This window comes from Pseudomonas sp. Marseille-QA0892 (genome assembly GCF_054950135.1).
Map to the genome: position 1 here is coordinate 2847461 of NZ_CM143104.1, position 230686 is coordinate 3078146.

General features: G+C 60.3%; 205 protein-coding genes, 9 tRNA genes, 3 rRNA genes and 1 pseudogene (2 of these 218 cut by a window edge). 107 read left to right on the forward strand and 111 right to left on the reverse strand.

Annotation, left to right across the window (positions count from 1 at the left end; all coding sequences use genetic code 11):
* The 7 genes from ACY8D3_RS13235 to pdeM form a co-directional block, all read left to right on the forward strand.
* On the forward strand, positions 1-2277 hold the 3' portion of the coding sequence (locus ACY8D3_RS13235) for a molybdopterin-dependent oxidoreductase (protein ID WP_462379232.1). 1740 nt of this gene lie to the left of the window's left edge; only the last 2277 of its 4017 coding nucleotides appear in the window; its start codon lies off the left edge, out of view; it ends in the stop codon at positions 2275-2277.
* A gap of 31 nt (positions 2278-2308) precedes the next feature.
* Entirely contained in the window at positions 2309-3061 is a 753-nt protein-coding gene (gene cobA / locus ACY8D3_RS13240; protein ID WP_462384377.1) for a uroporphyrinogen-III C-methyltransferase, read from the forward strand.
* Positions 3062-3135: 74 nt separating this feature from the next.
* On the forward strand, positions 3136-4419 hold the full coding sequence (locus ACY8D3_RS13245) for a nitrate- and nitrite sensing domain-containing protein (protein WP_462379233.1): 1284 nt from the start codon (positions 3136-3138) through the stop codon (positions 4417-4419).
* Between the two features lie 114 nt (positions 4420-4533).
* Positions 4534-5553, forward strand: coding sequence for a ligase-associated DNA damage response exonuclease (locus ACY8D3_RS13250; protein ID WP_462379234.1), 1020 nt, complete (start codon positions 4534-4536; stop codon positions 5551-5553).
* On the forward strand, positions 5550-7289 hold the full coding sequence (locus ACY8D3_RS13255) for an ATP-dependent DNA ligase (RefSeq protein ID WP_462379235.1): 1740 nt from the start codon (positions 5550-5552) through the stop codon (positions 7287-7289). Before ACY8D3_RS13250 ends, ACY8D3_RS13255 begins: the two co-directional genes overlap by 4 nt.
* Positions 7290-7341: 52 nt before the next feature.
* Positions 7342-9918, forward strand: coding sequence for a ligase-associated DNA damage response DEXH box helicase (locus tag ACY8D3_RS13260; RefSeq protein WP_462379236.1), 2577 nt, complete (start codon positions 7342-7344; stop codon positions 9916-9918).
* Between the two features lie 33 nt (positions 9919-9951).
* Positions 9952-10608, forward strand: a complete 657-nt coding sequence (gene pdeM / locus ACY8D3_RS13265) for a ligase-associated DNA damage response endonuclease PdeM (RefSeq protein ID WP_462379237.1) — start codon at positions 9952-9954, stop codon at positions 10606-10608.
* A gap of 11 nt (positions 10609-10619) precedes the next feature.
* On the opposite strand, the gene ACY8D3_RS13270 is transcribed toward pdeM, so the two are convergent.
* The 3 genes from ACY8D3_RS13270 to dcd form a co-directional block, all read right to left on the reverse strand.
* Complete coding sequence (locus ACY8D3_RS13270; RefSeq protein WP_462379238.1) at positions 10620-10847, reverse strand: hypothetical protein; 228 nt, start codon at positions 10845-10847, stop codon at positions 10620-10622.
* A gap of 139 nt (positions 10848-10986) precedes the next feature.
* Complete coding sequence (locus ACY8D3_RS13275) at positions 10987-11175, reverse strand: hypothetical protein (RefSeq protein ID WP_462384379.1); 189 nt, start codon at positions 11173-11175, stop codon at positions 10987-10989.
* A 158-nt stretch (positions 11176-11333) separates the two neighbouring features.
* Positions 11334-11900 (reverse strand): dCTP deaminase, encoded by a 567-nt coding sequence (gene dcd / locus ACY8D3_RS13280; protein ID WP_462379239.1) that lies wholly within the window; start codon positions 11898-11900, stop codon positions 11334-11336.
* A 183-nt stretch (positions 11901-12083) separates the two neighbouring features.
* Here dcd and ACY8D3_RS13285 point away from each other — a divergent pair, with 183 nt between their 5' ends.
* Both ACY8D3_RS13285 and bfr read left to right on the forward strand, forming a co-directional pair.
* On the forward strand, positions 12084-12305 hold the full coding sequence (locus ACY8D3_RS13285) for a bacterioferritin-associated ferredoxin (RefSeq protein ID WP_462379240.1): 222 nt from the start codon (positions 12084-12086) through the stop codon (positions 12303-12305).
* A gap of 247 nt (positions 12306-12552) precedes the next feature.
* Positions 12553-13032 (forward strand): bacterioferritin, encoded by a 480-nt coding sequence (gene bfr / locus ACY8D3_RS13290; protein ID WP_462379241.1) that lies wholly within the window; start codon positions 12553-12555, stop codon positions 13030-13032.
* Between the two features lie 60 nt (positions 13033-13092).
* Here the strand turns inward: bfr and grxD are convergent, their stop codons facing one another.
* Positions 13093-13416, reverse strand: a complete 324-nt coding sequence (grxD, locus tag ACY8D3_RS13295) for a Grx4 family monothiol glutaredoxin (RefSeq protein ID WP_462379242.1) — start codon at positions 13414-13416, stop codon at positions 13093-13095.
* 382 nt (positions 13417-13798) lie between these two features.
* On the opposite strand from grxD, the gene argF reads away from it, so the two are divergent.
* Both argF and ACY8D3_RS13305 read left to right on the forward strand, forming a co-directional pair.
* Positions 13799-14716: an ornithine carbamoyltransferase gene (gene argF / locus ACY8D3_RS13300; RefSeq protein ID WP_462379243.1), complete on the forward strand. Its 918-nt coding sequence runs from the start codon at positions 13799-13801 to the stop codon at positions 14714-14716.
* The gene (locus ACY8D3_RS13305) at positions 14713-15765 is read left to right on the forward strand and encodes an ABC transporter ATP-binding protein (protein WP_462379244.1); all 1053 of its coding nucleotides are present in this window, start codon (positions 14713-14715) and stop codon (positions 15763-15765) included. Before argF ends, ACY8D3_RS13305 begins: the two co-directional genes overlap by 4 nt.
* A gap of 12 nt (positions 15766-15777) precedes the next feature.
* Here the strand turns inward: ACY8D3_RS13305 and recJ are convergent, their stop codons facing one another.
* The 3 genes from recJ to ACY8D3_RS13320 all read right to left on the reverse strand — a co-directional run bounded on the left by recJ (position 15778) and on the right by ACY8D3_RS13320 (position 18591).
* Complete coding sequence (gene recJ, locus ACY8D3_RS13310; protein ID WP_462379245.1) at positions 15778-17493, reverse strand: single-stranded-DNA-specific exonuclease RecJ; 1716 nt, start codon at positions 17491-17493, stop codon at positions 15778-15780.
* Position 17494: 1 nt separating this feature from the next.
* A complete protein-coding gene (locus tag ACY8D3_RS13315; RefSeq protein WP_462379246.1) occupies positions 17495-18037 on the reverse strand; it encodes a YaeQ family protein in 543 nt (180 codons plus the stop codon).
* A gap of 278 nt (positions 18038-18315) precedes the next feature.
* Positions 18316-18591, reverse strand: coding sequence for a DUF3509 domain-containing protein (locus ACY8D3_RS13320; RefSeq protein WP_462379247.1), 276 nt, complete (start codon positions 18589-18591; stop codon positions 18316-18318).
* A gap of 315 nt (positions 18592-18906) precedes the next feature.
* Between ACY8D3_RS13320 and ACY8D3_RS13325 the strand changes: the two genes are divergently transcribed.
* The 5 genes from ACY8D3_RS13325 (at position 18907) to ACY8D3_RS13345 (ending at position 23457) form a co-directional block, all read left to right on the forward strand.
* Positions 18907-20202: a serine/threonine protein kinase gene (locus ACY8D3_RS13325; RefSeq protein WP_462379249.1), complete on the forward strand. Its 1296-nt coding sequence runs from the start codon at positions 18907-18909 to the stop codon at positions 20200-20202.
* Positions 20199-20966 (forward strand): MlaA family lipoprotein, encoded by a 768-nt coding sequence (locus ACY8D3_RS13330; protein WP_462379250.1) that lies wholly within the window; start codon positions 20199-20201, stop codon positions 20964-20966. Before ACY8D3_RS13325 ends, ACY8D3_RS13330 begins: the two co-directional genes overlap by 4 nt.
* 297 nt (positions 20967-21263) lie before the next feature.
* Positions 21264-21563 (forward strand): DUF3649 domain-containing protein, encoded by a 300-nt coding sequence (locus ACY8D3_RS13335; RefSeq protein ID WP_462379251.1) that lies wholly within the window; start codon positions 21264-21266, stop codon positions 21561-21563.
* A complete protein-coding gene (locus ACY8D3_RS13340) occupies positions 21560-23131 on the forward strand; it encodes a PepSY-associated TM helix domain-containing protein (protein ID WP_462379252.1) in 1572 nt (523 codons plus the stop codon). Before ACY8D3_RS13335 ends, ACY8D3_RS13340 begins: the two co-directional genes overlap by 4 nt.
* Positions 23128-23457, forward strand: a complete 330-nt coding sequence (locus ACY8D3_RS13345) for a DUF3325 domain-containing protein (protein WP_462379253.1) — start codon at positions 23128-23130, stop codon at positions 23455-23457. Before ACY8D3_RS13340 ends, ACY8D3_RS13345 begins: the two co-directional genes overlap by 4 nt.
* 5 nt (positions 23458-23462) lie before the next feature.
* On the opposite strand, the gene ACY8D3_RS13350 is transcribed toward ACY8D3_RS13345, so the two are convergent.
* Positions 23463-24383, reverse strand: a complete 921-nt coding sequence (locus ACY8D3_RS13350; protein WP_462379254.1) for a lipid A biosynthesis lauroyl acyltransferase — start codon at positions 24381-24383, stop codon at positions 23463-23465.
* A 421-nt stretch (positions 24384-24804) separates the two neighbouring features.
* Between ACY8D3_RS13350 and minC the strand changes: the two genes are divergently transcribed.
* The 5 genes from minC (at position 24805) to ACY8D3_RS13375 (ending at position 28862) form a co-directional block, all read left to right on the forward strand.
* Positions 24805-25566: a septum site-determining protein MinC gene (gene minC, locus ACY8D3_RS13355; protein WP_462379255.1), complete on the forward strand. Its 762-nt coding sequence runs from the start codon at positions 24805-24807 to the stop codon at positions 25564-25566.
* A 129-nt stretch (positions 25567-25695) separates the two neighbouring features.
* The gene (minD, locus tag ACY8D3_RS13360; RefSeq protein WP_462379256.1) at positions 25696-26511 is read left to right on the forward strand and encodes a septum site-determining protein MinD; all 816 of its coding nucleotides are present in this window, start codon (positions 25696-25698) and stop codon (positions 26509-26511) included.
* The gene (gene minE, locus ACY8D3_RS13365) at positions 26508-26759 is read left to right on the forward strand and encodes a cell division topological specificity factor MinE (RefSeq protein ID WP_462379257.1); all 252 of its coding nucleotides are present in this window, start codon (positions 26508-26510) and stop codon (positions 26757-26759) included. The genes minD and minE overlap by 4 nt, the downstream gene beginning before the upstream one ends.
* Before the next feature lie 90 nt (positions 26760-26849).
* The gene (locus ACY8D3_RS13370) at positions 26850-27485 is read left to right on the forward strand and encodes an RluA family pseudouridine synthase (RefSeq protein ID WP_462379258.1); all 636 of its coding nucleotides are present in this window, start codon (positions 26850-26852) and stop codon (positions 27483-27485) included.
* A 90-nt stretch (positions 27486-27575) separates the two neighbouring features.
* Positions 27576-28862 (forward strand): M18 family aminopeptidase, encoded by a 1287-nt coding sequence (locus ACY8D3_RS13375; protein WP_462379259.1) that lies wholly within the window; start codon positions 27576-27578, stop codon positions 28860-28862.
* A 100-nt stretch (positions 28863-28962) separates the two neighbouring features.
* On the opposite strand, the gene ACY8D3_RS13380 is transcribed toward ACY8D3_RS13375, so the two are convergent.
* Both ACY8D3_RS13380 and ACY8D3_RS13385 read right to left on the reverse strand, forming a co-directional pair.
* Complete coding sequence (locus ACY8D3_RS13380) at positions 28963-29760, reverse strand: SGNH/GDSL hydrolase family protein (RefSeq protein ID WP_462379260.1); 798 nt, start codon at positions 29758-29760, stop codon at positions 28963-28965.
* Positions 29761-29941: 181 nt separating this feature from the next.
* Positions 29942-31651 carry an AMP-binding protein gene (locus ACY8D3_RS13385; protein ID WP_462379261.1) on the reverse strand — a complete coding sequence of 570 codons (1710 nt, stop codon included), beginning with the start codon at positions 31649-31651 and terminating at the stop codon, positions 29942-29944.
* Between the two features lie 306 nt (positions 31652-31957).
* Between ACY8D3_RS13385 and ACY8D3_RS13390 the strand changes: the two genes are divergently transcribed.
* From ACY8D3_RS13390 to codA, 3 genes are all read left to right on the forward strand, one after another.
* Positions 31958-32428 carry a MaoC family dehydratase gene (locus ACY8D3_RS13390; protein WP_462379262.1) on the forward strand — a complete coding sequence of 157 codons (471 nt, stop codon included), beginning with the start codon at positions 31958-31960 and terminating at the stop codon, positions 32426-32428.
* Between the two features lie 150 nt (positions 32429-32578).
* On the forward strand, positions 32579-33850 hold the full coding sequence (gene codB, locus ACY8D3_RS13395; RefSeq protein WP_462379263.1) for a cytosine permease: 1272 nt from the start codon (positions 32579-32581) through the stop codon (positions 33848-33850).
* Positions 33851-33944: 94 nt separating this feature from the next.
* Entirely contained in the window at positions 33945-35180 is a 1236-nt protein-coding gene (gene codA / locus ACY8D3_RS13400) for a cytosine deaminase (RefSeq protein WP_462379264.1), read from the forward strand.
* Positions 35181-35223: 43 nt separating this feature from the next.
* Here codA and ACY8D3_RS13405 read toward each other — a convergent pair whose 3' ends face one another.
* Complete coding sequence (locus tag ACY8D3_RS13405; protein ID WP_462379265.1) at positions 35224-35847, reverse strand: flavin reductase family protein; 624 nt, start codon at positions 35845-35847, stop codon at positions 35224-35226.
* Between the two features lie 493 nt (positions 35848-36340).
* Between ACY8D3_RS13405 and ACY8D3_RS13410 the strand changes: the two genes are divergently transcribed.
* From ACY8D3_RS13410 to folE, 4 genes are all read left to right on the forward strand, one after another.
* Complete coding sequence (locus tag ACY8D3_RS13410) at positions 36341-36937, forward strand: cysteine hydrolase family protein (protein WP_462379266.1); 597 nt, start codon at positions 36341-36343, stop codon at positions 36935-36937.
* Between the two features lie 198 nt (positions 36938-37135).
* On the forward strand, positions 37136-37456 hold the full coding sequence (locus ACY8D3_RS13415; protein WP_462379267.1) for a hypothetical protein: 321 nt from the start codon (positions 37136-37138) through the stop codon (positions 37454-37456).
* Positions 37457-37525: 69 nt separating this feature from the next.
* Positions 37526-38083 (forward strand): Smr/MutS family protein, encoded by a 558-nt coding sequence (locus tag ACY8D3_RS13420; RefSeq protein WP_462379268.1) that lies wholly within the window; start codon positions 37526-37528, stop codon positions 38081-38083.
* An 88-nt stretch (positions 38084-38171) separates the two neighbouring features.
* The gene (gene folE / locus ACY8D3_RS13425; protein WP_462379269.1) at positions 38172-38717 is read left to right on the forward strand and encodes a GTP cyclohydrolase I FolE; all 546 of its coding nucleotides are present in this window, start codon (positions 38172-38174) and stop codon (positions 38715-38717) included.
* A gap of 54 nt (positions 38718-38771) precedes the next feature.
* Here the strand turns inward: folE and ACY8D3_RS13430 are convergent, their stop codons facing one another.
* Positions 38772-39368 carry a glutathione S-transferase family protein gene (locus tag ACY8D3_RS13430; RefSeq protein WP_462379270.1) on the reverse strand — a complete coding sequence of 199 codons (597 nt, stop codon included), beginning with the start codon at positions 39366-39368 and terminating at the stop codon, positions 38772-38774.
* Between the two features lie 222 nt (positions 39369-39590).
* On the opposite strand from ACY8D3_RS13430, the gene ACY8D3_RS13435 reads away from it, so the two are divergent.
* Together ACY8D3_RS13435 and ACY8D3_RS13440 are read left to right on the forward strand one after the other, a co-directional pair.
* On the forward strand, positions 39591-40205 hold the full coding sequence (locus tag ACY8D3_RS13435; RefSeq protein ID WP_462379271.1) for a LysE family translocator: 615 nt from the start codon (positions 39591-39593) through the stop codon (positions 40203-40205).
* Positions 40205-41383: a benzoate/H(+) symporter BenE family transporter gene (locus ACY8D3_RS13440; RefSeq protein WP_462379272.1), complete on the forward strand. Its 1179-nt coding sequence runs from the start codon at positions 40205-40207 to the stop codon at positions 41381-41383. Before ACY8D3_RS13435 ends, ACY8D3_RS13440 begins: the two co-directional genes overlap by 1 nt.
* Positions 41384-41411: 28 nt before the next feature.
* On the opposite strand, the gene pyrF is transcribed toward ACY8D3_RS13440, so the two are convergent.
* Positions 41412-42110, reverse strand: coding sequence for an orotidine-5'-phosphate decarboxylase (gene pyrF, locus ACY8D3_RS13445; RefSeq protein WP_462379273.1), 699 nt, complete (start codon positions 42108-42110; stop codon positions 41412-41414).
* A 320-nt stretch (positions 42111-42430) separates the two neighbouring features.
* Between pyrF and gcvH the strand changes: the two genes are divergently transcribed.
* The 4 genes from gcvH to gcvT are packed head-to-tail and all read left to right on the forward strand — an operon-like array spanning position 42431 to position 48267.
* Positions 42431-42808, forward strand: coding sequence for a glycine cleavage system protein GcvH (gene gcvH / locus ACY8D3_RS13450; RefSeq protein WP_462379274.1), 378 nt, complete (start codon positions 42431-42433; stop codon positions 42806-42808).
* A gap of 10 nt (positions 42809-42818) precedes the next feature.
* Positions 42819-45665, forward strand: coding sequence for an aminomethyl-transferring glycine dehydrogenase (gcvP, locus tag ACY8D3_RS13455; protein ID WP_462379275.1), 2847 nt, complete (start codon positions 42819-42821; stop codon positions 45663-45665).
* Positions 45666-45716: 51 nt separating this feature from the next.
* The gene (locus ACY8D3_RS13460; protein WP_462379277.1) at positions 45717-47093 is read left to right on the forward strand and encodes an L-serine ammonia-lyase; all 1377 of its coding nucleotides are present in this window, start codon (positions 45717-45719) and stop codon (positions 47091-47093) included.
* Positions 47094-47148: 55 nt separating this feature from the next.
* A complete protein-coding gene (gene gcvT / locus ACY8D3_RS13465) occupies positions 47149-48267 on the forward strand; it encodes a glycine cleavage system aminomethyltransferase GcvT (protein WP_462379279.1) in 1119 nt (372 codons plus the stop codon).
* Positions 48268-48292: 25 nt separating this feature from the next.
* On the opposite strand, the gene phnN is transcribed toward gcvT, so the two are convergent.
* Entirely contained in the window at positions 48293-48859 is a 567-nt protein-coding gene (gene phnN / locus ACY8D3_RS13470) for a phosphonate metabolism protein/1,5-bisphosphokinase (PRPP-forming) PhnN (RefSeq protein ID WP_462379280.1), read from the reverse strand.
* Between the two features lie 332 nt (positions 48860-49191).
* On the opposite strand from phnN, the gene ACY8D3_RS13475 reads away from it, so the two are divergent.
* Complete coding sequence (locus ACY8D3_RS13475; RefSeq protein ID WP_462379282.1) at positions 49192-49521, forward strand: Arc family DNA-binding protein; 330 nt, start codon at positions 49192-49194, stop codon at positions 49519-49521.
* Positions 49522-49859: 338 nt separating this feature from the next.
* Here ACY8D3_RS13475 and mgtE read toward each other — a convergent pair whose 3' ends face one another.
* Positions 49860-51302 (reverse strand): magnesium transporter, encoded by a 1443-nt coding sequence (mgtE, locus tag ACY8D3_RS13480; RefSeq protein ID WP_462379283.1) that lies wholly within the window; start codon positions 51300-51302, stop codon positions 49860-49862.
* A gap of 298 nt (positions 51303-51600) precedes the next feature.
* On the opposite strand from mgtE, the gene bamE reads away from it, so the two are divergent.
* Positions 51601-52083: an outer membrane protein assembly factor BamE domain-containing protein gene (gene bamE, locus ACY8D3_RS13485; protein WP_462379284.1), complete on the forward strand. Its 483-nt coding sequence runs from the start codon at positions 51601-51603 to the stop codon at positions 52081-52083.
* 33 nt (positions 52084-52116) lie between these two features.
* Here the strand turns inward: bamE and ACY8D3_RS13490 are convergent.
* The 18 genes from ACY8D3_RS13490 to ACY8D3_RS13575 all read right to left on the reverse strand — a co-directional run bounded on the left by ACY8D3_RS13490 (position 52117) and on the right by ACY8D3_RS13575 (position 71206).
* Positions 52117-52193, reverse strand: a tRNA-Arg gene (locus ACY8D3_RS13490).
* A gap of 57 nt (positions 52194-52250) precedes the next feature.
* Positions 52251-52327, reverse strand: a tRNA-Arg gene (locus tag ACY8D3_RS13495).
* Positions 52328-52426: 99 nt separating this feature from the next.
* Positions 52427-52517 (reverse strand) — tRNA-Ser (locus ACY8D3_RS13500).
* 60 nt (positions 52518-52577) lie between these two features.
* The gene (csrA, locus tag ACY8D3_RS13505) at positions 52578-52763 is read right to left on the reverse strand and encodes a carbon storage regulator CsrA (RefSeq protein ID WP_188982696.1); all 186 of its coding nucleotides are present in this window, start codon (positions 52761-52763) and stop codon (positions 52578-52580) included.
* 170 nt (positions 52764-52933) lie between these two features.
* Positions 52934-54172, reverse strand: coding sequence for an aspartate kinase (locus ACY8D3_RS13510; RefSeq protein WP_462379285.1), 1239 nt, complete (start codon positions 54170-54172; stop codon positions 52934-52936).
* An 88-nt stretch (positions 54173-54260) separates the two neighbouring features.
* A complete protein-coding gene (gene alaS, locus ACY8D3_RS13515; RefSeq protein WP_462379286.1) occupies positions 54261-56885 on the reverse strand; it encodes an alanine--tRNA ligase in 2625 nt (874 codons plus the stop codon).
* A 156-nt stretch (positions 56886-57041) separates the two neighbouring features.
* Positions 57042-58040 carry a low-specificity L-threonine aldolase gene (gene ltaE / locus ACY8D3_RS13520; protein ID WP_462379287.1) on the reverse strand — a complete coding sequence of 333 codons (999 nt, stop codon included), beginning with the start codon at positions 58038-58040 and terminating at the stop codon, positions 57042-57044.
* Between the two features lie 61 nt (positions 58041-58101).
* Positions 58102-58365, reverse strand: coding sequence for a topoisomerase II (locus tag ACY8D3_RS13525; protein ID WP_462379288.1), 264 nt, complete (start codon positions 58363-58365; stop codon positions 58102-58104).
* A gap of 54 nt (positions 58366-58419) precedes the next feature.
* Positions 58420-59769, reverse strand: coding sequence for an N-succinylarginine dihydrolase (astB, locus tag ACY8D3_RS13530; protein WP_462379289.1), 1350 nt, complete (start codon positions 59767-59769; stop codon positions 58420-58422).
* A 91-nt stretch (positions 59770-59860) separates the two neighbouring features.
* Positions 59861-60886, reverse strand: coding sequence for an arginine N-succinyltransferase (astA, locus tag ACY8D3_RS13535; RefSeq protein WP_462379290.1), 1026 nt, complete (start codon positions 60884-60886; stop codon positions 59861-59863).
* Between the two features lie 61 nt (positions 60887-60947).
* Positions 60948-61964, reverse strand: a complete 1017-nt coding sequence (gene aruF / locus ACY8D3_RS13540) for an arginine/ornithine succinyltransferase subunit alpha (protein WP_462379291.1) — start codon at positions 61962-61964, stop codon at positions 60948-60950.
* An 86-nt stretch (positions 61965-62050) separates the two neighbouring features.
* Positions 62051-63271: an aspartate aminotransferase family protein gene (locus tag ACY8D3_RS13545; protein ID WP_462379292.1), complete on the reverse strand. Its 1221-nt coding sequence runs from the start codon at positions 63269-63271 to the stop codon at positions 62051-62053.
* Between the two features lie 187 nt (positions 63272-63458).
* Positions 63459-64442, reverse strand: a complete 984-nt coding sequence (locus ACY8D3_RS13550; protein WP_462379294.1) for a GlxA family transcriptional regulator — start codon at positions 64440-64442, stop codon at positions 63459-63461.
* Between the two features lie 258 nt (positions 64443-64700).
* A complete protein-coding gene (acs, locus tag ACY8D3_RS13555; protein WP_462379295.1) occupies positions 64701-66656 on the reverse strand; it encodes an acetate--CoA ligase in 1956 nt (651 codons plus the stop codon).
* A gap of 399 nt (positions 66657-67055) precedes the next feature.
* Entirely contained in the window at positions 67056-68339 is a 1284-nt protein-coding gene (gene dctM / locus ACY8D3_RS13560; protein WP_462379296.1) for a C4-dicarboxylate TRAP transporter large permease protein DctM, read from the reverse strand.
* Position 68340: 1 nt separating this feature from the next.
* The gene (locus tag ACY8D3_RS13565; RefSeq protein WP_462379297.1) at positions 68341-68967 is read right to left on the reverse strand and encodes a TRAP transporter small permease; all 627 of its coding nucleotides are present in this window, start codon (positions 68965-68967) and stop codon (positions 68341-68343) included.
* Between the two features lie 244 nt (positions 68968-69211).
* On the reverse strand, positions 69212-70216 hold the full coding sequence (locus tag ACY8D3_RS13570; RefSeq protein WP_462379298.1) for a DctP family TRAP transporter solute-binding subunit: 1005 nt from the start codon (positions 70214-70216) through the stop codon (positions 69212-69214).
* 78 nt (positions 70217-70294) lie between these two features.
* On the reverse strand, positions 70295-71206 hold the full coding sequence (locus tag ACY8D3_RS13575) for a LysR family transcriptional regulator (RefSeq protein WP_462379299.1): 912 nt from the start codon (positions 71204-71206) through the stop codon (positions 70295-70297).
* A 144-nt stretch (positions 71207-71350) separates the two neighbouring features.
* Here ACY8D3_RS13575 and ACY8D3_RS13580 point away from each other — a divergent pair, with 144 nt between their 5' ends.
* Positions 71351-72547 carry a CaiB/BaiF CoA transferase family protein gene (locus ACY8D3_RS13580; protein ID WP_462379300.1) on the forward strand — a complete coding sequence of 399 codons (1197 nt, stop codon included), beginning with the start codon at positions 71351-71353 and terminating at the stop codon, positions 72545-72547.
* The gene (locus ACY8D3_RS13585; protein WP_462379301.1) at positions 72547-73482 is read left to right on the forward strand and encodes a hydroxymethylglutaryl-CoA lyase; all 936 of its coding nucleotides are present in this window, start codon (positions 72547-72549) and stop codon (positions 73480-73482) included. The genes ACY8D3_RS13580 and ACY8D3_RS13585 overlap by 1 nt, the downstream gene beginning before the upstream one ends.
* Positions 73483-73584: 102 nt before the next feature.
* Here ACY8D3_RS13585 and ACY8D3_RS13590 read toward each other — a convergent pair whose 3' ends face one another.
* The 10 genes from ACY8D3_RS13590 to ACY8D3_RS13635 all read right to left on the reverse strand — a co-directional run bounded on the left by ACY8D3_RS13590 (position 73585) and on the right by ACY8D3_RS13635 (position 82164).
* Positions 73585-74316 (reverse strand): SIR2 family NAD-dependent protein deacylase, encoded by a 732-nt coding sequence (locus tag ACY8D3_RS13590; RefSeq protein WP_462379302.1) that lies wholly within the window; start codon positions 74314-74316, stop codon positions 73585-73587.
* Positions 74317-74324: 8 nt separating this feature from the next.
* The gene (locus ACY8D3_RS13595; protein ID WP_462379303.1) at positions 74325-74645 is read right to left on the reverse strand and encodes a hypothetical protein; all 321 of its coding nucleotides are present in this window, start codon (positions 74643-74645) and stop codon (positions 74325-74327) included.
* Positions 74646-74650: 5 nt separating this feature from the next.
* Positions 74651-75313 (reverse strand): class I SAM-dependent methyltransferase, encoded by a 663-nt coding sequence (locus tag ACY8D3_RS13600; protein WP_462379304.1) that lies wholly within the window; start codon positions 75311-75313, stop codon positions 74651-74653.
* Between the two features lie 77 nt (positions 75314-75390).
* Positions 75391-75921 carry a C40 family peptidase gene (locus tag ACY8D3_RS13605; RefSeq protein ID WP_462384380.1) on the reverse strand — a complete coding sequence of 177 codons (531 nt, stop codon included), beginning with the start codon at positions 75919-75921 and terminating at the stop codon, positions 75391-75393.
* A 253-nt stretch (positions 75922-76174) separates the two neighbouring features.
* The gene (locus tag ACY8D3_RS13610) at positions 76175-76861 is read right to left on the reverse strand and encodes a C40 family peptidase (protein WP_462379305.1); all 687 of its coding nucleotides are present in this window, start codon (positions 76859-76861) and stop codon (positions 76175-76177) included.
* A 199-nt stretch (positions 76862-77060) separates the two neighbouring features.
* Positions 77061-77330, reverse strand: coding sequence for a hypothetical protein (locus ACY8D3_RS13615; protein ID WP_462379307.1), 270 nt, complete (start codon positions 77328-77330; stop codon positions 77061-77063).
* Positions 77331-77655: 325 nt separating this feature from the next.
* On the reverse strand, positions 77656-78669 hold the full coding sequence (locus ACY8D3_RS13620) for an aldo/keto reductase (RefSeq protein WP_462379308.1): 1014 nt from the start codon (positions 78667-78669) through the stop codon (positions 77656-77658).
* Between the two features lie 84 nt (positions 78670-78753).
* Positions 78754-80136: a tripartite tricarboxylate transporter permease gene (locus ACY8D3_RS13625; protein ID WP_462379309.1), complete on the reverse strand. Its 1383-nt coding sequence runs from the start codon at positions 80134-80136 to the stop codon at positions 78754-78756.
* Positions 80136-80615, reverse strand: coding sequence for a hypothetical protein (locus tag ACY8D3_RS13630; protein ID WP_462379310.1), 480 nt, complete (start codon positions 80613-80615; stop codon positions 80136-80138). Before ACY8D3_RS13630 ends, ACY8D3_RS13625 begins: the two co-directional genes overlap by 1 nt.
* A 262-nt stretch (positions 80616-80877) precedes the next feature.
* Positions 80878-82164: a hydroxymethylglutaryl-CoA reductase, degradative gene (locus ACY8D3_RS13635; RefSeq protein WP_462379311.1), complete on the reverse strand. Its 1287-nt coding sequence runs from the start codon at positions 82162-82164 to the stop codon at positions 80878-80880.
* A 168-nt stretch (positions 82165-82332) separates the two neighbouring features.
* Between ACY8D3_RS13635 and ACY8D3_RS13640 the strand changes: the two genes are divergently transcribed.
* Positions 82333-83748, forward strand: a complete 1416-nt coding sequence (locus ACY8D3_RS13640) for an aminotransferase-like domain-containing protein (RefSeq protein ID WP_462379312.1) — start codon at positions 82333-82335, stop codon at positions 83746-83748.
* A 178-nt stretch (positions 83749-83926) separates the two neighbouring features.
* On the opposite strand, the gene ACY8D3_RS13645 is transcribed toward ACY8D3_RS13640, so the two are convergent.
* Both ACY8D3_RS13645 and ACY8D3_RS13650 read right to left on the reverse strand, forming a co-directional pair.
* Positions 83927-84003, reverse strand: a tRNA-Asp gene (locus tag ACY8D3_RS13645).
* 14 nt (positions 84004-84017) lie between these two features.
* Positions 84018-84093: transfer RNA gene (locus ACY8D3_RS13650), tRNA-Val, on the reverse strand.
* Between the two features lie 261 nt (positions 84094-84354).
* Between ACY8D3_RS13650 and rdgC the strand changes: the two genes are divergently transcribed.
* Positions 84355-85275 (forward strand): recombination-associated protein RdgC, encoded by a 921-nt coding sequence (gene rdgC / locus ACY8D3_RS13655; RefSeq protein WP_462379313.1) that lies wholly within the window; start codon positions 84355-84357, stop codon positions 85273-85275.
* An 87-nt stretch (positions 85276-85362) separates the two neighbouring features.
* Positions 85363-86334, forward strand: coding sequence for a bile acid:sodium symporter family protein (locus ACY8D3_RS13660; RefSeq protein WP_462379314.1), 972 nt, complete (start codon positions 85363-85365; stop codon positions 86332-86334).
* 25 nt (positions 86335-86359) lie between these two features.
* Here ACY8D3_RS13660 and ACY8D3_RS13665 read toward each other — a convergent pair whose 3' ends face one another.
* Positions 86360-86797: a DNA methylase gene (locus ACY8D3_RS13665; RefSeq protein WP_462379315.1), complete on the reverse strand. Its 438-nt coding sequence runs from the start codon at positions 86795-86797 to the stop codon at positions 86360-86362.
* A gap of 179 nt (positions 86798-86976) precedes the next feature.
* Between ACY8D3_RS13665 and ACY8D3_RS13670 the strand changes: the two genes are divergently transcribed.
* Positions 86977-88527: a cation:proton antiporter domain-containing protein gene (locus ACY8D3_RS13670; protein ID WP_462379316.1), complete on the forward strand. Its 1551-nt coding sequence runs from the start codon at positions 86977-86979 to the stop codon at positions 88525-88527.
* A 9-nt stretch (positions 88528-88536) separates the two neighbouring features.
* On the opposite strand, the gene ACY8D3_RS13675 is transcribed toward ACY8D3_RS13670, so the two are convergent.
* Positions 88537-90567, reverse strand: coding sequence for an NADPH-dependent 2,4-dienoyl-CoA reductase (locus ACY8D3_RS13675; protein WP_462379317.1), 2031 nt, complete (start codon positions 90565-90567; stop codon positions 88537-88539).
* Between the two features lie 169 nt (positions 90568-90736).
* On the opposite strand from ACY8D3_RS13675, the gene ACY8D3_RS13680 reads away from it, so the two are divergent.
* The gene (locus tag ACY8D3_RS13680) at positions 90737-91657 is read left to right on the forward strand and encodes a hydrolase (RefSeq protein WP_462379318.1); all 921 of its coding nucleotides are present in this window, start codon (positions 90737-90739) and stop codon (positions 91655-91657) included.
* Positions 91654-92763, forward strand: a complete 1110-nt coding sequence (locus ACY8D3_RS13685; RefSeq protein ID WP_462379319.1) for an AraC family transcriptional regulator — start codon at positions 91654-91656, stop codon at positions 92761-92763. Before ACY8D3_RS13680 ends, ACY8D3_RS13685 begins: the two co-directional genes overlap by 4 nt.
* A gap of 80 nt (positions 92764-92843) precedes the next feature.
* Here the strand turns inward: ACY8D3_RS13685 and ACY8D3_RS13690 are convergent, their stop codons facing one another.
* Together ACY8D3_RS13690 and ACY8D3_RS13695 are read right to left on the reverse strand one after the other, a co-directional pair.
* Complete coding sequence (locus ACY8D3_RS13690; protein ID WP_462379320.1) at positions 92844-94655, reverse strand: ATP-binding response regulator; 1812 nt, start codon at positions 94653-94655, stop codon at positions 92844-92846.
* Positions 94652-95248, reverse strand: a complete 597-nt coding sequence (locus ACY8D3_RS13695; protein ID WP_462379321.1) for a response regulator — start codon at positions 95246-95248, stop codon at positions 94652-94654. Before ACY8D3_RS13695 ends, ACY8D3_RS13690 begins: the two co-directional genes overlap by 4 nt.
* A 341-nt stretch (positions 95249-95589) precedes the next feature.
* On the opposite strand from ACY8D3_RS13695, the gene bcsQ reads away from it, so the two are divergent.
* Positions 95590-96639 (forward strand): cellulose biosynthesis protein BcsQ, encoded by a 1050-nt coding sequence (gene bcsQ / locus ACY8D3_RS13700; RefSeq protein WP_462379322.1) that lies wholly within the window; start codon positions 95590-95592, stop codon positions 96637-96639.
* Between the two features lie 94 nt (positions 96640-96733).
* Here bcsQ and ACY8D3_RS13705 read toward each other — a convergent pair.
* A tRNA-Arg gene (locus ACY8D3_RS13705) sits at positions 96734-96808 on the reverse strand.
* A gap of 129 nt (positions 96809-96937) precedes the next feature.
* On the opposite strand from ACY8D3_RS13705, the gene ACY8D3_RS13710 reads away from it, so the two are divergent.
* A complete protein-coding gene (locus ACY8D3_RS13710) occupies positions 96938-97123 on the forward strand; it encodes a hypothetical protein (RefSeq protein ID WP_462379323.1) in 186 nt (61 codons plus the stop codon).
* Positions 97124-97136: 13 nt separating this feature from the next.
* On the opposite strand, the gene ACY8D3_RS13715 is transcribed toward ACY8D3_RS13710, so the two are convergent.
* The gene (locus ACY8D3_RS13715) at positions 97137-98033 is read right to left on the reverse strand and encodes a pseudouridine synthase (protein ID WP_462379324.1); all 897 of its coding nucleotides are present in this window, start codon (positions 98031-98033) and stop codon (positions 97137-97139) included.
* Positions 98034-98101: 68 nt separating this feature from the next.
* Positions 98102-98317 carry a PLD nuclease N-terminal domain-containing protein gene (locus tag ACY8D3_RS13720; RefSeq protein ID WP_462379325.1) on the reverse strand — a complete coding sequence of 72 codons (216 nt, stop codon included), beginning with the start codon at positions 98315-98317 and terminating at the stop codon, positions 98102-98104.
* Between the two features lie 144 nt (positions 98318-98461).
* Between ACY8D3_RS13720 and ACY8D3_RS13725 the strand changes: the two genes are divergently transcribed.
* Positions 98462-99112 carry a COG3650 family protein gene (locus tag ACY8D3_RS13725; RefSeq protein ID WP_462379326.1) on the forward strand — a complete coding sequence of 217 codons (651 nt, stop codon included), beginning with the start codon at positions 98462-98464 and terminating at the stop codon, positions 99110-99112.
* A 51-nt stretch (positions 99113-99163) separates the two neighbouring features.
* Here ACY8D3_RS13725 and ACY8D3_RS13730 read toward each other — a convergent pair whose 3' ends face one another.
* The 7 genes from ACY8D3_RS13730 to ACY8D3_RS13760 form a co-directional block, all read right to left on the reverse strand.
* Entirely contained in the window at positions 99164-100126 is a 963-nt protein-coding gene (locus ACY8D3_RS13730) for a glucokinase (protein ID WP_462379327.1), read from the reverse strand.
* Positions 100123-101952: a phosphogluconate dehydratase gene (gene edd / locus ACY8D3_RS13735; RefSeq protein WP_462379328.1), complete on the reverse strand. Its 1830-nt coding sequence runs from the start codon at positions 101950-101952 to the stop codon at positions 100123-100125. The genes ACY8D3_RS13730 and edd overlap by 4 nt, the downstream gene beginning before the upstream one ends.
* Before the next feature lie 130 nt (positions 101953-102082).
* Positions 102083-102271, reverse strand: a complete 189-nt coding sequence (locus ACY8D3_RS13740; RefSeq protein WP_462379329.1) for a DUF1289 domain-containing protein — start codon at positions 102269-102271, stop codon at positions 102083-102085.
* Positions 102268-103086 carry an SMC-Scp complex subunit ScpB gene (gene scpB / locus ACY8D3_RS13745; protein ID WP_462379330.1) on the reverse strand — a complete coding sequence of 273 codons (819 nt, stop codon included), beginning with the start codon at positions 103084-103086 and terminating at the stop codon, positions 102268-102270. The genes ACY8D3_RS13740 and scpB overlap by 4 nt, the downstream gene beginning before the upstream one ends.
* Positions 103083-103808, reverse strand: coding sequence for a segregation and condensation protein A (locus ACY8D3_RS13750; protein ID WP_462384382.1), 726 nt, complete (start codon positions 103806-103808; stop codon positions 103083-103085). The genes scpB and ACY8D3_RS13750 overlap by 4 nt, the downstream gene beginning before the upstream one ends.
* A 92-nt stretch (positions 103809-103900) precedes the next feature.
* Entirely contained in the window at positions 103901-104533 is a 633-nt protein-coding gene (locus ACY8D3_RS13755; protein ID WP_462379331.1) for an L-threonylcarbamoyladenylate synthase, read from the reverse strand.
* 30 nt (positions 104534-104563) lie between these two features.
* Complete coding sequence (locus ACY8D3_RS13760) at positions 104564-105403, reverse strand: PHP domain-containing protein (RefSeq protein WP_462379332.1); 840 nt, start codon at positions 105401-105403, stop codon at positions 104564-104566.
* Between the two features lie 190 nt (positions 105404-105593).
* Here ACY8D3_RS13760 and ACY8D3_RS13765 point away from each other — a divergent pair, with 190 nt between their 5' ends.
* From ACY8D3_RS13765 to ACY8D3_RS13780, 4 genes are all read left to right on the forward strand, one after another.
* Positions 105594-106181 (forward strand): septation protein A, encoded by a 588-nt coding sequence (locus ACY8D3_RS13765; RefSeq protein WP_462379333.1) that lies wholly within the window; start codon positions 105594-105596, stop codon positions 106179-106181.
* A 78-nt stretch (positions 106182-106259) separates the two neighbouring features.
* Entirely contained in the window at positions 106260-106937 is a 678-nt protein-coding gene (locus ACY8D3_RS13770) for a response regulator transcription factor (protein ID WP_462379334.1), read from the forward strand.
* Between the two features lie 129 nt (positions 106938-107066).
* Positions 107067-107474 (forward strand): Spy/CpxP family protein refolding chaperone, encoded by a 408-nt coding sequence (locus ACY8D3_RS13775; protein WP_462379335.1) that lies wholly within the window; start codon positions 107067-107069, stop codon positions 107472-107474.
* Positions 107475-107630: 156 nt separating this feature from the next.
* Entirely contained in the window at positions 107631-108956 is a 1326-nt protein-coding gene (locus ACY8D3_RS13780; protein ID WP_462379336.1) for a sensor histidine kinase, read from the forward strand.
* A 23-nt stretch (positions 108957-108979) separates the two neighbouring features.
* Here ACY8D3_RS13780 and ACY8D3_RS13785 read toward each other — a convergent pair whose 3' ends face one another.
* A complete protein-coding gene (locus ACY8D3_RS13785) occupies positions 108980-109540 on the reverse strand; it encodes a nitroreductase family protein (RefSeq protein WP_462379337.1) in 561 nt (186 codons plus the stop codon).
* Between the two features lie 83 nt (positions 109541-109623).
* Positions 109624-109992: a YkgJ family cysteine cluster protein gene (locus ACY8D3_RS13790; protein WP_462379338.1), complete on the reverse strand. Its 369-nt coding sequence runs from the start codon at positions 109990-109992 to the stop codon at positions 109624-109626.
* A 278-nt stretch (positions 109993-110270) separates the two neighbouring features.
* Between ACY8D3_RS13790 and ACY8D3_RS13795 the strand changes: the two genes are divergently transcribed.
* From ACY8D3_RS13795 to ACY8D3_RS13805, 3 genes are all read left to right on the forward strand, one after another.
* Positions 110271-111722: a TrkH family potassium uptake protein gene (locus ACY8D3_RS13795; RefSeq protein ID WP_462379339.1), complete on the forward strand. Its 1452-nt coding sequence runs from the start codon at positions 110271-110273 to the stop codon at positions 111720-111722.
* A 375-nt stretch (positions 111723-112097) separates the two neighbouring features.
* Positions 112098-113480: an adenylate/guanylate cyclase domain-containing protein gene (locus ACY8D3_RS13800; RefSeq protein WP_462379340.1), complete on the forward strand. Its 1383-nt coding sequence runs from the start codon at positions 112098-112100 to the stop codon at positions 113478-113480.
* Between the two features lie 246 nt (positions 113481-113726).
* Complete coding sequence (locus ACY8D3_RS13805) at positions 113727-114623, forward strand: universal stress protein (protein WP_462379341.1); 897 nt, start codon at positions 113727-113729, stop codon at positions 114621-114623.
* Positions 114624-114673: 50 nt separating this feature from the next.
* Here ACY8D3_RS13805 and ACY8D3_RS13810 read toward each other — a convergent pair whose 3' ends face one another.
* The 6 genes from ACY8D3_RS13810 to ACY8D3_RS13835 form a co-directional block, all read right to left on the reverse strand.
* Positions 114674-115183: a disulfide bond formation protein B gene (locus ACY8D3_RS13810; RefSeq protein WP_462379342.1), complete on the reverse strand. Its 510-nt coding sequence runs from the start codon at positions 115181-115183 to the stop codon at positions 114674-114676.
* A 613-nt stretch (positions 115184-115796) separates the two neighbouring features.
* Positions 115797-115912 (reverse strand): 5S ribosomal RNA (gene rrf / locus ACY8D3_RS13815).
* Positions 115913-116051: 139 nt separating this feature from the next.
* A 23S ribosomal RNA gene (locus ACY8D3_RS13820) occupies positions 116052-118943 on the reverse strand.
* A gap of 237 nt (positions 118944-119180) precedes the next feature.
* A tRNA-Ala gene (locus ACY8D3_RS13825) sits at positions 119181-119256 on the reverse strand.
* Positions 119257-119287: 31 nt separating this feature from the next.
* Positions 119288-119364 (reverse strand) — tRNA-Ile (locus ACY8D3_RS13830).
* 94 nt (positions 119365-119458) lie between these two features.
* Positions 119459-120994, reverse strand: a 16S ribosomal RNA gene (locus ACY8D3_RS13835).
* Together the 16S, 23S and 5S rRNA genes with 2 tRNA genes alongside form the textbook arrangement of a ribosomal RNA operon.
* Before the next feature lie 665 nt (positions 120995-121659).
* On the opposite strand from ACY8D3_RS13835, the gene ACY8D3_RS13840 reads away from it, so the two are divergent.
* Positions 121660-122085, forward strand: a complete 426-nt coding sequence (locus ACY8D3_RS13840) for an anti-virulence regulator CigR family protein (RefSeq protein WP_462379343.1) — start codon at positions 121660-121662, stop codon at positions 122083-122085.
* A 2-nt stretch (positions 122086-122087) separates the two neighbouring features.
* Here ACY8D3_RS13840 and ACY8D3_RS13845 read toward each other — a convergent pair whose 3' ends face one another.
* Positions 122088-122447 (reverse strand): hypothetical protein, encoded by a 360-nt coding sequence (locus tag ACY8D3_RS13845; RefSeq protein ID WP_462379344.1) that lies wholly within the window; start codon positions 122445-122447, stop codon positions 122088-122090.
* Positions 122448-122634: 187 nt separating this feature from the next.
* Between ACY8D3_RS13845 and ACY8D3_RS13850 the strand changes: the two genes are divergently transcribed.
* The gene (locus ACY8D3_RS13850) at positions 122635-124602 is read left to right on the forward strand and encodes an LTA synthase family protein (RefSeq protein ID WP_462379345.1); all 1968 of its coding nucleotides are present in this window, start codon (positions 122635-122637) and stop codon (positions 124600-124602) included.
* Positions 124603-124610: 8 nt separating this feature from the next.
* A complete protein-coding gene (locus ACY8D3_RS13855; RefSeq protein WP_462379346.1) occupies positions 124611-125303 on the forward strand; it encodes a phosphatase PAP2 family protein in 693 nt (230 codons plus the stop codon).
* Positions 125304-125861: 558 nt separating this feature from the next.
* Here the strand turns inward: ACY8D3_RS13855 and ACY8D3_RS13860 are convergent.
* The gene (locus tag ACY8D3_RS13860; protein WP_462379347.1) at positions 125862-126254 is read right to left on the reverse strand and encodes a diacylglycerol kinase; all 393 of its coding nucleotides are present in this window, start codon (positions 126252-126254) and stop codon (positions 125862-125864) included.
* A gap of 222 nt (positions 126255-126476) precedes the next feature.
* Here ACY8D3_RS13860 and ACY8D3_RS13865 point away from each other — a divergent pair, with 222 nt between their 5' ends.
* From ACY8D3_RS13865 to ACY8D3_RS13880, 4 genes are all read left to right on the forward strand, one after another.
* Positions 126477-127493: an acyl-CoA dehydrogenase middle domain-containing protein gene (locus tag ACY8D3_RS13865; protein ID WP_462379348.1), complete on the forward strand. Its 1017-nt coding sequence runs from the start codon at positions 126477-126479 to the stop codon at positions 127491-127493.
* Entirely contained in the window at positions 127481-128242 is a 762-nt protein-coding gene (locus ACY8D3_RS13870; RefSeq protein ID WP_462379349.1) for a PIG-L deacetylase family protein, read from the forward strand. The genes ACY8D3_RS13865 and ACY8D3_RS13870 overlap by 13 nt, the downstream gene beginning before the upstream one ends.
* 189 nt (positions 128243-128431) lie before the next feature.
* The gene (locus ACY8D3_RS13875; RefSeq protein ID WP_462379350.1) at positions 128432-128671 is read left to right on the forward strand and encodes a hypothetical protein; all 240 of its coding nucleotides are present in this window, start codon (positions 128432-128434) and stop codon (positions 128669-128671) included.
* The gene (locus tag ACY8D3_RS13880) at positions 128668-129531 is read left to right on the forward strand and encodes a glycosyltransferase family 2 protein (protein ID WP_462379351.1); all 864 of its coding nucleotides are present in this window, start codon (positions 128668-128670) and stop codon (positions 129529-129531) included. The genes ACY8D3_RS13875 and ACY8D3_RS13880 overlap by 4 nt, the downstream gene beginning before the upstream one ends.
* A gap of 110 nt (positions 129532-129641) precedes the next feature.
* On the opposite strand, the gene ACY8D3_RS13885 is transcribed toward ACY8D3_RS13880, so the two are convergent.
* The 3 genes from ACY8D3_RS13885 to ACY8D3_RS13895 form a co-directional block, all read right to left on the reverse strand.
* Positions 129642-130676 (reverse strand): glycosyltransferase, encoded by a 1035-nt coding sequence (locus ACY8D3_RS13885; protein WP_462379352.1) that lies wholly within the window; start codon positions 130674-130676, stop codon positions 129642-129644.
* 49 nt (positions 130677-130725) lie between these two features.
* Positions 130726-131820, reverse strand: coding sequence for a glycosyltransferase (locus tag ACY8D3_RS13890; RefSeq protein WP_462379353.1), 1095 nt, complete (start codon positions 131818-131820; stop codon positions 130726-130728).
* Between the two features lie 164 nt (positions 131821-131984).
* Entirely contained in the window at positions 131985-132131 is a 147-nt protein-coding gene (locus tag ACY8D3_RS13895; RefSeq protein ID WP_462379354.1) for a hypothetical protein, read from the reverse strand.
* Positions 132132-132459: 328 nt separating this feature from the next.
* Here ACY8D3_RS13895 and ACY8D3_RS13900 point away from each other — a divergent pair, with 328 nt between their 5' ends.
* Complete coding sequence (locus tag ACY8D3_RS13900; protein WP_462379355.1) at positions 132460-134604, forward strand: ATP-binding protein; 2145 nt, start codon at positions 132460-132462, stop codon at positions 134602-134604.
* 5 nt (positions 134605-134609) lie between these two features.
* Here the strand turns inward: ACY8D3_RS13900 and ACY8D3_RS13905 are convergent, their stop codons facing one another.
* On the reverse strand, positions 134610-136136 hold the full coding sequence (locus ACY8D3_RS13905; protein ID WP_462379356.1) for a sensor domain-containing diguanylate cyclase: 1527 nt from the start codon (positions 136134-136136) through the stop codon (positions 134610-134612).
* Positions 136137-136314: 178 nt separating this feature from the next.
* A complete protein-coding gene (locus ACY8D3_RS13910) occupies positions 136315-137187 on the reverse strand; it encodes a LysR family transcriptional regulator (RefSeq protein WP_462379357.1) in 873 nt (290 codons plus the stop codon).
* Positions 137188-137305: 118 nt separating this feature from the next.
* On the opposite strand from ACY8D3_RS13910, the gene ACY8D3_RS13915 reads away from it, so the two are divergent.
* From ACY8D3_RS13915 to ACY8D3_RS13940, 6 genes are all read left to right on the forward strand, one after another.
* Entirely contained in the window at positions 137306-138004 is a 699-nt protein-coding gene (locus ACY8D3_RS13915; protein ID WP_462379358.1) for a CoA transferase subunit A, read from the forward strand.
* A gap of 92 nt (positions 138005-138096) precedes the next feature.
* Positions 138097-138756, forward strand: a complete 660-nt coding sequence (locus tag ACY8D3_RS13920; protein ID WP_462379359.1) for a CoA transferase subunit B — start codon at positions 138097-138099, stop codon at positions 138754-138756.
* A gap of 107 nt (positions 138757-138863) precedes the next feature.
* Positions 138864-140045, forward strand: coding sequence for an acetyl-CoA C-acetyltransferase (locus ACY8D3_RS13925; protein WP_462379360.1), 1182 nt, complete (start codon positions 138864-138866; stop codon positions 140043-140045).
* Positions 140046-140347: 302 nt separating this feature from the next.
* Complete coding sequence (locus tag ACY8D3_RS13930; RefSeq protein ID WP_462379361.1) at positions 140348-141763, forward strand: short-chain fatty acid transporter; 1416 nt, start codon at positions 140348-140350, stop codon at positions 141761-141763.
* Between the two features lie 120 nt (positions 141764-141883).
* Complete coding sequence (locus ACY8D3_RS13935) at positions 141884-142720, forward strand: aldo/keto reductase (RefSeq protein ID WP_462379363.1); 837 nt, start codon at positions 141884-141886, stop codon at positions 142718-142720.
* Positions 142721-142872: 152 nt separating this feature from the next.
* Positions 142873-143436: a histidine phosphatase family protein gene (locus tag ACY8D3_RS13940; protein WP_462379365.1), complete on the forward strand. Its 564-nt coding sequence runs from the start codon at positions 142873-142875 to the stop codon at positions 143434-143436.
* Between the two features lie 201 nt (positions 143437-143637).
* On the opposite strand, the gene hutG is transcribed toward ACY8D3_RS13940, so the two are convergent.
* From hutG to ACY8D3_RS13960, 4 genes are all read right to left on the reverse strand, one after another.
* Positions 143638-144441 (reverse strand): N-formylglutamate deformylase, encoded by an 804-nt coding sequence (gene hutG / locus ACY8D3_RS13945; protein ID WP_462379366.1) that lies wholly within the window; start codon positions 144439-144441, stop codon positions 143638-143640.
* Positions 144434-145642, reverse strand: coding sequence for an imidazolonepropionase (gene hutI / locus ACY8D3_RS13950; protein WP_462384384.1), 1209 nt, complete (start codon positions 145640-145642; stop codon positions 144434-144436). Before hutI ends, hutG begins: the two co-directional genes overlap by 8 nt.
* Before the next feature lie 250 nt (positions 145643-145892).
* Complete coding sequence (gene hutU, locus ACY8D3_RS13955; protein ID WP_462379367.1) at positions 145893-147566, reverse strand: urocanate hydratase; 1674 nt, start codon at positions 147564-147566, stop codon at positions 145893-145895.
* Positions 147567-147714: 148 nt separating this feature from the next.
* The gene (locus ACY8D3_RS13960) at positions 147715-148677 is read right to left on the reverse strand and encodes an isopenicillin N synthase family dioxygenase (RefSeq protein ID WP_462379368.1); all 963 of its coding nucleotides are present in this window, start codon (positions 148675-148677) and stop codon (positions 147715-147717) included.
* Between the two features lie 441 nt (positions 148678-149118).
* On the opposite strand from ACY8D3_RS13960, the gene hutH reads away from it, so the two are divergent.
* The 9 genes from hutH (at position 149119) to hutC (ACY8D3_RS14005) (ending at position 158629) form a co-directional block, all read left to right on the forward strand.
* On the forward strand, positions 149119-150648 hold the full coding sequence (hutH, locus tag ACY8D3_RS13965) for a histidine ammonia-lyase (protein WP_462379369.1): 1530 nt from the start codon (positions 149119-149121) through the stop codon (positions 150646-150648).
* Between the two features lie 128 nt (positions 150649-150776).
* Positions 150777-151982, forward strand: coding sequence for an alpha-hydroxy acid oxidase (locus tag ACY8D3_RS13970; protein ID WP_462379370.1), 1206 nt, complete (start codon positions 150777-150779; stop codon positions 151980-151982).
* Positions 151979-153352, forward strand: coding sequence for an FAD-binding oxidoreductase (locus ACY8D3_RS13975; protein WP_462379371.1), 1374 nt, complete (start codon positions 151979-151981; stop codon positions 153350-153352). The genes ACY8D3_RS13970 and ACY8D3_RS13975 overlap by 4 nt, the downstream gene beginning before the upstream one ends.
* Positions 153353-153588: 236 nt before the next feature.
* Complete coding sequence (locus ACY8D3_RS13980) at positions 153589-154425, forward strand: transporter substrate-binding domain-containing protein (protein ID WP_462379372.1); 837 nt, start codon at positions 153589-153591, stop codon at positions 154423-154425.
* A 179-nt stretch (positions 154426-154604) separates the two neighbouring features.
* The gene (locus tag ACY8D3_RS13985; RefSeq protein ID WP_462379373.1) at positions 154605-155261 is read left to right on the forward strand and encodes an amino acid ABC transporter permease; all 657 of its coding nucleotides are present in this window, start codon (positions 154605-154607) and stop codon (positions 155259-155261) included.
* Positions 155258-155932, forward strand: a complete 675-nt coding sequence (locus ACY8D3_RS13990) for an amino acid ABC transporter permease (protein WP_462379374.1) — start codon at positions 155258-155260, stop codon at positions 155930-155932. The genes ACY8D3_RS13985 and ACY8D3_RS13990 overlap by 4 nt, the downstream gene beginning before the upstream one ends.
* Before the next feature lie 10 nt (positions 155933-155942).
* Positions 155943-156752, forward strand: a complete 810-nt coding sequence (locus tag ACY8D3_RS13995) for an amino acid ABC transporter ATP-binding protein (RefSeq protein WP_462379375.1) — start codon at positions 155943-155945, stop codon at positions 156750-156752.
* Positions 156749-157879 carry a histidinol-phosphate transaminase gene (hisC, locus tag ACY8D3_RS14000; RefSeq protein ID WP_462379376.1) on the forward strand — a complete coding sequence of 377 codons (1131 nt, stop codon included), beginning with the start codon at positions 156749-156751 and terminating at the stop codon, positions 157877-157879. Before ACY8D3_RS13995 ends, hisC begins: the two co-directional genes overlap by 4 nt.
* A gap of 6 nt (positions 157880-157885) precedes the next feature.
* Positions 157886-158629 (forward strand): histidine utilization repressor, encoded by a 744-nt coding sequence (gene hutC, locus ACY8D3_RS14005; protein WP_462379377.1) that lies wholly within the window; start codon positions 157886-157888, stop codon positions 158627-158629.
* A gap of 93 nt (positions 158630-158722) precedes the next feature.
* On the opposite strand, the gene hppD is transcribed toward hutC (ACY8D3_RS14005), so the two are convergent.
* The 4 genes from hppD to hmgA form a co-directional block, all read right to left on the reverse strand.
* Positions 158723-159802 carry a 4-hydroxyphenylpyruvate dioxygenase gene (hppD, locus tag ACY8D3_RS14010; RefSeq protein ID WP_462379378.1) on the reverse strand — a complete coding sequence of 360 codons (1080 nt, stop codon included), beginning with the start codon at positions 159800-159802 and terminating at the stop codon, positions 158723-158725.
* A gap of 138 nt (positions 159803-159940) precedes the next feature.
* The gene (gene maiA, locus ACY8D3_RS14015) at positions 159941-160588 is read right to left on the reverse strand and encodes a maleylacetoacetate isomerase (RefSeq protein WP_462379379.1); all 648 of its coding nucleotides are present in this window, start codon (positions 160586-160588) and stop codon (positions 159941-159943) included.
* 103 nt (positions 160589-160691) lie between these two features.
* Positions 160692-162005, reverse strand: coding sequence for a fumarylacetoacetase (gene fahA / locus ACY8D3_RS14020; protein ID WP_462379380.1), 1314 nt, complete (start codon positions 162003-162005; stop codon positions 160692-160694).
* Complete coding sequence (gene hmgA, locus ACY8D3_RS14025; RefSeq protein WP_462379381.1) at positions 162002-163306, reverse strand: homogentisate 1,2-dioxygenase; 1305 nt, start codon at positions 163304-163306, stop codon at positions 162002-162004. The genes fahA and hmgA overlap by 4 nt, the downstream gene beginning before the upstream one ends.
* A 110-nt stretch (positions 163307-163416) precedes the next feature.
* On the opposite strand from hmgA, the gene ACY8D3_RS14030 reads away from it, so the two are divergent.
* Both ACY8D3_RS14030 and ACY8D3_RS14035 read left to right on the forward strand, forming a co-directional pair.
* On the forward strand, positions 163417-164223 hold the full coding sequence (locus ACY8D3_RS14030) for an IclR family transcriptional regulator (RefSeq protein WP_462379382.1): 807 nt from the start codon (positions 163417-163419) through the stop codon (positions 164221-164223).
* Positions 164224-164399: 176 nt separating this feature from the next.
* Positions 164400-166469, forward strand: coding sequence for an LTA synthase family protein (locus tag ACY8D3_RS14035; protein WP_462379383.1), 2070 nt, complete (start codon positions 164400-164402; stop codon positions 166467-166469).
* A 49-nt stretch (positions 166470-166518) separates the two neighbouring features.
* Here the strand turns inward: ACY8D3_RS14035 and ACY8D3_RS14040 are convergent, their stop codons facing one another.
* Positions 166519-169608: an ATP-binding protein gene (locus tag ACY8D3_RS14040; protein ID WP_462379384.1), complete on the reverse strand. Its 3090-nt coding sequence runs from the start codon at positions 169606-169608 to the stop codon at positions 166519-166521.
* Between the two features lie 273 nt (positions 169609-169881).
* Entirely contained in the window at positions 169882-170628 is a 747-nt protein-coding gene (gene hutC, locus ACY8D3_RS14045; RefSeq protein WP_462379385.1) for a histidine utilization repressor, read from the reverse strand.
* Positions 170629-170717: 89 nt separating this feature from the next.
* Here hutC (ACY8D3_RS14045) and ACY8D3_RS14050 point away from each other — a divergent pair, with 89 nt between their 5' ends.
* The 5 genes from ACY8D3_RS14050 (at position 170718) to ACY8D3_RS14070 (ending at position 174522) form a co-directional block, all read left to right on the forward strand.
* Positions 170718-172085, forward strand: coding sequence for a formimidoylglutamate deiminase (locus tag ACY8D3_RS14050; RefSeq protein WP_462379386.1), 1368 nt, complete (start codon positions 170718-170720; stop codon positions 172083-172085).
* Between the two features lie 186 nt (positions 172086-172271).
* Positions 172272-173024: a hypothetical protein gene (locus ACY8D3_RS14055; protein ID WP_462379387.1), complete on the forward strand. Its 753-nt coding sequence runs from the start codon at positions 172272-172274 to the stop codon at positions 173022-173024.
* Between the two features lie 35 nt (positions 173025-173059).
* Positions 173060-173485 carry a phage holin family protein gene (locus ACY8D3_RS14060; protein WP_462384386.1) on the forward strand — a complete coding sequence of 142 codons (426 nt, stop codon included), beginning with the start codon at positions 173060-173062 and terminating at the stop codon, positions 173483-173485.
* A complete protein-coding gene (locus ACY8D3_RS14065; RefSeq protein WP_462379388.1) occupies positions 173485-174285 on the forward strand; it encodes a DUF3618 domain-containing protein in 801 nt (266 codons plus the stop codon). The genes ACY8D3_RS14060 and ACY8D3_RS14065 overlap by 1 nt, the downstream gene beginning before the upstream one ends.
* Before the next feature lie 63 nt (positions 174286-174348).
* A complete protein-coding gene (locus tag ACY8D3_RS14070) occupies positions 174349-174522 on the forward strand; it encodes a hypothetical protein (RefSeq protein WP_462379389.1) in 174 nt (57 codons plus the stop codon).
* 512 nt (positions 174523-175034) lie between these two features.
* Here the strand turns inward: ACY8D3_RS14070 and ACY8D3_RS14075 are convergent.
* Complete coding sequence (locus ACY8D3_RS14075) at positions 175035-175859, reverse strand: MBL fold metallo-hydrolase (RefSeq protein ID WP_462379390.1); 825 nt, start codon at positions 175857-175859, stop codon at positions 175035-175037.
* 147 nt (positions 175860-176006) lie between these two features.
* Between ACY8D3_RS14075 and ACY8D3_RS14080 the strand changes: the two genes are divergently transcribed.
* Positions 176007-176270, forward strand: coding sequence for a type II toxin-antitoxin system HicB family antitoxin (locus ACY8D3_RS14080; RefSeq protein ID WP_462379391.1), 264 nt, complete (start codon positions 176007-176009; stop codon positions 176268-176270).
* A gap of 32 nt (positions 176271-176302) precedes the next feature.
* Here ACY8D3_RS14080 and ACY8D3_RS14085 read toward each other — a convergent pair whose 3' ends face one another.
* The gene (locus ACY8D3_RS14085) at positions 176303-177181 is read right to left on the reverse strand and encodes a manganese catalase family protein (RefSeq protein WP_462379392.1); all 879 of its coding nucleotides are present in this window, start codon (positions 177179-177181) and stop codon (positions 176303-176305) included.
* Positions 177182-177455: 274 nt separating this feature from the next.
* On the opposite strand from ACY8D3_RS14085, the gene ACY8D3_RS14090 reads away from it, so the two are divergent.
* On the forward strand, positions 177456-177965 hold the full coding sequence (locus ACY8D3_RS14090; RefSeq protein WP_462379393.1) for a ferritin-like domain-containing protein: 510 nt from the start codon (positions 177456-177458) through the stop codon (positions 177963-177965).
* A 403-nt stretch (positions 177966-178368) separates the two neighbouring features.
* Here the strand turns inward: ACY8D3_RS14090 and ACY8D3_RS14095 are convergent, their stop codons facing one another.
* The gene (locus ACY8D3_RS14095) at positions 178369-178869 is read right to left on the reverse strand and encodes a YciE/YciF ferroxidase family protein (RefSeq protein ID WP_462379394.1); all 501 of its coding nucleotides are present in this window, start codon (positions 178867-178869) and stop codon (positions 178369-178371) included.
* 432 nt (positions 178870-179301) lie between these two features.
* Between ACY8D3_RS14095 and ACY8D3_RS14100 the strand changes: the two genes are divergently transcribed.
* The 3 genes from ACY8D3_RS14100 to ACY8D3_RS14110 all read left to right on the forward strand — a co-directional run bounded on the left by ACY8D3_RS14100 (position 179302) and on the right by ACY8D3_RS14110 (position 182075).
* Entirely contained in the window at positions 179302-180471 is a 1170-nt protein-coding gene (locus ACY8D3_RS14100; RefSeq protein ID WP_462379395.1) for a hypothetical protein, read from the forward strand.
* Between the two features lie 13 nt (positions 180472-180484).
* Positions 180485-181207: a ferritin-like domain-containing protein gene (locus tag ACY8D3_RS14105; protein WP_462379397.1), complete on the forward strand. Its 723-nt coding sequence runs from the start codon at positions 180485-180487 to the stop codon at positions 181205-181207.
* Positions 181208-181550: 343 nt separating this feature from the next.
* Positions 181551-182075: a DUF4142 domain-containing protein gene (locus ACY8D3_RS14110; RefSeq protein ID WP_462379398.1), complete on the forward strand. Its 525-nt coding sequence runs from the start codon at positions 181551-181553 to the stop codon at positions 182073-182075.
* 533 nt (positions 182076-182608) lie between these two features.
* On the opposite strand, the gene ACY8D3_RS14115 is transcribed toward ACY8D3_RS14110, so the two are convergent.
* Together ACY8D3_RS14115 and ACY8D3_RS14120 are read right to left on the reverse strand one after the other, a co-directional pair.
* Complete coding sequence (locus tag ACY8D3_RS14115) at positions 182609-183778, reverse strand: zinc-dependent alcohol dehydrogenase (RefSeq protein WP_462379399.1); 1170 nt, start codon at positions 183776-183778, stop codon at positions 182609-182611.
* A complete protein-coding gene (locus ACY8D3_RS14120) occupies positions 183775-184590 on the reverse strand; it encodes an SRPBCC family protein (protein WP_462379400.1) in 816 nt (271 codons plus the stop codon). The genes ACY8D3_RS14115 and ACY8D3_RS14120 overlap by 4 nt, the downstream gene beginning before the upstream one ends.
* Before the next feature lie 335 nt (positions 184591-184925).
* Between ACY8D3_RS14120 and ACY8D3_RS14125 the strand changes: the two genes are divergently transcribed.
* Positions 184926-189059, forward strand: a complete 4134-nt coding sequence (locus tag ACY8D3_RS14125; protein ID WP_462379402.1) for a CheR family methyltransferase — start codon at positions 184926-184928, stop codon at positions 189057-189059.
* Positions 189060-189172: 113 nt separating this feature from the next.
* Here ACY8D3_RS14125 and ACY8D3_RS14130 read toward each other — a convergent pair whose 3' ends face one another.
* Complete coding sequence (locus ACY8D3_RS14130; protein ID WP_462379404.1) at positions 189173-190453, reverse strand: cytochrome P450; 1281 nt, start codon at positions 190451-190453, stop codon at positions 189173-189175.
* 170 nt (positions 190454-190623) lie between these two features.
* On the opposite strand from ACY8D3_RS14130, the gene ACY8D3_RS14135 reads away from it, so the two are divergent.
* From ACY8D3_RS14135 to nadE, 4 genes are all read left to right on the forward strand, one after another.
* Positions 190624-191268, forward strand: coding sequence for a hypothetical protein (locus ACY8D3_RS14135; RefSeq protein ID WP_462379405.1), 645 nt, complete (start codon positions 190624-190626; stop codon positions 191266-191268).
* A gap of 98 nt (positions 191269-191366) precedes the next feature.
* The gene (locus tag ACY8D3_RS14140) at positions 191367-191546 is read left to right on the forward strand and encodes a hypothetical protein (protein WP_462379407.1); all 180 of its coding nucleotides are present in this window, start codon (positions 191367-191369) and stop codon (positions 191544-191546) included.
* Between the two features lie 17 nt (positions 191547-191563).
* A complete protein-coding gene (locus ACY8D3_RS14145; protein ID WP_462379409.1) occupies positions 191564-192067 on the forward strand; it encodes a CinA family protein in 504 nt (167 codons plus the stop codon).
* Positions 192064-192897, forward strand: a complete 834-nt coding sequence (nadE, locus tag ACY8D3_RS14150; protein WP_462379410.1) for an ammonia-dependent NAD(+) synthetase — start codon at positions 192064-192066, stop codon at positions 192895-192897. The genes ACY8D3_RS14145 and nadE overlap by 4 nt, the downstream gene beginning before the upstream one ends.
* A gap of 48 nt (positions 192898-192945) precedes the next feature.
* On the opposite strand, the gene ACY8D3_RS14155 is transcribed toward nadE, so the two are convergent.
* Entirely contained in the window at positions 192946-193170 is a 225-nt protein-coding gene (locus tag ACY8D3_RS14155; protein WP_462379411.1) for a DUF2188 domain-containing protein, read from the reverse strand.
* 312 nt (positions 193171-193482) lie between these two features.
* Positions 193483-193638 (reverse strand): annotated as a pseudogene (locus ACY8D3_RS14160) (con-10 family general stress protein); the annotation flags it as partial.
* Positions 193639-194061: 423 nt separating this feature from the next.
* Here ACY8D3_RS14160 and ACY8D3_RS14165 point away from each other — a divergent pair.
* From ACY8D3_RS14165 to ACY8D3_RS14175, 3 genes are all read left to right on the forward strand, one after another.
* Positions 194062-194331, forward strand: coding sequence for a DUF1652 domain-containing protein (locus ACY8D3_RS14165; protein WP_462379412.1), 270 nt, complete (start codon positions 194062-194064; stop codon positions 194329-194331).
* Positions 194332-194866: 535 nt separating this feature from the next.
* Positions 194867-195166 (forward strand): hypothetical protein, encoded by a 300-nt coding sequence (locus tag ACY8D3_RS14170; protein WP_462379413.1) that lies wholly within the window; start codon positions 194867-194869, stop codon positions 195164-195166.
* A 38-nt stretch (positions 195167-195204) separates the two neighbouring features.
* A complete protein-coding gene (locus tag ACY8D3_RS14175) occupies positions 195205-196062 on the forward strand; it encodes an SDR family oxidoreductase (protein ID WP_462379415.1) in 858 nt (285 codons plus the stop codon).
* A 94-nt stretch (positions 196063-196156) separates the two neighbouring features.
* On the opposite strand, the gene ACY8D3_RS14180 is transcribed toward ACY8D3_RS14175, so the two are convergent.
* Positions 196157-197341, reverse strand: a complete 1185-nt coding sequence (locus ACY8D3_RS14180) for an MFS transporter (RefSeq protein WP_462379416.1) — start codon at positions 197339-197341, stop codon at positions 196157-196159.
* A gap of 870 nt (positions 197342-198211) precedes the next feature.
* Between ACY8D3_RS14180 and ACY8D3_RS14185 the strand changes: the two genes are divergently transcribed.
* Together ACY8D3_RS14185 and ACY8D3_RS14190 are read left to right on the forward strand one after the other, a co-directional pair.
* On the forward strand, positions 198212-198526 hold the full coding sequence (locus tag ACY8D3_RS14185) for a GAF domain-containing protein (protein WP_462379418.1): 315 nt from the start codon (positions 198212-198214) through the stop codon (positions 198524-198526).
* 51 nt (positions 198527-198577) lie between these two features.
* Positions 198578-199309 carry a sensor histidine kinase gene (locus ACY8D3_RS14190; protein ID WP_462379419.1) on the forward strand — a complete coding sequence of 244 codons (732 nt, stop codon included), beginning with the start codon at positions 198578-198580 and terminating at the stop codon, positions 199307-199309.
* On the opposite strand, the gene ACY8D3_RS14195 is transcribed toward ACY8D3_RS14190, so the two are convergent.
* Genes ACY8D3_RS14195 through ACY8D3_RS14210 form a run of 4 tightly spaced genes read right to left on the reverse strand, consistent with a single transcriptional unit; the run spans position 199292 to position 201505 of the window.
* Positions 199292-200290, reverse strand: coding sequence for a hypothetical protein (locus ACY8D3_RS14195; RefSeq protein ID WP_462379420.1), 999 nt, complete (start codon positions 200288-200290; stop codon positions 199292-199294). The genes ACY8D3_RS14190 and ACY8D3_RS14195 overlap by 18 nt on opposite strands.
* An 11-nt stretch (positions 200291-200301) precedes the next feature.
* Positions 200302-200814 carry an IS3 family transposase gene (locus tag ACY8D3_RS14200; RefSeq protein WP_462379421.1) on the reverse strand — a complete coding sequence of 171 codons (513 nt, stop codon included), beginning with the start codon at positions 200812-200814 and terminating at the stop codon, positions 200302-200304.
* Between the two features lie 12 nt (positions 200815-200826).
* Positions 200827-201261, reverse strand: a complete 435-nt coding sequence (locus tag ACY8D3_RS14205; protein ID WP_462379422.1) for an IS3 family transposase — start codon at positions 201259-201261, stop codon at positions 200827-200829.
* A gap of 34 nt (positions 201262-201295) precedes the next feature.
* Positions 201296-201505 carry a transposase gene (locus ACY8D3_RS14210; RefSeq protein WP_462379423.1) on the reverse strand — a complete coding sequence of 70 codons (210 nt, stop codon included), beginning with the start codon at positions 201503-201505 and terminating at the stop codon, positions 201296-201298.
* A 453-nt stretch (positions 201506-201958) separates the two neighbouring features.
* Between ACY8D3_RS14210 and ACY8D3_RS14215 the strand changes: the two genes are divergently transcribed.
* The 4 genes from ACY8D3_RS14215 to ACY8D3_RS14230 all read left to right on the forward strand — a co-directional run bounded on the left by ACY8D3_RS14215 (position 201959) and on the right by ACY8D3_RS14230 (position 208313).
* Positions 201959-203587, forward strand: coding sequence for a DUF262 domain-containing protein (locus ACY8D3_RS14215; protein WP_462379424.1), 1629 nt, complete (start codon positions 201959-201961; stop codon positions 203585-203587).
* Between the two features lie 554 nt (positions 203588-204141).
* Positions 204142-204354: a hypothetical protein gene (locus ACY8D3_RS14220; protein WP_462379425.1), complete on the forward strand. Its 213-nt coding sequence runs from the start codon at positions 204142-204144 to the stop codon at positions 204352-204354.
* A 35-nt stretch (positions 204355-204389) separates the two neighbouring features.
* Positions 204390-206525, forward strand: coding sequence for an ATP-dependent nuclease (locus ACY8D3_RS14225; RefSeq protein ID WP_462379426.1), 2136 nt, complete (start codon positions 204390-204392; stop codon positions 206523-206525).
* Complete coding sequence (locus ACY8D3_RS14230) at positions 206526-208313, forward strand: UvrD-helicase domain-containing protein (RefSeq protein ID WP_462379427.1); 1788 nt, start codon at positions 206526-206528, stop codon at positions 208311-208313.
* A 405-nt stretch (positions 208314-208718) separates the two neighbouring features.
* Here ACY8D3_RS14230 and guaA read toward each other — a convergent pair whose 3' ends face one another.
* Both guaA and guaB read right to left on the reverse strand, forming a co-directional pair.
* Complete coding sequence (gene guaA, locus ACY8D3_RS14235) at positions 208719-210299, reverse strand: glutamine-hydrolyzing GMP synthase (protein WP_462379428.1); 1581 nt, start codon at positions 210297-210299, stop codon at positions 208719-208721.
* A gap of 160 nt (positions 210300-210459) precedes the next feature.
* A complete protein-coding gene (gene guaB, locus ACY8D3_RS14240; protein WP_462379429.1) occupies positions 210460-211929 on the reverse strand; it encodes an IMP dehydrogenase in 1470 nt (489 codons plus the stop codon).
* Between the two features lie 250 nt (positions 211930-212179).
* Between guaB and ACY8D3_RS14245 the strand changes: the two genes are divergently transcribed.
* The 3 genes from ACY8D3_RS14245 (at position 212180) to ACY8D3_RS14255 (ending at position 214730) form a co-directional block, all read left to right on the forward strand.
* Positions 212180-213160, forward strand: a complete 981-nt coding sequence (locus ACY8D3_RS14245; RefSeq protein WP_462379430.1) for a D-2-hydroxyacid dehydrogenase family protein — start codon at positions 212180-212182, stop codon at positions 213158-213160.
* Between the two features lie 107 nt (positions 213161-213267).
* Positions 213268-214269, forward strand: coding sequence for an alpha/beta fold hydrolase (locus tag ACY8D3_RS14250; protein ID WP_462379431.1), 1002 nt, complete (start codon positions 213268-213270; stop codon positions 214267-214269).
* A 95-nt stretch (positions 214270-214364) separates the two neighbouring features.
* Complete coding sequence (locus tag ACY8D3_RS14255) at positions 214365-214730, forward strand: 50S ribosome-binding protein YggL (RefSeq protein ID WP_462379432.1); 366 nt, start codon at positions 214365-214367, stop codon at positions 214728-214730.
* 74 nt (positions 214731-214804) lie between these two features.
* Here the strand turns inward: ACY8D3_RS14255 and ACY8D3_RS14260 are convergent, their stop codons facing one another.
* The 12 genes from ACY8D3_RS14260 to fdnG form a co-directional block, all read right to left on the reverse strand.
* Positions 214805-216118, reverse strand: coding sequence for a CitMHS family transporter (locus ACY8D3_RS14260; RefSeq protein ID WP_462379433.1), 1314 nt, complete (start codon positions 216116-216118; stop codon positions 214805-214807).
* A 408-nt stretch (positions 216119-216526) separates the two neighbouring features.
* Entirely contained in the window at positions 216527-216691 is a 165-nt protein-coding gene (locus tag ACY8D3_RS14265) for a hypothetical protein (protein ID WP_462379434.1), read from the reverse strand.
* Between the two features lie 59 nt (positions 216692-216750).
* Positions 216751-217299, reverse strand: a complete 549-nt coding sequence (locus ACY8D3_RS14270) for a sugar ABC transporter ATPase (RefSeq protein ID WP_462379435.1) — start codon at positions 217297-217299, stop codon at positions 216751-216753.
* Between the two features lie 319 nt (positions 217300-217618).
* On the reverse strand, positions 217619-218167 hold the full coding sequence (locus ACY8D3_RS14275; RefSeq protein ID WP_462379436.1) for a hypothetical protein: 549 nt from the start codon (positions 218165-218167) through the stop codon (positions 217619-217621).
* 122 nt (positions 218168-218289) lie between these two features.
* A tRNA-Sec gene (locus ACY8D3_RS14280) sits at positions 218290-218385 on the reverse strand.
* 338 nt (positions 218386-218723) lie between these two features.
* Complete coding sequence (locus tag ACY8D3_RS14285) at positions 218724-220250, reverse strand: dihydrolipoyl dehydrogenase (RefSeq protein WP_462379437.1); 1527 nt, start codon at positions 220248-220250, stop codon at positions 218724-218726.
* 54 nt (positions 220251-220304) lie between these two features.
* Complete coding sequence (gene selB, locus ACY8D3_RS14290; protein ID WP_462379438.1) at positions 220305-222221, reverse strand: selenocysteine-specific translation elongation factor; 1917 nt, start codon at positions 222219-222221, stop codon at positions 220305-220307.
* A complete protein-coding gene (gene selA, locus ACY8D3_RS14295) occupies positions 222218-223630 on the reverse strand; it encodes an L-seryl-tRNA(Sec) selenium transferase (RefSeq protein WP_462384388.1) in 1413 nt (470 codons plus the stop codon). Before selA ends, selB begins: the two co-directional genes overlap by 4 nt.
* Before the next feature lie 122 nt (positions 223631-223752).
* Positions 223753-224685: a formate dehydrogenase accessory protein FdhE gene (gene fdhE / locus ACY8D3_RS14300; protein WP_462379439.1), complete on the reverse strand. Its 933-nt coding sequence runs from the start codon at positions 224683-224685 to the stop codon at positions 223753-223755.
* Between the two features lie 246 nt (positions 224686-224931).
* Complete coding sequence (locus ACY8D3_RS14305) at positions 224932-225564, reverse strand: formate dehydrogenase subunit gamma (protein WP_462379441.1); 633 nt, start codon at positions 225562-225564, stop codon at positions 224932-224934.
* Entirely contained in the window at positions 225561-226541 is a 981-nt protein-coding gene (gene fdxH / locus ACY8D3_RS14310; protein ID WP_462379442.1) for a formate dehydrogenase subunit beta, read from the reverse strand. Before fdxH ends, ACY8D3_RS14305 begins: the two co-directional genes overlap by 4 nt.
* Positions 226541-229612 (reverse strand): formate dehydrogenase-N subunit alpha, encoded by a 3072-nt coding sequence (fdnG, locus tag ACY8D3_RS14315; protein ID WP_462379443.1) that lies wholly within the window; start codon positions 229610-229612, stop codon positions 226541-226543. Before fdnG ends, fdxH begins: the two co-directional genes overlap by 1 nt.
* Positions 229613-229814: 202 nt before the next feature.
* On the opposite strand from fdnG, the gene xseA reads away from it, so the two are divergent.
* Positions 229815-230686, forward strand: the 5' portion of a protein-coding gene (gene xseA / locus ACY8D3_RS14320; protein WP_462379444.1) for an exodeoxyribonuclease VII large subunit. The gene runs 508 nt beyond the window's last position; only the first 872 of its 1380 coding nucleotides appear in the window; it begins with the start codon at positions 229815-229817; its stop codon lies off the right edge, out of view.

The window sequence follows — 230686 nt, forward strand, 5'->3', positions numbered from 1 at the left end:
GCGCGGCCCCATATCGATCCGAACGAGCTGCCCGATGCGGACTTCCCTTTCATACTCAATACCGGGCGCCTGCAGCACCAGTGGCATACCCTCACCAAGACCGGCAAGGTCGGCACGCTCAATGCGCTCAACCCGCACCCCTTCATCGAGGTACATCCCACCGATGCGGGCGCTCTTCGTGTCGCCTCCGGCGACCATTTGGAAATCCGCTCGCGCCGCGGGCGCGCCGTGCTGCCGGTGCAGATCAGTGACCGCGTGCAGCCGGGCAACGCCTTCGCCCCGTTTCACTGGAACGACCTGTATGGCGAGAACCTGGCCATCAATGCACTCACCAGCGACGCGGTGGACCCCCTGTCGTTCCAGCCGGAACTCAAGGTCTGTGCGGTCAGCCTGACGCGCATCGAGTTGCTCGAACATCAGTTCCTGCCGGTGCGGGCGAGCCGTGACGCTCAAAAACCGTATCGCGCACCGTTGCGAGTCCTCGCGGATACATTGGGCATCGACATGGATGCGAGACCTGCGCTGAGCGAAACCGAGCGCACCTGGATGGCCGGCTTCATCGAGGGCGCAGGCTCCCGTGCAGAACGCCCCATCCCGAATCTGCCGGCGTCTGCACCTATGGCTGCCCGGACACGCCTGTGGCTCGACGGGCTGTTGGCTGGCCTGTATGCCGAGGCCGTGCCCATCGTGGAGGTCCAGTCCGACGCTACGCTGCTTTGGGCGTCGCAGACCGGCACGGCCGAAGCCCTGGCGCGACGCGTGGCGGACAGGCTTAGGGCAGCTGGCCTGTCGATCGACCTGCACTGCATGGCAGACGTGTCGATCGATACGCTGGCGGCCTGTAAAACGCTGATCCTGGTCAGCAGCACCTTTGGCGATGGTGATGCGCCGGATAACGGGCAGGCCTTTTGGGACGCCCTTCAGGCGACCGAGATCCGCCTCGAAGGCCTGCGCTTTGCCGTACTGGCCCTGGGCGATAGCAGTTACGACCGGTTCTGCCAGCATGGCCGCGCCCTGGAAACCGCTCTGTTGGATCGTGGCGCAACGGCCCTGCTGCCCTGCGAATGCTCCGACGCGGACCATGACGGTACGGAGCAGGCCTGGTCCGCACGCCTCCTTCCGCTGCTGTCCGACAAGCCGCCGATTGCTGACACAGCTGCCCCCGCCCATGACGCCACCGCAGCGAGCCGGGATCGGCCCGTCGCGTCCCGACTCATTCACAACCTGCGCCTCAACCGGCATGGCTCAGGGAAAGACACCCGTGCACTCGCATTGAGCCTCGAAGGGACAGACCTGACCTACGAGGCAGGCGACGCGCTTGGCGTCTGGCCGCGCAACTGTCCGTCGTTGGTCGAAGAGGTATTGCGAGGCGCCCATTTGACCGGTGACGAACTCGTCAACGTACCCAAAGGGGGCGACCTTCCGCTGCGGGAGGCGCTGAGCGAACACCTTGAAATCACCCGGCCGACGCTCGATACGCTCAGGCTTATCGCGCAATACAGCGGCGACGATGCCCTGCAGGCCCGGCTCGCTGACGGTGTCGGCCTGAAGGAATGGCGATGGGGCCGCCAACTGGCGGATGTGCTGCAGGCACATCCCGCCCGACTCGATGCAGCCATGCTCGTTTCCACCCTGAAGCGCATGCAGCCGCGCCTCTACTCCATCTCCTCGAGCGCCAAGGCCCATCCCGGCGAGGTGCACCTGACCGTTTCATCCGTGCGCTACGGCCGCCGTAAAGGCGTCGCATCGACGTTTCTGGCCGATCGCGCCGAAGGCGTCGATGTTCCGATCTTCGTCCAGAGAACACGGGACTTCCGGCCGCCGAAGGGGGATGTTCCGGTCATCATGATCGGCCCCGGCACCGGCGTTGCGCCCTTCCGCGCGTTTCTTCAAGAGCGGCGAGCGCGTGGGGACACCGGCCAGAACTGGCTGTTCTTCGGCGAACAGCATGCCGCGACCGACTTCTACTACCGCGACGAGCTGCAGGCACTGCATGCCGACGGATTCCTTACGAACCTCAGTCTCGCGTTCTCGCGGGACCAGCCGTACAAGGTGTACGTCCAGGACCGCATTCGCGAGCAGGGCGAAACGCTCTGGCGCTGGCTGGATGCTGGCGCTCACCTTTATGTATGCGGCGATGCCACTCGCATGGCGAAGGATGTGGACGCGGCCCTGCGTGACGTCATCACCACTCATGGCGGCCTGAGCGAAACGCTTGCCGCCGATTTCATGCGCACGCTCGCGCAAGACAAACGCTATGTACGGGACGTGTACTGATATGAAGACACCTATGGCTGAAGTGCTCTCCTTGCCTGCGAAGGTCTGGCTGATCGGTGCAGGGCCAGGCGATCCGGAATTGCTGACCCTCAAGGCTGTTCGCGCACTCAACGAGGCACAGGTCGTGCTCATCGACGATCTCGTCAACCCTGCCGTACTGGACCACTGCCCCCAGGCGCGCGTGGTGAAAGTGGGCAAGCGCGGCGGCTGCCGGTCGACGCCGCAGGCATTCATTCATCAGCTGATGCTGCGTTACGCCCGGCAGGGCAAGGTCGTCGCGCGGCTCAAAGGTGGCGACCCATGCATCTTCGGTCGTGGCGGCGAAGAGGCCGAGTGGCTGGCAAAGCATGGCGTCGCGTGCGAAATCGTCAATGGCATCACGGCGGGGCTGGCCGGTGCGACCGCTTGCGGAATCTCCCTCACCCTGCGTGGCATCGCCCGAGGCGTAACGCTGGTTACCGCCCACACACAGGATGACAGCGCACCGGATTGGGCCGCGCTGGCGCGAAGCGGCACCACTTTGGTGGTTTACATGGGCGTCTCAACGCTGGAAACAACGTGCCAGGGCTTGCTCGCGGGCGGGCTCTGCCCTACCACGCCGGTGGCCATGATCGAAAATGCATCGCTGCCTCACCAGCGTCACCAGACCACTACCCTCGCCCACTTGCGCGAAGACGCCGCGGCGTTCGGCTTGCAAAGCCCGGCCGTGCTGGTGATAGGTGAGGTCGTCGGCCATGCGCTGCCGCTGCCTGACACATTGCCGTCAGCACGCCGGGCCTCCTGACGTCCTCGCTGTAGATCTCCCATGGACCGCAAATTGCACCTGCGATCTGTTCAATGGCTGGGGTTGTTAGCGATATGACTGAACTTCACATGCCGCCGGCCCTGCGCTTCATGCTGGCCGCGCGTCGCTGCGAACTGCAGGGCCTTGAAAGCCTGGCGCTCACAGGCGAACTCGTTTCAAGGCTCAGCGAACTGGTTCATGCGCTGCAGAAGGAGCGTGGCTACTCGAACATATTCCTTGCGGACAAGGACGCGTCACGGCTGCACGCACTCGATGGGCATAGCCACGAGGCCGAGGCCATCGAGAATCATGTCCGGGGCTGCTTCGAGCGCTTCGACCTCGAAGCCGCCAGCGCGACCGACCGCGCTCGCCTGTTCAATCGGATCGCGTACGTGCTGCATGGCCTGGATGATCTGCCAGGTGTCAGGCGGCGCCTTCGGGAAGGGCTGCTTTCACCCGGCCAAGCGACGGCCCACTTCACTCGACTGATCGGCGGGCTGCTCGCTGTCGTTTTCGAAGCGGCAGACACCGCGGTCGATCCCACGATCACCCGAGCGCTAGTGGCACTTTTCAACTTCATGCAGGGCAAGGAGCTCGCCGGACAAGAGCGAGCGGCCGGTGTCGCAGGCTTCTCGGCAGGCTTCTTTACGACTGACCAGATCGACCACCTTCGACATTTGTCCGAAGGCCAGGCGCGCTGCTTCGACATCTTTGCCCAGTACACCGACCGCACCGGGCAAACGCTTTGGGAGAACGTGCAGTACGCCGCGCCCGCCGTCCAGCTGGCGCAGTTGCGCACGATGGCGCAGCGGACGTCGAAAGACGCGGCCGTTTCACCGTCACTGTGCGACCTCTGGTTCGATCTCGCCACACAGCGCATCGATGCCATGAAGACGATCGAGGCGCATCTTGCCGCAGATCTGCTCGACCGCTGCCAAGGGGCAATCCGCGCCGCCCAGGCCGACCTGGACAATCACAGGGCGCTTCTCAAGCGGCTCGCAGGTTTCGACCGAGCCAGTGGCCAAGCCGTACTTTTCAATATTCACGGCAGCGCATTGGACAGCGGCCCCCAGGACGGGGTAGGCGCCCACTTGAACCGCTCGATCCTCGACCTGATGCAGGAGCAGACGACACGCCTGCAGAGCGTCAATGATGAGCTCAAGGATGCCCGCCAGACGCTGGACGAGCGCCGGACGGTCGAGCGCGCCAAGAAAGCCCTCATGAAGGAATATCACCTGCACGAAGGCGACGCCTACAAGCATCTGCAAAACGCGGCCATGCAACGCGGCATGCGGTTGGCTGACGTTGCCAGAACCGTGCTCGAACAGGTTGGCCGCAAGGGGGCCATCCGCTCCTGACGGCGCCCCGCCGCTTCAGCCATCTCGATCTGCAGACTTGTACAGCGCTCGCAGACTGTAGAACTCAGCACCGTTCGCAACGCTCGAAAGGTTAACCCCGTTTCGAGCGTATTCATGGACCTCGTCATTGCCCGCCCCGAAGGGTTGTACTGCCCGCCCGGCGACTTCTACATCGACCCCTGGCGCCCGGTCGACCGCGCCGTCATCACGCACGCCCACGGGGATCACGCGCGCTGGGGGATGGGCCACTATCTGGCGGCAGACGCCAGCGAAGGCATCCTTCGCTCACGCATCGCCGCTGACATGCCCCTGCAGACGCTGCCCTACGGTGAGCGGCTCGTTCACCATGGAGTCACGCTGAGCTTCCACCCGGCCGGGCACGTGCTGGGGTCGGCGCAGATCCGCCTGGAATACCAAGGGGAAGTCTGGGTTGCGTCGGGGGACTACAAGGTGGAACCGGACGGTACCTGCGATCCGTTCGAGCCGGTGCGCTGCCATACCTTCATCACCGAGTCGACGTTCGGCCTGCCGATCTACACGTGGCAGCCACAAGCGGAAATATTTGCCGGCATCAACGAATGGTGGCGGGCGAACCGCGAGCAAGGCCGTGCGAGCGTGCTGTTCTCCTACGCGTTCGGCAAGGCCCAGCGGATTCTTCACGGGATCGACGACAGCATCGGTCCGATCCTCGTGCACGGCGCAGTCGAGCCGCTCAACCGGGTCTATCGCGATGCCGGCGTCCGGATTCCCGAAACGCACTACGCCGGTGATTTCAAGAAGACCGACCCGACGATCCGCGAAGCGCTGATCGTCGCGCCGCCCTCCGCCGCCGGAAGCACGTGGATGCGCCGATTTGGGGATTACTCCGATGCCTTTGCCAGCGGCTGGATGATGCTGCGCGGAACGCGGCGGCGTCGGGGCGTTGATCGCGGTTTCGTGCTCTCGGACCACGCCGACTGGCCAGGCCTGCTTTGGGCAGTCGAGCAGACGGGCGCGGAGCGCGTCATGGTGACCCATGGCTCGGTGGCGGTTCTGGTCCGCTACCTGCGCGAGCAGGGCCTGGACGCCCAGGGCTTCACGACCGAATACGGCGATGAGGAAGACGTTGAGCTCGTGGACAAGGAGGCGCCATGAAAGCCTTCGCCGAACTCTACGCTCGACTGGACGAAACCACATCCAGCAATGCGAAGCTGGCCGCGATGGTCGACTATTTCAGCGATGCACCCGCCGCCGACGCCGCGTGGGCGGTGTACTTCCTCTCGGGCGGTCGGCCGAGGCAGCTCGTTCCGACCCGGCTGATGCGGGAACTGGCAATGCAGGCAGCCGGCCTACCTGAATGGCTGTTCGAGGAAAGCTACCAGGCCGTTGGCGACCTGGCCGAAACCGTTTCCCTGCTGGTGCCAACGGCTGACTACAACAGCGATGCCGGCCTGGCCGAATGGATGGAAGACAAGCTCCTGCCCTTGCGTGGCCAGTCGCCCGAAGCCTTGGCCGACGCACTCCCGCCCTTATGGGGCCAGCTCGACAAGCAGAGCTTGATGGTGTGCTTGAAACTGATCACGGGCGCCTTCCGCGTCGGCGTTTCCAAGCTGTTGGTCACCCGTGCACTGGCAGCCATGACAGGGCTCGACGCCAAGCGCATTGCGCAACGTCTGGTGGGCTATACGGATTTGTCCAACCGCCCGGACGCGCTGGCCTACGCTCGGCTGATCGCGCCGGAATCGGATGACGAGCACGCCCAGCGTGGCGGTCAGCCGTACCCCTTCTTTCTTGCACATCCCCTTCAATTGCCGGTCGAGCAGTTCGATGACGCGCTTGGCCCTCCGAGTCATTGGCAGGTCGAGTGGAAGTGGGATGGCATTCGCGCACAACTGGTGAAGCGCGATGGTCGCTTGTGGGTCTGGTCGCGCGGGGAGGAACTGATCAGCGAGCGTTTTCCCGAGCTCGACGAGCTGGCCCCATTGCTGCCGGACGGCACCGTGATCGACGGCGAACTTGTCGTCTGGAAGCACGCCCCCGATGCGACCGCTTCACAAGCCGACCTCATGAACGAAGCCTCCTCGCTCGATAGCGAAGCACTGAACCAAGGCGTGGAAACCGAACTGGAGCGCTTTGGCATCCAGCCCTTTGCGCTGCTTCAACAACGCATCGGCCGCAAAACCTTGACCAAGAAGATCCTGCAGGACGTACCGGTCGCTGTACTGGGCTATGACCTGCTCGAATGGGAAGGCAAGGATTGGCGAAGCCGCCCCCAGTACGAGCGCAGGGCTCAGATGGAAACCGTCATTGCCGACTGCGCGAGCCCCCGACTGATGCCGTCGCCGGTGCTGACCGGCGAGAGCTGGGCAGACCTGGCCGAGCAGCGTGAAGCCTCGCGTGCGCTAGGCGTGGAAGGCATGATGCTCAAGGCACGCGATGCGCTTTATGGTGTGGGCCGCACCAAGGACATGGGCGTGTGGTGGAAATGGAAGATCGATCCATTCTCCGTCGACGCCGTGCTGATCTACGCACAGCGCGGCCATGGCCGTCGCGCCAGTCTGTATTCCGACTATACGTTCGCCGTTTGGGACAATCCGCCGGGTTCGAAGGAGCGCACGCTGGTCCCGTTCGCAAAGGCCTACTCCGGCCTCACAGACGAAGAGATGCGCAAGGTCGACGCCATCGTCCGCAAGACAACCGTTGAAAAGTTTGGCCCGGTCCGCAGCGTTACGCCCACGCTGGTCTTTGAGCTGGGGTTCGAAGGCATTGCGCTGTCGAAACGTCACAAGAGCGGCATCGCGGTACGCTTTCCGCGCATGCTGCGCTGGCGCCACGATAAAAAAGTCGACGAAGCGGATACGCTGGCCAACCTTCAGGAGCTTCTGCAGTGAACCGCCCGAAGCCTGCATGTCACCGCGCGACCGCCGATGAGCGCAGGTCTTCATGACACTGGCGTCAGACTGGTTTGCCGCGAATGGCTGGAAACCCTTTCCCTTCCAGAAACAGGTCTGGGCCGCGATTGGCCGGGGCGAGTCAGGCTTGCTCCACGCCTCCACCGGGGCGGGCAAGACATACGCGGTGTGGCTGGGCGCACTCAACCGCCTGGCGCGTAATGCCAAGCCCAGTGAGAAACCTGTACCGCTGCAGGTGCTGTGGATCACCCCTATGCGCGCGCTCGCCGCTGATACGGCGCGCGCCCTGCAGCGTCCGCTGGACGAGCTGGGCCTGAACTGGAGCCTCGGCCTTCGCACCGGCGACACGGGCAGCGCGGAACGTGCCCGGCAGTCGCGACGGCTTCCTAGTGTCATGGTGACCACACCGGAATCGCTGACCCTGCTGCTCACGCGTGCAGACGCGCATCAGGCGTTCAACAGCCTGCGTATGGTGGTGGTGGATGAATGGCACGAACTGCTGGGCAACAAACGAGGCGTCCAGTTGCAACTCGCACTGGCTCGCCTGCGTCGCTGGCACCCCGACCTCCTGGTTTGGGGACTGTCGGCAACGCTTGGTAATCTTGACCACGCGCACGACGTGCTGCTTCACCCGGGTCATGGCAAGGTCGTCCAGGGCCGTGTCGACAAGACCCTGAAAGTCGACACATTGCTGCCCGACAGCATCGAGCGCTTTCCTTGGGCCGGTCACCTCGGCCTGCGCATGTTGCCTCGGGTGGTCGAAGAGCTTGAATCTGCCAGCACCACCCTGGTCTTTACCAATACGCGCTCGCAGGCTGAGCTCTGGTACCAGGCCTTGCTCGGTGCACGCCCGGACTGGGCGGGACTGATTGCACTGCACCACGGTTCGCTCGCGCGCGAGGTGCGGGACTGGGTGGAACTGGGCCTGAAGACGGGGCAGCTGAAGGCCGTGGTCTGTACGTCCAGCCTGGATCTGGGCGTGGACTTCCTACCGGTCGAGCGTGTTCTGCAGATCGGATCCCCTAAGGGCGTTGCCCGTCTCATGCAACGTGCAGGCCGTTCCGGGCATGCGCCGGGTCGCCCGTCGCGCGTGACGCTGGTGCCTACGCACTCCATCGAAGTGGTCGAAGCCGCGGCGGCGCAAAAGGCAATCGCGGCAGGGCGCGTCGAGGGCCGAGAATCGCCGGACAAACCCCTGGACGTGCTCGTCCAGCATCTGGTGAGCATGGCGCTCGGTGGAGGGTTCAAGCCGGACACGCTGCTGGCCGAGGTGTGTGAGGCCTGGGCGTACCAGACGCTCACCGACGCGGAATGGGAATGGGCGCTGGCCTTCGTTCGCCACGGTGGCCATTCACTGACGGCCTACCCGGACTACCGCCGAGTCGAGCCCGACGAGAATGGCATCTGGCGCGTGCCGGATCGCCGCATTGCCCTGCGCCACCGTATGAGCATTGGCACCATCGTAAGCGACGCCAGCCTTACCGTTCGCTGGTGGAGCAAAGGCGGCAGCGGCACTTCGCTGGGCTCGGTCGAGGAAGGCTTCATCGCCCGGCTGCGACCAGGTGATTGCTTTCTGTTTGCAGGCCGGCTGCTTGAACTCGTCCGGGTGGAAGGCATGGTTGCATTCGTCAACCGTGCCAGCGGCCGAAAGGCAGCCGTACCGCGCTGGAATGGCGGCCGAATGCCCCTTTCGAGCGAGCTGGCGGACGCCGTGGTAGCGCAATTCGGTGAAGCGGCCGAAGGGCGATTTGCCAACGACGAGATGCAATTGGTGCAACCGCTGCTGAGTGTTCAGAAGGACTGGTCTGCGTTGCCCACGCCCGATACGCTCCTGGCCGAAACCATGAAATCCAGGGAAGGCTGGCACCTGTTTCTCTACCCGTTCGCAGGACGGCATGTGCATCTGGGCCTCGCCAGCCTGCTTGCCTGGCGAATGGGCCAGCGGCAACCTGCGACGTTTTCGATTGCCGTCAACGACTACGGCTTCGAGCTGTTATCACCGACCGAAGTGGACTGGCCGCAATGGCTGAACGAGACACTGTTCGACCCGAGCGACCTGCTGCATGACGTGCTCGCCAGCCTTAATGCGAGCGAGCTCGCGCGACGCCGCTTTCGAGAAATCGCTCGGGTGGCCGGCCTGGTGTTTTCGGGGTACCCCGGCGCACAAAAGAGCACGCGGCAGCTGCAGGCGTCCAGCGGCCTGTTCTTCGATGTGTTCCGCCAGTACGATCCGGAAAATCTGCTCCTGGGCCAGGCCGAGGAGGAGGTACTCAAGCAGGAGCTGGACGTCCATCGTCTGCAGGACACCTTGACCCGACTGCGGTCGCTGCGATTGGACATGCACGCGGTCAAGCGCGCCACGCCTTTGGCATTTCCGCTGATGGTCGAGCGTTTCCGTGAAAGCATGAGCTCGGAAAAGCTTGCAGACCGTATTCGCCGCATGGTCGCCGATCTCGATCAAGCGGCAGGCCCCGGCGGCTATCACATCGAGCCAGACGCCACGATCGAGGCGCCGCGCGAAAAATCCTCCAAGCGGGAGCCGCGTAGCCGAAAGACCGGCGAGCCGCGACGCAGCAATCGCACTCCACGTAAACCCAGGATGCGTTAATCCATCCGACCTCAGAGGAGCTGAATTCCCTGCATGACCCCTGCCCTTCCCGTCACATACTGTGGTGCAGACCTCCTGCTGTTAGCTGACAAAGCCATCCATTGGCCTGATCAGGGCGCACTGCTCATGGCTGATGTGCATATTGGCAAGGCTGCAACCTACCGGCGGCTCGGGCAACCGGTCCCGCACGGAACCACCGCCGATAATCTTGCACGCATCGATCATTTGCTGGAGCGCTATCCCAGCGAGCGGCTCATCATCCTCGGTGATTTTCTGCATGCGCCGGAAGCGCACAATCTCGCAACGCTCCACATGCTAGGTCGATGGCGCCAGCAGCATGCGGAGCTGGAGGTCATTCTTATCCGCGGCAATCACGATCGACGCGCTGGCGATCCGCCCGCAGAGCTCGCGATTCGCTCAGTCGCTGAACCGCTGCTTTTAGGGCCCCTGGCATTGCAACACGAGCCCGATCCGCACCCGACTCACGGCGTCGTCGCGGGGCACCTTCATCCCATGAGGGTCTTGCGCGGCCCAGGTCGTGAGCGGCTGCGCCTGCCATGCTTTCACTTCGAGGACCGGATGTGCCTGATGCCGGCGTTCGGTCTCTTTACCGGGGGCATGAACGTCGACGCCACCGAAGGCTCACGACAGTACGTCGTGGCGGACGGTGGCGTCTGGAAGGTTGGGTGATTAGGAAAGGCCTAGAGCCGGGAAATACCGGTAATCGCGATGCCATAACATTCCGCGAGCTGCACCGCTGGCTCACTCAGATCAAGCGTCTCGTCGCCTGGCTCTTTCGCCTCGCAGTGCTCGTCCGCGTAGGTAAGCACATGCTGCACTGCATCATCCATGCTCGGCGCTTCGGGCGATTCGAGCTCCAGCTTCGCAGTGTTGTTGTCTTTGCTGTAGGTGATAGCCCATTTCGACATGACGCATTCCTCCACAAAACTGACTGTGGCAGCCAGACTCGGCCGCCAATCCAGTAAAGACGATCAGACGCGGGTTCGTCGCCCGCAATTTGTAATGGGTCGTAACCGGTGACACCGAATGCAGTTCCGGATGCTGAGCTCAGGCCATGGGCGTTGGCGGCGGCTGATCAGGCACCGTCGGCTCCCCGGGTTCGGTCGGCAGATCCGGCACGCCAGGCTCGGGCGTGTCTGGTTGAGGCTGGCCCGGAATACCGCCGGCCAACTGCCTCCATACCCCTACGGCATGTTCAGCCAGAATCAGTTCGGCAAGTATCGGGTCATCGGGCATCGTCCGCGCCGCGTTCGTATCGAGGTAATAAGACATCGCAAGGCTCCATCGGGGCGCACGCACTACAGCGGGCTGTACCAGATAGAGGCGGGGGCGCGATCGAAAATTCCCCCCGCTCGTCTTTTTAGGCGCCAACGCGTTGCACGCTGGCGCGAGTATCAGGCCTTGGGCAGGGTCACGCCCCGCTGGCCCTGATACTTGCCACCGCGGTCCTTGTACGACACTTCGCATGCCTCGTCCGACTGCAGAAAGAGCATCTGCGCCACGCCTTCATTGGCGTAGATCTTGGCCGGCAGGTTGGTGGTATTGGAAAACTCGAGGGTGACATGACCTTCCCACTCGGGCTCCAGCGGCGTCACGTTGACGATGATGCCGCAACGCGCGTAGGTGCTTTTGCCCAGGCAGATGGTGAGGACATCACGCGGGATGCGGAAGTACTCGACCGTCCGGGCAAGCGCGAACGAGTTTGGAGGGATGATGCAGACGTCGCTTTTGATATCGACGAAGCTCTTTTCGTCAAAATTCTTCGGATCCACGATAGCGGAGTGGATATTGGTGAAGACCTTGAATTCGTCCGCACAGCGGACATCGTAGCCATAACTGGATACACCGTACGAGATGACCCGGCTTTCATCCGCGCCTCGTACCTGACGCTCGACGAACGGCTCGATCATGCCCTGCTCGAGCGCCATGCGGCGGATCCACTTGTCAGATTTGATGCTCATGAGGGCGTCCTGAAGGCTATATGAATAGTGCCGCGCATATTACCGGCGGCGGCTCAGGTCTTCAAAGCAAGCAGACGCCGAACCCGTTTTACCGCTCGTCGCACCCGCGCTCACCGCTTTGACTATCATTCTCATTAACATTAATATCCCCGGCAACACGCCACATTCGCTATAGGGCCACGCATGTACGTATGTCTCTGCCAGGGTGTAACCGACGGACAGATCCGCGACGCGATCTATGAAGGGTGCTGCAGCTACCGTGATGTTCGCGAGTCATTGGGCGTAGGGACTCAATGCGGAAAGTGTGCGTGCGTTGCCAAGCAAGTCGTACGCGATACCCTCGCCGAGGTACAGAGCAGCGCGGCGGTCAACCTGGCTTATCCTGCGCAATTTGCCTCTGCCTGATCAGTGATGAATAAGAAAGCGACCCGAAGGTCGCTTTTTTTGTGCCCGTTGTTTCCGCTCGGGAAGCGGATCGTTCATGCCGCGCTTCAGGTTTGTGTTTCGAATCATATGTTTAGCATCCGAATGCGGAATGCAAACATTCTTATTCAGATTCGAATCCCTATGAATATCAGATAGTTACTGTTGACCCTTGTGAGTTTGGTCCGCACACTTCGGCTATTACAAATCGGCACGGCGGACTCTTCCAATGAAAGGCGACAAGATTGTCATTCAGCATCTGAACAAGGTACTGGGCAACGAACTCGTGGCAATCAACCAGTATTTCCTGCATGCGCGCATGTACGAGGACTGGGGTCTGAATCGTCTTGGCAAGCACGAGTACGATGAATCCATTGATGAGATGAAGCATGCCGATAAGCTCATCAAACGCATTCTTTTCCTCGAAGGCCTGCCCAACCTTCAGGAACTGGGCAAGCTGTTCATTGGTGAAAATACCAAGGAGATGCTGGAGTGCGACCTGAAGCTCGAGCAGATGGCCGTGCCGGATCTCAAGACCGCGATCGCGCACTGCGAAAGCGTCGGCGATTATGGCAGCCGCGAACTGCTGGAGGACATTCTGGAGTCCGAAGAAGAGCACATAGACTGGCTCGAAACCCAGCTGGGCCTGATTGAGAAAGTGGGTCTGGAGAATTACCTGCAGTCGCAGATGGGCGATGAAGACCATTGAGACAGGAACAGGCTCAATAAAAAAGCCCCGCTGATGCGGGGCTTTTTTATGCGCGATTGCTTATTCGGGCTTCGCAACCGCTTCTTTGATCAATGGCTGAAGCTCGCCCTTCTCGAACATTTCGATGAGGATGTCGCTACCGCCAACCAGTTCGCCGTTCACCCACAGCTGCGGGAACGTAGGCCAGTTGCCGTACTTGGGCAGGTTGGCGCGAATTTCAGGGTTTTGAAGAATGTCGACATAGGCGAACTTCTCGCCACATGCCATTAGCACCTGCGAGGCGCGGGCAGAGAAGCCGCACTGGGGCGCATTCGGTGAGCCTTTCATGTACAGCAGGACGCTGTTGCTGGAGATCTGGTCTTTAATGGTTTCGATGATATCCATGAGCACCTCTTGAAACAGTACTTCCCGGACAGGGCCGGCACGATTGCGGCAGTGTAACCAAAATCCGACCTGCCCGCTCGGACTTCTTGGCACCCTACCCCTCCGCAATGCCTGCTCCGTCCAGTCTCTCGGGTTCAATCCGGCGCGATCGGGTTCCACCCAGGCGGCAGAAGCGGGCCGATTGCGCCAATGTTCGACTTCCTTATAAGATCCCGCCTTCACTCAATTCGTTGCCTCCAGCTGGCACGAATACGCGATGACTGACGCTGGCGCGCGAATACGCGATGCCCCAGCGAGATCGCAGCTGGTCCCCCGCCTCACCCAACCTCACGCATTCAGGCCACGGACCAGGGCCTGCAGCAGTGAATACAGGTAACGCACCATGAGCATTCGGCACTTTCTCTCCATGATGGACTACAGCCCGGCGGAACTGTCTGGCCTGATTCGTCGCGGCATGGAGCTGAAAGACCTGCGCCGACGCGGCGCGCTCCATGAGCCGCTCAAGAGTCGTATCCTGGGTATGATTTTCGAAAAGGCGTCGACGCGTACGCGTGTTTCGTTCGAAGCGGGAATGATCCAGCTGGGTGGACAGGCGATTTTCCTGTCACCCCGCGATACGCAACTTGGCCGTGGCGAACCGATCTGCGACAGCGCGATCGTGCTCTCCAGCATGCTGGACGCCGTGATGATCCGCACCTTCGCCCACCAGAACCTGCTTGATTTTGCCGCGCACTCCCGTGTCCCTGTGATCAATGGTCTATCCGACGATCTGCATCCCTGCCAGCTGTTGGCCGACATGCAGACCTTCGCCGAACACCGGGGCAGCATCGCAGGCAAGACAGTGGCCTGGATCGGCGACGGCAATAATATGTGCAACAGCTACATCGAGGCCGCCATGCAGTTCGACTTCCGCCTCAATGTCGCCTGCCCGGCCGGCTACGAGCCGGATGGGCGTCTGACGGCTCAAGCGGGCGACCGCATCCACGTCATGCGCGATCCGCGCGAGGCGGTTCAGGGTGCACATCTGGTCAGCACGGATGTCTGGGCCTCAATGGGTCAGGAAGGTGAAGCCTCGGAGCGGCTCGCGCTGTTCGCGCCGTACCAAGTCGACCGTTCGCTCCTGGACGCGGCCGACGAAAGCGTGATCTTCATGCATTGCCTGCCAGCGCATCGTGGCGAAGAAGTCAGCGACGATTTGCTGGACGATCCGCGCTCGGTCGCCTGGGATCAGGCGGAAAACCGGCTGCACGCCCAAAAGGCGCTGCTCGAATTGTTGATAGCCCCCGTCCACGCCGAATGACGACCGATACCCTGCTCACCCTCAGCGGCCTTTCCTGCGGCTACGGTGAGCAGCGCATCGTTCAGAATCTGGACCTCGCCCTGGATGCGGGCGATATCGGCTGCCTGCTTGGCCCCTCCGGCTGCGGCAAGACCACTACACTTCGCGCGATTGCCGGCTTCGAGCCACTGTTGGAGGGCCAGATCGAGCTCGCCGGCGAGGTCCTCTCGAAGCCGGGCTTCACGCTCGCGCCGGAGAAGCGACGAATCGGGATGGTTTTTCAGGACTATGCCCTTTTCCCCCATCTGACCGTGCGCGAAAACATCAGCTTCGGCATACGGAAACTGCCCGCACGTGAGAACGTGGTCTCCGAGCTACTTGAACTGGTGAAGCTCGATCCGTTTGCCAATCGTCACCCGCACGAACTCTCGGGAGGGCAGCAGCAACGTGTTGCGCTTGCCCGCGCCCTGGCACCTTCCCCACGCCTGCTGCTGCTCGACGAGCCATTTTCGAACCTCGATGTCGAGCTGCGCCGATCGTTAAGCCAGGAAGTCCGCGATATCCTCAAGGCGCGAGGAACGAGCGCGATTCTGGTCACTCATGATCAGGAAGAAGCCTTTGCCGTAAGCGATCGCGTCGGTGTTTTCCAGCGCGGCCATCTCGAACAGTGGGCGACGCCGCATACCCTCTACCACCAGCCGGCTACGCCTTTCGTGGCGAGCTTCGTCGGCCAGGGTTATTTCGTCCGCGGGACGCTCCAGACGTCATCCCTGGCCAGCAGCGAGCTTGGCGATCTCCCTATCAAGGCAGGCCATGCATTGGCAGACGGCACCCCCGTGAAAGTGCTGCTTCGCCCGGATTCGATCATCCCGTCGCCGAATAGCGAGCTAACGGCTCGTGTGGCCAGTCGCGTATTTCTCGGCGCAATGACACTTTACCGCCTGGTGCTGCCATCCGGCCGGACGGTCGAAGCGCTCTTTGGCAGCGACACTGACGTGATGCCTCTTGATGAAATAGGCATTGAGGTCAAGCCACGTCCTCTGAGCGTGTTTCCAGCAGACGCTGGCTGATGGCACGGCCCGCTACCGCGGGCTGATGTGCTGTACAAGCAGCTGCACGCTTTCCTGCCCGCGATACTCGTTCACGTCCAGCTTGTAGGCGACTTCTGCCCAGCGAATGCTCGGGTTGGGCCAGAGTTCGCGGTCGATATTGAATGCGATGCCATCGAGCTGCAGCGACCCACATTCACTTTTCACAACCAGCTTCAAATGGCGCTCGCCGACCAGGCGCTGATGCACAATCTGGAAGATGCCGTGGAAAAGCGGTTCCGGGAAATGCTGTCCCCAAGGGCCAGCATGACGTAGCGCCTTGGCGAGCTCCAAGTGGAATTCCTCGACGCCCAGGCAGCCGTCTGACAGCAAGCGGCCAGTCAGATCATCGTCAGTGAGCTGACGCCTGACCTCGGCATCGAACGCCACGGCGAAAGCACCGAAGTTTTCCTGTGGCAGCGAAAGTCCAGCCGCCATGGCGTGCCCGCCGAACTTGCTGATCAGCCCAGGGTGGCGCGCTGCCACTGCATCGAGCGCATCGCGGATGTGCAGACCAGGCACCGAGCGCGCTGAGCCCTTGAGCACTCCCTCGCCCGCATCGGCGAATGCGATGGTCGGCCGGTGATAACGCTCCTTCAGGCGCGAAGCCAGGATACCAATGACACCCTGGTGCCAATCGGGATCGAACAGGCATAGTCCGAATGGCATGTCGTCGGCCGGAAGGTCCTTGAGCTGGGCAAGCGCCTCACGCTGCATTCCCTGCTCAATCGCCTTGCGGTCCTGGTTCAGTTGATCCAGCTGGACTGCCATGTCCCGAGCCAGCGCCTCGTCTTCGCAGAGGAGGCATTCGATACCGAGCGACATGTCGTCTAGACGCCCGGCTGCATTCAGCCGGGGCCCGAGAATGAAACCCAAATCGGTCGACGTGATGCGCCGAGGATCGCGCCCTGCAACCTCGAGTATGGCACGCAGCCCCGGACGGGCACGGCCCGCTCGGATCCTGGCCAGGCCCTGATGGACGAAGATCCGGTTGTTCGCGTCCAGCGGCACGACATCCGCCACGCTGCCGAGCGCCACGAGATCCAGCAGCTCGGCCAGGTTGGGCTCTTGCCGCCCGGACCGCACGAACCAATCTTGCGCGCGCAGTCGGGCGCGCAGTGCGAGCAACACATAGAAGATGACGCCGACCCCGGCAATGCATTTGCTGGGGAACGAGCACTCGGGCTGGTTGGGATTGACGATCGCGTCGGCGTCGGGCAAGTCCGGGCCGGGCAAATGGTGGTCGGTTACCACCACCTTGAGACCTGCTGCCTTGGCCGCCGCAACGCCGTCAAGACTCGAAATGCCGTTGTCGACGGTGACCAAAAGGTCAGGCGATCGCTGCAGGGCGACAGCCACGATTTCGGGCGTCAGCCCATAACCGTATTCGAAGCGATTCGGAACCAGATAATCGACGTGTGCCGCGCCCAGCTGCCTGAGACCCAGTACACCCACGCTGCTGGCCGTTGCGCCATCTGCATCGAAGTCGCCGACAATGAGAATACGCTGCTGGCGCTCGATGGCCTCGGCCAACAGCGTGACAGCCCGCTCGATGCCGCGCAGCTGCGCATACGGCACCAGGCGCGCGAGCCCCTTGTCCAGTTCGGCGGCCGCCTTGACCCCGCGGGCTGCGTAGAGTCGCGTCAACAGCGGAGGAAGGTCTCCGAGGTCAGGAAGCGTGTCAGGAACGGGGCGAACGTCGATACGCATCCTAGCCTCGATCCCCCATCAGCCATTCCAGCGGGACTTCGTGCTGGCCACGCTCGTCGGTGATGAAAAGCGTGCCGTCGCTGATCATTGCACTCCATACGATGGCCCGCGGCAGGTTGGCTGCGATGGCACCCAACGCGTCCTGATCAAGCGCAACGACATTGACATTCTTCAGATGCTTCACGCCGTCGAGCACCTTGGTCTGCCATACGCGCAGATTGCCATACGCCGCGAGACTGAAGCGTTCGGTACGGCGAGAGCACCAGATAATTCGTTCGGCATCGGGTTGGCCGACTTCGACCCAGTGCAGCACGCGATCGTCCAGGCTCTTTTCCCAGAGCGCCGGTTCATCCACGTCCGAAAGCCCTCGCCCAAAGCTCAGCGCTTCGTGATACCAGAGGATATAGGCGACCAGTCGCGCAGCGAGCCTCTCCTCGGTCTCCGAAGGATGGCGGGCGACAGTGAAACGCAGGTTTTCGTAGACGTTGCGGTCAAGGTCGGTCAGGTTGAGCTCGACCTTGTAGGGTGTGGCTTGCAGTGCCATAGGAGCTTCGGAGATCGCGTGACGAATGGCCGGCCAGTTTACCGCAATGCGGCCTGCCACACCGGAGCGAAACGATGGATGCACGCTCCATTGCCCGCAAAGAAAACCCCGAGCCTTGGGGAAGGAGACTCGGGGTTCAAGGCTGGCCGCCCACCAGGCGGCCAGGTCGAGCACCGCCGCCACAGGAGCGAATGACGTCGGTGCCACATGATTTGAGATTCGATTTCAGACCGTGCGTTCCGGGCGGAATCGCCTAGGCCGACGGTCAGTAAGCGCCATCAGGCGGCGTGCTGATCGATCCGGTCGCCGAAGATCACCGGTGGCATCCAGTTGGAGGGACGGCTCAATCTCAGATCATGACGGATACCATCTACAACATCGGTAAGAGAGCGCCTGTCTTCGAGCTGAGCGCGGCAAAGTGTGGTTTCGAGCAACAACTGGCCTTGCTCCCCATACAGCGCAAGGGTACGGGCACCGTCCTCACGGACTGGGCCAAACGCCACTTCATAGGGCGTCAACGCTTCAATCAGCAGGTCTTCCGTGCTGCGCATCATTCATCACCTTCTTGTTTGCCGATACCTGTGCCCCACGCCGGAAAACCGGTCCGCACGCTGTCGGCTCGAATCTGGGTGGGTGCACGCAGATGCCCAATTAAAGACCGCTCATGCCCGTCGGAAGTTCGCCCCAGCTCGGAGCGGCTTCACTCACGCTGAACGGCCATGTGCCCCAACAATGCACGACACATATGACAACGTCCATACCAGCAACACCGATGTACAATCTACCGTCAGCGAACGGCACGAACCCACGCTTCGTAGGTCATAGCTCCACATTTTTCTCCCGCTGGACATTTGCGAAGGGAATCAAACATGGCATCACTGTTGCGTCTTGTCGGACTGGTCGGCGCTCTGGTCTGCACTGCATTGGCGCACGCCAAAGACATCGATCCTGCGACCTACGGCTATCCACTGGTCAACCCGTTCGAAGCGACCATCACCTCCACGCCACCCAATCTTCGCCCTGATGTCCCACTGCCTGAGGATATTGATCAGCGCGACTACAGCGTAAAACTGCGCCCCGAGCGGGAATTCACGCTGCCGCCAAATTTCTGGCCAGTGAAAACGATGAGCTACCGCCTGGCCCGCCAATCCGGCCCGGCACCTCTGATCTTCATCATCGCCGGAACAGGCGCCCGCTATTCAAGCAGCACGTCGGAGTTCCTCAAGCAGCTGTTCTATGGCGCCGGGTTCCACGTCGTCCAGCTGTCCTCTCCTACCAGCTACGACTTCATGGCGGCCGCATCACGCTCGGCTACCCCAGGGCTTTCCGCCGAAGATGCCGACGACCTGTACCGGGTAATGCAAGCCGTCAAGGCAGGGCACCCGGACCTGCCGGTAACCAAGTACTTCCTGACGGGCTACAGTCTCGGCGCGCTGAACGCAGCGTTCGTCAGCCACCTGGACGAAACGCGCCGCAGCTTCAACTTCGAACGCGTGCTGCTGCTGAACCCACCGGTTAACCTCTATACCTCGATCAGCAATCTGGACCTTTTGGTCCAAACCCGCGTCAAGGGCATCGACAACCACACCACCTTCTACGAGGTTGTGTTGGCCAAGCTCACGCGGTACTTCCGAGAGCGGGGCTATGTCGACATAAACGATGCGATGCTGTACGACTTCCAGCGCTCAAGGCAGCATCTCACCAACGATGAAATGGCGATGCTCATCGGCACGTCATTCCGATTTTCGTCTGCGGATATCGCATTCACATCGGACCTGCTGAATCGCCGCGGCCTGATAACGCCACCCGGGCAGATCATCACTGAAGGCACGAGCCTTACGCCGTTCTTCGAGCGTGCGCTGCAGTGTGATTTCGACTGCTACATGACCAATCAGCTGATCCCCATGTGGCGTGCGCGTCACAAGGGGACGAGCCTCAACGAGCTGATCCAGCAAAGCAGCCTTTACGCGCTGGAGGACTACTTGCGGTCCTCCGACAAGATCGCCGTGATGCACAATGCGGACGACATCATTCTCGGCACAGGGGACATCGGTTTCCTGCGCCGTACCTTCGCTGATCGCCTCACCCTGTACCCATACGGCGGGCACTGCGGCAACCTCAATTACACCGTTAACAGCAACGCGATGGTGGAGTTCTTCAAATGATTCGACGCCTGTTGTTCGTGCTGCTGTTGACCACCGGCGTGGCCCATGCCCAACAACGCCTCGTGGACGAAGACGGCTTCAAGAACCCGATGCAGTACTTGCATTTCAACCCAGGCCTGGACCAGCATGAGTTCGAACGGGCAACTTTCCGGGCCCTCGACATCTACGATCCGTGGGAGCCATGGAACCGCCGCGTCTACCACTTCAACTATCGACTGGATCAGTGGGTCCTGCTGCCAACGGTCCGTGGCTATGAAAGGGTAACGCCTCGCTTCGTGCGAAGTGGCGTCAGTAACTTCTTCCGCAACCTTGGCGACTTCACGAACCTGTTCAATAGCCTCGCGCAGCTGAAGTTCAAGCGCTCTGGCGATACCACTGCGCGCATCCTGTTCAACACCACCTTCGGCGTGCTCGGCCTCTGGGATCCGGCCACCCTGATGGGTCTGCCACGCCAGCCGGAAGACTTCGGACAGACGCTCGGCTACTGGGGCGTGCCAAACGGACCTTACGTCATGCTTCCACTGTTCGGCCCATCGAACCTTCGTGATACCACGGGTCTTATCACTGACTTCACACTCGAAAGCCAGGTCGAGTTCCTCAACGCCGCGACCGGCTCGGGGGACCACCCTGAGGTCATCCTGCTCCGCGGTATCGATACGCGCTACAACACGCCGTTGCGTTATGGTCAGCTGAACTCGCCCTTCGAGTACGAGAAGATCCGGTACGTCTATACCAAGTCCCGACAGCTTCAGATCGCCGAGTGAGATGATCGGTATCGGCGCGCCTCCGCCGCCGATACCCCCTCCTGCCTGATACCTCTTTTGCAGGCCTATACCGGCCCAGCCGGGCGATGTCGTGCGTTGCTTCACCCGTATTGATGCCAGGTGAGCCCCAGAGCGCGTACGATTAACGCCAAGGCGATAATGATATTGAGAACGCTTCTCAAAAATCATAGACTGGCGCCTTCTTGCCCTCGGGTCAGGTCCAGCCATGAAGTCCGCCGTACGATCTACTCTGCTACTTGCGTTTGATCCCTCCAGGACACGGCCCGAGGGAATGTCATGACGGTCAAAACAAGCGGCTGGCGCTATAGAGGTGCAGTCCTCGCGCGCGCAATGGCGGCCAGCGTGGGCGGCTATGGGCTCGCTGCTGCATTTGCCGTGTTCATGGCGCGTGCACTGCCACTGGACAGGGCGGAAGCGGTACTGGCGGGCGCGATTCCGTCGTTCCTCGTTTACTGCGCCGCGGTTATCTGGGTCTTCGCGGCCCGAACGGCCTGGCGAGCCTGGATAGGCGTCATCGTCCCGACCGGCCTACTGACCTTCGCCGCGTATGCGATCAGCTCAGGCGCCGCGCCATGAAGGCCGGGTTCCGGCAGTCACAGGCCTGGTTGCATACCTGGACCGGGGTGATCCTCGGCTGGCTGCTCTTTGCCATCTTCATCACCGGTACGGTGAGCTACTTCCAGGACGAAATCACCCACTGGATGCACCCCGAGCGCCACGGCTCAAGCAGTCAACCCCTGCATCTTGATCGTATAACCGCTTCCCTGGCGGAACAGGCGGGCAATGCATCAGCCTGGCAAATTGTGCTGCCCACCGAGCGGATGCCGGTGGTTACCGCTTACTGGCGCGCCGAAGGCACACGGCGTTTCGAGCAGGCGATATTCGACCCCGCCTCCGGTCAGGCGCTTCAGACCCGCCCAAGCGAAGGGGGCAACTTCTTTTACCGCTTCCATTTCCAGCTTTGGCATATCGACGTGCTGACAGGGCGATACCTGATCGGCATCGCCACCATGTTCATGTTCGTCGCGTTGATCACCGGCATCATCACCCACAAGAAGATCTTCAAAGACTTCTTCACCTTCAGGCCGCGCAAGGGCCAAAGGTCATGGCTCGATGGCCATAACGTAACGGCGGTGCTGGCGTTGCCGTTTCACCTCATGATCACGTTTACAGGGCTGGTGATCTTTACCTGGCTCTACATGCCGTGGGGAGTGAACGCACTCTACGGCGATGACCGTATGGCTTTCTTCGACGAGCTATTTCCACGACAGGAGGTGGCGCCGCGCACCGGCGACGCTTTCGCTGTTCCTCCCTTGCAGCCGTTCCTGGACCGCGCTCGGGAACGTTGGCAAGGCGAGCCGCCGGCTCGCATCACCATTCATAACCCGGGCGACCGGAACGCACTGATCGAGATTGCCACGGGCCAGGACAACCAGATTGCAGGGAATGAACCGCATCTGGTCTTTCAGGCGCAAGATGGAACGCTGATACGGTCGTTCGGCAGTCTGAAGCCTGTTGCGCTTTTCAGCCGCGTACTCGTCAACCTCCACCTGGGTCAGTTCGCGGACCCGATCCTGCGTTGGCTATATTTCCTAAGCGGGCTTGGCGGTACCGTCATGGTCGCAAGCGGCCTGGTACTCTGGGTCGTGAAACGCACGGTGCAAGCAGGCGAAAAGCCTGGACTTGGCCTGCGCCTGGTGCGGGTGCTCAATGTCGGCGCTGTACCAGGGCTTATCGTAGCGATGGCCAGTTATTTCTGGGCAAATCGCCTGTTGCCAGGGACCCTCGAGCATCGCGCCGAGTGTGAGATCCACGTATTCTTCGCCGTCTGGGCTGCCGCGTTCATTCATTCCGCCATTCGGCCCCACCGGCGTGCCTGGGTTGAACAGCTCGCCTGTGCCGCCCTCCTCCTGAGTGCGATTCCGATATTGGATGTCGTGACTCATAGCTACCACCTTCCCAGGAATGCGAGCTACTCGGAGTGGATGGTGACCGGTTTTGACATCACCTGCGCCGCACTTGGCGGCCTGCTGTTCTGGGCGGCCTGGAAAGTGAGTCGCCATGCCGCGACTGTCCAACCAAAGCGCACAACCCGTGCGAGCGCCGATGCGGACGCTCCGCTCCAGCTGGGGCCCAGTCAATGACCTTCCTTGCGTTCTGCCTTGCCTATGGTGGCCTGTGCTGCCTGTGCCTGTCCGCGCCCAAGCACTACCAGACGCTGATAGGAAGCTTGCCGGCCCTATGGGAAGCCAGGGTATTCAAGGCAGTCGGTTGGGCTGGCCAGCTGCTCGCACTGGGCGCATGCTGGGTGAGTCGAGGCGCCGCAGTGGGCACCGTGCTGTATCTGGGCATGCTCACGGTTGGCGGCATCGCCCTGATCCTGATGCTCGCCTATCGGCCCCGATGGCCGATGTACCTGGCGTCAATGGGCACAGCCCTGGGCCTGTTCCTGCTGCCATTTACGCACTAAGCGGCTCAATAGAGTCGCGGCTCACCTTCCGGTCGGGTCTTGAAACGTCGGTGCGCCCAAAGGTATTGCTCCGGACAGGCGCGTACCTGCTGTTCAACCCACTGATTGATCCGAACGCAGTCGGACTCCTCGCTTTCGCCCGGAAAATGCTCGAAAGGCGGATGAACCACCAACTCATAGCCCTTCCCATCCGGCAGACGACGCTGCGTCATTGGCATTACCCGGGCGCGCCCGAGCCGGGCGAACTTGGTGGTCGCGGTAACCGTCGCGGCGGGAATTCCAAACAGCGGTACGAAGATGCTCTGCTTACGCCCGTAATCCTGATCCGGCGCGTACCAGATGGCGCGCCCCGCCCGCAGCACCTTCAGCATGCTGCGTACATCTTCGCGTTCGATGGCGGTCGCGTCCGCGTTGTGCCGCTCGCGCCCGCGCCGCTGGACGAAGTCGAACACGGGATTGTCATGTTCACGGTACATGCCGTCGATGGTATGCAGCTGCCCAAGCAGCGCGGCACCGATCTCGAGCGTGGTGAAGTGAAGCGACATCAGGATCACACCCTCGCCGGTTGCCTGGGCTGCGTGCAGATGCTCGATGCCTTTGACACGGGCTAGGCGGCCAAGGCGTGATCTGGGCCACCACCAGCTCATGGGCATCTCGAAGAAGGCAATGCCTGTCGAAGCGAAGTTCTCCCGCAACAGACGCTCACGCTGGGACTCGCTCATTTCCGGAAAACAGAGCGCGAGATTGCGGGCCGCGATGCGCCGGCGCTTTCCAGCGAACCGGTACATGAGCGCGCCGAGTGCGCGGCCCAACCTCAACAGCACTGGATAGGGTAGCTGGACGATCAACCAGAGCACGCCCAGCCCCGCCCAGAGCGGCCAGTACCGGGGATGAAGAAACGCAGGCTTGAAGCGAGGACGCGGCATGGAATGACCGTTGGAGACTGTGGGCGCATTTTAGGGGCATCCGGCGTTAATCGCGAGCCGAGCTGGGGCGAAGTCCCATGACTGGCAGGCCTTGCGCCGATACAAACGACATGAAGTCCAGGGGCCACTATGGTCACTGAGCCCGTTTATCGCTATAAACCGATGCATTCGATGCGTGGGCGTTCACCTGCCCCGCTGTAGTGGTGGCCGTTTCGAGTAGTCGTCTCCCGGACGTGTCCGGCTCACCGAGGTAGTGCAGCGAGATCGCCGAACAGAATGCAAGCGTCAACCCGATGCCGCGCGAACGAGCAGGATTGGCCGCGATGGGTACACAAGGATTATCCTCGCACCGAATATTCGTTCGCCGTCGCCGCCGGATGTTGGCCGCCCGCGAGAGACTGTCATTTGACCTAGGCAAAGCATGAGCCAAACCGACCTACTCGACCAAGACCCCGTATTTCAACTCAAGGGCAGCATGCTCGCGATCACCGTGCTCGAACTTGTGCACAACGATCTTGAACGCCTCGACGAGCAGTTGACCATCAAGGTCGCTCAGGCGCCTAAGTTCTTCCACAATACACCCGTCGTGCTGGCGCTCGACAAGCTACCGCCCCACGAAGGCGCACCCGACCTTTCGGACCTCGTTGCCATATGCAAGCGCCATGGGTTGCGTCCCCTGGCGATCCGCACCTCGCGCACCGCAGACGCGCTTGCGGCCGAAGCGCTGGAACTGCCCGTACTGCCACCTTCCGGTGCGCGGGAGCGGATACTGGAGCCAGTGGCGAGCATGCCGAAGGAAAAGGTCGAGGTAGCCGCTCCACCTCCGCCTCCACCGCCAGCCGAACCGGTCTACCGACCGACCAAGGTCATCACCGTCCCGATACGCAGTGGCCAGCAGGTCTATGCACAGGGAGGCGACCTCATCGTACTGGCTCCGGTCAGTGCCGGAGCGGAACTTCTCGCTGATGGGAACATCCATGTCTACGGTCCGATGCGTGGGCGTGCGCTCGCGGGTATCAAGGGGGATACCAACACGCGGATTTTCTGCCGCCAGCTGGTGGCTGAGCTGGTCTCTGTAGCCGGACATTACAAGGTTGCCGAAGACCTTCGCCGGGACCCCTCCTGGGGGCAGCCCGTACATATAAGCCTGACGGGTGATTTGTTGAACATCATGCGTCTTTAACGGATACTTCCGCGAAATTCAGGGCACACAAGCTGCCGGAACGCCCACTGCAGTCCGCATCGATCTCACGCATTGATCGCCACGGTTTAAAGCCTCCGGCCGCATATCTTCTCTTTGGGGTGAATCACCTTGGCTAAAGTTCTCGTAGTCACTTCCGGCAAAGGCGGCGTCGGCAAAACAACAACCAGCGCCGCCATCGGCACCGGCCTCGCCCTACGCGGGCACAAAACCGTCATCGTCGACTTCGACGTAGGCCTTCGTAACCTCGATCTCATCATGGGCTGCGAACGTCGCGTCGTTTACGACTTCGTGAACGTCATCAATGGCGAAGCGACCCTGACCCAGGCCCTCATCAAGGACAAGCGTCTCGAGAACCTTTATGTTCTCGCTGCCAGTCAGACGCGCGACAAGGACGCGCTGACCCAGGAAGGGGTCGGCAAGGTCATCGATGAACTGGCCCAGACCTTCGAATACGTGGTGTGCGACTCGCCCGCCGGCATCGAGAAAGGCGCCCACCTCGCGATGTATTTTGCTGACGAAGCCATCGTCGTCACCAACCCTGAAGTTTCCTCCGTACGCGACTCCGACCGTATGCTCGGCCTGCTGGCAAGCAAGTCGCGCCGCGCCGAGCAGGGCAAGGACCCCATCAAGGAGCGCCTGCTGCTGACTCGCTACAACGCCGAGCGCGTGACCAAGGGCGAGATGCTGGGCGTCGAGGACGTCGAGGAGATCCTTGCCATCAACCTGCTGGGCGTGATTCCCGAATCCCAGGCGGTGCTCAAGGCGTCCAACCAGGGCGTACCGGTCATTCTCGATGACCAGAGCGATGCCGGTCAGGCGTACAGTGACGCTGTCGACCGCCTGCTGGGCAAGGAAATGCCCCACCGCTTCCTGGATGTCCAGAAGAAGGGCTTCCTGCAACGACTGTTCGGAGGCCGCGAATGAATATTTTTGACTTCTTCCGCGAACGCAAGAAGGACACCGCTGCGATCGCGAAAGAGCGTCTGCAGATCATCGTCGCGCATGAGCGCGGCCAACGCACACAGCCTGACTACCTGCCTGCACTGCAGAAGGAACTGGTCGAGGTCATCCGCAAGTACGTGAATATCGACCAGGACCAGGTCCAGGTTGCACTGGATGACCAGGGGGGCTATTCCATCCTCGAGCTGAACGTCACGCTTCCGGATCGTTGATCCATCAGGTCCACCCTTGGAAGCGATCATGGCGGCCTCAGGGCCGCCTTTTCGTTTATTACCTTTCGCTACCCACCCCCCTGCCGAGTCATGCCGCTAAGTCAGATCCAGTTCATCCATGAGGATTCCGCCGTCCTGGTGGTCAACAAGCCTACCCTGCTGCTGTCGGTTCCAGGCCGCGCCGAGGATAACCGTGACTGCCTTATTACGCGGCTTCAAGAAAACGGCTATCCGGAATCGCGGATCGTCCATCGCCTTGACTGGGAAACCTCCGGGTTGATGGTGCTTGCGCGCGATGCCGATACGCATCGCGAGCTATCCCGACAGTTTCATGACCGTGAGACCGAGAAGGCTTACACGGCGCTGTGCTGGGGCCAACCGGAGGCATCCACCGGGCGTATCGACCTGCCGCTGCGCTACGATCCCCCGACCAAGCCACGCCACGTTGTGTGCCACGAACACGGCAAGCCGTCATTGACGTTCTGGCGTGTCGTCGAGCGATGCGGCCAGTACAGCCGTGTCGAGCTGACGCCCATCACCGGTCGCTCACACCAGCTTCGCGTACACATGCTGTCCATTGGGCACCCGCTGCTGGGCGACCGGCTGTACGCCCACGAAGAAGCGCTGGCGCTGCATTCGCGGCTTTGCCTGCACGCGAGCATGTTGGCCTTCACACATCCGCAGTCGGGCGAACGCGTGCGTTTCGAGTGCCCCGCTCCGTTCTGAGCTGCGCGCGGCGTTCCGCTCAGCCGCATGCGATGACCCTCGCCAACGGATATTGGATACACTCGAACGCATAACCCGCCAGGAGTCTCTATGCGCGACGATCTCAATCAGGGCCTCATCGATTTCCTGAAGGCCTCCCCTACGCCGTTCCACGCCACGAAGACCTTGGTCGAACGGCTTCAAGCCGCCGGTTACGAGCGGCTCGATGAGCGCAACAGCTGGGCACCCGAACCGGGTGGTCGCTACTACGTCACTCGAAATGATTCGTCCATCGTTGCTGTTCGCATGGGCCGCGAGACGCTGGGGCGAGGCATCCGCCTTGTGGGTGCGCATACGGATAGCCCCTGCCTGAAGGTCAAGCCCAACCCGGAGCTCAGTCGACAGGGATTTTTCCAGCTGGGCGTAGAGGTGTACGGGGGCGCACTGCTTGCCCCATGGTTCGATCGAGACCTGTCACTGGCGGGTCGCGTCACCTTCAAGGCCGAGGACCGCCTCGAGAGCCGGCTGATCGATTTCAAACGACCTATCGCGATCATTCCCAATCTGGCCATTCACCTCAATCGCGAGGCCAACCAGGGCTGGGCGATCAATGCCCAGAATGAGCTCCCGCCGGTGCTGGCACAGCTTTCCGCTGGCGAGCAGCGGGATTTCAGAGCCTTGCTTTCGCTCCAGCTCTTCGACGAGCACGGTATTCGCGCCGACAGCGTCCTGGACTACGAGCTTTGCTTCTACGACACCCAGTCGGCGGCGGTCATAGGCCTTGACAACGACTTCATTGCCGGCGCGCGGCTGGATAACCTGCTGTCCTGCTACGCCGGTCTCGAGGCACTATTAGGCGCCGACGGAGAGGAGACCTGTGCACTGGTCTGCACGGACCATGAAGAAGTCGGCTCCAGTTCCGCCTGCGGCGCTGATGGTCCCTTCCTCGAACAGGTACTGGAACGACTACTTCCACCCGGGGACACGTTCGTCCGCACGATCCAACGCTCTTTGATGATCTCGGCCGACAACGCCCATGGGATCCACCCGAACTATGCGGACAAGCACGACGCCAACCATGGCCCCAAGCTCAACGCCGGGCCCGTCATCAAGATCAACAGTAACCAGCGTTACGCCACCACCAGCGAGTCGGGCGGATTCTTCCGCTACCTGTGCCAGGAGAATGATGTCCCGGTTCAAAGCTTCGTAACCCGAAGTGACATGGGATGCGGCTCGACCATTGGTCCGATCACAGCCAGCCAGCTTGGCATCCGTACGGTCGACATCGGCCTGCCGACCTTCGCGATGCATTCGATCCGGGAACTGGCGGGCAGCCATGACCTTGCACACCTGGTGCAGGTGCTGAGCGCATTCTTCGAGAGCTCCGATCTGCCCTGATCAGCGCCAGATCGAGGCAGCAACTGCGCCCAGGCCATCAGCACTCGCCATGGTTAGACAAAAAACGCCTCAATCGAGGCGTTTTTTGTGTCTCACCGACTTAGCGTGATGCTTGGACGGCGTCCTTCGCAGCGGGGATGCCTGCCGTAGCCACATTGAGTGCGTCTGGCACCGTGCGAAGCGCGACGTTCAACGATTGGATCGAATCCCAGGCGTCGGCCTGAAGCGCACCCGGCGTGGCCTGCTCGAGCGCAGGCCCACCTGTGCCTGCCGGAAGCGGCGGCTGAGTGCCGTAGATCAGTGAATAGAAGACCGAAGCCGCAAGATACGAACCCGTATACGAAGGGTGGCTGCCATCAGGAGTGAAGAGGACCGGCTTCGGGGTTTCTGCCAACGCGCGCTGCCACGCCTGACCCACCGGGGCGAGCAACGAGCGCGTCTCTTCGGCGAGGCTGGTATAGACCGTATCCAACTGGGCCTGCATGGCTGGGTTGTTCTGACGCGCCCAAGTCAGATAAAGAATGGGCTGGGCACCATCAGCGCGGGCTGCGTCTGCGATCAGCTTTACATACTGGCGAGTCTTGTCCGGGTCCTGGACCGGCATCATGCTGTGATCCTGGATCACCACATAGTCCCAATCCTTCTCGGCCAGTGCGGCCTGAACGTCACCCAGCTGCCAGTGCTGCTCAAGGCTGGCGCCGCCGAACGTGACATCTGCCACCTCAAGCGGCCGAGCCTGGCCAGCGTCGATGGACATTTGCTTTACGATATCGGGAAGACGGTTGTAAAAGGTGTAGCTGTTACCTACGAAGAGGACCCGCAGGGGCTCTGCCGCAGAGGCATGAAAGGTCATTCCGCCAAGCAACGCAGCGAATATCGCAAGACGCACTCTCTTCATAGGGACTCACTCGGGGTGGCTGGGAGCGTCACGCATCTGATCATGCTCAGATGACGATTGCGTAACGTTTCGCGCTTTATATGCGAAAAAGTTCCCAGCGCAACCCACCCCCCTAGCGAGAGTCGACGAGAGGTAGCGCGTCGGGCCGATCCAAGGGAATTGCCCGACGAACGCCCCGCCGCTACGCCGGTGCTTTCTCCTGTGGTGCCTTGGCGAGTTTACGGAGTTCTTCGTCACGCAGCTCCCTGCGCAAAATCTTGCCGACGTTGGTTGTGGGCAGTGTGTCCCGAAACTCGATGTACCTCGGACGCTTGTATGCAGTGACCTTGTCGCGCATGAACTCGATTACCTGCTCGTCGGTAAGCGTCTGTCCGGCGCGCAGGACGACGAACATCTTGATCGCCTCGCCCGACTTCTCGTTGGGGATGCCAATCGCTGCGCATTGCGCAACTTCCGGCATCGTCATAAGCACGTCTTCGAGCTCATTCGGGTAAACGTTGAAGCCGGACACCAGAATCATGTCCTTCTTGCGGTCAACGATGCGTACAAAGCCGTCTTCCTGAATTACCGCAATGTCGCCGCTTTTGAGCCAGCCATCGGCGTCCATCACTTCAGCCGTGGCCTCCTCGCGCTGCCAGTAGCCCTTCATGACCTGCGGACCTTTGATACATAGCTCACCTGGCGAACCGATCGGCTGTTCATTGCCCTGGTCGTCAGTCACCTTGACCAGGGTGGAGGGTACCGGGATGCCGATCGTGCCGAGTTGGACGTTGTGAACAGCGTTCACACAGACCACAGGGCTGGTCTCGGTCATGCCGTAGCCCTCGCAGATCTTGCAGCCGGTCACCTCTTCCCAGCGCTTGGCCACGGCCTGTTGAAGCGCCATGCCTCCCGAAATCGTGACCTTCAGCCCAGAGAAGTCCAGACGCCGGAAATTTTCGTCGTTGCACAAGGCAACGAACAATGTGTTCAACCCCACGAAGCAGTTGAAGCGCCAGCCGGACATATCCTTGATGGTCGTCTTCAGGTCGCGTGGATTCGTGATCAACAGGTTGTGGTTGCCGATCAACATCATGGCCATGCAATGAAAGGTGAAGGCATAGATGTGATACAGCGGCAGCGGTGCCACAACGGTTTCCTGACCCTCGCCCAGCTCGGTTGCCATGAGCACACGGCACTGGAGCATGTTCGCGATCAGGTTGCGGTGTGTCAGCATGGCGCCTTTCGCAACACCCGTCGTACCACCGGTGTACTGCAGCACCGCAATGTCGTCCGACCCAGGCGAAGCATCTGCAACCGCTCTGCCGCGGCCCTTGGCAAGCGCGCTCTTGAAGGAGACGGCGTGTGGCAGCTTGTACGACGGGACCATCTTCTTGACGTACCGCACCACCGAATTGACGACGAAGCCCTTCAACGTCGGCAACAGGTCGCCAACCTGCGTCACAATGACGTGGCGGATGGAGGTCTGTGGAAGCACCTTCTCAACCAGATGCGCCATGTTGGCGAGGCAGACAAGCGCTTTCGCACCGGCGTCCTGGAATTGGTGCTCCAGTTCACGGGCGGTATAAAGCGGGTTCGTGTTTACGACGATCAGCCCTGCGCGCATCGCACCGAACACTACCACGGGATATTGCAGCAGGTTCGGCATCTGCACGGCGATACGGTCGCCGGGCTTGAGGTCCGTCTGCGACTGCAGATAAGCGGCAAACTCCCCTGACAGGCGATACAGATCGCCATAGCTGATCGTATGGCCGAAACTGGTGAAGGCAGGTTTATCCGAGAAACGCTCGCAGGACTCCTTAAGGACAGCCTGCACGTTGGGGTACTGATCGGCATCGATCTCGGCTGGAACGCCGGGTGGATATTTGTCGCTCCAGAAATTATCGATCATGAGAGGCCAACTCCATGCTGTATTTGGTCTTCACCGCCGTAGCGGTTGATTGCTGTTTAAAATGGCGTCTGGCATTGGAGCCTAAACGCAGAGCGGCGTTGCGAGCCACCCTTTTACCGGACATTGCACGTTCCGCCAATATGTTCGCGTTATGACCAGATAAGACTTTCCGGTCATTTTCATTCTCGTTCCCATGCCTTGCTTCACCGCGCCGTTCCAGGCGCATCCCGCCACTAGCGGCTTGCCGGTCTGTCACGTCCACCAAACCGCTCAGTTGGCGACAACCTTATCTATTCAGGAGTCCGTATGTCCCTTGTTACCAATATTCCTTACGAGCAGCTCACCGTCGGCCAGTTCGTGGTCGTCGAGCGCCGAGTCGAGGAGCGGGACGTACTGCTGTTCGCCGCCGTTTCGGGCGACAACAATCCGGTACACCTCGACGCAGAATTTGCCGCGGGCACGCTATTCAAGGAGCGAATCGCTCACGGCATGTTTACCGGCGCGCTGATCAGCGCCGCCATTGCCTGCAACCTCCCGGGTCCAGGCACCATCTACCTGGGCCAGCACCTGGACTTCGCCAAACCTGTAAAACTGGGCGACACGCTGAGCGTACGCATCCAGGTGCTTGAAAAGCTCCCAAAGAACCGTGTCCGCCTGGCCACCGAAGTCTTTAACCAGCACGGCGATCAGGTCGTGGACGGGGAAGCCGAGGTGCTCGCGCCTCGCAAGGAGCAGACAGTTGAAATGCCATCCATGCCCAACGTGACGGTTGGGTAAGCACCGTAACGAAACCCACTACGCCGAATCGCACTGCAATGGTGCGATTCAGCACGTGAAATCCTGCGCTGGCCCGCTAAATTGGAGATTAGCCGGTCCCGGCACACCCTGTGCAGTTCGTTCGCAAACCCTATTGCTGAGCGAACCGCCATGTCTCAACGGCCCGACTCCGATTTCCCCCTTACCGAGGTGCCTGCTGGCGCTCGCCATGGTCTCTTCTCAACGTCGATCCTGCTCTTCGGTTTCACCTTTTTCACCGCCACGATGTTCGCCGGTGGCAAGATCGGCATGGCGTTCGACTTCAAGACGCTCATATGGGCGGCCATCATCGGCAACCTTTTGCTCGGTATCTACGCGGCGGTGCTCGGCGCCATTGCGTGCAGGAGCGGACTGAACTCGGTGCTGATGGGCCGCTTTTGTTTCGGTGAAATAGGCAGCAAGCTGTCGGATCTGATCCTGGGCTTTACGCAGATCGGCTGGTACGCCTGGGGCACGGCCACGATTGCCATAGTGCTGGTAAAGCTGCTGGGCCTGCCCGAAGGCCTGACCATCCCAATGATGGTGTTCTTCGGCTTTGGCTTCTGCATAACGGCCTATGTGGGCTATCGCGGCCTGGACCTGCTCTCGCGCATAGCCGTTCCGGCAATGTGCATGCTGCTGGGCGTCTCCCTGTGGGTCGCAACGCGTGATGCCGGCGGACTCGACGCGCTACTGGCAATCCAGCCATCCGAAACGATGACCATGAACATGGCCATCACGCTGATCTTCGGCACCTTTGTGAGCGGCGCCACGCAGGCCACCAACTGGACACGCTTTGCACGCACACCTCGCATTGCCGTGGTCGCAAGCCTCGCCGGGTTCTTCTTCGGCAATGGCCTGATGATCATCGCAGGCGCCTACGGGGCGATCGTCTATCAACAGGCGGACGTCGTCGAAGTGCTGGTGCTTCAGGGCCTTTCCGTTGCAGCGGTCGTGATGCTGTTCTTGAATCTCTGGACGACGCAGGACAACACCATCTACAACTTCGCCGCAGCCGGCTGCAACCTGATGCGAACGGATCGCCGAAAGACGGTGACCGTAGCCGGTGCCGCCGTAGGTACCCTACTCGCGATTGGAGGGATGTCCGACCTGCTCATTCCGTTTCTGCTTCTGCTCGGCGCGATCATTCCGCCTATCGGCGGCGTGATCGTCGCTGACTATTCCCATGGGCATCGCCAGCAGTATCCAAAGCTCGCTGAAGCCGACCTGCCAGCGTTCAATTGGGTGGGCCTGGGTGCTTACGGGTGCGGCGCCGTCTGCGCCTATCTGTCCCCGTGGGTCGCGCCGATCGTAGGCATCGTCGTTGCCGCAGCGGCCTATGTCGCACTCTTCGCGCTGCGCAAGGCTACGCTTACGAACCCGGCTACCCAGAGCCGCGCCTGAGCCGCCGTCCATACGAAAGACGGCGGTATGATTTACCCATCGCCCATACACTGGTTTCACGCGCGGATTGCCGTGAGGCCCCAAGAGGTAATCCATGAAGATCATCAATGCACGGCTGCGGCGCCGTGAAGGCCTGTTCAGTATCGAACTGGACGGCACCAGGATCGCCGCCATCACACCTCAGCTGCAGTTGCTGCCAACAGCCAATGGCGCGTTGGACGCGGCGGGCAACTTGGTAACCGCGCCGTTCATCGAGCCTCACATCCATCTGGATGCGACGCTCACCGCAGGCGAGCCCGCCTGGAACATGAGCGGGACCCTGTTCGAGGGCATCGAGCGCTGGGCCGAGCGCAAAGCATTAGTGACGCACGAGGACACCAAGAGCCGAGCGAAGCGTACCATCGATATGCTGGTCGACCACGGCATCCAGCACGTCCGCACGCATGTCGACGTCACCGACCCGACACTCGCGGCCCTGAAGGCGATGGTCGAGGTACGCGACGAGACCCGCCATCTTATAGACCTGCAGATCGTGGCCTTCCCCCAAGAGGGCATCGAGTCGTTCGCCAACGGCCGCCAGCTGATGGAACAGGCCATCGACATTGGCGCGGACGTCGTGGGCGGCATCCCGCATTTCGAAAACACTCGAGACCAGGGCGTCAGTTCGATCAAGTTCCTCATGGATCTGGCCGAGCGCACCGGCTGCCTGGTGGATGTTCACTGTGACGAAACGGACGACCCGCATTCACGTTTTCTGGAAGTTCTCGCTGAGGAAGCCCGTGTACGCGGGATGGGCGAGCGCGTGACGGCGAGCCATACGGTTGCGATGGGCTCCTATGACAACGCCTACTGTTCCAAGCTGTTCCGGTTGCTGAAGATGTCCGGCATCAACTTCGTGTCGTGCCCTACAGAGAGCATTCACCTGCAGGGCCGCTTCGATGGCTTCCCCAAGCGCCGTGGGGTCACGCGAGTCGCAGAGCTCGATCGTGCCGGCATGAACGTCTGCCTGGCGCAGGATTCCATCGTCGATCCGTGGTATCCACTCGGTAACGGAAACATCGTCCGCATCCTCGAGGCAGGCTTGCACATCTGCCACATGCTTGGATACGACGATCTGCAGCGCTGCCTCGACTTCATCACGGATAACAGTGCGCGCACCCTGAATCTTGGCGAAGGTTACGGGGTGGAAGTCGGCCGCCCGGCCAACCTGCTCATTCTTTCTGCACCGAACGATTACGAGATGGTGCGTAGCCAGGGGCATGCGCTGGTGTCGATCCGCGAAGGCAAGGTGCTGATGCAACGCACCCCAGCCCGGATCGAGCGGGCCTGAAGACGCCAAAGGCGCCGTGCTGCGGCGCCTTGGTTACAGGGCCTCACGCGCCCGGTCGGCGCATCTGGAATCTGAGACGCTCGTCAATTTCGAAGTAATCGGCGGGACCGCCTCCACGGAGAATCGGCTGCGCGGCTGCTGTCTGGTAGACGCCGTCGACAAGCAACGAACGGTCGATGTGCACGGCGACGACTTCTCCCAGTACCAACCAGGTGTCGACGTCATCACCACCAGCTGTTCTCAACCTCACCGACTGGGTCAGTCGGCACTCGAAAGCCACCGGTGCCTCGGCAACGTGCGGAACGTTCACGACCGTTGACGGCGCTGGGGTAAGGCCAGCCAGTTCGAACTCATCGACGTTAGGCGCAACGGCCGCGCAAGACGCATTCATCTGCTCCGCAAGGGGGCGAGTGGCCAGGTTCCAACAGAACACACCGGTTTGCTCGATATTCCGGACGCTGTCCTTGTAACCGATACTGGCGAAGCCCACGATCGGGGGAACATAGTTGAACGCGTTGAAAAAGCTGTAGGGCGCCAGGTTGAGAACACCCGCCTGGTCGCCTGAGGATATCCAGCCGATCGGCCTTGGACCGACGATTGCGTTGAAAGGATCATGCGGCAGGCCATGGCCTTTTGCAGGCTCATAGAAGTGCGCGTTCGCGGGCATTCATTGATCTCCACGGGGCCAGTTCGGCGTCCACGGTAGCCGATCTCGTCCACGTCTGGATAGATCACGCACTGCACGTGCATGCCAACCGCAGCGCAAAAAAAAGGCGACCGAAGTCGCCCGAAGTGCCTTGCGTGCTCGTGGTGATCGCGAGGGTCAGTCCTGGTTTTCGCTGCGTCCCATGACGAGCGCCGGGATAACGCAGACCAGCGTGCAGGTGACGGCTAAAAACGCTCCGGCGATTACGCCCTGCTCGATAAACATGGCTGTCTGCGTCTCACTGCGATCAGATGGCGCTACGTTAGCCGACACCCCATCGTGCGCCATTGATCTGGATCAACAGCGAGGCGACTCGCGACCCCGAATTGCCTGGCTGCATGAGCGAATCATCGCAGCTCCTCCGCGCAGGAACAGTCACCGGATTGCATTAGCTGTTCACATCCGTGTGCCAGAAGGCCACAATCGCCCTACGCAAAATGTGAGGACTGCCGTGATGAGTCAGCCGCAAACCTTTTTCCAATTGAGCGGCCGCGGCTATGCGGCGGCGAACCTGAACAACGCCACATTGGTAATCATCGACGCTCAGGAAGAGTATCGCAGCGGTGCGCTTCCTCTTCCTGGCCTCGACGAGGCCGTGGCCGAAATCGCCGCATTGCTCAAGGCTGCCCGTGCGAATGGCACACCTATCGTGCACGTCAAACACTTGGGCATTCCTGGAGGGCTATTCGATCCACAGGGACCGAGAGGGTACTTCCTTCCCGAAGTTGCCCCGGAAGGCCAGGAAGTCGTTGTTGAGAAGCGCCTGCCGAATGCGTTTGCCAACACCGATCTGCATGACCGCCTTTTGGCGCTCGGTCATCTGGACATCATCGTGTGCGGATTCATGAGCCATTCGAGCGTGAGCACGACCGTGCGCGCCGCGAAGGACTACGGCTTCCGCTGCACCGTCGTTGCGAGCGCCTGTGCATCCCGAGACCTGCCGGCAATCGATGGCGGCGTACTGGGCGCTGCTCAGGTCCAACATGTGGTGCTGTCGGCGCTGGCCGATAACTTCGCGGTCGTGGTTCCGCAAGCCAGGGCGCTGCTGTAGCCCACCGCGTCGAGGCAGGTCACCGCATACACCGGCGCGACCTGCCTCGAACACCTATCCGGACGTGGCCAGCGCGGCACGGCCTACGCGGCGCGGCCTACACGGCTCGACCCGCACTGAACGCCATACACCATGTATGTTCAGGCCAGGGATGACCTCGTAGACAGGGGAGTCAGCACCTTTTTCACAGGAGGTTGAATGAAGTTGTCCGATGGGTTCGATGCCCGCCGACTGCGTCCCAAAGGGTCGTCATCCTGGCGCGTCCGCCTGGGTTGTACCTTCGCCGCGCTGTTGATTGCGATCGGTGCCATGCTGATCATCATGGGCGCCGCAGCCCTGGCCGGGCGTCCGCTGCTTGCAAGCGGCCTGGACGCCACAATCGCCAGCGGTCTGGCAGCGTTCATACCCGGCGTACTCATCACTTGGGTGGGATTTCTATTCTGGCGGCGATGCCGCAGAGGCAAGCGCGGCCCGGACGGTTTGGCCATGTCTCCTCACCTGCTCCGGCGGCGCAACTGACGTGCCTAGCGGCCTCCGGTAAACTGCGCGCCCTTCGAAGCCATCTGCCTCACGCCTCGCGGAGCCTCCATGCAAGACGATGAATTTTCGCTGTTCCGATCGGAAATGCGCGGCGTGAAGCGCATTGAGGTCGATCGCGCCGATACCGGCAAGCCCCGCGACGACAAGGCCCAGATCGCCAATCGTCGACTGAATGCCCAGCTCAGCAGCGCTACAACGAAGGTGGACGGCCTGTCGGACCAGTTCGTTATCGACGTGGGCGCGGAGGACCCACTGTATTGGGCGCGCGATGGTGTTCAGGAAAGCCAGATGCGCAAACTCAAGGCCGGCGAGATCCCATTCGAAGGGAGCCTGGACTTGCATGGCCTGACTGTTGAACGGGCGCGCGAACAACTGTGGGCATTTTTCGAAGAAGCGGGCCGGCTCGAGGTGCGTTGCGTCCGTGTCACACACGGCAAGGCCGCCCGGCTCGATGGCCGCCGCCCATTGATCAAGAGCCACGTCAACACTTGGCTGCGTCAGCATGCGCAGGTACTCGGCTTCGCGTCGTGTCTGCCGCGGCATGGCGGAACGGGCGCCATCTACGTACTGCTCAAGCGCCAGATGCTGGATGGCCGCGACGAATGACAGCCTTATACGGTCAGTAAACCTCTTGCCAGCGAACCGGCGGACGCCTAATCTTCGTCCCCCCTTTCGAATCGCTTCAGGATATTCCATGTCCCTGGAACAGCATTATTCGGCGATACTTGGCCAGCTTGGCGAGGACGTGTCCCGCGAAGGCTTGCTGGACACTCCCAAGCGCGCCGCCAAGGCCATGCAGTACCTCTGCCACGGCTACAACCAGACGCTCGAGGAAGTCACCAACGGCGCGTTGTTTTCCTCGGACAACAGCGAAATGGTCCTGGTGAAGAACATCGAGCTGTATTCGTTGTGTGAGCACCATATGCTGCCGTTCATAGGCAAGGCTCATGTCGCATACCTGCCTAACGGCAAGGTGCTTGGCCTTTCCAAGATCGCGCGCATCGTCGACATGTTCGCAAGACGTCTGCAGATTCAGGAGAACCTGACTCGCCAGATCGCGGAAGCGGTCGAGCAGGTGACCGGTGCGGCCGGTGTGGGCGTCGTCATCGAGGCGCAGCACATGTGCATGATGATGCGCGGCGTCGAGAAGCAAAACTCGTCCATGGTCACCTCGGTGATGCTCGGGCAGTTCCGTGATAACACGGCTACACGCACCGAGTTCCTCAGCCTCGTTCGCTAAGGAGGCAAGCCCGGCCAGGCCGGGCCTGCCTAACCAGGTTGCATATGCCCTTCCCTATTTCATCGCCCGATAGCCAGGCAGCGCTTCGATACGCGCAATCCACGCCTGAATCGCCGGGTAGCGCGAAAGATCGAAACCGCCTTCGCCTGCGACGTGGGTATAGCCATACAGGCTGATGTCCGCGATGCTGAACCGATCGCCTACCAGAAATGAGTGCTTCTGCAGTTGGGCTTCCATGACGTCAAGCGCCTGGTAGCCACCCGCCTGCTTGTCATCGAACTCGGCTTTTCGCTCAGCCGGCATACCTAGATAAATGTTGATGAAACGGGCTACGGCTATGTATGGCTCGTGGCTGTATTGCTCAAAGAATTGCCACTGCAGCACCTGCGCCTGAAGCCACGGGTCTTGCGGGAGCAAGGGCGTACCCTGCGCCAAGTAAAACAGAATGGCGTTCGACTCCCAAAGTGTGCGGCCGTCGTCGAGTTCGACGACCGGAATCTTGGCATTCGGATTCTTTGCCCGAAACTGATCCGTGCGCGTTTCCCCGCCCAGCACATCCATGTCGACCCATTCGTACGGACGCTCCAGCAGACTTAACAGCAAGCCAACCTTGTAGCAATTACCTGAGCGCCAATCCCCATATACCTTCATTCGCACACCTCGTGTCCAGCGGCCCGGATGCCGCCTTTGGCACGCTAGCTGGCGAGCCGTGCTCAGGTCAACGCACGGCGGCGACGAGGCCTGGCATCGAGCGAACTGTTCCGGTCTATCGCAAACCGTCAGAAACTGTACTGCACAAGCGGCGCCTGGCTGTATCGCGACGTGCACCCGCACATGCCGATACGCTGCCCGTCCACAATAAGGAACTGCTCGATGACCCTGGAATTGCTGGTCGCCTTCGTTGCCTTCGCGTTCGTCACCTCCGTTACACCCGGTCCGAACAACATGATGCTGCTTGCCTCTGGTGTGAATTTCGGGCTCCGCCGAAGCGTGCCCCACATGCTTGGCGTAAGCATCGGCTTCACCCTCATGGTTGCCGCGGTCGGGCTCGGCCTGGGCGAAGTATTCGAACGTCTGCCGCTATTGCATAAGGTGCTTCAATATGTGGGCGCCTGCTATCTCGTTTACCTGGCCTGGGCCATTGCGCGCTCCGCGCCGCCTGACGCGCGTTCCGATCCACGCTCGAAACCGTTCACGTTTCTGCAGGCGGCCGCCTTTCAGTGGGTCAACCCCAAGGCGTGGGTCATGGCGGTGGGGGCGATCGCCACCTATGCACCGCATCAGGATTACGTGATGAACGTGCTGCTTATCGCAGGACTGTTCGGACTGGTGAATGGGCCCTCGGTCGGCCTATGGACAGTCACGGGTACGCTCCTGCGGCGCTGGCTCGAAAACCCGGGTACACGGCGGGCTTTCAATATCGGGATGGCCTTACTGCTGATCGGATCGCTATACCCTATCGTCTTCGACTTCAAAGGGGCTGCATGATGGCAACACGTCTACGCCCCCTTGCCGACAGTTCACCCTCGACGGTGGTCGCCGGCTTCATTGGAATGTTGACCGGCTATACCAGTTCTCTCGTGCTGATGTTCCAGGCCGGACAAGCGGCCGGCCTCACAGACGCGCAGATATCCTCGTGGATATGGGCGCTGTCCATTGGCATGGCTCCGATTTGCATAGGCCTTTCCCTATGGTATCGAGCGCCCATCATGGTTGCCTGGTCGACGCCGGGCGCGGCGCTCCTGATCACGAGCCTGCCAGGTGTGCCGTACAGTGAAGCCATCGGCGCATACATGCTGTGTTCAGCACTTATCCTGCTATGCGGTATCACGGGCAGCTTTGACCGGATCATGCGCCGGATACCCGGATCCATCGCAGCGGCATTGCTCGCTGGGGTGTTGTTCAAGATAGGTCTGGAAATCTGCAATGCAGCTGAACAGCAGACGCTGCTGGTGATCGCAATGCTATTGGCATACCTCGTCGGAAAACGCGCGATGCCCCGTTACGCGGTATTGGCCGCCCTCATCGTCGGGTGTGTTATAGGCGGGGCTCAGGGGTTGTTCGATTTCAGTCGCTTCCAGGTGCAGTTGACGGTACCGACCTGGACGACACCGACCCTGTCGCTCTCCGCGGCCATCAGCATCGGCATTCCGCTGTTCATCGTTGCGATGACATCGCAGAACCTGCCGGGCATGGCAGTCTTGCGCGCCAATGGCTATGACGTGCCCGCGTCACCCTTGCTCAATGTAACGGGCATCATGTCGATTCTGCTGGCGCCATTCGGCTCTCATGGCATTCACATGGCGGCGATAAGCGCGGCCATTTGCGCCGGCCCTGAAGCACATGAAGATCCCAAGCGCCGGTACACCGCCGCAATGTGGTGTGGCGTGTTCTACGGGATTGCCGGATTGTTCGGCGCTACGCTGGCAGCGCTTTTCGCTGCGCTGCCAGCGGCCCTGATCCTTTCGATCGCGGCGCTTGCACTGTTTGCATCGATCATTGGAGGCCTGACCCAAGCCATGAGCGAGCCGCGCGAACGCGAGGCCGCTCTGGTCACCTTCCTCGTGACCGCGTCAGGCATGTCGCTGGCGGGCGTCGGATCCGCTTTCTGGGGCGTGGTCGCCGGAATGGCGACCCTGTTCATCCTGAACTGGCGAACGCGGTAAGTCCGTACGAAAGGCACCCCTGCCCTTGTCACGCCAGCTCGGAGACGACTTTCATCAGGGCTGCCTGGGGATCTGTGTCCTGAGCGATGGGCCGACCGATGACCAGGAAGTCCGACCCGGCATCGACGGCCTGGCGCGGCGTCAGGATGCGTCGTTGATCGTCGCTAGCGCTTCCGGCCGGGCGGATACCAGGCGTCACGAGTTGAAGTCTTGGCTGGGCCTGCTTCAGCACCTGCGCTTCCTGGGCCGAACATACCAGCCCATCCAGGCCTGCCGAGTCGGCCAATGCCGCAAGCCGAAGCACCTGCTCCTTGGGCTCGACATCCAGGCCAATACCCTGAAGATCACGTTGCTCCATGCTGGTCAGCACCGTCACACCAATCAGCAGCGGTTTCGCCCCAGGCTGCTGCTCCAGCACGTCTCGGCAGGCGGACATCATTCTGAGCCCTCCTGAACAATGCACGTTCACCATCCAGACGCCAAGCTCAGCTGCCGCTTTGACTGCCATAGCTGTCGTATTGGGAATATCGTGGAATTTCAGATCGAGGAACACTTCGAATCCACGATGCTGCAAAGCTTCGACGACCTCAGGCCCGCAGCGCGTAAAGAGCTCCTTTCCTACCTTCGCCCTGCAATAGGTCGGATCGAGCCGATCTGCGAGGTCGAGAGCGGCAGCGCGGGTGGGGAAATCGAAGGCGACAATGATAGGAGTCTGGCAGGCAGGCATGAGTCTGGTCTCGGTCTAAATCTGGGTACATTGTCGCAAACCCTCCCTCCCGACAGCCACTCCACGCATCGTAACGATTTCGATCCATCGTTACGCGTTCGTTACACACTCGTACAGTCAGCGGCCTGGCTGCATCCCGTGCTGCAAAACGCGGCTGCCAGTGTCGAGTGTATCGATATCAATACACCGGCCAGTCTCTCTAGGATGCATTCATCTTAGATAACTATTTGATTTTATTGATCTTTTCCGCCTGGCATCGTCCTTGCTCAATAAGTCGTTTAAACCTCGCCCTTGCGGGGCAGTTGTCACTGGGAGTAGACATGAGCGAGTTGCGTTTCACGGCTGAGCACGAATGGCTGCGTCAGGATGAAGATGGCCTGATCACGGTAGGCATCACGGACTACGCTCAGGACGCACTGGGCGATGTCGTATTCGTCCAACTACCGGAGCGTCGCCATTACGCGGCAGGTGAAGAAGTTGCTGTGCTCGAATCGGTGAAAGCGGCGAGCAATATTGCGATGCCGCTGGACGGGGAAATCGTAGAACTCAACGAGGCACTCGAAGCCAGCCCGGAAAAAGTGAATGAGTCGCCTCTATCCGAGGGCTGGTTCTTCCGTTTCCGCCCTGCTGACGCATCGAGCCTTACATCGTTGCTGAGCCCATCAGCCTACGACGCTCTGATTGCCGGCCAGGCCTAAGGATCCCCCCATGTCGATCAAACTTGATACCCGAAACGAATTCATCGCCCGCCACATCGGCCCCAGCGCACCGGAAGAACATGCCATGCTGGAGCAGGTCGGATACGACAGCCTGGATGCGCTCACCGCCAGTGTCATTCCGACCAGCATCAAGGGCACCAGCGTCCTGCCGGCTTTCGAAGGCATGGGTGAAGCAGAGGCGCTTGCGGCGATCAAGGCCATTGCGAAGAAAAACCAGCAGTTCAAAAACTACATAGGCCAGGGCTATTACGGCACGCTGACCCCTTCACCCATCCTGCGCAACCTGCTTGAAAACCCGGCCTGGTACACGGCGTATACGCCTTATCAGCCGGAGATTTCGCAAGGCCGCCTGGAAGCGCTGCTAAACTTCCAGACGTTGATCATCGACCTGACTGGATTGCCCATCGCCAACGCGTCATTGCTGGACGAGGCGACCGCTGCTGCCGAGGCAATGACGTTCTGCAAGCGTCTGTCCAAGAACAAGACCAGCAACACCTTCTTCGCGTCGCAGCATTGCCACCCCCAGACGCTCGCCGTCCTTCACACCCGCGCCGAACCGCTGGGGATCGAAATCGTCGTTGGCAACGAGCTCGAGTTGGACGACACGAGCCCCTTCTTCGGCGCCCTGCTGCAGTACCCAGCCAGCAATGGCGACATCTTTGACTACCGTACGCTGGTCGAGCGCTTCCACGAAAGTAACGCTCTGGTCGCCGTTGCGGCTGACCTGCTTGCTCTGACATTGCTCACTCCACCCGGCGAGTTCGGCGCGGACGTCGCAATCGGCACCGCGCAACGGTTCGGCGTGCCGCTCGGGTTCGGCGGCCCGCATGCGGCCTATTTCTCGACACGTGATGCGTTCAAGCGGGACATGCCCGGCCGGCTCGTCGGCCTTTCAGTCGATCGTCACGGCAACCCTGCGCTCCGGCTTGCCATGCAGACTCGCGAGCAGCATATCCGCCGTGAGAAGGCGACGAGCAATATCTGTACGGCTCAGGTGCTTCTTGCCAACATCGCCAGCATGTACGCCGTGTATCACGGCCCGGAGGGCCTGACACGCATCGCACAGCGCGTACACGGCCTGACGCATGCACTGGCGGAAGGTCTCCGCCGAGTTGGATACACGGTGGATACCGCAGGGTTCTTCGATACGATCACGGTGACCTGTGCCGAGACGGCCGACCTGCACGCTCGCGCGAGGGAAATGGGCATCAACCTGCGCGTGATCGACGACACTCGATTCGGCGTTTCGCTCGATGAAAGCACGACGGTAGCAGACGTGACCGAGCTGCTGACGCTGTTCGCGAACGGCAAACCCGTCCCCGACCTGGCATCGCTCGCGAGCGGCAGCGCGCTTCCGGAAGGCCTGAAACGTCAGTCGACGATCCTGCAGCATGACGTTTTCAATCGCTACCACTCCGAGACCGAGCTCATGCGATACCTGCGCAAGCTCGCGGACAAAGATCTGGCGCTGGACCGCTCCATGATCCCGCTGGGCTCGTGCACCATGAAGCTCAACGCGGCGAGCGAGATGATTCCGATCACCTGGCCTGAATTTGGCAACCTGCATCCGTTCGCACCCGCCGAGCAGAGCGAGGGGTACCAGCAGCTGACTCGCGAACTGGAAGAGATGCTCTGCGCCGCGACCGGTTATGACGCGGTATCGCTGCAACCTAACGCAGGCTCACAGGGCGAATACGCCGGTCTTTTGGCCATTCGTGCCTATCACCTAAGCCGCGGAGACGACCAGCGTGACATCTGCCTGATCCCGGCATCGGCTCATGGCACCAACCCGGCCACCGCAACCATGGTTGGCATGCGCGTAATCGTCACGGCTTGCGACAGCTACGGCAACGTTGACATCGAAGACCTGCGGGCCAAGGCGACTGAACACAAGGATCGCTTGGCGGCGCTGATGATCACCTACCCGTCCACGCATGGCGTGTTCGAGGAAGGCATCCGCGAAATCTGTCAGATCGTGCATGACAACGGTGGCCAGGTTTACATCGACGGCGCGAACATGAACGCGATGGTCGGCCTGTGCGCGCCAGGCAAGTTCGGTGGCGATGTCTCTCACCTGAACCTTCACAAAACCTTCTGCATCCCCCACGGTGGCGGCGGCCCGGGTGTTGGGCCGATCGGCGTGAAATCCCACCTCGCGCCCTTCCTTCCTGGCCACACACACTGGGAGAACAAAGCGGGTGCCGTAAGCGCGGCGCCTTACGGCAGCGCCAGTATCCTGCCGATCTCCTGGATGTACATGAAGATGATGGGTGGCGAAGGCCTGACCCGGGCATCGCAGATGGCGATTCTTGCCGCCAACTACGTGGCCCGCCGGCTCGAGGAGCACTATCCCGTCCTCTACACAGGCAGCAACGGGCTGGTGGCACACGAGTGCATCCTCGATCTTCGCCCCTTGAAGGACAGCAGTGGTGTGACCGTGGATGACGTGGCCAAGCGCCTCATCGACTTCGGTTTCCATGCGCCCACAATGTCGTTCCCGGTTGCCGGCACGCTCATGATCGAGCCGACCGAAAGTGAATCGAAGGAGGAACTGGACCGCTTCTGCGACGCCATGATCGCTATTCGCGACGAGATCCGGGCTTTGGAGCGTGGCGAACTGGACGCCGTCGACAACCCGCTAAAGAATGCTCCGCACACCGCCGCCGAACTGACGCGCGAGTGGCGCCATCCTTATAGCCGCGAGCAGGCGGTATTCCCGGTCCATACCCTTATCGACGGGAAATACTGGCCGCCCGTGGCGCGGGTGGACAACGTATACGGCGACCGGAACCTCGTCTGTGCCTGTCCCAGCATCGAGGCTTACCAGGACGCATGACCCCAGCGCGCGGGTACCTTGCCCGCGCGCCTTCCTGACGAAGGTGAGCTCATGGCGCTTAGTGTTTTCGACCTTTTCAAAATCGGCATTGGTCCTTCCAGCTCGCACACGGTAGGCCCGATGAGAGCTGCCGCCCGATTCGTAGAAGGGCTTGAGCGAGATGGCCTCCTGGATTCGACCGAAAGCGTCCGGGTCGAGCTTTACGGATCCCTCGGCGCGACCGGCAAGGGTCACGGCAGCGACAAGGCCGTGCTCCTGGGTCTCGAGGGCGAGCAGCCTGACCTGGTGGATACCACGACCATCGATGCACGCCTCGCCGACATCAGGAAAAGCAACCGGCTGACCCTGCTTGGTCGGAAGCCAATCGTCTTCATGGAAAAGGAGCACCTTGCGATGATTCGCAGAGCGCTCCCGTCCCATCCCAACGGCATGATCTTCAGGGCACTGGATGGCTACGGCATCGAGTTGCGTCAACGCGAGTACTACTCCGTAGGCGGCGGCTTCGTCGTGGACGATCAAGCTGCTGGTGTAGATCGAATCGTCGAAGACAGCACACCGCTTCCCTTGCCGTTCAAAACGGGCCGCGAGCTCCTTGCCCAATGTACGGAACATCAGCTCTCGATCAGCGAGGTGATGCTTCGTAATGAACGGGCGTGGCGCGACGAATCAGAGACCCGAGACCGGCTGATGCAAATTTGGCAGGTGATGCAGGATTGCGTCCAGGCCGGTTGCAAGAATGAAGGCATCATGCCGGGTGGGCTGAAGGTCAAACGGCGGGCAGCGGCGCTTCATCGACAGCTGTGCGCTCGGCCTGAAGCCAATCTGCGTGATGCCTTGAGCGTCCTGGACTGGGTCAATCTCTATGCGCTCGCGGTCAACGAAGAGAATGCCACCGGCGGTCGCGTCGTCACTGCGCCGACCAACGGAGCAGCCGGGATCGTCCCTGCCGTCCTTCATTACTACGATCGGTTCGTGCCCGGCGCCACGACCGAGGGCGTCATGCGCTTTCTGCTGACCGCTGCGGCTATTGGCATTCTCTATAAAGAGAACGCCTCCATTTCCGGCGCCGAAGTTGGATGCCAGGGCGAGGTCGGAGTCGCCTGTTCCATGGCGGCAGGCGCACTGTGCGAGGTTTTGGGTGGCACACCTCAGCAGGTCGAAAACGCCGCTGAGATCGGCATGGAACACAACCTGGGGCTTACCTGCGATCCCGTAGGTGGTCTCGTTCAGGTGCCCTGTATCGAGCGCAATGCGATGGGCTCTGTCAAAGCCATCAACGCAGCCCGCATGGCGCTTCGCGGTGACGGCCAGCACTTCATCTCGCTGGACAAGGTCATCCGTACCATGCGCCAAACCGGCGCCGACATGAAAACCAAATACAAGGAAACCGCCCGCGGTGGGCTGGCGGTAAATATTATTGAATGCTGACTGACCGTACCGGTAACCCCAGGGCGCTCAGTCGCAATTGGCCAAGGAAACAACAATGACTGAGCTTGCCCAGACTCCCCTCCATGACCTGCATCTCGAATTGGGCGCCAGGATGGTCCCGTTCGCAGGCTATGAGATGCCCGTGCAATATCCGCTCGGCGTGATGAAGGAACACCTGCACACTCGCGAACATGCCGGGCTGTTTGATGTTTCCCATATGGGACAAGTCCTGGTCCGTGGCACCGGAGCTGCGAGCGCGCTGGAGTCGCTCACGCCTATCGACGTTATCGACCTACCGGTCGGCATGCAGCGGTACGCGATGTTCCTCGATGAGAATGGCGGAATCCTCGACGACCTCATGATTGCCAACCTTGGTGCGGATACCTTCTTCCTAGTGGTGAACGCGGCCTGCAAGACTCAGGACCTCGCGCACATCCAAAAGCATCTGGGCGGACATTGCGAAGTCACGAGTCTCTTTTCGGCGCGTGCCCTGCTCGCGCTTCAGGGGCCGAAGGCGGTAGACGTGCTCATGCGCCTTGCACCCGAGGTGCGTAGCATGACCTTCATGTCGATCGCTACGGTTCGCTTGCTGGGCGTGGATTGCTATGTCAGCCGTTCCGGTTACACAGGCGAAGACGGCTATGAGATCTCGGTACCTACCAAACATGCGGAAATGCTCGCGCGTAGCCTGCTGGCTGAGTCCGAGGTTCAGCCGATCGGACTCGGCGCCCGGGACTCGCTGAGACTCGAGGCCGGCCTGTGCCTGTACGGCCATGACATGAGTGCTGCAACGACGCCCGTTGAAGCAGCGCTGACCTGGGCCATATCAAAAGCGCGCCGCAGCGATGGCGAACGCGCGGGCGGATTCCCAGGCGCCGAGCGCATCTTCACGCAGCAACGCACCGGCGTCAGCCGTAAACGCGTAGGGCTGCTGCCGCAGGAGCGCATCCCCGTACGTGAAGGAACCCAGATCGTAAACGGCCAGGGCGACGAGATAGGTCAAATATGCAGTGGAGGCTTCGGACCCACCCTCGCCGCCCCCGTTGCAATGGGCTACATCGATTGCGAGCATGCCGCGATCGATACCGACGTCTGGGCAATCGTGCGCGGAAAGCGGGTAGCGATGAAAGTCTCGAAGACGCCGTTCGTACCGCAGCGGTACTACCGCGGATGAATGGACGAGGCGTAGGTCAGAGCGCCTACGCCTTTGATTCGACCACTTCCGACAAGAGCGCCAGAAACGACTCTACCGATGCTTCGAGATCGCCGGAGTTATCGAGCGTCAGTGCTTGCTGGCTACCGTGATCAGGGCGCCGAAACGTTGAATTACGCGCCATGCGAGCCTCGATTTCGCCGAGCGATTCGCGGCCACGCGCGAGCAGCCGCCGGCTCAAGACGCCAGAACTCACCGAAAGCAGGACAGGTGCAAGATCGGGATAACGTTCTTGTGCTTTCGGAAGGTACTCCCGCGATCCATTGACCAGCACATGCGAACCTTCCGAAAGCCAGGTATCGATTTCCTTCGATATGCCATACCCCAGGCCGTTGGCGCGCCAGTAAAGCGCGAACGCACCCTGCTCCCGCATCTCTTCGAATTCGACAGGGGTAACCGCCAAGGCATCTTCGCCTGTCGCTTCAGCCGAACGCGTAATGACGCGGCGTGCGATACGAAAGCCCATGTGCTCGAGCCGTGTACGTGCCGCGCGTAGCAAACTGTCCTTACCTGATCCCGAAGGACCCATCAGGTAAATCAGTTTTCCCGCCATTGGACCATCCCGGTTTGTTGTGCCTTTGCCGGACACCCTGTGGCGTCGGCTTCGAAGTGGGCGATGATACGCCCTTTTTCAGACACAGGCAGCGCCCAGAATGGCCGCTCGATAACGCATTAATTCGAATGTGGAAAAATACGCCAAATGGTGCTGGCCAATAGCCTTTAGCTGGTACACAATGCGACCATAATTTGGCGTCAAAAATATTTAGACTCTACCCTAGCCGTGGTGCTGAAAACTGAACGATTCCTGTCCTCACAGGTCGAACAGTGACGATTTCCTATATAGCGGAATGCCAGCATCATTCCCACAGACCAATCGGTATTTGTATGCGCCCTATGAAACAGGCTATTTATTCCAGCCGTACGGCTGACAAATTCGTCGTTCGACTGCCAGAAGGCATGCGTGAACGTATCGCAGACGTGGCGCGCAACCATCACCGCAGCATGAACTCCGAGATCATCGCCCGTCTCGAGCAGAGTCTCATTCAAGAAGGCGCTATCAGCGACGAACTGAACATGCGCCTGGACAGCCCCGAACTTAGCCTTCACGAGCGCGAATTGCTTCAGCGCTTCCGCCAGCTCTCCCGCCGCCAGCAGAATGCACTTGTCGCGCTCATTGCGCACGATGTGGAAATGGCCGCCAACGAAGACGCCTGATCCGGATACCTCCGCGGCCGGCGCAATGCCGGCTGCCTGGATTCTCAGTCACCGACGCCGCACCACCACGCCTCTCGCCCTGAATGCGCTCCGCGCCTCGCATCCTCCGCTGAACGTATGGCCACATAGCTACTTGCCGTTGCAGGATCGTTTGAGGCCGGCGGATTGCCATGCTTCTCGCTTCGCTCTCCGCCCGCCCCGCAGGGGCTCGTCTCGCCACTAACAGCAGATCTGTAGCCTTTGCAGCAGAACGAGAAAAGGCCGGCATAAATGCCGGCCTTTTCATGCCTGGTTTGCCTTGTAGCAGCCCGGCGATTTACCTCCCCAGATAGGCTCGCTTACAGCAGGAACACCGACGCCAGGCCGAGGAAGATGAAGAAGCCACCGCTATCGGTCATGGCCGTAATCATGACACTCGACCCCATAGCGGGATCTCGATCCATCTTCGCCAGCGTCATCGGTATCAATACCCCCATGAGCGCCGCGAGTAACAGGTTAAGCGTCATCGCTGTTGTCATCACTACACCGAGCGACCAGCTTCCATATAGCAGGTAGGCAACAGCCCCGATCACACCACCCCATACGACGCCATTGACTAGGGACACACCCAGCTCCTTACGCAGCAACCGTCTGGTACTTGCCGGATTGACCTGATCCAGTGCCATTGCACGGACGATCATCGTGATGGTCTGGTTGCCTGAGTTACCGCCAATGCCGGCAACGATCGGCATAAGCGCGGCAAGCGCAACCAACTTCTCGATCGAGCCTTCAAATAGCCCGATCACCCGGGAGGCTACGAAAGCGGTTACCAGATTGATTGCGAGCCACGCCCAGCGATTGCGTACTGATTTCCAGACTGATGCGAAGATGTCTTCCTCCTCGCGCAGACCGGCCATGTTCAGTACCTCAGCCTCGCCCTCTTCACGAATGAGGTCGACCATCTGATCGATGGTGAGGCGGCCGATGAGCTTGCCGTTCTTGTCGACAACAGGCGACGAAATGAGGTCATAACGCTCGAACGCCTGAGCCGCCTCGTACGCATCGCCGTCCGGATGGAAACTAACGGGATCGGCTGCCATGACTTCGGCAACCTGCTTCTCAGGATCATTCACCAACAGGCGCTTGATGGGTAATACGCCCTTCAGCACGCCTTCGTAGTCCACCACGAACAATTTGTCCGTGTGGCCAGGCAGCTCCTTCAGCCGTCGCAGGTAGCGCAGTACCACCTCGAGAGCCACGTCCTCCCGGATGGTGACCATCTCGAAATCCATGAGCGCACCGACCTGGTCATCCTCATAGGACAGCGCGGAACGGACGCGCTCGCGCTGCTGTGCATCAAGGCTCTCCATGAGCTCATGCACGACATCCCGCGGCAGTTCTGCCGCGAGGTCCGCCAGCTCATCCGCATCGAGCTCTTTGGCAGCCGCCAGGATCTCGTGGTCATCCATGTCTGCCAGCAGCGTCTCACGGACGGCATCGGACACTTCAAGAAGGATCTCACCGTCACGGTCGGCCTTGACCAGCTGCCAGACCAGCAAACGATCCTCAAGCGGAAGCGCTTCAAGGATATAGGCGATATCTGCCGGATGAAGCTCATCGAGCCGGCGCTGCAGTTTGACGAGGTTCTGACGGTGGACGAGATTCTCGACAAGCGCCTGATGAGGCCCTTCCTGACGGTGGGCAAGCTCTTCGACAACGCGATGGCGATTTAGGAGGTCGACCACCTGGCCAAGGCGGTCCTGCAGGCTTTCTTGCGGCTTTTTGGCTTCTACTTCAGTCATGGCACGCTCCGCCCCAGCAGCGGATGGCCACGGGGCTCAATCAATCAGCAAATGATCGTTGAAACGAAAGGATTGAGTAACTACTGGGTAAGTCCATGGAGGGGGTCCACAAGTCCCGGCGGGACTGACGGCCGACATCATACACATCTCCAACGAAGCGCGCATTTGAATCACGCCCGGGATCACCGCAACGAAAATCGGAAAACAAAGAAGCGGAACGGCCCCACATTACAGTGGACCTCGACTTTCCCTGATCGATCATTTAGATACGCTGCGTTGACGTCAGGGAGGACGTTCGATGAAAGTTTGGTTTCATATGCTTGCAGTCACGGTTTCTACCATGGACGCATCCTACGCCGCGACACTGCAGCGTTGCACTGCTCACGATGGGCACGTCACCTACACGGCGCACGGCTGCCCTGCCAATGACGAGCAATCCACAATCACGGCTACCAATGCTCGCCCAGGCGGCAGGGAGGTCATAACAATGGCTCCCATAGCGGCACCACCCTTGCCTTCCCCACCAACGGCCACTGATGATCTGGTAGTCGTCGGGAGCCAGGATGACGGGTGCGGAAATCGCGTCACGGGAGCGTCACGCCGGGAAGCCATCATTAAAAATGACATACGTGCCGGCATGACGCGCCGGGATGTAGAGAGCATGCTTGGACGGCCGGATACAATCACGGGCCAGAACGGCCAGCTGCGTTACCACTACCGGGATCGACAGGGAAATCGTCGCCAGGTGAGCTTCGACGGGGATGGCTGTGTGCGGAAATAAAAAAAGCCCGCATTGCGGGCCTTTTTTCTGATATGGCGCACTCGGGAGGATTCGAACCTCCGACCGCCCGGTTCGTAGCCGGGTACTCTATCCAGCTGAGCTACGAGTGCATAACCTTCGTCAACACCAGTGGTGCTCTGAAGGGGGCAACTGCCTCAAGCAGTAAATGGCGCACTCAGGAGGATTCGAACCTCCGACCGCCCGGTTCGTAGCCGGGTACTCTATCCAGCTGAGCTATGAGTGCGTGGGCTGCGCATTATAGGGATCTGTTCGAGTTCTGCAAGTCTTTGTGAAACTTACTTAATTCGCCACACCGAAGCGTGTTGGAACCCTAGAAATGCAATGGCGGAGAGGGGGGGATTCGAACCCCCGACACCCTTTTGAGGTGTACTCCCTTAGCAGGGGAGCGCCTTCGGCCACTCGGCCACCTCTCCGCAACGGGGCGCATGATACTCATGTTTTGCCCCGCTTGCAAAGCCAAAAATTAAGGAAAATTAGTGGCTTGGTTCGTCGACCTTCTCTTTCTGAATACGCTGGTAGATCTCTTCGCGGTGCACAGCGACCTCTTTGGGCGCGTTTACACCGATACGGACCTGGTTGCCTTTTACGCCAAGCACGGTGACGGTTACGTCATCGCCCACCATCAGGGTCTCTCCGACCCGGCGAGTCAGAATCAGCATTCCTTTCTCCTTCGGATGAATCATTTCAGGACAGTCTGCAAATAAAAGGCTCGAGCATGACCTATGGGTCACTGGCTCTCGCCAAGATTTGACCTCGATCCGGAACACGAAATTCCTGACCGAAGGTCGATGAAGATAAAAGGCGCGCCATTGGCGCGCCTTTTTGTGACCTACTCTACACGCCTCGCGGGCGCGTCGAGCTCAAAGGCCGTATGCAAAGCCCGTACGGCCAGCTCGAGGTATTTCTCCTCGATCACTACAGACACTTTGATTTCGGAGGTCGAGATCATCTGGATATTGATGGTCTCTTTTGCCAACGCTTCGAACATTCGGCTGGCAACCCCCGCGTGGGAACGCATGCCAACACCTACGATCGAGACCTTGGCAATATCGGTATCGCCCTTCACCTCACGCGCACCCAGCTGGCTAGCCGTCTCTTCCAACACACGCAGCGCGCTCTGGTAGTCGTTGCGATGAACCGTGAACGTGAAATCAGTGGTGTTATCGTGCGCAACGTTCTGCACGATCATGTCGACTTCGATATTCGCCGCGCTGATTGGCCCGAGAATCTTGAACGCTACGCCGGGAATATCCGGCACCCCACGGATCGTCAGCTTGGCTTCGTCGCGGTTGAAAGCGATGCCGGAAATGATCGGCTGTTCCATGGATTCCTCTTCATCAAGGGTAATGAGGGTACCGGGCCCCTCCTGAAAACTGTGCAATACACGCAGCGGGACGTTGTACTTACCTGCGAACTCCACAGAGCGAATCTGAAGCACCTTCGAGCCAAGGCTGGCCATCTCCAGCATCTCTTCGAAGGTAATCTTCTCCAGACGCTGAGCACGAGGCACGACACGTGGATCGGTGGTGTAGACGCCATCGACGTCGGTATAGATCTGGCACTCTTCCGCCTTCAGAGCGGCGGCGAGCGCGACCCCGGTGGTATCGGACCCACCGCGCCCGAGCGTGGTGATATTGCCGTGCTCGTCGACACCCTGGAAACCCGCAACCACAACGACCTTGCCCGCTGACAGGTCACTACGGATGCGTGCGTCATCGATCTGCAGGATACGCGCCTTGGTATGGGCACTGTCTGTCAGGATCCTGACCTGGTTACCGGTATACGAGACTGCATCCACTCCGCGTTTGATCAGCGCCATCGCCAGCAGGGCAATGGTCACCTGCTCACCGGTGGACACCATTACGTCCAGCTCGCGTGGTACGGGCTGGCCGTCGGTAATCTGTTTGGCCAGATCGATCAGTCGATTGGTCTCGCCGCTCATTGCGGAAACGACAACGACGATGTCGTCGCCGTTTTCGCGGAATTTCTTCACCTTCTCGGCCACCTGCTGAATGCGCTCGATGGTGCCGACGGAGGTGCCCCCGAATTTTTGTACGATCAAAGCCATCTAAAAACCGCCTAGTCCCGTGAGGGCGCCCGTTTCGTTTTCCACAAGCCTTGCCGGGCGTGGACAAGGCCTGTTTGGAGCAATGCGATCAGAGCGCCTGTTCGACGTAGGTAGTCGCCAGGGCAAGCGCTTCGTCCAACGCCCCGGCATCGGTACCGCCGCCACGCGCCATGTCCGGACGACCACCGCCTTTTCCGCCGACCGCCGCAGCTGCCTGCTTCATGAGGTCCCCGGCCTTGAGCTGCCCTGTCAGGTTCTGCGTCACACCCGCCACCAACGTGACCTTGCCGTCCGTTGCGCTACCGAGCAGGATCACTGCCTGACCAAGCTTGTTCTTGAGCTGGTCGACGAGCGCCAGTAGCGCATCCCCATCGAGGCCGTCGATTCGGGAAGCGAGTACCTTGACGCCCTTGACGTCTTTCGCGGATGCCGCAAGGTCATCGCCTGCACTGCTGGCCGCCTTCGCCTTGAGCTGCTGGAGCTCCTTTTCCAATTGGCGATTGCGTTCGACCAGTCCGGAAAGCTTGTCCAGCAGATTGTCGCGGCTACCTTTGACGATCGAAGCTGCTTCCTTCAACTGCTCTTCCGCTGCGTTCAGATGAGCAAGCGCCGCCGCGCCGGTCACTGCTTCGATGCGACGAATCCCAGAAGCCGTACCGCCTTCGCTGGTGATCTTGAACAGTCCGATGTCGCCGGTGCGCTGGACATGCGTACCGCCGCAAAGCTCAACCGAGAAACCATCGCCCATGGTCAGAACACGAACGCGCTCGCCATACTTTTCGCCGAAAAGCGCCATTGCGCCCTTCTGCTTTGCAGTCTCGATGTCCGTCTCCTCGATCTGAACCGCGGTATTACGGCGCACCTCGGCGTTGACCATGTCTTCGATCGCCTTGAGCTGCTCAGGCTTGATTGCTTCGAAATGGCTAAAGTCGAAACGCAGACGCTGACTGTCGACCAGCGAGCCTTTCTGCTGGACATGGTCACCCAGCACTTGACGCAAGGCAGCGTGCAACAGATGCGTCGCAGAATGATTGAGAGCCGTATTGCCGCGGACACTGCTATCAACCTCGGCCCGAACGTCGGACCCTACGCTCAGACTGCCTTTATCAACCAGGCCGTGATGCAGGAACGCGCCACGCACCTTGGTGGTATCGCGCACATCGAAGCGGACGCCAGGGCCTTCGAAATAGCCGCAGTCGCCAATCTGCCCACCAGACTCCGCATAAAACGGCGTCTGGTCCAGAACGACCACGCCCTCTTCACCCTCTTTCAGCGTTTCGACCGCCACGCCTTCCCTGAACAGGGCGAGGATATGGCCGCTGCCACTGGTGGCGTCGTAACCCAGGAACCGGGTTTCGCCCTCGACCTTCACGACCGCGTTGTAGTCCATGCCGAAAGCACTGGCCGAGCGCGCGCGCTCGCGCTGCGCCTCCATTTCCTGCTCAAATCCCGCTTCATCCAGCGTCAGGCCGCGCTCGCGGGCGATGTCGTTGGTCAGGTCCACAGGGAAACCGTAGGTGTCATAGAGCTTGAATACGACGCCGCCCGGAATGACGGTGCCGGACAGGTCAGTAAGATCCTGCTCGAGAATCTTGAGCCCCTGCTCCAATGTCTTTGCGAACTGCTCTTCTTCTGTTTTCAGCACACGCTCGATATGCGCCTGCTGCTGCTTGAGTTCGGGGAACGCTTCGCCCATTTCGGAAGCCAGTGCAGCCACGATGCGATGGAAGAAGGCGCCGCGCGCGCCCAGCTTGTTGCCATGGCGGCAGGCGCGGCGAACGATGCGGCGCAATACGTAACCACGGCCTTCATTAGACGGCAGGACGCCATCGGCAATCAGGAAGCTGCAGGAGCGAATGTGATCGGCCACGACCTTGAGCGACGGATTATCGTCATTGGCGCAGCCGATCGCTTCGGCAGACGCTTTTAGCAAATGCTGGAAAAGGTCGATCTCGTAGTTCGAGTGAACGTGCTGCAGGACCGCGGAAATGCGCTCCAGGCCCATGCCGGTATCAACGCTCGGTGCTGGCAGCGGATGCAGGACACCGTCTGCTGTCCGGTTGAACTGCATGAAGACGTTGTTCCAGATCTCGATGTAACGGTCACCGTCTTCTTCCGGCGACCCGGGAGGGCCGCCCCAGATGTCGGCGCCGTGGTCATAGAAGATCTCGGTGCACGGGCCGCACGGACCGGTATCGCCCATCGTCCAGAAGTTGTCCGACGCGTAAGCAGCACCCTTGTTGTCACCGATGCGAACCATGCGCTCGGCCGGGATGCCAACTTCCTTCGTCCAGATGTCGTATGCCTCGTCGTCGCTCGCGTAGACAGTGACCCACAGCTTGTCCTTCGGTAGGCCGAGCCATTTTTCCGAGGTCAGGAATTCCCAGGCATAGGTAATCGCATCGCGCTTGAAGTAGTCGCCAAAACTGAAATTGCCGAGCATCTCGAAGAACGTGTGGTGGCGCGCCGTGTAGCCGACGTTCTCGAGGTCGTTGTGCTTGCCGCCCGCCCGGACGCATTTCTGGCTGCTGGTTGCGCGGGTGTACGCGCGCTTCTCATGCCCGAGGAAACAGTCCTTGAACTGGTTCATACCGGCATTGGTGAACAGCAGTGTCGGATCGTTCGCCGGGATCAGCGAACTCGAGGCGACGCGAGTGTGCCCCTTCTCTTCGAAGAAGCTTAGGAAGGCTTCACGGATTTCTGCGCTTTTCATTCGAATATTCCAGGCAAACAACGGCGGCGGGGCCGGCATTATATCGGCCTGCTGCCGCAGAAACAGTGGTTTGTAAGATAGAGCATGCCAATGGCCATGATCGAGCCACACAGCGTGCCGCCGGCCCTTGGGCCGCTTCGTCACACTCTATCGGGTTCAGCGTTGCGATGCGAAAAAGGCGACGGTCCGGTCGATGGCCTCAGCGTCTACGTCCATGTGGGTAACGAGGCGCATGCGAGCCGCCGCAGACAGCTTGATGCCGCACTCGGCAGCCGCTTCCTTGACCGCTGCTGCACGGTCGCCCACCTGCACGTAGACCATGTTGGTCTGGACCGGCTCGACCTCGAAGCCTAGCGCCTCCAGCCCCTGCGCCAGGCGTGCCGCGTTGGCGTGGTCCTCGGCCAGGCGATCCACCTGGTGCTCGAGCGCATAGAGCCCGGCTGCGGCGAGGATGCCGGCCTGACGCATGCCGCCGCCGACAACCTTGCGCCAGCGGCGCGCTTTCTCAATCAACGTATCGCTGCCGCACAGGACCGACCCGACAGGTGTTCCGAGCCCCTTGGACAGGCAGACCGAGACCGAATCGAAATGCTGGCTGATCTGGCCGGGCGCCACGCCGAGCTTTACCGCTGCGTTGAACAGACGGGCACCGTCGAGGTGAAGAGCCAGCCCATGCTTGAGGGTGAAGGCGCGCGCCGAAACGAGGTAGTCAGTGGGCAGCACCTTGCCGTGCATGGTGTTTTCCAGTGCCAACAGACGGGTGCGAGCAAAATGGAAATCATCAGGCTTGATCGCTGCCTCCACCCGGGCCAGATCGAGCGAGCCATCCGCCTCCATTTCGACAGGCTGCGGCTGGATCGAGCCCAGTACCGCGGCGCCACCGCCCTCGTACTTGTACGTATGGGACAGCTGCCCGACGATGTACTCATCCCCCCGGTCGCAGTGCGCCATCAGGGCAAGCAGATTGCTCATGGTGCCTGTCGGTACGAACAGCCCGGCTGCCATGCCCAACTGTGCCGCGAGCGTCTGCTGCAGTCGTGAGACAGTCGGGTCTTCACCGTAGACGTCGTCACCTACCTCAGCAGCCATCATCGCGTCCAGCATGCCGGGCGTTGGACGGGTAACGGTATCGCTGCGAAGGTCGATGATAGACATGACGGGCTCCTGTAAAAGCCTCGATACTAGCCCCTGGGCATAGCCAGGGCCAGCCTGTCGATCAGGCGTCGTCGCCTGAATCTTCGTCCATTTCCATTGCTTCGGTTTCAAGCGAAAGGCTGACGAGATTGGTTGCCTGCGGACGAAGCAGGAGATTGGTGAACTCGGTATCGCCCTCTTCCACATCCACACCGATCAGCAACTGATCGCCAACAGGCTGAATCCAGACTTCCTTGCCTTGCCATTCCACGGCGAACCGCGTGCAGGACGTCTCCAGCTGGGTACCGTCGGTATCTTCGAGAATCAAGCGAAGTGGCGATGTCATGTAGGCGCTCCTGATGCAATGAACATGTCGGCAACCGACCGCGCCGCAGCGCCGTCAATTTCTTTGAAAACTGTAGATAGACCCTAGACCAAGCATGCTGGTGAGCGCGTCCAGTGCGGTTCGGCACTCGTCCAGCAACTGTGGATCGGCTAGATCAGCTTCGGTCAGGCGGTCACGATAATGACGATCGACCCACTCGACCAGCCGGTCGTACGACGCAGGCGTCAGAACCACCCCCGGATGGACGGCGTCCAGCTCCGCTTCGTTGAGCGTGACCCGCAAGCGAAGGCAGGCCGGCCCGCCACCATTGCGCATGCTCTGCTTGAGATCGACAACGTGCAGGTGACGAATTGGCGTGCTCCCGGCCTCCACCAGCGCCTGAAGATAGCCCCAGGCAGCTCCGTTGTTCTGACACTCCTCTGGCACGGCGAGCATCATGCTGCCATCAGGGCGGGTCAGCAATTGGCTGTTGAACATATAGGAATGCACCGCGTCATCCACGCTGATTTCTGCGCTCGTCACGCGTATGGGAATCAGACGTCCGCCCAGGGCATCCAGCTTTTGCCCGAGCTCCCCAATTACCCGGTCGGGGTCAAGGTAGGCGCGCTCATGGAAGAACATCACCTCACCATTGCCCACCGAGATCACGTCGTTGTGAAAGACACCACAGTCGACCACTTCTGGATCCTGCTGCGCGAACACGACGCGACGCTCATCGAGCTGGTGCAAGCGCACGATGGCGCGTGACGCTTCCAGCGTCTGGCGGGCCGGATAGCGGATGGGCTGAGCGTAACGGATATCGAATGCACTGCGGCCAAACACGAACAGCTCGACGCCCGGCGCGCCCGGATCGCGGCAGAACCGACTGTGGTTCGCAGCGCCTTCGTCGCCGAAATGCGCCACCGCCGGCAGCGCATCATGGTGAGCGAAATGCGTAGGGTCCGGAAACATGGCCTGCAGCAGACGTGAGGCGGTCCTGTGCTCGATCGAGCGGTGGAACTTGCTACTCAGGTTGGCGACCGTGAAGTGAACCCTGCCATCCCCCGTGTCGGCACTGGGGCTGACCGTGCAGGCGTTGGCTGTCCACATGCTCGAGGCCGAGCTGCAGGCGACCAGCAATGGCATCGATGTTCGCGCGACCTTGGCCAACACCTGAGCGTCGGTCCCGGCAAACCCCAGCCCGCGAAGGGTCTCGATGTCAGGCCGTTCCTGCGGTGGAACGAACCCCTGGCGGAAGCCCATGTCCATGAGCCCCTTCATCTTTGCCAGCCCCTGCAGGGCGGCCTCGCGCGGATTGGAAGCGCCCTGGCTGTTGTTCTGGGAAGCGACGTTTCCAAACGACAGCCCACCATAATTGTGGGTAGGCCCGACAAGTCCGTCGAAGTTGACCTCCCAGGCGTTCATGCGAGCGCTCCACAGGCGCACTGACACTCGGCCCGGCGTCGCAACGTCCCGGTCCATCGACCGCTCGTATGCACCATCATCGACATCGTCCTCAGGCCGGCAACGGGCCGGCGGCTACGGGTACCGCACGGACCTGCGCACCGGGCGTCAGCTTCAAGCGACGCGCCGTAGGTGGGTCGACCACAAGCGTACCCGCCGCCAGACGTGCCGGGGCCGATGTGATGCGGCAGGTCTCCCGCTTACGGTTATGGATCAGAAATGGCGTCGCGTCGTCCCCAGGTGTGCCGACCGCCAGAACCAGCGGCTGGCTGGCCGAAACGGCGCGAATCTTTGCCGTTTCGCATTCCACGGCAGGGCCCGCGTCGAAGATATCGACGTAGCCCTGGTAGACGAACCCTTCCGACTTGAGCATCGCAAGCGCAGGCTCCGTGTCCGGATGCACCTGGCCGATTACCTCGCGGGCCTGCTCAGACAGGAAACAGGTATAGAGCGGAAACTTCGGCATCAGCTCCGCGACGATTGCCTTGTTACCGACCCCGGTCAGATAGTCCGCCTGGCTGAAGGCCATCTTGAAGAAGTGGCGACCCAGGCTGTCCCAAAACGGAGAGTGACCTTCGGCATCCGAGACGCCGCGCATCTCAGCGATGACCTTGGTGCCGAACAACGCTCGGAACTCTGCCATGAAGAGCAGGCGCGCCTTCGACAGGAGGCGACCGTTCGACCCGGTACGGTAATCCGCGTGGAGAAACAGCGAGCACAATTCCGAGTTGCCCGTCATATCGTTGGCCAGGAAGAGTGTCGGGATCTGCTTGTGGAAATTGAGCTCGCGCGACCCGCTGACCGTGAGGCCCATGCGGTAGTTGTACCAAGGCTCTCGCAAGCCGACCGCGGCGACGATAGCCGAAGTGCCGACGACACGGCCCTCGTCATCTTCCATGACGAACAGATAATCGGCGTCTGCTTTGTCTGCTTGGCCATGGAAACTCTGCTCTGCCCATTCGATCCGGTGCGCCAGGCGCTCTTCGTTCGCAGGCAGGGTAGTCAGGCCGGCGCCAGTCCCTCGCGCCAGGTCCATCAGCGCCGGCAGGTCGGCGCGGGTCACAGGACGCACGATCATATGAAACTCCATGACAGCAGGCCGATAGGACAGATGCTCAACCCAGCATGTATACGGCTGCTCATAGCGGCACCAGGCGCACGGTGGCGCCCTCTTCGACGCGCAATAGATCGGCCACCGCAGGCGGCAGCACGACCGCACTACCAGGCGCGCATTCCAGGCGCGCGACGGTTGCTCGAAAGTCATCAAGGCGGCCATTGGCAACCAGGTAGTCACGACCGCCCTCGAAACCGTTACCAACCTGCGCACGCGTCTGGTGGCTCTGCGCGATCGAACGGACGCCGGACGTCTTGGCGTGGACAGTGGGCCCGCCGTCAAAGATATCGATGTAGTGGTCGGTCTCGAAGCCTTCACGCATGAGGATGTCAAAGCTGACCTGGGCGCGCGGGTGAACAAGGCCCATTGATTCCTGTGCCTCATCGGACAGTAACGGCACGTATATCGGGTAGTGGGGCATCAGCTCGGCCAGGAATGCACGGCTACGCAAGCCACACAGTCGCTCGGCCTCGGCGTAGCTCATGTCGAAGAACTTGCGGCCGACGGCGTTCCAGAAGGGGGATTCGCCGTTCTCATCGCTCTGGCCAATGATCTCTACCACGACCGCATCGGCGAAGCGTTCCGGATGGTCGGCCATGAACAACAGCCGGCCGCGCGAGTTGAGCTCGGCGCCCGCCAGGCTGGTGGCCGTCCCATCAATGTGGAAGCTGGTCAGCAGGCTGGTGCCGGTCAGGTCGTGACACAAGGACAGCACGTGAATCTTGTGCTGGATTTTCAGCTGCCGGGAGTTATGGACGAAGGTCTCGTTACGGAAGCTGTAGAACGGTTCCGAATAGCCAGCCGAAGCGATGATGCCCGAACAACCGACAAGTCGGCCTTGCTCAAGGTCTTCGAGTACGAAGAAGTAACTCTCCTCGCCATTAAAGCTCACCTCGGCCCCAAAGGATGCCTCCGAGGCCGCGATCTTGTCCTTCAGGCGACCGGCATCGTCCGGTAGCGACGTCACGCCGACCGGGCTCTCCGAAGCAAGCCGTTTCACCTCGTCCAGGTCGGACATTTGCGCTGGGCGCATCAACAGCATGGGTCGAACTCCTCGAAGCACGATCCGGCGAGCGCAGCATTCGCCGGATCAGCAAACGTTCCTTGCGCCTGTGCCCCGTGCCGGGGTCAGGACGCCGTAATGCGGGCCACTGCCCTTTCGAAGCGCGCCAGACCCTCGTCGATGTCAGCCTCATCAATCACCAGACTCGGCGCGAAGCGCACGACGTCCGGCCCCGCCTGAAGCACCATCAGCAGCTCCGCTTCGGCCGCGAGTAGCACATCGCGCGACTTGCCCTTCCAGGCATCGGTCAGCACACCACCGAGCAACAGGCCCAGGCCGCGCACGTGTGTAAAGATCCCGTATTTCTTGCCGATTGCCTCAAGGCCTTCCTTGAAGCGATCGTGACGTGCCTTCACACCCGCCAGCGTTTCAGGCTTGCCGACTTCGTCCAGCACCGCTTCGGCGACAGCACAGGCCAGCGGGTTACCCCCGAATGTCGTACCGTGTACACCGACGGAGAAATGCTTGGCCAAAGCCTCGGTGGTCAGGATCGCCCCAATCGGGAAGCCGCCGCCGAGCCCCTTTGCACTCGACAAAATGTCGGGGATTACACCGTAGTTCATGTACGCGTAGAGCTCGCCACTGCGCCCCATGCCACTTTGCACTTCGTCGAAGATCAGCAGCGCGTCATGCTCGTTGCACAGGCGACGCGCACCCTCGAGGTAGGCCTGGTCGCCCGGAAGGATACCGCCCTCGCCTTGAATCGGCTCAAGGATCACGGCACACGTGCGCTCGGTCACGGCGGCCTCGAGTGCCGCCAGGTCGTTGTAGGCGACATGGGTAATGCCTTCGAGCTTCGGACCGAACCCGTCCGAATACTTCGGTTGACCGCCCACGCTGACGGTGAACAAGGTCCGCCCATGGAAGCTGTTCAGCGCAGCGACCACCTCATACTTTTCCGGGCCAAAACGATCGTGGGCAACACGGCGAGCCAGCTTCAGTGCCGCCTCGTTCGCTTCCGCGCCAGAGTTGCAGAAGAAGGCGCGCTCGGCGAAGGTCGCATCGGTCAGCTTGCGCGCCAGCCGCAACGCAGGTTCATTCGTGAATACGTTCGAAGCGTGCCACAGTTTCCCCGCTTGCTCAGTCAGTGCTGCAATGAGCTTTGGGTGGCAATGCCCCAGCGCATTCACCGCGATGCCGCCTGTGAAGTCGATGAAGGCTCGACCTGCCTGATCCCAGACGCGCGATCCCTCGGCACGGACCGGAATAAAGGTCGCCGGTGCGTAGTTGGGGAACATGACCTGATCGAAATCGGCGCGTTGGACTTGCGCATGTGGAGCGGACATCGGGGCTATCTCCTCCCGGTAAACGGAGTCAGTGGCGAATATTCAATATGGCAACGATTGGTGGCGATGCGGCGGCAAAACCGACCGCCACGGATACATGAGCGCTGGAAGGCGCAGTTTAAACATTGTTGACCGCGCAAGAGCAGGGTCGGACGGAAATTGACCGATCAGCCTGACAGTCACCCAGTCAGCCTCTCTCTGCCGGAGCGGGTGCACTGTCCTGCACTGCACCGGCCCGACGAAGATTACGGTCCTCACGAGGCGTTACGCTGAAGAAATTACGATACGCGCTCGAAAAATGTGGCCCTGACGAAAAGCCGCATGACAAGCCGATCTGAATGATCGATTTGCTCGTCTGAATCAGCAGCTGCCGCGCCTTGTTAAGGCGCAGCTCCAGGTAATACTGGCTGGGCACGCGGTTGAGGTATTGTTTGAAGATTCGTTCGAGCTGGCGGCGGGACACGCATACATGCTGCGCGATCTCGTCGGTCGTTAGCGGTTCTTCGATGTTGGCTTCCATCAGTAGCACCGCCTGCGTCAACTTCGGATGGCTGGACCCAATCCGGTTCTGCAGGGGGATGCGCTGTCGCTCGCTGCCCTCACGGATGCGCTCGACCACCATTTCCTCGCTCACAGCACCCGCCAGCTCAGCACCGTGGTCTCGGGTGAGCAGTGCCAACATCAGATCGACGATGGCGAGCCCGCCGCTCGCACTGACACGGTCGCGGTCCCACTCGAACAGATGGCTGGTCCCTATCACACGCGGGAAGCGTTCGCTGAAATCGTCCTGCCAGCGCCAGTGTACCGATGCTCGGTAGCCGTCGAGCAGCCCAAGCCCGGCCAATGGATAGACACCGGCCGAAATGCCAGCCAGTACGCCGCCGCTTCGTGCGTAGGTACGTAGTGCATTGGAGAGGGTCTGGGACGGGGTTGCGCTGGGCTCGTCCGCGAGGAGGAATAACCGCTGGAAAGCCAGCTCGCCGCCCCACGCACGACCGGGAAGCTGCCAGCCGCCAGGACGCGCTGTGGGTTCTTCCGCCTGGAGAAACACCGGTTCGTAAACAGCCGCTGGTTCAAGACGGCGCGCCGTTTCCAGGACTTCCTGTATCAGCGCAAGGGTAATCGGTCGGGCGCAGGGCCAGAGCAGAAATCCGATTCGATGGGCAGTCATGCCGGCGTATGGGCTCTTCTAATAGGTATGGTGCGACTGGCGCACTGTCGATCGCCATGATGCCCGATATCGCATCTGATCGCAGTGGGCGCGCGACGTTTGCGCCACCCTGCGTCGGGCCAGAGGCAAAGCAGGCATTCTAGCCTTAGAGAGACATGCCGTGTTTCCGTCCACGCGACAATTCGTTGCGCTCGGCGAGGCCGTAACGAAAAAGCCCCGGCGCGGATGACCGCACCGGGGCTCGTATTCAAGGACGGATTAGGCGGCTTGCATATCCCGATGCGTGTCGATCAGGTATTGCACCACGCCCGGGTCGGCCAGCGTGGAGATATCACCAAGCGATTCGTATTCGCCCGTGGCAATCTTGCGCAGGATTCGGCGCATGATCTTGCCGGAACGGGTTTTCGGCAGGCCTGGCGCCCACTGGATAACGTCCGGAACCGCGATCGGACCGATTTCGCGACGGATCCATGCCTTGAGCTCCTGGCGCAGTTGCTCGTTCGGCTCCTCTCCGCTGTTTAGGGTCACATAGACGTAAATGCCCTGCCCCTTGATGTCGTGCGGAATACCCACGACCGCGGCTTCAGCGACCTTGCTGTGCGCCACCATGGCACTTTCGATCTCGGCCGTGCCCATGCGGTGGCCGGATACGTTCAGTACATCGTCCACGCGGCCGGTGATCCAGTAGTAGCCGTCCTCGTCACGACGCGCACCGTCACCGGTGAAGTACATGCCGCGGAAGGTCTTGAAGTAGGTATCGACGAAGCGATCGTGATCGCCATAGAGCGACCGCGCCTGCCCCGGCCAGGAGTCGATGATCACGAGGTTGCCTTCGGCGGCACCTTCGATGATGTTGCCAAGATTATCGACGAGGGCTGGCTGAACGCCGAAGAACGGACGCGTGGCCGAGCCTGGCTTGAGCGCGGTCGCGCCGGGCAGCGGACTGATGAGTACGCCGCCCGTTTCGGTCTGCCACCAGGTATCGACGATCGGGCAGCGAGATTGGCCGACGGTTTCGTAGTACCAGTGCCACGCTTCGGGATTGATCGGTTCGCCCACCGAGCCCAGCAGGCGCAGGCTGGAGCCGTCCGCGCCTTCGATTGCCGCCTTGCCCTGCGCCATCATCGCACGGATTGCGGTAGGTGCCGTATAGAGAATGTTGACCTTGTGCTTGTCGATGATCTTCGACACACGGGTGACATCTGGATAGTTGGGCACACCTTCGAACAGCAGGGTGGTGGCGCCGTTGGCCAGCGGGCCGTAGACGATGTAGCTGTGCCCGGTAACCCAGCCGACGTCGGCGGTGCACCAGTAGATTTCGCCCGGCTTGTAGTCGAATACGCGCTCGTGAGTCAGCGCCGCATAGAGGAGATAGCCGGCGCTGGTGTGCAATACGCCCTTCGGTTTGCCGGTCGAGCCGGAGGTGTAGAGGATGAACAACGCTTCTTCGGCGCCCATTTCTTTCGGGGCGCACACGCTGCCGGCCACCTTCATCAGGTCCTCGAACCAGATGTCACGGTGCTGGTTCCACTTGATGTCTGCGCCGGTACGCTTGCAGACGATCACCTTCTGAATGCTGCGCGTTTCCGGATTGGTCAGCGCGTCGTCGACGTTCGCCTTGAGCGGCGTCCTCTTGCCGCCACGCAGGCCTTCGTCTGCCGTGATGACGACTTTCGACTGGCAATCGATGATGCGGCCTGCGAGCGCTTCGGGCGAGAAACCACCGAACACGACCGAGTGGATCGCGCCAATGCGTGCACACGCCAGCATGGCGACGACCGCTTCGGGGATCATTGGCATATAGATCGTGACGACATCGCCACGGTGTACATCCTGACCGCGAAGGGCGTTGGCGAATTTGCACACCTGCTCGTGCAGCTCGCGGTAGGTGATTTCCTTGTGCTCGGAAGGATCATCGCCTTCCCAGATGATGGCGAGCTGGTCGCCGCGCTCTTCCAGATGGCGGTCGAGGCAATTGTAGGACACGTTGAGCGTGCCGTCCGCGAACCACTTGATGTCGACATGGTGGTCGTCGAACGAGGTCTGCTTGACCTTGGTGAAGGGTTTGATCCAGTCCAGCCGCTTGGCCTGCTCGCGCCAGAAGCCGTCAGGGTTGATGATCGACTGCTGATACATCGCCTTGTAGGTAGCTTCATCCGTCAGTGTCAGGGCGGATGTCTCGGGGCGGACCGGGTACACGGAAGCAGCGCTCATGGCTAGGACCTCTTCATAGTTGTTTTTCTGCGTACAGTTGTATCCCTAGCCCGACGGCACGGGCCATACGACCATTGTCGTAGCGGTAAGCCCGCCGAGGCCCGTGCGGCCAGCCGACAAAAGCGCAGCTACCGGCGTAGATAGGCGTCCGGCATGTCATGGGGGATCTGACATGAAAGACAGCACGCGCAGCCGCGTGATGTGGGCTTGCTCAGCTGGTGATGGTTGGTAGAACGCTTGGGCACCTAGCGGCAGATGGGTTTCCAGCCGGTGGTTGATATCCGTGAAAGTCGTGCCCGTCGGTCCAATTTGTCGGGCACGGACACGGCGGATCCGCCGCGTTCGACCGGCACCGAAAACCCGGCCAAAGAGCCGGGCTTCTGGTGCCGCAATGCAGGGTTAAGGCATGCCAAGCCAATTTGGCAGGGCCATTGAAACCCACGGCACATAGGTGATGATTGCCAGGAAGGACAGCAGCAGCATCAGCCACGGTGTGGCAGCGCGAATGACCTGGGTCACGCTCATGCCGGTCACGGCGGAGGTCACGAACAGGTTCAGGCCCACCGGCGGCGTCAACAGGCCGATTTCCATGTTCACCACCATGATGATACCCAGGTGGATCGGGTCGATCCCCAGCTGCACGGCGATCGGGAAGAGGATCGGCGCGAGGATGAGGATCACGGCCGACGGCTCCATGAAGGCTCCGGCAATCAGCAGCACGATGTTCACGACCAGCAGGAACATCCACGGTTGCAGACCGGCCTCGAGCACCATCGCGGTGATCTGCTGGGGCAGCTGCTCGGTGGTCAGGACGTGGGCGAACAGCATCGCGTTGGCGATGATGAACATCAGCATGATGGACAGCTTGCCCGACTCGATCAGTACCTTCGGGCAATCCCGCAGGCGCATGTCCTTGTAGACGAACAGGGCGATGAAGGCGGAATACACCGCCGCCACGGCCGCCGCTTCGGTCGGTGTGAACATGCCCGAGTAGATGCCGCCGAGGATGATCACCATCAACAGAAGGCCCCAGATCGCCTTGCGCGCGGCGCTCAGCCACTCACGCAGCGAAGCACGTGGCAGTGCAGGCAGGTTCTTCTTCACCGCCACGATGTAGATCGCAACCATCAGAACCAGGCCCAGCAACAGGCCAGGTACAACGCCTGCCATGAACAGCTTGCCCACCGATTGTTCGGTGGCCGCGGCGTACACCACCATCACGATCGACGGCGGAATCAGGATGCCCAGGGTGCCGGCGTTACAGACGATACCGGCGCCGAACGCCTGGGGATAACCCGAGCGCACCATGCCGGCGATGGCGATGGAGCCTACGGCCGCAACGGTGGCAGGCGAGGAGCCCGACAGCGCGGCGAACAGCATGCACGCCATCACCGCACCGATCGCCAGGCCGCCACGGATGTGGCCGACGGTGGCGTTTGCGAAGTCGATCAGGCGGCGAGCCACCCCGCCGGTGGTCATGAACGCACCGGCGACGAGGAAGAACGGAATCGCCAGCAGCGTGTAGTGCTCGGAGGTTTCGAACAGCTTGATCGCGAGCGAGCGGACCGAGTCCTGACTGAACAGCATGATGGTCAGCGAGCCGGCCAGGCCCAGCGACACGGCAATGGGCACGCCGATCAGCATCAGCGCGAACAGCACCGCAAAGAGGAAGGCGATTGTCATTTTACTTTTTCTCCTCTTCGGCCAGCTTCATGGCCTCGGCCGCTTCGTCGGCCAGGCCCAGGCCAACCTGCTGATCGCGCAGGATGCGGATGAGGATTTCGAAGAACCGAATGAACGCCAGGGCAAACCCCAGCGGGACGATCAGACCGATGTGCCATTGCTTGACGCCGAAGTGACCGAGGTCCTCGGCACCGATGCCGGCGTTGAACAGCGTTTTCATCCAGTCGAAGCTGGCGACGCTGATCAGGCCTGCGTAGGCCAGGCAGCAGAGCACGGCAAGAATGCCGATCACTTTTTGCACATGGCGGGGCGCCAGTTTTACCAGCGCATCGACGCCGATGTGGCCGCCGGTACGCACGCCATACGAAATGCCGAAGAAGATCAGCCAGGCGAACAGCGCCTTGGTCATCGCGCTGCTCCAGGTCATGGCCTGGGCGTAATCGAGGATGAAGTCCCCGATCGCATAGAAGAAATCGCTGGCGCCTTCGAACTTGTCGCCGAGCGTATAGAAAACCGTGTAAAGGTTGTTCAGGACCACGTATACGAACGTGATCAACGTCATGGCTGCCAAAAGGAAGGCGACAAAGGCCTCCTCGAAGCAGTCCCAGAAGCGCCGCAAGGCAGTCATGGCGGTCTCCGATTTTCATTTGTTGTTGTGGATCGGGCCGGTACCGCCAGACGGGGCGGCAACGCATCGAGCCAGACACTAAAGCAGTGACGTGATGCTCGAAATCAGCATTTGGTAAACGCGCTCTTCGGGGGAGCCGAAGAGGGTCGATGCAGAGCGCTTCGTGGGCGCCAATACGGAAGGTCGAGGCGCATAAGGCAGGCGCGCCGGAAGCTCCGGCCCCCAGCGCGCCTAACGCAGCGGGTCATTCAGCCTTGTTGGATGCCTGCGCTGCTTCGATCACGTCCGCACCAATATCGGCCTCGAACGCCTTCCAGGCTGGGCGTACAGCTTCACGCCAGGCAGCGCGCTGTTCGGGTGTGAGGGTGACGAACTCGTTCATACCGCTTTCCTGAATATGCTTGCGGGCGTCTTCATTCAGCGCTTCAGCCTGACGGTTCACCTCAACCGTTACTTCCTCGACGACCTTCTCGAGCTCGGTGCGTATATCCGTTGGCAATCCGTTCCAGAACTTGGTGTTGGTGATAAGTACATAGTTACCGATGCCATGGTTCGACTCGATCATGTACTTCTGCACTTCGTAATACTTCTGCGTGTAGATGTTCGACCAGGGATTGTCCTGGGCATTGACCACGCCCGTCTGCAGACCTTGATAGATCTCGGCGAACGCCATCTTGCGCGGCACCGCGCGCAGCTGGCTGTATTGGGCAGCCTGGAGGTCGGATGGCTGGACTCGGAACTTCAACCCCCGGGCATCCTTGGGCTCGACCAATGGCTTGTTGGCGGTCAGCTGACGCATGCCGTTGAGCCAATACGCAAGGCCGGTAATGCCTTTGGGCTCCATGGACTTGAGCAGCGCCCTACCCTTCTCGGAATTCTGGAAACGCTGCGCCGCTGCCACATCATCGAAGAGGAACATCAGGTCGAACAGCTGCAATTGCTTGGTGTACTGCTCGAGCTTGGACGGCGCGGGTGCGAGCATCTGCACCTCGTTCATCAGCAGCGCTTCCATCTCTTTGCCGTCACCGAAAAGGGATGAATTGGCGAACACCTGAACGTCAACCTTGCCTGGCAGGCGCTCCTCGACAAGGCGCTTGAACATCAGCGCGCCCTGCCCTTTCGGCGTCGTATCCGCTGTGATGTGAGAGAACTTGATGGTGATCGGATCGGCAAAGGCCTGGGCCATGCCGAGCGAAAGGCTGATGGCAGCTGCCAGGCGAGCGAAGCCACGGAGCGAGGAACGAGCCATGAAGATACCCCTTTGTTTGTTTTTATATGAGGGCAACCTACCGCAGCCGCCAGGCTACGGACATTCTTCATTTGCCAATCAGGGCTTCGCGAATGGCGAAGGATCTGCCGCGAGCAAATGATCGACCATCTGACGACCTATGACTGGTAGCGCCTCGTAGCTACGCACACACAGGCGCAGTTCCCGCTGTGCCCACGGCTCGTCGATCATGGTCGCCGCCACGTCCATGGTCGGCAGGTAAGTACGCACGGCGCGATCCGGCAGGATCCCGATGCCCATGCCCGTATGGATCATTCGGCAAATCGCCTCGAAGCTGCGCACCTGTATGCGCAGCCGTAGCGCGACGCCGAGGTGGTGAGCGGAATGCTGGATGAGGCTATGAAGCGATGCGTCCTGTTGCAACCCGATGAAGTCATAGCCAACCAGATCACGCAGGTTCACCTTTTCAAGATTGGCAAGGGGATGCTCGCGTGGCGTGACGACGACCAGTCGGTCCCAACGGTACGGGAAGCTTTGAACATCGTCCGCCGCAACGTGCCCTGCATAAAGGCCTATGTCTGTGAGCCCTTCCCGGACGGCACGAATGATGTCACTGCTTACCCGCTCTTCCAGGTCGATCTTTATCTCGGGATGGACTTGGCAGAACCGGCTGAGGTCTTCGGGAAGGAATTCGATGATGGCCGACGTATTTGCATGAATGCGCACATGGCCTTTGACGCCCTCGCTGAATTCGCTGAGATCTGCATGCATCTGCTCGAGATTGTCGAGCACGTTACGCGCGTGATGCAGCAGTGCGTGCCCCGCCGGGGTCAGCGAAACGCCCTTGTGCTGGCGGTAAAGCAATGCGCTGCCGACCTGGCTCTCCAGATCCGTGATGCGCTTGCTCACCGCCGCCAAGGCGAGGTGCTCACGCTCGGCGGCACGGGTCAGGCTCAGCTCGTCGGCTACGGCCACGAACAGTTTCAAGGTGACGAAATCTACGCGCCTCATGCCGGATGCCCCGATGGAACGTTCGCGGAGCTTACCAAGGCAGGATGGGCTTCGCGAGCGGCGAAGGCCGACTTGGCAATTCAAAGATTGGCAGCTTCGAACGGCTGTTTCATGCTTCCCTCATATCCATACCGGAGACTGCACATGACGCAGGACACCACCCTGCCCCTCCAGGGCCTCAAGGTCGTCGAAATGGGCCAGCTCATCGCGGGCCCGTTCGCCAGTAAGATGCTTGGCGAATTCGGGGCCGACGTGATCAAGATCGAGCCGCCCGGTGTGGGGGACCCCTTGCGCAAGTGGCGCAAGATCAAGGACGGCACCTCACTCTGGTGGCATGTGCAATCACGCAACAAGCGCTCGATCACCCTCGATCTCAAGGCTGCCGAAGGCCAGGACGTCGCGCGTCGCCTGATCGCCGAGGCCGATATCCTGGTCGAGAACTTCCGGCCTGGCACACTCGAAAGTTGGGGCATGAGCTGGGAAGCGCTGTCCGCACTGAACCCGCGCCTGATCATGTTGCGGATCTCGGGCTATGGGCAGACGGGCCCGTACCGTGATCTGCCGGGCTTCGGTGTCATTGGCGAAGCCATGGGTGGCCTGCGGCATCTGTCAGGCTACCCCGGCCAGCCTCCGGTTCGCGTCGGCATCAGCATCGGTGATTCACTTTCCTCGCTCTACGGTGTCATCGGCATCCTGCTGGCCTTGGAAGAGCGGCGCCGCAGCGACCGGGGCCAGGTGATTGATGTGGCGTTGTACGAATCGGTGTTTGGCATGATGGAAAGCCTCATCCCTGAGTACGACGCGTTCGGCTATGTACGCGAGCCAGCCGGCAGCGCGCTGCCCGGTATTACGCCGTCGAACTCCTATCCCTGCAACGACGGCGCCTACGTGCTGATCGCCGGCAACGGCGACAGCATCTACAAGCGTCTGATGAGCCTCATCGATCGTGATGATCTGGGCGAAGACCCGCGTCTGGCGCACAACGACGGACGCAGCCAGCATGCCGATCTGATCGATGCCGCCATCGCCGAATGGACGTCCAAACGCAGTCGCGACGACGTGATCGAAGCGCTCAAGGGTGCTCGCGTACCGGCAGGCTATCCCTACACCGCAGCCGACATCATCCAGGATCCCCACTACCTGGCACGGGAGATGATCAAACAGGTCACGACGAGCACCGGCGAGCTCAAGGTACCAGGCGTTCTGCCCAAGCTCAGCCGCACGCCTGGCCGAGTCGGTACTGGCGGCCCGACATTGGGTGAGCACACCGAGGACGTCCTGGCCGGGCTGGGGCTGACCGACGAACAGGTCGAAGGCCTGCGCACACGAGGAATTATTTGATGAGCAAGCGCGTGTACATCCAGGACGTCGCGACCCGCGACGGCTTCCAGATCGAATCGACCTTCGTGTCCACCGAAGACAAGATCGCCCTCATCGATCAGCTATCGAATACGGGACTCGCCAAAATTGAGGTGACGTCCTTCACGTCGCCCAAGGCGATTCCGAACCTGCGTGATGCCGAGGACGTCATGAAAGGCATCACGCGCGTGCCTGGCGTCGAGTACACAGTGCTCGTTCCGAACGTGAAGGGTTGCGAACGGGCCTTGGGCTGTGGCGTCGACGAAATCAATCTGGTGATGTCCGCGAGTGACACCCACGGGCTCGCCAACCTTCGGATGACGCCGGAAGCTTCGCTCGGGCAGTTCAAGGCGATCATCGAGGTGGCCCAGGGCACAGGGGTATTCATTAATGCCTCACTTTCGACCACGTTCGGCTGCCCATTCGAAGGCGATGTCCCAGAGGCCCGTGTCTACGAACTAATTCAAAAGCTGCTGGACATTGGGGTGCAGGGCGTGACCCTGTGCGATACCACCGGTATGGCGGACCCGGGCCAGGTCGAACGCGTCTGCCGAGCGGCTCGGACGCGCTGGTCCGACGTGACCTTCACGGCTCATTTCCACAATACCCGCGGGATGGGCCTCGCCAATGCGCTTGCGGCATTTAATGCCGGCATCGATCGGTTCGACGCATCGCTTGGCGGTCTTGGTGGTTGCCCCTACGCTCCGGGAGCCAGCGGCAACATCTGCACTGAAGATCTGGTGCATATGTTTCAACGCATGGGCTTGAACACAGGCGTCGACCTCGACGCGCTGCTCATGGCCGCGGCGCGACTGCCCGAGCTGATCGGGCATGACGTACCCGGCGCAATCCTGAAGGCTGGCAAGTCGGATCGGCGTTATCCGAAGCCCAAATGGATGACGGAATCCGTTACCTGAGGCGCCAGTTGAACGGCGCGCGATACGTCGGCCTTGCCAGGCCGGCAATCGCAACACTTGCGCGGCAAGTGGCAGGCGAGGCGGGACGGCCGTACCCGCTATCTAGTCCAGCGCGCGTACAAGTGCCGGAAGCCACTCCCCGGCAGGACCCTGCAGACACGCATCAGCGGTTCGGCTGAGGGGTGTTTCGTGTGGATTCACCTCAATGATGTACGCGCCGTGCCGTTTGGCTATAAACGGTAGTTCAGCAGCGGGATAAACCTGGCTCGACGTGCCCACACTGATCAACACCTCAGCCTGCAAGGCAGCTTCCTCTGCCTGCTGAAGTACATTGACCGGAAGCGACTCACCAAACCAGACAATGGTCGGCCGCATCAGACCGCCACAGTCACACGCCACGATTTCTCCAGGCGGCTCGGGCCAACCTCCACCCGGTCGTCCGCATGCGAAACAACGCAACCCATGTATGTTTCCATGAAGCTCGAGCACGTCTTTATTGCCGGCGCGCTGGTGGAGCCCATCGACATTCTGGGTGATCAGCGTGAACGCTTGGACCCGATCCGCGAGCGCGGCCACGGCCCGATGGCCGGCGTTGGGCTCAACCTCCAGGCAAAGCTGCCTTCGCCATGCATACCAATCCCAAACGCGTTGCGGATCCTCGCGGAAAGCGCCGGGGCTGGCCAGCTCTTCGGGGCTGAAACGCGCCCATAGGCCGGTTTGCGCTTCGCGAAATGTCGGAATGCCGCTTTCTGCCGAGACACCGGCGCCGGTGAACACCACTATCGACTGGGCGGCCCGTACCCGCTCAACGATTGCCTCTAACCTGTTCGTCATCGTTTATCTCATCGTTTGGGCACGAAGCCGGCAGGTTTTGCCGCGAGCCACTCGACGAACGCCCGAAGGCGCTCATCAGCCAGCAAGGCCTCGCGACTGTTGAACGAGAGCGCAAGCTCCTTTTCGCTGAAGCGCCTGTGAATGGCGTCGTGGCATGGCCGGCAGACCCACAGTGTCGACGTGATCCGCTCGCGTCGATCGAAGCGCTTCTGCACGTATGGCTTGTCATGCAACGATCTTGGGATCAGGTGGTGCCGAGTCAACTCGGCGGCCCGCCCGCACAGTTCGCAGGCGTCGGGAACAGGGGGCAGACGTATCGCTTCAGCCATACGTCTCAACGTTTCCTGCACAAGGTCAGGCCGTCGCCAATGGGCAGCATCGACAGGTCGATTCTCGGATCGTCCTTGAGTGATCGGTTTAGCTGCTGTACTGCTCGCGTATCGGCGCTTGCCGGAGCCTCCTCAAGCACGCGCCCACTCCAGAGCGTATTGTCGAACAGCAATAGGCCGCCGGGCCGGACCAGGGCCAGGCCCATTTCCAGATAAGCCGGATAGTTGGCCTTGTCCGCATCGATGAACATCAGATCGAAGCGTTCGTCCTGGCCGGCCTTCAGCAATGCTTCGAGCGTTTCAAGCGCAGGGCCGGTACGCAGGTTGATCTGCTCGTCGACACCCGCATCGCGCCAGTATCGCTGGGCGATGTCATGGTAGTCGCCTGGGAGGTCGCAGCAGATGAGCGAACCATCACGGGGCATGGCACTCGCGAGGCAAAGGGCGCTGTAGCCTGTAAAAGTGCCGACCTCGAGCAACCTTCGCGCACCGGTTATGCGGACGAGCAGTGACATGAACTGGCCTTGCTCCGGTGCGATTTGCCAGTGTGACCGCGGCAGACTAGCAGTCTCCTTGCGCAATTGCGCAAGCAGGGGCGGCTCGCGAAGCGAAACATCCAGGAGGTATTGATGGAGGGCGTCGTCGAGTTGAACGGTACGCGTCGTCATGAAGCTTCTCCGAGATCGTTCAGAACGTCAGAGTGCCGCACCCTCCTCGCTGTTCGAAATCGACGACCAGCCGTCGATCAGGGGACACGGGCGAGTGAGCGATCATCAACCACGCGTTTCGCCTCAAGGTAATGGCGTTGCCAATAGCTATTGCTCAGGTTATCCAGGCGAACCGTGCCCCCGGTGGACGGGGCGTGGACGAAGCGCCCCTCTCCCACATAGATCCCGGCGTGGCTGACCCGACGGCCGCCGCCCGTAGCAAAGAACACCAGATCACCGGTCTGAAGCGCATTCTGTGCAATTGTCGGCGCTCGCAGGTTGATCATTTCGCCCGTCGACCGCGGCAACACGATGCCCATGACGTCTCGGAAGACATACCCAATCAGACCGCTGCAATCGAATCCGCTGTCTGGCGTGTTCCCACCGTAGCGATAAGGCGTGCCGACAAGACCCAACGCCCTGAACAGGATGTCGTCCGCTGAACGCTCGGGCTGCCCCATGACAGGCGGGGCATATGCCACTTTTGGCTGCGGTGCCGGAGGCGGCGTCGCACAGCCGGCGAGAACCATGGCTGAAGTAAAAGCGGCAACGAGAGCGAGGCGATCCATTGCAAACATGGAGACGTCAGTCCGTGAGGGCGGAGTTTCAGGTCGGGAAATGCGTACGGTGAGCAGGACGCTCGAAAGGACTACCCTGCACGTGCAACCAACCCAGCGGGCCGCTCTAATCTGCCTTGGACCGGTACCGAATGCAAGCCATGCGCCATCTTCCGCTAAACTAATGTTTCCAGATGGCGGCGGCGAAGGCGCCCCGAAAACCAAAACGGACCCGAAGGTCCGTTTATAGGGCAATAGCGTTGGATCAATTGCGTGCAAGGTTACCCGGCTTCGGGGCCATCGCCAGCACACGCTTGGCCTCCATGAAGCTGCGTTTCCAATACGTGTCATCCAGACTGTCGACGCGGACCCCACCACTTCGGCGGCTGGCCGAATGAATGAACTTCGCGTCTCCGATGTAGATGCCCGCATGCGACACGCGGCCACGACCTCGGTTGTTGAAGAAGATCAGGTCACCTGGCTTCAACGCATTGCGGCTGACCACAGGCGCCTTCACGTTAATCATCTCGCGCGTTGAGCGGGGCAGTTCGATACCCGCCTCTTCCCGGAAGAGGAAGCCGACAAAACCACTGCAGTCGAACCCGCTTTCGGCAGTAAGCCCGCCATAGCGGTACCGAGTGCCGACCAACTCGAAGCCTCGCTCGAGCAGGCTATCCGCCAGGCCCGGCATCGCATATGGCTGCATCGATGAGTCTTGGATAGCGCGGCGGTGAAGTGCAACTTGCCGGCCAAGGGCACCGGACGCAGTACGCACGTCAGTCACCTGCCCCACGTCGTCCTCTTCATCAAAGGATGTGAAAGGGGACTGGGTAACCCAATCGGGCTGAACGTAGGCTTCAGCCGGTTCGGTAGGAGCAGAAAACTGGCTAGCACAGCCTGCCAGTAATACAAAAAAGGAAAGTGGCACGAGGGGTGCGAAGCGATCCAGCATGGGCACGACCGTGTCGATCTAGTTTGGGATCGACGGACTATGCCTACCGGAAAATCGATTTGCAAACTTTTTGAGCCGCGCGTGTGACTCCGTCGGCGCGGCCAAACGTCAAAGCGCTCCCTTCTTATCGGCTTCGCCGAGATGCGCTCTTTACTGCCGGAAGAAGCGCATCTCGATGAAAACGGCGGACTAGACGCCGTTAGAGTCCCGCATAGCTCGGCAGGCCCAAGGTGCGAAGACGACGCAGCGATTGCTTCGGCGGGGTCTGACCGTTCAGCAGTGCCAGATCGCGATGCATCTCGTGGATGAACACGTCCATGCCTGGTTCGCCTTCGAAACGCTTAGGAAGCACACGGCGGATTTGAACCTGACCAGCGTTCTCGAACTCGAGCAGGTAACCATCAGGACGTTGAATGCTGTTGATGGTGTACTCGGGGAATGAGCTGATCACTTCATTGAGCATGGACATGGCAGTTCTCCAAGGCAGATTTAAGATTGCACAGGAGGGTTGCATCGGTCGTGCCAACATCGAAATCCGAATAAATCCGTTATATTTCAATCAGTTATATATTTCATCCAAACCAGCCGACATTGCAAATTGCAGGATCCGGCGATGTGCTATCAAGCAAAACAAGTGACACACTTCACACTCCTACCGCCTTGCTATTGACTACCATCGAGACGTAACCCCCACAGGCGCCACCTGCGTGCTGATTCGGAAAAAGCCGCACCTAGCACGGCACCACGACACCGGAGCCGACGCACAGGTCGAGACAGTCCCTTCTCATACCGTATTAGCGCAGCAGCCGGCCGGACACGAAATGGGCCACGTCCTGATAGCCCGGCGTAGAGGGATGACCTGGTGCAACCAATCCGTCGATGAAGTGCTCATCGTCCTGGGTTAACCGAACGTCAAGGGCTTCCACATAGGTATCCCAGTGAAGTTCTGTCCTGGGCCCGGCGATCGCGGAGGTCACCCATGCATTGTGGAGCACCCAGGCAATGGCGAACGCAGTTGGCGAGACGCCACGAGCCTTGGCATGCGCCACGATTCGCTCCGCCAGCAGGAGCGACTCCTCTCGCCACTCGGTCTCTCGAATTCGCTTGTCCTGGCGCCCGGCACGGCTATCGGCTGCGGGTGCTTCACCCGGGCGATACTTGCCCGTCAAGACCCCTCTCGCCAGCGGACTGTACGGTACGATCCCGATGTCATGATGAGCCGCAGCGGTGAATTGCTCCGTCTCGGCCTGCCGATTGAAGATGTTGTAGAGCGGCTGAATGACGATAGGCGCATCGACGCCAAGGTGCCGCGCAACGTGCGTGAACTCACTGATCTTCCACCCTCGGTGGTTGGAGAGCCCGTAATGGCGGATCTTGCCGGCCCGTATCAGCTCGCCCAGTGCGCGTACCGTTTCCTCGATCGGCGTCACATGATCCTCACGGTGTATATAGAAGACGTCGATGTAGTCCGTACCCAGCCGGCTCAGACTGTCCTCCACGCTGCGCAGCAGGTGCTTGCGGCCCGCGCCGCGGTCGTGGGGCTGAACAGAGCCGGATGGCATCGTGTTGCCGGCCTTCGTCGCCAACACCCAGTCCTCCCGGCGAACACTGATCGCCCGCCCGACCACCCGCTCCGACTCGCCGTCACTGTAAACATTGGCGGTATCGATGAAATTCACGCCCTGCTCGAACGCACGGTCAATGATGCGCCGTGATGTTGCTTCGTCCGTTTGCCCACCGAACATCATCGTGCCCAGGCACAACCGTGAAACCCTGAGGCCGCTGCGACCAAGAGGCAGATAGTCCATCGATAACTCCCGACCCCGGTTGCGCAGAAAAGGCCAGCGTATCGCACCTGGCCCTGTCCGTATTGCAGTGCTACGCGTGAGCGCCTATCCGAAGGCCGCGACCAGTGCAGGCACGCTGAGTACCGCCGTGTAGTACCCCATGAACTGGACGCCAATATTGAATCCGAGGAAGCGTGACAATACGCCTCCCAGCAGCCCCACGGTGAGGATCACGGCCAAGCCCAGCAACCCGCCCTCCCAGATGCCGATAACCAGTATCAGCCCGACAAAAGTGGCAATTACCGCTTCGTGGCTGATCTTCTGCGATACGAACGACGCCGCACGGTGGGCGAAATTCATTGAGAAGGGATAGGCAATCAGGATCGCAATGACCACGGCCAGCATCCCGTACCAGAAGAATTCAGTCGTACTCATCATGGTGTGCAGGTTGACGATCTCGCCGCCCGGTCCATCCACGGTAAAGCGTGGCGGGGCATTGAACAGGGGCGCGGCGGGCCCGGCCGCTACAGGGCTGAGCGGCAGACCGAACGCAATGAGTGGAATAAGTGCTTCCGCGATGTAGGTGGACTCGGTCACACCGTTGCGCGCCGTGATAACAGTGGTGAGACGATGATAGGCATGCTTGATACGCGCGCCGACGATTTCCCCCATGATGACTGTCATCGCCACGGGGCTGAAGACGAACGTGGCGCTCGAAACGCTGGCAGCCATTGCGGTCATCTGAGTCTGTTTCCGGTCGATGACTTTGAAGGGATTGGGGAAATACCCTTTCCAGCCCTTCACATCGGGCGCCAGCGAGAACACCCGCATGTCATCCCTTCGCATCCGTTCGCGTTCGCCAGGTGACAGAAGTGCGAAGAGCGACGCAATGAGCGGTCCGATGGCAATTCCCAGGAAATAGCTCACGCCCAGCTTCACACCGTACTGTGCGGTAAGCGTCTGCAGTGCAACGATCACCAGTACGAACGGGATGAGCGCCACGACCGCGGCCCACCGGCCTGCGGAGAAAAATGCGATGGCCAGTGCTGCGCAAAGGAAAATCCATGGGGCGAACTGCTTGATAACGTCGCCGAAGGGCGCAAGCAGAATCGCGAAGAGCACGGCGAGTGGCACGGCAATGAGCGCTGCGATGGCACCCCCAGATATCATTTTGCGCAACGCGATATGCGGTACACCAAGATTACGAAGGTAGTTGGCCTCTGCCATGAGGGGTGTAGCAGTGGTATCACCCGGAATCCCCAGCAGGGCCGTCGGCACCGCGTGTGTCATATGCTTCGCAACCGCACCCGCCAGAAAGAACGTGAAGACACCAGCAGGAGGTACGCCGAGCAGCACGACAAGCAGCGTGAGCGGTGCCAGCGTTGTGGTCTCGTCGCTTCCTGAGACCAACCCGATGGCTGCGAAAAGCACCGCCCCGAGAATGCCCATCCCGAGCGCGACAAGGGCCTGATCAAGCAGACTTTCCATTATGTTCGGCCTCCCGTGAGCGCAACCCTCGTACTGGGAATCTGCGCCCGAGTGCCTGCGCCTATTCGCTCATCAGGCTCCCTCGCTTCCGCTTCGACGAACGCCCCATACAAGCCGAGCTCCTTGAGTTCAGCGATGACCTCCGGTGACAGATCAGCCACCTTCCCCAATCCCCCGCGCTCCTTGCGAAGCTCCTCTATGACTTGCATGCGAGACGCCGGATCCGTCTCCCCCTGGACGACACGCCGCTTGGGCTTGAAACACAGCGCACTGATCGCTCCCCCGAGCAGGCACCCGAGGATCCCGGCCAACATGGCGTAGGCGCGGGCCATCTGCGGCGAATCGACAAGCCCGACAAGCACCCACTGTGCGATTTCGAATGCGCCTACGCTGACAACCGCACCAATGGCTATGGCGCTGGCCAAGTGACGCCCGTCGACGGTATCGCCCCACACTTCATATAAAGTGCGATCCGTCATAAGCCTGCCCTCGGATGAATGTGGCCGAGTCGTTGATGTCGCATGGAATCCTCCTGCCGCTGGCGGCTTTTGTTGTTATCGAGGCCTGCTGATAAAAAGGTATTGCGTCGCCTTGTGGTAATTAGGCGAGTGTTGCGATGTACCTGGTAACGGTGCGCGTGGCTGGAAAGTCGGGGCGCCGCCTACTCAGTGCGTTTGCCTGTATCTGCCAGCGGCATGCCCGCCCTTATGTCCAACGCGGGACAGCGATCAAACAGCGCTGTCATGCACCGCGCTTGTCACGAAGCAGCGCTTCAGCTCGATCGGTGCGAACGTCATGCGTCGAGACCATCTCGGCCACTACCCAATCGATCTCATCGCCCTGCGCACCGGCCAACAGCGCAATGTTGCGCGCGTGGAGCGCCATATGGCCGCGCTGGATACCCTCGGTCGCGAGCGCACGCAGCGCACCCAGATTCTGCGCAAGCCCGACGGCCACCGCTATCTCCGCCAGATCCTGTGCCGTTTCCACATCGAGTATGCGCAGGGACAGCTGAGCCAGCGGATGCGTCTTGGTTGCGCCACCCACCAGCCCAAGCGGCATGGGCATTTCAAGCGTTCCCACCAGGTGGCCTTCGCTGTCCTTCTCCCATGTGGTCAACGAACCATAATGTCCGTTGCGACAGGCATATGCATGAGCGCCCGCTTCCACGGCCCTCCAATCATTACCTGTCGCCACGACCAGCGGGTCGATGCCATTCATGATGCCCTTGTTATGCGTCGCTGCTCGGTAGGGGTCGATCGACGCAAAGGTATAGGCATCGATCACGCCCTCGATAACGTCCTTGCCGCTGAAGTCCTCTGTGTCGAGATGTTCGGGCGCGATACGCACCTGGGCGCGCGCCAGTCTCAGGTCCGCGAGGTTGGACAGAATACGCAAACGAACCTTGCCTCCGGTGAGACGCTCCATGAGCGGCGCGACCGCTTCGGCCATCGTGTTGACCGTGTTGGCGCCCATGGCGTCACGCACATCTACGATCAAATGGGCTACGACCATTGGGCCACGTGCAGTTTGCGGGAAAACATGGATTTCGAGGTCCCGGCACCCACCACCGAGCCTTTTCAAAAGCTGGTCCTTGGTATTAGCCAAGGCAATGATCTCTTCCCGGCCCCTCAGCAGACTCAAGCGGGCATTGTAGGGATCTGATACGCCCACGATCTGAACCTGAGCCCGCATGAGCGGCACGCTGCTCGAGGTCAGGAAACCGCCTGCTGGACGTGCCAGTTTTGCCATGAACGAGGCCGCAGCCACAACAGATGGCTCCTCTACGACCAAGGGGATAAGTTTGTCCCGACCATTGATTAGGAAGTTGGTCGCGAGCCCATACGGCAATTCGAATTTGCCGATCACGTTTTCGATCATGCCATCTGCGCGATCCAGCGGAAGCGCGCCTGCATCCCGCAGGAGCGCAACATCTTCTTCGGAAAGATCAAGCAAGGTGGCGACGTGATCCAGGCGTCCAGCGGGGTTCAGGTTGCGGAAACCAGACAGGCGTGAGTCCAGAGACATGAATGCTCCTTCGAGCCGTTTATTGTTGTTGGATATCACACCCTATCCCTACCTGTACCCCTATAAAAAGGTACAGTTTGGCCAGACAGATCCGAGCGAATAGCGCAACGCCATGGCACACGAAAAGCTTCGGGACCTGGCGCAGGGACCGACGTGGAGAAGAACCCCATGCCTCGAGAAACGCTGGCCATACGCATAGCCAACGCGGTCGCACGCCAGATCGAGCAAGGCGTTCTGACCGCCGGCGACAAGCTGCCCTCATTGCGCGAATACATGCGCCTACACGGCTACTCCAAGAACACCGTGATCAACGCCTATGAAATGCTGGCGGCAAAGGGTCTTGTAGAAGCGCGGCACGGTCAGGGCTTCTTTGTCCGGCGATCTCAGGTCTTAGTGACGGAAGACGAGGATCCACCCGCTTACAACCGCGCACTCGACACCATATGGATGATGCGACAACAGTTCGTGCGTGACCCAGGTCACTCGCATCTGGGAGAAGGATTCCCTCCCGTGGAATGGCTCATGGACATGCGCATGGACAAGTTTCATCGTCAGGTCGTGCGTGGCGGTGTATCCACACTGTTTCGCTACGGCACACGGCTCGGCAACCCTGAGCTCAGACGGCACCTGACGCAAAAGCTCGCCGATTATCAAATACCGGCTACACCGCGGCATCTGGTAACGACGCTCGGCGCCAACCACGGCATGGACCTGATTATCCGACGCTATGTACAGCCAGGCGATCACGTGCTGGTCGAAAATCCAGGCTACTACCCACTCTTCGGCAAACTGCAGCTTCAGGGCGCACACATGGTCGGGGTCCCCCGGCTGCCAGACGGCCCCGATCTCGACAGACTCGAGCAGCTACTGTACAGCACGCGGCCGCGACTCTTCTTTGTTCAGTCCATCGGCCATAACCCTACCGGCTCGGACCTTTCGCCGGCCAAGGCACACCGACTCCTACAGATTTCGAAGGCTCACGATCTTTTGCTTGTCGAAAATGACGCGATGGCCGACTTCAAGCCAAGCTCTGCCTTGAAGCTGACCGCGCTGGATCAGTTCGAGCGGACGCTTTATCTAGGCAGTTTCTCGAAGTCGATCTCTGCCGCGCTGCGCGTAGGTTTCATCGCTGGTAGCAAACAGCGAATCGACGAACTCGCTGACCTCAAGATGCTTCTGCACAACAGCAGCGCCGAATACAGCGAGCGTACCGTGGACGTCATGCTGGGCGACGGCCATTTCCTGCGTCACTTATCACGACTGCAGGAGCGGCTGCGCGATGCTACAAAACGTGGCCTGGATGTTCTCGATTCGCTTGGCGCAGATGTTTTTTGCCGGCCAGCCCAAAGCCTTTACCTCTGGGCACGCTTTCCAGGAATCGATGACGCGAATCAGCTAACCCGACATTGCCTGACCAAAGGCGTAATGCTCGCCCCTGGCGCGATCTTTGCTGTGGACCGGCACAAGCCCATACCGTGGACGCGACTGAATGTCGCCTACCTGGCGGACCCGGCATTTAGGCAAAGCATAGAGTCCATGGCGCTTGGCAGTCGGCATGACCTGGGAGACCTTTCCAACGGATGACCACTTGAACCATCGATCGACGGAAAGGCCGACGCACGCCCGACAGTCCATACACGGTGCGCCAGTGAGCGAAGGATCGCTTAATAAGGAAAATGAAAAGCCAGAAACGAAAAAAGCGGCCATAATGGCCGCTTTCTCGGTTGCTTCTGGGCGTTCAGTGGACCCTCGAAGCTCTATATGGCGCAGCGGACGGGACTCGAACCCGCGACCCCCGGCGTGACAGGCCGGTATTCTAACCGACTGAACTACCGCTGCGCATTACCACGAGATGGTGGGTGATGACGGGATCGAACCGCCGACCCTCTGCTTGTAAGGCAGATGCTCTCCCAGCTGAGCTAATCACCCTTCGCTCTCGAAGTGGTGCGCATTCTAGAGACGAGCCTTTACCTTGGCAACCCTTTTTTTGATTTTTTTTTACTGCGTTTCCAATGACTTAGCGCATACGCTGTTTTTTGCCCTACTCCAACCCACTCGAATCCTGCTGCAAGCCACGCCCCGTCTGGGTTTGGCTCGCGGCGGGCCCGTCCGCCACAAAATGCCACCGCTTGGCCTAATGGGTGCGGAGCGGAATAATGCGCGCTTTTCACCCCGGAGATTCTTCACGCCATGTGGTTCCGTAACCTCCTCGTCTACCGTCTTACCCAGAACGTCTCGCTCGACGCTGATACCGTGGAGGCTGCACTGGCTACAAAACCGGCTCGGCCTTGCGCGAGCCAGGAGCTTTCTACCTATGGCTTCGTTGCCCCATTCGGCAAAGGCCCGGATGCCCCTCTCGTCCACGCGAGCCAGGGCTTCCTGCTGATCTCCACGCGCAAGGAAGAACGCATCCTGCCTGGCAGCGTCGTCAAGGACGCCGTCAAGGAAAAGGTCGACGAGATCGAAGCCGAACAGATGCGCAAGGTCTATAAGAAGGAGCGCGATCAGATCAAGGATGAGATCGTCCAGGCCTTTCTACCGCGCGCCTTTATCCGCAAATCCGGTACCTTCGCCGCCATTGCGCCTGAGCAGGGACTGATCCTCGTCGACGCGTCCAGCCCCAAGAAGGCCGAAGACCTGCTGTCCACGCTTCGAGAAGCGCTGGGTTCGCTGCCAGTACGTCCGCTTTCAGTGAAGGTGGCACCCACCGCCACGATGACCGACTGGGTAAAAGCCCAGGAGGCCGCGACCGATTTCTACGTGCTGGACGAGTGCGAACTGCGCGATACGGACGAAGACGGCGGCGTCATTCGCTGCAAGCGCCAGGATCTGACCAGCGAGGAAATCCAGCAGCACCTGAGCGTTGGCAAGCTGGTAACCCAGCTGTCGCTGGCTTGGCAGGACAAGCTGTCATTCATTCTCGATGACAAGTTGACGATCAAGCGTTTGCGCTTCGAAGACATGCTCCAGGAGAAGGCTGAACAGGACGGTGGCGATGACGCCCTCAGCCAGCTCGATGCGAGCTTCACGCTGATGATGTTGACCTTCATCGAGTTTCTGCCGCAGTTGTTCGAAGCACTTGGTGGCGAGGAGATCCCGCAGGGGCTGTAATCTCAACCCACTCTTGATCCGGAAGGGGCGCAGCCATGCTAGGCTGGCGCCCCTTTTTGTTTCCCTACACAACAAGAGACGACTGCCATGCGTGCCCTTGCTGCCCTCGGCCGCTTCGCCGGAAATACCTTCGCCCTTTGGGTACTGCTGTTCGCTGTCTGGGCCTTTTTCTCGCCCGCCCTCTTTTTGCCCGCTGTCAGCTGGATCGTGCCGCTGCTGGGCGTCATCATGTTCGGTATGGGGCTCACGCTGAAGTCTGAAGATTTCCGCGAGGTGTTCCGCCGTCCGCTGACAGTGCTGATCGGCGTGGTGGGCCAGTTCGTGATCATGCCCGGCCTGGCTTGGCTGCTCTGCCAAATGCTCGGGCTGCCCGCTGAGATCGCGGTAGGTGTGATTCTCGTGGGCTGTTGCCCGGGCGGAACCGCATCCAATGTCATGACCTGGCTGGCACGCGGTGACCTGGCGCTTTCCGTCGCCATCACCTCGGTCACCACACTCCTTGCACCGCTCGTTACACCGACCCTGATCTATCTGCTGGCATCCGAGTGGCTGCCAGTGAAATTCGGCGCCATGTTTTTCTCGATCCTGCAGGTGGTCGTACTGCCGATCGTGCTGGGCCTCGTCGTTCAGCGCATTCTCGGCAAACGAACCCAGTACCTGGTCGATGTCCTGCCGCTGGTGTCGGTTGTAAGCATCGTCGCGATCGTCTCCGCTGTCGTGGCGGCGAGTCAGGGCAAGATTGCCGAATCGGGCCTACTGATCATGGCGGTCGTCATCCTCCATAACGGATTGGGCCTGGGCCTGGGCTATGCCCTTGGCAAACTCTTTGGGTTCCGCTCGGCACAATGCAAGACGCTTTCAATCGAAGTCGGAATGCAAAATTCGGGTTTGGGCGCTGCACTGGCGACCGCGCATTTCTCGCCGCTTGCAGCCGTGCCGAGCGCACTGTTCAGTGTCTGGCACAACATATCCGGTTCGCTGCTCGCCACAGTCTACCGGCGGTTCGGGCATGACCCGGTTGCACCGGACGAAGCCGCCCCCAAGGAAAGCCTTAATTGATCGAGGGGCGGCTAAAAGCCGCCCTTCACTCTTTGGGGTACAAGATCGGGCCGGCTTCACGCATGAAGATTTCCACCGTCTTCGGGCCGATACCTTCGAAGGCCTGGAGCCGCTTTTCGAACGCCTTCTGATCCTCGCTCTGCTCCTGTATGCCAGTCACCTTTCCGCCATAGCACTCATTAAGTGTGCTGCAGAGCTTCAGCAATCGGTCCGCCGTGGATTCGTCATAGCGAACGTAGTGCCCCTCCCCGAGCATGTTGACGATGTTCTGCCAACTGCAATTGCCCAGTTTGCGAGGTGTATCGCGGCCATGCTTGTCGACGATGACCCGGTAGGCATCGGCTGCAATGTCCTGCTGTATGCGCTTGCCAAACAGAAAGCTTGCCAGAAGCCATTTGAAAAGTGCCTGCTCGCCCGAGCTCATGTCGATCCCCAGCGACTCGGCCGTGATTTCATTGCTCATGACGCGCCCTCGTCGTTATGCCTATCCATTCGATGGACTTCGTTGCAGCAGGTTCGCCGGTAGAAGGGCCGCCTGCACTGGCCAGGCATCCGATGGAACGCCTCCCTTGCCGATAACCGAGCCGTACAGCCCGCGATACGCCGCTACAATGCGCGGCCGCTGACCACGAAGGAACCGTCATGCTTGAAGCCATCTGGATAACATTCGCGTTCGTACTGGGGCTGGGCGCGCGATCCATCGGCTTGCCGCCGCTGGTCGGTTATCTTGCCGCAGGGTTCGCGCTGGCAGCGTTCGGCACTGATCTCGGCCTCCAGCCGGGCGATAGCGTAGTGCTGGAGCACATCGCGCATCTGGGTGTGCTTCTGCTGTTGTTCACGGTGGGGCTGAAACTCAAACCCGGCAATCTCGCGCGACGTGAGGTGATTGGCGGCGGCGTGCTTCACTTCCTCATTTCCAGCCTGGTCCTGGCGCCCGCGATTGCCCTTTTCACCAGTGTGTCCTGGGCTGAAGGCCTCATGCTTTCGATCGCCCTATCGTTTTCCAGTACGGTCCTGGCGGCGAAGTCATTGGAAAATAAGCGCGAACTTCGCGCGTTCCACGGTCGCGTAGCGATCGGTGTACTGATCATTCAGGATTTGCTCGCGCTGCTGGTGATGAGCGTCATGAGCGGCAAGGTTCCGTCAGCATGGGCACTCGGCATATTTGCCCTACCCCTGCTTCGTCCACTCCTGTTCCGGTTGCTGGACGCCAGTGGGCACGAGGAACTCATGGTACTGCTCGGCCTGCTGCTGGCCCTGGTGGTGGGCGGATACGGTTTCGAGTCGGTTGGGCTGAGCTCCGAGTTGGGTGCGCTGGCTTTTGGTGCGATGCTGGCTCGTCACCCGCGCGCAGGCGAACTCTCGAATTCCCTCTGGAGCATCAAGGAAGTCTTCCTGATTGGCTTCTTCCTGCAGATCGGCATCGGCGGGCTGCCGGACGGCTATGCCGTAGCATTCGCAGTGGTCATGGCGCTGCTGCTGCCGATAAAGGCTGCGCTTTTCTTCGCGCTCTTTCTGGCATTCCGCCTGCGCGCACGCAGCGCCTTTCTGTGCAGCGTTAGCCTCGCAAACTACAGCGAGTTCGGCCTCATTGTGGCGAGTGTGGTCATGCCCGAGTGGCTGATCCCGCTCGCGATCACGGTGGCGCTGTCCTTCGTGGTTTCCGCGCCGATCAATCGCTTCTCACATGGCCTGTACGACCGATTGAGCCGCCGACTGGTCCCAATGGAGCGCGACACACCTCATCCTGACGAGCAACCCATCTCGCTCGGGGATGCACAGATTCTCGTCATGGGGATGGGGCGTACGGGTCGCGCGGCGTACGACCACTTGCTAGCCAAGGGCTTCCGAATCATCGGCATCGACTCCGACCCCGTAGCGGTCGACACCAGCGTGCAGCATCAGCGCAACGTCGTCTTCGCTGATGCGGAAGATCCGCTGTTCTGGGAAAGCCTGAAGATGCAGCACGTGCAGGCCGTTATCATGACCATGAATGTGGAGGAAGCGAAGGTAATCTCCATCCAGAAGCTTCGCGGGCGCGGCTATACGGGGCTCATCGTCTCCCACGCGCTCTACGAAGACATCGGCCAGCGAATCCAGGAAGCAGGCGCCGATCGCACGTACCTGACCATGAGCGAGGCCGGCACGGGCCTCGCAGAACATGTGGCCCGAGACCTGCAGAAGCCGGCCTGACGGCTGGGATCAGAGCGTAGCAGCAAGCCGGACGCCCTGGCCGATGGCGCGCTTGGCATCCAGCTCCGCTGCCACGTCCGCGCCACCGATCAGGTGGACGCGGTGGCCCGCAGCCTCAAGCCCGGCCTGCAGTTCACGCAGTGGTTCCTGCCCGGCGCACACGATCACGTTGTCCACTGGCAATATTTCTGGCTCGCCATCGCCGATACGGACATGAAGCCCTTCGTCGTCGACCTTCAAGTACTGGACGGCGTTGATCATCCGCACGCCCCGATGCTGCAACCCCAGCCGGTGAATCCAACCGGTTGTCTTTCCGAGGCCGTCACCCACCTTGGCCTGCTTGCGCTGAAGCAAATATACCTCGCGCTGGGCGGGCTCATGCTCAGCCGGTGCAAGGCCGCCGCGTGAGGCTAATGTGGAATCGATGCCCCATTCCCGCCAGAAGGCATCGCGATTGAGGCTTGTCGACGCATCCGGACGCGTGATGAACTCGGACACGTCGAAGCCGATACCACCGGCCCCAATGACGGCGACGCGCTGCCCTATCGGCCGGCGCTCCATGATCGCGTCGATGTAGCTGACGACGCTTGGGTGATCAATGCCTGGGATGTCAGGGACGCGAGGGACCACTCCGGTTGCCAGCACGATCTCGTCGAAACCGCCTTCTCGCAACGCGTCGACGGTCGCCACCGTGCCGAGGCGTACATCCACGCCGGTCACGTCCAGGCGTCGCTGGAAGTAGCGCAAGGTCTCGTGAAACTCTTCCTTCCCCGGAATGCGCTTGGCGTAATTGAACTGCCCGCCGATCACATTCGACGCTTCGAAGAGTGTCACGCGGTGTCCGCGCTCGGCAGCGATGGTCGCCGCAGCCAGACCGGCCGGCCCTGCGCCGACGACCGCCACCGTACGCGGGTTTAGCGCTGGACCGTAGACCAGTTCGGTCTCGTGCCCGGCACGGGGGTTGACCAGGCAGCTGCTCACCTTGCCGGCGAACGTGTGGTCCAGGCACGCCTGATTACAAGCGATGCAGGTGTTGATTTCATCCGCCCGGCCCTCCGCCGCCTTGGCCATGAAGGCCGGGTCTGCCAGGAAAGGTCGCGCCATGGACACCAAATCCGCATCACCAGACGCCAGTACCTGTTCGGCGACGTCGGGCATATTAATCCGGTTGGTGGTCACGAGCGGAATGCCAATCTCGCCACGCAAATGGGCGGTCACGGATGTAAACGCCGCGCGCGGCACCTTGGTTGCGATCGTTGGAATTCGCGCCTCGTGCCAGCCGATGCCCGTATTGATGATGCTCGCACCAGCGGATTCAATGGCCTTTGCGAGCTGCACGATCTCGCTCCAATCGCTGCCGCCATCTACCAGGTCGAGCATCGAAAGCCGGTAGATGATGATGAAATCCGTGCCGACTGCCTGCCGAATACGGCTTACGATCTCAACGGGCAACCGCATGCGATTGGCATAGTCGCCACCCCATTCATCATCTCGGTGGTTAGTGCGCGCCGCCAGGAACTGATTGATGAAGTAACCCTCGGACCCCATCACCTCGACACCGTCGTAACCCGCATCGCGGGCCAGTTCGGCGCATCGAACGAAATCAGAGATCTGCATTTCGACCTCGTCGGTCGTCAACGCCCGCGGTGTGAACGGATTAATGGGTGCCTTGATTGCACTGGGCGCCACGAGGGACGGGGTGTAGGCATAGCGGCCTGCGTGCAGGATCTGCATGCAGATGAGGCCGCCCTCCGCATGCACCGCCTCCGTGATCGTGCGGTGATGCTCGGCCTCCTCGACTGTGCTCAGCTTTGCGGCTCCCTGGAAGACCACGCCCTGATCATTCGGCGCGATACCGCCTGTCACCATCAACCCTACGCCGCCACGGGCGCGCTCGGCGAAATAGGCTGCAAGACGCTCGAAGCCCTGCGGTCGCTCTTCAAGACCGGTATGCATCGAGCCCATGATGGCCCGGTTGGGCAGCGTGACATGCCCCAGCGAGAGCGGTGCAAAGAGATGAGGGTAGGCGGTTGAGGTCATGGCTAATCCGTTTATCTCGTAATGATGCGCACGCGCATGTATAGCCTTAACGCTAGTGCGTGATCCCTGCGTGAACAATGATCGGAATGCACAGCTCGCTGATCGAACTGCACACCAAGGCTTGGCAAGCCCCTCGCTGCGCTCTACCCTCTCGCCGATGATGCGCGCAATGAAATTCGCACTCCTCGCTGTCGCGGCACTGGTCGCGCTCGTTTGCTTCCTCGACTGGTCGGAACGGCGCTCGCATGGCCACTATTTATCGGACCTGCGTACCCATGTGGAGTCGAGCGAGGCCCGGACCAGCGAGCCTAATGTCGTGCTGGTCCAGGCGCAGCTCTCGCCTGTCGATTACCAGTCACTCGACCATCTCCGGTTGAAGCTGGATGCCATACTCGACCGCGCTCAGGCGCAGAGCGTTCTGCACGCCGGCACGCTCGTGGTATTGCCAGACCACATCGGTACTTGGCTCATCGCGACAGGCGAAAAGGTCGAGTTCTATCAATCTCGCGACCGATACGAAGTCCGGGACTGGCTGCTGCTGGGCAACCCCCTGCATGCGGTGAAGGCGCTGTTGCTCAACCTGGGCGCAAATCGCCTGGATGAGGCCTTGTTGCGCATGAAAGCAGAAGACATGGCCCGGGCCTACCAGACGTTCTTTTCTGATCTGGCACGACGATACGGCGTGACCCTGGTCGCGGGCTCAATCGTGCTGCCCTCCCCTGTGTTGGAGGATGGACAGCTCCACGCTGGAAACGGCGTACTTCGCAACGTCGGGCTGGTGTTTTCCCCGGACGGCAGCATCGTCGGCCCCATGCACGATGATCCATGGCCAATCGCAACCCGGTCGGCGCCGGAGACGATCTCCCTCGCCGGGCGGCAGTACAGCATTGAACGGGACATTCAGGCGGGCCACCCTCGTATTCATGTGCGCCGACTTGATACGGGCGAGCTCAGCCAACCGGTGTTTCTACGCGGGACGCTCGACTGGCCCATCGGTGGCGTCCCGCGCCGCATAACGCTATCGGCACCGGCCGACACGTTGAACGGGCCCATAGGCAGCCACGTGATCGAGGCCTGGTCCACGCCATGAACCGCCCGCGGATTCGCCTGGGCGACCTTTCGGTGGGGTTGATCCTGAGCCTTGCGGATTGTATCCGTGCTGCGGGCCACGACTCACGAGCCTTGCTGGAGCGGTACGGTCTGGACCGCGAGCGGCTCGCGCAGCCCGAGGCAAGGTTGTCGATCGCGCGCTATATGCACCTGGGCTACACCGCCATGCAGGCGCTCGGCGATCCCGCCTTCGGCCTGGAAGCGGCCCGCTATTCACGGCTGTCCCACCTCGGGCTTGCAGGCGTCACCACACAGACAGCACCCGACATCCAGCGAGCGGTTGAAACGCTGGTGCGGTTCGAGCCGCTGTTCATGCAAAACTACCGCGGCCACTCGAGCCTGCACCCTGATGACGGGGGCGCTTGGCTGCGCTTTTATTCCATCAGCCCGTTCAATGATTACAACCGGTTCGCGGTCGATACCCAGCTAGCGGGCTGGCGACGACAATTGTCGCAGGTGATCGGCCGGCCACTGCCCGTGGAACGGGTTCAGTTCGAATTCGATGCGCCTGGCTATGCCGAACGATACGAGGATCATTTCGGCGTCAAAGTGGAATTCGGCGCGCCCCATAGTCAGATACGCCTCAGCCGAGACACCTTGCACCTTGCGGGCATCGATCATTGCCCGGGCACCTGGCACCACCTGTCCTCGCTTTGCGAAGCGGAGCTCGCACGCCGGACGCGTACACATACAGTGCGCGAACGCGTGGTGCAGTTGATCGGGCCATTGCTGCGTGGTCGGGAGCCCGAATTGGAAGAAGTGGCATCGCGCCTGCAGCTTCCACCATGGACGCTGCGCCGCAAGCTGGCTGATGAAGGCACCGGTTTTCGGGAACTGCTGGCCGATACACGCCGGGATTTGGCAATGGCGTATATTCGTGACACTCGGCTCACGTTTGGCGAGATCGCTTATCTGCTCGGCTTTTCGTCAGCGGAAGCGTTTCAGCGAGCATTCAAACGGTGGAGTCACTGTACGCCGGGCGAATACCGGCGTACCAAACCGTTGTCTTCGTCTCACAATTCCACGGCATCGTCCGGCTCTTCGTCAGCGGACCGTGGGCTCGATTCCAACCACTCCTCGACGTAGTCATCCATCACATGATTCCTCGGCTTTTGCTTTCAAGGTGAAGAGGGGACGTGACGCAACGATGACAACCCGATGAGTTGTCAATTGGGCGATGCAAGCATTTGCACAAGGGTCTCTTTGAGTGTTTCCGCCGGGACCGGCTTGTGAAGCAAGGGGATCTGACTGGACATTGCCTCCCGAAGCCGCTCCGGAGCGGTATCCCCGGTAATCAAAAGCGCGGGGATCCCATACCCAAGGTGCGCGCGAAGCCGCTCGATCACGTCCGCGCCCGTCTGTCTTTCACGCAAACGATAGTCGCAAATGATCGCGTCCGGTGGCTGTCGCTCGACGCTGGTCAGTGCCTCGTCCAGTGATTCCGCGGTATCGCAGACCATTTGCCAGCTCGACAGAATGTCCTGCATTCCTTGCCGAACGGCTTCGTCGTCGTCGACAACGATCACGCGGCGCCCCACTAATTGGTCCACAGAATATGCAGGCAATGTCACAACTGCCTCCCCGTCGGACCTCACGACCGGCAACACGATTGAGGGCACTTCGATTCTGAATACGCTACCTCGTCCCAGCCGCGAGCAGAGCGTGAGCCGATGGCCAAGCGATCGCGTGAGCCCGTCGACGATCGCAAGACCGAGGCCCAGGCCTTTGCGTCGATCCCGTTCGGGATTTCCGAGTTGGTGGAACTCCCGGAAGATTTCTCGCTGCTCGGGTTCGGCTATTCCTATCCCGGTGTCGTAGACCTCTATGGAGACCTGATCGCCCCGTCTCCGGCAACCCACCAGGACGCCTCCTCGCTCGGTATAGCGAATGGCATTCGATATGAGGTTGCGCAATATGAGCTCGAGCAGCGCCGGGTCGGAGATTACGATGGCCTGCGTGTCTCGAGAACGGTAGATCAACCCCTTCGCGTCCGCTTGAGGGGCCAGTTCGGCCTCCAGCTTGTGTAGCAGGTCCTGCAACGGCCGCGGTCGAAGCTTGGGCTGCACGACCCCGGCCTCAATCCGGGAGAAATCCAGCAGGGTGTTGAGCATGTCGGTAGAGGCGAGGCTGGCGGATTTCGCATTGGTAAGAATGCGCCGCTGAGGCTCGGTCAGCGGGCCACAGGACAAGGCCTCAATGAATAGACCCAATGCGTGGATCGGCTGTCGGAGGTCATGGCTCGCCGCCGCCAGGAAACGCGACTTGGCGAGGTTGGCGCTCTCGGCTTCTTCACGAGCGGCGCTTGCCAATGTGGTTTCGGTCTTGAGCTGGTCGATCAACTGCAGGTTCTGGAAGCGCAACCGGATCGACTCGATCACACCGCGCCCGATGAGGCTGGCTTGCCCCCACTGCCCTGCAACGTAAAGCAGGCAAGCAGCCCCCATGGCGAAATAGGCAACCCCGTCAAGACTGAAGAATCGGATACTCGCCAAAAAGAGGGCCGGAACCATCAGCGCCAGGTAGAGCACGATGATTGGCGACAGCAGGGCGACTGCGTTACTGCTGATTGCGGCAAGCAACGCCAGTACCAGCGCGGTTGCGCCTGCGGACGTATTCTCGTCTATGACAATCCAGACCAGCGAGCCCCAGATCAGTCCCTCGATCGCCTTGCCAATCAAAAGAACCCGAACGAGCCCAGGCATTTCGACGGGCCTGAAGCCCTTCCTGACGGCATGCCGACAGTAGAGCGTCAGGGCAATGCGATCGGCCAGGAATGCCACGTACCAGATGAGCAACGCCGGCCCCTCGACATCGGGGCGGTTCGAGACTTGGCCGCCCGGCCCGTAGACACTGTGGGTCGACAGGTTGAATGTGATCAAAATGATCGTGGAAAGGAAAAAACCCACCGGGATGGATTGCGCAACGCCGCCCAATACGAGTTTCAGGCGCTCCTCATAAAGACGGCGGTTTTCGTTCATCTCACCAGCCCCAGCCGACGGGCCGCAAAAGCTGCTTCGGAGCGGCTCGAAACACCCAGTGCGGCCAAGGTTGCCTGAACGTGGCCACGCACAGTGTGCTCGGATAGATTAAGCCGACGGCCAATCATCTTGTTCGACAACCCCTGGCAGAGCAGATCGAGGACTTCCGCCTGCCTGGGCGTAAGCCTTGCCCGGTCTTCACCAGAGCGGGGAACAGGAACAGGCGCGGCATCACCGTCGAGCAACGTGCGCACCTGCGCCAACATCCGCTCGGGCTTTTCCGTTTTGGAGATGAACGCGAAGGCACCCTTCTCGACCGCTTCGCTGATGATGTCGGGCAAATCGAAGGCCGACACCACGACGACTTTGGCGAGCGGCCATTTACGTCTGAGCGAGGCCATCCCTTCAAGCCCGCTGACGCCCTGAAGTTGCACATCGAGCATGATCAGGTCGGGTTCGATCTCCGAACGCTGGAGGGCCTGCTCCAGCGAGCCAGCCTCGCTGATACTGGCTTCGCCAAGCCCGGCTTCCAGGACCATGGCGATGCCCGAACGGAACAGGGCATGGTCGTCGATGAGCAGAATTGATTTCATGGTGATATCAGCGCTTCCTTGCGAGGGCGAACAATAGCGCAAGCAGTCCATATGGACTATGGAAATCAATTGCTACAGAGCCAAAAATGCCCGGCAAGGATGGTGGGACAAGGACGGCGCGGCATGGAAGCTGCCACCCCCGCCCCGAGTCGGCCAAGGATGGCCCGACCCTTTACCAGAGCCCCGCTGTTCTGCACGCCGCTTCCTGGCCCACGGGCCTGAGCGGACATATAGTCCATTTAGACTATATAGACGTGTAACCGCCCGTCGTAGCATTCGCCACGGTTCCAGCATGCAGCTATGCGAGCCTTCTTTTCGGCGACATATGGCGGTGGATTGTCATGGACGATTCGAGCGATACCTTCCGGCTTCTGCAAAAGCGATATACCCAAAAGCCAGGCCCGACCGAGAGCGCCCCAGTCAGCCGCCAGTGGCGACTCCACGCAATAAATACCGACGTCACGCACTTACCGCAGCCAGAGGCCAATCGCACATCTCAAGCCGTTGACCAGGCGACTGCCTCCGCTACCGGGTTTGATCAGCTGCGCGAGCATCTGGCCCGTGTAAATCCCACACGAGCGGTGGAACCGCCAACTGGGCTCGAGCATGTGCATATTGTCGCGGTGGTATCGCCGCAAGGTGGAACGGGACGAACGACGGTCACAGCCAACCTTTCTGCTGCCCTGCAGAAAGCGGGGTTGAGCGTAGTGGCGCTGGATCTTGATCCGCAAAACTCCCTTCAGCACCATTTTCGCGAGCGCTACCATGCCGCTGCGGAACCGCCCGGCATCAGCCGTCCTGAAACCAATTGGCGATCTTGTGCCCAGAGTACCGAATGCGGCGCAATGCTGTTGCCTTTTGGAGCAGTGGACGATGCCCAACGCGACGCGCTCGAAGCCAGGCTACGCAACGATCCGAGTTGGCTGCGGGACAACCTCGATGCCTTGCACTTCACGCGCGATACAGTGATCGTCATGGATGTGCCGGCGGGAAGCTCGGTATACCTGCGCCAGGCATTGTCCATAGCAACGCTCGCCGTCGTCGTCAGCCTCGCTGACGCGGGCTCCTACATTGCGCTGTCGCCATTCGAGCTCACGATCGCGCACTACACCGATGACCGGCCGGATTTCTTGGGGATTGGTCACGTACTCAATCAGTTGGACGTAGCCAGAACGCTCAACCGCGATATTGCCAAGATCCTGCATGAGTCGGTCGGGCATGCTTTGCTCGCCGCCGTTCCGTACGATCCGAGTATTGCAGAATCACTCGCGTATCACCGCAACGCCTACCTTCACTCGCCTGACAGCGCGGGCTGCGAGGCGATTTCAGGTTGCGCTGAACGGCTGGTTGAGCGGCTCCTGACTTCGACCTTGCGTGCGCACGTCAGCTGAAATTTGCGCATCCACGCAGCCGCAAAGACGAGACGATGGGCATGGATTGAAGCGTTCCCAATGCGTGGAGCGGCTTGAACAAGCCGACATTGGATGGCGTCCCCTGCTGGAATCGAACCAGCATCTAGCCCTTAGGAGGGGCTTGTTCTATCCGTTGAACTAAGGGGACGACGCAGTCGCCTGGCAGCGACGGAGGGCATCTTACCCAGCGTAGGGCGGTTTGTCATGCCACCGAGCCGTCAATGGAACGCAGGGATGGCAAGCACACTCGGAAGTAGTACACCGCAGGAGTACCCGCATGAACGCTGACCCTTATTACGCATTACGTCTGTCTGGTGGCGGAGACCAAGCACCGCTGAACGATCTGGACGAAGCCGAGCATGAAACAGGCTCGGCTCCAGACCCCGCCGACCTTGACGAGGCCACCCTGAACGATCTGCTGTCCGAACCTGACCAGATAGAGATGGACCCAAACGTCCCGTAGCGCTAGATGTGCGCTATGCCAGTGCCCCAAGCGAGCGCTGGCTCTCGAATACTCGTTCTTCGCCCGAAAGAGGATCGGTAAACTGGAGGCGTCTGGCCAGTAGCTCGAGAGGCCGCGCGTAGTCGTCAGGCGCGTCGCGCGACGCCAGGACGGGATAGAACGGGTCATAGCGAATCGGCGCGCCTAATGCGCTCATGTGGACCCGGAGCTGATGCTTGCGACCAGTCACGGGTTCCAGCCTGTAGCGCCACCAGTTTGAAGCGGTTTCCAGCACCTCGATCCGAGTTTCCGAGTTCACAGCGCCCTCTGCCTCTGCGCTCAGAATGAACGGATTGCCTTCAACCAGACGACTCTTGCGAACGTGTGGATACGAAAGCCCGGGCAGTGGCTTCGCGATCGCTTCGTATTGCTTGTGCATGCGGCGCTCGCGAAACAGCGCCAAGTAGGCGTTGCGAGATTCGGGGCGAAGTGAAAACAGCACGAGCCCTGCGGTCAATCGATCGAGGCGATGCAGCGGGGTGACCTGCGGGTTATCGAGTTGCCTGGCCAAACGCGCAACGAGTGTCTGTTCCACATAGGGGCCGGATGGGACAACCGGAAGAAAGTGCGGCTTGTCCGCGACCAGTAGGTGCTCATCGTGATAGAGCACCTGCGCCTCGAATGGCACGATTGGCTCCGCAACGACCTCACGGAAGTATCGCACCTTCGTGCCGGCTCGATAGGGGGCGTCTACCGTCAAAGGCCGCCCCTCCGCATCCTGCACGCGCCCGCGGGCCATCCGGTCCTGCCAGACTGCGCGTTCAATTGCGGGGAAACGGTCTACGAGAAAATCAAGTAGCGAGCACCATGCTCCCGGGGGGAGATGGACCGTACTCGCGCCGAAGCGGCTGGGTGGGGTACTGCTAGTCATGGTAATTCGGGGTGAATGAACCGTAGCGGGGCATTATCCCCGCTACGCCACGTTACTCAACCTCGAAACTAGCCTTGACCACTACCGGGCGAAGTCGGCGGCTGAGCCATGCCGCGCGGGCCGGCGACACCCCAAATGATCAGTCCCAAAACGGGGAACACGACGATAAGCACTGCCCAGCCGATCTTTGCGCTGCCAGACTTCGAACTCTGGAATACGCTCGCTATCGCCCATAAATCCAGGGCAACGATGCATATACCTACGATGGTCCAAAAAATACCCATTGGTGTGTCTCCTCGTGGCTCTCACTAGTTAAGGCTCCATGCAGGCCGCAAGGGTTCCGAGTTTGTTGCGCGGTTCGTCGGAGTGGATGCTTGAGATCACGCTTTACCCCCGCTACCGTGGCGAACCTGCCGTAGGAGAATCCAATGCGTACGCTTCGCCTCGCCACCCTGACCGCACTGTTTTCGTTAGCCACGGGGTGCCAGATGTTCACTTCCACGCCTGTATCGAGCACGGCCAACGTGGTCCGTCTGCAGGGGACTTTGAGCCAGCAGGAGCAAAAATGGTGGTTCAGCCCATGTGACTCGCAGGAACGGCTTGAGGTGACCGAGCAAGGCGCCGCAGGCATTCTGCAGGACGCTAAAGCCCTCCAGGCGGGCGGCGGTCCCTTGTTCGCGGACATTGGCGGGCAGCGCCAGCCAGGGCGATTGCTACTGGGTCGTTTCTATCGACTGCAGTACGAAGGCAACGCCTGCGGTGACCCCATCTTTCGTCGACTCCAGGCACGCGCCGCCGGCAACGAGCCGTTCTGGAGCGCTGAGGTGAGCCCGAAGGGCATGGTAATCGACCGTCCGGGGGAACAGCAGTCCATGGTCCTCCCATTCCTGGAGGAACGGCTGCCGGACGGAAGCATGAGTTTGACGAGCGAGGCGAACGGCCATCGTGTCGAGCTTTGGCTCGCGCCTCAACGATGCACGGACAGCATGAGCGGCAACCTCTATCACCTGACCGCTGAGCTTCGCGTGGACGGCAAGGTCGACCGCGGCTGCGCCTATTACGGCGGACAGCGCCAGTAGGCGTCCTGCAAAGGGCGGAGGCCGCTGCCACAAGTCATCCGCCGCCCGCGGTTAGAGATCGTCCAAGCGCTGCTGAAGGGCAACACCGGCACCGACCAGCCCTGGATGGCCAGCGGTCACCAGCCAGACGGGAATTCCCTCGAAGAACCCGCTCATCTGCCCTTTATCGGCAAACGCCGCGTTGAAGCCGCTCTGGCAGAACATGTCGGCAATCCGGGGGATCACGCCTCCGGTAATGAATACACCGCCGCGGGCACCCAGCGTCAGGACATTGTTTCCGGCCGCACGGCCCAGGAAAACACAGAATTGTTCGACCACGCGGCAAGCCATGGCGTCCCCCGCCAGTGCCGCCTCGGTGATCTGGGACGGGTCTGTGTAGGTCGCCGTGCAACCCTCGACTTCACAGAACGCCCGATACAGGTTGAGCAAGCCATTGCCACTGAGCGCGTGCTCCGCACTGACGTGGCCGAACCGAGCATGCAGCGCGCCCCAGAGCTGCGCTTCCAGGGGCGTGTCGATAGGAAGGTCCACATGTCCCCCCTCCCCTGGCAGCGCTTTCCACCGGCCATTTGGCAAACACAGTAAGGTCGCGACCCCCAGCCCCGTACCCGGCCCCATGACTAGTATGGGCTGATGGGATTCGGCAACACCGGCACGCACCTCTCTACGCTCATCGGCATCGATGCGACTCATGCCCATCGCCTGAGCCGCGAAGTCGTTGATCAGCATGAACTCCTTCAGGCCAAGATCTTCGCAGAACTCACGACGGCTCAACGACCAGGCGTTGTTGGTGAATCGAAACGCATCGCCATGGACGGGGCCTGCGCAGGCGAGGCAAACCGCATCGACATCGTCGAGCGACGTGTCGACGCGCTCCAGGTAATGCCTGACCGCATCGGCCGGGCGCTGGAAGTCGCCCGGTGCCAACACCTCGACTTCGGTGGGCCGCTTGCCATCCCATAGCGCAAAGCGGGCATTGGTCCCGCCAATGTCCGCGATGAGCGATAGCCTCATTTCAGCGACTCCAGCTCAGCCGTGAACACGCTTGCGCCCTTCTCTGCCGGGCTAAAGGCTGCACGCATGAAGGCGAACAGTTCGCGGCCGCAGCCAATACCCATATCATCCGGGCGCGCAACGTTTTCGCGAGCTTCCCACTCAGCTGCGTCAACCTTGACCTCCAGCGTGCCGTTCGCGGCGTCCAACCGAATGATGTCGCCGTCGCGTACACGTGCCAGCGGCCCGCCGTCGACTGCTTCCGGGCTCATGTGGATGGCAGCCGGCACCTTGCCCGAGGCACCCGACATCCGGCCGTCCGTCACCAATGCCACATGAAAGCCGCGGTCTTGCAAAACACCGAGGAACGGCGTGAGCTTGTGAAGCTCAGGCATGCCGTTGGCCTTTGGCCCCTGGAAACGTACTACCGCAATGAAGTCGCGCTCCAGCTCGCCTGCCTTGAACGCCGTGGCGAGCTCCGCCTGATCCGCGAAGACACGCGCTGGCGCTTCGACGACACGGTGCTCAGGCGCAACGGCGGACACCTTGGTGACGCCACGGCCGAGGTTACCTTCGAGCACGCGAAGGCCGCCTTCGGGGGCAAACGGGTTCGACGCTGACCGAAGGATGTTCGGGTCCAGGCTCTCCATTGGTCCATCGCGCCATACCAGCTTGCCGTCTTCGATGAAGGCCTCCCGGGTGTAGGCCGACAGCCCACGCCCGAGAACGGTATTCACATCCTCATGCAGCAAGCCGGCTTCGAGCAGTGTCCGGACCATGAAGCCAACGCCACCGCACGCATGGAAATGGTTCACGTCTGCCTGGCCGTTTGGATACACCTTGGCCAACGTTGGCACGACGGTCGACAGATCCGCCATGTCTTGCCAGGTCAGCTGAATCCCGGCGGCCTGCGCGAACGCGGGGATATGCAGGGTGTGGTTGGTCGAACCACCGGTGGCATGAAGCGCCACGACGGCATTGACGATAGCTTTCTCATCCACGATTTCGCACAACGGCAGGTAATTGCCTCCCTGGCGGGTCAGGCGGGTGACCTGCCGCGCAGCTTCGCGGGTCAGCTCATCCCGCAGTGGTGTGTAGGGATTTACGAACGAGGAGCCCGGCAGATGGAGCCCCATCACCTCCATGACAACCTGGTTGGTGTTCGCTGTGCCGTAGAAGGTACATGTGCCTGGGCTGTGGTAAGACGCCATTTCCGAAGCCAACAACTCTTCGCGGGTTGCCTTGCCCTCTGCAAAGAGCTGGCGCACATGCGCCTTTTCCTTGTTGGAAATACCCGACGGCATGGGTCCGCCCGGAACGAATATGGTGGGCAGATGACCGAACCGGAGGGCGCCGAGAATCAGGCCGGGCACGATCTTGTCGCAGATACCCAGGCAAAGGGTGGCATCGAACATGTTGTGAGACAGCGCTATCGCAGTCGACATGGCAATGACTTCACGGCTCGCCAGGCTCATCTCCATGCCTGGCTCACCCTGAGTCACACCATCGCACATGGCAGGTACACCGCCCGCAAATTGGCCAACGGAGCCAATCTCACGCAAGGCTTCCTTGATGATCTTGGGGAAGTGCTCGTAGGGCTGATGCGCAGAAAGCATGTCGTTGTATGCCGAAACGATCGCCACATTGGCTTCGTTCATCAAGCGCAGGCGCTGCTTATCGTCACCTGACGCACAGCCCGCTACTCCATGGGCAAAGTTGGCGCACTGCAGCGCCCCACGGTGCGGGCCTTCGCTGGCAGCAGCCCCCATCTGGGCCATATATCGAGCACGCGTGGCTTTGCTTCGCTCGATCAGTCGTTCGGTGACTTCTATCACTCGGGGATGCATATCGGTCTCCTCTCAAGCCGCTGCCTGTGGCTGGCGGCAATACCCCGCCAGGCGGCGGCGTTCACGGTTCAGGTTGATATATGACAGGCGCTATAACGACTTTGATGACATCCACAGCCAAGTGGATCGATCAGCGCTTGCCTTCGATACGTCGGCCTTTGGCCTGCAGCACGATCAGGCGCATGGCGGACTCGGCCATGACCAATCGGTGCTCTTCGTTATCCATGGATTTCCAGCCCTTTATCTCCTTGCGCGTTCGGCCACACCCGCGGCAGACCTCATCGTCGAACTTGCACACACTGATGCAGGGGCTCTTCATGGTGTCTTCGGCGTCTCATCCGCCGCCTCCTCACTCACCTGATGTTCTACATCGTCAGCATCAGGGGAAGCATTTAGGTCTTGGAAATCCGTCTTGATGCCCTGCTCCATCCGGTCTAGCTCGGCCAGCAGGCTGCGGAAGCTGGCCTGCGCCGGTTCGTCAGCTGGCCCGCCCTCGTCCTCGGGCTGGCTGCCCCCCTCCTCACCAATCACGCTGTCGGCTCGCGCCTGCAGCGACGCAGGGACGGGCGGATCCTCATCGAGATCCGCCGGTTCCGGCGCCATTTCACGCAAGACAGCCAGTGGCGGCAATTCGTCGAGGCTCTTGAGGTTGAAGTGGTCCAGGAATGCGCGTGTTGTCGCAAACATTGCCGGCCGGCCTGGCACGTCTCGGTAGCCGACCACGCGTATCCACTCTCGCTCCTGCAATGTTTTGACGATCTGGCTGTTTACCGCAACGCCTCGAATGTCTTCGATCTCGCCACGGGTTATCGGTTGACGGTAGGCGATGAGTGCCAACGTTTCCAGCATCGCTCGTGAATAGCGCTGTGGGCGTTCCTCCCACAGCCGGCCAACCCAAGGAGCGAAACGTTGCTTGACCTGCAGGCGATAACCGGACGCTACCTCCTTCAATTCGAAAGCGCGCTTGCTGCAGGAGCCACCCAGCACGGCCAGGGCAGCCCGGATCTGTGCAGGCTCGGGCCGTTCGGCTTCTTCGAAAAGCTCAGCTAACCGCTCAATCGACAGCGGTTTCCCGGAGGCGAGAAGCAGCGCCTCGAGCAAAGACGCAAGTTCACGAGGATCGGACAAATTCATAGGGCGCGAGCCCGCACGTGGATAGGTGCATAAGGCGCATTCTGTACCAGTTCGACCAGGGATTCCTTTATCAGCTCGAGGATTGCCATGAAGGTCACGACCACGCCGAGGCGTCCTTCCTCGACGGTAAACAGTGCGCCAAAGGCGATGAAGCCACCTCCTCGAAGCCGTTCGAGCACGTCGCTCATGCGCTCGCGGGTAGAGAGCACTTCGCGCGTTACCTGGTGGCTCTCGAACATGTCAGCGCGGCGAAGCACTTCAGCCATCGCTACGAGCACTTCCTCCAGGCTGACCTCAGGCAGCAGCTTGCGCGCACGCGCTTCGGGGGCATCGATACGGGGTACCCGGAGGTCTCGTCCGACACGAGGTAGCGTGTCGAGGTCCTCGGCGGCCGTCTTGAAGCGCTCGTACTCCTGTAGCCGACGAATCAGCTCGGCGCGGGGATCTTCCTCGTCCTCTTCGATCTCGGTCGAGCGTGGCAGCAGCATCCGCGACTTGATCTCAGCTAGCATGGCAGCCATCACGAGATATTCCGCAGCCAGCTCAAGCCGCACCGACTTCATCAGTTCGACATAGCTCATGTACTGCCGCGTGATTTCAGCGACCGGGATATCGAGGATGTCAATGTTCTGCTTACGGATCAGATAGAGCAGCAAGTCCAGCGGGCCTTCGAACGCCTCGAGAAAGATCTCGAGGGCATCCGGCGGGATGTACAAATCCAGCGGAAGCTCGTTGAATGCTTCGCCATAGACAAGCGCAAGGGCAAGCTCCTGTTGTTCCGGGATCTTCGCCTCTGCTGTGCTGCTGCCGTCGGTCAAGACGTGGCCTCTTCGAATGGGCTCGGGTCCCCGCAACCAACGCGCACCACCCCGACCTCCCCTTCGGCCAGGTTGATGACGGTCGAGGCTTCGAGTCCGCCGTAGCCGCCGTCGATAACGAGATCGACGTCATGCTCGAGTGACTGGCGCATGTCATAGGGATCGCTCATTGGCAGCGTCTCACCGGGCATGATCAACGAGGCGCTCATCAACGGCTCGCCCAGCTCGGCCAGCAAGGCTTGCGCAATGGGATGGCCCGGTACGCGCAGCCCGATGGTGCGCCGCTTGGGATGCATGAGGATACGCGGCACCTCACGTGTGGCGCTCAGGATAAACGTATATGGCCCAGGGGTATGGGCCTTGAGCAGCCGGAAGGCATGCGTATCGACACGAGCAAAGACGCCGAGCTGCGAAAGGTCACTGCAGACCAGCGTGAAGTTATGCTTGTCATCGAGTTTGCGCAGCCGGCGGATACGCTCAACGGCATTCTTGTCGCCGATCTGGCAGCCCACTGCGTAGGACGAGTCGGTTGGATAAACGATGACGCCCCCTCGCCTGACGATTTCCACCGCTTGTTTGATCAGGCGTGGCTGCGGGTTCTCGGGATGGATCTGGAAAAACTGGCTCACGCGTGCTCCTTCGGCATGGTCATTCGGGCATCAGGCGAAGCGGTCCGACAGCTTGGGCAAATCGTCCGGAAGCGGGCGATACATGCCCAGCTCGGACCAGTCTCCAATGGCATGGAAATCGCTGCCCGCACTTGCCAATAGACCGAACTCACGCGTGAGAATTGCAAGTGTGCCGACCTGCTCCGCCGGCTGCATGCCATTGACGACTTCCAACGCATGACCGCCAGCTTCGGTGAACGCTGTGACGAGGCGACGCCGCTTACTGCGCGTGAATGCATAGTGATAGGGATGCGCAAGACTCACCCACGCGCCTGAGGCGCGCAGTGTCGATACGACTTCTTCGATCGACGGCCAATGCTGCCTGACGTCACCCAGTTTGCCTGCGCCCAGCCATTTGCGGAATGCCTCGGAGCGATCCTTCACGTGACCTTGCGCAACCAGATAGTCGGCAAAGTGTGGCCGTGCTGGCGCATTGTCCGTCTCGCCGCGCGATTGCTGGATCGCCTGTGCCCCTTCGAACGCGCCAGGCATGCCTTTCGCCGCGAGACGCCTGCCGATCTCCTCCGCTCGCTGCCAACGTGCCTGATGCATGGCGGCAAGGGCCGTGTTCAAGGCGTCGGCATCACGCTTGAATCCATAACCCAATACATGAATGGTCGCCCCGCCCCATAGACAGGACAGTTCCACACCGGAGATGAGCCTGATTCCCCGGGCCTGAGCGGCTGCCTCGGCTTCATCCAACCCCTCAAGGGTGTCGTGATCGGTCAGCGCCAATACACCGATACCCCGCTCGTGCGCGCGGTCGACCAGAGCGGATGGCGACAACGAGCCATCGGAGGCTGTGCTGTGGCAATGAAGATCTACGAACATGAAGGTACCGTTTAGCGAAGCATAAGTGGTGACCCTGGGTCACCGATGACGTCAGCCCAACTGGCAGCGCACGGCAGCTGACCGTCTATCTGGGACGGAACACCTTGTGACAGGGATCTGCCCAAGCGTGCGCTTACCCGAGCGGACGGGTTTGGTATTATGCCCCCCACATCCTGTCCTGGCTGCTGCCGTGAAACAATTCATCGATTTCATCCCGCTTCTGCTGTTCTTCATCGTCTACAAGATGGACCCCCGTACGGTCGATCTGGCCGGCCACAGCCTCGAGCTCGGCGGCATCTACAGCGCAACCGCGATGCTGATTGCCAGTTCGGTCATCGTCTACGGGGCGCTGTTCATTGCCCAGCGAAAGCTGGAGAAAGGCCAGTGGCTGACACTGGTTGCGTGCCTGGTATTCGGCGGGCTGACGCTGGCCTTCCATAGCGAGACCTTCCTGAAGTGGAAGGCGCCGGTCGTCAATTGGTTGTTCGCACTGGCCTTCGCTGCGAGCCATTTCATTGGTGACAAGCCATTGGTGCAACGCGTTATGGGCCATGCGCTGACGCTGCCTCAGCCTGTGTGGGTAAAACTCAATCTTGCCTGGATCGTGTTCTTCCTGGTTTGCGGGTTTGCGAATCTTTATGTGGCGTTCACGTACCAGTCCATCTGGGTGGACTTCAAGGTGTTCGGTAGCCTTGGGCTCACGCTTCTGTTCCTCGTAGGCCAGGGTATCTACCTTGCGCGCTACATGCAGGACACCAAACCCGACCAGAAAGACTGACGGCGCGCCGCCAAGCGAAGCCAGGGCTTGCGTGATCCGATGCAAGCCTGCCCCCTGCCCTATCACCTTCAGGCTTATATGAGCGAACTGCTACTGATCGACGACGACCGCGAATTGTGCGAACTGCTGTCGAGCTGGCTTAGCCAGGAAGGATTCCGCGTCAAGGCCTGCCATGACGGTCGATCGGCACAGCAGGAACTGGAGTCGCAGAGCCCTGCCGCCGTCGTTCTGGATGTAATGCTTCCCGATGGAAGCGGCCTGGAAGTGCTCAAGAAGCTACGTAGCGAGCACCCTGATCTGCCCGTCGTCATGTTGTCCGCACGCGGCGAACCTTTGGATCGGATCCTCGGGCTAGAATTGGGTGCGGATGATTACGTGGCCAAGCCCTGTGATCCACGTGAGCTCACGGCTCGCCTTCGCGCCGTGTTGCGCCGCGCTCAACCTCCTACCGCTGCAAGCCAGGTCGAGACAGGCGATTTGAGCTATAGCCCGGCGCGAGGTATCGCCACGGTGAGTGGCCAGGAAGTCAGCCTGACCGTATCCGAGGGGCGCCTGCTCGAGTCGTTGCTACGGCAGGCCGGCGAGCCTATCGACAAGCAGGCGCTGGCACAGTTGGCGCTCGGTCGGAAACTAACGCTCTATGATCGTAGCCTGGACATGCACGTCAGCAACCTCCGGCGCAAGCTGGGGCCACATGCGGATGGCCGCCCTCGCATCGTCGCGCTCCGCAGCCGCGGCTATTACTACAACGCCTAATTTAGCCTGCTTACAGTTCACGTACGGGCCTTTACCCAAGGTTTACTGACGGCTGACCGCTCCTGACATCGCACTCCCTAAACTGAACTCAGCCGGTATTTGCCGGTGTTCATGACAAGGAGAGCGCTCATGCGCAAGAAACTGATCATCGCCCTTTTTGCGGCGACGCTGCCAACACTTGCCCTAGCAATGCCGGAGGGCCCTCGAGACGGCCATAGAGGGCCGGGCCACTATTTGTTCCAGGATCTGGACCTGAGCAAGGAGCAGCGACGCGAAATCGGCAAGCTGATGGGAAGCGAGATGAAAGCTCGGCGCGACATCACCGAGCGCTATCTCGACAAGCTGCCAGAGGCGCAGAAATCCGCGATGGAAAAAGAGCTCAAGGCCTCGCAGGAAAACAACCAGAATGCAATCCGCGCGCTGCTGAACCCGGAACAGCAGAAGGCCTTTGACGAGGCAAAGAAAAAACGAGAGGCGCGGCGGGCCGAAATGGCCGAATTCCGGGCTTGGAAAGCCGAGAAGGAAAAGAACCGCTAACATGGCCTCTGCAATATCGCGCGTTGTTGGTGCTCCGTTACGGAACGGAGTCGTTGCGCGCCCGGAAGTCAGCCTGCCGAGCCGCCCTTGACTCGTTTCGAGGGCTGCTCACCGCGTCCGAAGGGTTCAGGCTTTGCGAAGATGAGGAGTGGTTCGGTGCGTTCGCTGTTCTGGAGAATCTTTGCCAGTTTCTGGCTGGCTATCGCCCTAGTGGCCGGCCTTGCAGTTGTAGTTGGCCGCACGCTCAATCAGGACAGCTGGATCATCAACGGTCATCCGGCCTTCGAAGGCCTCGCGGAGCGCTGGGCCTGGGTCTACGAGAACCAAGGTCCGCTAGCGGCGCAGATGCTGCTTGAACTGCATAAGCAGCGTTACCACGTGGATGTACAGGTGCTTGGAGAGAATGGCCAGCCACGGATCCGTGGCACCTTTCCACCTAGAGCCGCCGCCTTCGAAGCGCGCCAAGGGGACGACCGCCGCTTGCCCTGGCGCCGCCTTACCACCGATTACATTAGCCCTCAGACAGGCGAGACCTACCTCTTCATTTATCGCATTCCCTATCCCGAGCTGGATGCGTGGAATCGTGATGGAAGCCTTGGGCTGAGCATTCTGGCAATAGCACTCGTTGTGCTCACGTTGCTGTCCCTCTGGCTTACGCTGTCCATTACCCGCCCTCTCAACCGTCTAAGAGGTGCCGTTCACGATCTAGGGCAGACTGCGTATCAGCAGCACAGCTTGGCACGTCTGGCGCGACGTCGCGACGAACTCGGCGTTCTCGCGCGAGACTTCAATCGGATGGGCGCGCGTATCCAAGGATTGATAGGAAGCCAGCGCCAACTGCTTCGCGACGTTTCGCACGAACTTCGTTCGCCCCTCGCGCGCCTGCGCGTTGCACTTGCGTTGGCGGAGCGAGCCTCCGAAGACGAGCGCCAGAGACTGTGGCCCCGCCTGGCCCAGGAATGTGACCGACTGGAAACGTTGATCAGTGAAATTTTAGTCCTCGCTCGCTTGGACGCCGAGCCTGGCGCCTCTCAACCGATCGCTATCGCCCCGCTCCTCGAGAGGCTAAAGGAGGATAACCTGCTGGGCGCAGACGATCAGAAGATCGCCATCACAATGGCGCAGTCCATAGAAATTGAGGGCTGGCCTGACATGCTCGAACGCGCCGTCGATAACCTGCTACGTAACGCTGTACGATTCAATCCGCCGGGCCGACCAATCGAAGTCAATGTCAGTTCAGCCGATTCCGACGTATCGATTTCGATTCGAGACCGTGGCCCAGGCGTGGATCCTGCTTTGCTCGATCAGCTGGGCGAACCCTTCTTCCGCGCGCCGGACCAAACGGCTCCCGGCTATGGCCTGGGCCTGGCCATTGCACGCCGGGCAGCGCAACGTCACGGTGGCGACCTCGGATTCGCCAATCACCCTGACGGAGGCTTCGTCGCAACGCTGCGCCTGCCGCGCCGAATAGAGCGACAGTGATATATCGAGACGCCTGGCTTGGCCTAACCCCGCCAAGCGGTGACGAAGTCGGCCGTGCTCAGTTGCGGTGCTGTGCGAGGCTCCTTGTCAGGCGTTCCGAGATACACGAATCCCAGGCACTGCTCGTACTCAGCAAGCCCCAGTCCGTTCGCCACATACGGATCGTAGGCCAACGGACCACTTCGCCAGATGGCTCCGAGTCCCAAAGCAAAGGCGGCCTGAATGATCCCGTGAGCGGCACAGCCCGCAGTCAACTGCTGCTCGAGGCCCGGCACCTTGGGATGCTTCAGTACACGCGCGACGACCACAACGATCAAGGGAGCACGAAGAGGATTGCGGCGCGCCTTCTCGACCGCTTCTTGCTTCGGAGGATCTTCACCCTGCTCGAGTGCAGCGGCGAACAAGTCACCCAACCGTTCACGGGCCTGTCCCTCGATGGTCAAAAAGCGATAGGGGCGCAGCAATCCGTGGTCGGGCGCACGCAGGGCAGCCCGAAAAAGCCAATCTCGTTGCTGCGCGCTCGGTGCAGGCTCGGTCAGTTTCGCGATGGAGACACGCTGCGTGAGCGCCTCAAGAGCATCCATGGATACCTCCTGACAGGAATGTAACGACATTCTATAGGCGGAGGACAGGTTGCAGCGAGCCAGACCATGGGGGCTATCGCCCTTTAAGCTACACGAGGAGAAACGTCCGGCTCTAGCGGTGGTGTCAACGGCGGCAATCCATATGCCGCGCGCGCGGCATCGCAGCGCTCATTGTGCTCCCCATTCTCCCAGGACGCTTCAAACTCGCGGCAGGGGGAGGAGCGGTGCTCATATATTGTGCACCGAGTACCGCAGCCTACGTCGCCCAGCAGCGAGACACAGCGCGTAGGCTTCGTGTCAGTACCTTGCATGGCTACGCGAGAAGGTGAAATCTGGATCACGAGATCATCGGGCACGGTCCCGCCGGCCGATTGGCACTCGCCCCAGAAGAACGACACACGGAAATGCGCGCAGCAGGCGCCGCAGGTCAAACACGGATTCGAACTGGACATGATGAAAACGATAGGCTGAAAACCGGAACGCTCCGGCACAAAGGACCAACGAACGTGTTCGCCCTGTGGCAACCCGACATGAACCTGAAGCCCTGGGCGGCCTAGAGATGCGACCCGCGATGCGGCCCGACTCCTGCACGTCCAAGATCGACCCGTGCAGCGCGGCTATTCTATTCCTCGCCATGCATTTGGGAAGCGGGTGCCGGTGCTTTTCGTCCGACATTTCTTGTACCGCGGCATGTCGCTAGAATGTCGACCTTTTGAGTTGCAGCTCACTTATGGCCCTGTCCACCTTACGTGTCATCAGCTTTATCATTGGGGTCTTCCTGCTCATCCTCGCGGCGAGCATGGTCGTGCCCATGGCGACGCTGGTCCTGATGGACGAAAAGGAGCATCTGAGCGCATTCATTTGGGGCTGCTTCATCACGGCTGCCGCAGGTCTTGTTCTCCTCCTCCCAGGGCGCCCGCAGAATAACCACTTAAGACCACGCGACCTCTATCTGCTGACGACATCGATCTGGGTAGCTGTGTGCATCTTTGCTGCGCTTCCCATGATGTTTCTCCAGCATCTGAGCTATACCGACGCCTTTTTCGAAACGATGTCCGGGATTACAACCACTGGCGCAACGGTCCTGACGAACCTGGACAACTCTTCTGCCGGAATCCTCATGTGGCGGTCGCTGCTGCAATGGATGGGTGGCATCGGCTTCGTCGCGATGGGCGTAGCGGTGTTGCCCATGTTGCGCGTAGGGGGCATGCGCCTGTTCCAGACCGAGTCTTCGGATTGGGGTGAGAAAGTCATACCTCGATCGCATATCGCGGCAAAATACATCTCTGCTATCTACCTGACGCTTACCGCAGCGTGCACACTGGCTTACTGGCTCGCCGGCATGAGTCCGTTCGACGCGGTCAACCATGCACTTAGCACCGTCTCCACAGCGGGATTCTCGACGTCCGACTCGTCGCTCGGAGGTTTCAGCAACGCGTCACACTGGGTCGCCGTCGTCTTTATGCTGCTTGGCGCACTGCCGTTCGTCCTGTACGTCGCGCTGTTGAGGGGCAACCCCGTGGCCATGCTGAAGGACCAACAAGTGCGCGGATTCCTCGGTGCTACAGTCACGATCTGCCTCTTTACCGCGGTATGGCTTTGGCTAAATAGCGACTATGCGTTTATAGACTCTTTAAGAATGGCGAGCGTGAACATCGTTTCGGTCATCACCACCACAGGATTTTCGGTCGGCGACTACAGTCAGTGGGGTGGCTTCGCCTTCATGCTCTTCTTCTACCTAACATTCATGGGTGGCTGCTCAGGGTCGACCACCGGTGGGCTGAAGATCTTCCGATTCCAGGTCGCTTTCACGCTATTGCGGGGAGGATTGAAACAGCTCGTTCACCCTCGAGCCGTCTTCAAACAGCAATACAATGGCCGCAATCTGGATGAAGAAATTGTCCGGTCTATTCTGACCTTCTCGTTCTTCTTCACCATCACTATCGGTATTCTAGCGCTGGCGCTGACAATGCTCGGTCTAGATCCAATCACCGCGCTGACCGGCGCTGCAACCGCTGTATGTAACGTAGGTCCAGGGCTAGGCAACATCATCGGCCCTGCTGGCAATTTTTCGAGCCTGCCCGACACCGCAAAGTGGCTGTTGGCGATTGGTATGCTACTTGGCCGTCTTGAGATCATCACAGTGTTGGTATTGCTGACACCAACATTCTGGCGACATTAAACAGCCGACCGTTCAGCGGGTTTCGCGTGTTTACCGAGAGATTCATCACAACCTGAGCAACGGAATAGCTCAGGTCGGTGGTAGTGAAGTAGGCAATCGTTTGTCATTGGATTTTTGAAAACCCAACGACGCGCGATCGACCGCCTGGCACTTAGTAATGGCATTGTGTCATCGCCACCTATTATGATGGCAATGAGCCTCCGCATGAGCCTGTGCCTAGCGGAAGAGCCTTCCTCACCGTGTGCCTCGTCGACGCGACCGACAATCGCTGACGACGAGTCCGCTGGGCGTTTACCCCATCCGCACGCAAGAAGACCGTGAGAGGCACGGCGAACATCATCTAGACGCCATGTGGCAAGGATGCACCCCTTCGTTATGAAAACCCTTCCCTCCCCCTTGGAAAGCGGCTTTCTTTCCTGCGGCCGTCGCGAGTACCACGCGCGTATCCTGGCCTATCTGACTTTTTCGGCAAGTGTTGCCGTTGGTGTGTATGTCGGCCAGTTCGGGTATGCGATGCTCTGGTCGATACTCTTCGCGCTGTTTTATCCGCATGTCATCCAGCAGGTGGCTTATCGTTTCGACCATCCGATTGCTCAGGTGCGACTGGTTCTGCTCTTCCTCGATGCGATTCATATCGGCGTAGGCACCGTCCTCCTAGGGCTGGCTATCGTGCCGTCCGCAATGCTTTTACTGACGCTCGCTTTCGCCAGCCTTGTTGCAGGTGGAATGCGTTGCCTCGGATTAACGTTCCTGACCGCGGCGAGCGCATGCATTTTCACCAGTGCTCTGTTCAAGCCACATGTTCAGCTGGAAAGCGCGCTGGGCGTCTCGGTGGTGGCCGTTTTCTTCACGGTTCTGAACCTCCTCCTTACCGCATACGCCCTACATGTCCTCATCCAATATGTGGGCGAGTTCAGAAATGAAGTCAAAGAAGAGAAGGAAAAGGCAGGTCGCCTAGCCCGGGACCTCGCTAAATACCTTTCTCCGCAGGTCTGGAAATTGATTTTCGATGGCCAGCGCAATGTACGTCTCGAAACTCAGCGCAAGAAGCTCACCGTATTCTTCTCTGATATCAAAGGATTCACAGAGCTATCGGAGGAACTCGAAGCAGAGGCTCTGACCGATCTCCTCAATACGTACCTGAACGAGATGTCAAAGATCGCCTTGAAACATGGGGGGACTATCGACAAGTTCGTCGGGGATAGCGTGATGGTTTTCTTCGGCGACCCAGCGACTCAAGGCGCTAAGAATGACGCGCTCGCAGCCGTCGCGATGGCTATCGACATGCGTAAGCACATGAAGGTCCTTTGGCAGCAATGGCGTAGTCAGGGTATCCACAAGCCATTGGAGATTCGGATGGGGATCAACACGGGCTACTGCACAGTGGGCAACTTCGGTGCATCGACCCGAATGGACTACACAATCATCGGTAGGGAGGTGAATCTCGCTAGCCGTCTGGAGAACGCAGCCGACGCCGGAGAGATCCTCATCTCGCACGAGACGTATTCATTAGTAAAAGATGTGATCATGTGCCGCGATAAGGGGCAAATCAACGTCAAGGGGTTCAGCCGCCCGGTACAGATTTATCAAGTTGTAGACTTCCGGCGCGACCTCGGCGGCTCCTCGAGCTATGTCGAGCATGAGTTGCCTGGTTTTTCGATGTATCTGGATACTAACGGTGTTCAGTCTTATGACAAGCAGCGAGTTATCGAGGCGTTGAGTCAGGCTGCGGAGAAGTTACGGGATCGGGTCTTGTAACCCATTCCATATAGACTCGGTCTGCCAGCGAGATGCTGCCTGCGATGCCGGTCGAGCGTCGGACATACGCGTTTACGACTGCGTAATCCGTGTGTCCGTTAAACTGATCTGGGTCAATCGGAAGGCTGGCCGCTCGCCTAAGCTTTGGGCGTATGTCAGGTGTGCAGAGAGCCTTCGCGCGCCGTTTCCGAGGTGCGTCCCTCAATTAGCCACAAGGCGCACCTCTGGCCCATCCGGAGGTGCCCGATGTCTGAACAGAATGAAATTCTCGTACTACCGAACCCCAGCCTCGGCCGATCGGCTGCACTGGCACGAGCAGCGTGCCTGGCGGAGCGCACTGGCAATCGCGTACACATCATTCTCTTCATCCAAGAGAAGGACCTCGCCAGGCCTACAGCCTTTTCGCCTTGCTCGGCACCTACCGAACATATTGAACATCTCATGCTTTGGATGCAGGAAACGGTAAACGCATTGTCAGCTAAAGGGCTCACCGCAACCTTCGATGCGGACGATTGCCCTGACAACTCAGACGCATTGCTTATGAAGGTCACACAGCGGCGGCCTGCGATGGTGATAAAGGACCTGAAACACGCGCCTTCCTTCACGCGTCCTTTCATGACTTCCCTGGACTGCCAGTTACTTCGGGCGTGCGGCGCCCCGCTTCATCTGGTTGGCCCAGGCGACAAGCCTCGTCCACAGCAAATCGTTGCGGCTGTCGATGTCGATGATACGAGTGAACGCAATATGCGACTTAACGCTTCTATCATCCAGACCGCAAATTCCTTGGCACAAGCATGCGACGCGACGGTGCAACTCTTCGGCGCATACGCAGTGACGCCTGGATACATCAGTGGCAGCAACGCCCTGGCTGCGTGGAAGCACAGGTATGCGGCAGAGAGCAGGGAAATGCAGCAGGCGGCATTCTACGAGTTCGCCGCACGTTTTGACGTTCCCGTAGACAAGTGCCACTTTCTTCCGGGCCACCCTGTGTCGGCCTTGGTCGACTTTTCACGCCGGATCAACGCAGACCTGATAGCCATGGGCGTGAAACCCCAGCAATGGCTTGAACGCGTTATTAAAAGCTCTACCGAGTCCATGCTGGCTAAGACTGGCTGCAGCCTGCTAGCCGTCCACGGCGATTGAACCGACCTTCCAGTACGGCGTCCTGATGCGTTGCCGTGGACGCTGTCCCCTTACATACGCCGGGCGCGCCATAGCCCTATAGCAACACATAAGGCAACAGCAACGCAGGCAACCAACGACCATTCTGCAAGCGATAGCCCGAAGATCGGCGGATAGGCAGTTCCACACATCCCTGTTGCTTGGAATACCGTTGGCCACCATTGGGCAAGAGGAATAGCGTCAGTCCAGAGTTGCACCACATCCCTGCCGCAGCTGGCAAACGGGTTGAACTCCAAATACACCAGCCTCCCGGAAACCGCAGCGCCTGCCAGCGATACAACGAGAATAAACAATGCGACGCCGACTCGCCCTCCTCGCTTACGAACAAGAGCTCCTGCAAATGCCGCTATCGCGATGAGCAGGAAGAGGTAACGCAAGACAATGCAGAGGGGGCACGGGTCTTGGCCGCCGAAGATCTGGATGGCGACGGCGCCAATGACCAGGGCCACGCTAATCAAACCTAGCAAAACCAACAGTCCGCTTTGCGTATAGGTCGGATATCCAGAAGCACGAGACGACATTTACTAGCTCCACCGGTGAGAGGTTGCTCGGCGATAATGGCTTGGCCAAGCACCTGTCATCTTAGCGGATCACCCCATCCAAGTTGTACCAACAAAACCGACTGGCATGTTGGGGCGATAAGCGTGTCTCATGTATCGCACTCATCGGCAAGCAATCTTTAGCATGGCGGTGGAGCCTGGCGACCTGCCTTACCTACCGTTGGGCCGTACTAGCAGAAGGCGGAAACCAGACGTGCAGCTCGATATACCGGAGCTGCACGTCTGGATTGCATAACCAACGTTGCGTTCTACTTCTTACTACGGCGTTGGCCGAGTCGCTGAAGACTGTCCGGCGGGCTGTTAGGCTACGGTCGTATCTGCTGCACAAATTGAGCGAAGGATGGTCAGCAACGCAGACGTCGGTTTATCGAACGGCTGCGGTCGGCGATCTTTGAGCGTGGGGATGTGCAGTATTGGCAGCGCTTGCCTGATGAGGCATGACGTGCAACAGGCCTTTATAGCGCCATTCTCGCCGCGTTGCTTGGACGTTCCGCTACGCCCCTGGCGCTCCGGGCTTTTTCGCGGCGCAAAGAAGAAACCCCAGCCTCTTTCGAAGTTGGGGTTTCGTATAGGAGCTTGACGATGACCTACTCTCACATGGGGAGACCCCACACTACCATCGGCGATGCATCGTTTCACTACTGAGTTCGGGATGGGATCAGGTGGTTCCAACGCTCTATGATCGTCAAGCAATTTGGTTGGGGAGTCGATATTGAGTCGCTTCCCCGAATTGGGTATGTGATGGATCGGTATACGAGTTCGCAAGCTTTCGGCTTGGTCGGCTTCGACCGCTCGCACCCATCTGCAAGGCAGATTGTTTGGGTGTTATATGGTCAAGCCTCACGGGCAATTAGTACTGGTTAGCTCAACGCCTCACAACGCTTACACACCCAGCCTATCAACGTCGTAGTCTTCGACGGCCCTTTAGGGGATTCAAGATCCCAGTGAGATCTCATCTTGAGGCGAGTTTCCCGCTTAGATGCTTTCAGCGGTTATCTCTTCCGAACATAGCTACCCGGCAATGCCACTGGCGTGACAACCGGAACACCAGAGGTTCGTCCACTCCGGTCCTCTCGTACTAGGAGCAGCCCCTCTCAAATCTCAAACGTCCACGGCAGATAGGGACCGAACTGTCTCACGACGTTCTAAACCCAGCTCGCGTACCACTTTAAATGGCGAACAGCCATACCCTTGGGACCGGCTTCAGCCCCAGGATGTGATGAGCCGACATCGAGGTGCCAAACACCGCCGTCGATATGAACTCTTGGGCGGTATCAGCCTGTTATCCCCGGAGTACCTTTTATCCGTTGAGCGATGGCCCTTCCATACAGAACCACCGGATCACTAAGACCTACTTTCGTACCTGCTCGACGTGTCTGTCTCGCAGTCAAGCGCGCTTTTGCCTTTATACTCTGCGACCGATTTCCGACCGGTCTGAGCGCACCTTCGTACTCCTCCGTTACTCTTTAGGAGGAGACCGCCCCAGTCAAACTGCCCACCATACACTGTCCTCGATCCGGATAACGGACCAGAGTTAGAACCTCAAGCATGCCAGGGTGGTATTTCAAGGATGGCTCCACGCAAACTGGCGTTCACGCTTCAAAGCCTCCCACCTATCCTACACAAGCAGGCTCAAAGTCCAGTGCAAAGCTACAGTAAAGGTTCACGGGGTCTTTCCGTCTAGCCGCGGATACACTGCATCTTCACAGCGATTTCAATTTCACTGAGTCTCGGGTGGAGACAGCGCCGCCATCGTTACGCCATTCGTGCAGGTCGGAACTTACCCGACAAGGAATTTCGCTACCTTAGGACCGTTATAGTTACGGCCGCCGTTTACCGGGGCTTCGATCAAGAGCTTCGCTTGCGCTAACCCCATCAATTAACCTTCCGGCACCGGGCAGGCGTCACACCCTATACGTCCACTTTCGTGTTTGCAGAGTGCTGTGTTTTTAATAAACAGTCGCAGCGGCCTGGTATCTTCGACCGGCATGAGCTTACGGGGTAAACCCTTCACCCTCACCGGCGCACCTTCTCCCGAAGTTACGGTGCCATTTTGCCTAGTTCCTTCACCCGAGTTCTCTCAAGCGCCTTGGTATTCTCTACCCGACCACCTGTGTCGGTTTGGGGTACGGTTCCTGATTACCTGAAGCTTAGAGGCTTTTCCTGGAAGCATGGCATCAACCACTTCTCCTTCTAAAGAAGGATCGTCATCAGTTCTCGGCCTTAACCACCCGGATTTACCTAAGTGATCAGCCTACAACCTTAAACTTGGACAACCAACGCCAAGCTGGCCTAGCCTTCTCCGTCCCCCCATCGCAGTAACCAGAAGTACGGGAATATTAACCCGTTTCCCATCGACTACGCTCTTCAGCCTCGCCTTAGGGACCGACTCACCCTGCGTCGATTAACGTTGCGCAGGAACCCTTGGTCTTTCGGCGTGGGTGTTTTTCACACCCATTGTCGTTACTCATGTCAGCATTCGCACTTCTGATACCTCCAGCAAGCTTCTCAACTCACCTTCACAGGCTTACAGAACGCTCCTCTACCGCGTCATCAAAGATGACACCCGTAGCTTCGGTGCCTGGTTTGAGCCCCGTTACATCTTCCGCGCAGGCCGACTCGACTAGTGAGCTATTACGCTTTCTTTAAAGGGTGGCTGCTTCTAAGCCAACCTCCTAGCTGTCTGAGCCTTCCCACATCGTTTCCCACTTAACCAGGACTTTGGGACCTTAGCTGACGGTCTGGGTTGTTTCCCTTTTCACGACGGACGTTAGCACCCGCCGTGTGTCTCCCATGCTCGGCACTTCTGGGTATTCGGAGTTTGCATCGGTTTGGTAAGTCGGGATGACCCCCTAGCCGAAACAGTGCTCTACCCCCCAGAGTGATACATGAGGCGCTACCTAAATAGCTTTCGAGGAGAACCAGCTATCTCCGAGCTTGATTAGCCTTTCACTCCGATCCACAGGTCATCCGCTAACTTTTCAACGGTAGTCGGTTCGGTCCTCCAGTCAGTGTTACCTAACCTTCAACCTGCCCATGGATAGATCGCCCGGTTTCGGGTCTATACCCAGCGACTAAACGCCCTATTAAGACTCGCTTTCGCTACGCCTCCCCTATTCGGTTAAGCTCGCCACTGAATATAAGTCGCTGACCCATTATACAAAAGGTACGCAGTCACCTAACAAAGTAGGCTCCCACTGCTTGTACGCATACGGTTTCAGGTTCTATTTCACTCCCCTCTCCGGGGTTCTTTTCGCCTTTCCCTCACGGTACTGGTTCACTATCGGTCAGTCAGGAGTATTTAGCCTTGGAGGATGGTCCCCCCATATTCAGACAAGGTTTCACGTGCCCCGTCCTACTCGTTTTCACTTCAAGGATCCTTTCGTCTACAGGGCTATCACCCACTATGGCCGCACTTTCCAGAGCGTTCGACTAAAATCCAAGAAGCTTAAGGGCTGGTCCCCGTTCGCTCGCCACTACTAAGGGAATCTCGGTTGATTTCTTTTCCTCAGGGTACTTAGATGTTTCAGTTCCCCTGGTTCGCCTCTTGCACCTATGTATTCAGTACAAGATACTCAGCTTATGCTAAGTGGGTTCCCCCATTCAGAGATCTCCGGGTCACAGGTCATTTGCCACCTCACCGAAGCTTATCGCAGGCTATCACGTCTTTCATCGCCTCTGACTGCCAAGGCATCCACCGTATGCGCTTCTTCACTTGACCATATAACCCCAAGCAATCTGGTCATATGTCTCGAACGTGAAGACGACATTCGCCGAAAACTTGCGCTTGAACTCGCAAATTTTACCTTGACTCGAATAATCACCAGTGAAAGAGATTATTCGGTCTACTTCTATCACATACCCAAATTTTTAAAGAACGGTTCTGGCGCAAAGTCCAGAACTCAACATCCCACCAAAGCGGATGCTCAGTTCTGAGCTTTTCAAGCGATTCGAGTAATGGTGGAGCCAAGGAGGATCGAACTCCTGACCTCCTGCGTGCAAAGCAGGCGCTCTCCCAGCTGAGCTATGGCCCCAATGGTTCGACCGGCCTAGCCCCTCGACAATTGGTGGGTCTGGGCAGATTCGAACTGCCGACCTCACCCTTATCAGGGGTGCGCTCTAACCAACTGAGCTACAGACCCAATCTGTCTCACTCTCGGGTCTAAAACCCAATCGCTTTCGCAAGTGAATCAAGCAATTCGTGTGGGAGCTTATGAAGAAGCTGATGTCTTCGATTAAGGAGGTGATCCAGCCGCAGGTTCCCCTACGGCTACCTTGTTACGACTTCACCCCAGTCATGAATCACTCCGTGGTAACCGTCCCCCCGAAGGTTAGACTAGCTACTTCTGGAGCAACCCACTCCCATGGTGTGACGGGCGGTGTGTACAAGGCCCGGGAACGTATTCACCGTGACATTCTGATTCACGATTACTAGCGATTCCGACTTCACGCAGTCGAGTTGCAGACTGCGATCCGGACTACGATCGGTTTTATGGGATTAGCTCCACCTCGCGGCTTGGCAACCCTTTGTACCGACCATTGTAGCACGTGTGTAGCCCTGGCCGTAAGGGCCATGATGACTTGACGTCATCCCCACCTTCCTCCGGTTTGTCACCGGCAGTCTCCTTAGAGTGCCCACCCGAGGTGCTGGTAACTAAGGACAAGGGTTGCGCTCGTTACGGGACTTAACCCAACATCTCACGACACGAGCTGACGACAGCCATGCAGCACCTGTGTCTGAGTTCCCGAAGGCACCAATCCATCTCTGGAAAGTTCTCAGCATGTCAAGGCCAGGTAAGGTTCTTCGCGTTGCTTCGAATTAAACCACATGCTCCACCGCTTGTGCGGGCCCCCGTCAATTCATTTGAGTTTTAACCTTGCGGCCGTACTCCCCAGGCGGTCAACTTAATGCGTTAGCTGCGCCACTAAAATCTCAAGGATTCCAACGGCTAGTTGACATCGTTTACGGCGTGGACTACCAGGGTATCTAATCCTGTTTGCTCCCCACGCTTTCGCACCTCAGTGTCAGTATCAGTCCAGGTGGTCGCCTTCGCCACTGGTGTTCCTTCCTATATCTACGCATTTCACCGCTACACAGGAAATTCCACCACCCTCTACTGTACTCTAGTCAGGCAGTTTTGGATGCAGTTCCCAGGTTGAGCCCAGGGCTTTCACATTCAACTTACCAAACCACCTACGCGCGCTTTACGCCCAGTAATTCCGATTAACGCTTGCACCCTCTGTATTACCGCGGCTGCTGGCACAGAGTTAGCCGGTGCTTATTCTGTTGGTAACGTCAAAACTCACAGGTATTAACCGTAAGCCCTTCCTCCCAACTTAAAGTGCTTTACAATCCGAAGACCTTCTTCACACACGCGGCATGGCTGGATCAGGGTTTCCCCCATTGTCCAATATTCCCCACTGCTGCCTCCCGTAGGAGTCTGGACCGTGTCTCAGTTCCAGTGTGACTGATCATCCTCTCAGACCAGTTACGGATCGTCGCCTTGGTGAGCCTTTACCCCACCAACTAGCTAATCCGACCTAGGCTCATCTGTTAGCGTGAGGTCCGAAGATCCCCCACTTTCTCCCGTAGGACGTATGCGGTATTAGCTCGAGTTTCCCCGAGTTATCCCCCACTAACAGGCAGATTCCTAGGCATTACTCACCCGTCCGCCGCTCGCCGGCGTCCCGAAGGACCCGCTGCCGCTCGACTTGCATGTGTTAGGCCTGCCGCCAGCGTTCAATCTGAGCCATGATCAAACTCTTCAGTTCAAATCAATCCGGGTTTTGAGAAAACCCTAAACTTGGCTCAGCAATCGCAAATAAACTCTCGAATTCACGAGTGTTACTTGTGTTGCTGATAATCAGTCGACTATCAGTCTTACATCACAAGCACCCACACGAATTGCTTGATTCCGTTGTTAAAGAGCGTTTCGAACCAGTCTTTCGTCTCGTTCGAGGCCGCGCATTCTACAGCAGCCTTTCAATCTGTCAAGCTTTTGTTTTTCGAAATCTCTTTCTACTCAACCGCTTGCCGCTTTCGATTCAATCTGTCTCGTCAGCGGGAGGCGAATCTTACAGCATCCTGAAACGCTGTCAACCCCTCTTTCAACGCTTTCGATCATCTTGACCGAAGCCACCAACAAGACCCTAACCGCTACCTTGTCAGCCCGGCGCATTCTACTCGAATTCGCCGCCAGCGCAACCTTTAATTTCGCCTAACCCTTTGATTCTCAAGGAGTTTCAGCTTCGGTCTGCGCCGGAAGTGGTGCGCATTATAGACACCCAAAACGAGGCGTCAACACTTAATTTCAATTAATTGGCTTAAGGTGTGCGCTGGCGGCCTGCCCCCATGACTTCGCAGCAGAAACGTATATCGGAACTACTGGATTAGAACCGATCTAAGCGTGCGGCATTGAATTGCACAGGTTCCTTATATGAGTAAAGCAGTACTCGCACCGCTTAGCTGGGCCGTTGTTGCCCTGTTTATGTCATCCGCTATAGCCGTATCCGATCCAGGCAACGGTAAAGGCCACGGTCATGGCGAAAAAGGCCATCCGGGCCACGGCCAGGCCGATTACCGTAACCGAGGCCCCTCTATAGATATAGGCGGGATACGAATCATCCTTCGGGACAATCGTGACTATCTGCAGCCGGCCGGCAAGATACCGCCGGGAATTCAAAAGCAGTTGGGACGCGGCAAGCCGCTTCCACCAGGCATCGCCAAGAAGGTAGATACACGTTTGTTGGGAAGACTGCCCCAATACGATGGCTACGAATGGCGTCAGGCGGGACCCGACCTCCTTCTCGTCACCGTCGCGACAGGACTTATTTATGAGGTGATTCGAGGTGTGCTCGACTAACCTCAACGGTAGGACTCACCACGCTCCTGGTCAATGCGCTGCTCCCTGCGATCGTTACGTTCTCGCCATATCAGATCCCAGCGATCCTCCTGGCCTTGGCGAGACGTAGCTTGAGCCTGGCACTGGTTGAGTCCGTCCGACCACCCTTGTGCATACAAGTTATCCCTAGAGAAGCGCTCGGCATCCTTCTGGAAGCCCCCCGCGGCGCCTGCAGCGTGACGGCCGCTGCTACAGCCCGCTGCGTAGCCATCTGCATACGCTGGCGGGTAACCGGACTGCACCAACTGTTCGTGACTGCTTTGGCATCCTGCTGCAGCCACGCAGACCAGGACAGTGGCGAACCGGATTTTGAAATTGTTCATAGGGCACCCATACGCTAAGAAGCTCACTTAAGCGTGGACCCGACTGCGTCAAATCGCCATCAAGCCAATGTGAATGCTTTGTCAGCCACAACCAGCCTCGACGCCCGACGGTTTTTTCACACGCCCTTAACGTTAGGACCACAGGCCGCTACGCAGAATCCGGCGACTTCACTGACCGGAGCGCTATATGCGTGCCTTTCCTCATTCACAACTGCGCTTCTTGGCCCTTGTTCTAGCAACCTGGCTGACCGTATTCGCCTGTACCCGGACCGTCTTACTCGTCACGCATCTTCATGAAGCAACCATTTCGGCGTGGCCGATGATGAAGATATATGTCATCGGCTTCCTGTATGACGTGACCTTCCTGTCCTATGCCGCACTGCCGTTGACCCTCTACCTATTGCTTTGCCCAATACGGATTTGGCAGGCACGCTGGCACCGTATTGCTCTCACGGTTCTCTTCGGCACAAGCCTTTTTGCAATGCTCTTCACGGCGTTAGCGGAATGGCTGTTCTGGGATGAATTCTCGGTCCGCTTCAACTTCATCGCCGTCGATTACCTAGTCTATTCGGACGAGGTCGTTCGCAACATCATGGAGTCCTACCCGGTCTTCAGCCTTATCGGCCTCCTGGCCATCCTTGCTGCAACCGTGACACTTCTGATCCAGCCTACGATCGCGCGCTTGCTCCGAGCAGAGCCCGCCGAAATCAAGGGCCGTATAGGTGCTGCCGCTGCAATCACCATCACTGCTGCCATCCTTGCAGTCGCGGTCGACCAAGACGTGAATCAGACGCTTCGGGATAACACCTATCAGCGCGAGTTAGCCAGTAACGGCCCTTACCAATTCTTTGCCGCGTTCCGTAACAATGAACTCGACTACCAACAGTTCTATGCATCGTTGCCAGAAAACGAGATCGCGGGTGATCTGCGTCGCGAGGTAGAAGAGCCTAACTCACGGTTCACAGGCACGGACCCGCAGGACATACGCCGCTTTGTCGATAACGCCGGAATGGCAAGGCAACCCAACATCATCCTCGTCACAGTCGAAAGCCTTAGCGCTAAATACCTTGGCAGCTTCGGCAATACCGCCGGGCTCACCCCCAACCTGGATGCGCTTCGGCAGGAAAGCCTGTTCTTCAACAATTTCTATGCAACAGGCACACGAACGGATCGCGGTCTCGAGGCCATCACCCTGTCGGTGCCGCCTACGCCCGGCCGTTCTATCGTCAAGCGCATCGGCAAGGAAACGGGATATGGATCGCTCGGCCAGCAGCTCAAGCAGGTCGGCTACGACAGCGCCTTTATATATGGAGGGCGCGGGTACTTCGACAATATGAACGCGTTCTTTAGCGGTAACGGCTATCGAATCGTAGACCAAAGCAGCGTGCCGGAAAGCGAGATTCACTTTGCGAATGCGTGGGGCATGGCCGACGAGGATCTCTTTACCCAAGCGATCAAGGTGGCAGACGGGGACGACGCGGCACACCGGCCGTTCTTCCTTCACCTCATGACGACCTCCAACCACCGTCCATACAGCTATCCGGATGGCCGAATAGATATCCCTTCAGGCAGTGGTCGTGACGGCGCAGTGAAATACACCGACTGGGCGATCGGAGATTTCCTGAATCGTGCTCGCCAGCAGCCCTGGTTCGACAATACGATTTTCGTGTTCGTAGCCGATCATTGTGCTGGCAGTGCGGGGCGCCAGGATCTACCGGTTGCGAACTATCACATACCGCTATTTATATATGCACCAAAGCTGATCCAGCCGCGCGAATTCGACGGCCTCGCGAGCCAGATCGACATCGCTCCGACACTGCTCGGCCTTTTGAATATGGACTACGTCTCGACCTTCTTCGGCCGCAATCTGCTCATGGATCACCCCAAACCCGGGCGCGCCTTGATTGGCAACTACCAACACCTTGGACTCTTCGACGGAAAGGACCTGGCAATTCTTAGCCCACGTAAACAGATCCGTACTCACAGTGATGCCCAGACTTTCAGTCGCGAACAAAACAGCACGACCCATGATCCCTTGGTGAAACGCGACATTGCCTACTATCAAGGCGCCAGCCACGACTACACCGCCGGGCTGCTAGCGTGGCACGGGCCACAGCCGGAGCCTGCCCGGCACAATGTTGTAAGTCAGAAATGACAAGCGCAATGGCAATCAGCCCCCAGGCGCGCCCCTTCGGCTTCAAGCTGGGATTCGCTCTGCCTTTCAGCTGTATGACACTACTGCTGGTCATGGATCCGGCCCCGCTGGACATATGGATCGAACACCTTTTCTATGTCCCTGACCTAGGCTTCGTCGGACGACACAGCTACTGGCTGGAGAACATCCTTCACGAGCGGGCCAAACAGCTTGTCATTGTCATCAACGTATTGGCGGCAGTCACCTTTGTAGGCAGCTTACTTCTGAAGCGCTGCAAGCCCGCACGACGCCCACTGGGCTATCTCGTGCTGGCGCTGGGGGTCTCCACGGCAATCGTCCCGCCGCTCAAGACGCTGACGGCGATTCAGTGCCCCTGGAGCCTTACGGAGTTTGGAGGTCACGAAGCGTTCAGCCCGCTGATTGGCGCCCGCCCTGAAACGAGCAACCCAGGCCGCTGCTGGCCGGGAGGCCACGCCTCCGCGGGCTTTTCCCTGATCGCTTTGTTTTTCTGTCTCAGAGACAGGCGCCCGCGGCTGGCACGGGCGATGTTGATCCTGGCACTGCTATTGGGCGCGACGCTGTCCGTTGGCCGAATGATGCAAGGTGCTCATTTCCTGTCGCATAACCTGTGGACGATGCTGCTCGACTGGAGCATCTGCCTTGCCTTGTATCGCCTTATGCTTTACCGGCACCCGACGTAGGCGCAGGGCGCGTTATCACTCGGGGCGGTCGGCCCAGCTGAAGGACTGCCGGCGCATGGGTGTGCCGGCCGCACTCGGCGTCAGAAGCCTTCCAGCACGATCTTGCCGCGGGTCGTCGCGCTTTCGATCTGCTCATGCGCCTCTTCCGATTGGCCGCGTTAGCCATCGATTCGCTGGATCAGCGTGGCCCGCACGATACTGACATCGACTAGCTTCGACACTCGTGTGAGCAGTCGTGCTGGCGCGTCAGGGTCGGGGTAGAAAACACCAAATGCATGAACGCCAGCTATTAGTGCGCGGACAAGGACCTGCGCTTGAGCGGCCCGATGTCCAGCGACTTCGGATCATCGATCAACGCCAGCTGCACTTCCGGGTGCAGCACCTCGCAATCTGGTCGAGATAACTGATAAGAGTGAGGCTGATGAAATAGCCGGCGCTGTTTTACATCAACCTTGGCCAGTTGCGCGGCCCATAGTTGGCTATATCTGTAATTGGTGGAACATGGTGCCGGCTGTTTGCCAGATTGACGCGGGCCATAGCTCGAAGGTCAAGCCAGCATCAAAGCAGGATGACGGCCCAAACCAAGGTCACCAGAACCAGCGCGACGAACTGGGCGGCGCTCCCCATATCTTTGGCGCGTTTCGATAATGGATGCAGGTCATAGGAAATGCGGTCAATCGCTGCCTCGATAGCCGAGTTGAGCAGTTCGACTATGAGCGCAATGAGTACGACTCCGATCATCACCGCACGCTCAACTCGGGTTACGGGGGCGAGAAACGCTGCCGGAATCAGAACCAGGCTCAGGCATGCGAGCTGGCGAAAGGCAGCCTCGCCTTTCAGCGCTGCAAGCAGTCCGTCCAGGGAATAACCGGTAGCGCTCAGCAGACGGCCAAATCCGCCCTTGCTCTTGAAATCATGGCCATCCAGCGGCGCACCCGGCTCTGAAGACATCTTGCTCTCCTCGAAAAACTGCATAAACGAATGAGGCAGGCAGTTTGCCTTCGAACAGGTAAAAAAATTGTCATGCTGACCAGAGTGGACGTACATAGCGGCCTTCTCGCGAGACGCAGCGATACGCACTATTGCCGTCACGCTTCGCCTCTTGCTTGAAACCCTATCCAAACGGCGCCGGTCTCATCTGAACAGTAGCTGCTCAGTATGGATCGACAAGGTATGGCGCTAGAACTCCCGCAATTGCAGTGGCTGCTCAACAGCTGGATGAATCAGGCGGCTCCTTCCACACACTTGCAGGAAAAACTCCAAACCTTGATCGATGCACGCCTTGCGCACCTGCCGAGGCCGGGCCAAGGCGATACGCTTACGCGCTGGCGAGCCTTGGCGGCTGTCGCAGGTCACGATCTCGGCTTGGTGAAACTCTATGAAGGCCACACCGATGCCCTGGCCGTCATGGCCGAACTCGGGGCGATGCAACCGGACCCAGGCACACGATGGGGCGTCTGGGCGGCGGAACCACCCCACGCGCGCCTACAGTGCCGACTTCAGAACGATGGCACCGTCCGGCTGGATGGGCGCAAGGCATGGTGCTCTGGCGCCGCGCAGCTGACCCACGCATTAGTGACTGCATGGGACGAGCAAGACCGCCAACAGCTCGTTGCTGTAATGCTCGACCAGCCCGAAGTCGAAGTGACAGCCGATGGCTGGCGCGCCGTTGGAATGGCGTCAGCCGCCAGCGTGGAAGTGGTCTTTGCAGACGCACCGGGCCGTACCGTCGGTAAAAGCGGGGCCTACCTCGCACGGCCAGGCTTTTGGCAAGGCGGAGCCGGCATCGCGGCGTGCTGGTATGGCGCGGCCGCTGCACTCACCGATCATCTTCACGCCGCATGCCGACGCCGCGAAGAGCCCCATGCGCGGGCGCATCTCGGCCACGCCGACGCTGCCTTGAAGGCTGCTCAGGCCTGCCTCCATGAAACCGCTCGGTGGATCGATCTCCATCCTGACGAATCTGCGCGGCTTGCGGCCGGTCGCGCCCGAGCCGTGGTTGAGCAAACTGTCGAGACCGTGACTCGCCACGTTAGCCGTGCGCTCGGCGCTACGCCGTTCTGTCTGGATGCGCACTTCGCGCGGCTGGCGGCAGACTTACCCGTATTTGTCCGTCAAAGCCACGCCGAGCGAGACCTTGCCGGCCTGGCTGAGCTGATCATAGAAGAGACCTCGCCATGGCGTCTGTAGGCTCCCAACAGATAGTCGGTGATGGCACGTCTCTTCACGACTGGGCGTCATGGCGTGGGTTTCAAGCGATGCAGCCGCTCAGCCTGGATGACCTTGTGCCAGCCGAAGGACGTGCAATCATCGTCGCACCTCATCTCGATGACGAAGTGCTCGGCTGCGGCGGGCTCATGCAAGCGCTGCATTCGCGAGGGCGACGCATGATGTTGGTAGCAGTGACCGATGGCGGCGACAGTCAGCCTCGATCAACGGCCAGGCCCGACCCACGCTTATTGGAGGCGCGCCCACGCGAGAGCCTGGAGGCTTGGCGAGCGCTTGGCCTGAACGAACCGCTTTCCCGCCGCCTGGGCATACCCGATGGGTCCGTCACTCGGCATGAAACAAGGCTGTTAAAAGACCTGCTCGCGCTAATTGAGCCGGGCGACACGCTATTCGCGACATGGGAATACGACGGTCATCCAGACCATGAGGCAACCGGCCGCGCGGCCCGCCGCGCCTGTGAGCTCACCGGCGCCCGCTGCGTCCAGGTCCCGGTCTGGACGTGGCACTGGGCGGTACCCGGGGACACACGCGTACCCTGGGCCCGGGCCCGCCGGTTCGAGCTGGATGACAAGGCGCTGTCACGCAAGCGGCAGGCAATGGCCGCATTCGAAAGCCAGGCACACCCCAATCCGTCCACCATCGCGCCACCGATTCAGTCCCACGACGCTCCGGAGCGCTTGTTCAACACCTGGGAGGTTTATCTGGTATGAACGGCTTTCCCAACATGAACAGCAGCATTTCCGTCATTGCCGTCTGGTCTGGCGATTCGTCGCCCGTGTCACTTCGAGGGGGCTTCATATGATCGGTATCGTCATTCCAGTCTACAACGGACAAGGTTGTCCCCGGCGCTGTCTGGGAAGTGTGCTGCCGGTGACCAGGCAGCCCGGCGCGTCAACGCCATGGTGATGCTGGATGGCTGTGATGACGGTACCCCGGCCATCGTCGAAGCGCGTCCCAGCGTCGGTTGCGCCACGGGCACGAATCTACTTGTCGAGAACGGAGCACGCTGGATAGCCTGCCCCGACGCCGATGCGGTCTGCGGCGTCGTCGAAGTGGGTGACTGGCGCATGCACTCACCTGATTTCTCTAGACGCTACGAAAGTGATCGCTTGCGCGGTCTTGCGGGGGCACACGCATGAGTCAGTCGCCAGACTCGCTGAACGTCATCACGTTGGTTCATGGCCGGCGCGAGCAGCTGAATAACGTGCTGTTAGGGCTTGAGCGCTCGAACCGAGCGCCGACCGCCGTCTGGATCGTTTTCATGAACGAGACACCCGAGGCGCTGAAATCGACCCATTTTCCCATCCATAGCCTACGTGTCGACGGCGCTGCGGGCCTGCCGCTCGCAAAAGCGCGAAATCAGATAATCCACGGCAAACCCTCCGATCGCTGGGTCTTCCTGGATATCGACTGCATTCCCTCGAGTGACCTTCTGGACCAATACGCCACTGCACTCGATGCCGAACCTGCCGCATTGCACCTCGGCGAAGTCCGCTATCTGCCCAAAGGTGCGAACGAAAACGGCTGGACGGAGTCAGGCCTACACGCCTCTGCTGCCATCCATCCGTTAGCCGAGTTTCGCACGGCAGCAGGCGAGCCCATGCCCCACCACCTTTTCTGGTCGCTCAACTTTGCCTGCACCGGGGCGACCTTCGAGCGGATCGGCGGCTTTGACGAAGGGTACGAAGGCTATGGCGCCGAGGACACGGATTTTGCGTTCAGGGCGCGGGACCGTGGAATACCCCTTCTCGCAACCAACGCACTGGCCTATCACCAATACCACCCGACTTACCGGCCGCCTCTGAATCACTTCGATGCGATCGTCGCCAATGCATCGCGCTTCCATGCACAGTGGAATACGTGGCCCATGGATGGATGGCTGCAGGCGTTCGCTGATCGCCAACTCATTGAATGGAATGATGACGCCATCACGGTTCTGCGTCGGCCGACCTCCGACGAAGTCGACGGCTGCTTTGATGAAGCGCTGAAGGGTTTCTGATCCAGGTACGACCGTTATCGCACCGGACTCCGCATTCCTTACGAAGAGGTACAGCGAGTACCAGGGGCTGGTGCGCTAACGCGCCTGCTGTTTCAGGCGTTCAAAGCGCCTTAGCCCGAGAAGACGCTCCGTGCGGCCTCTTCGATGTAATGTGCAGCCTGAGCGGCCGCCTCCGGATCCGCCATCGCCTGCCACTGCTCACGCGGTAACCTCTCGGCCTTCGCAAGCAATGCCGGCCAAGCCACGCCATCCGGCCAGGCGTCGAGCCCGATCGCTACACCCAACTCGTTGAGGCGACGCGCCTGCACACGCTGCTCGCTATACGGACGATCTTCGGCGATCGCAATGAAAGGCCTACCAAGGGCGGCACATTCCGAGACGAGACTGTCGCCAGCACTGCCGATCACGATCTGTGCCCGGCACATTTCTTCTTTGGGGTCATCAAGCAGGCCGAGGTAATCCACATTGCGAGGGACGGTATCTTCATCACCCAGCACCTCCCCCACTACCCGGAACGTCCTCTCCGGGCAGGCATATGCCAGCGCTTCGATCCCAGATCGGGTGAATGCTGTTCCGCCGCGACCGTTAATGACGAGTACGCGGCCGGAATCGCCTGGCCCCGTGTCTTGACGCGAGAATCGCGAAATCCAGCCGGCATAGTCTGTTTTCGCAATCAGCTCATCAGGGGTGGACAGGCTTTCCATGGCAGATGGATACGGCGCCAGCAGCCGCGTCGCCATCGCGTACGCCATACGATGCGGCGTATCAGACCGCTCGCCATGCATTCTGAGATAAACCGTCGGCACGCCATGGAGCCGAGCAAGCGTGGCCACTTCGACAGAAACGTCCACTACCAGCAGGCAGGGCCACGACGCACGAAACCAGTCGGCCAGCAGCCCCATCCTCTCGCGAAGGCCGTCGACACCCAGAGGGGCGTAATGAAGCCCATCAAAAGACTCGACAGTCATCCCCGGCGCGGTGTCCATCGGCAGCACCAGCTCATCCACCCCCTTCAATCCATTGGCCGATACGTTCGAGCCAATGAGCGTAGTGGGCAGCGTCAGGTGCTGCGCGATCGCACGAGCACGCATCAGGTGACCTGCTCCCTGGTGGTGGACGTAGTAACCGATACGGCAACGAGCCATCTAAAGGGGTTCCAGGTCAGACAATATCAAGCGCGGGCACTGTCCATTCCTAACGGCTGAGGGCTGTGGATACAGAAGCCTGAAAGGGCTTGGCGCCCAATTCAGCGATGCCCGCCGTCTCGGCCAGCAATGCTTCGTAACGCTCGAGCATCCGCTCGTACCCCCAGTTCGCCACGGCACGGGCCCGGCAGGCAGCCCGGGATTTGTCTTTGGCTTCCAGGATCGATACTGCAAGCGCTTCAACATCGTCTGCTGGTGCCAGGCTTCCCGTTTCCGCATCGACGAGCTCGGGTAACGCTCCCCGCGCAAAGCCTGCCACGGGTGTGCCACAGGCCAATGATTCAGCGACGACAAGACCAAACGGCTCATCCCATCGCGGAGTGATCAACGCTACGGCAGCGCCGCTGATTTCGTGTACGAGCTCTGCCCTGGACAGATGGCCGAGGTATTCGATGCCGTTACCCAAGCGCGGTGCGATGAATTCGTCGAAATAACGCTGGTTCACCGCAGGGCCGGCAATACGCAGTTTCAGGCCAGCCCGTCGGGCGGCGTCTATTGCGAGATGCGTCCCCTTTTCCGGTACCACGCGGCCAAACCAGATGGCGTGGTCGGCTGCCAACTCCGCAGGGCGCCAGAATGAAAGATCGATACCGTTCGGAATCACAGTGCAGTCGGTCAGCAGCGACGCCCAGCTATGGGCATTGGCCCGCGAAGGCGTAGCGAAGCGTCCCGCGCCGCCCGCTGCGGAATAGGCGTTGATCAGTTCTGCAAAGGGCGGCGTGTGAAGCACCGTCAGCATCGGTGTTTCTACCAGTGACGCCATGTTGACCGGAAGATAATGCAGGCTGTTGTTGAACAGCACGTCGAAGCTGTGCCCGTCTACCGATCGCATCAGATCGAGGTACGCACGGTGCTCGCTGACGAATTCCTCAGCATCGTTCAACCACCCGCGACATCCGGATTGTGTGTCGTAGTTGGCGTCGCTGCAGATGGCTGCCAACCCGAGCTCCGGATCACTGGATTCACTCGCGAAGAGCTTTACCTCGTGGCCGCGCGCCTGCAGGCCTTTGACGATGTCGTAGGTAAATGCCTCAAGGCCTCCGGCAAACGGCTGTCGAATGGGGTGTTTGATGTGTGACAGCACGCCTATGCGCAACGACCGTGGACTACCTCCACGTGCAAAGCGAGGAAGCTCCGCACCGGGAGCAACTGACGGAGGCAAATCTTCGTTGAGATCCAGGCGCATGAGGGAAAATCTCGGGGAAAAGGCTGAAAGTAAGCCGGCCCCTTCCGGAGCCGGCTTTGGGATCACTTGCGGTCCTGCTTGTCCTCGCGGTCCTGATCCCCCATGCCGCCGTAGCCGCTCGGGCCTGGCTCACCACCTTTCTTGGCAAGGTCGGCTTCCTTACGGTCGGATTGCTGGTTTTGTTGCTCGCGTTCGGTGTTATCGGACATTTCGTCACTCCATCTTTCAGGGCATTCAGAAAATTCGGCAACGAAACGCCGAGCCGGTGCAACCGAGCGGACGGATGGCCTTTGGCACAGGCAAGGCCGGCCGATGCTTCTCTTGTCCGTCGAACCGACAGACGGGTTTTACGGTCCTCTTATCTATGAATAATCAGAGCTTGCGCTTGATGTCCCGAGCATTGCCCTGCGTCGACTCACCCGGGATGAACGCAGCCCCACTTGATTCCCCCAGAGGCTGTTTCGTCGCCTTGCATTGCGCATCGATGATGGCCTGCTATTCTCGCGCGCCCGCCTTCTTTACCAGCCTACTTCGCTCATGAACGTCCAAACCGTTGACCTTGCCAACTGTGAGGACGAGCCGATTCACATGCCCGGCTCGATCCAGCCACATGGCGCCTTGATGATCCTGTCGCGGGACGGCGAGCTCCTTTCCTGCAGCAAGAACTTCGTTCAGATCACAGGCGTCGATCCCGTCGTCGGCTCGATCGCTCGCAGCGACCTGTTCAGCGAATCGGTAGCGGCGTTGATCGAGGAAGCGCTCCCTTCCAGTGGCCGGTGGGAAAACAGTACAGAAACCTGGATAAACGGCCAGTTCTTTGACGTAATCGCGCACATTCATCAAGGGCTCATATATGTCGAGTTCGAGCCGCGCGAACCGGGTACTGCTTCGTTCACCGAATTTGCGCTAAGCGCGCAACGCATCATTCGGCAGATGCAGCTACACGATGATCTCTTTACGCTGATGACGAGCGTGGTAACGGAAGTACGACGAATTACCGGCTTCGATCGCATCATGGCTTATCGCTTCAATCCTGACCTTTCCGGTGAAGTGATTGCAGAGGCACGCCGTGAAGACCTCGTCAGCTATCTTGGCCAGCGGTATCCGGCCTCGGACATCCCGGCTCAGGCGCGCCGGCTATATATCCAGAACCCAATTCGCATGATTGTCGATGTCGCCTACGAGCCGTCGCCGATGGTGCCGGGTTCGCACCCCAACCGCGATCAGAACTTCGACATGAGCCATTGCGCTCTGCGCAGCGTCTCGCCCGTACATTGCGAATACCTGACCAACATGGGTGTGCACGGATCCATGAGCATTTCGCTCGTGGTTGACGGGCAACTTTGGGGCCTGTTCTCGTGCCATCACATGGCGCCAAAGCACCTCTCCCACCCCATCCGGATGTTCTTCCAGATCATTTCCCAGGCCAGCAGCGCGATCGTTCAGCGCCTGGAAGCGATCAAAGCAAGTGAACAGCTTCGCACGGCTGCCGAGCGACGGAATCAGCTGATGCGCATGACGATGGAGTCGGACGATTTACTCCAGAGCCTGGCAAATCCAGGCTGCAACGTTTCCCAACTGGTTGCATGCGATGCGGCCGCTGTTCTTCTGGGAGGCCGGGTACTTTGTACCGGCCACGATTGTGCTAAGGCCGCCGCAACGGTCGCCCAGGCACTGCAACAGATGGACGACTTCGACGTCTACCAAACCGATGCCTGGTCGCAGAACCATGCTGGCAATGAAATAGACTTCCCTGGGGTCATGGCAGTCCGGTTCCACAAGCCGGAAAACGGCTGGATCATCTGGTTCCGTCATGAAGAGGTACGGACGATTCGTTGGGGTGGCAAGCCCGAGAAGATCGTCAAGGTAGGTCCACTTGGGCCGCGCCTGACCCCGCGTGGCTCCTTCGAGGCATGGGAAGAGGTGGTGCGTGGACGCTCGCCGGCCTGGAGCGCTGTCGATGAGCAAATTGCCGACGCCCTCCGACGGGAGCTCATCGAATACTCCCTGCATCGCGCCAGTGAAGTTGACGAGATGCGGCGTCGCCTCATTGCGATGCTGGGCCACGATCTACGCAATCCGCTGCAGTCCATTTCCATGGCCGCCTCCATGCTGTCCTCGAGCGATGCGCGTACCACGCAGTTGCGCAAGCACATCACCCATTCCAGCGGGCGAATGGAGCGGCTGATCATGCAGATCCTCGATATGAGTCGCTTGCAGGCCGGCCTCGGGATAACGGTCAACCCCGTTCCTACAGACCTCTCTACCTTGGTCTCCGACATTGTTGCCGAGTCGGACATGGCGTTCCGAAGCCAGGCGATCGAGGCGAATGTTCAGGCGAACGTTCATGCCAACATCGACCCGGACCGCTACGCCCAATTGGTTGCCAATTTGCTGAGCAACGCCAGGCATCACGGCACGCCGGGTTATCCCATCAAGCTCGAGCTGCGCGCCGAGGGCGGCCAGATCGAATTGAATATCCGGAACCAGGCAGACCCGATGTCCACGGTGTCGCTGGATGGGTTGTTCACCCCGTTCAAACAATCCTCCGGCTCGGAGCGCAACCGGGGTGGTCTGGGGATCGGACTCTATATCTGCCAGGCCATCGCGCTCGCACATGGCGGCACGCTCACAGCGACACAGTCAAAAGACGGCGAAATCACCTTTACCCAACGCTTATAGACATATCAAGCTGCGGTCGGCATCACCTTGTCGCGACCGCTGGCTTTCGCATCGTACAACGCTTCGTCAGCTTGCTTGATAAGCGCTTGCACAGACTCGGCCCCGCCCTGCTTGGGTACGCAGGCATGCGCTCCGCCGCTCACGGTAACAATGCCGGCTGGATTGCCTTCATGCCGGATACCCAGTTGCCGCACAGCCTGGCGCATTCGATCAGCCAGGCGAACGGCTGCAGGCAGATCCAGGCCTGGCAGGAGAATGGCCAACTCTTCACCGCCATAGCGTGCGGCCACCTCCCCTGCGCGGTTGGCCGAAGCCGATATTGCGCCAGCAACCGCCCGAATACAGGCATCACCAGCAAGGTGCCCGTAAACATCGTTGTAGCGCTTAAAGTGATCGATATCGATAAGGATCAGCGCCACGCACGTGCCATTGCGACAGGCACGATTGACCTCCATGGCAATGGCGTCGTCGAAACGGCGACGGTTCGCAAGCCCGGTAAGCCCATCCTGCATGGCCAGCTTTTCAAGTTCGTCCCGCGCCTGACGCAACGCCTCCTCCGAGCGAAGCGTAGTGCGGATTTGCCGCATCAGGGCCCAGCCGAAGCCGGTCATCCCGACGATTACAAGGCCCAGGATGATCAGGGAACCCATGATCTCGCGGAGCCAGCGTCCACGAATGTCCTCTGCCGAAACCGCGGCCTCGACGACAAGGGGGATGTTCCCTTCGAGCGCGCGATAGCTGAACTGGCGCTCGACACGATCAACCTTCGATGCAAAGACTTCGGATCCGGCCGGTTGGTGCGGCAACAGTTCGGCAAATACTCGCCCGTCGGCGATGCTGGTGCCGAGGACATCCGGGCTATAGGGCCGCCGGACGAGGATCGTTCCGTCACGCAGCGCCAACAGCAGCAAGCCGTCGGTTCCCAGATCGAAGGACTCATAGAAGCGAAGGAAGTAATCAACCCTGAACGTCACGAGCGCCACACCGGCGAAGTCGCCATTGGCGTCATCTATTCGGCGTGAGACCGGGATCACGTATTCGTCCGTAGTCCGGCTCCTGATCACAGGACCAATGTGCAGCCCCTTGTCATGATGGGCACGATGGTAGGCGAAGTACTCCCGATCGGCGTTGCTATGGACCTGGGCCTCGGGCAGCGAACTGGCTAGCCACTTCCCGTCGGTGTCGTAAATAAACATGCCATGGAGCTGTGGCGTTGCGGCGGCCTGTTGCGCCAGCATGCGCCGAATCCGTCGCATCTGATCAGGGCCTGCGCCATCCCATTCCACCCGCTCGACCATCGCATAGAGAATCTGGTCCGCCTGCTTGACGATATCTTGGGCATGCTGCGCAACAGCCCGCGCAAGGTTTTCGGTATTGACGCGTGTATCGTCGAAATTCTGCCTATACGCCTGCTGTGCCTGCCATGCTACCGCCGCGCCGAACAAGAGAATGACCGACAGGGTAAAGACAATGGCCAACCGCTCGACTTGCGTGCTGCTGTATTGGTGGACCCAACGACTTGCTGGAGACATGGATGATCCGATTGATCCCTACGGTTCAGAACATATGGCCTATGCCGTACGCCCCTTTGCTTTTGTAGACAACGATGTTCACGCAGCAGGCGCGTCCGCGAGCCAACCGAACGGGTCCTCCAGCTAATCGCATAGCACATGCCTGGCCCATCCGCCAGTTCGGCCATACCAGAACTGCCTACGCATAGGGTTTCACACTCAGAAGCGTATCGAACAGCGCCTGGGCCGCAACGGACAGCTCATGATGTGGCGGCGTCATGATGCCAATGGGCTTTTCCACCACGGGCGAGGTCAACGGCACACACGTGACGCCCAGCTCTTGCATCTGTCCGACACATAGGGCCGGTACCGCGCTTACACCAAGGCCGCTCGCGACCATCCGTCCAACCGTGACCAGCTGATGACATTCGAACGCCACTGTGAACCGGTACGCCTGCTCCAGCAGGAACCGAACGGCAGAGGGCCTTTGCAGGGTTATGAAAGGCTCCTGCGTCAGCGCGTCCCAAGTGACGGAGGTTCGCCCTGCCAAAGGCGATCCGGGCGCCACGGCGGCAACGAAACGATCCACGTACAGAGGCGTGAACGTAAGTCCGGAACTCGGATCCGGCTCGAAGCCGATGCCAAGTTCCACGCGACGGTCACGCACCATGTCGCCGACTTGCTCATTGATCACGTCATGCACTGCCACGTTGATTTGAGGGTAATCACTGCGAAACGCCGTCAGGATTGCCGGCAGCGGATTGCAGGCGAAGGATGGCATGGCCGCAAGACTTACGCGGCCCTGCTGGAGCGTGAAGCGCTGACGCATCTGGTCTTCGGTATTTTCCCAATCGGCAATCAGCCGTCTTGCCAGTGGCAACAAGGCCTCCCCTTCCGGTGTCAACGCAACAGCCCGGGTGCTTCGGCTGAACAACCGTCCGCCCAGCGACTCCTCCAACGCTTTGATCGTCAGGCTTAGCGCAGGCTGCGACAAATGCAGCTGCTCGCAGGCCTGCGCAAAGCTTAGGCTCTGTGCTACGGCCAGGAAGGCACGAATCTGCTTTAGAGTCATGAGTGAAACTCTTTTACTTAATCAATGAGTCTATTTCAAAAATAAATTTAACAAATGAATCCTGTAGGCGGACACTTGCATACAAACGCCTAAGCGAACAACAACAAGAGGACGTGACATGTCTGGTTTCGACAAGCGAGTGAGCTCCTACGAGGAAGCCATGGCCGGGCTGGAGGATGGCATGACCGTCCTGGCAGGCGGTTTTGGCCTGTGTGGCATCCCCGAGAATCTGATCGCCGAGATCAAGCGCAAGGGCACGCGTGACCTGACGGTCGTCTCGAACAACTGCGGCGTCGACGGGTTCGGGCTGGGCATCCTGCTCGAGGATCGGCAGATCAAGAAGATGATCGCCTCCTACGTTGGCGAGAACGCCCTGTTTGAAAAGCAACTCCTGGATGGGGACCTCGACGTCGAGCTGACGCCGCAAGGGACGCTGGCCGAGAAGATGCGTGCGGGCGGTGCGGGCATCCCGGCGTTCTACACGGCGACCGGCTACGGTACGCCCGTCGCCGAAGGTAAGGAGACCCGCGAATTCGATGGCCGTCACTACATCCTCGAGCATGCCATCGTCGGCGACTTCGCCATCGTCAAAGGCTGGAAAGCCGACCGTTACGGCAATGTGATCTATCGCCATACCGCGCAGAACTTCAATCCGCTTGCGGCCATGGCGGGCAAGATCACCGTCGTCGAGGTCGAGGAAATTGTCGAGCCAGGCGAACTGGACCCGGCCCATATCCATACGCCCGGGATCTTCGTGGATCGAATCATCAAGGGCACGTTCGAGAAACGCATCGAGAAACGCACCCTGCGCGAGTGATCGCCCTTTCGATCGCGCCAGCAACCGCTGCGCTTGAAACGAACCCCACCTCGACGTGCATCCGTCGAGGCACATAACAAGAGGCAACAGACATGGCACTCACTCGCGAACAGATGGCTCAGCGTGTCGCGCGCGAACTGGAAGACGGCTATTACGTCAATCTCGGCATTGGCATCCCAACCCTCGTGGCCAACTACGTACCAGACGGCATGGACGTGATGCTGCAGTCGGAGAATGGCCTGCTCGGCATGGGCGCGTTCCCCACCGAAGCCGAGCTGGATGCCGACATGATCAATGCCGGCAAGCAGACCGTTACGGCACGCAAGGGGGCATCGATCTTCAACTCAGCGGACTCGTTCGCAATGATCCGTGGCGGGCACGTGGACCTGACCGTGCTGGGGGCCTTCGAAGTCGACATCGAAGGCAACATCGCCAGCTGGATGATCCCCGGCAAACTCGTGAAAGGCATGGGCGGCGCAATGGACCTGGTGGCCGGTGCAGAGAACATCATTGTCATCATGACGCATGCATCGAAGGACGGCGCGTCCAAACTGCTGACCAAATGCTCGCTCCCGCTGACGGGCGCTGGTTGCATCCGCCGCATCCTGACCGACCTTGCCTATCTCGAAATCGAGAATGGCGCATTCGTTCTCAAGGAGCGCGCACCCGGCGTCAGCGTGGAGGAGATCGTTGCCAAGACCGAAGGCAAGCTGGTCGTCCCGGACCATGTTCCTGAAATGAGCTTTGCCTGAACCCGATAACGTGGCTGTCCCCTGCGTTGATCGGGGCTGACATCACAATGGGCACTACACCGAATAAACGCCCGTGCCAGACGGGCGTTCCTCCCTCGGAGAAACGCATGAAAGACGTCGTTATCGTCGCCGCCACCCGTACCGCCATCGGCAGCTTGCAGGGTGCACTGGCGAACATCCCGGCCCCTGATCTGGGCGCCATCATCATCAAGTCCCTGCTCGACCAAAGCGGTATCGCGCCGGAGTCGGTCGACGAAGTGATCCTCGGCCAGGTGCTCACCGCCGGCTCCGGCCAGAACCCTGCGCGCCAGGCATCCATCAAGGCAGGCTTGCCACCGGCGGTACCGGCCATGACGCTCAACAAGGTCTGCGGCTCGGGCCTCAAGGCGCTGCATCTGGCGACCCAGGCAATTCGGTGCGGCGATGCGGACATCATCATTGCTGGCGGACAGGAAAACATGAGCCTTGCGCCCTATGTTCTGCCGAAAGCGCGCACCGGGCTGCGCATGGGCCATGCCCAGATGGTCGACAGCATGATCACCGATGGTCTGTGGGATGCGTTCAACGACTATCACATGGGCACGACGGCCGAGAACCTGGTGCAGAAGTACGGCATTACCCGTGAAGCGCAGGATGCATACGCGGCCGCCTCCCAGCAGAAAGCCACGGCAGCCATCGAAAGCGGCCGTTTCAAAAGCCAGATCACACCGGTGTCCATTCCTCAGCGCAAGGGCGATCCGCTGGTGTTCGACACTGACGAGCAGCCTCGCGCAGGCACAACCGCCGACGCGCTTGCCAAGCTGAAACCTGCTTTCAGCAAGGAAGGCAGTGTCACCGCCGGCAATGCCTCGAGCCTCAACGATGGCGCTGCCGCCGTGATTCTGATGAGCGCTGAAAAGGCCCAGAGCCTGGGCCTCGAACCGCTCGCCCGCATCAAGGCGTACGCGAATGCGGGCGTCGATCCCGCGATCATGGGTATCGGCCCTGTCTCGGCTACCCGTCGCTGCCTGGAGAAGGCCGGCTGGTCACTGGGCGAGCTTGATCTCATCGAGGCCAACGAAGCGTTCGCCGCGCAAGCATTGTCTGTTGGCCAGGAACTGGGCTGGGATGCGGACAAGGTCAATGTGAACGGCGGCGCCATTGCCCTCGGCCACCCAATCGGGGCATCGGGCTGCCGGGTTCTGATCACCCTGCTCTACGAGATGATTGCTCGCGACGCTCACAAGGGCCTTGCGACGCTGTGTATCGGCGGCGGCCAGGGTGTTGCGCTGGCAATCGAGCGGGACTGAGTTCGTCAATGAGCGAGCCCAATGGGTACCACGACCTGGCCGGTCCTTTTCCTAGCGTTCGGTAATTTCGTGCCGGCTGATGTTCAGCGGTTCGTGCCGAACGTCGGGATGCCGCACGGCACACAATCTACCTTCCTTTAGAGGTACAGCCAGTCCCTACCCACACAACAATAAAACAGACAGCACGCCCCTTCGATGCCCGGACTCTTCCGGGCATCCGTCGTCAGGGCGTATCGAATTCGCACCGCCTCTCTAAAATTGCTTCGGCTCACAAAGCCAATAAGAACAACAGGAGCTTCACCATGAGTTCATCTACCGAAACCGGGTACGCCCGCTTCGCCCTGCGCTGCTCGAACTGGGCCGAGCGCTGGTTCCCCGATTCCTGGGTCTTCGCGGTCGCCGCCGTAATGATTGTCACGCTAGCCGTGCTGTCGATGGGCGCCGCACCCACCGATGCGGCCAAGGCATTCGGCGACGGCTTCTGGAGCCTCATCCCCTTCACCATGCAAATGGCCTTCGTCGTGATCGGTGGCTACGTGGTCGCAAGCTCAGGCCCCGCGGCAAAACTGATCGATCTGCTCGCCCGGGTTCCGAAAAACGGCCGTTCCGCCGTGGCCTGGGTCGCCACGATTTCCATGCTGGCGTCGCTACTCAACTGGGGGCTTTCGCTGGTTTTCGGTGGGCTGCTGGTGCGTTCGCTCGCTCGGCGCACCGACCTGACGATGGACTATCGCGCCGCTGGCGCTGCGGCCTATTTGGGGCTTGGCGCAGTCTGGGCGTTGGGCATCTCGTCCTCCGCTGCACAGCTGCAGGCCAACCCCGGCAGCCTGCCCCCCTCAATCCTGGCCATTACCGGTGTCATTCCGTTCACCGAGACGATCTTTCTCTGGCAATCCGGCGTGATGTTGCTGGTCCTGCTAGTGATTTCCGTGGTGGTTGCCTACCTGACCGCGCCAAGTGCAGACGCGGCCCGTACGGCGAAGGACTGCAACGTCGACGTGAGCTTCGTCGCGGACCAGAAGCCACAGCGAACCCGTCCCGGCGAATGGCTGGAATACAGCCCGCTGCTGATTATCCTCCTGGCACTCCTTGCAGCGGGTTGGCTTATCAATGAGTTCAGCACCAAGCCTGCGATCCTCGCGATCTCCGGCCTGAACACCTATAACTTCCTGTTCATCATGGTAGGCGCTCTCCTCCACTGGCGGCCCCGCTACTTCCTCGATGCTGTCGCGCGTGCCGTGCCAACCACCACAGGCGTCCTTATCCAGTTCCCCCTCTACGGCTCGATTGCCGCGCTGATGACGCAGGTGAACGGCAGCGGCGGCGATAGCCTTGCTCATGTGATCTCGCACTTCTTCGTGCAGCTCGCCTCGCATGACACGTACGCGGTGTTGATGGGCGTCTACTCGGCCGTTCTTGGCTTCTTCATCCCATCGGGTGGCGGCAAGTGGATCATCGAAGCGCCTTACGTGATGCAGGTGGCCAACGAGCTCCAGTACCACCTTGGCTGGTCGGTGCAGATCTACAACGCTGCCGAAGCGCTGCCTAACCTCATCAACCCCTTCTACATGCTGCCGCTGCTCGGTGTGCTGGGCCTGAAGGCACGTGATCTGATCGGCTTCACCTTCGTGCAGCTGCTGGTCCACGCGCCTATCGTGCTCTTCCTGCTCTGGGCGCTCGGTACCACCTTGGCGTATACCCCGCCCGTCATGCCGTAAGGCGGAACAGGTCAGCGAGGCTGCTGCGGGAGCCGCCTCGCCCTCCTGCACATCACCTCGTGAAACGATTCCATGACGGTGCAGGTCGACTGTAGTCCACTCATCAAGAGGAGACTCGCCATGCCACACGCGCCACTCATCACACTGAACGATGGTGTTCGCATTCCCCAACTGGGGCTCGGCGTCTGGCAGCTCACGGATGATCAAGCCTACGTGTCCTCGAAGGCGGCGCTGGAAGCGGGCTACCGACACATCGATACCGCCATGATCTACGAGAACGAAGCGGGCGTCGGCCGCGCGGTGGCCGACAGCGGTCTGTCGCGCGAAGATATCTTCATTACCACCAAGCTGTGGAATGCAGACCAGGGCTATGACACGACCCTGCGCGCGTTCGACGAGAGCATGAAGCGCCTCGGCCTCGAGACACTGGACCTTTACCTCATTCACTGGGCCACACCGAAGAAGAACGCCTACGTCGACACCTGGAAAGCGTTCGTGCGCCTGAAGGAAGAGGGCCGCATCCGCTCGATCGGAGTATCGAACTTCAATGCCGATCACCTGGACCGAATCATCGCCGAGACAGGCGCCGTCCCTTCGGTCAACCAGATCGAGCTTCACCCTGATTTCCAGCAGCGCGAGATGGTCAAGTTCTGTCACGACAAGCAAATTGCTATCGAATCCTGGAGCCCACTCGGCCAGGGCGGAAAGTTGCTGGACGATCCGACGCTCAAGCAGATCGCAACCAAGCACGACAAGACGACCGCGCAGGTCATCATTCGCTGGCACCTGCAGCAGGGGCACATCGTCATACCGCGATCGAAGAATCCGGAGCGCATCGCGGCCAATATCGATGTCTTCGACTTCGAACTCGACAAGCTGGACCTGACCGGCATCGAACAGATCCCGGATGCCGGCCGGCTGGGCCCTGATCCGGCAACCATGGACATGGGCGCCTGATGGCACTGCGTTCCGGCCGATGAGACTCGGCTGGAACGCCTTCACCCTCGCCGACCATCCAACCATCGCGCCATCGCTGTCTTTCCGCCCAAGAAGGCACTTTTACTTCGCCGCTCCGCTCTCATGCGCATCGACTCCCAAAGATGGCCACCATGCAGATCACCCTTGTTCGCCACGGCAAACCGGACCACGACTATGACACCTGGTGCACGCCGCGCGACATGAAGGCCTACGTCGAGCAATACAACAAGGCCGATGTCCTGCCGTGTGAAGCCGGCAAGCAGCTGGCGGACGCCAGCACTAATGCCAAGGTCGTGATCACCAGCTCGTTATCGCGCTGCATCCAGTCAGCCGAGTGTCTGCCGGGTACCGACTCATGCGGCAGCGATGAGGTCTTTGCCGAAGCTCACCTGCCCTACACGAATTGGGGCTGGCCGAAGTTGCCACCAAAGGTGTGGCGAATCCTGTTCCGAGCGGGATGGTTCCTAGGGTTTTCAGCCAATACCGAAAGCATTTCAAAATCGAACGCCCGTGCAAAAGTGGCCGCTCGCAAGCTGATGGAGCTTGCCGAAACGCACGACACCGTGCTCCTCATGGGCCATGGAATCATGAACATCCTGATCGCCTGGCATCTTCGCAAACATGGCTGGCGCGGCCCGCGGATGCTCATCCTGCGTGACTACTGGCATGCCAGCATCTACAGCAAGTCACACTGACTCGCGACCACCAACCATTTCGTCATCAACGGGCCTGCCCTGCCGGGACGTCGCCGGACTGGCGGCAGCTGCAATGGGTGACGCTACCCCGCATTCAGCTGCCGAGCATGAACTGAGCATGGTGCGTCGGCGCCTTAGCCCGCACGAGCCAGTGCTCGGCAACGCCGCTGCTCGCTGGAGCGTATCGGCGCCGGGTGTCAGCTATTTGCCGTACCGTTCCTTGCCCCAAGCGATCATCGCTTCGAGCATCTCGCGTAGCACCTGCTGCGTCGGTTCGGCCAGGTCCGGCCGGTAGGCGAAGGGCGCGAATTCATCCATGTAGTTCTTCTGCACGAGCTCCAGCTGGAACGCATGGATGTCGGCATCCGGCCGGCCGTAGTGCCGGGTGATATGGCCACCCTTGAACCGCCCATTCAGGACGTGGCTGTATTGCGGGTAGCGCGCGCAGACTTGGACCAGACGGTTGGCCAATTCCGGATCGCAGGCCGCACCCGCGTTAGTGCCGAGGTTGAAGTCGGGGAGCTGGCCCTCGAACAGATGGGGCAATACGGACTGGATGGAGTGCGCATCAAAGAGCATCGCGTAGCCAAACTCGGCTTTCATGCGCTCAAGCTCGTCCGCGATGCACGCGTGGTAGGGCCGCCAGATCTCTTCGAGGTAGCGCCGACGTTCCTCGTCCGTAGGGGTCGCGCCAGACTGGAATAGCGGCCGACCGGTGAACAGGACGTCGGGATACAGCCCGGTCGTGTTGCCGCTGTAGAGCGGCGTATCGTCGGACGGCCGGTTGAGGTCGATCACATACCGCGAATATCGGGCCTCCAGCATGCTCGCGCCCAACGCCTTCGCGAACGCGTATAGCGTGGGAATATGCCAATCGGTATCGGCCAGCTCGCGCGCCTCTTCCACCAACCCCTGTTCAACACCGGGCGTGAGCCGGGTGCCCGGATGGGGCATGCTGATGAGAAGTGGAATCTGCCCACGTTGAAAGTCGAGCACGTCATCCATAGGTCACCTCCTCGCCATGACGAATGATGCGTTTGGGAAGGTCTCCACCGAGCCAGTACGAAAGCTCTGCGGGCCGGGCAATGTCCCAGGCTATGAAGTCCGCCGCCTTACCGACCTCCAATGTACCGTGGGAGTCCTGCATCCCCAGGGCTTGAGCAGCGTGAATCGTCACGCCGGCCAGTGCCTCCTCCGGGGTGAGACGGAACAGGGTGCAGGCCATGTTCATCATCAGGCGCAGCGACAACGCCGGCGACGTGCCGGGATTGAGGTCGCTCGCGACCGCCATCGGAACGCCATGGTCGCGCAACGCCTGGACAGGCGGCAGTCGGGTCTCGCGAAGCAGATAGAACGCACCGGGGAGCAGCACGGCTACGGTGCCTGCAGCCGCCATCGCTGCAACATCCTCGACAGTCATGTATTCGAGATGGTCGGCGGATAACGCCTTGTACCCCGCAGCCAACGTAGCACCGCCCTGTGACGACAACTGCTCGGCGTGCAGCTTGACCGGCAGGCCGAGCGCCTTGGCCGCATCGAATACACGGGCCACCTGCTCGGTGCTGAACGCTATGTTTTCACAGAAGGCGTCGACTGCATCAACCAGGCCCTGCTCCGCAAGCGCGGGCAGAATCTCGCGGCATACATGATCAATGTACGCGTCCGGCTGCCCCGTGAACTCCGGCGGCAGCGCGTGCGCAGCCAAACACGTCGTACGGACGGTAACCGGTAGCACTTCACCCAGTCGACGCGCCGCCCGCAGCATCTTGGCTTCGTTTTCGAAATTCAGGCCGTAGCCCGATTTGATTTCAATTGTTGTAACGCCTTCGCGGAGCAGGCTCGCGATCCGCTTGCGCGCCCCGTCGAACAATTGCTGCTCGCTCGCCTCACGAGTCGCACGAACGGTACTGGCAATGCCGCCGCCTGCCTTGGCGATCTCGCTGTAACTGACACCCTGAAGCCGCTGTTCGAATTCGCCGCTGCGATCACCACCAAAGATGGCATGGGTGTGGCAGTCGATCAGTCCGGGCGTGACCCAGCAGCCCTGCAAGTCATGAGACGCATCGACGTCCACCGCGGGGCATTCGCGTCGAGGGCCGATCCAGGCGATAAGAGGCCCTTCGGTCACGATGGCGGCATCCTCGATGATTGAATAGTGCGCGCCTACCAGGGTCGCAACATGGCAGTGCTGCCAAAGACACTTCATATGTTCACCTTCGCTCGTCGGCAGGTCGGCCTGCCCCACCCAATCGCCGCGTATGCGCTTGTCGTATAGAGCCGACGGCATGGCGTTCTTTCCGGCAGTCGTAGCCGCCGTTCGTACGCCACCGGTCAACCGACCACGCCGGGCAATACTGTTTCAACCATACGCTGCTCAGCCGGGATGGCCAGGCCCATCGGTTACATCGCTTTTCCTGTGCGTAGGGCCGACGTTGGCGAGCCCTGTGACGCGTGAATCAACGCGTAATCATCGGCAGGTTCAGGCCCTGCTCCTTTGCACAGTCGACGGCGATTTCATAGCCGGCATCGGCATGACGCATGACACCCGTCGCGGGATCGTTGTGCAACACGCGCGCGATACGCTCAGCCGCCTCATCAGTCCCGTCGCACACGATGACCATTCCGGCATGCTGCGAGAATCCCATCCCGACACCGCCGCCATGGTGCAGCGACACCCAGGTTGCGCCGCTTGCCGTGTTCAACAGTGCATTCAGCAAAGGCCAGTCCGAAACCGCGTCCGAGCCGTCCCTCATGCCTTCGGTTTCCCTGTTGGGGCTGGCGACCGAGCCGGAGTCCAGGTGGTCACGCCCGATCACGACGGGGGCCTTCAGCTCGCCGGAACGGACCATTTCGTTGAATGCCAGGCCGAGTTTGGCGCGTTCGCCCAGCCCAACCCAGCAGATGCGTGCCGGTAGCCCCTGGAAGGCAATACGCTCGCGTGCCATGTCCAGCCAATTGTGCAGGTGAGAATCGTCCGGGATGAGCGCCTTCACCTTCGCGTCGGTGCGGTAGATATCCTCGGGATCGCCGGAGAGCGCCGCCCAACGGAACGGTCCAACGCCGCGGCAGAAGAGCGGGCGAATATAGGCGGGTACGAAGCCGGGAAAGTCGAAAGCGTCCGTGATCCCCTCGTCCTTGGCCATCTGGCGGATGTTGTTACCGTAATCGAAGGTCGGCACGCCCATTCGTTTGAAGGCCAGCATCGCTTCGACATGACGGGCGATGGACTGTTTGGCCGCCCTTACGACAGCGGCTGGTTCGCTCTGGGCACGTGCACGGTATTCGTCCCAGCGCCAGCCGACTGGGAGGTATCCATTGAGTGGGTCGTGTGCACTGGTTTGGTCGGTGACCATGTCCGGGCGCACGCCCCGCTTCACCAGCTCCGGCAGGATTTCCGCCGCATTGCCATGCAGCGCGATCGAGACTGCGCGTCCGTCCGCCGTGTATCGCTCGATACGGGCCAGCGCGTCGTCCAGATCAGTCGCTTGTTCGTCCACATAACGCGTCTTGAGGCGAAAATCGATGCGGCTCTGCTGGCATTCGATGGTCAGTGACGAGGCACCCGCCAGGCTCGCTGCCAGCGGCTGCGCGCCACCCATGCCACCGAGGCCCGCCGTCAGTACCCAGCGCCCCTTGAGGTTGCCGTCGTAATGCTGGCGGCCTGCCTCGACGAAGGTTTCGTAGGTGCCCTGCACGATTCCCTGGCTGCCGATGTAGATCCACGAGCCCGCTGTCATCTGCCCGTACATCATCAGGCCCTTTGCATCGAGCTCATTGAAGTGCTCCCAATCCGCCCAATGCGGGACCAGATTGGAGTTGGCGATGAGTACCCGAGGTGCGTTGCTGTGTGTTTTGAATACGCCGACGGGCTTGCCCGACTGGACAAGCAGCGTCTCGTCACCTTCCAGCGCCTCCAAGGCCGATACGATTGCTTCGAAACACGCCCAATCTCGCGCTGCGCGCCCGATCCCGCCATAGACCACCAGCTCGTTCGGATTCTCGGCCACCTCGGGATCGAGGTTGTTCATCAACATGCGCAATGGCGCTTCGGTCAGCCAGCTCTTGGCGCTGAGCTGCGTACCCCTTGGCGCGCGGATGACGGTGTCACGAAAACGCGTGGACGACGACATGAGGATCTCCCGGAAGCGGACATGTACGGACTTGTATGTACAAGTTAAGCAGAGATATGTCGTCGTGGATAGCCTGCCTGGTGCCTGGGCACTGGACGCCTATGTCGTCCCAGTCTTTACCCGTTCCAAGCAGGACTCGCCGCTGGATTCAACCAGCGGCCTTCTTGCGATATGACATGGACGCGTCGATACGCCCCAGGATGTAGTCGCCCGCGGACACGGGCGCATAGGCACAGTCAACGTCGGCGACGCCGAGCTCCCGCGGGTCCACGATTGCGTTGTAGGTTGGGTCATAAAACGTGGCAATCGAATAGCGCTCGTGTCCGGATCGATTAACGACGCGGTGAAGGGTCGAGCGGAATCGGTCGTTCGACCATCGCCCCAGAAGGTCGCCTACGTTGATGACGAGGCTACCCGGAATGGGCGTTGCGTCGATCCAGTCATTGGTATCCAGCGCACGTACCTGCAAGCCCCCGCTGTCGTCCTGATGAAGCAGCGTGATACAGCCGTAATCGGTGTGTGGCGCAACCCCGAACAGGTCGGCTTCGGCCTGGGGCGGGTGCGGCGGGTAATAGACCATCTGGGTGCGCTGCAGCGGCTTTTGGTACTTGCCTACGAAGAAGTGCTCGTCCAGCTCCAGCCCGACGGCGACCGCTCGTAGCAGGTCGGCGCCGGTTTCTCCGATTGCCTGGTAATAGGTATACAAATCGGCCTGAAGTCCGGGCATGAAGGCCGGCCACTGGTTTGGACCCCGCAGCGCTTCGCCGGCGAGTACGGCTGGATCATCCTCGGCGAGCTCAAGCCCGATGCTGAAGAACTCCTTGTGGTCCGGTTTGGTGGCTTCGTACATCAAGGCGCCGCCCAGGCTGTGGAAGCCCCGGTGCCGGTTGTTCACGGCGACCTGCCGCTTCGTCTCGTGGGGGTAGGCGAAAAACCTGCGCGCTGCCGCCATGGCGTTATCGATGACCGCTTGGGGCGTGCCGTGATTCACGATATAGAAGAAGCCGACCGTCTCGCAGGCCTCGCGGATCGCAAGGCCCGCGCGCCGGGTGCTGTCGGGATCTCGCTCGCGTACGCCCGTCATATCAACGAGCGGAAGTGAAAGGGTCATGTCGACTCCTGAGACGCGAGGCCAAAAATAGCCACGCAGAATGAACAGGTATATACAAGCAAACACGTTGCGTGCCGTCTTGCGAGGACAAACGATCATTCCTGAAGCAACAAGGCATGGCAATGCTCAAGCCGCCCTATGCGGGATAGCGGTGTACACCTCAAGGATAGTCGCGACCGCAGCGATCTCCACGGGGCATAGGAATCATCTCACCATGCGCCAACCCGCGACCGCGCTACGCTCACCTCGCTGGCCCTAGCTGCTGCAGCGTGCGGAATCGAACAATGGGCGCCCCAACAGGGCGCAGTGAAAGCAGCGTGGTGCACTGTCGCTTCTATAACTTCAACAAGCGAATTGGCACTTCCTCACTCCACCGGACTGGTTCATCATCGCTGCAACCTGTATATACAGGCATAAGCACCTCGCACCTAGGACACCGCCATGACACCTGATCTCGTCTTACACCCTGGCCAACTGACGCTGGATGAACTGCGCACGCTGTTCCACGCGCCGTCGCGTATCGCGCTGGACCCCAGCTGCTATAGCGATATCGACGCAAGCACCCGGACCGTCAGCGAGATCATCGCCAGTGCGCGCACGGTCTACGGCATCAATACCGGCTTTGGCCTGCTGGCGCGTACGTCAATCCCAAGCGAATCGCTCGCCGCACTGCAGCGCAATTTGTTGCTCTCCCACTGCACAGGCACCGGCCCGCTGCTGGACGACCAGACCGTCGGCCTGATCATGGCACTGAAGATCGCCTCGCTGGCACGGGGTTTCTCGGGCGTGCGACGGATCATCGTCGACAGCCTGGTGAGTCTCTACAACGCCGGGGTCTATCCCTGCATTCCGTCTCAAGGTTCAGTAGGCGCCTCGGGTGATCTCGCGCCGCTCGCGCACATGTCGGCCGTGCTCATCGGGGTGGGTAATGTCCGCCATGAAGGGCGCGAACTGCCGGCGGTCGAGGGGCTCAGACTGGCGGGGCTGGAGCCGCTGACGCTCGGACCAAAGGAAGGGCTTGCGCTTATCAATGGGACGCAGGTCTCAACAGCCCTCGCCTTGCGAGGATTGTTCGCTGCCGAACGCCTGTTCAGCGCAGCGGTTGTGGCAGGCAGCCTGACCGTCGAGGCACTCAAGGGCTCGTACACACCATTCGATGCGAGGATCCAGGCCGTACGCGGTCAGCCCGGTCAGATTGCTGTTGCAGCGTTCTATCGTTCGCTGCTCGAAGAGAGCGACATCCACCAGTCACACATTCATTGCACCCGCGTGCAGGACCCCTACTCCCTGCGCTGTCAGCCCCAGGTCATGGGCGCGTGCCTGGATCACCTGCGCTTCGCCGCCGGCGTGTTCCTGCGTGAAGCCAACGCGGTTTCGGATAACCCGTTGGTGTTTTCCGCGGACGGCGATGTGCTCTCGGGCGGCAACTTCCACGCCGAGCCGGTGGCGATGGCCGCAGACGTCTTGGCCCTGGCCATTTCCGAAATAGGTGCGCTGTCCGAACGGCGCATTGCCCAACTGGTCGACCCTGCGCTCTCGGGGCTTCCGGCTTTTCTCGTGACCGAAGGTGGCTTGAATTCAGGCTTCATGATCGCTCAGGTCACCAGTGCTGCGCTGGCCTCGGAAAACAAGACCCTCGCTCACCCGGCCTCGATCGATAGCCTCCCCACCTCGGCCAACCAGGAAGACCACGTTTCGATGGCCACCTTCGCTGCGCGGCGCCTGCTCGACATGGCCGGCAACAGCGGTGCGGTCGTGGCGATTGAAGTTCTGGCGGCGGCTCAAGGTGTGGAGTTCCATGCCCCCCTCAAGACAACTCCGACCCTTCAGGATGTCATCGCCATGGTGCGCGAGCAGGTACCCTTCTATGAGCAGGACCGTTATTTCGCGCCGGATATCGCCTGTGCACGGGCATGGGTCGAAACCGGTGCCTTCACGCGCTGGTTGCCTGTCGAATCGCTCTACGAGTGATAAGCTCCCCGACCTCCCGTCGCCGAGGGCGGGAGGCGCAGTCCGTACGCTTCACATCGGCTCGATGAGCCAGACGGCACGCTGCCCGCCCCGGCGCACTCGATCCGACCTGCCTCTCCGGACACGTTATGCGCCGCTACTACACCGGTACCGACTTTCGCCGAACCCGCAGCATCCCTGAGCTTGCCGAACTCGCCCGCCGTCGCGTCCCTCATTTCGCCTGGGAGTACGTCGCCGGTGGCGCTGAAGAAGAAATCACCCTGCGCCGCAACCGCGAAGGGTTCGCCGAGATCGGCTTGCGCTCGAAGACGCTTGTGCCCTGCAGCGCACCGGACACCCGCACCACAGTCTTCGGCAAGACACTGCCGCTGCCCATGCTGATCGGCCCGACTGGCTACAACGGCGTATTGTGGCGCGACGCGGATATTCATCTGGCGCGTGCGGCGGCCTCCCGTGGGCTGCCCATTGCCCTCAGCACGGTCTCGTCCGGCTCCATGGAGCGCGTGGCCTCCGCCATTCCAGGTGGCGATCTCTGGTTCCAGCTTTACTGCCTTCGCGACGCCGCCACACAGGAAGGCCTGCTCAGCCGAGCTGAAGCGCTGGGGGTGAACACGCTTCTGCTGACAACGGACGCCGTGCTGCTCGGCAATCGTGAATGGGACAAGCGCAACTTCATCAAGCCGCAGAAACTGACCCTGCGGAACAAGTTCGACGTCCTGCGCCATCCGCGCTGGATGCGCCAGACGCTTTGGCCAGACGGCATGCCCAGCATGGGTAACCTTGACCCCTACCTGCCACCAGACTCGCGAAATGCCGCGGGCGCGGCGCATTTCATCGCACAACAGATGGATACCGGGCTTGATTGGGACTACCTCGCCCGCCTGCGCGACCGATGGAAAGGCAACCTCATCCTGAAGGGCGTGCTTCACCCGGCCGACGCCGAGCGTGCGCTGACACTCGGCCTGGATGGCATCGTCGTAACGAACCACGGTGGCCGACAGCTCGATGGCTCCCCCGCCAGTATCGATGTGCTGCCCGCGGTGGCAGCAGCCGTGAAAGGGCGCATGACCATCCTGTTCGACAGTGGCATCCGGCGCGGCACGGACATTCTCAAAGCCTGTGCGCTGGGTGCAGATGCCGTGCTGCTGGGCCGCGCGACGCTGTACGGCGTCGCAGTCGGCGGCGAGGCCGGCGCGGGTCATGCCCTCGACATGCTCGCGACGGAACTGAAGCTCGCTCTCAACCTGCTGGGCTGCACCGGCCTCGATGCGCTCGACGAAACGTGGCTCTATCGCCAGGGCCAGAACCCCTTTCCCGAAGGCTCGCTTACATGACCACGCTCGATACATTGCTCGCTGAACTCCGCACAGCCATTGGCGATGACGCCGTACTGACCGGCGAGGCGATCAGCCCACGCCACCACAGCGACTGGACCTACCACAATCCTGCCTGCCCCGCCGCGCTGCTCCTGCCTCGCGATACCGAAGCCGTGGCCGCCGCATTGCGGATCTGCAATGCGCATGGTCAAAGCGTCGTGCCGCAAGGCGGCATGACCGGGCTCGCCGGTGGCGGAACGCCTCGGCCGCAGGACATCGCGCTTTCCGTCGAACGCATACATGGGATCGAAGAAATCGACCCGGCCGCGATGACGCTCACCGTCCGGGCAGGCACCACACTCGAGCAGGTGCAGCAGGCAGCTGCCGAAGCAGGCCTGCTGTTTCCGCTGGATCTGGGCGCCAGGGGTTCCTGCCAGATCGGCGGCAATATCGCGACCAATGCAGGCGGCAACGCCGTGATTCGATATGGCATGGCACGAGATCTGGTACTGGGTCTGGAAGTGGTGCTCGCCGACGGTCGCGTGCTGGACCTGATGAACAAAATGCAGAAGAACAACACCGGCTATGACCTCAAACAGTGCTTCATCGGCTGCGAAGGCACACTTGGGGTAATCACCCGGGCGGTCGTGAAGCTGGCGCCGCCGCCAGGCCCGGTATCGACACTGCTTTGCGCCCTGCCCGACTACGCAAGCGCAGTCGCCATGCTGCGCCGCATTCAGCGCAACCTTGGAACCCCGCAGGCGTACGAAGTCATGTGGCAGGACTTCTACCGCGCGGGTGTGTCCTGGCTGGACAACCCGGTCGCGCCGCTCGACGACACCCACCCGCTATACGCACTGTGTGACCTCGATGTCCCGGCGGAAGCGCTCGAAGGCGTTATGGAAGCCGCGATGGAAGCAGGCGAAGTGGTCGATGCCATTCTGGCCAGTTCCCAGTCCCAGGCACGGGCGCTCTGGAAAATCCGGGAAGCCACAGCTGAATTTCCGACACGCATCCAGCCGCTGAACTTCGACGTCAGCGTGCCGATTGCGGACATCGGGACCTGCGTCGAACGCTGCCGCACCCGCATCGAAGCCCGCTGGCCAGGTAATCGGGGCCTGTATTTCGGCCACATTGGCGACAGCAACCTGCACCTGAGCATCGACCTGAAGTCGGTGCCTGGCGCTGATCCCCATGAAATCGAAGAGACCGTTTTCAGTGTCGTAGGCGAGCTCAACGGGTCGGTTTCGGCGGAGCACGGGATCGGCACATTGAAGAAACCGTACCTGCATCATTCGGTCACACCGGAGGCGCGGGCAGCCATGACACAGCTCAAGGCCGCCTTCGATCCCAACGGCATCCTGAACCCTGGAAAGGTGCTCGCGTAACTTCGCGCGTCGGAATCGATACATTCCGACTACGAAGCGAGCGCAATTTGCGGCACCATACGCGCCCTGTTTTCGTGCGCCGTTCAATGATGATCGGCGCTTGGGGCGTCGGGATCTACACCACGGGTACGAGCCGAAGCGGCACGCGCGCGCGACCACGACCTGACAGACCTGTACAGACCGCATGGCACGCTACCTGCTTCGTGTCAGCGTCACTCAACTTCAAGGAGCCTTACATGATTCGTCGAAGCCTGTTGGCCAGGACACTCGCTGGCGTCTGCGCCGCCACCCTGCTGTCGGTATCCTCGTTCGCCGTCCACGCCGATCAGCTCGCCGACGTGAAGAAGGCCGGGGTACTGGTCGTCGGTACCGAGCTGCAGTTCGCGCCATTCGATTTCCTCGAAGGTGGCAAGCAGACCGGGCTCAACAAGGACCTGTTCGAAGAAATCGGCAAGGAGCTGGGCGTCAGCGTCCGCTTCATCGACCTGCCCTGGCCGAGCGTTTTTCCCGGACTGGAAGCGCGGAATTTCGACGTGGTCGGCGGCCCGATCATCGTGACCAAGGCACGCAAGGAACGCTATCGCTTTGTCTCGCCAATCTCCGAAGCCACCGTTGCCCTGCTTGCAAGCGCTCGCAAGGACGAGATTGCCAAGCCCGAGGACATCGCCGGCAAGACCATCGGTGCGGGCAAGGGCTCGGCCCAGCTGGCTGAGCTGAAGACCTTCGCCGCAACCCTGCCGGAGCCGATCACGATCCGCGAATACGTCGACAACAATCAGGCGTACGCTGACCTCGCGGCGGGCCGCATCCAGGCGGTCGCCAACTCGCTGCCGAATATTTCCTACGTCGCGGCCCAACGGTCCAACGTATTCAAGGTCGTACAGCCGCCGTTCGGCAACAAGTCCTACTTCGCCTACGTGGGCCGGAAGGATGATGATGCTGCAGCGTTGCTGGACGCCATCGACGCTTCCATCAAGAAGATCAAGGCCGACGGTCGTCTCGCTGACATCCAGAAGAAATGGCTGGGCGCGGAGATGGAAGTGCCGGAAGGTGACTTCGAGCCGAGCTGGTAATACCGGTCTCAGGGCGTTGCGCTCACGCCGACGCAGCGCCTGGATCTGATTGTGGGGGCGCCTGATCGCCTCCACCCGATGCGCAGCCCGTGCGGCAACGCTCAACGCTTTAGGCGGGCCTGCCCGCACGACACGATCGCGGCCACCCATACCGCGATATCACAGGAATGATTCATTCGATGTTCGATTGGCCCACCCTCCTGGAAAGCCTGCCGCTCCTGGCTGAGGCGCTGCTGATTACGTTGCAGACGTCGCTGGCAGGCCTTGCCATCGGCTTCGTCATCGGCATTGCCGTGGCAAGCCTTCGCCTTTCACCGCAACCGCTGCTGCGCCGTCTGGGTGGCGCCTACATCTTCGTTTTCCGCGGCGTGCCCCTGCTGGTGCAACTGCTCTTCATCTACTACCTGCTGCCTCGAATCGGACTGCCCAACATTCCGCCGATTGGCGCCGCCATCATCGGGCTGTCGCTCGCGGCCGGCGCCTACATTGCAGAAATCTTCCGGGGCGGCTTTCTCGCCATACCGCTAGGGCAGATGGAGGCCGCCAACATCCTTGGGCTGTCACCCTGGCAGACATTGATTCGTATCAAGGTGCCGCAAGCCATTCGCCTAACGTTGCCCGCGCTCATCAATGAAATGATCCTTCTGATCAAGGCGTCGTCGCTGGTGTCTGTCGTCGGCCTGGCGGACCTGACCCGCGTGGCGCAAAACCTCGCTGCCAGCAATTACCTGTTCCTGCAGACGTACCTGGTACTTGCGCTGTTCTATTGCGCGATCAACATTCCGCTCGCGGCATGCGGCACCCTGCTTGAGCGTCGCCTCGGGAGGTCCGCATGACGCTCGATCCGTCCATCATCACCGACCGACTGGACGTCATCGGCCATGGGCTGCTGGTCACCTTCCAGACGTGGTTTGCTGGCGTCGTCATCGGCCTCGTTCTTGGCCTGGCCATCGCCGTGATGCAGGTGTTCGGCACGCGCGCGCTTCGTGTCGCACTGCGTGTGTTCATCGAGCTCATTCGAGGGACGCCGTTCCTCGTACTGCTGTTCCTTCTTTACTACGGGGCGCCGGAACTCGGCCTCTCGCTGGAGCCCATCACAGCCGGCATCGTCGGTCTCGGCGTCTATGGCAGCGTCTACTTTGCCGAAATCTTCAGGGGCGGCTTCGAGTCGGTGCCCAAGGGCCATCTCGAAGCCGCCGAGTGCCTGGGCATCAGCCGCTGGCAATGCATCTGGCGTGTACAACTGCCGCAAATGCTCGTGATCATTCTGCCGGCACTTGTGAACATGATCACCATCCTGTGCAAGGAAACAGCAGTGCTGTCCATCATCACCATTCCAGAGCTGACGATGGTCTTGACCGGCATCGGCTCGGAAACCTTCGCCTTCGTGGAAACCCTGCTGGTGCTTTGCGCCGGCTATTTGATCCTGATCGAACTCAGCGCTCGCCTCGGCCTGTGGCTGGAACGGCGCGTGGGGCGCTTCCTGCTCCGCCAGCCGGGTCACTGAGGAATTCAACATGACAGATGCATCTCCCATTCTCAGCCTGCGTGGCGTCGGCAAGCGATTTGGCACCAATCAGGTGCTGAAGGGTATTGACCTGGACGTACAACGATCCGAAGTGGTTTGCCTGATCGGCCCCTCGGGCTCCGGCAAGAGCACACTGCTGCGCAGCATGGCGTTTCTGGAGCAGTACGACGAAGGCGAGATCCACATTCAGGGGCAACTGCTTGGCTGGCAGTCCACCTCGCCCCGCAAACGTGCAAGCCGTGCCCGTCTGAACGAAGTCCGCAGCTGCCTCGGCATGGTCTTCCAACAGTTCAACCTGTGGCCGCACATGAGCGCACTGGGCAATGTCACCGAAGCACTGCTGCGGGTGAAGGGCCTGTCAAGCGACGAAGCCAGGCGGCGCGGCATGGCCATGCTGGACAAGGTCGGGCTGGCACACAAGGCCGACGCATTTCCGGCGCAACTGTCCGGTGGCCAGCAGCAGCGCGTGGCGATTGCCCGTGCGCTGGCAATGGAACCGAGCCTGATGCTCTTCGACGAACCGACGTCAGCACTCGACCCCGAACTGGTGGGCGAGGTCCTGCAGGTCATGAAACAGCTTGCCGCGGATGGCATGACCATGGTCGTCGTAACCCACGAGATGGGCTTTGCCGCACAGGTAGCCGACACCGTGGCGTTCCTCGATCAAGGTCAGATTGTCGCCAAGGGGTCGCCGCGCGCGATCTTCCACGACACCGAACACCCTCGCCTGCAGCAATTTCTACAGAACTACCTCGACCGTAACGCGTTCTGGCAGGACCTGAAGGACACCACCCTATGAGCGATTCCCGTACGCTGCTGGCCTTCGCCCGCCGCGAAGTACGCAGCCTGTCCAGTTACAACGCCGGCCTGTCCATCGAGGCCGTCCGCGCCCGCTATGGGGTGGACCGTATCGCCAAGCTCGGCAGCAACGAAAACCCGTTCGGCCCCTCGCCTGCCGTCGTCGAGGCCATCGCGCGCGAAGCCTCCGAGGTGGGCCTGTACCCCGATCCGACCTGCGCAAGCCTGCGTCAGGCGCTGGCCAATAAATTTGCGGTCGACCCACGGCGATTGGTGTTCGGGAACGGCTCGGAAGATCTGCTCGGGATCATCTCCCGCGTCTTTCTCGACCATGGCGATCAGGTGGTGACCGTCCTGCCCTCCTTCGGCCTGCACATCCTTTACCCACAGGCGGCCGGCGCGGAAGTGATCGGCGTACCCATGGCTGCAGACCTGCGAGTCGACGTCGATGCGCTGATTGATGCCTTGGGCCCACGCACACGACTGTTGATGTTCGCCTGCCCCTCCAACCCGGTCGGCAGCGCACTGACAGCCGCCGAGCTGCAACGCATTCTTGAAGCCATCCCTGAGCAGACGCTGCTCATATTCGACGAGGCCTACTACGAGTACGCCAAGGACGCGCCGGACTATCCGGATTGCCTGGCCATGCTGGAGGCCTGGAACCGCCCGTACATCCTGTTGCGCACCTTGTCGAAGGCGTATTCGCTGGCCGGTCTGCGCGTCGGTTACGGGATCGTCAGCGACCCCCTGTTGGCTGATCTCATCGACCGGCTACGTACACCGTTCAACGTGAATCGCTGCGCCCAGGCGGCTGCGGTGGCTGCACTCGCGGATGAGGCACATCTGCAGAAAGGCCTCGACCATGTCGTGACCGAACGCGCCCGTATGGACGCGGCGTTGCGCGCTATGGCCCTGGCGCCTGCGCCTTCGCTCGGCAATTTCCTCTTCTTCGCCACGCCGTTCGAAGCAGAAGCCGTGAACGAAGCACTGCTGGCACGCGGCGTTATCGTCAAACCCTGGCGCGAGCCGGGCTATACGACCTGTCTGCGTGTCTCGGTCGGCACGCGCGAGGACAATGACCTGTTCCTTGCCGCACTCCGCGAAGCCTTCGACATACTCGGCCGGTAAGCGGCCATGGACCGGACACCGACCGCCCCGGAAGCCCGCTACCGCCAGGCCAAGCGCTTCGTACTGGGTAAGCTGCAACAGGGCGAATGGAAGCCGGGCGACCTTATCCCCTCCGAGAACCGACTTGTTGCCGAACTCGGCATGTCGCGGATGACGGTCAATCGCGCGCTGCGCGAGCTGACCGACGAAGGCCGACTGGTACGCGTTTCAGGCGTCGGCACCTTCGTGGCGGACCGTAAGCCGCAATCCAACCTGCTGATGATCGCCAACATCGCCGACGAAATCGCCGCGCGCGGCCATGCCTACGGTTGCCGCGTGCTACACGCGAGCCGCGAATCTGCATCGATGTCCGTCGCATCGGCGCTGCAACTCGCCACAGGCGCTTCGGTGTTTCACCTGGTATGCGTCCACCTGGAAGAAGGCGTGCCCGTTCAGCTGGAAGACCGCTACGTCAATCCGGCGCTGGTACCGGACTTCCTGTCCCAGTCGTTCGACGAGCACCTACTTCCCTCCCAGTACCTGCTCGACAACGTGCCGGCCGATGAAATGGAACATATCGTCGACGCCTCGCTTCCCACTGCCCAGGAAGCCGAGCAATTGGAAATGGAGACGCTCGAACCGTGCCTCGTGCTGATGCGCCGCACCTGGCTCGCTGGCCAGACGGTGACGTACGTTCGCTTCCTGCATCCGTCCTCACGCTATCGCCTGGGTAGCCGCTTCCCGCTCAGCAATACCAATCGCGTCGGCTAGACGTGCTCGACGGCCTGCCAAAGCGGCGCGGGCAGTGTGGCACTGAGCAGCAGCGCGGCCAATCAAGCCCAGCTCGACCGGCCGCCCCGGGTTTTACTCAGCGGTGCTCAGCACGCCACGCTGGATCTGGTCGCGCTCGATCGATTCGAACAAGGCCTTGAAGTTGCCCTCACCAAAGCCGCTGTCGCCCTTGCGCTGAATGAACTCGAAGAACACGGGCCCCAGGACCGTGCCGGAGAAGATCTGCAGCAGCAAACGGCGCTCACCGTTCTCGCTGGCGCCATCGAGCAGGATGCCGCGTGATCTCAGTTCTTCGGTCGGCTCACCATGGTTGGGTATACGCTCTTCGAGCATCTGGTAGTAGGTCTCCGGGGGCGCCGTCATGAAGGGCGTGCCCATGGCCTTGAGCCTGTCCCAGGTGGCAATCAGGTCGTCCGTCAGGAACGCCACGTGCTGGATCCCTTCACCATTGAACTGCATCAGGAACTCTTCGATCTGGCCGGAGCCTCTGGATGATTCCTCATTGAGCGGGATTCGGATCAGGCCGTCCGGTGCGGTCATCGCCTTGGAGGTCAGCCCGGTGTACTCACCCTTGATGTCGAAATAGCGAATTTCCCGGAAGTTGAACAGGCGCTCGTAGAAGTCCGCCCAATAGGCCATGCGACCGCGATAGACATTGTGAGTGAGGTGGTCGATCAACTTCAGGCCGGCGCCCACCGGATGGCGATCGACACCGTCCAGGTACACGAAGTCGATGTCATAGATGGAGCTTCCCTCCTCGAAGCGATCGATCAGGTACAGCGGGGCCCCGCCGATGCCCTTGATAGCGGGAAGCCGCAGCTCCATGGGCCCGGTCGGCACATCGACCGGCTGCGCTCCGAGCTCCAGCGCGCGCTTGTAGGCCTGCTGCGCATTGCGCACACGGAAGGCCATGCTGCACACGGACGGCCCATGCTCGGCGGCGAAGTAGGCAGCGTGGCTGTGGTGTTCGCGGTTCACGACCGCGTTGATGCCGCCCTGGCGGTACAGGGCGACATCCTTCGAACGGTGGTTGGCCACGTGGGAAAAGCCCATGCTTTCGAGCACGGGTTCGATGGTATTGGGTGTGGGGGATGCGAATTCGATAAATTCGAACCCCATGAGGCCCATCGGATTTTCAAACAGGTCGGCCATGATTGGCTCCTCGACTGGCAGATGGCGAAACGACGTATCACGGTGGAAACGAACGGCCGGCCAAGGGTGGCGCACAGGAGCGGCCCCTTACGCTGCGAGCGAGGAAGTCGCCGAGGATAAGTTGGAACCCGAGTATTTTCATGCCGCGCCCTTCACGTCCGGGCAATCGGGCTGGACATCGGGATGGGCCTTGCGGAACGCATCGAGCTCGAGCGCCAGCGCCTCCACCCGCCGAATGCGTGGATAGGGGGCCAGATCAACCTCGAATCGCCGGGCGCTGTAAACCTGCGGCAGCAGGTAGACGTCCGCCAGACCCAACGTTTCAAAGCAAAAACCCTTATCACCTATCAGGGCCTCGACGGCCTTGAGGCCCTGGGCCATCCAGTGGCTTATCCAATCGAGCACCGCCTGCTCATCGTGCCCCAGCGCCCTGAGCCTATTGAGCACCGACAGGTTGTGCACTGGATGGATGTCGCAGCCAATGATCGCTGCCACCGCGCGGTGCCTGGCACGCGCTTCAAGATCACGGGGCAGCAACGCAGGCGCTGGATAGCGCTCCTCGAGGTATTCGATGATGGCGGGCGACTGGACAAGCACGTTTCCGTCATCCGTACGAAGGCTGGGGATCCGCGCCTGAGGGTTCACAGCGCGGTAGTCGGCCCCATGCTGCTCACCACCATCACGCAGCAGATGGACAGGGATATGCCGGCAGGCCAACCCTTTGAGTTCGAGCACGATGCGTACACGGTACGCAGCGGAAGAGCGGTAATAGGTGTAGAGATCCATGCGACGAGCCACCGCTGTCGTGTGCCGAGACGCCGGCACTTATTGTTGTTGTCACTCCATCTGCTGCCGTGGAGTTGCTGGGGCAAATCCAGCGCTCACCTGATCATAGCCCGCGCGCGGCGGTCACGATCGCGCGGCATTCGCCGAAGCCAATCGAGATCAGGCCTTCCCGTACGCAGCGGGCCCTCAGGATGATTTCGTCACCGTCCTCCAGGAAGGTGCGTGTTTCACCACTCGGCAGCACCAATGGCGCCTTACCGCCGTCAGTCAGCTCCAGCAGGCTGGCGTAGCTCTCCGCACGGGGGCCTGAGAGCGTGCCCGAGCCGAACAGGTCGCCCGGCTGCAGCGCGCAGCCATTCACGGTGTGATGCGCGACCATCTGCGCCACGGTCCAGTACATGTGCGTCGTGTTACTCGACGTGATGCGCTGCGGCGCCATGCCCGCGTCTCGCATCGCGGCCGTGCTCAGGAACGCCTCGAGGACAATATCGAACGCACCGCTCGCCTGATCCCTTTCGTCGAGCAGATACGCCAGAGGCGCCGGATCATCGTGCGGTCGCGCAGCCTGCGGCATGCGATAGGGCTCCAGCGCTTCGGGCATCACGACCCAGGGCGAAATCGTGCTGGCGAAGCTCTTCGACAAGAACGGCCCAAGCGGCTGGTATTCCCAGGCCTGAATGTCCCGGGCCGACCAGTCGTTAAGCAGGCAGAAACCGGCGACGTGCTCCCAGGCTCGCTGGATATCGATGGGCTCCCCCTGTGCATTGCCAGGGCCGATCCAGATACCCAGCTCGAGCTCGTAATCCAGGCGCTTCGAGGGGCCAAAGGCCGGTGATTCACTACCCGCCGGCAACGTCTGACCAACCGGCCGCCGCACCGAAACACCCGATGCGTTGATCGTGGATGCGCGTCCGTGATAGCCGATAGGCACGTGCTTGTAGTTCGGCAACAGCGGATTGTCGGGGCGAAACAGCCGGCCGACGTTAGTGGCGTGATGGATGCCTACGTAGAAGTCGGTGTAATCGCCAATCCGCGCCGGCACGTGCAGGTGGCAGGCCCCGGCTGGCTGCAACAACCACTCGCCAAGGCTCTTCATCAACGTACGCTTGGGTGAATCTTCCGCAAGCAATGCCTGGACGGCTCGGCGCAATTGCCGGCGCGCCTCTGACGGCAGACCGAAGAATCGATTGAGGGTGCTTTCACTCGCCGCCTCGGCCGTGTCCCGCACCTCGCCGTCAAATAGGCCGGCATCCACCGCTTCGCGCAAATCGAGAATCGCGTCGCCAATCGCAATGCCTCCACGCGGCGCCAGTCCATCCCGACTGAACACGCCCAGCGGCAGATTCTCCAGCGGGAAATCGCTATGACCATTGGCGCTGCCTACCCAGGAACGCAAAGGGATCGACTGCATGCTCATACCGCTCCCACGTTGAACGTCTTTGTCAGACCCGCCCAGCAGGCATCGTAGTCGGATTGCAGCTCGGCGGATGCCATGGCGTGATGCGTCGGGCGTAGCGCCTGGCCAGTTTCGAACATGAACGCCATGGTGTTCTCGATCTTGTGGGGAGCCAGTTCTGCCTCGATCGCAGCGCGCGTCGAGGCATGGTCAGGGCCGTGGGCACTCATGCAGTTATGCAGCGACGCGCCACCCGGCAGGAAACCGCCGGCCTTGGCATCGTAGGCGCCCTGGATCAGGCCCATGAACTCGTTCATCACGTTGCGGTGGAACCACGGCGGCCGGAACGTATGCTCCGCGACCATCCAGCGCGGTGGGAAAATCACGAAGTCCACATTGGCCATGCCCACCGTCCCACCCGGCGAAGTCAACACGGTGAAGATCGACGGATCCGGATGGTCGAAGCTGACCGTGCCGAGGGTATTGAAACGCCGCAGGTCATACTTGTACGGGACATGATTGCCATGCCACGCCACGACATCCAGGGGTGAATGATCCAGTTCGGTTTGCCATAGGGATCCGAGGAACTTCTGCACCAGCATGGCGGGCCCTTCGGTGTCTTCATAGCGTGCGACGGGCGCGAGAAAATCCCGTGGGTTGGCCAATCCATTGCTGCCGATAGGCCCAAGATCCGGCAGACGCAATGCCATACCGTGGTTTTCGCAAACATAGCCCCGGGCACGACCGTCGAGTACATCCACGCGGAATTTCATGCCGCGCGGGACGATTGCAAATTCGAGGGGCTCGATCACCAGTACGCCCACTTCAGTGAACAGTGATAGCCGCCCGTGTTCAGGCACGATCAACAACTCACCATCAGCATCGTAGAAGTACCGACTCATCGAAGCGTTGACGCTGTATCGATAGACGCTGACGCCTTCTGGCCTGCCAGCCTCGCCCGTCGCAGCGATGCGCACCAATCCATCGAGAAAGTCCGTTGACTGGCCAGGGAACGGAAGCGGGTCCCAGCGAAGGCGGTTCGGGTTGGGCTCGCCGGCTTCGTGACCGGCAAAGCCTGCCGCGAGCGGTTCGAAGCGACCATGGCGAGCGGATGGCCGCAAGCGATACAGCCAGGTGCGGCGCATTTCGGCACGCGGCACCGTGAAGGCCGTGCCCGAGAGCTGTTCAGCATAGAGCCCGAACGGTACACGCTGCGGTGAGTTCTGGCCGATCGGCAATGCCCCCGCCATTGCTTCACTGCTGAAGTGATTGCCAAAGCCGGTCAGATAGGAAACTGCGTCTTGTTCTTGTTGTACGCCCATACGCCACCCAATTAGCGTAATGACTTTACGCAAAACGTAAATTGAAGCAGGGTCTCGGTCAAGCTATAACTCCGCGCTCAGCATGAAGGGGCACGGCATTGGAACGGGAAATGGAAAACGGGCGGCGGCAGAAAGTACAAGCTGCCGAAGTAGGCACGGATATCCTGAAGGCGCTGGCCGAACTTGCACCCGCAACGACGCTGTCCCGGCTGGCAGCACACCTGAACATGGCGCCCGCCAAGGTGCACCGCTATCTGCAGTCATTGATCGCAAGTGGCTTCGCCGAACAGGATGCGGTTTCCAATCACTATGCGTTGGGCCCGGCCGCATTGTTCGTCGGATTGTCGGCGCTGCGAACGCTCGATGTAGCAAAGATTGCCGGACCCGAGCTCGTGCAGTTGCGTGACGCCCTGAATGAGACCTGCTTTCTTGCCGTCTGGGGCAACCGTGGTCCGACCGTTGTGCAGGTAGAGCAGGCAGCGCGGGCCGTCACGCTTGTCACGCAGGTCGGCTCCGTTCTGCCGCTCCTCGGCTCATCCACCGGCATGGTCTTCCATGCCTTTCTTCCCGAGGCGGAAACCAGCGCACTGTCTGTGGTCGAACGTGCGGCGGTCGGCGCACCGAGCCGCGATACGGTCGAGCGTTCGGCTGCACATGTACGCAATACCCATCTCTCTGCCGTACACGGCCTGCTCATGCCGGGCGTCAATGCCGTATCCGCTCCGGTGTTTTCTGCAAGCGGAAGAATTGCTGGTGTGATGACCATTCTCGGCACCGCCCCGGGCTTTCGGGCCGACGAGGACACAACCGTAACAGCTGCGCTGCGGCATGCAGCGCGACGTGTCAGCACCCGTATGGGCGGCGCCGAATGGGCGATGACACCGCCCGGCGATGACCTTCCCTATACGAATCTTTGACGAATTTTTTATGACAGGACTGTGATGATCGCTGCGCTTCGCCGTGTGCGCTAGTGCGGTCTGCGCGCCTGCTGCCGACCTTCGTACGCGACAGGAAGCATTCATTCGCTTCCCTGCCGGCGTTGCTCTCCGGACGCCGGATGGAAGTGTCATCGCATTTCAAAGGCGCTCGAACCATGCCGACCACCCCTCGCCGCCCCACCTCCGGGGGCGCCTCCCACTATGTACCCAGCCTCGGTAGCCACCTGACGTTCACAGCGCTCTGTGTGCTGGTGCTGCTGACCATGATGATGTTGCTTCGTGTCGCATTGACGGCATACAACCATGACCTGATCGACGCTACAACGAAAGCCGCCTTGCCCGAAGCCTTTCTCAATGGCGGCCGGTTCGACTTCCGACTCATCGTCTACATCTGCGCGCCGCTGGTGTTGTCGCTTGTGAGCGTGCGGGCCATGTCAGCCCGGCGCCTGCACTGCGTCTGGCTCACGTTGGCTGCCAGCGTCGTCCTCCTGCTTGGCGTAGCCGAGCTGAACTTCTACCGGGAATTTCATCAGCGCTTGAATAGCCTGGTCTTCCAGTACCTGCAGGAAGATCTGGGCACGGTCACGAGCATGATCTGGAACGGCTTCCCGGTCGTCCGGCTGTTGCTGGCATGGGCGCTCGTTACATTGGTGCTGGGCGCCATATTCTTCGGCATCGAACGCTCGACCCGAGCCACTGGCGCCCATAGCCCGCCGACGCCCTTGGCCCGCGGCGCAGTCTTCATGGTGTGCCTGCTGGTGGCCGTTGCAACAGCCCGCGGCACCCTTCGCTCCGGCCCGCCGCTACGCTGGGGAGATGCGTACACGACCGATTCGATGTTCGCCAACCACCTCGGGCTCAACGGCACGCTCGTGTTGATCGACGCGGCAGAGAACACCTTCTCGGACCACCGCGACAAAAGCTTCAAGCCGACGATGCCGAATGACGTTGCCGAGCAGACGCTCAGGGAGATGCTGCTCACCCCGAATGACCGGCTCATCGACCCAGACCGTGCCCCCGTTCGCCGCCGCTACACACCGCCTGCCGAAGGCCACCTGCCAGGCGTCCGCAACGTGGTCGTCATCCTCATGGAGAGCATGGCCGGACGCTACATCGGTGCGATGGGCAACACCAGCGGGATCACCCCCAACTTCGATGCGCTCGCCAAGGAGGGCCTGCTCTTCGATCACTTTTTCTCGAATGGCACCCATACGCACCAGGGCATGTTCGCGACGATGGCCTGTTTCCCCAACCTGCCATCGTTCGAGTACCTGATGCGCACGCCTGAAGGCAGCCACCAGTTTTCCGGGTTGCCGCAGCTGCTTAGCGCCCGCCATTACGATGACCGCTACGTCTACAACGGCAGCTTCGCGTGGGACAACCAGTCCGGCTTCTTCAGCAACCAGGGGATGCGGCACTTCGTTGGCCGCGAGGACTTCGTGAACCCGGTGTTCATTGACCCCACCTGGGGCGTGTCTGACCAGGACATGTTCGACCGCTCCGTGACGGAGTTGCGTGAAGCGAACGAGAGTGGAAAACCCTTCTATGCCCTGTTGCAAACCCTTTCCAACCACACGCCCTACGCCTTGCCGACGGACCTGCCCGTCGAGCGTGTGACCGGCCATGGATCGCTCGATGAGCACCTCACCGCCATGCGCTACGCGGACTGGGCATTGGGCCGCTTCTTCTCACAGGCCCGCCAGCAGCCCTGGTACAAGGACACGCTGTTCGTAGTCCTGGGTGACCATGGCTTTGGCAATCCCGAAACCATTACGGACATGGACCTTTCACGGTTCAGCGTACCGCTGCTTCTGATTGGCCCCGGCGTGCAGGAAACCTTCGGCACCCGGCGCAGCACGGTTGGCAGCCAGGTCGACGTCGTTCCCACCATCATGGGCCGCCTTGGCCAGCCCGTGCAGCACCAGTGCTGGGGGCGCGACCTACTCGCGCTGCCTGAGGGCGACCCGGGCATGGCCATCATCAAGCCGTCGGGCAGCGACCAGACGGTTGCCCTGGTGACGGGAAACCGTCTGCTCATGGCTCCGCCCGGCCTTGAACCTCGGCTCTATGAGTATCGGCTGGGCGCCAATGCTGGCGGCACCCGCATCCAGAATGCAGGGGATGAACCGGCCCTCAAGCAACGCCTGGAGGCCTACCTGCAGATGGCTACCGAAGCGCTATTGCAGAACCGCACCGGCGCGACGACCAGCCAGGCACACCAGTGACGCCACACAGGCCCGTACCCAGCGGGCCTGTGCATGGAGACCTACCGGATCACTCGGCCGCAACGAGCCGGTAGATCAGCGAAATATCCGCTGGCTTCGTCACATGGTGATCGAAGCCGGCCGCATAGGCTTCCGCCTGATCATCCGCCTGTCCCCAGCCGGTCATGGCAATCAGACGGACATCCTGGCCACCCTCGGCCGCCCGGATCGCTCGTGCTATCTGATGGCCACTCATGCCGGGCATACCGATGTCGGACAAGACGACATCCGGGCGATGCGCGGCGAAGCCGGCCAGTGCGGCTTCGCCATCCAGCGCCACCATGACGTCGTGCCCCTCCAGCTCCAACAACTCAGCCATGGTATGGGCAATATCGGCGTCATCATCCACCACCAATACTCGGCGTCCCGTTGCCCCGGACGACGAACCAGCAAGCGGCTCAAACACCTTTGTGGCCAAGGCAGGCTCGCCCACCGGCAGGCTGAGGGTGAATTGACTGCCACAGCCCGGCCCGGCGCTTTCAACCCGGATATCACCGCCGTGCTGTCTGGCCAGCTCCCGGGCCAGTGCGAGGCCTATGCCCAGGCCGCCCGCGCTCTGCTCCGACCGTGGGTCGACCTGTGAGAACATCGTGAAGACGGCATCGAGATCCTCCCTTGCCAGCCCAATTCCACTATCTGCCACCCGTATTTGAACGCTTTTCTGGGCGGCCTGAACCTCAACCCTCAATGAACCCTGCTCGGGCGTGTAGCGCGCGGCGTTGCTGAACAGGTTGGTCAGTATCTGCTCAAGCCGTAGCGGATCGGCACGAACCTGCAAGGGCTCGGTGGGCATCTCCAGGGCCAGCCGATGCGCCTTCGCGTGACGCATCGACAGCGTATTCTCCAACGCCGCGTTCACCGCGTCCTGCACGGTCACCGTGGCAAGACGCAGCTGAATCTTGCCGAAGGTGATTCTGGATACGTCCAGCAGATCGTTGAGCAAAGCGCCCATGTGGCTGACATTACGCTCGATGGTTTCGCACGCACGCATGCGCTTCTCATCGGTTATCGAGGGCGATGTGATAAGCGCGGCGGCCTGGCGGATAGGCGCCAACGGATTGCGCAGTTCGTGTGCCAGGACCGCAAGGAACCGGTCCTTTTGCGCGTCTGCATCCCTGAGCATCTGCTCCTGATGCTTGCGATCGGTGATATCCGTAAACCAGACCGCAACATTGCGATCGAAGGGCGTGGCGACGATGTAAAGCCACCGCAGCGCGCCGGCCGGGTCTTCGCCCTGGATTTCGGTCGAATGCGGTTCACCCCGCAGCAGCTGCTCACGGCACAGCTCGAGAATCCGACGGTGCGCCCCACTCCACTTGATCCCGGTGCCCGCTTCTCCGAGCGCCTGTAGCGTCGTGGCCCCTACTGGGTTGAGATACTCCCAGTCGAGCGTTGCGTCAGGCAATGCCGGATCACCTTGTACGCTTGCGATGCCGAACGGGATGACCGAACTCTCCAGTGCGATCCGCAGGCGTTGCTGTGACTGCAGCGCGGCGTCTTGCATACGAGCCCGGTCGATGAAAACGGCTGCCTTCGATGCGCACATGTCCGCGAGACGCTGTTCCCGGAGCGTCGGTTCGCGTGGTTCGGGCAACTGGACCGTCAACGCACCGATCGTCCCTTCGATGTTGCTGCGCAGCGGGGTGCTGTGCACCGCCGCAAAGCCTTCCTGCCGCGCAAGTGCCACATAGGGGGCGAAGCGAGGATCGGCCTCGGTATCCGCGATGACGACCCGACGGCACTCGCTAACGGCCTGGCCACAGGCGCCTTGCCCTGGCTCGATCGTCCCAAGTGCTTGCAGGGCCTCTGACGAAAGGCCCTGAGAGACGTAGATGCGCAGAGGCTCCCCGTTGCGGCTGAGCGAGATATGCCCAAACGGGCTTCCATGGAAGCGGCAAACCGTTTCGAGGATCGCCTGCAATTGTTCATGCAAGGAGGGTAGTTGAAGCAACCGGTGGTTCAGACGTTGGAGCGTCTCGAGATCGGCAACCTGCTGGGTCAATTCATCCCGGGCCGTGCTGAGGTTCCCGAGATATTCGTCGCGTTCGCTTTCGCTGCGGCGCCTGGACTCGGATGCGTCGATCAGTGCCTGGCCGACCTCCTGGACTTCCTCGATATCACTGGTAGGAGGCTCAGGCAGCGCATTGACGCCGATACGCCGTGCAGCCGCCTGGAGGTCCCGCATTGGCCGGCTCACGCGGCGGGAAGCCAATACGGCTGCGGCGAAGGCCAGCAGCAAGGACAGCGCGAGCCCGCTGCCGTATACCGCAAGTGCACGCTTCGCTGCCCCCATGAACTCATCAGTAGGAATGGCGGTAGTGACTGTCCAACCGGATTCCGGTAGCCGTACGAACGCCACGTATACCGAGCTGCCCTCACGCGTCACGCTATAGCCGATGCCTTCGTCCTCGGACCCGTCGAGCAAGGCTGCCAGACTCGGCAGCGCCTTCTGCCCGATGCTTTCCTCATGCAGCGAAGTTCGCGCAATACGCAGCTCATTGCGGTCGAACACGGATCCCACCCAGTTGGCCGGGAGCGTCCGGGTGTTGCGGGCTTCGCGAATCAACTCGGGGGTCACGGCAGCGGTCAGCACATATTTGAGCTCGCCATTCCGGACGATGGGCAGCCGTACAGGCATCGCAAGTGTCCCGGACGGGCCGCGACCCAACTGGCCAACGACTGGCTTACGCGTCGCGACCGCCTCCCAGAAGCTCTCTTCCTCCGCCATCGGCCCGCCTGCCTGCGGCGGTTGCGGTTGCGGTTGCGGCTGACGGGACACGCGGCGCACGATGGTACCGTCTGGCGTCGCGACCAGCACTGCGTGCCAGCCCGGTACGAGCGGGAGTACACGCTCAATGAGCGCGCTGTAGCCATTCAGATCCGGCACATCCAGGAGGGGGGATTCGCCGAGTGCCTGGAGCACGGTAATCGATCGGCGCAGTTCGATCTCGATTGTCGTAGCCGCCTGGCGGCTCGACTCCAACGCACGCTGCTCAGCCTGACGCTGCTGGTCGTGTATGAAAAAGCCGAGGCCAACGGCGCCGAACAGCGCCAGAGGAATGATGCCGGCAAACGCCATCGCAAGAAGTCTTCTACGCAACGGCACACTGCGTAACGCACCCGATTTCGCTATCAAGACGAACTCCAACCACGGACGCGGCCAATCATCCTTCGGGACGTGGCCGTCTTATCGATGTCAGCAAGGGATTGATGAGAATGCAGCGACGCGGCGGGACGCAAGCCGCCAGGGCATGCGGATTGTAGGTCAAATCAGCGCGAACGACCTCAACTGTCGACGGTATGCGATGCCAGGCGGACGGCAGGCAAATGCGAACAGGGGCGCTCACCCCAGAGCGCCCGGCTATGCTGCCTTTCAGGAGCCGAAGTGCCCCTCGAGCCGATAGCGGCTGCCTGGATAGATCAGACGAGCACTGGTGACCAGATGCGTACCTGACCAGGTACGCCGACGGATGAGCAGGCAGGGCTCGCTGCGCTTGATGTCCAGAAGGCGCGCCTCGGACGCATCGGGCAATACCGCTTCGACGACGTGCTCGCCTTCACTCAACGGCGCCACACGGTTAAGGTAGGCGAACGGCGTCTCCCGTTGGAAATCCTGCCGCAGGTAATCGGGCGCCACCTGCGGATTCACATAGCGATCCTCGATCTGGACGGGCACATCATTCTCGTAATGGACGATCAAGGAGTGGAATACCCGCTGGCCTTCCTTCACGTTCAATGCCAGTGCGCGCTCGGTACTGGCGGTTTCTTCCGTGAGGGTAACCACTTCGAGGCGGTGGAGGTGACCGCGCGCGGCGACCTCGTCGGCAATGTTGTGAACCTCCACCAGCGCCGCCTGCCGCTTCGGCTCGGCGACGAAGGTACCCACGCCCTGCATCCGCACCAACACCCCGTCCGCCGTCAGCTCGCGAAGTGCACGGTTGATGGTCATGCGACTGAAGCCAAGTTGGTTCACAAGCTCGCTTTCGGACGGCACGCGGTGGTGGGCGGGCCATTCACCCGAGCGAATGTGGCCAAGAATCATCTGCTTGACGCGCTCGTACAGCGGCGCCGGCCCAACGGCCTGTTCGGACGGGTTCGGGGGAAGATGGGGGTGAGGCATCAAGCGGTCCTGCTGGGGGCGATGGCGCGCAGTTTACGCAGGCGACCACGGGCTGTATATGTATATACAACCTACTGCCGGAGTCACCCATGACCGCCCTCTTCGCTCAACGCGCTCTGTTGCCCGACGGCTGGGCTCACAACGTGCGCCTGGAGATCGACGCGTCAGGGCACTTCACAAAGGTTGAGCGTGACGCCGCGCCGGGGGATGCGGAGCGCGTCGCTGGCCCGCTGATTCCGGGCATGCCCAACCTTCACTCCCATGCCTTCCAGCGCGTCATGGCAGGCCTTGCGGAAGTGGCGGGTGATCCGGAAGACAGCTTCTGGACCTGGCGTGACCTCATGTACCGCCTGGTCGCACGGATCACGCCGGAGCAGATGCACGTCGTTGCCCGCCACCTCTACATCGAGATGCTCAAGGCCGGTTATACACGCGTCGCCGAATTTCACTATGTCCACCATGACCTGGACGGACGTCCGTATGACGATCCGACGGAACTCGCCGGCCGGCTGAGCCAGGCGGCCGTGGACGCTGGAATGGGGCTTACGCTGCTCCCTGTGCTTTACAGTCACAGTGGGTTCGGCGGCCAACCGGCCAATCCCGGCCAGCGACGGTTCATCCAAACCGCCGATGCGTATCTGCGCCAACATGAAGCGCTGGCAGCCATGACGCAGCAGGTTGGGCAAACGCTCGGACTTTGCCTGCATTCATTGCGGGCCGTCACGCCCGAGCAGATGCGCACTGTCATTGCCGCGGTCGATACCCTCTGCCCGGTCCATATTCACATCGCCGAGCAACAGCGCGAAGTCGACGATTGCCTGGCCTGGTCCGGCCGGCGCCCCATTCAATGGCTGTTGGAGCACCAGAACGTCGACGCGCGCTGGTGCCTTGTGCACGCCACTCATGCCGATACGAAGGAAATCGAGGCAATCGCTCGCAGTGGCGCGGTGGCTGGCCTCTGCCCGACGACCGAAGCCAACCTCGGTGACGGCATCTTTCCGGCCAGCGCATTCCTGGCCAACGGCGGGCGCTTCGGCATTGGTTCAGACAGCCATGTCTGCGTCAGCCCGGCAGAAGAATTGCGTTGGCTCGAATACGGCCAGCGGCTGCGTGACCAACGCCGAAATCGCCTTTTCACCTCATCCCAGTCCAATGTCGGCCTCACCCTCTTCGAGCACGCGCTCAGTGGCGGCGCACAGGCGCTCGGTCAGCCCATCGGGCGGCTCGAGGCCGGACATCATGCGGATGCAATCGTGCTGGATGGCAGCGATCCCTATCTGGAGTGTGCCGGGGATGACGCCATCCTGAACCGCTGGATCTTCGGCGGTGGCGACCGGCAGGTACGCGACGTCCTGGTCGCCGGCCAATGGCGCATTCGGGAGAGGCGCCACGCCGGTGAGGAAGCCAGCAGCGCCGCGTTCGGCCGTGTATCGCGCGCACTGCTCAGCGAGGCCTGACACGCCACTTGACGGGCCATTGAGCGGCCCATCCAAAGCCGAGCGCCGACCAGCGGTGGCCGCTTCGCTGAAACTCCCGCGCCCAGCGGCCAGTCACCTTCTATGTACGCAGCGATTCGACGTGTTACCGAAGTCCGTCGAAACCCATGCACCTGCCGCGAGGCAGTACATAGACGGAGACAGACAATGGCAACTCCCTACGATAACGACCGAGCACGAACCGAACGGGATGAGATGAAGTCATCCGCGAGCGGCCTCCAGAACGAGGCAAAGCAGGCCAAGGATCAGGTCAAACACGAGGGCGAAGCCCAATTCGCACAATACCGCGACACCGCAGCGGACCAGGTCGACAAGGTTGCACAGACCGCCGATGCAGCCGCCGAAGCAATGCGTGAGCAGGATGATCCTGTCGGGCTTTCTCACTACGTAGCCGATTTGGCCGGGAGCCTTGGCAAGTTCGCCGAGACCCTGCGAGGCAAGAGCGCAGAAGATCTGCTTCATGACGCGAACCGACTGGCGCGGGAAAATCCAGCCCTGTTCATCACAGGCAGCGTTGCCATCGGTTTCGGCCTGAGCCGCTTCGTGAAGGCATCGAGCAACAGCAGCCAGACGACGAACTCGATGACGCCCATGTCCTCGAAAACGTCTACCACGTCCGCTCCGTCCGGCCCCTCGACCTCTGATGCCCGCGCACCGAGCGCTCGCTACTTCGATGACGGCGAACCAGAAGTCGATACCGATGCCAGCTTCGGCACGTCGACCCGTCCATTTGACGATTTAGACGCGCCCAACCGCGCACCGATTTCCACCGAGGCCGAACAGGCCGAACTTCCCACCTTCAACCCCGCCAGCAAAGCCGAGCGTGATGCGAAGACCCCACCCAACCCGCTCTATGGCGGCGGGACTGGTAAAGGCCCCAATGGAGGACTTCACTCATGAACCAGCCTAACCGCACAGCAGAGCCGACCTACACCATGCCCGATACGCCAGACGTGAAAAGCGACGCACGCTACCAGTCCAGTGCCAACGACGGTTCCGTCGGTGGGCTCGTGAAGCAACTGACCCGCGAAGTCCCGGATCTTTTCATCAAGGAAATCGCGCTGGCGAAAGCCGAAGTGACCGAGTCGATCCGTGCGACCAAGGCGGGTGCCGTCAGCATGGGCATGGGTGGCGCCGTTCTTCTCGCCGGCCTGGTTATTCTGCTTCAGGCCGCCGTCTATGGCCTTAGTACGGTCCTGCAACCCTGGGCAGCTGCGCTGATTGTGGGCGGTGTGGTCGTCATTGTGGGCTTCATCATGGTTCAGGGTGGCAAGAAGAAATTCGAAGCCAGCTCCTTCAAGCCCGAGCGCACGGTCGACAGCCTGAACAAGGATAAAGACGCCATTCGGAGGAACATGTAATGAGCACGCAAAGCCGAATCGACGCCGAATCCCACAAGGACCCGGCCACGCTGGAACGCGAAATCGACCAGCAGCGGGAATCCATCACCCACTTGGTCAATGCACTTGAAAGCAAGCTTTCGCCTGGCCAATTGCTGGATCAGGCGCTGAGCTACACCAAAGGCCATGGCGGCGAATTTGCCGCAAACCTGGGCCAGACGGTGAAAACCAATCCCGTCCCCACCTTGCTCACCACCGTGGGTCTTGCGTGGATGATGATGGGCCAACGTCAGCCGTCCACGTCTGGCAGCGGTCACGGTGTCGACCTGCACGGCGCCGCCGACAGCGCCAAAAGCGCCATGGCGGGTATGAAGGACAAGGCCAACGGCGCACGCCACTCGGCCTCGGACATGACCGACAAGGCCAACCGCATGCAACACGACATGCGGGACAAGCTCAGCTCGACGGGCCAGCAGCTTGGCGACAGCAGCCGTCAGGCCGCTGATAGTCTTCGCCGCCAAAGCGAACGTGCGCAAGCCGGGTTCCAGAACCTTCTACACGAGCAGCCGCTCGTACTGGGCGCACTCGGTATTGCGATTGGCGCGATGCTCGGCGGCGCCCTGCCACGCACCACCCAGGAAGATCAGCTCATGGGCGACAAGAGCGATCAACTGACCCAGAAAGCCAAACAGAAGGCTAAAGAGGGCTACCAGAAGGCGGCGGATGCCGGTGAAGACATGGCCCACGAAGTCAACGAGCGCATGCGCTCACAAGGCTCCGATTCGGGTCGTACCGGCACCACCCCCGGCCTGCATTCCTGACCTGTTGCCACAGGTGCTCCTGCACCTGTGGCAGCCTTACCGGCAAGAGAGGATTTCGCATACATGAGTGACCCCAAAAACGTGAACACCGAGCAGACCGACGAACAGGCCTTTGAGAGCATCTCCCCGAGCGGAGGCGAGAAAGAACAAGAGCGCCACCCCAGCGAGGCCGACGACGACCAGGTGGACGAAGCGCTCGAAGAAACCTTCCCGGCCAGCGACCCCATCTCGCCCTGACGCTACCTTTCTCCTTCTGAACCGCCCTGCCTGCGCAGGGCGGTTCGCGTTCCGCGTGCCACCGGTTGTGCCCGCCATCGCCTGAAAAGCTTCGACCATCCATCCTGCGAGCTGACGGACGTGGGCAGCACGCGTAGGGTGGAATCCCGAAGGGCTTCCACCGTTTACCTCGAACATTGCCTACGATGCGACTGCTCGAGCATGAGCGCTTACCCGAAGGGACATTGCGCGCCCACAAGGGCTACCCGACGCCGCGAATCACTCCGGCGGGTTACGCGTCGCTAACCCGCCCTACATGGCCGAGCGCGCGTAGGGTGGAATCCCGAAGGGCTTCCACCGTTTACCTCGAACCATTGCCTACGATGCGTCTGCCCGAACATGAGCGCTTAGCCGAAGGGACATTGTGCGCCCACAAGGGCTACCCGCCGCGGCGAATAGCTCCGGCGGGTTACGCGTCGCTAACCCGCCCTGGATGGCAGCCGGTGCCCGTCACCGCGTGGATGGCTTAGACCTTACGCGCTGAAGCGCTCCAACTCCTTCACGTCATGGCTGCAGAACATTCGCACGTCCGCGTCCGGCTGGATCGACAGCGCTCTTAGCCTCGCCTGGTTGGAAAGCCGGGCGGCACGGTCGACTTCCATCATGCGTTGATAGAAGCGCAGGCCCGGCGTGCATGTGCGCTCCGCCTGCCCGACTTCATCCCGGTAGAAATAGGCATCCCCGGCGTGCAGCAGCCAGCCGCTACCCGTGTCGAGCGCTATGCCGGCATGGCCGAGCGTGTGGCCGGGCAGTGGAATCATCAGGATCTCGGGCGGCAGTCCATCCAGCTCCCGCGTTCGGTCGAAACCGAACCACCCTTCCCCTTCAGGCTTATACAGCCTCCAATCCGTGACGCCTTCCCATTGCTGGGCGCGATAACGGTTGGTCGCGATGAAGCCACCCGGCGCCCTTGCCTCGTCCATTTCTCGCTGAAGCAGGTGCACCCGGGCGCCGGGGAAATCATCCAGGCCACCTGCATGGTCGAAGTCAAGGTGGGTCAACACGATGTGCCGTACATCCGACACGGAGAATCCTAGCGCTTCAATCTGCGCTTTCGCCGTAAGCGAATGGCTGTACTGGATGTTGTTGAACGCGCGAAAGAAGCCGCTCAGTCGCGCAGACGGCTGCGCCATATCGCGCGTCCCGAACCCGGTATCCACGAGAACCAGCCCGCTGGAATCGGTTTCGATCAACAGGCAGTGACAGGCAAGCCGGGCCGTCACGCCATGGCTGAAGCCATCGAAGATTCTGCCACCTACCGGGCACATGCAGCCGCAATTGAGATGATGTATTCGCATGGGTCCGTCCTGAATGTAGAGGGTGCAACGGGAGCGAATACGGGAGACGTGCGGCGCTCTGATGTAAAGCCCGATACCATGGCCCGGGCACCATCAGCGAACCTCTCGTCCCGCTGCTGCTCCAACGCAAAAGCAAGGACATTCGGCATGAGATACCCAATCGCGATCCTGTGGGACAGCACCATTGATATCTACATACCGGACATTCCCGGCGCTTCAGCATCGGGTTCCGTAATGGGGGTTGTGTATCAGCAGGTCGTCGAGTCGGCGCACGAACAGCTGAAGAAACTGGCTCATGCTCATTTGCCGGTCCCACCACCGTCACCGGTCGAACAGCTTCGGTCAAACCCGACCTATGCGGGCATGGCCTGGAGCTCAGTGGATATCGACATCAGTGCCTACGAAAGCTGACGACCGCGCGAGGCGGCCGTCAGGGGCTTCACTTACTTCTTGAGGGCTGCGCCTGAACCCAGGTCGGCGCCCGTCAGCGGATCGACCGAGGGATCGGACATGGTCCGCTTGGTCAATTGCGTGACCACTTCCGCATCCTTGGCAGGCAGCTCGACTGACGCCATGCCGTCTCCGCCGTCCACCGCAGGTTGCGGATTCTCGACGTATTCCCACTCGTCGCCCTGGTTCCAGGAGCCACGCATCTCGCCTTCACCCTGCGACATGTTGTAGTAGACATTGGTGAATTCGGGCATGCCTGGCAACTTGCCTTGCGGGAAGTTCGGCTGCATGGAGTGCAGGGCCTTCTCGAAGGACTTCTGGTGAGCCAGCTCACGTGTCATGAGGAATTTGAGCGCATCTTTCACGCCCGCATCGTCCGTCACATTGATCAGACGTTCGTAGACAATCTTGGCCCGTGCTTCAGCCGCGATGTTCGAACGCAGGTCGCAGGTCGGATCGCCAATGGAATCCACATACGCAGCTGTCCACGGGACGCCACCGGAATTGATCAGCGCAGGGCCCCCGCCGTACAGCAGCGACGTCACATGGGAATCGTTGCCGCCATCGGTCAGCGAGCGATACAACGCCGCTTCTTCTTCGACGCCCTCGGAGATCTGCCCCTTCGCGCCACGGTTGAGCATACCGATAATGGTGCCAATGACTTCGAGGTGGCTCAGCTCCTCGGTCGCGATGTCCATCAGCATGTCCTTGCGACCTGGATCGGTCTCGGCCAGGCCCTGAGTGAAATAGCGCATCGCAGCGGCGAGCTCGCCTTGCGGGCCGCCAAACTGTTCGAGCATCAGGTTGGCCAAGCCTGGATTCGGTGCGCCGACGCGCACGGTGTACTGAAGCCGCTTGTTATGGACAAACATGAATTATCTCCACGGTTCGGAAGGATCCGTCTCCTTGGATATCTGGCGTTTCTCCTGATGAAGTGCCGCTTGCAAGTTTCGGAAAACGATCTAGCGGCACGTATTCAATGGAAGCTTCGATCTGCCTCGAAGTTCATCCGTTTCGCTTGAAAGCGAGCCGGTCATGACAAACGGACGGCTTCAAGACGCGCTTCAGACGGTTCATCGCACAAACGAAACCATTTGCCCCCTGACGGTTTCAATTAAAGGAATCCACACTGAAGGGGAAACCGAAATGGCCTCACGTACCGATAACTTGCTCGACTGGCTGCGCGATGCCCATGCCATGGAACAACAAGCCGAACAAATGCTTTCGGCACAAGCGGGCCGCCTCGAGCACTACCCGCAGTTGAAGAGCCGTATTGAGCAACATATTGAAGAAACCAAAGGGCAGAAAGAAAAGCTCGAGCAGCGTATCTCGCAGCTGGGAAGTAGCCCTTCAACGTTTAAAGACATCGGTGGCAAGCTGATGGCATTTGGTCAGGCCGTTGGCGGCATGGCCATGTCTGACGAAGTGGTAAAAGGTTCGATCAGTGGCTATGTGTTCGAACACATTGAAATTGCGACCTACACCACGATCATTGCCGCGGCAAAAGCAGCGGGCGACCACGAAACCCAGGCGATGGCCGAATCCATCCTTCCGCAGGAGGAAGCGATGGCGAAGTGGCTGCTGGAACACCTGCCGGAAATCACGGTCGCGTTCATGGAGCGCTCTGAGATGCCGGGCGAGACAGCCAAGAAATAAGTGCTACCCGGACGGCAGCGCTGCTGCCGTCTGGCTCCTGTTATGCCCATTCCTGCTCTCCGCGCCAGTACTCTCCCGGCCTTTGTGTTCGCGACACGAACGCGCACTGCCGCTACGCCCGAAGTCTTGCATCCCCGCACATCCGAGCCCCCCTACGCCTGATCAATGCCCGAGTACCCGCAGGTAACGGCGGCAGTATTGAGCGATCGCGATCATGTATCGAAGCCGTGTCCCCACGCATTCCAATCCCCGCGTTTCATCCAAGCGCCTGCACACTCGATCCAGCCCGTCTGCTACCGCTGGCAAGCTGACCTATTTAGCCCACCGGACCGGCTCAATAAAGATAAAAAAAGCGCAGGCCCTTACGGTACCTGCGCAAACTCCCGAGTCTTGAAACCTGTAATCAGCTTGCTTTCTTCATGGCTTCGGCATTGCACACGGACTCGGCGAGCAAGCTGAGCTTTTCATCAGTCGCCTTTTCTTCCTGCAGCGTTTCGAGCAGCAACTTGGTGGCGTTCTCGTTACCCATTTGCTTGGTCATCGTGGCAAGCGTGCCATAGCTTGCAATCTCGTAATGCTCGATTTTCTGGGCAGCGGCAACCAGAGCAGCGTCGAGGACGGGGCCCTTGTCGATGGCATCGATCATTTCCTGAGCCTCTTCGATAAGGCCCTCCATCGCTACACACTTCACGCGCTTGAGGCGCAAACCCAGTTGCTCAACGACTTGGTCGATGCGTTCGATCTGGCCCTGGGTCTCCTCTTTATGTGTCTCGAAGACGGAAACCAGGTCAGCGTTGCTGCTGGAACGGGCGAGCTTGGTCAATGCACGGGCGAGTTGTTTCTCTGCGCTGTAAACGTCGGAGAGGGAATGTACCAGGAGGTCTTCCACCGTTTTGACTTTCATCGCTTACCTCTTCGTCGATACTGTTGAGGCCGCCTGCTTACATAACGGCGTACCTGTAAAGAGGACCCACCCGAAACGCGCCGAGTTTTAGAATGCCCTGCAGCACCGACAAGCGGGCTGATATCAGATAGGAACGCGAGTGATAGCGAAAAAAGGATATGTGATATCACGGCATACGAAAACGTAAGTGCTTTCTTGTACAGCCCGTTTACAGACTCGATACAAATAGCTGTACAAATCTTTTACAAAGGGGATTGCACGTACAACCTGCGCCTTCCGGAACCCTGCAAGAACGGGTATTGCCACTTCACCTGGCAACCGGCTATCGAAGATCCAGTCCCTCGCAGAACCCAGAGGGAATTTTAACCCAATTAAAGCCCTCCTTAATTAGCCCTCGATTATAAGTACGACCGTGTGCCTGAGGAGGCGTGCATGAACCTATCCGGAATACTCGACAACAAGGGCGTGCCCCTTGAGAAACAGCAGCAATTCACCTGGAAGGAAATGGCGGGCAAGCCAATCAGCAAACTGGATGACGATGCCTTCACCCGTATCCGCGTCATCCTCATGAACGGCATCGAGACCGATGCCCTCCGCTTGAAGCATGGCATCTCCCGCTTCAACGGTGAGCTACGAGGCGTACTCGCCGAGATCCGGCGTGTCGAGCAACACCAGGCCACCCAGGTGAACTGGCTTCTCTCGGCCGATCATTCCCCGCTCGAAACGACCGTGGCCTATGAGCAGGTCGCCATTGAGATCACCGCAGCGGTAGCGCAAACGGAGCCGGACCCCTACCAGGCGCAGACCTATCGTTTCGGCCTGCTGGAAGACTTCGACCACCTCTATCGCTATTCCGCAATGCTGGATCGCCTGGAAGGCAAGGATGCGAACAACATCCTGCAGGGCTACACGGACATCGTTCCCGGCCGCCCAACCAACGTCCATCACCGCGCGCCTGAGAACGACCTGCGGGAAAACTACGAGAAGGACAACGCTGCACTGATCACCAAGATCCACGCGGCAATGATCACCGCGGCGGAATATCAGACGCACGACTACTACATGAATATCGGCCCGCTGTTTGCCGACCCACTCGCGCGTCAGCTTTATGCCGAAATTGCGTCCGTCGAAGAGCAGCACGTGACGCAGTACGGCTCTCTATCGGACCCAACGGAAAGCCATATCGAGAAGTGGCTGGTGCACGAGGCCATGGAAGTCTATGCCTACGCCAGTTGCGCCGAGCAGGAACCGAACCCTCGCATCAAGGCCATTTGGGAGCGCTTCCTCGATTACGAATTGGGCCACCTGAACGTCGCCTGCGAATGGTTCAAGAAGATCGAACGTCGCGACCCGGCCGAGATCCTCGGTGGCCCGCTGCCGAAAATGATCGAGCTGAAGAGCCAACGGCAATTCGTGCGCGACGTGCTGGCTGCGGAAGTAAACCTGCGCACCAACGGTACGCAGTACGTCGACGCCAGCCAGGAAAGCGAGGCTTCGATTGCCTACCGCAATCAACTGGCCTCCCAGAGCTTCGCCGCAGACATCGTCTCGGCCGGCTACCAATGGGCCCCCGGCACCGAACTCGCGCGCAAGGCACCCTGAGAGGAGAGATCACATGTCCAAAGCAGCCAAGATTGGCACCAATTACACCGGTACACAGATGTCCCCTCAGGACACCAAGGCTCAGTTGGAGGCCGCCGAGCAGATTCTTCCGAATGTCCCTGGCGACGCAAGCGCGTTGCTGCAGGAGCGCGCCGTCCGGGCACAGGAGGCCGACCGAATCGGCTCGGTCCCGCCGCCGGGCTCCGTTAAAGGCATGGCCAAGACGGCCATGGACAAGCTGATCGGTGCAGCCCCTGAACTGCTGGTGGACAAGCTGGGTGAGCGGCTGGCTTATGAGCGCACCGGTGTCCGTCTCTACGAAGCGGCTATCGCCAAGGCGGAGGCGCTTCAAGGTAGCGACACCGAGCTGATGGAAACCTTGCGCAAGGTCCGCAACGAAGAGGCCGAGCACATGATGATGCTCAAGGGTGCCATCGAGACGTTGGGCGCCGATCCGACTGCTCAGACACCTTGCGCGGACGTGACAGGCGTTCAGGCACTAGGGATCGTGCAGGTGCTGACCGACCCGCGCACCAACATCCCACAGATGTTGCAGGCATTGTTGACCATTGAGTTGACAGACAATGCTGCATGGGAGCTCCTGATCGAGCTGGCTGACACTGCCGGCCACAGCAAGATGGCCGAGTCGTTCCAGCATTGCCTGACGCAGGAAAATGACCATCTCGTGCGTATCAAATCCCTGCTTCGCGGGGAGCTGCTCACGGATATACGTTGAGACCGAAGGCGCCGGCGCACAGCCGGCGCCCTTACCAGGAAGCGTGTGTTCGAGCGAAACACCAGATAATAGTGACGCCCGCTCCCGGTGTACCGAGCCTCGATGGCTATCGAGGCCAATTCGAGCGCCACTCCGCGACCGGCGCTATCGAATCGACCTAAGGACGACCGCGTCGTCGTAGTCGAAACGCCCATCCCCTCCGGGTACACAACGCTTACCGCCTTATTTGCAGACGAATGGACGTCTCGTGAGGCCTTTCTTGTTGAAAGCGAGGCACTCCTGCAAAGCCTAAGCGGTCATAAAAAGGGCATAACGAAAAACATCTCACCAATGGAGACGCCCCATGACCATGACTCTCAAATCCTGCCAGGCCATCGCTTCGGCACTGATCCTCGGCGCGGCCGCATCGTTCGCCCATGCACAGGAGTCTGCCTCCTCGTTCGTGGACAATGCATCCGCCAAAGGCATCGCTGAGATCGAAGCGGGCAAGCTGGCCCTTGAGAAAGGCACTGCACAGGACGTGAAATCGTTCGCTCAGTCCATGATCGACGACCACACTGCGGCCAACGAGAAGCTGGCAAGCATCGCCAAGCAAAAGGAACTCGACGTCTCTGACAACGCCACCCTTATGGACATGGCGAAGAAGATGATCCTGCAGGTGCGCGACGGTGAGTCCTTCGACAAGGCCTACGCGAACAACCAGGTCGTGGCCCACGAGCAGACCATCGAACTGTTCCGTGAGTACGCCGAGAAAGGCGACGACGCCGAGCTGAAAGCGTTTGCTAATGAAACGCTGCCCAAGCTCGAAGACCACCTGAAGCACGCCAAAGAGCTGGCCAAGGCTCATGGTGGTGAAGCGGCTCAATAAGTCGCAACGCGTGGTTTGAAGGACCCCATACCGCAACGCGGTATGGGGTTTTTGCTGTGCCGCTGCCTGCAATGGGCCGCGATGCTACTGCGCTGAACCCACCTCCCTTGCTCCTGTTTGCCTCGCCGTTCGATGAATGAGGCAGCGTAGTCAGTGGCGGCGTATACGCTGTTTCGCCCAGGAACCTCGGCTCAGGAGCCCAGCCGCACTGCGTTCAGCTTGCTTGTGAAAGGGATTGATCAGACGCGCTGGATCCGAACTTGGCAGCCGTCGCGGCTGACCAGTATCTGCGTGCAGCAAGCAGCGCCTACAGGGTCCTGTGCGTGTCTACGATTGACCACCGATCACTGCCTTCCGCGTAAGCGCCTGACGGCATCCGCTGCCACCGGGATCGTGCCTACAAGCGCACAGCATTAACTACCACAGTCGCCCCGCAGACCTTGGCCGTTCCGCGATACAGGTGATTGCAGTGCCGGCCGAGTGCGCGGCGACCAAACGTCACGCCGCGCATCCTGCACCTTCAGCGATAGACCTTACGGCATGAACACCGCTCGCATGCATTGCTCCTGCTTCTCCTTGAACAAACGATAGCCTTCCGGGCCGTCCTCCAGGCTCATGGGATGCGTCAGGAGGTAGCTGGGGTCCAGCTCGCCTTTCTGGATGTGCTCGAACAGGCGTTTCGCATAGCGCTGCCCGGGCTGCTGCCCAGAGCGCAGCGTCAGGGCCTTGTTGACGATCGCGCCCATGGGGAATTTATCCATGAGCCCGCCATAAACACCGATGACCGACACGGTACCGCCCTTGCGGCACGCGCGGATGGCCTGCCGTAGCACGCTGCCGCGCTCGGTGTGCAGACGCAGCATCTGCTTGGCCTTGTCGTAGGGATAATCGATGCCGGTGCCGTGCGCCTCCATGCCGACCGCATCGATACAACGATCCGGCCCGCGGCCACCAGTGAGCTCCAGCAGCGCCTCGTGGACATTCGTGGTTTCGTAATTGATGGTGATTGCGCCCGCTTTGCGCTCGGCAAGTTCCAAGCGATCCGGGAAACGGTCGATTGCGATCACGCGCTCCGCACCCAACAGATAGGCGCTGCGAATCGCCATCTGCCCTACCCCGCCGCAGCCCCAGACCGCGACGGTCTCGCCTTCGCGTATATCGGCAAGGTCGGCGGCAAAGTAACCGGTCGGCGCGGCGTCCGAGACGAACACGGCCTGCTCGTTACTCACGCCTTCCGGCACCTTGAATACGTTCACGTCGGCAAACGGCACCCGGATATAGGTCGCGTGGCTCCCCGCATAGCCGCCAAACGCATGGCTGTAGCCAAAGATGCCTGCACATGGCTGGCCGTAAGCGATGTCGGTCGCCTCGGGCTTGGGGTTGGAGTTGTCGCAGCAGGAGAAATCCTGCCGCTTGCAGTGCTCACAATCACCACAGCCAACGATGGATATCGTGATGACACGGTCACCGCGCTTGAAGTCCTTGATGCCCGAACCGACCTCGACGATTTCACCCAGGAACTCGTGGCCAATGATGTCACCCGGTTTCATGGCGGGTACGTAGCCGCCAAGCAGGTGCAAGTCAGAACCGCACACCGAGGACATGATCACCTTGAGGATGACGTCACGCGGATTGATGATTTCCGGATCCGGCACCGTTTCGACGGTGAGTTTGTTAGGCCCTTGCCACGTCAGCGCTCTCATGCCGCACCTCCGAATCCAGCCTGGGCCACACCGGGGCCGGGCACTGCATCACCATTTGCCTGGCGTTCCTGCAGCGGATTGAGGCGGGACGACGATACCTCGCCTGTCTCCAGGTACTGTTTGATACGACGCAGTTCATTGGAGAGCACCCGCCCCGAAAATGGGCTGATCAGCGAGGCTGCCGCATAGCCTACCCGCCCCGCCGGTGGTTGGCAGGCCAGCACCGCCTGAATCTCAGTGCCTCGGCCATGTGGCGCATCAAGCAGCTTCAACGTGAAACGGTGCTCGAACGGGCAACCGCTTTCGCTGATCCAGACCAGCCGTTCATTAGGCGTTGCCTCTTCAAGGCGCACCGTCCATTCCGGCTTGCGTCCCATCAACCCATGCAGCGTCCAGCGATAGTCCGTGCCCTCACCTGTTGGCTCGATCCGTTCTACGCAGGAGAGCACACTGGCGAGCGTCTTCGTATCGTGAATAGTGGCGAACACTTCGCTACGTGGCCGGGCGATCGTCACACTGCGCTGTATGGCCTCGGCGTTACGCCAGCCATACTCCTTGGCCAACTCCTGCTCCCAGGGCGAGGCTTCAGTAGCGCGCTTGAGCGGCGAGCGTCCGGTGGCGGCATGGGCCGCCAGCATGGCCCCAGCCGCGACCTGCAGCCAACCACAGATACCTCCCCGGCGCAGGCCGTTGGCAAGGAGCGCGCCGCCACCCACGGACAGCGCGACCCGCTCGCCGCCAGACAGATCAGGTTCCGCCAGGCGTTCCGGCGACATGTGTGTAGCGGCCAGTGGCCGGTCGAATTCGGACATGACTATCCCCTTTTATCGTGACTATTAAGGGGACTCGGTCATTAAAGGGCACGTTCACGATACGGTTATTTATCCCGACGGACGCAACGTTGATATTGCTACGAGATCAGAACTGATTGCTTCCAACACGTATCGTCGGGGTCAAGGCCGTTTTTGCCTTTATTCCTAGGCAATCCGGCGCCCTTTTGGCAGAGTTCCCGAACGCTGTCGCTCCCGACGCTCTTAGCGATGTTCCTGGAAAGGCCGATCAGCGCCTCCTGCTCGATGTGTTGCCCCTTTTGTTTAGCCAGATCGGATTTGCCTGATCCGGACCGCATACCGTTCTAAGGAAAATAATGAATAACGCCCCGTCGCCGGCTAAAACCCAAAGCGAAACCGAGAACATTGCCAGGAGCACATTGAAATTTCCGGTTGTCGGGCTAGGCGCTTCGGCAGGCGGCTTGCCGGCGTTGTTACGGTTCTTCGAGCACATGCCCAGTAATACGGGGATGGCATTCGTCGTTGTGATGCACCTGTCTCCCGACCATGAAAGTAACGCCGACAGCATCTTGCAAAAGGCGACGAAGATGCGGGTTTCGAAGATCACTGAGCCCACGCCGGTCGAGCGGAACAACGTTTATGTGATTTCCCCGCGCATGCAACTGTCGATGAACGACAGCTATCTGCGCGTAACTGACCTGCCGCCCGATCGACCGCGTCACATTGCCGTCGATGTCTTCCTGCGCACACTGGCCGATGCACATCGCGAATACGGCGTGGGTATCGTTCTGTCAGGCAGCGGCAGCGATGGCGCCATTGGTCTGGAACGGGTCAAGGAACAAGGCGGTGTAACACTGGCTCAGGCGCCGGCGGATGCGGAATACGACAGCATGCCCCGAAGCGCGATTGCGACCGGAGCCGTTGACTTCGTACTGCCAGTGGTTGAAATGCCACAAAAGCTCGTTGACCTCTGGGAGAACATCAAGTGCATCCAGTTGCCGCTGGACGATGATTCGGAAGCTCCCGCGTTAGGCCAGAAGCCGGGCAATGATGTTGAACTCAACATCGAGACGCCCTTGCGCGACATCCTTGCGTTGCTCAGGACCCGGACCGGCCATGACTTCAAGCAATACAAACGGGCGACTGTACTGCGTCGGATCGAGCGGCGCATGCAGGTCAATCGGATCAGCGACCTCGACGCCTATGCCAGGTACCTCCATGGGCATCCCGAAGAAACGCGTCCGCTCCTGGATGACATGTTGATTGGCGTGACGAACTTTTTCCGTGACCGTGAAGCCTTTGAAGCGCTGGAACGGGACGTTCTGCCGGTTCTTCTGGATCTGCCACGCGGTGAGGACAATTGCATTCGCGTATGGTCGGCCGGGACCTCCTCCGGGGAGGAGGCGTATTCACTCGCTATCCTTCTGTCCGATCAGATCGCCGAGCATCACACCCCTGTTCAATACCAGGTCTTCGCAACCGATATCGACGACCATGGCATACATGCCGGACGCACTGGGCTTTACCCGGAAGCTATCGTGACCGACATCGCGCCGACGCGCCTGCGGCAGCATTTCATCAAGGAGCAATCGGCCTACCGCATCCGCAAGGAAACCCGGGAACGGGTGCTGTTCGCTTCCCACAATCTTTTGCGCGATCCGCCCTTCTCTCGCCTGCAACTCGTGGTTTGTCGCAACCTTTTGATCTACCTAGACCGCAACGTGCAGGCGGACATCCTGCGCATGTTCCATTTCGCGCTGGTACCGGGCGGCTATCTGTTCCTTGGCAGCTCTGAATCCGCCGACCTGTGCAGCGATCTGTTCGTGGCCGTGGACAAGCGCAACCGGATCTACCGGGCCCGAGCAGTATCCAGCAGCAGCCGTCCGTTGCCGGAAATGCCGGTCAGTACCCCTATCCCGGTCAGCAAGGCCATGGCGCCACAAGGCGTTCGTGAACGCGGCAACAGCAGGGCCTCTTTTGCCGAAACCCATCGGCGCGTGCTCGAGCAATATGCGCCACCCAGCGTATTGGTGAACGAGCATTCGGAAATTGTGCATATGTCCGACCAGGCCGGACGCTTCCTGCGGTACGTCGGCGGCGAACCCTCTCGCAATCTGCTTTCGCTCGTTCAGCCGGAATTGAGGCTCGAGCTGCGCACGGCGCTGTTCCAGGCCGTCCAGAGTGGCATGAGTGTGGAGGCCCGTCGTGTCCAGCTGATGCGTGACGACCGCGCCTATTACGTCAACATGGTCGCGCGCCCCTTCCGCGATGGTGAAGCCAGCTTCGTCCTCATTCTGTTCGACGAAGTCGAGGAAACTATGAGTACCGAGGCCAAGGGGCCCCGAGACGATGACAAGGATTCGGTGCTTTCACAGCTTGAAAGCGAGCTGCAGCGGACCAAGGAGCAATTGCAGACGACGATCGAGCAATCCGAGACCTCGACTGAAGAGCTGAAAGCATCGAACGAGGAACTGCAGGCGATCAATGAAGAGCTGCGCTCCACGACCGAAGAGCTGGAGACGAGCAAGGAAGAGCTGCAGTCCATCAATGAAGAACTGATCACGGTCAATCAGGAGCTGAAATCGAAGGTCGAGGAAACCGACAAGATCAACGATGACCTGCAAAACCTGATCGCATCGAGCGATATCGCGACCGTCTTCGTCGACCGTGCACTGCGTATCAAATGGTACACCCCCAAGGCCAGCTCCTTATTCAGCATCATTGCCACGGACACGGGGCGGCCCATTCTCGACATCACCAATCGCTTGCTCTATCCGGAGATGGCAGCCGACGCGGACGAGGCGTTCACCCATCTGCGCACGATCGAGCGCGAAGTGCGAGGCGTCGATGGCAGCTGGTACATCGCACGGGCGTTGCCTTACCGCACAACGGAAAATCGCATTGACGGTGCGATCCTGACGTTCATCGATATCAGCCAGCGCCGTGAGGCCGAGGCGCGTCTGCGCGAGGGCGAGGAGCGGATGCGGCTCGTGGCGGAAAGCACCCGCGACTACATCATCATCACCCTTGACGACGAAGCCGTTATCAGGACCTGGAATCACGGGGCGGAACGCGTGTTCGGCTATACCGAGGCTGAAGCCGTGGGCCAGCCGCTCTCGATCATTTTTACGCCCGAGGATCTGGCAGCGGGTGCGATGGAAAGCGAACTCCAGACGGCACGCCGAGAAGGCCGTGCCGAAGACGAGCGCTGGCACATCCGCAAGGACGGTAGCCGATTCTTCTGCAGCGGCATTACCACGCCTCTGCATGACCGTGGATGGCAAGGCTTCGCGAAGATTGGCCGCGACATCACCGAACGTAAGCAAACCGAGACAGCACAGGAGTCGCACCTCGAGCAGACGCAAGACATTGCCAAGCTCAAGGACGAGTTCTTTGCCGTCATGTCGCACGAACTCAAGCATCCGCTGAACCTCATCCAGCTGAATGCGGAGCTGGTATCGCGGCTTTCGGTCGTGAAATCCCAGGCGATTGCCAAGCGCTCGATCGACGCGATCCTGACGTCGGTCCGTAGCCAGGCGCGCATCATCGACGACCTGCTGGACCTCTCCCGTATCAACACCGGTAAGTTCAAGCTCAACCGTGAAGCCGTCACGCTGCAGGCGCTAGTGTCCGACATTGCCGATGTGCTCCATGCCGAGAGCACCGTGCGCGATATTGCCATTACCCTCGAAGTACCACGCGCCGAGGACGACCCGCTCGCGGTAAACGCGGACCCAGTGCGCGTCGAACAGATCCTTTGGAACCTGCTTAACAATTCGCTGAAATTCACACCGAACGGCGGTGGGATCACCCTGCGGCTGCAGCGCGAAGACGAGGATGTGCGCATCGACGTCCAGGATACGGGCCAAGGCATTGCCGAACAGTTCCTGCCAAAGGTCTTCGAAATGTTCGGCCAGGCGCCCAACCGCCGGGCCAAGAACAATACCGGCGGGCTCGGCATCGGGCTGGCGCTGGTCAAACAGCTGACCGAAGCCCATGGGGGGCGCGTGGACGTCGCCTCGCCCGGCATCGGAAAGGGCGCGACCTTCAGCGTATGGTTACCCGCCTGCCAGGGCGTGGAGAAATCGGAAGGCGGGGGCCAAGTGGTTGGCGGGCGCTTTGTAGGCTTGCACATCCTGGTTGTCGACGATTCCCCGGATATTTGCGAAATCATGCAGACCCTATTGGAAATCGAGGGCGCCCAGGTGACGACGGCCAGTAACGGTCAACAGGCGCTCGAAATCTGCGACACGGTCGATTTCGACATCATCCTGTCGGATATCGGGATGCCCGGCATGGACGGCCATGCCTTCATGCGCGCGCTACGCCAGACCCAACGTCACGCCGCAACGCCTGCGCTTGCATTGACCGGCTATGGCAGCGAGCGCGACATCAACGAAGCGCTCGAAGCCGGCTTCATGGGGCACGTCGACAAACCCATTTCGTTCGAAGCGCTACTGGCCAAGGTCAGCGATCTGATGGGACGGTGACCGTGACGTGAGGGAAGCGCCGGTTGCCCACGTAACCGACGCTTCCCGACGTTGTTGCTCGGCGCCTGCATGGAACGGCGACTTCCAACGCAACGCTGCAGGATCGGCATTCCTCAGCCTCGGGCACGCACCGAAGCGAAGGCCACGCTATCGGCGGGCAACATCGGCATGCGTGCATGCGAGACCTTCTGGGCTTTCTGCGAAACGCGATAGTCCATATGGCGCGCCATCATCCGAAGCGCTGCGTCTACCAGTTCGATGGTCAGCTGCTCGCCCGGGCAACGGTGGTGCGACTCATAGGTGCCGCCACCCTGTGTCAACAGCGCATTCTCTTGCTCCGGATCCTCATGGAACCGCTGCGGCAGGAACGCCTCGGGACGCTCCCACTGTTCCAGATCCCGGTTCGAACCGAACAGGTCGAGAAGCGTCCTCGTGCCCTTGGTGAAGCGATAGCCGTTCCATTCGAAGTCTTCCCGCACCCGCGCGGCCGTCGCCGGGAAGAAGGCATAAAGGCGGCGAACCTCTTGCGTGAACGGCCGGACCCACTTGTCTTCGGCCTGTAGTCGCGGCTTCCATTCGGGATGGCGATCCAGCTCCATCGCGGCAAAGGTGATGAACCGAGCCACCGCTACGGTGGGCCGAATAACGTTGAGCAGTTCGACTGCCGCTATCTGCTCATCCAGAGGCTGGCCGTCCGCATCGCGGTGGTTGGCAACGATTGCCAGGGCACGACCATCCGCGACGGGAAGCTGGCCGTCGCGATAGGCGCGCACTTGGCGGGCGGCCCAGCGCTCGGCCGCCTTGCGATCGAACCGGGCTTTCACATAGCGAGGGTCGACGCGTCCGCCTCCGTCAATGAGACTTGCCATCTGCCGCGCGCGGCGGCGGCGCTCACGTGGCCCTGGCAGTGGCACGCCGGCCCACTCGCAAACGACGCTGAACAACAGCCGCTCGACCTCTTGTAGCAGCGGCACACGGCGCATCCGTGACCACCTCGGCAGTGCGCCCTCCCAGGCCTGTGAGAACCGCTGCACCAGCTCATGGCGGTGGGATGGCTCGACCACTTGCATGAACATGGCCTTGCGTACCCGGTGGGCTTCGCCATCGAGCCCCTGTACGCCACCCTTGCCCAGCAATACCCCCAGCATGCGCTCCGGTGCCGCCCCTTCCCGGATGAACCGCGACTCATCGTAGAAAATCTGCGCGGCGGCCTGGCCACGCATGCAGATCGTCTCCTGGAAAAATAGGCGCGTGACGAATACAGGACTGCGGTACCGATCACATCGGCCGCGTATGAATTCGTAGCCTTCCTGGATAAAGGCCAAGGTGCTATCGCGAAGGGTATCGCCGGGGATGTCGCTCACAAGAACCTCGCTGTTGGTGAAACCTGGCATCAGTCAACCGACCGGACAGCTTCCACGGGGGTTCAAGCGGAGCGGGGATGCGTGGCGTTTCAGCATGCGTCCAGAACGATTTGACGAAAGGACGAAACGACGCCGTTCGCCCGCCGGTCAGCTCTTATGCCGTTCCGATTAATCTTTGCCACAGGCTATCGATTCGCCCAATGTTCTACGACTGGATCCGCGAAAACCAATTCCTCTTTACCCTTGGCATATCGACGGGCACGCTGATTGTCTGGATCTTCTATGCCCACCTCCTCCTGCTGAGCCATCGGCGTCAGCGGCGACCGAAACTGATCATCAACCGTGGCGCAGGCCGCGATCTGCGTTCGCTCTGCCTTATCTCCAACATGAGCGCAGAGCCAATCTTCATCAATCAGATCTTTTTCCTCCTGCACACGTCGAAGGGCACGTTCAGCAGCGACGTCACCGACGTGCGCGAAGGTGGCGACGATGAGAACCCAGGCGAAATTGTGCTAAGCCAGGCGACCCACCAGGGGCCGCTACGCACGGGGGACTACACGCACATCGGCAGTTTCGCCTCGCTCATCAGCCGCGTCTCCAAGCAGCACGGGCTGGACGTGGATTACAAGCTCTTCCCCAAAGGCGATATCTCGTTCCACTCCATCGAGATACGCGTCGTGGCGTACTACAGCTCGGAGCCAGAGGCGATTGGCGTGATGCGGGGCTATGAACTACGCGGCTGCGACGGCGGTTGCCGCCTGCACGCAGACGACCACCAAACCAAGCAGTTCACTACGCCGCGCCAGCGCCGTTTGGTCAAGAAACAGTGGATGGTGGGAGAATAAGACGGCAGAACGCAACGTCTGGCGCGCCGGTCAGGCCAGGCGAACCCTGTCAGATCATGCCGTTCTACCGGTTAACATCTCGTTATTCCGGAGTGCCCATGAATCGTCCCATTCAGCCCCACGTCGAAACCGAGCCCGGCTCACTGCCGGAGACAGCCCATCACGTCAGCGCACGTCGCGGCATCGCTACCCCGGCAGACCCGCTCGAGAAGCTCGAATTGCCTATCATGACGCCCGAAGCAGACGACGCGCCTGCCTCCGGTGACCTACCCTTGTGACCAGAGGAGCCCTATCGATGAGCGACGTACAAGCACTGGTGGATTACCTCGCCGAACATGATCTCAAGCTGGCCACCGCCGAATCCTGCACCGCAGGAAAAATCATCGACCTGCTCGGCAGCTGCCCGGGCAGCGGAAGTTATCTCGACGCTGGCTACGTCGTCTACTCGCCTGAGGCGAAGACTCGACTATTAGGCGTTACGCCTGAAACGATCGAGACATACGGGCTGACGAGCGAAGAGGTGTCCAGCGCCATGGCCAAGGGCGCACTTCGCGACAGCGAAGCCACTGTGGCCGTAGCCACCACAGGCGTCGCCGGGCCGGAGCCAATGGGTGACATTCCGCCAGGTACCGTCTGCTTTGCCTGGGGATTTAGAATCAACGAAGACATACACGTGTATACCGAGACCCGGCGCTTCGAAGGCGACCGCAGCGATGTCATCAAGGACGCCGCGCTCTATGCGCTCGACCGTATACCGACCATTCGCTCGAACATGACCAAGGGAGAAGGAAACCTATGACCGATTCTGAACAACGCGCCATCATCGAGGAGCTGCAGGTCGTCCAGGCTTTCGACGCGGAACGCGAGGCCGAGCGCCGTATCGCATTCATCGCTGAGCAGATGCAGGCCGCTCGCAGACAAACGCTGGTACTCGGCATCAGCGGCGGGGTCGACTCGACCGTAGCCGGTCGCCTTGCGCAACTGGCCGCCGAGCGCGTGCGTGCCAACAGCGATATCGATGCCCGCTTCATCGCCGTTCGGTTGCCCTATGGCGAACAGCACGATGAAGCCGATGCTCAGGCAGCGCTCGAATTCATCAAGGCGGATGAGGTCCTGACGGTGAACATCAAGCAGGCCAGCGACGGCATGCGCGATCAGCTCAAGGCCGGCGGGCTGGCGTTTCGGGATGAAGCCCACGAGGATTTCGTCATGGGCAACGTAAAGGCTCGCCAGCGCATGATTGCGCAGTACGCGATAGCGGGCGCCCGCGAAGGACTCGTCATTGGGACAGACCATGCGGCAGAAGCTGTGATGGGCTTCTTCACCAAGCATGGCGATGGTGCCTGCGACATCGCGCCACTCTCAGGCCTGACAAAGCGCCGGGTGCGGGCGGTGGGTATCTGGCTGGGTGCGCCGGCTGCCATGGTGAACAAGGTTCCCACAGCGGACCTTGAGAGCCTGAGACCCGGCCACGCCGATGAAACGGCGCTGGGTGTGACGTATGAGGAAATCGACGCGTTTCTTGAGGGGCAGACGATCTCGAGCGAATCGAGAGCCATTATCCTGCGTACTTATGAGAACACTCGCCATAAGCGAGCCCTACCTACCGCCCCTTCGAGCCATTCCTGACCCGTCCGAAGGGATGCTGTGCTACCGGACCGGTAGCACAGCGACCACTCAGCCCACCGAAGCCACCGGGTCGGCGCTACGCGGGTAGGTGCGCTCTTCCTCGATGGTGCCGTCCATTTTGTGAATCTTGACCGTGCCCTCGCGGGTTTCCATGAAGTCTGCGGTCAGCTTCAGCAATTCAGCTTTGGTTTCAGCACGTTTGGAGGCTCGTGTCGCCCCCTGCTTTTTAAGCTCCCACCCTCGTTCCGTTTGGGTGATGTGGTACTCGTTCATCTTGGCCCTCCGATGAAAACACCAATTGACGAAAATCAGTGGGCGGCCGCTTATGAAGCCGTCCCCTTATTGTTGAGACGTACCCAATACTGAATGATCCCTCAAGCAGACGAGTGACGGCATTTTAATTACACTTTTCGCCAGCGTAAAAATAAGTGTTTCAGGAGTTGTAGACCAGCAGACCATCACTATCAAGAACTTATACAAAACTTCTACAGAGGTTGTACAAGTTCTATAAGCTATACATTAGTTATGTGTTACTTATGTAGGCATGGCAATAAAAAGGGGCTCTATTCGAGCCCCTGTCGAGGATTATGCTTCCTCATTGCGTCTGCTACGGCTGTTCTGCCCGCCTTTTCGACCCGCTTCGGACGCGCGAGCCCGGTCGTTCGCGAAGTTGCCGCCGCTGTTGTGCCCGCCCTTGCGCCCCGCCTCTACGGCTTTCTCACGGTTGTTTGCAAAGTTGCCTGGATTAGTATTAGCCATGGTCTTTTCCTCGCGTCCACCAAAAGTGCAAACCCGAACTTGGGTTACAAGTTTCAGAACGAGGCGAGTTATCACAAGTTCTGGCTTACTCTTCTGACAGCGACCGATGGCCTATTTTGATATCAGCGCTTCGCTTGGCTGGCATCATGCCGCAATCGTCACGATATCATCCTTCGTTAGCACACCCAGGAATATGCAAACTTTGTAAATCTTCACGCTTGTCTGGCAGTTACCCAAGGCCATCATTAACCACTATGCTCTGAACGGGTAGCGGCATCCTGCTGCCTAAGTATAGATGGCCGCCTCAGGCAAACCGGGCCCATGCGTACCGACACCATCTCCGGCCCGCTGGCATGTTTTCCACAGTTGCTATCGCCTTTAAACAATTAAAACGAGGTACGTATCATGGCTGCGAACAGTCTGGACAAGATTGCCATCGTCGAATCTGCCTTCGCCCCACTGGCATGCTCATGCCAGCCCGAAGGCAATCACCTTCAGATACGCGTTACTCAGCAAAGCGCTCAGGGCGATACCCTGCTCTATGAAGCGCACCACGGCTACGAGGAACTCGACAGCCTGCGGTCGACTGCTCAGCTGGTGCTGGAGATACGGCAGCACCTGTCTACCAATACGGGCGTCGGGACGGTCTGGAAGCGCAAGGGACTGCTGGGCTGATTCATTTCCCTGTGCCGAGCGCCCTTCGTGGGCGCTTGGCCTACTGCCACGGATACGCCTGCTACGCATTCTGGGATGGTACTAATACGGCATTCCCCTGAAGAATGGTGAACCTGATCTGGTGCAGCCGCGACACCTGACTGTTTCGCGCAGCGTCCAAAAGGCCGCTTTCGCAAATAACAGAACTCCAGATCCAGCGCCTTGGCAATCGCCCAATTTCACTCGCGATCAGCGCCTCACCTCCGGCGGGCGGTCAAAGCTGCTATGGACATGCCTGACTTCCGTCGTTTGATCGGAAGTGACGGCTCTACGCCTTCGCTCCGCCTCTGACAATCGATGGACGACAGTGCACGCGTCTCCATAGTGAAACTGCCGTACTGCTGGTCCATCCATAGGTAAAAACCCTTTCCGTACAATTCCTGCCCGGAAGCCCCCAGATAAGCGGGCCGGCACCGATACCGTTCGATCATCAACGGGAACGTGAGCGGGGGCTGGCCAGTCGAGATGCACGTAACGACTGCTTCAGGAGGCGGCCATGCTCGCCCAGCGACATACGTTCGAGATCAATTACCTGTACCGCAATGACCCCCGGGTCGAGATCGTGGAAGCACAGTCAGATCGTTTCCCTGCGGGCAGCGCTGCTCGCCATCTCTTGCATGTTCACGAGGGGGGCGAAGCCTTTCAGGCGGCAGCGAACGATGACCAGCAGCTGATTGAAGACGATCAGACAGCCCTCGACCAGGCGGGCCGCGCCGGCATCACCGACATTCGCGTTACCCGCCTCGAGCACACGCACAAAGCAGGCTCGACGCCCGGCCATTATCAGCAGCCCTGAGCGCTGACGCTTTCTTCTTATCTACGACTGGAGGTTCCATGTCCGACTTTCCTCGCAACCCGATGCCCAGACAGCAGCAAGAAGTACCCGGCAGCCAACTCAAGATGAACCCGAAACCCGATTGCGGCGAAGAGAGCTACAAAGGCTCGGGCCGCCTCGCCGGAAAGGTTGCCCTCATTACAGGCGGTGACAGCGGGATCGGCCGCGCCGTCGCAATCGCCTACGCGCGCGAAGGTGCTGACGTCGCCATTTCTTACCTCAACGAACACGAGGACGCGAAGGAGACGGCTCAGTATGTTGAGCAGGCAGGCCGTGGCTGCCTGCTGCTGCCGGGCGACATCGCAAACCGCCAGCAGTGCCTGGATATCGTCGAGCAGACCGTCGCGCGCTATGGCCGCATCGACGTGCTGGTGAATAACGCCGCCTTCCAGATGACGCGTACCAGCCTTGAAGAAATTCCGGACGAGGAATGGGTGCGCACCTTCGATATCAACATCACCGCCATGTTCCGTATTACGCAGGCCGCCGTGAAGCACATGCCAAAGGGCGGTTCGATCATCAATACCACCTCCGTCAACTCTGACATGCCGAAACCGACCCTGCTGCCGTATGCCGCAACCAAGGGCGCCATCGCCAACTTCACGGCAGGCCTCGCGCAGATGCTTGCCGAGAAAGGCATCCGTGCGAACAGCGTCGCACCGGGCCCTATCTGGACACCGCTGATTGTTTCCACCATGCCGGAAGATCAGGTCGAAAGCTTCGGCGAGCAGACCCCGATGGGGCGTCCCGGCCAACCTGTGGAGCTGTCCTCGGTTTACGTCATGCTCGCCTCTGACGAATCGAGCTACACCTCCGGTGCGCGTATCGCCGTCACGGGTGGCAAGCCCATTCTCTGATCGGCCAGATACGAGAAAGGCCCGCCGCAGCAATGCTACGGCGGGCCTTTCTTTATGCAACCACAGTCCCGTTCGCTATCGAGCGACTAGCCGCTCACGCAGCCGCACACGCCTGGCGTCGCGGCGAGCCGAACACGAAGGGAAGCACGCTGAGCAGACCCAGCACCGCCAGCGTGCAGCCGATCCACAGCGGTGATGTCAGGCCGTAGCCACCATCAATGGCCGCCCCGCCCGCCCAACTGGCGAACGCGATACCGCCCGTAATGACCGACGTATGCATCGTATTGACCAGGGGCCGTGGCTGCGCGGCGTTCATGACGCGTGCGGCCATCGCAGGGTTGAGCGAAACACCGGTCAAACCCACCAGGAAGAACGCGATCATGCTGGGGATCCAATGCTCGGCCAGCAGCGCAAAGCCAGCCAATGCACAGGTCAGGGCCAACAGGCCCCCTGCCTGGATCTGCAATGTGTAGCGATCCGCAAAGCGCCCCACCACGGCGTTACCCACCACATTCGCGACGCCATACGCCACGAGCAGCAGCGGGACCGTTCTTTCAGATACGCCTGCCAGCCCCGTGAAGATTGGAGAAAAGTAGCTGACGGCTGCCAGCGCGGCGCCGATGATCAAGCCACTGGTGGCATACGCCGCCCACAGGCGGCGATTCTTCAGCAGGCGGAACTCCGCAGCCAGGCTTACCGCGTCAGGCCCGGAAGACGCGGGTATGCGCAGTATCACTACTGCAGTGCAAATCAAAGCAAAGACGGTGATCGAGCCAAAGCTGATCCGCCAGCCAAACGCCTGCTCGATGAACGCCGTTCCCGGCACGCCCAACACAGGTGCCAGCATCAGCCCACCCAGCATCACTGCCGCCGCGCGACCGCGCGTATTCGGCGCCACCATCTCTGCACCAATCGTCAACGCAACCCCAATACACGCTGCGCTGGCAATACCCATGACGACCCGCATGGCCGCCATCATGGTGTAGTCGGTAGCGAATGCAGCCACCACGCTCGAAATCACATAAAACCCGAGCAGACCGACCAGGGCACGTTTATCAGGAATGCGAAATGCGAGCACTGTCGCGGTCAGCAGCGGCCCACCCAGCGCCATGCCCAAGGCATACCACGAAATGAGATAGCCAATTTCGCCAACGCTGCGATCGAACGCGTGCGCCAGCCCCGGCATCATGCCGGCGACCATGAACTCGGCGGTGGTAAGGGTAAAGATGGTGAACCCGAGCAGGTACACCACGAAGGGCAAGGCAGTTCTTTCTTTCATAGGGACAACGGTCACTTCATACATTGAGCACAGGCGTCGCACCTGGCTTGAAAAACAACGATGCCTGCCGACAATGACAGACGATGGCTGACGCGAATGGGCGCCAAACGAGATGCGCCGCCAATCCAGGCGGCGCTTACGGGCAGCGGCTCCATGTGGTGAGCCGCAAAAAGCAGCGCCGGGCTACGAGGCCCGGCGCCGTGAAACGGTCTGACCTCACGCGGCGCCGGCAAATGGCGGCAGCGTGAGCGTCGACAGTCTTTTTATGCAAAGCCATCGGTCGGCACCGTTATGTGTCTGGCTCCAGCAGGGACGACACCAGGCGGACGGCACTGGAAAGGCCGACGGTGCACCGATTGGTTATTGGGCGCGAAATGCTACCGGAAGTTGCACGCCTCGCCAAAGGCTTTCCCATGGCAGCGCCCAATACAAGTGAGCGCACGGCGGGTGAATGCAGGCGAACGCCGACCGGGGCGGTGGCACATAAGAACGAAAGTCCGCTAAGGCGGGCTTTTGACTGTTACGGCGTAGCGGCTTCTAACGGCCTAAACGCCCCAGGAACCTCAAAAACAGCCTGCTCAGCACGCTGTGAAACCGCCTGCTCTGTCCAGTGACGCGTGTCGCGATTGGCAGAAACCGGCTAGAAGCTATCGCCTAATAAATAGATCTATTCCCTATTTCAACGTCCGCCCGCTTCGTCTCGTACCGCTTGGCATCTCGATCGAAAAGCCTATACCGTTCCAGGTCGTCTCCCATCTGTCTGGTAGTCAGATCTGAATGCCCAACCTCGATTTTGCAGCTGACATAGCGGCTGTGGCCCGTATCAAGTCTATCCCCACCATCCTGAAAATGATGAAAGAGCTTACCGCCATGCGGTTCGCAACCGTTGCCAGGGTCACCGAGCGGCGTTGGATCGCATGCGCTGTGGATGATGCTCTCGAGTTCGGCATCGGGCCAGGTGACGAAATACCACTTGAGACCACCATTTGTGACGAGATCCGGCAGCACCGGGAGCCCGTCATTTTTGAGCACGCGAGCGAGCACCCCGTCTATTCAATCCATCACACACCGAAGATCTATGGATTGGAGAGTTATGTCTCGATTCCGATCGTGCTTTCGAACGGGGACTTTTTTGGCACGCTCTGCGCCATCGATCGGGTGCCTGTAGAACTCGATACCGCCTAGGTAGTGACCTCGGCCACCTTGTTTGCTGAGCTGATCGCCACGAACCTCGAAATGCAACGCGCACTCACCGACAGCGAAAACGATTTAGCCGGCGCAAACGAGACAGCGCGCCTGCAAAACGAGTTTGTGTCGGTATTGAGCCACGATCTACGTACGCCCCTAAGCGCAATACAAATGTCTGCCCAGATGCTTGAGCAGAAACTGTCTGATCGGCAGGAGCGGAAGTTCACCACCACGATTCTGACAAGCACCTATCGCATGAGCGCGCTGATCGAAGACGTACTGGACTTTGCGCGCGGTCGGCTCGGCGGTGGAATACCCGTCAACAGAGCGCCGGTGAACGATCTGCCGGAGCTATTGCAGGGCGTGATCAGCGAAGTACGGGTATCGCACCCGTCGGTGCTCATCGAGCAATCGGTCGCGATCAAAGGAGACGTTTATTGCGATGCCTCGCGGATCGGCCAGCTACTCGCCAACCTGCTGACAAATGCGGTCACGCATGGTGCGAAAGATCAGCCGGTGACGGTGAATGTCTCTAAAGATGGGGAATGCCTGCGCGTCGAGGTGCATAACTACGGTTCGCCCATTCCTGCAGAGCTGCTGCCGCTCCTTTTCCAACCCTTCACACGCTCCGCCACCGGGAGCCGTGCGGAAGGTCTAGGCCTTGGCCTTTACATCGCGGCCCAGATCGTATCTGCGCATAACGGCACATTGGCGGTGAGCTCCACGGAAGATGTCGGCACGCGTTTTGTTGCGAGATTCCCATCAGGACCGGTGGACTAGAGAGCGGTAGCCCCGCTCGGGCTCCGGGATAAATAAATCTGTCCCGTTTTTCCTACTGATAAATAATTCTGTCCCCTTTTCCACTACTTTTTCCCCAATGATATCCTCTATAATTCGCACTTCTCGCTCACACGAAACAGTGTGGAAGATATATCCTCTCTCACTGTCGGGGATAGCCAAGCCCGCCCCATTATCTCTAAGGGCCGCTATACCGGCTCCGGGTAAATTAGTGAATCCACAATAAGAGGGAGGCAGATGGAATGCTGAATAGCTAATTGCGCTCCTAAGCCGCTTTTCATAAAAGTTTTTATTCATAAGCTCCGTACTCATTGTTAGCAAGAGGATACTGAGATAGCTCATGGCGACCCAAGAACAGACATAGCCTGCAGAGCTCAGGTTGAACTTAGATCCCTTGTGTTGTTTCGCATCCTTGTAGATGCCCCAGAACAAAAGTAATAGCGTAGCGGGTATGCTGACGTATCCAATTAGGAACGAAATCGCTACAAACCAAAAAATCGGAGTGAGGATGAAGGTGAGGGCTAACTGTGCCCCTGGCAGCTCTTGCGGCGGCATACCGGTCAGTTCGGCAATGGCCATGTCAGAACTTATTTTAGATGCTGTAGCTATGCTAACTGCTGCTAACGTCCCAACCATCCCTAAGAGTGTCTTATGAGTCGCGACTATTCGCGCAAGATTTAGAAAGAACCAAAGGTACACAGCGGCTGTAGTACATGTTGCGATCAGCAGAAGAAGCCCTACGGGGGCTCGGGGTTTCCAACCTGTTAATTGGTGAACCCCAGTAATTGAAAAAAGCAATGCCAGAAACACCAGAAATATTGCCATTGAATATTCGGCGGCCGTCCACTCCCGTACTTTTCGATACCACGCCAATTTTGCCGCTGAGCCTCGGACATGGGCTACCTGTCCTGCCAGCATAGCGACAAGACAGATGACAAGGAGCGAAACTGACAATTCGGACATGCAATTCCTTATTAATGGGTTTTACTTAAACTTATCGCCCCGAACGGCCAATCACCAGGGAACGAAAAGGGGACAGATTGAACTAGCCCCGGTTTCACGGACACCGGCCTAAGAGACAGCGTGTAGCGCTCATACTCAAACGGCGTCATGTATACCAGATATGAGTGCCGTCGCTGCCGGTTGTAGAACACCTCAATGTAGTCGAACAAGCTTTGCCTGGCTTCGTCGAAGGTGCGGTACTTGTGGTGGCGTACGTGCTCGGTTTTCAGGGTATGGAAGAAGCTCTCCATCGCCGCGTTGTCGTGGCAATTGCCCTTACGGCTCATGCTCGGTTGGATATTGTTTTGAGCTAGCAATGCTTGATAGCGAGCCGTTCTGTACTGCACACCTTGATCGGTGTGCAGCAGCAATCCAATCGGCTTGGCACGCCTACCCAGGCTCATTTCGAGCGCCAACGTTGCCAACTCCTGACTGGGCTTTCTATCCATTGCCCAGCCCACGATCAGCCAAGAGTAGAGATCCATAATTACCGACAGTTAGAGCCAACCTTGAGCTGTCGGGATGAACGTGATGTCTGCGACCCAGCGCTCGTTTGGTCTGTCCGCGTAAAAGCGCCTCAGGAGCCGATGCTCAACGATGTGCTCAAAGGTTCGTCCGCGGCCAGCCTGCTGCCATACCAAGGCTTGTCTCGTTTTGAGGCCCGCCTCCCGCTTCAAACGGGCAATGCGGTTGAGGCCCGCGGTACAGCCCTGGCTACGCAGCTCCCGATGAATCCGTATAGGTCCATACGTCTCGCGGCTATCGAAATGGACAGTTTCGATCTGGCCCAGCAACGTGCGGTTTGCTCTTGAGCGCCGGGACTCGGATCGGTTACGCCACGCGTAGTATCCGCTTGGCGAGACTCCCACCGTTCGACAAAGCCTGCGGATCGGATACTGAGCTGCATGATCACGGATGAAGGCGTACTTCACACGAGGCTCTTGGCAAAGTACGCAGCCGCCTTTTTTAGAATTTCGTCCCCTCGCGCAACCGCTCCAGTTCGCGCTTTAGCTGATCGGTTTCAGCCTCTGGTTCAGCTTGACGGCCAGAGCCTGGAAAAGCATTGGTTTGGTTCTGATCGATCTGCTGCTTCCACTTGTAGAGCTGGGTGACACGGATGCCGAGCTCGCGCGCAAGCTGGGTGCAAGACTTATCTGTGTTGCAAAGCTGGCGCACGCCTCTCGCTTGAACTCTGGGCTGTAGCGCTGGTAGGTACGCTTATCTGTCATGGGACACCTTCCTCTCTGACGGTATAGTCAAATTTGTGGTGTCCGTAAAATCAGGGTCGATTCAATCTGTCCCCTTTTTCCGAGCAGCAGCGCCCGCGCAGAAACCATTCAGAGAAGCGATCAATAATTTTGTTTTGGGCCCGCACGGAGTCGGCGTGCTTCGCTCTGAAATCCTCAACGCAACTTTTTGCTCTAAGCTTGATGGCAGAGGCGTCTGTGATACCTTCGTGCCTTGGAGGGTAAATAGTCAGAGCAGTTTAGAAGGTCTGTCTACCGCGCCCATACACGAGCAGATTGAAAACCAGAAGAGCAGAACCAAGAACTTACCCAGGCCCGCGACCTACTTCTACCCCGCCTGATGAATGGCAAAATCACTGTTTGACTTTTTGGATGGAACCAGATGAAAGCCGAAGAAAGCACTGTTGGTCATATCCTCACGGATCAGATTTGCTACGAAATCCCCCCGTACCAACGGCCTTACTCTTGGAGGGCGGAGAACGTCCAGCAGCTGCTAGAAGATGTCTGGGAGGCTTATGGCAACAGCGACGAGGAATACTTTATTGGCTCTCTCATCGCCATCGAGATTGAAAAGGGTAAGCGTTACGACGTAGTAGACGGCCAGCAGCGCCTGACAACTCTCAACCTCATCCTCGCTCGTCTGCGTGATCATATTGAAGATGGTGCCGCTAAAGCCGTGCTGGGTAAGCGTGTTCTACCCCGCAATGAGCTGACAGGCGAAACAGAAACTCCTCGCCTGTTGCTGCGTCGTAAAGATCAGAGCTTTTTCCGTCGCCATGTTCTCGACTCTCAGCCTCTCCCGCCAGCAGCCGAACGCAGCAAACTCGATGCCCCTCAACAGCGCATCACAGAAAACCTTGAGGCTATCGACTCATTCCTAGGGCAACAAGATCAGCAAACACTCAAGTTTTTTGCCAACTACTTGCTTAGTCAGGTTTACGTAGTTTTCGTCAAAACCGAATCGCTAAAGTCCGCCTACCGCCTGTTCAACGTGCTTAATGCCCGTGGCATGTCTTTGTCGAATGCAGACCTGATTAAGAACACTCTTTTTAGCGACTTAGGCAGCCAACAAAACCTGAGCAATGAGCTGGAGGATCGATGGCTGGAACTGGAAGAAATTGTAGGTATCGATCTGCTAGATAGCTTCCTCAGCCATCACCGCACCTCTCTTATGGCAGCCAAAGCCAGGGGCTCCCTGCACGAAGAATATAGCGCTATTATTGAAGGGTTCGTAGGAGGCCCCTTCGCCTTCCTCGATCGGGTTATCCTCTCTGCTAAAAATTTCATGCGCATCTGGGATATCGATTTTCAAGATGCAGCATCGGTGAGAGCGCTCAACGCTCTCTGGCGCGTCAGCTATGACGAATGGATACCTCCGCTGCTCGCCTACCTGAACCAGCCGGTGGACGGCCTGACCGAGCCGCAGTACCTAAGCCTGCTGGAACGAATCACCATGCAGAACTGGGTTCGTCGTCTTGGGCGCACAGCTCGGCTGACCGTTTACTTCAAGCTGATCAATGCTATCAAAGCCGGGAAAACCGTTGATGAGGTGGGTAGCATTTTCCGAACCCACGCGAACAATGATGAATTCATCAATCTCTTGGGTGGCGAAATCTACGGCAAACCGTTTGACGCGGCAGTGCTCTTGCGCCTGGAAGAAGCCTCGCAGGATGATTCAGTCACGAAGACATTTAGTGGTCGACTGACCATAGAGCATGTTATGCCCCAAGCATTGAAAGATGTTTATTGGAAAAATCGGTTTAACCCTGAGAATCATAGCCTTTGGCTCCATCGCCTTGGCAACCTGGCCATGCTGAGTGGTGGCAAGAACTACAAAGCGCAGTACTTCGATTTTGATCGCAAAAAGAAGATTTACCTGGACAGGGATAAAAAAGTCTCCTTCGATCTGACCAAAGAAATATGCGCTTTAGCCGAATGGAGTGAAGACGCCTTGAAAGCACGCCAGGAACGACTCGTTAAATTGGCCAAGGAGACTTGGTCGATTGGCTGACAACAACAGAAAACGGGACACATTTATTTATTGCGGGGGGATAAGGAAACCCTCACCTTCCCGTCCCTTCAAGAAATACCGAGCTCTACCCACGGCGTGAAGAAGGTGGGATTACACAGCAACAAAAGCCCGCTAATGCGGGCTTTCGCTTATTACAGCGTAGCGGCTTCTACCAGCCTACTCATTCCCACTCTATTATCAATTGGCCACTGAGGTCGTTACAAAACGGCACAGCCAGCGGTGATAGAAGCAAAAGACCATGAAAAATGCCATGACAGAGCTAAACACGCTCAAGAAGCACAGTTTGCCTCTCCCATGGCCAAGGCAGCCGATAGCGGCCGCTCTAGGATGACCAACTCATCCGTTCTGCCATTGCTTCATCGTGACTACGATTTTCATCAACCGCTCCTAATTCACGGATGCCCGCAAGCCTCGCGAATAGCCTACTCGCCCTACTAACAGGCCGTCCGATTCGGGTTCTATTCCATTTCCATGGACGGGTCTTCGAGAACGGCGAGACATTCTATCGATTCCAGGAGCCCATTGTTCCGATCTTGACCAAGATCACCTGTACCACAGGGATCGCTGACGCCATGGTGGCCGGCTACACGCTCGACATCGCCGAGGTCGCGGCCTTCGCAGGAAAGGCGGCGCTTGAGTTCGCCCCCAATGCCGGATTCGACCGGCGCTTTGCCAAGCGATTGAGCGACGTCTTCACCACCAAGCCATGCGCGTACACGATGCCCCAGATCGATTGGACAGGCTAAACTAACGCTACGGCTCAAACGGGGGCACTGTATTCGTGCATATTTCAAGGTTACAGCTCGTCAACTACCGGAATTTCGAGCGCGCGAATATCGTCTTCAACAAGGGCGTAAACACGATCATCGGTGAGAACGGGTCAGGCAAGACCAACCTGTTCCGGGCGTTGCGCCTCTTGCTCGACGACTCGCTGCTGCGCTCGGCATATAGGCTCGACGAGAAGGACTTCCACCGGGGCCTTGGGGATTGGCGCGGTCACTGGTTGATCATTAGCCTTGAGTTCGATGAGGTATCCCAAGACGAGGCAATACAGTCCCTCTTTTTGCATGGGACTGGCAACATCGCAGACGGCGTGATCGGCAAGGCGACCTACAACCTGATTTTTCGCCCCAAGGCGGCAGTTCGGCGGACCCTGGCCGACCTTGCGGCCGGTGATGCGGTAGGACTAGCCGAGGCACGTTCGAAGATCACTATTTCGGATTATGAAACGCTCTTCACCGGCAAGAGCACCGCAAACTTCCTTGACCCCGAAACCTACAGGCAACTGGTTGGCGACTTCGATGCAGTGATATTTCCCGAAGAACTGAAGAATCCCGCTATCGGGGGCGTCATCCCGGGCATGCTCTCGATCTCGCGAGAAGTGTGCTTCACCTTCGTGCAGGCGCTGCGCGATGTGGTCGCCGAATTCCAGAACAATCGCACCAACCCCCTCCTAACCCTGCTGAAGTGCCGAAGCGGTGAGATCGATCCACAGAGCTTCGAGCCGATCAGCGCGCTCGTCAAAGGGCTTAACGATGCAATCGAGGGCCTGCCAGATGTCGAAACTATCCGCGCCGATATTCGCGACACCATTACCGATGCGGCAGGCGAGACATACTCCCCGCGATCACTTTCGATCCGCTCGGATCTGCCCGACGAGGCCGACCGCCTGTTCCAGTCACTCAAGCTGTTTGTGGGCGAGAGCGAGGAACAATATGAGGGCGCGATTCACGAGTTGAGTCTGGGCGGTGCGAACCTCATCTACCTGACGCTAAAGCTGCTCGAGTTCAAATATCAGAAGCAGAAAGAATCCTTCGCAAACTTTCTCGTGATCGAGGAGCCGGAGGCACACATCCACACCCATATCCAGAAAACGCTGTTCGACCGGCTGAACTATGATGACACCCAGGTCATCTACTCCACCCATTCGACCCATATATCCGAAGTTAACAACGTCCTGAACATCAACATCCTCGGCCGGCAGGGCGGACGATGCGAGGTGTTTCAACCATCTGCCGGACTAGACGCCGGCCAGATCGGTAATATCCAGCGCTACTTGGATGCAGTCCGCAGCAACCTGCTCTTTGCCAAGAGCGTGGTGCTGGTTGAGGGCGACGCCGAGGAGATCCTCATCCCGATCCTCATTAAAAAGGTCTTCGGGCTCAGCCTTGACGAGCTGGGGATCAGCTTGATCAACATCCGAAGCACCGGCTTCGAGAATGTTGCGGTGCTTTTTCACAACGAGCGTATCCGCAAGCGCTGCGCGATCATCACCGACCTTGATCGCGCGTTTATCGATACGGCCGAGGACGTGCTCGACGATGACGATGTGGCAGCAGCAAAGAAGAAGGCGCGGAGGTCTCAGGTCGCTGGACTCCAGCGCGAGGCAGCGCTCAAGGAGTTGTGTAACGGTAATCCCTGGCTGACGGCGCACTTCGCCGACCACACCTTCGAGGTCGATTTCGTCTCCGCCGGCAATGTCAGCACTGTCGTTTCAGTGCTGGGCGACGTCTATACGGAAGGCGGCACCATCGCAACGTCTAAGTTGGATCTGGAATCGGGCGACATCGCACGTTTTGGAACGCGGGTGCTAACGATGGCACGCTACGCCGGAAAGGGGTGGTTCGCCATCATCCTCGGGCGAATGATCACGCCAGAAACTGTCATTCCGGATTACATACTTGATGCGATCTTCGAGGCGCATAATCCGGTATCCATCCAGACATGGGCTCGTGTGCTGGACTATCGGGTCTCAGTCCTAGCCGCGTCACAGCAGCACGCGTCTGGGGACATCGACGCGATGCGCGCGCAAATCAAACTCTACCATCGAGGCGAGATCGACTTTGCCAGGGTCCGTGCCGAAATGCTCCAGGCATTTCCGGCCGACGGCATCAATACGATCCTGGCGAGCTTCTAGATGTTTGTCTGGGATAGGAAGGATCTGAACGATGCCCAAGTCGCAGCCATCGAATATCCAGGCAGCGTCTTCCTTGTTGCCTGCCCGGGAAGCGGTAAAACGAGGACCCTCACCTACAAGATCGCACGCCTGCTGTCGGAGCTTAAGTCGGACAAAAAACGCGTCGTCGCGATCACCTACACGCACCGGGCTGCGGACGAGATCCACGAACGGATCGAGCAGCTTGGCGTCGATACGAGCCAGCTTTGGATTGGCACGATCCACTCCTTCTGCCTCGAATGGATCCTAAAGCCCTACGGAATTTATCACCCGGCGCTCAAGCACGGTTTTCGGGTGATCAATGCCCATGACACCGAACGAATGCACGAGGAGCTTTGCCGCGCGGTACAGGGCACCAAGCTCAACAGCTTCGAGTGCGCCTATTATTTCAAGCCGAACGGCTATGTCCTTACATGCAACAAGACCAACAAGCATGAGGCAATTAGGGGAGTTTTGCGGACCTATTGGAAGGCGCTTCGTGCCGAGCGGCAGGTCGATTTTGAATTGATCCTTTTCTATGCCTATCAACTCATCGAGAATAATCCGTCGATCAGCGTGCTGCTGGGTTCGATGTTCGAATGCGTGCTCCTCGATGAGTTTCAGGACACTAGGGAAATCCAATATGCGATCCTCGCGTCGATCCTGAAAACGTCCAAAGGCGGTGCGTCCGCCTTCGTCGTAGGCGATCCCAATCAGGCAATTTATGGTTCGCTTGGCGGCTATGCGATCACGGCGGCGGACTTTGGGACGCAGTGCGGCATCGCCTTCAAGGAGATGGAGCTATCAGACAATTACCGGTCGTCATCGCGCATCGTTAGCTATTTCGCCAATTACAACGTCTTGCCTTCGAAGATCGAGGCGGTCGGAAGAGACAAGGATTACGCGAGCGTGGTGTCGTTCGATCACCAGACGCACCGCGACGCGCTAGAGGGAGAGCTTGTAAGGCTCATTAAATTCAACGTCGAAACGCTCGGGATCGCTCAGCGTGAGATCTGCATCGTCGCGCCTTGGTGGGTCCATCTCGCAAGCATGACACGCCGGCTGGTCGCGGCGCTTCCAGCCTATTCGTTCGATGGCCCGGGCATGGTGCCCTTCGCGCGCGACATCGACAATTTCTGGTACAAGCTCGCCCGGATCATTCTGACGGAGGCGTCCCCACAGCTCTATGTACGCCGGATGCGATGGGCGGGAGAGGTAATCGCCGGCCTCAGCGAGGCGGGCGTCGAGGTTCCAGGCTTGGACCGCAAGACACTGCTTCGCGCCTGCAACGCTATCACCATCCCCGAGACTGATGGCCTAGTCTTCCTCCGGGGGTTCTTCGACCAGCTATGCTCCGCTTTCGGCATCGATCGCCACACCTGCGCGGCGCTGAAGGAGCATCACGACGCCTTCTTCGAATGCTCGCAGAAGCGCATCGATAAGCTAATCAAGGACGGCAGCGAGGCAATTGCCGAATTGGCGATGTTCCGGAAGGTCTTCGCGGACCGGACTGGCATCACCGTATCGACGATCCATGGAGTCAAGGGCGCCGAATATGACGCAGTGATCGCCTATGGCCTGCTGGAAGGGATGGTTCCCCATTTCAGCGATCCGAACCAGGTCGAGACAGCGAAGAAGCTCATGTATGTGGTGTCGTCGCGGGCCAGAAAGAACCTGCATCTGATCTCTGAGCGTGGTCGGAGCCTAGGCTGGAGCGGAGATTATCAACCAACCGACGTCCTTGCCGGTTGTGCATTCCGGTACGACTAGCTTCCCGCCTCAAGCGCGTCGCGCTGAAGGTCGAGCTGTTGGTCCTCCGTGGAGACACGTGCATAGCCGATTCGCTGTTGCATTGACTCAAAATACCATGCCGGCAGATAGGCGCCTGTTTCGTGACCCACCTGCTCGAAGAGCATGCCGCCTGCGCTGCTAGACCAAAAATTGGCCCGCTGCCGGAGCTACTGGACTTGTCCAAAGCCTGACAATGTTTGAATTGATCCATCAGAAAACAGGACAGATTTATTTATTGCGGACAGATAACGCGACCCTCGACACCCCACCCCCTCAAGAAATACAGAGCCCGAAGCACGGCGTGAACAAAGGGTTTAGAGAAAAACAAAAGCCCGCTTATGCGGGCTTTCGCTTATTACAGCTCAGCGGCCTCTACCAGCCTACTCATTCCCACTCAATCGTTGCCGGCGGCTTGCTCGACACGTCATAGGTGACGCGGGAGATGCCTTCGATCTCGTTGATGATGCGGTTGGAGACCTTTTCCAGCAACTCGTACGGCAGGTGTGCCCAACGTGCGGTCATGAAGTCGATGGTTTCGACAGCGCGTAGGGCGACGACCCAGGCGTAGCGACGGCCGTCGCCGACGACGCCGACGGAGCGGACGGGCTGGAAGACGACGAAGGCCTGGCTGACCTTTTCGTACCAACCGGCATTACGCAGTTCGGTGATGAAGATGTGGTCGGCCAAACGCAGGATGTCTGCGTATTCCTTCTTCACTTCCCCGAGGATACGCACGCCCAGACCTGGGCCCGGGAACGGGTGGCGATAGACCATATCGTGCGGCAGGCCGAGCTCGAGGCCGATCTTGCGCACCTCGTCCTTGAACAGCTCGCGCAGCGGCTCGACCAGTTCCAGGTTCATTTCTTCCGGCAGGCCGCCCACGTTGTGGTGCGACTTGATCACATGTGCTTTGCCGGTTTTGGCGCCGGCCGATTCGATCACGTCCGGGTAGATGGTGCCCTGGGCGAGGAATTTGATGTTGGTCAGCTTGCTCGCTTCGGCATCGAACACGTCGATGAAGGTGCGGCCAATGATCTTGCGCTTCTTCTCCGGGTCCGCCTCACCTTCGAGGTTGGAGAGGAATTGCGCTTCGGCGTCGGCGCGGATGACCTTGACGCCCATGTTCTCGGCGAACATGGCCATGACCTGGTCGCCTTCCTTGTGGCGCAACAGGCCGTTGTCCACGAAGACGCAGGTGAGCTGATCGCCGATCGCCTTGTGCAACAGCGCTGCAACGACGGAAGAGTCCACGCCACCGGAAAGCCCCAGCAGCACGTTAGCATCACCCACTTGTTCACGTACCTGGCGTACGGCGTCTTCGACGATGTTCGACGGGGTCCACAAGGCCTCGCAGCCGCAGATATCCAGCAGGAAACGGGAAAGGATACGGCCGCCCTGCTTGGTGTGAGTGACTTCGGGATGGAACTGCACGCCGTACCAGCCGCGCGTGTCATCTGCCATCGCGGCAAGCGCACAGCTCGGCGTGCTTGCGAGCGCATGGAAGCCTTCTGGCAGCTGGGAGACCTTGTCGCCGTGGCTCATCCAGACATCGAGGCCCAGAACGCCGTCTTCGTCGACATGATCCTCTATGCCGTCGAGCAGGCGGCTCTTGCCGACGACATCGACCTTCGCGTAGCCGAACTCGCGGATCTGCGAGCCTTCAACCTTACCGCCGAGCTGCTCAGCCATGGTCTGCATGCCGTAGCAGATACCAAACAGCGGTACGCCGAGTTCGAATACCGCCTTGGGTGCACGCGGGCTATTGGCTTCGTGGACCGACTCCGGCCCGCCGGCGAGGATGATGCCGCGTGGCGCGAAGGCACGGATGTCTTCGTCACTCATGTCGAACGGGTACAGCTCGCAATAGACGCCAATCTCGCGAACGCGGCGGGCGATGAGCTGGGTGTATTGGGAACCGAAGTCCAGGATCAGGATACGGTGAGCGTGAATGTCAGGGAGAGACATGGGCTTTCCTTCGGAAAGTGCTGAAGCTTAAAGCCGGAAGCTGGAGGTGAACGTCCGAGAGCATTGCTTTCGTCGTTCTCGCTCCAGCTTCCAGCGCCTATCTAATGTGGCTTGAGGTCGAGCATTGCACCGGAAGCGCCCTGCCCTGCCCCTGCCCGAATCAACCGACGCGGTAGTTCGGTGCTTCCTTCGTGATCTGGACGTCATGGACGTGCGACTCGGCCATGCCAGCGCCGGTGATACGCACGAACTCCGGCTTAGTGCGCATCGCTTCGATGGTGGCGCAACCGGTGTAACCCATCGAGGAGCGCAGGCCGCCCATGAGCTGGTGAATGATGGCAGACAGCGCACCTTTGTAAGGAACACGGCCTTCGATGCCTTCCGGGACCAGTTTCTCGGCGCCGGCAGAGGAATCCTGGAAGTAGCGATCCGAAGAGCCTTGCGCCTGGGACATCGCACCCAGCGAGCCCATGCCGCGGTAGGCCTTGTAGGAGCGACCCTGGAACAGCTCGACTTCACCCGGCGCCTCTTCGGTACCGGCGAACATCGAACCCATCATGACGCAGTAGGCGCCCGCGACGATGGCCTTGGACAGGTCACCCGAAAAGCGAATGCCGCCGTCGGCAATCAGCGGAACGCCGCTGCCCTTGAGCGCTTCGGCCACGTTGGCCACGGCAGAGATCTGGGGAACACCGACCCCGGCAACGATGCGCGTGGTGCAGATGGAACCTGGGCCGATACCAACCTTGACGGCATCCGCACCGGCCTCGACGAGGGCAAGTGCGGCTTCGGCCGTGGCGATGTTGCCGCCGATTACCTGCACGTGCGGGAAGGTCTGCTTGACCCAGCGGACGCGATCAATCACGCCCTTCGAGTGGCCGTGCGCCGTGTCGACGATGATGACGTCCACGCCCGCAGCAACCAGTGCAGTTACGCGGTCACCGGTGTCAGCACCCGTACCCACTGCCGCACCGACGCGCAGGCTGCCCTGCTCGTCCTTGCTGGCGAACGGGTAGGCCTTGGCCTTTTCAATGTCCTTTACGGTCATCATGCCCTTCAGCGCGAAGGCATCGTCGACGATCAGGACTTTCTCGATACGGTTCTTGTGCAGCAGCTCGCGGACGGTGTCCTTGTCGGCGCCTTCCTTCACGGTCACGAGGCGCTCTTTCGGCGTCATGACTTCGCGAACGGTGGCTTCCAGACGGTTTTCAAAGCGGATGTCGCGGGAGGTGACGATGCCGACCAGGTCACCATTCGACAGAACCGGGACACCGGAAATGTTATGCATTCGGGTCAGATCGAGCAGATCCCGGATGGTGGCGTCGGCCTCGATCGTGATCGGGTCCTTTACGACGCCGGCCTCGAAGCGCTTCACCTTGCGCACTTCGGTGGCCTGCTGCTCGATGGTCATGTTCTTGTGGATGATGCCGATGCCGCCTTCCTGCGCCATGGCAATGGCGAGGCGGGCCTCGGTCACGGTATCCATCGCTGCGGAAATCAGCGGGATGTTCAGCTCGATTCCTCGGGTCAGCTTGGTCTTCAAACTGACATCTTTCGGCAGCACCTCGGAATAACCGGGCACGAGGAGAACGTCGTCGAAAGTAAGGGCTTCTTGGCTGATGCGCAGCATGGCGGGGGCTCCCGGTCGGGAAAAAGGAAGCGCGGCATTATACCTAGGAGCTGAGCCGGTAGAAAGCGCGCAGTGACGTCTGACGTACCCGAGCGGCATGGACGCCGACGAACACCCCATGGCTGGCACGCGGCATATGCCTTGAGGGCCGATCTGATTGTGCGGGGCAGTTTCGATGCCGCGTGTGCGCTATTCGCCTCCGTTTTATTGCTAAGCTCCATCGACTGGAACGAAGCCCTCGAGGTTGCCGATGAACGTTGTGATCCCGGATGACTACCAACATGTGGTCCGCTCGCTGGACTGCTTTTCTCGGCTCGATGGCCACGACGTTCAGGTGTTCCACGACAGCGCCGCCGATCTCGACGTGCTTGCCCGGCGATTCGCGGAGGCCGATGCGCTCGTGCTGACCCGGGAACGGACACGTATCGATGAAGCACTGCTCGCGCGCCTCCCTCGGCTCAAGCTCATCAGCCAGACCGGAAAGGTGTCATCGCACCTCGACCTTGCTGCGTGCACCCGGCATGGGGTGGCCGTTGCCGAAGGGCGTGGTTCGCCTATCGCGCCGGCTGAATTGGCCTGGTGGCTGATCCTGACTGCCCGGCGCCAAATGATCCAGGCCATCGATGCGTTCCGAGACGGCGCCTGGCAAGTGAACCTCGGGGACCGCCTTGCCGGGCAAACACTCGGCATATGGGGCTACGGCAAGATTGGCCAGCGCCTGGCACGCTATGCCAGCGCATTCGACATGACCGTCCTCGTCTGGGGCAGCGACACGTCACGTGCGCTGGCGCTGGAGCACGGCCATCAGGCCGCGGACAGCCGTGAACAGTTCTTCGAGACATCCGATATCGTCAGTCTCAACCTGCGCCTGAGCGAGCGCACCCGCCATATTGTCGCGGCAGACGATCTGGCACGCATGCAGCCGAATGCCCTGCTGGTGAACATCAGCCGTGCCGAACTCATCGCGCCCGGTGCCCTGCTCGACGCGTTGGACAAGGGGCGCCCCGGCTCAGTGGCGATCGATGTATACGAGCAGGAGCCCATCTGGAACGCTGACCACCCGCTTCTCAGGCATCCACGTGCGCTGTGTACGCCCCATCTGGGGTATGTCGAGCGCAACGGCTACGAGCTCTACTTCGGCGACGCCTTCGACAACGTGGCTGCGTTCTTCCGCGGCACCGCTACCAACATTGCGAATCCCGAAGCGCTGGAACGGGCATTGGCGAAATAGATTCCGAAACACACCGCTCGTCTCCAATGAAGAACCGCTCCGCCTTGAAGGGTCGAAGTCACGAGCCTGCCAAGCAGGCCCTTACCCAGACATAAGGAGCTTTGCCCATGCAACGCCTGTTGCCTGCCCTCTGCCTCGCGGCGGCCCTCCCCGCGATGGCGGCCGAAACGCCAAGTTATGGACCCGAACTCGAAGGGTTCGACTACGACCGCCCCGTCGAACGCTTCGAGTTCCAGTCCCAGGGCGAGAAGCTGCAAATGGCGTATATCGACGTCAAACCCGAGACAGCCAATGGCCGGACGGTCGTGCTGATGCACGGCAAGAATTTCTGCGCCGGCACCTGGGAAGGCAGCATCGATGCGCTGAGCAAGGCCGGTTACAGGGTCATCGCACCCGACCAGATCGGCTTCTGCAAATCGACCAAACCCATGCGCTACCAATACAGCTTTCATCAACTCGCGCAAAACACGCATGCGCTGCTCGAGCACCTGAAGGTCGACAAGGCCACCGTACTTGGCCACTCCACGGGCGGCATGCTGGCGACCCGATACGCACTGCTCTACCCCGATCAGGTCGACCAGCTGGTAATGGTCAATCCGATTGGGCTGGAGGACTGGAAAGTAGAAGGCGTTCCCTATCAGACGGTCGATCAGTGGTACGCCAATGAAGCGCAAACCAACGCCGAAGGTATCCGTAAATACGAGCGAGACACCTACTACGCGGGCGAGTGGAAGCCCGAGTACGACCGCTGGGTCGACATGCTTGCCGGCCTGTTCAACGGCCCGGGCAAGAACCTCGTTGCCTGGAACTCTGCGCTGCTCTACGACATGATCTACACGCAGCCCGTCATGTACGAGTTCGGAGAAATCAAGGCACCCACCCTGCTGCTGATTGGCCAGAAGGACAACACGGCAATCGGTAAGGCGAAGGCGCCCAAGGAGCTACAACCGAAACTGGGCAACTACCCCGAACTCGGCAAGCGAGCCGCAAAATCGATCCCCAACAGCACGCTGGTAGAGTTCGAAGATCTCGGGCACGCGCCGCAGATCCAGGCACCCGGCCCCTTCCACGAGGCGCTGCTGAAGGGCCTCTCCGATCTGAAGACATGACGCGGCGCTGGCTCTCGCGAAGCCGGACGGGAATAATGACGCCCGTCCGGCCCTGGCCGGTTCGATCGATTCCTCCCAGAGATGAAGGCATACCCATGGTCAACCCTACGCAAAATGAAGATCGCCTGCGCCGGATGAAGCGCCGTCTGCGCAAGAAGCTTTACCTCGGCGAATTCCAGGAACACGCGTTCGAACTCAAGGTGTCCTTCAAAGAAGCCCTGGACGACGACGCGCTGGGCGCTTTCCTCGATGATTTCGTGAATCTGGTGGAAGGCCGCTCGCTGGATTACATCGGCGGTTTCGACCCCAAGTGGCTCGAAGGCACCATCATGGCGAACAAGCGCTATCACTCGCCGACCGATGAAGACCGGCAGGCGCTTCAGGACTGGCTGAAAGCACGTGACGAAGTGACTGAGGTAGAGGTCAGCGAACTGTTCGACGCCTGGTACGGCTACGAATAAGCACGTCGGGCGCGATTCAACGAAAAAGGCCCCGTGCGAGCGATCGCACGGGGCCTTTTATTATCGCGCAGGCTTTACAGCATGCCCCACGACCAGCAGAACGCCAGCAACACGAGCGAGAAGCCCCACATCCAGAACAGGGAGTAACGGATGTGACGACCCAGATCGAGGTTAGCAAGGCCAAGCGCCAACCATAGCGCCGGCGAGAACGGACTGATGAAGGTACCGATGATGTTACCGACCATCAGCGCATAGACCACGCTGGCCGGGTTGACGCCGTAGGTACCGGTCACCTCGAGCACGATCGGCATCAAACCGAAGTAGTACGCGTCGGTACTGAGCAGCAACTCCATCGGCAAACCGAATACGCCGAGGATGATATGCAACAGGGGAATGGCGGCATCCGGCAGGATGGTTACCAGATCCTGCGCGATGGACGTCAGCATCTTCGTCCCGGCCAGCACGCCAAGCATGGTGCCCGCGGCAAGAATGATCATGCCCATGTTGAGCGCCGCACCCGCATGCGCCGCGACGCGTGCCATCTGCTGCTTGCCGCCGGGATAGTTGACGATCAGCACAATGCACAAGGCGATCATGAAGATGTAGCCAGCCGGCAGCGCACCCGTGAACAGCGATACGAGAACGGCGAGAAACAGCAGGCCGTTGAACCACATCAGCTTGGGACGCTGGAGCGACTTGGCTTCCTCGCTCAGCTCCTCCGCTTCCAGCATCACGGAACTGCTTGCTTCGACATCCTGTACGGTTGCGCCGTTGGCGATGCGACGACGCTCGCGCAGGCCCAGGATCACGGCCAGGCCAACAAGGAGCACCGCACCAACGGCCTGAACCGGGATAAGGTCGCGCCAGAGATCGGTGAGGTCGATGCCGGTCACCGCCGAGGCGCGCCCCAGCGGGCCGGACCATGGCAACATGTTGAAGATGCCAGCCCCAAGCGCCAGAAGCAGCAGCATGAGGTACGGGCTCATCCGCAGTTCCCGGTAGAGCGGCAACAGGGCAGGCACGGTCAGCAAGAAGGTCGTTGCGCCAGCACCGTCGAGGTGAGCCAGCATGCCGATGATGGCGGTCGCTACGGCAACGGCCACGACATTGCCTCGTGTCACCCTCACCATCCCACCGATCAATGGCCGGAACAGCCCGGTGTCCTGCAATACGCCAAAGAACACGATTGCGAACACGAACATCACAGCGATCGAGGTGACCTTGCCGATCCCTTCGTTGAAGAAGGTGGTCAGTTCAGCGGGACCAAAGCCTGCAAACAGCGCACCGATCAGGGGGACGGAAATCAGAGGGATGATGGGAGAGGTACGGCCGAGGATCAACAGCAGGACCAAAGCGCCCATGGTCAACAGGCCAATCAGCGTAAGCAAAAGCAGATCTCCAAGTTTGTTTTTGTATCGATCACACGCAGGGGCGGACCTTACCTGTCCGCGGCATCCCGGCAAAACGGGAAAATACTACCGAATGTGGATTTTACAAACCCTCTAGGACGCGCATTCCCGCGGGTATGAGTATAAAAACGCTTCGGTAGTTCACATGCGAAATAGATCGTGGATGTATCAGCAGGCCCGGAAACTTTGCCCCAACGGGCATACGCACGCTCGACGCTGGTTCCGGACCAGACCGATCGACTGTACCCAGACGCCCTTTCGCTAACCTTTCAGTTGCATTGACATGGCCATGCGATGAAACCGTTTTTCAGTCGTCCGTAAAGAAAAACCCCCGAACCAGACTCCTTTCAGAGTCGGTGCGGGGGTTTCGGCATGCTGCGAGATGGATCAGCGACCGGCGTCAGGCTGCTCGTTCGGATCCGGCGCGACGTCGTCTTCCGGCCGAGGCTGCTCGCCCTGCTCGTTGAGTCGCTTGAGATCCTCGTCGATATGCTCGGCGCTCTGCTCCCTACGCTCGCCTTCGGCAGCACTGGATTTCTCTTGGTTCGCCATCTTTCGCCTCCTCTACTGGGTCAAGCGTTAGGCAACGAGACCGGCCAAGGGTGCCCTATTCAGGCACCGGCGCGGACCTGGGCAACAGGCAGGCCTATTCGCGCGCTGAAGGCATCCAGAAAGTCGTCGGTGAACCCTGCGGCCGACCAGCCGTTGAAGATGAAGCCCAGGTTGGAAAATGCGCAAGGTTGCAGGAACAGGAAGTTGTTCACCTCGTCTTCGAAACCGCATTCCGGGCACTCGAAATGATCGGTATCGCCAGCCATCCATTCATCCAGATTCTCGAAGAAGGGCTCGCCCACTTCCTGCCGGCATTCGGGGCATCCCGCTTCCTCGCGAAAGTCGTCGGTCGGCGTATAGATGCATCGCCGGGTCACGATCTCGAGCCCATTCGTATCCTGCTCGAACGGAACGCAGTCCGGCCGCACGGTCACACGCCGAGCCCCGGCCGCAGGTGCATATGCCATGCGGGTCCCTGTGGCACCGCATGTCGTAGGAATGGACGATACGACGTCATTGCGGACCAGCCAGTGCAAGACCTTCTGGGCCATCGCCTCATGCACCGGCACGCGGGAAAGTCGGGGTACGAGAATGCATTGGTCGGACATTGAATGAACACTCGTGTTGGAACGGCCACCCATTATCGGGCACAAACCTTTCGCGTACCTCGATATTTCGTGAGCGGCGGATCTGGATGGGCTTCACCGCTTCGCTGCAGGCCCCGCGCAACGGCTTGGAATGGGCATATCACGTACGAAGCCGGTTCGTTAGTGCCTCGTCCCAACGCGGTGCGCACAGTTACGGCGCCCTGCAAATCAAGCCGCAAACCCGTCCGCAAGCCCTATAGCGCTGACCACCCAGACGCTGCACTGCCCGACGAGCAAGTGCGGATAAACCGAGGCTAGAACGCGAACCCAACGCGTGCCGTTATCGACCAGGCCACGCGCCACCCTTGTTACGCATGGCCAGGTTGTATTGCATGATGCACTCCCGCCGCTCGATGCTGCCTTTCCTTGTCACGCGTTCGCAGGCGGCTTCAGCTTCGCTCGCCCGGCCCACAATGGTGACGCCTGAGCGCTGAATCTGGCTGCTCGCCTGTGGGGGTGCCGCATACGGCTGCGCGCTGTAGGTACTGGCAGGCGACCGGGGCGTGTAGTTCTGGGCGTTGAATGAGTTTTGCCGAGGCACTTCCCTCGGTTGGTCGAGCGAGATGATGCCGGGATCGGGCGCCTTGACGACGCCGTTGGCAGGAAGCGCTGACTGTCGGATGTAGAGAGCAACGGCTTCTGCTTTCGCCTGTTCCAGGCGCACCGCTTCGGCGGCCTTTGAACGGACCTGATACTCATGGAAGGCAAACGACGCGGCCGCGCAGGCGCTGGTGAATAGAACAGCCGACCCGACACCAATACCGCGCGCCTGCCGACGTCTGGGACGGTCGTAATCGTCCCAGGCACTGAATTCCTTGTCCCTGCTCATGATGCTCCTATCGGCCACCGCCTATGCTGACGTCGGCGTCTTCCCTGGCTTACCCGTGCTACCACCGAGGGTTCAGCCGAGCGGCGGCCCTGTCGTAGCGTATGAGATGTCGTCTGAATGCTTGGCGGAAGGCAGTGAGAGTCGAACTCACCCGGGAACGGCTGCCGTCCCCAACCGGGTTTGAAGCCCGGCCGCACCACCGGGTGCGATTGCCTTCCGTTGATCTGGAAGGAGAACCGCAAGCCTACCAGAGCACGCGCGTGAATGCTCGAAAGAGGCCATATGAAGTTCACGTGAATCAGCGAGCAGACAGCTACGCGTGACACGCCGCTCAGGCGTTTTCTCGCGCAGAGCGATGAAGCCGCGCTTGTGAAACGTGGACTGAGGCTGCGCCGGGGCACCGGCCGGAGGCGCGCATGCCACCTCCCGAAGCCGTTTCGGTGCACGGCCAGACATCGCCCCATCAGTGCTTCATTGCGTTTCACGCGGGGCCTAAGTCAAACGCGAGCCCAAGCGTGCGGCGTCCAAGACTCGCGGCAATGTACCTATTCCGTTCTCATGCGCCAGGCGGACACCCCTGATCCCGGTCCGTACGCATAGTGGCGTGGACAGCCCCACAAATGCTGCGTAGTCCGGTCTTCAAGCCTTCTTCAAGCGTTGGATGGTAGAACGGCATGTCCAGAAGCGAACTGGCGCTCTCGCCGCGCATGAGCGCCAACGCGAACAGATGAGCGATATGGTCCATTCCAGGCCCTATCATGGCAGCCCCGGTGAGCTTTCCCGTGGCCGGCTCGGCGTAGAACCGCGCGACACCTTCGGCGCGCGCCTCCATTCGCGCGCGCCCTTGGTCGCCGTAAGGTGAACAGCCAATGATGCTGTCTTTCCGGGGCGGGTCACCCAGTACCGCTACCGGTGGATCCGTGAAGATCAGAGCGAACGAAGGCGAACGGGTGGTGGGTTCGACATGTGGAAAGTTCGCCGCGTTATGCCCGGCGATAGCCCCCTCTTCCGAGGCTTCATGCAGGATGGACCGATAGTGATTGGCGTCACCGGCGATGAAAATCGACGACTGCCCACACTGTTGCGTTTCCCTGTCGAAAATGGGGGTACCGTGGTCATCCAGCTCGATATCGGCATTCTGGAGATCCAAGCCCTCCAAACGAGGCGGTCTGCCCGCCGCGACAAGCACATAATCGAACAACCGGTCGCCGCTCTCTTCGCCCGACCATGAGACGCGTACGCCGCCCTCGTCACGGCTGGCGTCGAGTTCGACATTCAGGTGAAGCGCCATGTCTCGCTCCAGAATCGTCTTGAGTTCGGCATGCACCGCCTCGTCCTTCACCGCACCAAGCGTGTCGTCCGGCGCGAACACGGCGACGTCCACGCCCAAGCGCGCCATTGCCTGCGCAAGTTCCAGCCCCAGAGGTCCACTGCCTACGACAGCGAGCGACGTGGGCAGGTCTGGCAATTCGAAAACGGTCTCATTGGTCAGCACACGGTCGCCAAGGGTGTCGAAGGGTTCCGGAATGGACGGGTAAGAGCCAGTCGCGATGATGATCGATTTGGCATGGACCGTACGGCCGTCACTTAGGACCAGCTCGTCGGGCCCGACGAACCGGGCCAAGGCCCTTTGTGCGACGCCATCGGGAAGCGCGTCGAACCCTTCCTTCGTTGCCGCCACGAAATGATCGCGCTCCGCCCGGACGCGGGTCATCACGGCGCGACCGTCGACCCGGATGTCGCCGACTTCGATACCGAATGTCGACGCGCGCCTGACGGACGTAAGCGCTTCGCCAGCAACGATGAGCAATTTCGACGGCATGCAGCCGACCGATGCGCAGGTCGTTCCGGCCCACTGATCATCGATAAGAAGCGTCGTCGCGCCCTGACGGCGGGCTGCCCGCTCGGCTGCCAGGCCTGCGGTTCCGGCACCGATCACAGCGACATCGCACTGCAGTACCTCGTTTGCTGCCGTGTTTTCCCGCTCGCTCATCGCCTCACCTCGGAACGTCTGGCTTCGGCTCGAGTGAGCCTGTTCCATTAGTGACTCGCGGGTCGCCGCTTCGGTTGCAGGCAAAGGCACGAACGGCCCTTCAAGCTTTTTGCGAAACGCAACACAGCCGATTGGCCACAGGTTTCAAGCCTCGTTTGCTTGCGCAAGCGCGCTGTCAGGGCGGATCTTTCGTTCATTGCCAAATCGGCGAGTGAAACCCAGGCGATCGAAATATTCGAGGATCTGGATACTGCGTTTACGCCCGATACCGAGCGCGTTTCGAAACGCAGCCGCGCGAATCATGCCGTCATTCTGTTCCAGACGATGGGCCACCGCCGCCAGCTCGTTTGCTGTCTCTTCCGGGTAGAACAGGTCTCGCACGACCTGATGCAACTGCCCCAATCGCGCCAGCTTTCGCAGCAAATGCCGGGTCGCGGCCTCATCTGTTCCCAGCTGTTTGGCCAAGTCTCGAACCCATGGCGGATCGAAGCGCCCCGCCAACAGCAAGGGTCGCACCTTTGTATGCAGCGCTTCCTCTTGCGGGGTGAGCCTAACCCGGTGATCCGGGCTATGCAGCCAGGGGCCACTCGCCTGGATATCGCCACTGGAGATCAGCGACTCGAGCAATGCGACGAAAACCGGACGATCCAGTTCGGGCGCCGCGTACCGCCTCAATCGATCGCGGTCGGGGCCCAGTTCATCGGGCTGCTCTTCGTGAAAGGCCTGCAGCCGAGCTGTCAGGTGTTGCTGCCAACCGGCCCATCGAGCCTTGGAAAACAACCGGTGCCCCTGACGGGTCGGCACGTCGATGACGGTCTCCGGCAACGACCATGTTTGAGGCGGCTGGTTGAACTGACGAGCCAGGCGCTGTGGCGCCAAGCCACCGTCGCTATATTCGAGCAACGTCGGTAACGCCGCTTCGAAGTGGCCAGCCGAGAGCGCCCTTAACTGGGCCAGCCGGGACTCGACTCGTCGATGGCGCGCCGGGGCGAAGGGGTCCAGCACCTTGCCGCCGCCGCTTGTCCGCTGCGCAGACTGGTCCCGGATCACGACGCGGTCGCCGTGCACCGCCTGAACCGCCGCATTGAGTACCAGTTGCGCGAACGCCCGCTCGCCGGGCTGCAGCGTGTCGCCCTCCAGCAGGGCCACGCGCGCGGTGACATCATGGGCGCCGAGATGCACATGCACAGGTGTCCAATGCTTGAACGGCGCACCTTCGCCCGGCAACAAGCGCAGCTCGATGTCGACTCGGGTCGTTGGCGCATGCAGCCAGTCGGCTTGTAGCCAATCCCCACGGTGTATGCCATCGACACTCAGCCGCTCACCCGCCAGATTGAGCGCGACACGCTGCCCCGCAAAGGCGCGCTCGACCTCGCGGTTTTGCGCGTGAAGGCCGCGAACACGTACAGGTCTGCCTGCATTGCCCAACACCAGCGTATCGCCAACCGAGACCTCGCCGGCGAAAGCCGTGCCCGTGACGACCACACCGGCGCCCGAGACGCTGAACGCCCGATCCACGGCAAGCCGGAAGCCATTGTCGGACGCACGCCGGCGGATGTGGGTTTCCGCCTCGACCAAGGCATGCCGAAGCGCACCGATACCATCCCCACTGACACTCGAGACAGGAAAGATCGGCGCCCCCGCCAGCGAGCCAGCTGCAAGTAGATCGCTGATCTCAGCAGAGACCTCATCGACACGCGACAGCTCGACACGGTCGCATTTGGTCAACGCGACCAGTGCCCGCTCGATGCCCAGCAGTTCGACGATTGCCAGGTGTTCACGGGTTTGCGGCATGACGCCGTCGTCCGCCGCGACAACGAGCAGGACAAGATCGATGCCACTGGCGCCCGCCAACATGTTGTGTACGAAACGTTCATGGCCCGGGACGTCAATGAAGCCGGTCAAGGGCCCATCCGGAACCAAGGGCGCGTAGACGTAACCGAGGTCGATGGTCATGCCACGCTCGCGCTCTTCCCGCCGCCGGTCTCCTTCGACGCCGGTCAGCGCGCGTAGCAGGGACGTCTTGCCGTGGTCGATGTGGCCCGCGGTACCGACGATCACGGCGCCACCGCCGCGACATCCAGTGAACCCAGTTGAGCAACAAAGCCCGGCTCATCGTCCAACTGCCGCAAATCAAGCCACAACGCATCGTCGTCGATTCGCCCGATGACCGGGATATCGAGCCCGCGTAGCGCTTCTTCCAGATTACGAAGCGAGCGTCCCTTCCAGCGCCGGGAAACGTGCGGGCGTAGGCACAGCGCTGCGCTGGGCAAGCGCGCCACGGGCTGGGTGCCGCTGCCGATCATGCCGAGTGCGGCGATCGCCTCGACCTGCCATCCCTCGCCCAGTTGCAGGGCCAACTGAGGTTGCAGGCGCTGGGCCTGCGCCATGATATCCGCCTGGGTCCGTGACAGCAGGCGCAGGCTGGTCAGCCGATCGCCAAGCCGGTCCGGGTCCCGGTAGAGCGACAACACCGCTTCGAGCGCGGCAAGCGTGAGCTTGTCGACGCGAAGGGCACGCTTCAAGGGGTTCTTCTTGATACGGGCGATGAGGTCCTTGTGGCCGACGATGATGCCCGCCTGCGGTCCGCCCAGCAGCTTGTCGCCGCTGAATGTCACGATATCCGCGCCGTCGCGCAGGGCCTCCTGGACAGTCGGTTCCTTTGGCAGCCCCCACCGCGTCATGTCCACCAGGCTGCCACTGCCAAGATCTTCCAGCAGCGGCAAGCCATGCGCGTCCGCAATGCGGGCCAGCTCGGCCGTCGGCACGCTCGCGGTGAAGCCTTGAACGCTGTAGTTGCTGGTGTGCACGCGCATCAACAGACCACTGCGCGGGCCGATCGCGGCCTCGTAGTCTTTGGCGTGCGTACGGTTCGTGGTGCCGACTTCGGCCAGTTTCACCCCTGCCCGCGACATGATGTCCGGAATGCGAAACGCGCCGCCGATCTCGATGAGTTCGCCTCTGGAGATAATGCCTTCCTTGCGTGCGCCCAGGCTGTTAAGCGCCAGCAGCACCGCAGCGGCATTGTTGTTCACCACGGTCACGGCTTCCGCGCCCGTCAGCTCCTGGATGAGGCCCGTGATAAGGTCGTCCCGGTCGCCTCGCTTTCCAGTCGCCAGGTCAAATTCAAGGTTCAGCGGATAACGCGCCGCGAGCGCGACAGCCTCGATGGCTTCTTCGGGCAGCAATGCGCGCCCCAGGTTGGTATGCAGCACCGTGCCGGTAAGGTTGAACACGCGGCGGACGCGGCTGCGGTGACGCATGGCCAGTCGCTCCCCCGCGCGGCCGAGCAGTACGGCCTCGCCCATTTCCGCTTCGCCCAGCTCGCCCTTTTGCGCGGGGGCGCGCAACTCATTGAGCAGGTTTCGTAGCGTATCGAGTGTCGCTTCACGACCGTAACGCTGGAGCAGCGGATCGCACGCGGGATGGCGAAGCAGGCGGTCAATGGAAGGCAGGTGTGCAGCGGTCATGCGCCGAGCCTCGGCAGCGTGATCGGAAGGCATTGGCAATCTCCGGCGGGAAACCTCAGTAGGGAAATCAAAGCGAAACGGCCCACCTGGACCAAAAGGGCCAGGCGGACTAGCGAGTGCGGTCAGCCTTCGCCCGGTGCAAGCATCAGGTTGGGCGTTTGCCGCTGGAAGCCTTCCTCATCCATGCGCATGTCCAGCGCAAGGCTGGCGAGGTCGGCCGACAACGCTTCGGCATTGGCATCGGATTCAAGGTAGACGAGTTTCAGGTAGCTTGTGCAGTTCGGACAGGCTTCAGCCCGGATCGGTGCCCTGTCCGGCGCGTATTTATCGTTTTCGAAGGTGTAGTACTTCAGGCCTTCGCTGGAATCGCAGTGAATGCATTTCACGCGCACCAGATGCCATTCGCAGGCGCACAGCGAACAAACCAGGAAACGCAGCCCGTTGTACTTGCCCTGATGGCGAATGACGCCGGCCATGGCGGGCGAGCCGCAGCACGGGCAACGCGCGTGGCTACCGATATCCTTTACGGTTCCTTCGGGCAGCTGGAGCAGCCAATGGCTGAAGGCAGCCTGCAGGGCTGCACTGAGAAACGGCACCAGCGCCGCCGGGACGCCATTGTATTGGCCGGCCAACAACATGATCGCCCAGGCGCGGCGCTCGTCTACCGGGGCCTCGCGTAGCGTCTGCAGGGCGTCGGCAACCGGGCCTTGGGCCGGCGCGGGCGTAACGCGATCCAGCAGAGCGTCGAGAAACACGAGCCAGCCGTCCTCACGCACCAGTGTGTCGGCTGCCAGCGGTGGCAGCTTGTGGGCAGCGCTTTGTTCGATGCGGTGCATGTCCAGCGCGACGTTCTCCGGCGGCTCGTCCAGCAGGGCCTGCTGGGTGTCGCACAGTGATGCGATCAGGCGAAGGTAGTCACCTAATGGATGATCTGTCGCCAAATGCCGAAGACGCTCGGCGCGGAGGCTGAACAGGCGCTTGGGCGGGAGATGGAGATAAGGCAGCGCGGTCGCTGAGATGGCGATCTGTTCGGGATCGAGCGTTTGACCAGGCAAAACGAAGCTCCTGTCGTGGACCAGGCGGGCTGCATGAGCCCGTCGGCCAGTGATGCGGGATGAACGTATCGAAGTGGATCGATCATCCGGGATCGGATTGTGAGGTGTAGTGCCCTTCGCGGAACGTTGCCAGCGATCGATGCAATCAGGCACCTGCAAACATGCAGTCAGTGTGGTTAGGCGGGTGCCCCCTCGCAAGACGGTCGAACCATTGCGACGACTTGCACCCGCCCTACCTATCACGCGTTAGCGTTTTTGCTGCTCCTTGCGGACGACTTCGTCATACCACAGCTCGTGGTGTTTCTTCGCCCAGGCACGGCTCACCCATCCGCTCATCATGGCGCCGAAGGATCCCTTGATCCAGATCGCCGCGTAGATGTGCACGATGATGGACGTCACCAGGACGAACGCGGCGAACGCGTGCACCAGCGAAGCCAGTCGAATCAGATCGATGCCGAAGAAGTGGCTGAAGTAGGCGCGCCACATGACGACACCGGTAACCGCGAGCAAAAGCATGCTCACGATCAGGCTCCAGAAGAGCAGCTTCTGCCCAGGGTTGTACTTGCCGATCGGCGGCACACCCTCTTCCTCGTTTTTCATGACCTTGCCGATGTTCTTCAGCCACAACCGATCGTTCTTGATGAACAGGTTGTTGCGCCAGAACCGGATGACCAGCCATAGAAACATCAGGAACATCCCCACACCGATGAAGGGGTGAAGGATGCGCGTCCAGGTCCCGCCACCGAACAGGTTGCTGAGCCAGAACAAGGCCGGGTGGAACAGCGCCAGCCCGGAAAGCCCAGCGAGGACGAACAGAATCGAGACGATCCAGTGGTTCGTCCGCTCATTGGCGTTGTAACGCAGGATCATCTTCTTCATGGCTGCCCCCTGTCGTCAGGCCGCTTCGGATCGAAGGTCTGCACACTGGGATCCACCGTTACCGGCGCCCCCTGCTCGGCAACCGTACCGCCGTGCGTGTGCTTCGCCGATTCGGAATGCTCCGCCTCCTCGTCCTCGACCCGTTGCGGGCCGATCCGTACGTAATGGAAGAAGCCCGCCAGCACCGCTGCGCCCATGGCGAACAGGCTGAGCGGCTTGGTGATGCCCTTCCACAGGTTGACCATCGGGCTGATGGCCGGCTCGTTCGGCAGGTTGGCATAGAGCGACGGTTGGTCAGCGTGGTGCAGCACGTACATGACATGCGTACCGCCAACGCCTTCGGGGTCATACAAACCGGCGTTCTCGTAGCCACGGGACTTCAGGTCGACGATGCGCTCATCCGCGTGCACCTTCATCTCTTCCTTGGTACCGAAGACGATGGCGCCGGTCGGACAGGTCTTCACGCATGCGGGCTCCAGGCCAACCGAGACGCGGTCGGAACAGAGCGTGCACTTGTAGGCCTTGTGGTCCTTCTGCGAAATGCGCGGAATGTTGAACGGGCAACCCGTGATGCAATAGCCGCAGCCGATGCAATGGTCCTGGTTGAAGTCGACGATACCGTTGGCGTGCTGAACAATCGCGCCTGGGCTGGGGCATGCCTTCAGGCAGCCCGGCTCGGCACAGTGCATGCAGCCATCCTTGCGGATGAGCCATTCGAGGTCACCGTCAGGCTTCTCATGCTCGGTGAATCGCATCAGCGTCCATGATTCAGCCGTCAGGTCCATGGGGTTGTCGTACACACCATGCGCATGGCCGACTTCGTCACGGATGTCGTTCCACTCGGAACAGGCCACCTGGCACGCCTTGCACCCGATGCACTTGGAGACGTCGATGAGTTTGGCCACCGACTCCATGTTGCGCACCGAAGGGGGCGTCGTGGTCGTCGCGGAGCGGGCAATGATATCGAGCGTAGCCATCACACCTTCTCCAGATTGACCAGGAAGCACTTCGATTCGGGCGTCTGCGAATTGCCGTCGCCGATGAAGGGCACCAAGGTATTGGCGATGAAGCCGTTGCGCGCCACGCCGACGAAGCCCCAGTGAATGGGAACCCCGATCTGGTGGACCGTCTGGCCGTTGACCTGTAGCGGGCGGATCCGCTTGGTCACGACCGCAACCGCTTCGATATAGCCACGCTTGTTCTTGAGACGGACACGGTCTCCCGCGGCGATACCTTTCTCATTGGCCAGCACCTCGCCAATCTCGACGAATTGCTCCGGCTGCATGATCGCGTTGAGCCGGCAATGCTTGCTCCAATAGTGGAAGTGCTCCGTCAGACGATACGTCGTGGCGGCGTATGGATACTCCGTGTGGTCAGCCAGCGTTTCCCAGACCGAGTCGAACACGCGGCCAGCCGGGTTGCTGATGACCTGCTTGTTATTCGGATGGAACGGGTTGATCCCGATCGGCGTTTCGAACGGCTCGTAATGCTCCGGGAATGGCCCCTCGTTGAGCTTGTCGAGCGAGAAGAAACGCGCCACGCCCTCCGGGTTCATGATGAACGGATTCATCCCGGCTTCAGGCGGCACATCCGGACGGTAGTCCGGCACGTCGGTGCCACCCCAGGCCTTGCCCGTCCACCAGACCAGGCGCTTCTCTTCGGACCACGGCTTGCCTTGCGGGTCTGCCGAGGCGCGGTTGTAGAGGATGCGGCGGTTCATCGGCCACGCCCAGGCCCAGCCTAGGTGCTGCTTCATGCCGTACGGGTCCGAGTTGTCACGGCGGACCATCTGGTTGCCCTGATCGGTCCAGCTGCCGCAGAAAATCCAGCAACCCGACGCGGTGGAGCCGTCATCCTTGAGGTTCGCGAACCCGCCAAGCTGTTGCCCGGCCCGAATGGTCGGCCCACCGGTGCCGGTGGTATCCGGAATGTCACGGACCGCATAACCATTGAGCTCCTTCGCCAGCTCTTCGGGCGTTGGAACAGGCGATTTGTACGGCCACGCCAGGTTGACGATCGGATCCGGGAACGCGCCCCCCTCTTCCTGGTACATGCGGCGCAGGCGCAGGAACAGCTCGGACATGATGTGGACGTCGGTCTTGGCTTCGCCCGGCGGCTCGGCGCCTTTCCAGTGCCATTGCAGCCACCGACTGCTGTTGACGAGCGAGCCGTCTTCTTCAGCAAAGCAGGACGTGGGCAGGCGGATGACTTCGGTCTGCACGTCGGCAGGATCGATATCGTTGTACGGGCCGACGTTACGCCAGAACTCGGACGTCTCGGTGACCAGCGGGTCCATGATCACGAGCCACTTGAGCTTCGTCATGGCCTTGAGGACGCGGTTCTTGTCGGGCAACGCGGCGATTGGATTGAAGCCCTGGCAGAAATAGCCATTCACTTCGCCCCGACCCATGCGGTCGAACATGCGCAGCACGTCATAGCCGGGGACATCAAGCTTGGGCAGGTAGTCGTAGCAGTAGCCGTTTTCGGCCGTCGCTGCTTCTCCGTACCAGGCCTTCATCAGGCTGACGTGGAATTTGCCGTAGTTTTGCCAATAGGACAGCTGGCCAGGACGCATCGGCTTGAGCGTACGCTTCGCGATGTAGGCATCGAAGTTCTGCTCGGGGTCGATCGGCAGGGTCATGTAGCCTGGCAGGAGATTGGACAACAGGCCAAGGTCCGTCAGACCCTGGATGTTCGAGTGCCCTCGCAGCGCGTTCACGCCGCCGCCCGGCATCCCGACGTTACCGAGTAGCAACTGGACCATCGCTGCGGCGCGAATCATCTGCGCGCCGACCGAGTGCTGCGTCCAGCCGAGCGCGTACAGGACCGTCATGGTCTTGCCTGGGGCGGCGCAGGTCGCGATCTCTTCCCAGATCTTCATCATGCGGTCGTGCGGCATGCCACAGACCTGTCCGACGAGCTCCTGGGTATACCGACTGTAGTGCTTCTTCATGAGCTGGTAGACGCAGCGCGGGTGCTGCATGGTCGGGTCGACCACGGCATAGCCGTCTTCACCAATCTCGTAGTTCCAGGACGATTTGTCGCTGTAGGTCCGCTTCTCGGCGTTGTAGCCGGTGAACAGACCGTCATCGAAGTCGAAATCCTCGCGCACGACAAAGGTCATGTCCGTGTAGGTGCGGACATACTCGTGCTGGATCTTGTCTTCGGTGAGCAGATAGTTGATCAAGCCACCCATGAACGCGATATCGCTGCCGATACGGATCGGCGCGTAATAGTCCGCCACCGAGGCGGTACGCGTGAAACGGGGATCGACCACGATCAAGCGCGCCTTGTTGTGCGCTTTCGCTTCGGTCACCCACTTGAAGCCGCACGGGTGCGCTTCTGCGGCGTTGCCGCCCATCACCAGAACCAGGTTCGCGTTGGCGATATCGGTCCAGGTATTGGTCATGGCTCCACGGCCAAACGTCGGGGCAAGACTTGCCACCGTCGGGCCGTGTCAGACACGTGCCTGGTTATCGAATCCCAATAGGCCCAGGTTGCGAACGATCTTGTGCGTCAGGTAGCCGGTTTCGTTGGATGCCGCCGAGGCTGCCAGGAAACCCATGGTCAACAGACGATTTACCGTCTCGCCCTTCTCGTTCTGCGCGATGAAGTTGGCGTCGCGGTCGTCCTTCACCAGCCGCGCGATGCGGTCCATGGCGTCATCCCAGGAAATGCGCGTCCACTCATTGGAACCAGGCTTGCGCACTTCGGGGTATTTCAGGCGGTTGGGGCTGTGAATGAAGTCCAGCAGGCCGGCACCTTTTGGGCACAGCGTGCCGCGGTTGACCGGATGGTCCGCATCGCCTTCGATGTGGATGATGTTCTGGGCGACGTTCTTTCCCTCGTCCCCCATGCTGTACATGATGAGCCCACAACCAACGGAGCAGTAAGGGCAGGTGTTACGGGTTTCCTTGGTGTGGGTGAGCTTGAAATGGCGCACCTGGTCGGCGAAGGCCGGCGTAGGCGCCATCCCGAGCGCGGCAAGGCTCGATCCTCCAAGGCCGACAGCGGCGACCTTGAAGAACTGGCGACGGTTCATGTCCATCGGGAGGTACTCCTGATCATTTAGCGGACAGCCGGTGCATTGCCGGTCGTCTCGCACTGCAAAAAGCGAGACGGGAGTCGCTCCGCTTCGCTTGGGGACAATAGATCCCTTATTGGAGCTTAACGAAGCGGCGAATTTTTTTTCCTGACCTGGATCAACGGCTTGGCTTTCGCACCGGCATGCTGGGGACTATTATCCTGCGATGATCAAGGATCCTTTCGACCGTCTCGGCCTCGACCGGGAAATACTGAGCGTAAGCCAACTCAACAACCGTGCCCGGCTTCTGCTGGAAGACGTGTTCAGATCGATCTGGGTGGAAGGCGAAATATCCAACCTGGCCCGCCCGGCGTCTGGCCACATCTATTTCACGCTCAAGGACAAACAGGCACAGGTGCGCTGTGCCCTGTTCCGCCAGAACGCGTTACGCGTTCGGCAGGCGCTGAAGGACGGCATGGCCGTCAAGGTGAAGGGGAAGGTCTCGCTCTTCGAAGGCCGCGGTGATTATCAGCTGATTCTCGAGACCGTTGAGCCCGCAGGCGATGGTGCCTTGCGCCTCGCATTCGATGCGCTCAAGGAAAAGCTCGGGGCGGAAGGGCTGTTTTCAGCCGAGCGCAAGGTGCCACTGCCGACCCACCCTCGCCGTATCGGCATCGTAACGTCACCGACTGGCGCGGTTATCCGCGACATCATCAGCGTCTTCAAGCGGCGCGCCCCACAGGTCGAGCTGACACTCGTCCCCACGGCCGTACAAGGGCGAGACGCGACGGGCCAGATCGTGAGAGCGTTGAGAACTGCCGATGCGCGCGGCTTCGACGCGCTGATTCTCGCCCGCGGTGGTGGCTCGCTGGAGGATCTCTGGTGTTTCAACGAGGAAGCCGTCGCGCGGGCTGTCGATGCCTGCGTAACGCCGATCGTCTGTGCTGTCGGCCATGAGACGGATGTGTCGATTGCCGATTTCGTTGCGGACGTCCGCGCACCAACGCCTTCAGCCGCCGCAGAACTGCTGGCACCGCACAGCGCCGACCTTGTTCATCGGCTGGACGGCCTGCAGCGGCGGCTGATCATGTTCATGCG

What these genes read in the sequence shown, in the direction of transcription:
- ACY8D3_RS13255 (WP_462379235.1), top strand. Translation starts at nt 5,550, where the DNA reads ATGAAAGCCTTCGCCGAACTCTACGCTCGACTGGACGAAACCACATCC.
- bcsQ (WP_462379322.1), top strand. Translation starts at nt 95,590, where the DNA reads ATGGACGATTCGAGCGATACCTTCCGGCTTCTGCAAAAGCGATATACC.
- ACY8D3_RS13545 (WP_462379292.1), bottom strand. Translation starts at nt 63,271, where the DNA reads ATGTCCGCTCCACATGCGCAAGTCCAACGCGCCGATTTCGATCAGGTC.
- ACY8D3_RS13845 (WP_462379344.1), bottom strand. Translation starts at nt 122,447, where the DNA reads ATGAACAATTTCAAAATCCGGTTCGCCACTGTCCTGGTCTGCGTGGCT.
- ACY8D3_RS13695 (WP_462379321.1), bottom strand. Translation starts at nt 95,248, where the DNA reads ATGAAATCAATTCTGCTCATCGACGACCATGCCCTGTTCCGTTCGGGC.
- argF (WP_462379243.1), top strand. Translation starts at nt 13,799, where the DNA reads ATGAGCATTCGGCACTTTCTCTCCATGATGGACTACAGCCCGGCGGAA.
- astB (WP_462379289.1), bottom strand. Translation starts at nt 59,769, where the DNA reads ATGAACGCCTGGGAGGTCAACTTCGACGGACTTGTCGGGCCTACCCAC.
- ACY8D3_RS14050 (WP_462379386.1), top strand. Translation starts at nt 170,718, where the DNA reads ATGACCGCCCTCTTCGCTCAACGCGCTCTGTTGCCCGACGGCTGGGCT.
- ACY8D3_RS14120 (WP_462379400.1), bottom strand. Translation starts at nt 184,590, where the DNA reads ATGTCCGAATTCGACCGGCCACTGGCCGCTACACACATGTCGCCGGAA.
- ACY8D3_RS13285 (WP_462379240.1), top strand. Translation starts at nt 12,084, where the DNA reads ATGTACGTATGTCTCTGCCAGGGTGTAACCGACGGACAGATCCGCGAC.
- ACY8D3_RS14130 (WP_462379404.1), bottom strand. Translation starts at nt 190,453, where the DNA reads ATGCCAGGTTTCACCAACAGCGAGGTTCTTGTGAGCGACATCCCCGGC.
- ACY8D3_RS13915 (WP_462379358.1), top strand. Translation starts at nt 137,306, where the DNA reads ATGTCTGGTTTCGACAAGCGAGTGAGCTCCTACGAGGAAGCCATGGCC.
- phnN (WP_462379280.1), bottom strand. Translation starts at nt 48,859, where the DNA reads ATGGCGGGAAAACTGATTTACCTGATGGGTCCTTCGGGATCAGGTAAG.
- ACY8D3_RS13855 (WP_462379346.1), top strand. Translation starts at nt 124,611, where the DNA reads ATGGCAATCAGCCCCCAGGCGCGCCCCTTCGGCTTCAAGCTGGGATTC.
- ACY8D3_RS13985 (WP_462379373.1), top strand. Translation starts at nt 154,605, where the DNA reads ATGTTCGATTGGCCCACCCTCCTGGAAAGCCTGCCGCTCCTGGCTGAG.
- ACY8D3_RS14180 (WP_462379416.1), bottom strand. Translation starts at nt 197,341, where the DNA reads ATGAAAGAAAGAACTGCCTTGCCCTTCGTGGTGTACCTGCTCGGGTTC.
- ACY8D3_RS13245 (WP_462379233.1), top strand. Translation starts at nt 3,136, where the DNA reads ATGACTGAACTTCACATGCCGCCGGCCCTGCGCTTCATGCTGGCCGCG.
- ACY8D3_RS13710 (WP_462379323.1), top strand. Translation starts at nt 96,938, where the DNA reads ATGAACGCTGACCCTTATTACGCATTACGTCTGTCTGGTGGCGGAGAC.
- ACY8D3_RS13840 (WP_462379343.1), top strand. Translation starts at nt 121,660, where the DNA reads ATGAGTAAAGCAGTACTCGCACCGCTTAGCTGGGCCGTTGTTGCCCTG.
- gcvP (WP_462379275.1), top strand. Translation starts at nt 42,819, where the DNA reads ATGTCGATCAAACTTGATACCCGAAACGAATTCATCGCCCGCCACATC.
- ACY8D3_RS13925 (WP_462379360.1), top strand. Translation starts at nt 138,864, where the DNA reads ATGAAAGACGTCGTTATCGTCGCCGCCACCCGTACCGCCATCGGCAGC.
- hisC (WP_462379376.1), top strand. Translation starts at nt 156,749, where the DNA reads ATGAGCGATTCCCGTACGCTGCTGGCCTTCGCCCGCCGCGAAGTACGC.
- ACY8D3_RS14110 (WP_462379398.1), top strand. Translation starts at nt 181,551, where the DNA reads ATGACCATGACTCTCAAATCCTGCCAGGCCATCGCTTCGGCACTGATC.
- ACY8D3_RS14250 (WP_462379431.1), top strand. Translation starts at nt 213,268, where the DNA reads ATGCAACGCCTGTTGCCTGCCCTCTGCCTCGCGGCGGCCCTCCCCGCG.
- ACY8D3_RS14065 (WP_462379388.1), top strand. Translation starts at nt 173,485, where the DNA reads ATGAGCACGCAAAGCCGAATCGACGCCGAATCCCACAAGGACCCGGCC.
- ACY8D3_RS13340 (WP_462379252.1), top strand. Translation starts at nt 21,560, where the DNA reads ATGAAGGCCGGGTTCCGGCAGTCACAGGCCTGGTTGCATACCTGGACC.
- maiA (WP_462379379.1), bottom strand. Translation starts at nt 160,588, where the DNA reads ATGGATCTCTACACCTATTACCGCTCTTCCGCTGCGTACCGTGTACGC.
- ACY8D3_RS14030 (WP_462379382.1), top strand. Translation starts at nt 163,417, where the DNA reads ATGGAAAACGGGCGGCGGCAGAAAGTACAAGCTGCCGAAGTAGGCACG.
- ACY8D3_RS13770 (WP_462379334.1), top strand. Translation starts at nt 106,260, where the DNA reads ATGAGCGAACTGCTACTGATCGACGACGACCGCGAATTGTGCGAACTG.
- ACY8D3_RS14125 (WP_462379402.1), top strand. Translation starts at nt 184,926, where the DNA reads ATGAATAACGCCCCGTCGCCGGCTAAAACCCAAAGCGAAACCGAGAAC.
- ACY8D3_RS13325 (WP_462379249.1), top strand. Translation starts at nt 18,907, where the DNA reads ATGGCATCACTGTTGCGTCTTGTCGGACTGGTCGGCGCTCTGGTCTGC.
- ACY8D3_RS14140 (WP_462379407.1), top strand. Translation starts at nt 191,367, where the DNA reads ATGAATCGTCCCATTCAGCCCCACGTCGAAACCGAGCCCGGCTCACTG.
- ACY8D3_RS13980 (WP_462379372.1), top strand. Translation starts at nt 153,589, where the DNA reads ATGATTCGTCGAAGCCTGTTGGCCAGGACACTCGCTGGCGTCTGCGCC.
- ACY8D3_RS13670 (WP_462379316.1), top strand. Translation starts at nt 86,977, where the DNA reads ATGCTTGAAGCCATCTGGATAACATTCGCGTTCGTACTGGGGCTGGGC.
- csrA (WP_188982696.1), bottom strand. Translation starts at nt 52,763, where the DNA reads ATGCTGATTCTGACTCGCCGGGTCGGAGAGACCCTGATGGTGGGCGAT.
- ACY8D3_RS13880 (WP_462379351.1), top strand. Translation starts at nt 128,668, where the DNA reads ATGAGTCAGTCGCCAGACTCGCTGAACGTCATCACGTTGGTTCATGGC.
- ACY8D3_RS14255 (WP_462379432.1), top strand. Translation starts at nt 214,365, where the DNA reads ATGGTCAACCCTACGCAAAATGAAGATCGCCTGCGCCGGATGAAGCGC.
- guaA (WP_462379428.1), bottom strand. Translation starts at nt 210,299, where the DNA reads ATGTCTCTCCCTGACATTCACGCTCACCGTATCCTGATCCTGGACTTC.
- ACY8D3_RS13275 (WP_462384379.1), bottom strand. Translation starts at nt 11,175, where the DNA reads ATGCCCGATGACCCGATACTTGCCGAACTGATTCTGGCTGAACATGCC.
- ACY8D3_RS13575 (WP_462379299.1), bottom strand. Translation starts at nt 71,206, where the DNA reads ATGAGGCGCGTAGATTTCGTCACCTTGAAACTGTTCGTGGCCGTAGCC.
- ACY8D3_RS13370 (WP_462379258.1), top strand. Translation starts at nt 26,850, where the DNA reads ATGCCGCTAAGTCAGATCCAGTTCATCCATGAGGATTCCGCCGTCCTG.
- hutH (WP_462379369.1), top strand. Translation starts at nt 149,119, where the DNA reads ATGACACCTGATCTCGTCTTACACCCTGGCCAACTGACGCTGGATGAA.
- ACY8D3_RS13330 (WP_462379250.1), top strand. Translation starts at nt 20,199, where the DNA reads ATGATTCGACGCCTGTTGTTCGTGCTGCTGTTGACCACCGGCGTGGCC.
- ACY8D3_RS13720 (WP_462379325.1), bottom strand. Translation starts at nt 98,317, where the DNA reads ATGGGTATTTTTTGGACCATCGTAGGTATATGCATCGTTGCCCTGGAT.
- ACY8D3_RS14265 (WP_462379434.1), bottom strand. Translation starts at nt 216,691, where the DNA reads ATGGCGAACCAAGAGAAATCCAGTGCTGCCGAAGGCGAGCGTAGGGAG.
- ACY8D3_RS13860 (WP_462379347.1), bottom strand. Translation starts at nt 126,254, where the DNA reads ATGTCTTCAGAGCCGGGTGCGCCGCTGGATGGCCATGATTTCAAGAGC.
- ACY8D3_RS13260 (WP_462379236.1), top strand. Translation starts at nt 7,342, where the DNA reads ATGACACTGGCGTCAGACTGGTTTGCCGCGAATGGCTGGAAACCCTTT.
- ACY8D3_RS13870 (WP_462379349.1), top strand. Translation starts at nt 127,481, where the DNA reads ATGGCGTCTGTAGGCTCCCAACAGATAGTCGGTGATGGCACGTCTCTT.
- ACY8D3_RS13250 (WP_462379234.1), top strand. Translation starts at nt 4,534, where the DNA reads ATGGACCTCGTCATTGCCCGCCCCGAAGGGTTGTACTGCCCGCCCGGC.
- ACY8D3_RS13790 (WP_462379338.1), bottom strand. Translation starts at nt 109,992, where the DNA reads ATGTCCAGTTCGAATCCGTGTTTGACCTGCGGCGCCTGCTGCGCGCAT.
- ACY8D3_RS13595 (WP_462379303.1), bottom strand. Translation starts at nt 74,645, where the DNA reads ATGGCTGAAGCGATACGTCTGCCCCCTGTTCCCGACGCCTGCGAACTG.
- acs (WP_462379295.1), bottom strand. Translation starts at nt 66,656, where the DNA reads ATGAGCGCTGCTTCCGTGTACCCGGTCCGCCCCGAGACATCCGCCCTG.
- ACY8D3_RS13415 (WP_462379267.1), top strand. Translation starts at nt 37,136, where the DNA reads ATGAAGTTGTCCGATGGGTTCGATGCCCGCCGACTGCGTCCCAAAGGG.
- ACY8D3_RS13390 (WP_462379262.1), top strand. Translation starts at nt 31,958, where the DNA reads ATGTCCCTTGTTACCAATATTCCTTACGAGCAGCTCACCGTCGGCCAG.
- ACY8D3_RS14060 (WP_462384386.1), top strand. Translation starts at nt 173,060, where the DNA reads ATGCCCGATACGCCAGACGTGAAAAGCGACGCACGCTACCAGTCCAGT.
- ACY8D3_RS13620 (WP_462379308.1), bottom strand. Translation starts at nt 78,669, where the DNA reads ATGGACTATCTGCCTCTTGGTCGCAGCGGCCTCAGGGTTTCACGGTTG.
- ACY8D3_RS13740 (WP_462379329.1), bottom strand. Translation starts at nt 102,271, where the DNA reads ATGAAGAGCCCCTGCATCAGTGTGTGCAAGTTCGACGATGAGGTCTGC.
- ACY8D3_RS13410 (WP_462379266.1), top strand. Translation starts at nt 36,341, where the DNA reads ATGAGTCAGCCGCAAACCTTTTTCCAATTGAGCGGCCGCGGCTATGCG.
- ACY8D3_RS14080 (WP_462379391.1), top strand. Translation starts at nt 176,007, where the DNA reads ATGAGATACCCAATCGCGATCCTGTGGGACAGCACCATTGATATCTAC.
- ACY8D3_RS13805 (WP_462379341.1), top strand. Translation starts at nt 113,727, where the DNA reads ATGTCTGAACAGAATGAAATTCTCGTACTACCGAACCCCAGCCTCGGC.
- hutU (WP_462379367.1), bottom strand. Translation starts at nt 147,566, where the DNA reads ATGTCGTCGTCCACGCGTTTTCGTGACACCGTCATCCGCGCGCCAAGG.
- ACY8D3_RS14170 (WP_462379413.1), top strand. Translation starts at nt 194,867, where the DNA reads ATGCTCGCCCAGCGACATACGTTCGAGATCAATTACCTGTACCGCAAT.
- ACY8D3_RS13590 (WP_462379302.1), bottom strand. Translation starts at nt 74,316, where the DNA reads ATGACGAACAGGTTAGAGGCAATCGTTGAGCGGGTACGGGCCGCCCAG.
- ACY8D3_RS13475 (WP_462379282.1), top strand. Translation starts at nt 49,192, where the DNA reads ATGCGCCCTATGAAACAGGCTATTTATTCCAGCCGTACGGCTGACAAA.
- codA (WP_462379264.1), top strand. Translation starts at nt 33,945, where the DNA reads ATGAAGATCATCAATGCACGGCTGCGGCGCCGTGAAGGCCTGTTCAGT.
- ACY8D3_RS14070 (WP_462379389.1), top strand. Translation starts at nt 174,349, where the DNA reads ATGAGTGACCCCAAAAACGTGAACACCGAGCAGACCGACGAACAGGCC.
- ACY8D3_RS13550 (WP_462379294.1), bottom strand. Translation starts at nt 64,442, where the DNA reads ATGACTGCCCATCGAATCGGATTTCTGCTCTGGCCCTGCGCCCGACCG.
- ACY8D3_RS13930 (WP_462379361.1), top strand. Translation starts at nt 140,348, where the DNA reads ATGAGTTCATCTACCGAAACCGGGTACGCCCGCTTCGCCCTGCGCTGC.
- ACY8D3_RS13350 (WP_462379254.1), bottom strand. Translation starts at nt 24,383, where the DNA reads ATGCCGCGTCCTCGCTTCAAGCCTGCGTTTCTTCATCCCCGGTACTGG.
- ACY8D3_RS13565 (WP_462379297.1), bottom strand. Translation starts at nt 68,967, where the DNA reads ATGACTGCCTTGCGGCGCTTCTGGGACTGCTTCGAGGAGGCCTTTGTC.
- hutC (WP_462379377.1), top strand. Translation starts at nt 157,886, where the DNA reads ATGGACCGGACACCGACCGCCCCGGAAGCCCGCTACCGCCAGGCCAAG.
- guaB (WP_462379429.1), bottom strand. Translation starts at nt 211,929, where the DNA reads ATGCTGCGCATCAGCCAAGAAGCCCTTACTTTCGACGACGTTCTCCTC.
- hmgA (WP_462379381.1), bottom strand. Translation starts at nt 163,306, where the DNA reads ATGGGCGTACAACAAGAACAAGACGCAGTTTCCTATCTGACCGGCTTT.
- ACY8D3_RS13420 (WP_462379268.1), top strand. Translation starts at nt 37,526, where the DNA reads ATGCAAGACGATGAATTTTCGCTGTTCCGATCGGAAATGCGCGGCGTG.
- mgtE (WP_462379283.1), bottom strand. Translation starts at nt 51,302, where the DNA reads ATGACTGAAGTAGAAGCCAAAAAGCCGCAAGAAAGCCTGCAGGACCGC.
- ACY8D3_RS13335 (WP_462379251.1), top strand. Translation starts at nt 21,264, where the DNA reads ATGACGGTCAAAACAAGCGGCTGGCGCTATAGAGGTGCAGTCCTCGCG.
- ACY8D3_RS14090 (WP_462379393.1), top strand. Translation starts at nt 177,456, where the DNA reads ATGGCCTCACGTACCGATAACTTGCTCGACTGGCTGCGCGATGCCCAT.
- ACY8D3_RS13785 (WP_462379337.1), bottom strand. Translation starts at nt 109,540, where the DNA reads ATGGATGCTCTTGAGGCGCTCACGCAGCGTGTCTCCATCGCGAAACTG.
- ACY8D3_RS13615 (WP_462379307.1), bottom strand. Translation starts at nt 77,330, where the DNA reads ATGTCCATGCTCAATGAAGTGATCAGCTCATTCCCCGAGTACACCATC.
- ACY8D3_RS13995 (WP_462379375.1), top strand. Translation starts at nt 155,943, where the DNA reads ATGACAGATGCATCTCCCATTCTCAGCCTGCGTGGCGTCGGCAAGCGA.
- ltaE (WP_462379287.1), bottom strand. Translation starts at nt 58,040, where the DNA reads ATGTCTATCATCGACCTTCGCAGCGATACCGTTACCCGTCCAACGCCC.
- ACY8D3_RS13990 (WP_462379374.1), top strand. Translation starts at nt 155,258, where the DNA reads ATGACGCTCGATCCGTCCATCATCACCGACCGACTGGACGTCATCGGC.
- ACY8D3_RS14195 (WP_462379420.1), bottom strand. Translation starts at nt 200,290, where the DNA reads ATGTCCGAATTGTCAGTTTCGCTCCTTGTCATCTGTCTTGTCGCTATG.
- ACY8D3_RS14200 (WP_462379421.1), bottom strand. Translation starts at nt 200,814, where the DNA reads ATGGATCTCTACTCTTGGCTGATCGTGGGCTGGGCAATGGATAGAAAG.
- ACY8D3_RS13690 (WP_462379320.1), bottom strand. Translation starts at nt 94,655, where the DNA reads ATGAACGAAAACCGCCGTCTTTATGAGGAGCGCCTGAAACTCGTATTG.
- selA (WP_462384388.1), bottom strand. Translation starts at nt 223,630, where the DNA reads ATGACCGCTGCACACCTGCCTTCCATTGACCGCCTGCTTCGCCATCCC.
- ACY8D3_RS13610 (WP_462379305.1), bottom strand. Translation starts at nt 76,861, where the DNA reads ATGCTGGATCGCTTCGCACCCCTCGTGCCACTTTCCTTTTTTGTATTA.
- ACY8D3_RS13665 (WP_462379315.1), bottom strand. Translation starts at nt 86,797, where the DNA reads ATGAGCAATGAAATCACGGCCGAGTCGCTGGGGATCGACATGAGCTCG.
- ACY8D3_RS13380 (WP_462379260.1), bottom strand. Translation starts at nt 29,760, where the DNA reads ATGAAGAGAGTGCGTCTTGCGATATTCGCTGCGTTGCTTGGCGGAATG.
- ACY8D3_RS13910 (WP_462379357.1), bottom strand. Translation starts at nt 137,187, where the DNA reads ATGACTCTAAAGCAGATTCGTGCCTTCCTGGCCGTAGCACAGAGCCTA.
- ACY8D3_RS14230 (WP_462379427.1), top strand. Translation starts at nt 206,526, where the DNA reads ATGTTTGTCTGGGATAGGAAGGATCTGAACGATGCCCAAGTCGCAGCC.
- nadE (WP_462379410.1), top strand. Translation starts at nt 192,064, where the DNA reads ATGACCGATTCTGAACAACGCGCCATCATCGAGGAGCTGCAGGTCGTC.
- ACY8D3_RS13760 (WP_462379332.1), bottom strand. Translation starts at nt 105,403, where the DNA reads ATGTTCGTAGATCTTCATTGCCACAGCACAGCCTCCGATGGCTCGTTG.
- ACY8D3_RS13315 (WP_462379246.1), bottom strand. Translation starts at nt 18,037, where the DNA reads ATGGCACTGCAAGCCACACCCTACAAGGTCGAGCTCAACCTGACCGAC.
- ACY8D3_RS13865 (WP_462379348.1), top strand. Translation starts at nt 126,477, where the DNA reads ATGGCGCTAGAACTCCCGCAATTGCAGTGGCTGCTCAACAGCTGGATG.
- folE (WP_462379269.1), top strand. Translation starts at nt 38,172, where the DNA reads ATGTCCCTGGAACAGCATTATTCGGCGATACTTGGCCAGCTTGGCGAG.
- hppD (WP_462379378.1), bottom strand. Translation starts at nt 159,802, where the DNA reads ATGGCCGACCTGTTTGAAAATCCGATGGGCCTCATGGGGTTCGAATTT.
- ACY8D3_RS13460 (WP_462379277.1), top strand. Translation starts at nt 45,717, where the DNA reads ATGGCGCTTAGTGTTTTCGACCTTTTCAAAATCGGCATTGGTCCTTCC.
- ACY8D3_RS13640 (WP_462379312.1), top strand. Translation starts at nt 82,333, where the DNA reads ATGCCTCGAGAAACGCTGGCCATACGCATAGCCAACGCGGTCGCACGC.
- ACY8D3_RS13725 (WP_462379326.1), top strand. Translation starts at nt 98,462, where the DNA reads ATGCGTACGCTTCGCCTCGCCACCCTGACCGCACTGTTTTCGTTAGCC.
- ACY8D3_RS13900 (WP_462379355.1), top strand. Translation starts at nt 132,460, where the DNA reads ATGAACGTCCAAACCGTTGACCTTGCCAACTGTGAGGACGAGCCGATT.
- astA (WP_462379290.1), bottom strand. Translation starts at nt 60,886, where the DNA reads ATGATCGTGCGTCCTGTGACCCGCGCCGACCTGCCGGCGCTGATGGAC.
- dctM (WP_462379296.1), bottom strand. Translation starts at nt 68,339, where the DNA reads ATGACAATCGCCTTCCTCTTTGCGGTGCTGTTCGCGCTGATGCTGATC.
- ACY8D3_RS13435 (WP_462379271.1), top strand. Translation starts at nt 39,591, where the DNA reads ATGACCCTGGAATTGCTGGTCGCCTTCGTTGCCTTCGCGTTCGTCACC.
- ACY8D3_RS13405 (WP_462379265.1), bottom strand. Translation starts at nt 35,847, where the DNA reads ATGCCCGCGAACGCGCACTTCTATGAGCCTGCAAAAGGCCATGGCCTG.
- ACY8D3_RS13895 (WP_462379354.1), bottom strand. Translation starts at nt 132,131, where the DNA reads ATGTCCGATAACACCGAACGCGAGCAACAAAACCAGCAATCCGACCGT.
- hutI (WP_462384384.1), bottom strand. Translation starts at nt 145,642, where the DNA reads ATGAAGTGTCTTTGGCAGCACTGCCATGTTGCGACCCTGGTAGGCGCG.
- fahA (WP_462379380.1), bottom strand. Translation starts at nt 162,005, where the DNA reads ATGAGCATGCAGTCGATCCCTTTGCGTTCCTGGGTAGGCAGCGCCAAT.
- bfr (WP_462379241.1), top strand. Translation starts at nt 12,553, where the DNA reads ATGAAAGGCGACAAGATTGTCATTCAGCATCTGAACAAGGTACTGGGC.
- ACY8D3_RS13940 (WP_462379365.1), top strand. Translation starts at nt 142,873, where the DNA reads ATGCAGATCACCCTTGTTCGCCACGGCAAACCGGACCACGACTATGAC.
- scpB (WP_462379330.1), bottom strand. Translation starts at nt 103,086, where the DNA reads ATGAATTTGTCCGATCCTCGTGAACTTGCGTCTTTGCTCGAGGCGCTG.
- ACY8D3_RS13850 (WP_462379345.1), top strand. Translation starts at nt 122,635, where the DNA reads ATGCGTGCCTTTCCTCATTCACAACTGCGCTTCTTGGCCCTTGTTCTA.
- ACY8D3_RS14145 (WP_462379409.1), top strand. Translation starts at nt 191,564, where the DNA reads ATGAGCGACGTACAAGCACTGGTGGATTACCTCGCCGAACATGATCTC.
- codB (WP_462379263.1), top strand. Translation starts at nt 32,579, where the DNA reads ATGTCTCAACGGCCCGACTCCGATTTCCCCCTTACCGAGGTGCCTGCT.
- ACY8D3_RS13375 (WP_462379259.1), top strand. Translation starts at nt 27,576, where the DNA reads ATGCGCGACGATCTCAATCAGGGCCTCATCGATTTCCTGAAGGCCTCC.
- minC (WP_462379255.1), top strand. Translation starts at nt 24,805, where the DNA reads ATGAGCCAAACCGACCTACTCGACCAAGACCCCGTATTTCAACTCAAG.
- ACY8D3_RS13935 (WP_462379363.1), top strand. Translation starts at nt 141,884, where the DNA reads ATGCCACACGCGCCACTCATCACACTGAACGATGGTGTTCGCATTCCC.
- ACY8D3_RS13905 (WP_462379356.1), bottom strand. Translation starts at nt 136,136, where the DNA reads ATGTCTCCAGCAAGTCGTTGGGTCCACCAATACAGCAGCACGCAAGTC.
- ACY8D3_RS14215 (WP_462379424.1), top strand. Translation starts at nt 201,959, where the DNA reads ATGAAAGCCGAAGAAAGCACTGTTGGTCATATCCTCACGGATCAGATT.
- minE (WP_462379257.1), top strand. Translation starts at nt 26,508, where the DNA reads ATGAATATTTTTGACTTCTTCCGCGAACGCAAGAAGGACACCGCTGCG.
- ACY8D3_RS13345 (WP_462379253.1), top strand. Translation starts at nt 23,128, where the DNA reads ATGACCTTCCTTGCGTTCTGCCTTGCCTATGGTGGCCTGTGCTGCCTG.
- ACY8D3_RS14105 (WP_462379397.1), top strand. Translation starts at nt 180,485, where the DNA reads ATGTCCAAAGCAGCCAAGATTGGCACCAATTACACCGGTACACAGATG.
- ACY8D3_RS14075 (WP_462379390.1), bottom strand. Translation starts at nt 175,859, where the DNA reads ATGCGAATACATCATCTCAATTGCGGCTGCATGTGCCCGGTAGGTGGC.
- ACY8D3_RS13970 (WP_462379370.1), top strand. Translation starts at nt 150,777, where the DNA reads ATGCGCCGCTACTACACCGGTACCGACTTTCGCCGAACCCGCAGCATC.
- ACY8D3_RS14305 (WP_462379441.1), bottom strand. Translation starts at nt 225,564, where the DNA reads ATGAAGAAGATGATCCTGCGTTACAACGCCAATGAGCGGACGAACCAC.
- ACY8D3_RS14115 (WP_462379399.1), bottom strand. Translation starts at nt 183,778, where the DNA reads ATGAGAGCGCTGACGTGGCAAGGGCCTAACAAACTCACCGTCGAAACG.
- ACY8D3_RS13580 (WP_462379300.1), top strand. Translation starts at nt 71,351, where the DNA reads ATGACGCAGGACACCACCCTGCCCCTCCAGGGCCTCAAGGTCGTCGAA.
- ACY8D3_RS13585 (WP_462379301.1), top strand. Translation starts at nt 72,547, where the DNA reads ATGAGCAAGCGCGTGTACATCCAGGACGTCGCGACCCGCGACGGCTTC.
- ACY8D3_RS14035 (WP_462379383.1), top strand. Translation starts at nt 164,400, where the DNA reads ATGCCGACCACCCCTCGCCGCCCCACCTCCGGGGGCGCCTCCCACTAT.
- aruF (WP_462379291.1), bottom strand. Translation starts at nt 61,964, where the DNA reads ATGCTGTTGATGCGCCCAGCGCAAATGTCCGACCTGGACGAGGTGAAA.
- ACY8D3_RS13920 (WP_462379359.1), top strand. Translation starts at nt 138,097, where the DNA reads ATGGCACTCACTCGCGAACAGATGGCTCAGCGTGTCGCGCGCGAACTG.
- ACY8D3_RS14135 (WP_462379405.1), top strand. Translation starts at nt 190,624, where the DNA reads ATGTTCTACGACTGGATCCGCGAAAACCAATTCCTCTTTACCCTTGGC.
- hutG (WP_462379366.1), bottom strand. Translation starts at nt 144,441, where the DNA reads ATGGATGACGTGCTCGACTTTCAACGTGGGCAGATTCCACTTCTCATC.
- pyrF (WP_462379273.1), bottom strand. Translation starts at nt 42,110, where the DNA reads ATGCCTGCCTGCCAGACTCCTATCATTGTCGCCTTCGATTTCCCCACC.
- ACY8D3_RS14190 (WP_462379419.1), top strand. Translation starts at nt 198,578, where the DNA reads ATGCAACGCGCACTCACCGACAGCGAAAACGATTTAGCCGGCGCAAAC.
- hutC (WP_462379385.1), bottom strand. Translation starts at nt 170,628, where the DNA reads ATGCCTCACCCCCATCTTCCCCCGAACCCGTCCGAACAGGCCGTTGGG.
- fdxH (WP_462379442.1), bottom strand. Translation starts at nt 226,541, where the DNA reads ATGGCTACGCTCGATATCATTGCCCGCTCCGCGACGACCACGACGCCC.
- ACY8D3_RS13975 (WP_462379371.1), top strand. Translation starts at nt 151,979, where the DNA reads ATGACCACGCTCGATACATTGCTCGCTGAACTCCGCACAGCCATTGGC.
- ACY8D3_RS13685 (WP_462379319.1), top strand. Translation starts at nt 91,654, where the DNA reads ATGAACCGCCCGCGGATTCGCCTGGGCGACCTTTCGGTGGGGTTGATC.
- ACY8D3_RS14155 (WP_462379411.1), bottom strand. Translation starts at nt 193,170, where the DNA reads ATGAACGAGTACCACATCACCCAAACGGAACGAGGGTGGGAGCTTAAA.
- ACY8D3_RS13630 (WP_462379310.1), bottom strand. Translation starts at nt 80,615, where the DNA reads ATGACGGATCGCACTTTATATGAAGTGTGGGGCGATACCGTCGACGGG.
- dcd (WP_462379239.1), bottom strand. Translation starts at nt 11,900, where the DNA reads ATGAGCATCAAATCTGACAAGTGGATCCGCCGCATGGCGCTCGAGCAG.
- gcvH (WP_462379274.1), top strand. Translation starts at nt 42,431, where the DNA reads ATGAGCGAGTTGCGTTTCACGGCTGAGCACGAATGGCTGCGTCAGGAT.
- ACY8D3_RS13305 (WP_462379244.1), top strand. Translation starts at nt 14,713, where the DNA reads ATGACGACCGATACCCTGCTCACCCTCAGCGGCCTTTCCTGCGGCTAC.
- ACY8D3_RS13680 (WP_462379318.1), top strand. Translation starts at nt 90,737, where the DNA reads ATGAAATTCGCACTCCTCGCTGTCGCGGCACTGGTCGCGCTCGTTTGC.
- gcvT (WP_462379279.1), top strand. Translation starts at nt 47,149, where the DNA reads ATGACTGAGCTTGCCCAGACTCCCCTCCATGACCTGCATCTCGAATTG.
- ACY8D3_RS13660 (WP_462379314.1), top strand. Translation starts at nt 85,363, where the DNA reads ATGCGTGCCCTTGCTGCCCTCGGCCGCTTCGCCGGAAATACCTTCGCC.
- edd (WP_462379328.1), bottom strand. Translation starts at nt 101,952, where the DNA reads ATGCATCCCCGAGTGATAGAAGTCACCGAACGACTGATCGAGCGAAGC.
- rdgC (WP_462379313.1), top strand. Translation starts at nt 84,355, where the DNA reads ATGTGGTTCCGTAACCTCCTCGTCTACCGTCTTACCCAGAACGTCTCG.
- grxD (WP_462379242.1), bottom strand. Translation starts at nt 13,416, where the DNA reads ATGGATATCATCGAAACCATTAAAGACCAGATCTCCAGCAACAGCGTC.
- ACY8D3_RS13605 (WP_462384380.1), bottom strand. Translation starts at nt 75,921, where the DNA reads ATGGATCGCCTCGCTCTCGTTGCCGCTTTTACTTCAGCCATGGTTCTC.
- ACY8D3_RS14085 (WP_462379392.1), bottom strand. Translation starts at nt 177,181, where the DNA reads ATGTTTGTCCATAACAAGCGGCTTCAGTACACCGTGCGCGTCGGCGCA.
- ACY8D3_RS13270 (WP_462379238.1), bottom strand. Translation starts at nt 10,847, where the DNA reads ATGTCGAAATGGGCTATCACCTACAGCAAAGACAACAACACTGCGAAG.
- recJ (WP_462379245.1), bottom strand. Translation starts at nt 17,493, where the DNA reads ATGCGTATCGACGTTCGCCCCGTTCCTGACACGCTTCCTGACCTCGGA.
- pdeM (WP_462379237.1), top strand. Translation starts at nt 9,952, where the DNA reads ATGACCCCTGCCCTTCCCGTCACATACTGTGGTGCAGACCTCCTGCTG.
- ACY8D3_RS13675 (WP_462379317.1), bottom strand. Translation starts at nt 90,567, where the DNA reads ATGACCTCAACCGCCTACCCTCATCTCTTTGCACCGCTCTCGCTGGGG.
- ACY8D3_RS14185 (WP_462379418.1), top strand. Translation starts at nt 198,212, where the DNA reads ATGCGGTTCGCAACCGTTGCCAGGGTCACCGAGCGGCGTTGGATCGCA.
- ACY8D3_RS14245 (WP_462379430.1), top strand. Translation starts at nt 212,180, where the DNA reads ATGAACGTTGTGATCCCGGATGACTACCAACATGTGGTCCGCTCGCTG.
- ACY8D3_RS14275 (WP_462379436.1), bottom strand. Translation starts at nt 218,167, where the DNA reads ATGAGCAGGGACAAGGAATTCAGTGCCTGGGACGATTACGACCGTCCC.
- ACY8D3_RS13570 (WP_462379298.1), bottom strand. Translation starts at nt 70,216, where the DNA reads ATGGCTCGTTCCTCGCTCCGTGGCTTCGCTCGCCTGGCAGCTGCCATC.
- ACY8D3_RS13795 (WP_462379339.1), top strand. Translation starts at nt 110,271, where the DNA reads ATGGCCCTGTCCACCTTACGTGTCATCAGCTTTATCATTGGGGTCTTC.
- alaS (WP_462379286.1), bottom strand. Translation starts at nt 56,885, where the DNA reads ATGAAAAGCGCAGAAATCCGTGAAGCCTTCCTAAGCTTCTTCGAAGAG.
- ACY8D3_RS13600 (WP_462379304.1), bottom strand. Translation starts at nt 75,313, where the DNA reads ATGACGACGCGTACCGTTCAACTCGACGACGCCCTCCATCAATACCTC.
- ACY8D3_RS13320 (WP_462379247.1), bottom strand. Translation starts at nt 18,591, where the DNA reads ATGATGCGCAGCACGGAAGACCTGCTGATTGAAGCGTTGACGCCCTAT.
- ACY8D3_RS14270 (WP_462379435.1), bottom strand. Translation starts at nt 217,299, where the DNA reads ATGTCCGACCAATGCATTCTCGTACCCCGACTTTCCCGCGTGCCGGTG.
- ACY8D3_RS13875 (WP_462379350.1), top strand. Translation starts at nt 128,432, where the DNA reads ATGGTGATGCTGGATGGCTGTGATGACGGTACCCCGGCCATCGTCGAA.
- ACY8D3_RS13730 (WP_462379327.1), bottom strand. Translation starts at nt 100,126, where the DNA reads ATGAGGCTATCGCTCATCGCGGACATTGGCGGGACCAATGCCCGCTTT.
- ACY8D3_RS14095 (WP_462379394.1), bottom strand. Translation starts at nt 178,869, where the DNA reads ATGAAAGTCAAAACGGTGGAAGACCTCCTGGTACATTCCCTCTCCGAC.
- ACY8D3_RS14175 (WP_462379415.1), top strand. Translation starts at nt 195,205, where the DNA reads ATGTCCGACTTTCCTCGCAACCCGATGCCCAGACAGCAGCAAGAAGTA.
- ACY8D3_RS14055 (WP_462379387.1), top strand. Translation starts at nt 172,272, where the DNA reads ATGGCAACTCCCTACGATAACGACCGAGCACGAACCGAACGGGATGAG.
- ACY8D3_RS13635 (WP_462379311.1), bottom strand. Translation starts at nt 82,164, where the DNA reads ATGTCTCTGGACTCACGCCTGTCTGGTTTCCGCAACCTGAACCCCGCT.
- ACY8D3_RS13715 (WP_462379324.1), bottom strand. Translation starts at nt 98,033, where the DNA reads ATGACTAGCAGTACCCCACCCAGCCGCTTCGGCGCGAGTACGGTCCAT.
- ACY8D3_RS13430 (WP_462379270.1), bottom strand. Translation starts at nt 39,368, where the DNA reads ATGAAGGTATATGGGGATTGGCGCTCAGGTAATTGCTACAAGGTTGGC.
- ACY8D3_RS13385 (WP_462379261.1), bottom strand. Translation starts at nt 31,651, where the DNA reads ATGATCGATAATTTCTGGAGCGACAAATATCCACCCGGCGTTCCAGCC.
- ACY8D3_RS13800 (WP_462379340.1), top strand. Translation starts at nt 112,098, where the DNA reads ATGAAAACCCTTCCCTCCCCCTTGGAAAGCGGCTTTCTTTCCTGCGGC.
- ACY8D3_RS13510 (WP_462379285.1), bottom strand. Translation starts at nt 54,172, where the DNA reads ATGGCTTTGATCGTACAAAAATTCGGGGGCACCTCCGTCGGCACCATC.
- ACY8D3_RS13885 (WP_462379352.1), bottom strand. Translation starts at nt 130,676, where the DNA reads ATGGCTCGTTGCCGTATCGGTTACTACGTCCACCACCAGGGAGCAGGT.
- ACY8D3_RS13525 (WP_462379288.1), bottom strand. Translation starts at nt 58,365, where the DNA reads ATGACATCGCCACTTCGCTTGATTCTCGAAGATACCGACGGTACCCAG.
- ACY8D3_RS14100 (WP_462379395.1), top strand. Translation starts at nt 179,302, where the DNA reads ATGAACCTATCCGGAATACTCGACAACAAGGGCGTGCCCCTTGAGAAA.
- ACY8D3_RS13625 (WP_462379309.1), bottom strand. Translation starts at nt 80,136, where the DNA reads ATGGAAAGTCTGCTTGATCAGGCCCTTGTCGCGCTCGGGATGGGCATT.
- ACY8D3_RS13440 (WP_462379272.1), top strand. Translation starts at nt 40,205, where the DNA reads ATGGCAACACGTCTACGCCCCCTTGCCGACAGTTCACCCTCGACGGTG.
- ACY8D3_RS13810 (WP_462379342.1), bottom strand. Translation starts at nt 115,183, where the DNA reads ATGTCGTCTCGTGCTTCTGGATATCCGACCTATACGCAAAGCGGACTG.
- ACY8D3_RS13775 (WP_462379335.1), top strand. Translation starts at nt 107,067, where the DNA reads ATGCGCAAGAAACTGATCATCGCCCTTTTTGCGGCGACGCTGCCAACA.
- ACY8D3_RS14165 (WP_462379412.1), top strand. Translation starts at nt 194,062, where the DNA reads ATGGCTGCGAACAGTCTGGACAAGATTGCCATCGTCGAATCTGCCTTC.
- ACY8D3_RS13960 (WP_462379368.1), bottom strand. Translation starts at nt 148,677, where the DNA reads ATGACCCTTTCACTTCCGCTCGTTGATATGACGGGCGTACGCGAGCGA.
- bamE (WP_462379284.1), top strand. Translation starts at nt 51,601, where the DNA reads ATGAAAGTTTGGTTTCATATGCTTGCAGTCACGGTTTCTACCATGGAC.